Consider the following 226,672-nt stretch of genomic DNA (forward strand, 5'->3'; position numbering starts at 1 on the left):
GCCGTCGGTGCACATCCGCGACAACCTCGACCTGCTGCCCAACGCCTATCGCCTGACCCTGATGGGCGTCAGCGTGGCCGAGGCGGAGGTCTACCCGGACCGCGAGCTGGCGATCAACCCCGGCCAGGTGTTCGGCACCCTCAACGGCATCGCCGCCAAGGATCCGGCGTTCGGCCTGGAGGCCGTGTGGATCGACGGCAGCCAGCGTGACCAGGCGCAGTCCCTCGGCTACACGGTGGTGGACGCCAGTACCGTGGTCGCCACCCACCTCAATCAGATCCTGCACAAGCACGCCCACGAGCTGCTGGGGCACGAAGAAGTGCAGCAGCTCATGCAATTGTTGGCCAAGAGCTCGCCCAAGCTGGCGGAAGAGCTGGTTCCGGGCCTGGTTTCGCTGTCGACCCTGCTCAAGGTGCTGCAGGCGCTGCTGCAGGAACAGGTACCGGTGCGCGACATCCGCACCATCGCCGAGGCCATCGCCAATGTCGCACCCAAGAGTCAAGATCCCGCCGCTATGGTGGCAGCTGTTCGCGTGGCGCTGAGCCGCGCAATCGTGCAAAGCATTGTGGGACTAGAGCCGGAGCTGCCTGTGATCACCCTGGAGCCCAGGTTGGAACAGATATTGCTCAGTAGCATGCAGAAGGCCGGACAAGGCTCCGAGGATGGCATCCTCCTGGAGCCTGGCATGGCCGAGAAGCTGCAACGTTCCCTGGTGGAAGCGGCGCAGCGCCAGGAAATGCTCGGCAAGCAGGCCATCCTGCTGGTAGCCGGGCCGATCCGGGCGATGCTGTCGCGCTTCGCAAGGCTCGCCGTGCCAACCATGCACGTACTGGCCTACCAGGAAATACCGGACAACAAGCAGGTCACCATAGTCTCGACTGTGGGGCAGAACTAACCGAGGTCACAGGCCATGCAGGTCAAACGCTTCTTCGCTGCGGATATGCGCCAGGCCATGAAACTGGTGCGGGACGAACTGGGCGCGGATGCCTCCATCATCGGCACCCGTCGGGTCGCCGGTGGGGTGGAGATCACCGCCGCGCTCGACTATCCCATGCCGGCTCCCGCGCCGAGCAAGCCCAACCCGGCCCTCGAAGCCGAGCTGCGCCGTACCCAGACCCGCATCGCCGAGGCCCATGCCGAGCTGAGCAACCGCGGTGGCCAGGCCGACGCCGGCAAGAACCGCCAGCTGGTTGCCGACCGTTCGGACGTGTCTGCGGAAAGCCTCGCCGCCGCCATGCGTCCGCAACGCACCGAGCGTGCAAGTGCCTCGCCGCTGGCGGCACCTGCTGCCCAGCCGAAGGCCGCCGCACCGGCCGCCGCCGACCAGCGCAGCCTGGATGCCATGCGTTTCGAGCTCAACGGCCTGCGTGAACTGATCGAAGTTCAGCTGGGCTCCATCGCCTGGGGCCAGATGCAGAGCCGCCGTCCGCAGCAGGCCGGCCTCTGGCGTCGCCTGCAGCGCATGGGCCTGTCCGCCGAGCTGTCCCGTGCCCTGATGGAGCGTGTCGCCTCCGTCCAGGACCCGCGCCAGGCCTGGCGCATGGTCCTGGCCCATCTGGCCCACGCCATCCGCACGCCGCAGCAGGAGCCGCTGGAAGAGGGCGGTGTTATCGCCCTGGTCGGCCCGGCCGGCATGGGCAAGACCACCACCCTGGCCAAGCTGGCTGCGCGCTACGTACTGAAATACGGCGCCCAGCAGATCGCCCTGGTGAGCATGGACAGCTACCGCATCGGCGCCCAGGAGCAGCTGAAGACCCTCGGCCGCATCCTCAACGTGTCGGTGACCCATGTCGATCCCGGCCAATCCCTGACCCAGGCGCTGGCCCCGCTGGCGCGCAAACGTGTGGTGCTGATTGACACCGCAGGCCTGCCGGCGACCGATCCTGCGCTTAAAATGCAGTTGGAGACCTTGGCCAGCCGTGGTGTCAAAGCCAGGAACTATCTGGTGCTGGCTGCAACGAGTCAGAGCCAAGTGCTAAAGGCGGCCTACCATAGTTATAAGCGTTGCGGTCTTTCTGGCTGCATCCTGACCAAGCTCGACGAAGCGGCGAGCCTGGGAGAGGTTTTAGGACTGGCTATCGGCCAGCATCTCCCGGTAGCCTATCTTGCTGACGGGCCTCGGATTCCGGATGACCTGCAGATCCCCCGCAGCCACCAGCTGGTGAGCCGTGCAGTGAGCCTGCAGACGCCGGAGGACCCCAGCGAAGAAGCCATGGCCGACCTGTTCGCCGGGCTGTACCAGAACCCGGCCCGCCGAGTCGGATAGAACCCCAGCCACTCCGGATGAGTGGCACGAGCCCGCCAAGTGGCCCAGTCGACGTGAGACAAGGTGTAATAAATGGGTAGTTTGCATCCCGTACAGGTGATTGCCGTAACCGGCGGCAAAGGTGGCGTCGGCAAGACCAACGTGTCGGTGAACCTTTCGCTGGCCCTCGCCGATCTCGGTCGTCGGGTCATGCTGCTGGACGCCGACCTTGGCCTGGCCAACGTCGACGTACTGCTCGGCCTCACCGCCAAGCGCACCCTGGCCGACGTGATCGCCGGCGAGTGCGACCTGCGTGACGTGCTGTTGCAGGGCCCGGGTGGCGTTCGTATCGTGCCGGCCGCCTCGGGCACTCAAAGCATGGTGCAGCTCTCGCCCATGCAGCACGCCGGCCTGATCCAGGCTTTCAGCGAGATCAGCGACAACCTCGACGTCCTGGTGATCGACACCGCCGCCGGCATCGGCGACGCGGTGGTCAGCTTCGTGCGCGCGGCGCAGGAAGTGATAGTGGTCGTCTGTGACGAACCTACTTCCATCACCGACGCCTATGCTTTGATCAAGCTCCTCAATCGCGACTACGGCATGAGCCGTTTCCGCGTATTGGCCAACATGGCACACAGTCCACAGGAGGGTCGCAACCTCTTTGCTAAGCTGACCAAAGTGACTGATCGCTTCCTGGATGTGGCCTTGCAATATGTCGGCGCGGTGCCCTATGACGAATCCGTACGCAAGGCCGTGCAGAAGCAGCGCGCGGTTTACGAAGCCTTCCCGCGCTCGAAGTGCGCCCTGGCGTTCAAGGCGATAGCCCAGAAAGTGGACAGCTGGCCCCTGCCGGCCAACCCACGCGGTCATCTGGAGTTCTTCGTGGAGCGCCTGGTGCAGCAACCGATCGCGGATTCGGCCATATGACACCCGCTAGTGGACTTCGTATGTACAACAAGGCACAGGCTAGGGATTCCCAGCACCAGCTGATCGAGCGCTACGCGCCGCTGGTCAAACGCATCGCCTACCACCTGCTGGGCCGCTTGCCGGCCAACGTGCAGGTGGAGGACCTGATGCAGGCCGGCATGATCGGCCTGCTCGAAGCCTCGAAGAAATACGATTCCAGCAAGGGCGCAAGTTTCGAGACCTATGCAGGCATACGCATCCGCGGTGCCATGCTCGATGAAGTGAGAAAAGGGGATTGGGCACCACGCTCGGTCCATCGCAACACCCGGATGGTGAGCGATGCCATCCGGAAAATTGAGGCAAGAACCGGGCGAGACGCTAAAGATCAGGAAGTTGCGGCCGAACTTGGATTGAGTCTCGAAGATTACTACGGCATCCTGAGCGACACTTTGGGCAGCCGCCTGTTCAGCTTCGACGACCTGTTGCAGGACGGTGAGCATGGCGCGACGCACGAAGACACCGGAGTCACCCATCTCGAACCTTCGAATGATCTGGAAGACGAGCGCTTCCAGGCGGCGCTGGCTGACGCCATCGCCAATCTGCCGGAACGAGAGCGCTTGGTACTGGCGCTGTATTACGACGAAGAGCTGAATTTGAAGGAAATCGGCGAAGTGCTGGGGGTCAGTGAATCGCGGGTCAGCCAGTTGCACAGCCAATGTGCCGCACGCTTGCGGTCACGGCTGGGTGAATGGCGCGCGCACTGATTGGCACGCCGGTTTTTCGATTGATCGACGCCCCCGTTCTACGGGGGCGTTTAGGACTGTACGGAGGTCGATTTGGACAAGAACATGAAAATCCTCATCGTGGACGATTTCTCGACGATGAGACGCATCATCAAGAACCTCCTGCGTGACTTGGGTTTCACCAATACCGCAGAGGCCGATGATGGCACCACCGCTCTACCCATGCTGCACAGTGGCAACTTCGATTTCCTGGTCACCGACTGGAACATGCCGGGCATGACCGGGATCGATCTGTTGCGCGCCGTGCGTGCCGACGAGCGCCTCAAGCACCTGCCGGTGCTGATGGTGACGGCCGAGGCCAAGCGTGACCAGATCATCGAAGCGGCCCAGGCCGGTGTGAACGGCTATGTGGTCAAGCCTTTCACCGCCCAGGTGCTCAAAGAGAAGATCGAGAAGATCTTCGAACGGGTCAACGGCTGATGCCAGTCGCGAGGACGCCATGGACCAAAAAGATTCCCAACCGGGAGACCTTGAGTCGACCCTGAAAAACCATGCGCGCGAGCTGGTCGATACCCTTGAAAAAGGCAATTTCGGCGATGCCGTGCAACTCATCCATGAACTCAACAAAGTCCGTGATCGCGGGCTGTACCAGGAAGTCGGCAAGCTGACGCGCGAGCTGCACACCGCGATCGTCAACTTCCAGATCGACCCGCACCTGCCCCATGCCACCGAGGTTTCGCAGATCGCCGACGCCACGGATCGTCTTTCCTACGTGGTGAAGATGACCGAGAAGGCCGCGAACCGGACCATGGACCTGGTGGAGGAGAGCGCACCGCTGCTCAATGGCCTAGGCGATGAAGCCCAGAGCCTGGGAGAGGAGTGGGGGCGCTTCATGCGTCGGGAAATTGGCGCGGATGCCTTCCGCGACCTGGCCAAGCGCATCGAGACTTTCCTTGCTCGCAGTCAACGCGATACCGAACAGCTTTCGTCGAGGATGAACGACATCCTCCTTGCCCAGGACTATCAGGATCTCACCGGCCAGGTGATCAAGCGCGTCACGCAACTGGTCACCGAGGTCGAGAGCAACCTGGTGAAATTGGTACTGATGGCCAGCGATGTCGATCGCTTCGCTGGTATCCACCACGACCGTGCGGAGATCGTGGCTGAAAAAGAAAAACAAAAAGAGCCTTCCAGGGGTGAAGGTCCGCAGATCAATGCCGATAAGCGTGATGATGTCGTGTCCGGTCAGGTCGATGTCGATGATCTGTTATCCAGCCTTGGATTCTAGGGAGCAACCGAATGAGCTTCGACGCCGATGAAGAAATCCTCCAGGACTTCCTGGTTGAGGCCGGCGAAATATTGGAGCAATTGTCCGAACAGCTGGTCGAGCTCGAGAGCCGTCCGGACGATATGGATCTGCTCAATGCCATTTTCCGCGGCTTCCACACGGTCAAGGGTGGTGCCGGCTTCCTCCAGCTGAATGCGCTGGTGGAGTGCTGCCACATCGCCGAGAACGTCTTCGACATCTTGCGCAAGGGCGAACGCCGTGTGACGGCGGAGCTCATGGACGTGGTCCTGCAAGCGCTGGACACGGTCAACGAGATGTTCAGCCAGGTACGCGAGCGCGCCGAGCCGACGCCGGCCACGCCGGAGCTGCTGGCTGCCCTGGCACGCCTGGCCGAGCCGGGTGGTGACGAGGCGGCTGCCGAACCGGAGTACGAGCCCGAGCCTGAGCCCGTTGCTGAAGCCGAAGCCGCGTCCGGTGATATCACCGACAGCGAGTTCGAACAACTGCTCAACGTGCTCGATGAGCCCGCCGCCGAGTCGAGCGCCAGCGCGGCCTCATCGGCCGCTGCCGGGGCTGACGAAATCAGCGACGACGAGTTCGAAGCGCTGCTCGACCAACTGCACGGCAAGGGCAAGTTCGTGGCCGAGCAGGCCCCTGCTGCGCCTGCCAAGGCTGCCGCCCCGGTGCCTGCGCCTGCGGCACCTGCCGGTGGCGGTGACGAGATCAGCGACGACGAGTTCGAAGCGCTGCTCGACCAGTTGCATGGCAAAGGCAAGTTCGTGGCCGCCGCTGAGGTCGAGGCCCCTGCGGTTGCCGCTCCGGCCGACAAGGCTCCTGCGGCACCTACTGCCGGCGCCGGCGAAAACATCACTGACGACGAATTCGAAGCGCTGCTCGACCAGCTCCACGGCAAGGGCAAGTTCGTTGCCGAAGCCGCGGAGGCAGCCCCTGCCAAACCGGCTGCGCCGGCCAAGCCCGCTGCCGCTCCGGCCGCCAAGCCTGCCGCCGCAAAACCGGCTGCTGCTCCCAAGGCGGCTGAGCCGCCCAAGCCCGCTGCCAAGCCTGCGGCCGCTCCCGCGCCTGCCGCGGGTGGCGATAAGGCCGCGTCCGCCGCCAGCGAGGCCGAGACCACGGTACGCGTCGACACCGCGCGCCTGGACGAGATCATGAACATGGTCGGCGAGCTGGTATTGGTGCGTAACCGCCTTGTGCGCCTGGGCCTCAACAGCGGCGACGAGTCCATGGCCAAGGCCGTGTCCAACCTCGACGTGGTCACCGCCGACCTGCAGACCGCGGTCATGAAGACCCGCATGCAGCCGATCAAGAAGGTCTTCGGCCGCTTCCCGCGCCTGGTCCGCGACCTGGCGCGCAACCTGAAGAAAGAGATCAACCTCGAGCTGGTGGGTGAAGAGACCGACCTCGACAAGAACCTGGTCGAGGCCCTGGCCGACCCGCTGGTCCACCTTGTGCGCAACGCCGTCGACCACGGCGTCGAGACGCCCGAGGAGCGCGAGGCCGCCGGCAAGCCGCGCACCGGCCGCGTGGTGCTCTCCGCCGAACAGGAAGGCGACCACATCCTTCTGATGATCACCGACGACGGCAAGGGGATGGACGCCAATATCCTCCGCGCCAAGGCGGTGGAGAAGGGGCTGCTGGACAAGGACGCCGCCGACCGCTTGACCGATCTCGAGTGCTACAACCTGATCTTCGCCCCGGGCTTCTCGACCAAGACCGAGATTTCCGACGTCTCCGGCCGCGGTGTCGGCATGGACGTGGTGAAGACCAAGATTTCCCAACTCAACGGCACGGTCAACGTGTTCTCGCAGAAGGGGCAGGGCTCGAAGATCGTCATCAAGGTGCCGCTGACCCTGGCGATCATGCCGACCCTGATGGTGATGCTGGGCAACCAGGCCTTCGCCTTCCCGCTGGTCAACGTCAACGAGATCTTCCACCTCGACCTGTCGCGCACCAACGTGGTGGACGGCCAGGAAGTGGTGATCGTGCGCGACAAGGCGCTGCCGCTGTTCTACCTCAAGCGCTGGCTGGTGCGTAACGCGGCCCACGAGGAACAGGGCGAAGGCCATGTGGTGATCCTCTCCGTGGGCACCCAGCGCATCGGCTTCGTGGTGGACCAGCTGGTCGGCCAGGAAGAGGTGGTGATCAAGCCCCTGGGCAAGATGCTCCAGGGCACTCCCGGCATGTCCGGCGCCACCATCACCGGCGATGGACGCATCGCCCTGATTCTCGACGTGCCGAGCATGCTCAAGCGCTACGCGCGCCGCGGTTGATCGTTTAGGCGGCCCTGGCGGGCCGCCTGTTAGGAGTGTTTATGGCAGTCAAGGTTCTGGTGGTTGATGACTCCGGTTTCTTCCGTCGTCGTGTCTCGGAGATTCTGTCCGCCGACCCCAATATCCAGGTGATCGGCACCGCCACCAACGGTCGCGAAGCCATCGATCAGGCGCTGGCGCTCAAGCCGGACGTGATCACCATGGACTACGAGATGCCGATGATGGACGGCATCACCGCGGTGCGGCACATCATGCAGCGCTGCCCGACCCCCGTGCTGATGTTTTCTTCCCTGACCCACGAAGGCGCCCGGGTGACCCTGGACGCCCTCGACGCGGGTGCGGTGGATTTCCTGCCGAAGAACTTCGAGGACATCTCGCGCAACCCCGACAAGGTCAAGCAACTGCTCTGCGAGAAGGTGCACAGCATCGCCCGCAGCAACCGTCGCTACAGCAGCTACAGCCCAGCGCCGGCAGCCCCGGCGTCGGCGCCCAGCCCCGCTGCGCCCACGCCGGCCCCGTCGCGCCCCAGCGCCGGTGCCGCACCTACGCCGGCTTCCAGCTCGGGGGGCTCGTCCAGCCCGGCTCCCAAACGCAAGTCCTACAAGCTGGTGGCCATCGGCACCTCGACCGGCGGCCCGGTGGCCCTGCAGCGGGTGCTGACCCAGCTGCCCGGCAACTTTCCGGCGCCCATCGTCCTGATCCAGCACATGCCGGCCGCCTTCACCAAGGCCTTCGCCGAGCGCCTCGACAAGCTCTGCCGGATTTCCGTCAAGGAAGCCGAGGACGGCGACGTGCTGCGCCCCGGCCTGGCCCTGTTGGCGCCCGGTGGCAAGCAGATGATGGTCGACGGCCGTGGCACCGTGCGCATCCTCCCGGGTGACGAGCGGCTGAACTACAAGCCCTGCGTCGACATCACCTTCGGCTCGGCGGCCAAGGCCTATAACGACAAGGTCCTGGCGGTGGTGCTCACCGGCATGGGCGCCGATGGCCGGGAAGGCGCTCGCCTGCTCAAGCAGGGCGGCAGCCAGGTCTGGGCGCAGGATGAAGCCAGCTGCGTGATCTACGGCATGCCCATGGCCATCGTGAAGGCCAACCTGGCCGACGCCGTCTACGGGCTCGACGATATCGGCAGGCACATAGCCGAGGCGTGCCTGTAATGGAGAACGCGCGTCAATGGATGTACTGAGCGTTGTCGGCGTCATACTCGCACTCGTCGCCATCATCGGCGGCAACTACCTCGAAGGTGGCCACGCGGGGGCGTTGCTCAACGGCCCCGCTGCGCTGATCGTGGTGGGCGGTACCCTCGGGGCTGCGTTCCTGCAGACCCCGATGAGTGTGTTCAAGCGGTCCCTGGTGACCATTCGCTGGATCATCTTCCCCCCGCAGATTGACCTGGCCGGCGGCATCAACCGCGTGGTCGGCTGGAGCATGGCTGCCCGCAAGGAGGGCCTGCTGGGCCTCGAGCCCATCGCCGATTCCGAGCCGGACCCCTACGCCCGCAAGGGCCTGCAGCTGTTGGTGGACGGTGCCGAACCGGAAGCTATCCGCAGCATCCTCGAGGTGGACCTCTACACCCAGGAAGCCCGTGATATCCAGGCCGCCAAGGTGTTCGAAAGCATGGGCGGCTACGCGCCGACCATCGGCATCATCGGTGCGGTAATGGGCCTGATCCATGTCATGGGCAACCTGGCGGACCCCAGCCAGCTGGGCGGTGGCATCGCCGTGGCCTTCGTCGCCACCATCTACGGCGTCGGCTTCGCCAACCTGCTGCTGCTGCCGATCGGTAACAAGCTCAAGTCCATCGCCATGCGCCAGTCGCGCTACCGGGAGATGCTGCTCGAAGGCATCCTCTCCATCGGCGAGGGCGAGAATCCCCGCTCCATCGAGTTGAAGCTGCAAGGCTTCATGGATTGATGGAGGCGACATGGCCCGCAGACGTCATCAGGAAGAACACGAGAATCACGAGCGTTGGCTGGTCTCCTACGCGGACTTCATCACCCTGCTGTTCGCCTTTTTCGTGGTGATGTACTCCATCTCCTCGATCAACGAAGGCAAGTACAAGATCCTCTCGGAGACCCTCACCGGCGTCTTCAGCCAGCCGGATCGTTCGATCAAGCCGATCCCCGTTGGGGATGAGCGCCCGCGTACCACCGAGGCGGACAAGTCCATGACCGACAGCGGCTCCAGTGATACGCCGAGCGCTGCCACTGATCCGCTGCAGGAGATCAGCCAGGACATCAGCGAGGCCTTTGGCGAGCTGATCAAGGACGGGCAGATGACGGTTCGCGGCAATGAGCTGTGGGTGGAGATCGAGCTCAACTCCAGCCTGCTGTTCCCCAGCGGCGACGCGATACCGGCCAACGAAGCCTTCACCCTGATCGAGAAGGTGGCCAAGATCCTGGCGCCCTACGAAAACCCGGTGCACGTAGAAGGTTTCACCGATAACCTGCCGATCAATACGGCGAACTATCCTTCCAACTGGGAGCTGTCTACGGCACGGGCCTCGAGCATCGTGCGCATGCTCTCGATGGATGGCGTGAACCCGGCGCGCCTGGCCGCGGTCGGCTATGGCGAGTTCCAGCCGGTGGCGGACAATGCAACGGCCGAAGGGCGCGGGCGCAACCGGCGCGTGGTATTGGTGGTGTCGCGCAACCTGGACGTGCGTCGAGCGGTCAGTGGCGTAGGCAGCGCCAACGCAAAACCGGATGGCGCCCTGCAGCGTGCTGGCACGCAACCTGCACCAGCGCCAGAAGCGAGGCCCCCAGCAGCGGGGGCCGTCAATTCCCCGTCGCCAGCCCCTGCGGGCGGACAATGATTCTCGGCAAGGCGGCGTTTCTGCCGGGAGGATGAAGACCATGAGAGTTTGGGCGGTAGCCAATCAAAAGGGTGGAGTGGGCAAGACCACCTCGTCGATCGCACTGGCGGGCCTGCTGGCCGATGCCGGCAAGCGCGTGGTCGTGGTCGACCTCGACCCCCACGGTTCCATGACCAGCTACTTCGGGCATGACCCGGACACCCTGGAACACAGCTGCTTCGACCTGTTCCTGCACCAGGGCACGGTACCCGATGGCCTGCCGCGCCAACTGCTGCTGCAGACCAGCCACGAACGCATCTCGCTGCTGCCCTCCAGCACCGCGCTGGCTACCCTGGAGCGCCAGTCGCCCGGGCAGAACGGCCTGGGCCTGGTGATCGCCAAGAGCCTGGCGCAGCTGTGGCAGGAGTTCGACCACGCCATCATCGACAGCCCGCCGCTGCTGGGCGTGCTGATGGTCAACGCCCTGGCCGCCAGCCAGCAGCTGGTGATCCCGGTGCAGACCGAGTTCCTCGCCGTCAAGGGCCTGGAGCGCATGGTCAGCACCCTGGCGATGATCAACCGCTCGCGCAAGCAGGCGTTGCCCTACACCATCGTGCCGACCCTGTTCGACCGCCGTACTCAGGCCTCCCTGAATACCCTGCGGGTGCTGCGCAATTCCTATCCCGAGCACCTATGGCCGGCCTATATTCCGGTGGATACCCGCCTGCGTGATGCCAGCCGCGCCGGGGTCACGCCGTCGCAATACGATTCCAACAGCCGGGGGGTGATCGCTTATCGCGCGCTGCTCAAGCATTTGCTCAGTCAGCAACTGGCCGCCCAGGTAGCCTGAAATGACCGACTATGCTGAACTGCATACCTCAAGTCCTGCGGCCTTGCTGCCGATAGACTCTGGAGTCCACTCCTGCAGGTCCCATCCATGAGCCGTACCGTCGCCACCGCCACAAGGCCGCAGCTGGCCTTGCAGTCCTACCTCGATTCCCTGCTGCAGGAAGCGGCCGTCGAATTCGCCGACAGCATCAGCCTGGACGAGTTCGAGGCTGCCGTGCTGGAGGAACAGGTTCGTGATGCCCGGCTGACCGTCAAGCCGGTGATCGCGGCTGTGCCGGCTCCGGCGCCTGCCCCGATCGCTGCGGCGGTATCGGCGCCTGTGCCCGTGGCCAGGGCGGTGCTGGAGGCCACGCCGCTGCGCACCCTGGTCGCCGCACCGACGGAGTTGCGTACCGAGGTCAAGCCCGTAGCGCCGGTGCCTGTCCCGCCGCCTGCCGCCCCCATCGCCCCTGTGGCGCCGGTCGCCCGCCCGACCCTGGTGGAGCCGGTTGCCGAGCTGAAGACCGCCAACGCGCCGCTGCTGGACAGCGAGCCGGTGGCCTCCGACGGCCGCCCCAGCTGGGCTGAAGAACCCTTCGAGTGCCTGCTGTTCGATGTCGCCGGCCTCACCCTCGCGGTGCCGCTTGTGTGCCTGGGCTCCATCTACCCGCTGGCCGGCCAGGAACTCACGCCGCTGTTCGGCCAGCCCGACTGGTTCCTCGGCATCCTGCCGAGCCAGGGGGGTAACCTGAAGGTGCTCGACACCGCGCGCTGGGTCATGCCGGACCGCTACCGCGATGATTTCCGCGAAGGCTTGCAGTACGTTATCTCGGTCCAGGGGTACGAGTGGGGCCTGGCCGTGCACCAGGTGAGCCGCTCCATCCGCCTGGACCCGAGCGAAATCAAATGGCGCAGCCAGCGCACCCAGCGTCCGTGGCTCGCCGGTACCGTGATCGAACACATGTGCGCGCTGCTGGACGTCGCCGCCCTGGCTGAACTGATCGCCAGTGGTGCCGTCAAGAAGATGTCGCTCAACTGAACACCGGCGCCTCGCGCAAGTGCGGCGCTCCGGATTTGAAACAAGCGGGCAGAACCCGCGAACGCCGCCCCGGGCGGTTCTAGAAGAGGCTAGGGAACATGAAGAAATCGTCAGGGCAAGGTTCCGAAGATCCCATCCTGCAATGGGTGACTTTCCGCCTGGATAACGAGACCTACGGCATCAACGTGATGCAGGTCCAGGAAGTCCTGCGTTACACCGAGATCGCGCCGGTCCCGGGTGCTCCGAGCTATGTGCTGGGCATCATCAACCTGCGCGGTAACGTGGTCACCGTGATCGACACCCGCCAGCGCTTCGGCCTGGATTCGGCGTCGGTCACCGACAACACCCGCATCGTCATCATCGAAGCGGACAAGCAGGTCGTGGGCATCCTCGTCGACAGCGTCGCCGAAGTGGTCTACCTGCGTCAGTCCGAGGTCGAGACCGCGCCCAACGTGGGCAACGAGGAATCGGCCAAGTTCATCCAGGGCGTCTGCAACAAGAACGGCGAGCTGCTGATCCTGGTCGAGCTGGACAAGATGATGAGCGAGGAAGAGTGGTCGGAGCTGGAGAGCATCTGACGTGCTGATCGAGATCGCGCTGCTGGTCCTGGCGGTCGCCTGTGCAGCCCTCGCAGTCACCTGCGTGCGGCTGCAGAAGGGGCAACGCCTGGCGGCCGAGGAGCAGGCCAAGCGCGATGCGGTGCGCGACCAGCGCATCAAGGAACTGGCGCGTCGGCTCGACGCCTACCTCAGCGGTTCCATCCGCATGGGCGAGGAGCTGCACGAGCTGCGCCGCGTGGTGGCGCCGCTGCCGGACAAGGTCAGCCAGATCGAGCAGCGTGACCCCAGCAGCCTGTCCTTCACCCAGGCCGCGCGCCTTGCCGGCATGGGTGCCAGCGTCGATGACCTGACCCATTCCTGTGGCCTGACCCAGGCCGAGGCCGAGCTGGTCAGCAAGCTGCAATTGGCCCGCAAGCAGAAACAAGGCTGAACCCCGCTTTAACTCCCTCCTGCTCTAACGAACGCGCCCGCTCTGAACCAATAGTTCCAAGGCCGGCTCCCCTCGCTGCCTAAGCTCAAGACTCGGGTCCCGACTCCGCGAGCGCCGCCATGCGTGTTCTGTCCTTCCTGCTGCTTTGCGTTCTGCCCCTGGCCCAGGCCGAGGAGGCGCCCCTGCGCGTCAAGGGCGCGACTACGGTCAACGTGCTCCAGGCCAAGCGGCTGTATGACTACGGTGCGCTGTTCATCGATGTGCGGCCTTCGGCGGAATGGAGCTGGGGCCATGTGCACGGGGCGGTGCACCTCGACCTGGCCGACCGCTTCGCCGGGCTGGCCATGCCCCACTGGCCCCGGCATGTGCCCCTGGTCATCTACTGCGACAGCGACGTCTGCCCCCGTGGCGCATTGGCGGCGCAGCTCGCCGTGAGCTGGGGCTACAAGCAGGTGTTCTACTTCCGCGAGGGCTATTTCGCCTGGCAGTTGCTGGACTTCCCCCTGGGCAAGGGGGTGGAAGGCGAGGTGCTGGCCCTCAGCCCCTAGGGCCGCCCAGCAGCGGTACCGGTGGGGTGACGTCGCGTTCGCCGTCGGCGACGAAACCGGCGGGGCACTTGCCCTTGAGGTACCAGGCGAAGGCGATGATTTCGGCGAGGGTGCGATACAGCGCCTCGGGAATCGCCTCGCCCAACTCCATGCGCGCCAGCAGGCGCACCAGTTCGGCGTTCTCGTAGATCGGCACTTCGTATTCGCGGGCGATGGCGAGAATCGCTTCCGCCAGCTCGTCGTCGCCCTTGGCGGTGAGGCTTGGGGCGGAGACACCGTCATAGGACAGGGCGATGGCCTGGCGCGGCTGCTTGGCCTGGGTCATTGCGGGTTGCTCCGGGGGCGCGGGAAGGAGAGGGGGCTCATGCGGTTTCGTCCACCCAGCGCTGTTGCAGGTTGGTACGCGGGCCTTGCGGCGGTACGCCCTGGCGGCAGGCCAGCTCGCTGACTTCGAGGCCGGCGGAAACCAGGCGCTCGCACAGGTTGGGCAACTCGCCGTCGATCAGACTGGCGGTGCGGGCCCGCTCGGCCCAGAGCTGGCTGGAGATGGCGCCGCGCAGCAGTTGCGCCTGCACCTGCAGCGGCCCCAGCGGCTCCATGTCGAATGCCAGCTCGATGCGCCACAGGGTGTCCTTCTGTTCTTCCTTGCTGCGTTTCTGCGGGCTTTGCTCCTGCTGCACCTTGACCTGCAGGGGCACGATGTCCTGGTTGTTGCGCATGGGCAGTTCCAGCTGCCAGGTGGTCAGCAAGTTGCCCTCGGGGGTCATCTGCGATTGGGCCAGGCTCGACAGCTGGTGGGTCTGCAGGCGCGAGACCGCAGCGGCGGCCATCTTCAGCAGCAGCTCCAGGTCACCTTCGCCTTCGGCCTGCTGTGCCAGGCGCGAGGGCAGGGGAAAGCTCAGTGCCTGCTGGCGGGCGCTGGCCTGGCCGAGGGAACCCAGGGCGCTGCGGATGAAGGCCGGCAAGGCTTGGGCCATGGCGTTGCTGGCGCCGGCGGTAGGCAGTGCGGCCGGGCCATTGGGCAGGTTGGGCAGCAACTGGGCGATCAGGCGCAGCAGGTTGCCCTTGATGTCCTGGCCCAGTGCGGCGCCGTGGCCGGCCAGCAGCCGGGCTTCCAGCAGCGCGCCGCTGTTCTCCATGGCCTTGGCCAGGAGCTTGGAGTCACTGAGCTGGGCCGCGTCGGGCAAGCTGTTCAGCAGGCGGTCGACGGTGCCGCGGAGGTTGCTCGGCAGCTCGTCGCCCATGCCCTTCAAGGCTTGTACCAGGCCTTCCAGGGAGCCCTGGCGGCTTTGCTGGTTGGCCAGTTGCTGGGTCAGGGCGAGCTGGTCGAACTGGGCGGAGAGGGGGAGGAACTGCAGCGACTGGCTGCTCTGCACCTGGGCACTCAGCAGGCTGCCGAGGGGCAATGGCAGCGGGCCTTCCACCGCCATCTGGCGGCCGGCCAGGGGGGTGTTGATCAGGTTGATCAGCGAGCGATAGACCGTGGCGCGCGCTTCGGCCAGTTGCTCGCTGGAAACCACCTTGCCCTGCACCAGGGTGCCCACCGGCAGCTGGTCGAGGTCGATGCTGTTCAGCGCTGCGGTGCCGCCGGGTTGCAGGGCCACCATCAGCTTGGTTTCCGAGACGGCGGTGACGTTGATCAGGCTGCCCTGGGCCAGGGGGCGGTTGCTGCTGGCTTCCACCGTGGTTTGCTGGCCGCCGTTGAGCGTGAGCTTGAGCAACACCTGGAAGCTGTTCTGTGCAGACTCCTTGACGCTCACCACTTCCGCGTCTGCGCTTTCCCCCGCCGAGAGCAGGCCGTTGATCGGTTGCAGCAGCTTGACGGCGGCTTCCGCGACCGTTTGCACGGGGCGGCTGGCCGGTGGTGTGGCGCTGATGGGGCGCGAGGTGCTGATCTCGGTCATCAAAGGGTTACAACCTGTTGAAAGCCCCCTTCGGGGGCCGTGGATGACATGTATAATGCCGCCCCGTCCGGGCCGGGCGCTGTTTTGCGCGTACCTGAGTATAGCGGCCGGCACCTCCATGACTTGAGTTCCCCCCAGGGTATCCGTTGCCGTGACCAGTCCTTATCTCGAGACCCACGATCTCGCCTGCGAGCGCGACTGGCGCATGCTGTTCGAGCGGCTCGACCTGCGCCTCGGCCATGGCGAGATGCTGCAGGTGGCCGGCCCCAACGGCAGCGGCAAGACCAGCCTGCTGCGCCTGCTCTGCGGGCTGATGCAACCCACCGCCGGCGAAGTACGGCTGAAGGGCGTTGCCCTGGCCGGGCAGCGCGGTGAACTGGCCCGCGAACTGCTCTGGATCGGTCACGCCGCCGGCATCAAGGGGCTGCTCAGCCCCGAAGAGAACCTCGCCTGGCTCTGTGCCCTGCACCAGCCGGCCAGCCGCGATGCCATCTGGCAGGCGCTGGAAGCGGTGGGCTTGCGCGGCTTCGAAGATGTGCCCTGCCATACCCTGTCCGCCGGCCAGCAGCGCCGCGTGGCCCTGGCGCGCCTCTACCTCGATGCGCCGCCGCTGTGGATCCTCGACGAACCCTTCACCGCCCTCGACAAGCAGGGCGTGGCGCAACTGGAAGAGCACCTGGCGCAGCACTGCGATAACGGCGGCCTGGTGGTGTTCACCACCCACCACAGCATGAGCCGCGTTCCTGCCGGCTACCGCGAACTCGACCTGGGGCGACGCGCCGCATGATCCGTGTATTCAGCCTGGTCGTGGCCCGTGAGGCGCGTCTGCTGTTCCGCCGACCGGCGGAGCTGGCCAACCCCCTGGTGTTCTTCGCTATCGTCATCGCTCTGTTCCCCTTGGCCGTCGGCCCGGAGACGCAATTGTTGCAAAGCCTTTCTCCGGGGCTGGTCTGGGTGGCGGCCCTATTGGCCGTCCTGCTCTCGCTGGACGGGCTTTTCCGCAGTGATTTCGAAGATGGCTCGCTTGAACAGTGGGTCGTTTCGCCGCACCCCCTGCCGCTTCTGGTTTTGGCCAAGGTGCTGGCACACTGGCTTTTTTCCGGGCTGGCATTGGTACTGCTGGCGCCCCTGCTGGCGCTGATGCTGGGCCTGCCAGCGCGCTGCCTGCCGGTGCTGCTCGGCTCGCTGCTGCTGGGAACGCCGGTGCTGAGCCTGCTCGGCGCCGTCGGTGCGGCCCTGACCGTGGGCCTCAAGCGCGGCGGGCTGTTGCTGGCGCTATTGATTCTGCCGCTGTACATCCCGGTGCTGATTCTTGGCAGCGGGGCGATGCAAGCGGCCCTGCAAGGACTGCCTGCAGTCGGCCACCTGTTGTGGCTGGCCTGCCTCACCGCCCTGGCGGTGACCCTGACTCCCTTTGCCATAGCCGCCGGCCTGACCATCAGCGTCGGCGAATAAGAAACAGAGTTGCCTGATCATGAGAAAGCTGTTGAAAAACGTAGCGAGCACAGCCGAGACAAGGCGAAAGCAGGCGAGGGCGCGGAGTTTAGTCGCCCTAAATGAGCAGCCCGAGCCTGCTTTCAACGCCGTATCGGCAAGTGCAGTAGTTTTGAGGCAGCTTTCATGAACTGGACCTGGTTCCACAAGCTGGGCTCGCCCAAATGGTTCTACGAGATCAGCGGCCGCTGGCTGCCCTGGTTCGCCTGGGCGGCGGGCATCCTGATCACCGCCGGCCTGGTCTGGGGCCTCGCCTTCGCGCCGCCGGACTACCAGCAGGGCAACAGCTTCCGCATCATCTACATCCACGTGCCGGCCGCCTTCCTGGCGCAGTCCTGCTACGTGATGCTGGCGGTGTGCGGCGTGGTCGGGCTGGTGTGGAAGATGAAGCTCGCCGACGTCGCCTTGCAGGCCGCCGCCCCCATCGGCGCCTGGATGACCGCCATCGCGCTGCTTACCGGTGCCATCTGGGGCCGTCCGACCTGGGGCGCCTGGTGGGTCTGGGATGCCCGACTGACGTCGATGCTCATCCTCCTTTTCCTCTACTTCGGTGTCATTGCCCTGGGCCAGGCGATCAGCAATCGTGACAGCGCCGCCAAGGCCTGTTCGGTGCTGGCCATCGTCGGCGTGATCAACATCCCGATCATCAAGTACTCGGTGGAGTGGTGGAACACCCTGCACCAGCCGGCGACCTTCACCGTCACCGAGAAGCCGGCCATGCCCGCCGAGATGTGGGTGCCGCTGCTGATCATGGTGCTGGGCTTCTACTGCTTCTTCGCCGCGGTCCTGATGATGCGCATGCGCCTCGACGTGCTGCGCCGCGAGGCGCGGGCCGGCTGGGTCAAGGCCGAGGTCAAGGCACTGGTGGAGAAGGCATCGTGAATTTCGCGTCGTTCGGTGAGTTCATCGCCATGGGCCATCACGGCCTCTATGTCTGGAGCGCTTACGGCATCAGCCTGGCCATCCTGATTCTCAACGTCGCGCTGCCGCTGCTGGCGCGCCGTCGCTACCTGCAAGACGAGGCGCGTCGTTTGCGCCGGGAGGAGTCGAAGTGAATCCGATCCGCAAGAAGCGCCTGTTCATCATCCTGGCCATCCTGGCCGGTGTGGGAATCGCCGTGGCGCTGGCGTTGTCGGCGCTGCAACAGAACATCAACCTGTTCTACACCCCCACGCAGATCGCCAACGGCGAAGCGCCCAAGGACACCCGCATCCGCGCGGGCGGCATGGTCCGCGACGGCTCGGTGCAGCGCTCGCAGGACTCCCTCGAGGTGCAGTTCGTGGTCACCGACTTCGCCAAGGACGTGACCATCCGCTACCACGGCATCCTTCCGGACCTGTTCCGCGAAGGGCAGGGCATCGTCGCCCTGGGCAAGTTGGACGCCGACGGCGTGCTGGTGGCCGATGAAGTGCTGGCCAAGCACGACGAGAAGTACATGCCGCCGGAAGTGACCAAGGCGCTGAAAGAAAGCGGCCAGATGGCCCCCGCGAAGAAAGAGGGCTGACCCATGATTCCCGAACTCGGCCACCTGGCCCTGATCCTCGCCCTGTGCATGGCTGCCGTGCAGGCAACCCTGCCGCTGATCGGCGCCTGGCGCGGCGACCGCCAATGGATGAGCCTGGCCCAGCCAGCGGCCTGGGGGCAGTTCGCCTTCCTCGCCTTCGCTTTCGGCTGCCTCACCTACGCCTTCATGGTCGATGACTTCTCCGTCTCCTATGTGGCCAGCAACTCCAACAGTGCGCTGCCCTGGTACTACAAGTTCAGCGCCGTATGGGGCGCCCACGAGGGCTCGCTGCTGCTCTGGGCGCTGATCCTCGGTGGCTGGACCTTCGCCGTGTCGGTGTTCTCCCGCCAACTGCCGGAGGTGATGCTGGCCCGCGTGCTCGCGGTGATGGGGATCATCAGCATCGGCTTCCTGTCGTTCCTGATCATCACGTCCAACCCCTTCAATCGCCTGCTGCCGAACATGCCGGCCGACGGCAATGACCTCAACCCGCTGCTCCAAGACTTCGGCCTGATCGTCCACCCGCCGATGCTCTACATGGGCTACGTGGGCTTCTCGGTGGCCTTCGCCTTCGCCATCGCCGCGCTGCTGGGCGGTCGCCTCGACGCTGCCTGGGCCCGCTGGTCGCGCCCCTGGACCATCGTCGCCTGGGCCTTCCTCACCGTCGGCATCGTGCTGGGCTCCTGGTGGGCCTACTACGAGCTCGGCTGGGGTGGCTGGTGGTTCTGGGACCCGGTGGAAAACGCCTCCTTCATGCCCTGGCTGGTGGGCACCGCGCTGATCCACTCCCTGGCGGTGACCGAGAAGCGCGGCGTGTTCAAGAGCTGGACGGTGCTGCTGGCCATCGCCGCCTTCTCCCTCAGCCTGCTGGGCACCTTCCTGGTCCGTTCCGGGGTGCTCACCTCGGTGCATGCCTTCGCTTCGGACCCGGAGCGTGGGGTGTTCATCCTGATCTTCCTGCTGATGGTGGTGGGCGGTTCGCTGACCCTGTTCGCCGTCCGCGCGCCGGTGGTCAAGAGCCAGGTGGGCTTTGCCCTCTGGTCCCGCGAGACCCTGCTGCTGGTGAACAACCTGGTGCTGGTGGTGGCCGCTTCGATGATCCTCCTCGGCACCCTCTACCCGCTGGTGCTGGACGCCATCTCCGGCGCCAAGCTGTCGGTGGGGCCGCCGTACTTCAATGCCCTGTTCGTGCCGCTGATGGCGCTGCTGATGCTGGTGATGGCCGTGGGCGTGCTGGTGCGCTGGAAGGACACCCCGCTGAAGTGGCTGCTGGGCATGCTCGGCCCGGTGCTGCTCGCCAGCCTGGTGCTCGGCGTGGTGGCTGCGTACGTCTACGGCGACTTCCACTGGGCGGTGCTGGCGGTGTGCTGCCTGTCCGCCTGGGTGGTACTGGCTGGTGTGCGTGATCTGCTCGACAAGACCCGCCACAAGGGCCTGCTCAAGGGTTCCCGCAGCCTGACCCGCAGCTACTGGGGCATGCAGCTTGCCCACCTCGGCATCGCCGTGTGTGCACTGGGTGTGGTGCTTTCCAGCCAGTACAGTGCCGAGCGCGACCTGCGCCTGGAGCCGGGCGAGTCCATGGAGCTGGCCGGCTACCGCTTCGTGTTCGAGGGCGCTGCCCACCACGAAGGCCCCAACTTCACCTCCGACAAGGGCACCGTGCGCGTGCTCGACGGTGACCGCGAGATCGCCGTGCTGCACCCGGAGAAGCGCCTGTACACCGTGCAGCAATCGATGATGACCGAGGCCGGCATCGATGCCGGCCTCACCCGCGACCTCTACGTGGCCCTGGGCGAGCCCCTGGGCGATGGCGCCTGGGCCGTGCGCGTGCACGTCAAACCCTTCGTCCGCTGGATCTGGTTCGGTGGCCTGCTGATGGGCCTCGGCGGGGTGCTGGCGGCGTTCGACCCGCGTTACCGGGTCAAGGTGAAGACCCGCGTGCGTGATGCGCTGGGCATGGCTGGAGCACAAGCATGAAGCGCCTGATCCTGTTGCTGCCCCTGGCGATCTTCCTGGGTGTGGCGGTGTTCCTCTACCGCGGGCTGTTCCTCGACCCCGCCGAGCTGCCCTCGGCGCTGATCGACAAGCCGTTCCCAGCGTTCTCCCTGCAGTCCGTGGACGGTTCGCGCAGCCTCACCGAGGCCGACCTCAAGGGCAAGCCGGCGCTGGTCAACGTCTGGGGCACCTGGTGCATTTCCTGCCGGGTCGAGCACCCGGTGCTGAACAAGCTGTCGCAGATGGGCGTGGTGATCCACGGCGTCAACTACAAGGACGACAACGCCGCTGCGCTGAAATGGCTGAAGGAGTTCCATAACCCCTACCAGCTGGACATCCGCGACGAGAAGGGCAGCCTCGGGCTGGACCTGGGCGTCTATGGCGCCCCCGAGACCTTCCTGATCGACAAGAACGGCATCATCCGCCACAAGTTCGTCGGCGTGATCGACGAGGTCGTCTGGCGCGAGCAACTGGCGCCGCTGTACCAGGCCCTGGTCGACGAGGCCGGTCAATGAAGCGCCTGATCGCCGCCCTGGCCCTCGGCCTCGCCCTCACCGGCGTGGCCCGCGCGGCCATCGACACCTACGAGTTCAAGGACGAGGCCGAGCGCGAGCGCTTCCGTGTGCTCACCGAAGAACTGCGTTGCCCCAAGTGCCAGAACCAGAACATCGCTGACTCCAACGCCCCCATTGCCACCGACCTGCGTCGCGAGATCTTCCGCATGCTGGAAGAGGGCAAGGGTGACGACGAGATCGTCGACTTCCTGGTGGCCCGCTATGGCGACTTCGTGCGCTACAAGCCGCCGGTCAACGGCCGCACCCTGCTGCTCTGGTACGGCCCGGCGGGCCTGCTGGTGGGTGGCCTGCTGGTGCTCGGGGTGATCGTGCTGCGTCGCCGTCGCGTGGAGAACGCGCCGGGTGATGCACTGCTTACCAGCGATGAGCGCGCCCGTCTGGATGCGCTGCTCAATCAAGAGACTCAGGACAAGAACCACTGATGATCGATTTCTGGCTCGCCGCCGGCCTGCTTCTGCTGGTCGCGCTCGCATTCCTGCTGATCCCCGTGCTGCGTGGCCGCAAGGCCCAGGCCGAAGAGGACCGCACCGCACTCAACGTCGCCCTGTACCAGGAGCGCCTGGCCGAACTCCAGGGCCAGCGCGCCGCCGGCACCCTGACCGAAGCACAACTCGAAGCGGGCCGCGCCGAAGCCGCCCGTGAGCTGCTGGCCGACACCGAAGGCGCCGACCTGGGTCGCACCTCGCGCCTGGGCAAGGCCTTGCCGCTGGCCGCCGCACTGGCGGTGCCGCTGCTGGGCATCGGCCTGTACCTGCACTGGGGCGCCAGCGACAAGGTGGAGCTGGCCCGCGAAATGCGCGAGCAGCCGCAGACCATCGAAGAGATGACCACGCGCCTGGAGAAGGTCGTCAAGGCCCAGCCGGATTCCGCCGAGGGCTGGTACTTCCTCGGCCGCACCTACATGGCCCAGCAGCGCGTCGCCGATGCCGCCAAGGCCTATGAGCGTGCCGTGGAGATCGCCGGCCGCCAGCCCGAGCTGCTGGGGCAATGGGCGCAGGCACTGTATTTCGCCAGCGACAAGCGCTTCACCCCCGAGGTGCAGGCACTGACCGAGGAGGCCCTGAAGGCCGACGCCAACGAAGTCACCAGCCTTGGCCTGCTGGGCATCGCCGGTTTCGAGGATGGCCGCTTCACCGACGCCATCGGCTACTGGGAGCGCCTGATCGCCGTGCTGCCGCAGGACGACCCGTCCCGCGCGGCGCTGCAGGGCGGCATCGACCGGGCCCGCGAGAAGCTCGCCGAGAAGGGTGAAGCCCAGCCCGAGCCGGAGACCTTCACCAAGTCCATGCCGCAGCTGAAGGTCCGTGTGGACCTGGCCGCCGCGCTCAAGGACAAGGTGCAGCCGGACGACGCGGTGTTCATCTTCGCCCGCGCCGCCGAAGGCCCGCCCATGCCGCTGGCGGTGAAACGCCTGACGGTGAAGGAACTGCCGGCCGAGGTGTTGCTCAGTGACGCCGACGCGATGATGCCGCAGCTGAAGATTTCCAACTTCGCGCAGGTGCAACTGGTGGCGCGCATCTCCCGCGAGGGCAATGCCAAGGCGGGCGAATGGATCGGACGCAGCGCGCCGTTGTCTAGTGCTGTACAGGAGCAGCAGCGCCTGACCATCGACAGCCCGGACCAGCCCTGATCCACAGACCGACGAGCATGCAGCCATGAATTCGACCCTTCGACTTTCCCTTGTCTGCCTGCTCCTCGGCCTTGCCGGTTGCTCCCTGCAACCGCCGGCCCCCGATCGCGGCGGCAGTGGGGGTACGCCCCAGCAGCTGCCGCCGCCCGGCCAGCAGAACCGCCCGCCGCTGACGCCCTCCCAGCCGCTGCCGCCCAAGGTCACGCGGATGAAGTCCCACCCGCGCTACGCACCGCCGCCCGGCGCAGCCTGCTACTGGGATACTGCCCTGGGCGTCTATGTGCTCGAAGGCCAGCAGGACCTCTACTACCGCGAGCGCACCTACTACCGCTGGAACCAGGGCTGGACCTGGTCCAACAGCCCCACGGGCCCCTGGCAGCCGACCGACTCCAGCGGCGTGCCCGCCGGCCTGGGCCGTCGCCATCCCTGAGCCCATGACCGCGCGCCCAGACACGCGGTCATGACCATCCGACCACTGTCCTTCCGCCGCATGGACAGCTCCTGGCCCGTTGTGTACTGTGCTGGCGTTCTGCCATTTGGAGCACAAGGATGTTCGCTCGTCTTGCCTTGGTCATCCTGACCCTTCTCGCCACCTCCGCTGCGTTCGCCCAGGTCTACCAGTGGCGCGACGAGCAGGGGAAGGTGCATTTCACCGACACCCCGCCCCCTGAAAGCCGCAATGTCACCGAGCAGAAGCTGCAGGTGAACACCATCCAGGGGCTGGACGACTCTGAGGTCCAGCGCACCTCGTCCCGCAAGATGTTCGAGGACGACGAGGAAGAGCTGAACCCCGGCCAGCTGCACCAGAAGGGCATGGTGCAGTGTGCCGCCGCCATCCGCCGCATGCCGTCCTTGATCACCGAGACGCAGAAGATCGGCCGTGAGGCGGTGCGCCAGAAGCGCGCCACCCAGGCGCAGCTGGATGACGCCATGTACAAGATGGACACCGCCTACAAGGAAATGAAACGCAACGAGAAGGCCTGCGCGAGCGACTATGCGAAGGGTGGCACCGCGCGCTTGGCGGTGAACTGCCTGGCCGATACCGACGACGTGATGACCTTCGGCCTGTGCATGAAGTTCGGCGAGTGGGCGAGCACCTTCGGGCAGTGATGCCGATTGCCCCAGCCTGACCCGCAATGAAAAACGGCGACCCGAGGGTCGCCGTTTTCGTGTCTGTCGCCTGCCTTACTGGCCGGTGTAGACCTGGTCGAATACGCCACCGTCGTTGAAGTGGGTCTTCTGCACGTCACGCCAGTTGCCGAAGGTCTTCTCCACGGAGAGGAACTCCACCTTGGGGAAGCGATCAGCGAACTTGGCGAGGATCTCCGGGTTGCGCGGGCGCAGGTAGTTGTTGCCGGCGATGGTCTGGCCTTCGTCGCTCCACAGGTACTTGAGGTACGCCTCGGCGGCCTCGCGAGTGCCTTTCTTGTCCACCACCTTGTCGACCACGGCCACGGGCGGCTCGGCTTCGGCGGAGACGCTCGGGTAGACCACTTCGAAGCCGCCACGGCCGAACTCGCGGGCGATCATCTCGGCTTCGTTCTCGAAGGTCACCAGTACGTCGCCGATCTGGTTCTGGATGAAGGTGGTGGTGGCGGCGCGACCACCGGTGTCCAGGACCGGGGCCTGCTTGAACAGCTTGCCGACGAATTCCTTGGCCTTGTTCTCGTCACCGCCGTTCTTCAGCACGTAGCCCCAGGCGGAGAGGTAGGTGTAGCGGCCGTTACCCGAGGTCTTGGGGTTGGGCACGACGACTTGCACGCCGTCCTTGAGCAGGTCCGGCCAGTCTTTCAGGCCCTTGGGGTTGCCCTTGCGCACGATGAACACGGTGGCGGAGGTGAAGGGTGCACTGTTGTTCGGCAGGCGCTCGGCCCAGTTCTGCGGCACCAGGCCGCCGTTGTCGGCCAGGGCGTTGATGTCGGTGGCCTGGTTCATGGTGATGACGTCGGCGGGCAGCCCGTCGATCACCGCACGGGCCTGCTTGCTGGAGCCGCCGTGGGACATCTGCAGGGTGATGTTCTCGCCTTTCTCCTGCTGCCAGTGCTTCTGGAAGGCGGTGTTGTAGTCCTTGTAGAAGTCGCGCATCACGTCGTAGGAGACGTTGAGCAGGGTGGGGGCGGCCTGGGCCGCGCTGGCCAGTGCCAGGCCCGCTGCCAGCAGCGAAGCGGAGAACAGACGTTTCACGGATCGTTCCTTCTAGGGAGTGAGAGCAAGGGAATATAGCGGTGTGCCATATATTCTTTTAAATACTGAAAACGAATTTGCTTATTCTCAGGCCAATGCTTGCAGCGCGCCAAGCAGATTCGCGCGTGCCGGCTGCTCCCAGCGCTGCGCCAGCGGTGTCTTGTGGTAGAGGCGGGGCATGTCCAGCAACTGCTTCAGCAGCTTACTGCGGGCTGCGCGGAACAGTGGCTCGGGCACCCATTCGTACTCGGCGCGCACGGCCTTTTCATAGGCGTCGTACTGGGCGGGCGGTGCGGCGAGGATCGACAGGTCCAGGTCCACCACCAGCTCGGCATCCCCGGCGCGCGGCGGCTCCATGTGGCGGGTGGCGAGGATCAGCCCGCGCAGCGCTTCGCCATGGTCGCCGAGCCCGGCTTCCAGCAGCCAGATGACCGTCTGCTCGGCGCTGGCGGCCTCGTTGTCCTGGCGCTGCGGGTCGTACACCAGGTCATGGGTCCAGAGCGCCAGCTCGACCCGGTCGGGGTGGTCGGCCAGGTGGCTCCACTCGTCGAAATGGCCCAGGCATGCGGCGATGTGGGCGGTGCTGTGGTACTGGCGCTGGGGCGTGCCATAGGCCGCCTGCAGGTGCTCGAAGCTGCCTTCGGGAGCCGGGGCGCCCAGGCGTAGCCAGAGGGCGTCCCAACGTGCCTGATCAAGTTGCTTCATGTTCGCCTCCTCGGGGGAAGAGCGGGTTGCCGCAGCGGCTGCAGAAGCTCGCGGCGGATTCGTGGCTGCGTTTGCGGCAGGTGGGGCATTCCTGGTCCAGCTGCCCTTCCTGGCGCATGGCGTTGGCCAGTTCGGCGCTGAAGATACCCGTGGGCACGGCGATGATCGAGTAGCCGGTGATCATCACCAGGCTCGCCACCGCCTGGCCCAGCGCCGTTTTCGGGGTGATGTCGCCAAAGCCGACCGTGGTCAGGGTGACCACCGCCCAGTAGATGCTGGTGGGGATGCTGGTGAAGCCGTTCTCCGGCCCTTCGATCACGTACATCAGTGCGCCGAAGACCACCACTAGGGTGGAGACGCTAAGCAGGAACACCACGATCTTCTGGCGGCTGCTGCGCAGCGCGCTGACCAGGAAGTTCGCCTGCACCAGGTAGTGGCGCAGCTTGAAGATGCGGAACACCCGCACCAGGCGCAGGGCGCGGATGATCAGCAGGTACTGGGCGTCCGCGTAGAAGAGCGCGACCACGCCGGGGATGATGGCCATCAGGTCTACCAGGCCGAAGAAGCTGAAGGCGTAGCGCAGCGGCTTCGGCGAGCTGTACAGGCGCAGCAGGTACTCCGCCGCGAACAGCCCGGTGATGACCCATTCGAGGCCGGACAGCAATCCGGCATGACGGGTGTGAATGTGCTCGACGCTGTCCAGCAGCACGATCACCAGGCTGGCCAGGATCAGCCAGATGAGCCAGGTGTCGAAGCGCCGCCCGGCCGGGGTATCGGCCTGGAAGATGATGCTGTGCAGGCGCGCGCGCCTGCTGTTTGCCTCGGTCATGGAGTCCTCCTCAGGAGACGAACCTTAGCAGAGCCGAAGCCGCCCGCTGCCCCTCAGTGGCGCAGGCGGGTAGGGCGCGGCCCGGTGCCGTTCTGGCGCAGCAGGCGACCACCGGCGATCACCAGCCAGCAGGCGAGGATGAAGGGCGCCGTCATGGCGGGCAGCTGGAAGGCGGCGAAGCCCGGCTGCAGCAGTACACCGAGGGCGACGCCGATGACGACCACCGGCAGGCTGGCGAGGCGCTTGCCCAGGGTGATGCCGATGAGCACGCCGTTGAGGCTGAACAGTCCGGCCAGCAGGGCGTCGGTTGGCAGCTGCAGCCAGAGGCCGAGGGCCAGCGACAGCGCGCTGCCGAACAGGGCCCAGAGCGCCACCCGCCAGGAGGCCAGCAGCAACCCGAGGAACACGCAAGCCCCGGCCAGCGGGTCGGCGAGGAAGATCACCTGGCCGAAGCCGCGCAGCAGGGCGAGGGCCAGGCCGGCGGCATCGGCGTCGAGAATGGTCGCCGGCGGGGTTGGCAGGGCGGTCAGCTGCAGTCCATGGGCCAGCCACAGCAGCACCCAGCCGAAGCCGACGAAGGGGCTGGTGAAGGCGGGCAGCCACTCGCGTTCCCGGGCGTTGCGCAACAGGCGGTGCAGCAGCAGGGTGGAAAGGCCGGCGCAGCAGATGATCAGCAGCGGCAGGTGCAGCGTCCAGGCGAAGCGCGTGCACAGCAGCATGCCCAGCAGCACGCCGTTGTAGCCATAAAGGCCGGCCTCCACGTCGTCACGCGGGTAGCCTCGGCGCAGGGCGGTGAGCCAGCTGGCGAAGCCGCCGAGCAGTGCACCACCGAGCAGGTCCGGCGCGCCGATGGCGATGGCGCAGAGCAGGAGGATGCCGCAGCCGGGGTGGCGCTGCAGGAAGATCTGGCTGAAACCGTTGAGCTGGGCGCTGGCCCAGGAACGGGCATCACAAGGCAGAGAAAGGTGTCGCATGGCAGTGGCCGGTTGAAAGGGAAAAGGCGCCCGTCCCTGGGGACGTGGCGCCTGCGAGTGGCATTCGACCTGCCGAAGCAGGGCGGCCCGGTGCGTCTATGCGCGCCGTGGCCGCTGGTGGATCAGTCCAGGTGCTCGATGCGCAGCATGTTGGTGGTGCCCGGCTGGCCCAGGGGCACGCCGGCGGTGATCACCAGGGTGTCGCCACTGCGGGCCATGCCCTGGGCGCGGGCGATCTCCAGGGCGGTGCCGGTGACGTCCTCGACCTTGTCCAGGCGCTGGTTGACCACCGAGTAGATGCCCCAGGCGACGGTCAGGCGGCGTGCGGTCTCCAGGCTCGGGGTGAGGCTGAGGATCGGTGCCTTGGGCCGCTCGCGGGAGGCGCGCAGGCTGGAACTGCCGGACTCTGTGTAGTTCACCAGGGCCGCCACCGGGAGGATGCTGCTGATGCGGCGGATGGCGCAGCTGATGGCATCCGAGGCGGTGGCTTCGGCCTGCGGGCGGCTGACATCGAGCTGGGACTGGAAGTCCGGGCCCTGTTCCACCTGGCGGATGATCTTGCTCATCATCTGCACGGTTTCCAGCGGGTAGTCACCGGAGGCGGTTTCGGCGGAGAGCATCACCGCGTCGGTGCCTTCGGCCACGGCGTTGGCCACGTCGGTCACCTCGGCGCGGGTCGGCGCCGGGGAGAAACGCATGGATTCCAGCATCTGGGTAGCGACCACCACCGGGCGGCCGAGCTGGCGGCAGGTGCGGATGATGTCCTTCTGGATGCGCGGCACGTTCTCGGCCGGCACTTCGACGCCCAGGTCGCCACGGGCAACCATGATGGCGTCGCACAGGCGGGCGATTTCTTCCAGGTGCTGCACGGCCGAGGGCTTCTCGATCTTGGCCATCAGCGCGGCACGGCCCTGGATCAGGCCACGGGCTTCGACGATGTCTTCAGGGCGCTGGACGAAGGAGAGGGCGACCCAGTCCACGCCCAGTTCCAGGCCGAAGTCTAGGTCGCGGCGGTCCTTGGGCGTCAGCGGGGAAAGCTGCAGCACCGCTTCGGGGACGTTGACGCCCTTGCGGTCGGACAGCTCGCCACCGGCGATCACCTGGGTGTCGATGGCATCGGCGTGCTTGGCGGTCACCTGCAGGCGCAGGCGGCCGTCGTCCAGCAGCAGGTTCATGCCCGGCTGCAGGGCTTCGATGATTTCCGGGTGGGGCAGGTTGACCCGGGTGGCGTCGCCCGGAGTGGCGTCCAGGTCCAGGCGCAGGGCCTGGCCGCGCTCGAGGTGGACCTTGCCTTCGGCGAAACGGCCGACGCGCAGCTTGGGCCCTTGCAGGTCCATGAGGATGCCGATGGGGCGGGACAGCTGGCGTTCGACCTCGCGCACCCACTGGTAGCGCTGGGCGTGGTCGGCGTGTTCGCCGTGGCTGAAGTTGAGGCGGAACAGGTTGACCCCGGCCTCCACCAGTTGGCGGATGTCGTCGACGCCTTTGATGGCAGGGCCGAGGGTGGCGAGGATTTTGACTTTCTTGTCGGCGGTCATTGTGCAGGGCTCTCGAGAATCAGGATGGCGCGGAAGTCGTTGACGTTGGTGCGGGTCGGCTCGGTGACGATCAGGCTGTCCAGGGCGGCGAAGTAGCCGTAGCCGTTGTTGTTGTCGAGCTCGTCGCTGGCGGACAGGCCGAGTTCGGCGGCGCGGGCATGGCTGGCCGGGGTCATGATGGCGCCGGCGTTGTCTTCCGAGCCGTCGATGCCGTCGGTGTCGCCGGCCAGGGCGTAGACGCCGGGCAGGCCCTTGAGGGTGTTGGTCAGGCTCAGCAGGAATTCGGCGTTGCGCCCGCCGCGGCCATTGCCGCGTACGGTGACGGTGGTCTCGCCGCCGGAGAGGATCACGCAGGGCGGCTTGATCGGCTGGCCATGGAGGACGATCTGCCGGGCGATGCCGGCATGGACCTTGGCCACCTCGCGGGATTCGCCCTCCAGGTCGCCGAGGATGATGGGTGTGAGGCCGGCGGCGCGGACCTTCTCGGCGGCGGCATCGAGGGACTGCTGGGGCGTGGCGATCAGCTGGAAGTGGCTGCGCGAGAGCACCGGGTCACCGGGCTTCACGGTCTCGGAGCGCGGGTCCAGCAGCCAGGCGCGGACGTTGGCCGGCACCTCGATCTGGTAGCGGGCGAGAATCGCCAGGGCTTCGGCCGAGGTGGTCGGGTCGGCGACGGTGGGGCCGGAGGCGATTACGGTGGCTTCGTCGCCGGGCACGTCGGAGATGGCGTAGGTGTAGACGCTGGCCGGCCAGCAGGCCTTGGCCAGGCGGCCGCCCTTGATCGCCGAAAGGTGCTTGCGCACACAGTTCATCTCGGAGATGGAGGCGCCGGATTTCAGCAGGGCCTTGTTGATCGCCTGCTTGTCCTTGAGGCTGATGCCTTCGGCGGGCAGCGCCAGCAGCGAGGAGCCACCGCCGGAGAGGAGGAATATCACCCGGTCGCTCTCGGACAGGCCGCTGACCAGCTTGAGCACCCGCTGTGCGGTTTCCAGTCCGGCGGCATCCGGCACCGGGTGTGCGGCTTCGACCACTTCGATGCGGCGGCAGTTGGCGCCGTGCTCGTAGCGGGTTACCACCAGGCCGGAGATCTCGCCCTGCCATTCCTGCTCGATCACCTCGGCCATGGCGGCTGCGGCCTTACCGGCGCCTATGACGATGACGCGGCCGCTGCGGTCGGCGGGCAGGTGGTCGGCCAGCACCTGGCGGGGGTGGGCGGCGTCGATGGCGGTGGCGAAGAGGTCGCGCAGCAGGCTTTGCGGATCGAAGGACATGACAGACTCCGGAGGGGCGCTGAATTCTTGTTCTGGTGGTGCTTTCGAGGGCGATTGCAGTCCCCAGCCGCCGCGTGCAGCGGCTGGGGACTGGAATCGACCTCCCTGGCCATTGGGCCGTGACTCCGCCAGCCAGGAAGGTCGAAAGGGGTGCCGGGCGGGTGCCCGGCGAATAGCGGCTTACTCTTTGCGGATGGAGAAGTTGGCCATGTGCTCCAGGCCCTTCACCAGTGCGGAGTGGTCCCAGTTGCTGCCACCGATGGCGGCGCAGGTGCTGAACACCTGCTGGGCGTTGGCGGTGTTGGGCAGGTTCAGACCCAGCTCGCGTGCGCCGGCTAGGGCCAGGTTGAGGTCCTTCTGGTGCAGGCTGATGCGGAAGCCCGGGTCGAAGGTGCCCTTGATCATGCGCTCGCCGTGCACTTCGAGGATCTTCGAGCCGGCGAAACCACCCATCAGCGCTTCGCGGACCTTGGCCGGGTCGGCGCCGTTCTTGGCAGCGAACAGCAGGGCTTCGGCAACGGCCTGGATGTTCAGGGCGACGATGATCTGGTTGGCGACCTTGGCGGTCTGGCCATCACCGTTGCCACCGACGCGGGTGATGTTCTTGCCCATGGCCTGGAACAGCGGCAGGGCGCGTTCGAAGGCGTTCGGGCAGCCACCGACCATGATGCTCAGGGTTGCGGCCTTGGCGCCGACTTCACCGCCGGATACCGGGGCGTCCAGGTAGGAAGCGCCGGTGGCCTTGACCTTCTCGGCGAAGACCTTGGTGGCGGTCGGGGAGATGGAGCTCATGTCGATCACGACTTTGCCGGCGCCAACGCCTTCGACCACGCCGTCCTTGCGGAACAGCACGTCGTCGACCTGGGGGGTGTCCGGAACCATGATGATGATGAATTCGGCTTCCTGGGCCACTTCGCGCGGGTTGGCCAGGGCAACGCCGTTGTCACCGACCAGGTCGGCGGGCGCCTTGTCGAAGTGCTCGGAGAAGAACAGGGTGTGGCCGGCTTTCTGCAGGTTCTGAGCCATGGGCTTGCCCATGATGCCGGTGCCGATGAATCCGATCTTGGCCATGTGGATTACCTCTTTTCTTAGATGGCGTTATGGGTTTTCAGCCAGCCAAGGCCGGCGGCGGTGGTGGTGGCGGGCTTGTATTCACAGCCGACCCAGCCCTGGTAGCCGATGCGGTCCAGGTGCTCGAAGAGGAAGCGGTAGTTGATCTCGCCGGTGCCCGGCTCGTTGCGGCCGGGGTTGTCGGCCAGCTGCACGTGGTTGATCACGGCGAGGTTGCCTTCCACGGTGCGGGCCAGGTCACCTTCCATGATCTGCATGTGGTAGATGTCGTACTGCAGGAACAGGTTGGCGCTGCCGACCTTCTCGCGAATGGCCAGGGCTTGTTTGGTGGTATTCAGGTAGAAGCCCGGGATGTCGCGGGTGTTGATCATTTCCATGACCAGGCGCAGGCCGGCGGCTTCCAGCGTGTCGGCGGCGTACTTCAGGTTGTCGACGAAGGTCTTCTCGACGGTGGCGCAGTCCGGGCCCTGGGGGCGGATGCCGGCCAGGCAGTTGACCTGCTTGTTGCCGAGCACCTTGGCGTAGGCGATGGCCTTGTCCACGCCGGCGCGGAATTCCTCGACGCGGTCGGGGTGGCAGGCGATGCCGCGCTCACCCTTGGCCCAATCGCCAGCGGGCAGGTTGAACAGCACCTGTTCCAGCTTGTTGGCGTCCAGGCGGGCCTTGATCTCTTCGGCCGGGAAGTCATAGGGGAAGAGGTATTCGACACCGGTGAAACCGGCTTCGGCAGCGGCGGCGAATCGGTCCAGGAAGTCGACTTCGGTGAACAGCATCGACAGGTTGGCGGCAAAACGGGGCATGAAGATTCTCCTCGGTAGACGTCCCTCTCCCGCCACGAACGGGAGAGGGGGCATTGCTCGTCAGTCCAGCATCGAGATGGCAGTCGGGGCGTCGGCGCCACGCAGGGCCAGTTCCTCGAACTCGTTGACGGCGTTGATCTCGGTACCCATGGAGATGTTGGTGACACGCTCCAGGATGACCTCGACCACGACCGGTACGCGGAACTCTTCCATCAGCTTGCGAGCCTGGGCGAAGGCACCCTGCAGCTCGTTGGCGTCGAACACGCGGATCGCCTTGCAACCCAGGCCCTCGACCACGGCGACGTGGTCGACGCCGTAGCCGTTGAGCTCCGGTGCGTTGATGTTTTCGAAGGACAGCTGCACGCAGTAGTCGATCTCGAAGCCACGCTGCGCCTGGCGGATCAGGCCCAGGTAGGAGTTGTTCACCAGCACGTGGATGTAGGGCAGGTTGAACTGCGCGCCCACGGCCAGTTCTTCGATCATGAACTGGAAGTCATAGTCGCCGGACAGCGCGACCACCTGGCGAGCCGGGTCGGCCTTGACCACGCCGAGGGCGGCGGGGATGGTCCAGCCCAGCGGGCCGGCCTGGCCGCAGTTGATCCAGTGGCGCGGCTTGTACACGTGCAGGAACTGGGCACCGGCGATCTGCGACAGGCCGATGGTGCTGACGTAGCAGGTGTCCTTGCCGAAGAACTCGTTCATCTCTTCGTAGACGCGCTGGGGCTTGACCGGCACGTTGTCGAAGTGGGTCTTGCGCTGCAGGGTGCGCTTGCGCTCGCGGCAGGATTCGGCCCAGGCGTTGCGGTCCTTCAGTTTGCCGGCGGCTTTCCACTCGCGGGCGACTTCCAGGAAGGCGTCCAGCGCGGAGCCGGCGTCGGAGACGATGCCCAGGTCCGGGGTGAATACGCGGCCGATCTGGGTCGGTTCGATATCGACGTGGATGAAGCGGCGACCCTGGGTGTAGACGTCGACGGAGCCGGTGTGGCGGTTGGCCCAACGGTTGCCGATGCCGAACACCAGGTCGGATTCCAGCAGGGTGGCGTTGCCGTAGCGGTGCGAGGTCTGCAGGCCGCACATGCCGGCCATCAGCGCGTGGTCGTCGGGGATGGTGCCCCAGCCCATCAGGGTCGGGATCACCGGCACGCCGGTCAGCTCGGCGAACTCCACCAGCTTCTCGGATGCGTCGGCGTTGATGATGCCGCCACCGGCGACCAGCAGCGGGCGCTCGGCGTCATTGAGCATGGCCAGGGCCTTCTCGGCCTGGATGCGCGAAGCGGACGGCTTGTTCACTGCCAGGGGCTGGTAGGCCTCGATGTCGAACTCGATCTCGGCCATCTGCACGTCGAAGGGCAGGTCGATCAGCACGGGGCCGGGGCGGCCGCTGCGCATTTCGAAGAAGGCCTTCTGGAAGGCGTAGGGAACCTGGCCTGGCTCAAGGACGGTGGTTGCCCACTTGGTCACCGGCTTGACGATGTTGGTGATGTCGACGGCCTGGAAGTCTTCCTTGTGCAGGCGTGCACGGGGAGCCTGGCCGGTGATGCAGAGGATCGGGATGGAGTCGGCGGACGCCGAGTACAGGCCGGTGACCATGTCGGTGCCGGCGGGGCCGGAGGTACCGATGCACAGGCCGATGTTGCCCGGGTTGGTACGGGTGTAGCCCTCGGCCATGTGCGAGGCGCCTTCGACGTGACGAGCCAGTACATGGTCAATGCCGCCGATTTTGTTCAGTGCAGCGTAAAGCGGGTTGATGGCGGCGCCGGGGATGCCGAACGCGGTGTCGATGCCTTCGCGGCGCATCACCAGGACGGCGGCCTCGATTGCTCTCATTTTGGCCATGTTTTGTGCCTCTTTTCTTGTGAAAATTGTATACAAGATGCTTGGTCCGGATTCTATTCAGCTGCCGACTCAAGGGTCAAGGAGATTTGTCGGGCGAAATGTCGCAGGCTGGGGTTTCTTTAAAACGCCCGTTTGATGCGGCTTCTAGAGCTTTATAGGTACAGTGGCAAAATGACTGTATACAAAATTCATTTTAATTGTATATCTGGATTGATTTTTTTGTGTTCGGTGAGATAGTTGAGAAAAGCACCGCCACTCGTACCCCGGCTCCGTGAAGGCCAGCACCACCCGGCGACGTGCCAATGCTTTCAACCACTCCCCTGAGGAAGCCTCACGATGAGCACCCTGTCCCTGGAAACCGCCGTCAGCATCTCCAACCGCGCACTGGCCATCGGTCGCGAGCTGCGTACCGCCCCCCTGACCATCGCCGTGCTGGATGCCGGCGGCCACCTGATCACCCTGCAACGTGAAGACGGCGCGAGCATGCTTCGCCCGCAGATCGCCATCGGCAAGGCATGGGGCGCCGTTGCCCTGGGCAAGGGCTCGCGCCTGATCGCCGCCGACGCCCAGCAGCGCCCGGCCTTTATCGGTGCGGTGAACAACCTGGCGGACGGCAACCTGGTGCCGGCGCCGGGCGGCGTGCTGATCCGCAACCAGGCGGGCGAGGTGATCGGTGCCATCGGCATCAGCGGCGACACCTCCGACATCGACGAGCAGTGCGCCATCAGCGGCGTGGAGTCGGTGGGCCTGAAGGCCGATGCCGGCATCGCGGCGGCCTGATCCCCTCCCGTGCCTCCCGGCTGCGGGAGGCACCCTGGCGCAGGTGTTGAATCGCCCCGGCGATGCCGCTACCATCCGCGCCGTCCCTTTCTGCTGCTGACGGACATCCACATCGCCAATTCGGCGATGTCTTTTTTCGTCTGTCGAAAAAGCAGCATTCCATGAAGAAGACTCCCTTCAAGCGGGTTCAGCACAAGCTGGCCCGATCCGGCGTGGCCATCAGCCGCGTCAATGGCAACACCCTGTCCGTTTCCTCACTGAACAGCGCCGGCCTGGGTGCCAGCATCCTGTTGCCCGAATCCTTTCCCATCGAGGAAAAGGCGGTGCTGCAACTGCTGGATTTCGCCGGTGTGTCTCACCCCGAAGGCGGTGAGGTGCGTTGCGCTTGCGCGACGCCGGACTTTCACGCCGGCTCCGGCATCCCGGTGGGCTCGGTGATCGTCACCAGCCCCGACATGGTGATTCCCCAGAGCATCGGCACCGATATCAACTGCGGCATGCGCCTGCATCGGCTGGGCATCCACTACGACGCCTTCCTCGCACGCAAGGCGGAGTGGGTGGAGCGGGTGCGCGGCGACCTGCTGGGCGGCACTCGCAACATTCCCACCGCGCCGGGCGACATGACCGCGCTGTTCGGCGGTGGGCTCGGCGACTTCTGGAGTGCGGTGGGGCGCCGTCCCGACCGCGACGGGCTTCTGGCGCGGCTCGACCTGGAGCAGGTGACGCGTGAATTGGCCGGGCTGCACCCGTCGTCCTTCGCCCGTGGCGAGGCGGCCTATGCACCCGAGGCGCTGCAGAACACGGGTCGCGCGGTACTGCGCGACCCCGGGCTGGGCACCATCGGCGGTGGCAACCACTTCGTCGAGGTGCAGGTGGTGACAGAGCTGGTGGACCGGCGCGCCTGCTTCGAGCGCGGGCTGTCAGTGGGGCAGGTGGTGGTGATGATCCACACCGGCTCGCGGGACGTCGGCTTCCACGTCGGCCGTCGCTGGATGGACAAGGCCCGGGAGCTATGGCCCAAGGGAATGAAGCACCCCGAGTCCAAGGTGTTCGCCCTGGTGGGCGAGATGGCCGGGCAGTACCTGCTGGCCATGCACAGTGCGGCCCATTACGCCGATGCCAACCGGGCGTTGATCGCCGAGATGGTGCGCCAGCGCACCCGCGAGCTGTTCGGGCCGGACACCGAGGCGCCGCTGCTGGTGGATGTGCCCCACAACATCGTGCTGCAGGAGGCGGTGGGCAACGTGCATCGCAAGGGCGCGACGCCGGCCTATGCGGGGCAGGAACTGCTCATCCCCGGCAGCATGGGTCATGACTCCTACCTGCTCACCGGGCTCGGCAACGAGCGCTGGCTGAGTTCGGCCAGCCACGGTGCGGGGCGCTCGATGTCGCGCAGCGAGATCCTCTTCAAGGGCCGCAAGGACCCGGGCATTCTCGGGCTGGAGCGGGTGCAGTGCATCACCACCCGCGAGGAGCGGCTGATCGAGGAGGCGCCTGGTGCCTATAAGGAGATCGGCGAGGTGGTGCGTTCGCAGGTGGAGGAGGAAACGGTGGCGGTGATCGCCCGGTTCAGCCCGGTGCTCACCTTCAAGGCCTGAGGGGAGCCCCTCAGGCGCTCTGCGCCTGGGGGACTTCTTCCACTTCGCAGCCTTTCAGCACGAGGCGGATGATGGTGTCGGCGGCGGCTTCGTAATCGGCATCGCTGAGGCTGGCCTTGCCGGTGACGACGGAGATCTGCCAGTCGAAGTCGGCATAGGTCTGGGTCGCGGCCCAGATGCTGAACAGCAGGTGGCTGGGGTCGATCTTGGCCATCAGCCCCTGGTCGATCCAGCTCTGGATGCAGGCGATGTTGTGGCGGGCCTGCTCGTTCAGGTGGGCGGTCTGCTCGGCGGAGAGGTGCGGCGCGCCGTGCATGATCTCGCTGGCGAACACCTTGGAGGCGTAGGGCAGCTCGCGGGAGATGCGGATCTTCGAGCGGATGTAGGCCTTGAGCACATCACCCGGGTGCCCGCCCGCATTGAACGGGTGGGAGGCGGCCAGCAACGGCTCGACGATGCTTTCGAGCACCTCGCGGTAGAGGTTCTCCTTGGACTTGAAGTAGTAGTAGACGTTGGGCTTTGGCAGGCCGGCCTTGGCTGCGATGTCGCTGGTCTTGGTGGCGGCGAAACCCTTGTCGGCAAACTCTTCACTGGCTGCCCGCAGGATCAGCTCTTTATTGCGCTCGCGAATGCTGCTCACATCTGCTCCTCTGTGCACTCGCCGGTGCCGTCACGGGTCGGCTGGCGGGCGGTCGGGCATGGTAGCACCGGGCTCCCGGGCCTCTCAAGCAAGCGGGTAGGGCGGTGCAGGGGCCGGCCGAAAGGTTTCTGTATACAAGATTTGCGATTTCTGTTTCTATTCCGCATCCGTCCATGCCGCCGGGGTCCTGACCGGCGCGTGTTGCGGCAGGCTGCACCATGCAAGACAGCACATTGCGCGACCCCTTCGGTCGCCGGATCACCTACCTGCGCCTCTCGGTCACCGACCGTTGCGACTTCCGTTGCACCTACTGCATGAGCGAAGACATGGTCTTCGCTCCGCGGGCGCAGATACTCAGCCTCGAAGAACTCTACGCCGTGGCCGATGCCTTCATCGGGCTCGGGGTCAAGCGCATCCGCGTCACCGGTGGCGAACCGCTGGTGCGCAAGGGCGTGACCGGCCTGCTGGCCCGGCTCGGCGCCCGCAGCGAACTGGATGACCTGGCCATCACCAGCAACGGCTCGCAGCTCGCCCACATGGCCCAGGACCTGCGCGCCGCTGGCGTCACCCGCCTAAACATCAGCCTCGATTCCCTGCAGCGCGAGCGTTTCGCCGCCTTCACCCGTCGCGATAGCCTCGACCAGGTACTGGCCGGCATCGACGCCGCGCGTGCGGCCGGCTTCCGTCGCATCAAGCTCAACACCGTGGTGCAGAAGGGCCGCAATGACGACGAGGTGGAGGACCTGGTGGCCTTCGCCGTCGAGCGTGACCTGGATATCAGCTTCATCGAGGAGATGCCCCTGGGCAGCATCTCCAGCCACGAGCGCAAGGTCACCCTGTGCACCTCCGAAGAGGTGCGCGAGCGGGTCGAGCAGCGCTTCCAGCTGCTGCCCAGCAGCCATCGCACCGGTGGCCCCTCGCGCTATTGGCAGGTGATCGGCAGCAACACCCAGGTCGGGTTCATTTCCCCCCACAGCCGCAACTTCTGCGGCGACTGCAACCGCGTGCGCGTCACCGCCGAAGGCAAGCTGGTGCTGTGCCTCGGCCACGAAGGTGCGCTGGACCTCAAGGCCCTGATCCGTCGCCACCCCGGTGACAGTGATCGACTCCGCGCAGCCCTGGTGGATGCCCTGAGGCTGAAGCCGGAGCGGCACCATTTCGAGGCGGATTCCCAAGTACAGGTCGTCCGCTTCATGAGCACCACCGGCGGCTGATCGGGCTGCTGGGCTTAGGCCCGGCTGCGTTGCGCCCTCTCGCCGTACGTACCGTACTGTCTTCGAGGGCGCGCCTTGCCGGTCCGTCTCCCAGCAACCCGATCCGTTGCTGCATTCCTTTTCAAGAACAAGAGCGCCCTGAAGGGCTGAGGAGATTGAGCATGGGCAAGACATTGCTGGTGAAGAACGCTGACCTGCTGGTCACGATGGACGGCGAGCGCCGTGAGCTGAAGCAGGGCGGGCTGTTCATCGAGGACAACGTCATCCGTCAGGTGGGGCCGAGCGCCGAGCTGCCGCAGACCGCCGACGAGGTGCTGGACCTCAAGGGCCATATCGTCATCCCCGGCCTGGTCAACACCCACCACCACATGTACCAGAGCCTCACCCGCGTGGTGCCGGCCGCCCAGGACGGCGAGTTGTTCAACTGGCTGACCAACCTCTACCCGATCTGGGCGCGGCTGACCCCGGAGATGATCCAGGTCTCCACCCAGACGGCCATGGCCGAGCTGATCCTCTCCGGCTGCACCACCTCCAGCGACCACCTGTACATCTACCCCAACGGCTGCAAGCTGGACGACAGCATCCACGCCGCCGGGGAGATCGGCATGCGCTTCCACGCTGCGCGCGGCAGCATGAGCGTCGGCCGCAGCCAGGGCGGCCTGCCGCCGGATTCGGTGGTGGAGAAGGAGGCGGACATCCTCAAGGAGTCCCAGCGCCTGATCGAGGATTACCACGACGCTTCCCACGGCTCGATGCTGCGGGTGGTGGTGGCGCCGTGCTCGCCCTTCTCGGTGAGCCGCGACCTGATGCGCGAGGCGGCGGTGCTGGCGCGCCAGTACGGCGTGTCGCTGCACACCCACCTGGCGGAGAACGTCAACGACATCGCCTACAGCCGCGAGAAGTTCGGCATGACCCCGGCCGAATACGCCGAGGACCTGGGCTGGGTCGGCCATGACGTGTGGCACGCCCACTGCGTGCAGCTCGACCAGCACGGCATCGACCTGTTCGCCCGTACCGGCACCGGTGTCGCCCACTGCCCCTGCTCGAACATGCGCCTGGCGTCCGGCATCGCGCCGATCCGCCGCATGCGTGACGCCGGCGTACCGGTCGGGCTGGGTGTCGACGGTTCGGCGTCCAACGACGGCGCCACCATGATCGGCGAGGTGCGCCAGGCGCTGCTGCTGCAACGCGTGGGCTTCGGCCCTGATGCGATGACCGCGCGCGAGGCCCTGGAGATCGCCACCCTGGGCGGCGCCAAGGTGCTCAACCGCAACGACATCGGCGCCCTGGCGCCGGGCATGGTGGCGGACTTCGTCGCCTTCGACCTGAAGCAGATTGCCTTTGCCGGTGCCCTGCACGACCCGCTGGCGGCGCTGGTGTTCTGCGCCCCGGCCCAGGTCTCCCACAGCGTGATCAACGGTCGCCAGGTGGTGAAGGACGGCCAGCTGGTGACGGTCGACCTGCCGCGCGTGATCGAGCGCCACAACCGCCTCGCCCACCAGTTGGTGCTGGGCGAGTGATGACCAGCCGGCCGCGCTTGCCTCGCGGCCGGCCCCTGTTCCTCGACATAAGGAGAGTCTCTTGAGAACACGGTATCTGGGTTGGCTGCTGGCCGGCCTGTTGCCCCTGGGCGCCGCCCACGGGGAAAGCTATGTGGTGGGCGTCGAGCGCCAGTCCTTCCAGCCGCACTACTGGGTCGACGAGCAGGGCGAGTACCGCGGTTTCGCCCGCGAGGTGCTGGACCTTTTCGCCCGCAGTGAGCACATCGAACTGAGCTACCGCGCAGTGCCGGTCACCGAACTCACCGGGCGCCTGCTCAAGGGCGAGGTGGATCTGAAGTACCCGGACAGCCCCGAATGGGCCGACGACCTCAAGGCCGGCAAGCCCATGACCTATAGCGAGCCGGTGGTGGGCTACGTGGATGGCGTGCTGGTGGAGCCCCAGCGGGTCGGGCAGGGTGTCGAGACCCTGCAGCGGCTGGCCATGGTGCAGGGTTGGACGCCCCGTGGCTACCAATCGCGTATCGACGAGGGCAAGGTGCAGCTGGTGCAGGGCAACGACCTGCGGCAGATGATCCGCCAGGCGTTGAAGAAGCAGGCTGACGGCGCCTATTTCAACGTGGTGGTTGCTACCTACTACCTGGACAACATCCGTGCCCGCCCGGGAGCCCTGGTGTTCGACCCCTCGCTGCCGCACACCCGTGGCACCTTCCAGCTCTCCAGCTCTCGTCACCCCGAGCTGATCCAGCGCTTCAACCGCTTTTTGGCCGAACACAAGGGCGAGGTGGACGCGCTCAAGGCGCAGTACCGCGTCGAGGCCAACCTCGATTCCGAGTACATGGGCCTGGAGCAGTGGAAGGTGGATTACCTGAAGCGGCAGAAGAGCAAGGACGCCCCCGCCAAACCCTGATCGACGAACGGGCCGCTCCGCGTGGGGCGGCCCGTATCCCGCCGGCTCGCCCCGCTCGCGGTGAACCGCCCCGGCCTGCCTCGTGGCCGAAACCTTGAACCATCGGAAATCCCGTCCGGTCCATTTTCCTGAGTGGCTGAGGAAGAGACTCGGCTGGAATCCCTACCGGAAAAAGAGGAAAGCACGATGGATAACCACAAGGCTATCTCCGTTCTCAACGACCTGATCGAAACCAGCAAGGATGGTGAAAAGGGGTTTCTCGAATGCGCCGAGGATGTGAAAAACCCCCAACTGAAAGCCACCTTCACCCAGCGCTCCCAGGAATGCGCACGCGCCGCTGCCGAGCTGCAGCAGGTGGTCCGCTCCATGGGCGGTGATCCGGAAACCTCCTCCAGCGTGGCGGGTGCCGTGCACCGTCGCTGGATCGACCTCAAGGCGCTGGTCACCGGCAAGGACGACACGGCGATTCTCAACGAGTGCGAGCGCGGCGAAGACGTGGCGCTGAAGCACTACAAGGAAGCACTGGGCAAGGAGCTGCCGGCGCCCGCGCGTTCCATCGTCGAGAAGCAACTGCTCGGCGTGCAGCGCAACCATGACCAGATCAAGGCCCTGCGCAATCTGGCCAAGGCCAGCTGATGGGGGCCCCGGTGGCTTTCGGGCCACCCACGAAAAAGGGACGGCGTTTTGCGCCGTCCCTTTTTTCATGCCGCGAACCTGATCAGAAGTGCACTTTGACCAGCAGGCTGGCGGTGTTCTGGTCGGTGCCGCCGAGAATCTCGTCGCCGAGGAAGCTGTCGTTGTCGATGCCGTACTTGTTGCTCCAGTAGTCGTACTCGACACCGACGTAGAGTTGCTTGGCACCCAGGTTCATGGCCTTGCCCAGGTCGTACTTGATCTGCGGGTTGAAGTGCAGGTTGGCGTGCAGGTCGTTCGGGCGGCTGCTGGTGCCGTCCTTGTTGTTCCACACCCAGTCCATGAAGCCGTCGATGAGGATGTCGGAGTTGCCTACCGGAATGGTGTACGACCACACCGGCGTGACCTGCCACTGGCCGGCGGGGTTGTTGGTGATGCCGTCGGGCTTGCGGTAGTAGAAGTTCAGCTGGAAGAAGTCGAAGCCGGGGATGGCCAGGTCGAAGCCTGGGCCGAGCAGGTAGTTCTGGGTGCGGTTCTCGCCACGTTCATAGGTGGCGGCCAGCAGCACGTCGGTCACCGGGCCGAAGGCGATCTTCTGATCGAACAGCTTGCCGAAGGACAGGCGCGGCTGGATTTCACCGTAATAGGTGTTGTTGCCCGCATTGGCGTCGGCCTTGCCGTTGTAGTTGATCTGGTCGGCGAAGATGAACAGGTCGCCCCAGGTCCAGCCGCTGGCGTGCTCGAAGGTGAAGGTCTGCTGGATTTCCGGGTTGACCTTGAAATCCTTGCCATAGAGGTAGGTGACGCTGTTGTTCTGCCAGAGCAGCGGGCCGTCGGCCATGGCCTGCCCTCCCGCCAGGAGGCCTGCGGTAAGGGCGATGCAGTGAGGCAGATGCTTCAGGTTCATGCGGTTTTCCTTATTTTTCAGGGCTTCAGGTTGGCCTCTACGCAGCCGGCAGGAAGCCGCCCGACGGAGCAGGGCGGTCTTGCTGGAGGCGTGGAGGGATTCCGGGTTGGCCGTCCTGGCGTCAGCTCGGCATGACGACGCGGTCGGTCTTCGGATTCCGGGGCGGCGACGGGCGATCTTCAGCGCTGGGCTGTTCGGCTGCGTCGTGCGAAATGCGCCGGGCCTCGTGGGGGAAGGCCTCGGTGGGGAATGTCGTGAACGGGGAGGGCAGGACAGTGGGCATGTCGCGGTCCGGGCGGCGGACGGCGCCGGATGTGCCGGTCTGGGCGGATGCGTTCATCGTTCAAAGCCTGCCTGTTATTTTTGTAGGTCGTGGGCTTGCGGGTTACAGCCGTCCCGCGAGCCGCCTCGAGTTCGGAAACTGAACTGCGGGTCAGGTTTTGCGAATATAGCATCCTGTTTACAAGCTGGGTAACAAAATAAATCAAAATTGTGTACATAAAATTGGCCGTTTTGCCTGCGACCGATCGACTCGCCACGGGCCTCCCCCGAACGTCCTGTAAAGCACGTGGTTATTGCCTGAAATGTAGGTTGGCGCCGAGCGCAGCGAGGCCCAACGACACGGAGCCGAACCCAGCTACGTTGGGCTTCGTTCCTCAGCCCAACCTACGGTTACTCGAAAATGCCTGGCCATTCCTTTCGCAGGCGGATGCCCATAAAAAAGCCCGCTTTGTAGGCGGGCTGTAGTTCCTGTCCTCACCGGGTGGGTGCATTCAGGTGGGAGCAAAACTCAGTGGGCGGCGCAGTGATGGCTGCGTTCCTTCTCACCCAGGACGTTGAACAGGATGTTGAGCACCAGGGCGCTGACGGTGGCCATGGCGATGCCGCTGTGGGTGATGGGCTCCATCCAGTGGGGCAGGTGGGCGAAGAATTCGGGGCGCACCACCGGCGCCATGCCCATGCCCATGCTCACGGCCACCAGCAATTGGTTGCGACGGTCGGTGATGTCCGCTTCGTGGAGGATCTTGATGCCGGTGGCGGCGACCATGCCGAACATCGCCAGGCCCGCACCGCCCAGGACGGCGGGCGGAATGGAGGCGACCAGGAAGGCGGCCTTGGGCAGCAGGCTGAGGGTGATCAGGAACAGGCCGGCAACGGCGGTGACGTAGCGGCTGCGCACACCGGTCATCTGCACCAGGCCGATGTTCTGGGCGAAGGAGGAGTGGGTGAAGGTGTTGAAGAAGCCGGCGAAGAAGGAGGCGCCGGCGTCGCACAGCAGGCCACGGCGCAGTGCTTTCGGGCAGACCTCGCGGCCGGTGATCTTGCCCAGGGCGAGGAACATGCCGGTGGACTCGACGAAGATGATCACCACCACCAGGCACATGGACAGCACCGGGGCCAGCTCGAACTTGGGCATGCCGAAGTGCAGTGGCGTGACCACCTGGAACCAGGGCGCCTGCTCCAGGCCGGCAAGGTCGACCATGCCCATGCCGCCGGCAACCAGGTAGCCCACGGCCATGCCGATCAACACCGAGACGTTGACCCAGAAGCCGCGCATGAAGCGGTTCACCAGCAGGATGATGCCGAGCACCAGGGCGGCGACTGCCAGGTATTCCAGGGCGCCGAACTGCACCGCCTTGCTGCCGCCGCCGGCCCAGTTCACCGCCACGGGGAAGAGGGTGAGGCCGATGGAGGTGATCACCGTGCCGGTTACCAGCGGCGGGAAGAAGCGCACGATGCGCGCCATGAAGGGGGCCAGCAGCAGGCCGAAGAAGCCAGCCGCGATGGTCGCGCCGAAAATGCCCTGCAGGCCGACGCCGGGCATACCGGCCATCACCACCATGCTGCCGACGGCGGCGAAGCTCGCACCCATCATCACCGGCATGCGGATGCCCACCGGGCCGATGCCGAGCGACTGCACCAGGGTGGCGATACCGGCGACCAGCAGGTCGGCGTTGATCAGGAAGGCGATTTCCTCGCGGGACAGGCCGGCGGCCTGGCCGACGATCAGCGGCACGGCCACGGCGCCGCCGTACATCAGCAACACGTGCTGGATGCCGACGAGCAGGAGTTGCAGCAGAGGCAGGCGTTGATCGGCGGGCGGAATGGCGAGCTCGGGCTCGGTCAGCTTGGTCATGCAACACCTCTGGCGCTTTTGTTTTTGTTGAGCCTTATAGGCCGCAGCCGGCAAAGGCCGGCTGCGATCCTGGTATTCATGTTTCTGCCGTCCAGGCCCAGCTGTGGGCGGTGGACGGGGCACGCGGAACAAATGGCAGGGCCTGATGCTGGGGCTGCACCGGAACGCCGTGCCGGAAGACGATAAAAAAAGCCTGCCTGGGGCAGGCTTGAAACACGGACCGCAGCTTGGGGATGCGGCCCGTCGTGGTCGAGATCAGTTGGTCTTGGCGCCCTGTGCGATCCAGGAGCCGATCAGGTCACGCTCGGCCTGGGTCATCTGGGTGATGTTGCCCAGCGGCATGATCTGGGTAGCGACGGCTTGAGCCTGGATCTTCGGCGCGAGGGCCTGGATCTGCTGCGGAGTGTCGAACATCACGCCGCCCGGAGCCGCCGTGAACAGGGGGCTGGTGGGGGTGGCGGAATGGCAGACGGAGCAGCGTTCCTGGATCACGCTGTGGACCTTGTCGAAATCCGCACTGCCGGCATTGGCCTGGGCGGTAGCGGGCGCCTGCTCGGTGGCGGGCTGGGCCGGAGCCTGGGCCTGCTCAGCGGGCTTGCTGGCTTCGGTGGTGGCTGCCGGCGCTGCGGCTTCGGTCTTGGCCGGTGCGGTGACCGGGGCGACGTTGGCGGTGGGCGCGGTGGCGGCCTTGTAGTTCGGCGAGGTGACGAAGGCCAGGCAGATCATGCCCAGTGCGCCGGACGGGAGGGTCCAGGCGAACTTGTTGCTCTCGTGGCGGGTGTTGAAGTAGTGGCGCACGAGAACGGCGATCACCGCGATCCCGGCCAGGATCAGCCAGTTGTACTTGCTGCCGTAGGTGCTCGGGAAGTGGTTGCTGATCATGATGAACAGCACCGGCAGGGTGAAGTAGTTGTTGTGGCGCGAGCGCAGCAGGCCCTTGGCCGGCAGGGCTGGGTCCGGGGTGCGGTTCTCTTCGATCGCCTTAACCAGTGCACGCTGTGCCGGCATGATGATGCGGAACACGTTGCCGACCATGATGGTGCCGATCAGCGCGCCGACGTGGATGTAGGCACCACGACCGCTGAACACCTGGGTGAAGCCCCATGCCGCGCCGATCACCAGCACGAAGAGGATCAGGCCGAGGAGGGCGGGTTGCTTGCCCAGGGGCGAGTCGCACAGCAGGTCGTAGATGAACCAGCCGGCGATCAGCGAACCCACGCCGATGGCGATGGCTGCCGCAGGGGCGAGGTCAAGGCCGGGGGCGATCAGGTACAGGGTCGGGTTCAGGTAGAACACCACGGTCAGCAGGGCGACGCCCGACAGCCAGGTGAAATAGGCTTCCCATTTGAACCAGTGCAGGTTGTCCGGCATTTTCGGCGGGGCGAGCTTGTATTTCTCCAGGTGGTAGATGCCACCTCCGTGGATCGCCCACAGGTCACCGGCCAGCCCGTCGCGCGGGGCCTTGCGGTTGAGGTTGTTCTCCAGCCAGACGAAATAGAACGATGCGCCGATCCAGGCGATACCGGTGATCATGTGAACCCAGCGAATGCTCAGGTTCAGCCATTCGGTCAGATGTGCTTCCACAGTACGTACCTCTTTCCCGAACGATCGGCACGGCGATCGCTGGGCTTCTCTTATTAGTGGTGGGGGTCGAGGAAGAGCTGTTCGTCCTCGGTGAAGTAATGCTCATCGCAGTTGTTGCCAGAACCACTGCGATCAACCACCAGGAAGTCATCCCGCTTTTCGATCGTCAGCACCGGGTGGTGCCAAACGCCGCGATGGTAATTAACGCCCTGCTTGCCATTGGTGAGGAAAGCACGGACCAGACCCGGTACAGGTGCATCGCCAACGGGCGCGACCACGACCAGAAAGGGGTTGCCGAGCAGCGGTATGAAGGCCTGGCTGCCCTGCGGATGTCGTTCAAGCATGCTGATGGGGCGGGGCATCTCCAGGGATTCGGCGCTGAAGATGCTGATGATCGCCTTGTCGTCCGGCTGGGCCGTTTCGACGGTGGCCAGCTTGTGGTAACGGCGGGTGGAGCCGTTGTTGATCATGAAGAATTCGCTGCCTTCGGTTTCGATGACGTCACCGAACGCGGCGAAGGCTTCTTTGGTCAGGGGCTCGATCTTGAGAGTGCGCATGCTGTTCTTCTTATCCTTACTGTCGCCCCGCCACGGTGACGGGGGTTGCCGGAAGCTGTCCGGCGTTAACTGGCCACCTTGCCGAACAGGCGCAGGCGGCTGACGCCTCCGTCCGGAAACACGTTCAGGCGTACGTGGGTGACGGGGCCGAGGGCCCGGATCTGTTCGGTGTATTCGTGCTCGGTGTGCATCGAGAGTTTCTGGCTCGGTAGCAGCTCGCGCCAGAACAGGCTCTGGGTCTCGATCTGGCTGTCGGTGCCGCCTTTGACGAAGGCCGCCTGGATGGAGCAGCTGTCGGGGTAGTTGCCCTTGAAGTGCAGGGTGTCGACCACGATGCGCTCGATCTCACCGGGGTGGCCGAGGGCGACTATCACCCAGTCGTTGCCAGGCGTGCGGCGGCGGGCGGTTTCCCAGCCGTCACCCATGTTGATGCCACGGCCCGGGTTGAGGATGTTCCCCATGCGCCCGAAGTGCTCGTCGGAGCAGGCCAGCGCGCGGCCGCCATTGAGGGCGGCGGCGAGGTCGACCTGCTCGTTGTCGCCGACCGCGCTCCAGTCGCGATGGGGCACGCCGTATACGCGCAGGCGCGCCACACCACCATCGGGGTAGATGTTGAAACGCAGGTGGGTGAAGGCCTGGTCGTTGTCGATCGCGTGGTAGTGGTGGCTGTCGCCCTCGAGCTCCACGGCGCCGAGCACGTCGCTCCACTGGGTGTTCTCGTCCGGGTCGCCGTTGGCCACGAAGCAGCCTTCGAGGGACGCGGACGGCGGGTAGTTGCCGGTGAAGAAGCTGGTGTCGATGTCCACGCCCTTGATCGAGCCCGGTACACCCAGGCGGATCACGGCATGGTCGTAACCTTCGAAACGCTTGCGGCGGGATTCCCAGCCGTCCATCCACTTGCCGTTGTCGTCGAACACGCCTTCCTTCCAGACGGCCGCGGTCGGCTGGAACAGGCGGTTGACGTCAGCGAACCAGTCGTCGGTGACCGAGATGGCTCGGGTCCCGAGGCGGGCATCGGCGAGGTTGACGTACTTTTCGAAGGGGACTGCGTAGCTCTTCATCGTTGCTGTCTGCCTTGAAACAGTGGCATTGCGTAGGGCGTGCCTGCAGCTGGGGTTACATCTGCTGCAGGCGGAACAGCGCGATCTTGTTGATCTCGGCCAGGGCCCGGCTGAATTCGGCTTCGGGGGAGTTGTGGATGCGCTCCTCGAAGGCCGCCAGGATCTGGTGCCGATTGCTGCCCTTCACCGCCATGATGAAAGGGAACCCGAACTTGGCCTTGTAGGCGTCGTTCAGCTCGGTGAAGCGCGAGAACTCTTCAGCCGTGCATTCGTGGATGCCGGCACCGGCCTGTTCGTTGGTGCTGGCTTCGGTCAGTTCGCCACGGACGGCGGCCTTGCCTGCCAGGTCCGGGTGAGCGTTGATCAGGGCCAGCTGGGCGTCGTGGCTGGCGCTGAGGAGGATGTCGGACATGCGCTGATGCAGGCCGTCAATCTGGTCGACGCTGGCGTCCAGGCCGAGGTCGTAGGCCTTCTCGGCGACCCAGGGCGAATGCTCGTAGATGTCGGCGAAGGCGCTGACAAAGGCATCGCGGGACAGGCTGGACGGGGTGATCTTCTGGAAGCTGCTCATTGGGCGTTGCCTTGGAAAGGGTGGGTGGTGTGCCAGTGGCGGGCGATGTCCACGCGGCGGGCGAACCAGACCTTGTCGTGGCTCTTCACGTATTCGATGAAGCGGGCCAGGGCGGCGAGGCGCGCGGGGCGGCCCAGCAGGCGGCAGTGCATGCCGATGGACAGCATCTTCGGCGCGCCGGCGGCGCCTTCGGCGTAGAGCACGTCGAAGGCGTCCTTCAGGTATTCGTAGAAGTCGTCGCCCTTGTTGAAGCCCTGCACCTGGGTGAAGCGCATGTCGTTGGTGTCGAGGGTGTAGGGGATGACCAGGTGCGGCTTCTCCACGGTGCTGGCCGGGTCCCAGTAGGGCAGGTCGTCATCGTAGGTGTCGGAGTCGTAGAGGAAGCCACCTTCCTCCATCACCAGGCGGCGGGTGTTCGGGCCGGTGCGGCCGGTGTACCAGCCCACGGGGCGCTCGCCGGTCAGTTCGGTGAGGATGCGGATGGCCTCGAGCATGTGCTCGCGCTCCTGCTCCTCGCTCATGTACTGGTAGTCGATCCAGCGGTAACCGTGGCTGCAGATCTCGTGGCCGGCCTCGACCATGGCGCGGATGGCGTCCGGGTGACGCTGGGCGGCCATGGCGACGGCGAAGATGGTCAGCGGGATGTCGTGCTTCTTGAACAGGTTGAGCAGGCGCCAGACACCGACACGGCTACCGTATTCGTAGAGGGATTCCATGCTCATGTTGCGCGCGCCCTGCAGAGGCTGCGCCGCGACCATCTCGGAGAGGAAGGCTTCGGATTCCTTGTCGCCATGAAGGATGTTGCGTTCGCCGCCTTCCTCGTAGTTGAGGACGAAGGAGAGGGCGACGCGAGCCTCGCCCGGCCAGTGCGGATGCGGGGGATTGCTGCCGTAGCCGATCAGGTCGCGGGGGTAGTCGAGGCTCACTACTGGATTCCTTCTTGTCTATTGAGGGTTCGCGGAGCCGTGGCTGCGCGAACGTGATGGGTGATTGTATACAAATGTCGTTGCGTTTTGTAAATCGAATATTTGCCCAAGTCGACGTTCTGCAGGTTTGCAAAAAACTTGCCTGATTGGTCAGCTCTTTGCAATAAAACCCTTGTCGGGTGGAGGTATGCATCAAAATGGTGCCAGCTGCCCGGGCGGCCGTGGAGGTGGGAAAAATTCTCGAATAATTGTGTACAATTCTGAAGAATAATGTCTTATATTTGTCGCATCGCGGTGCTTTGGATGCCCTTTCATGGGGCGGTAGGCACCCTGGATGCACCGAATTCAACGAAAAGAGGAGGCGTGGCAACCGCGGGTCGACGACTGCAGCGGAAGCCCGGAAAGCAATGGGACGATTGACCACCCACGTACTGGATGCCGCCCACGGTTGCCCTGGCAGCGACATCAGCATCGAGCTCTACCGCGTCGAGAACGGCGGCATGGAGCTGATCACCCGCACCACCACCAACGACGACGGCCGTTGCGATGCTCCCCTGCTGCAGGGCGAGAGCTACGCCACCGGCGTCTACCAGCTGCATTTCCATGCGGGCGACTATTACCGCAAGCGTGGCGTGAAACTGCCCGAGCAGGCCTTCCTCGACGTGGTCGTGCTGCGTTTCGGCATCAGCGCCGAGCAGGACCACTACCACGTGCCGCTGCTGATCTCCCCCTACAGCTACTCCACCTACCGCGGTAGCTAGTTCCCGTCTTACCCCCTGACTCATCAGCGAGTCCTTTTTCCCAGCCCGTCCACACTGCGGGCTTTTTTTTGCCTGCGATTTGGCGCCTGTCGGCATGGAGCTAGATAGGAGAATCCCGTCTGGACTGCGGGGTATGGCACTTCCGTACCAGGATGATGGCGTTTCGCCCTCTCTCTGACGAGTGGTTCGCATTTGGTCGGGAAAGGGCTTGAGCAAAGTTCCCGGCGCCATAAAAATGCCGCCCCGATGTCGAGATGCCACTATTCCAAGGACGGTCGCAATGCGTCTGCAGTCTTTCGCTGCGGGCTTCTGCCTGCTTTTCCCCGCTTTTTCTGTTTTTGCCGCTGACAGCCCCGGCGCACCCTTCGCGGGTGATCGCGACCTGATCCGCGAGCGCCAGGACCGCATCCTCGAAGAACAGCGCAAGCGCCTGCAGGACCTCCAGCAATTGCCCGGCCGCGAGGCTCCCGTCCAGCCCAGCACCCCCGCCAGCCAGGGGCCGTGCTTCGACATCCGCAGCATCCGCCTGCAGGGCGCCAGCCTGATTTCCGCGTCGCGCCAGCGCGAGCTGCTCAAGCCCTTCGAAAACCAGTGCCTGGGCAGCGGGCGCCTCAACGAGCTGCTCAAGGCCATCACCCAGCACTACATCGACAAGGGCTACGTCACTTCGCGCGCCTACCTGCCGCAGCAGGACCTGGCCGACGGCGAGCTGGGCGTCATCGTGGTCGAAGGCAAGCTCGAAGGCCTCGACAGTTCGGCCATCGCCAGCGACCGCGAACTGGCCATGGCGTCGCCCGCCCGCAACGGCGAAGTGCTCGACCTGCGCGAGATGGAACAGCTGGTGGACCAGATCAACCGCCTGCCGTCGCGCCCCGCGCAACTGGAGCTGGTGCCCGGCGCGGACGTGGGCGGCAGCCGCGTGCAGCTCAACGGCGAGCCGAGCAAACCCTGGCGCGTGGGCCTGAACCGTCACAACGATGGCCAGCGCAGCACCGGCGAGCAGCAGTGGGGCGCCAGCCTCGACTGGGACAGCCCCTTCGGCCTGGCCGACCAGCTCAGCCTGCGCGGCGGCGGCGACCTGGCCAGCGACCACTGGAAGCACTCGGCCAACCAGAGCGTCCTCTACAACCTGCCCTACGGCTGGTGGAACTTCAGCTACGCCTACAGCCAGAGCTACTACCGCACCCGTAACGACAACAGCGGCTTCCCCTTCGTCACCGACGGCGAGAGCAAGAACCACCAGCTGCGCGCCGAGCGTGTGCTGCACCGCGACAGCGTCAGCAAGACTGCGGCCAGCCTCGGCATCGCCCATGTGGAAACGCGCAACTACGTGGAGAACAGCCTGCTCGGCACTTCCAGCCCGCGCCTCACCGAATCCCAACTGGGCTTCAACCATGGCCGCCGTATCGGCAATGCCTACGTCAACCTCGATATCGGCTGGCAACGTGGCATCGGCGCCTTCGATGCCCAGCACGACCGCACCGAGTCCCACCGCTCACCCGAGGCCCGCTACAACAAGTACAGCCTCACCGCCAGCTACCTGCAGTCCTTCCAGCTGCTGGGGGAATCCTTCAGCTTCGACAGCCTGGTCAACGGCCAGCACAGCGAAGACGTGCTCTACAGCCCGCAACGCATCAGCGTCGGCGGCCTCAGCTCGGTGCGTGGCTTCAAGGAGCAATCCCTCTCCGGCGACACCGGCGCCTACTGGCGCAACCAGCTGCGCTGGCGCCGGCCGGTGACCTGGGCTGTGCTGCAGCCCTTCGTGCAGGAATACGGTGCTGCCTTCGCCTACGACCTGGGGGTGATCCACGGCGATCGCTACAACCCCGGCCAGAGCGGCCGCCTCAGCGGCAACGCCTTCGAGTTCAGTGCCCGGGGCCAGCACCTGGCCGCCTCGGTCACCTTCGCGCGGTCCCTGGAACGCCCTGACGCCATCACGCGCCAGGAGCACCCGGTGTACTTCCGCTTCGACCTCTTCTTCTGATTTCAGCTTCGCCCGGAGTTCCAGTACATGGACGTTCGCAGCCCCCTGTTCCAGAACATCGCCACCGTCCTCGTCGGCGTGATGTTCCTCAACCCCATCGTCTCCACCGCCGCCGACCTGGCGGTGGATGCTGCTGCCGGTGGCAACACCAGCATCGGCAGTGCCGGCAATGGCGTGCCCGTGGTCAACATCGCCACGCCCAACGCCAACGGCCTGTCCCATAACCGCTTCACCGACTACAACGTCGGCCAGCAGGGGCTGATCCTCAACAACGCCACCGACAAGCTGCAGAACACCCAGCTCGGCGGCTACATCATCGGTAACACCAACCTCAACGGCCGCGCCGCCGGCCTCATCCTCAACGAGGTCAACGGCGGCAGCCCCAGCCAGCTCAAGGGCTACACCGAGGTGGCCGGGCAGGGCGCACACGTCATAGTCGCCAACCCCCACGGCATCACCTGTGACGGCTGCGGCTTCATCAATACGCCCAAGGTCACCCTGAGCACCGGCAAGCCGGTGGTGGAGAACGGCCGCCTCGACCGCTACGACGTGGACGGCGGCGCCATCGCCATTGAGGGCGCCGGCCTCAACGCCGGCAATGTCGACCAGTTCGAACTGATCACCCGCAGTGCGCAGATCAACGCCGAGCTGCACGCCAAGCAACTGGCCATGGTCACCGGCCGCAACGAGGTGGACGCCGCCACCCTGGCCGCCACCGCCAAGGCCGACGACGGCAGCGCCAAGCCGCAACTGGCCATCGACAGCTCCGCCCTCGGCGGCATGTACGCCGGCGCCATCCGCCTGGTGGGCACCGAGCAGGGCGTGGGCGTGAAGCTCGCCGGCGACATGGCCGCCAGCGGCGGCGACATCCAGATCGATGCCAACGGCAAGCTGACCCTGGCACGCACTGCCGCCAGCGGCGACATCGCCCTCAAGGCCACCGACGTCGACCTGACCCGTGGCGCCTACGCCGGCGGCAAGGCCAGCGTCATCAGTGGCGGCACGGTCGAGGTGAAGGAAAGCCTGGCGGCCGCCGGTGACCTGAGCCTGAACGCCGCGCGCATCGACAACCAGGGCAACCTGGAAGCCGGCGTGCGCGCCGACGGCAGCGCCAACACTGCCAGTGTCCTCGACATCCAGGGCGGCACCCTGACCAACCGCGGCAAGGTGATGGCCCAGGGCACCCTGACCACCGACCTGACGAAGCTCGACAACCAGGGCGCGCAGCTGGTCGCCGCCGGCTCCGCCCAGGTGAAGGCCCAGACCCTCGATAACCAGGGTGGCCAACTCATCGGCCGGCAGGACCTGAAGGTCGACGGCAAGCAGCTGGACAACAGCGGTGGCACCCTGGCCGCCAACAAGGCGCTGACCATTACCGTCACCGATGAGGTGAAGAACCTCGGCGATGGCCTGATCCTCTCCAAGGCCGACGGCCTGACCCTCACCACCGCCGTGCTGGACAACCAGGGCGGTACCCTCCAGGCCGACAGCGGTGAGCTCAAGGCCACCGCCAGCACCCGCCTGGACAACCGCAGTGGCAAGGTCCTCGCCGGCGATGGCAAGCTGACCCTCGCGGCCGGTGAACTGCGCAACCAGCAGGGCCGCCTCAATGCCCAGGGCAGTGCCCTCACGGCCACCGTCGACAGCCTCGGCAACGGCCAGGGTCGCATCCAGGGCGACAGCGTCGAGCTCGCCAGCACCACCCGTCTGGACAACGGCCAGGGCCAGATCGTCGCTACCCAGGGCGACCTGAGCATCAAGCGCGGCGAGGTCATCAACGACGGCGGCCAACTCCTGGCCAAACAGGCGGTGACGGTCGATGCCGACAGCCTGCGCAACCAGGGTGGCACTGTGGGCGGTGACAGCGCCAGCCTCACCCTGACCGGCAAGCTCGCCAACGACGGTGGCCTGATCGAAGCCAGCAAGACCCTCGCCCTCGACATCGGCTCCGCCAGCAATGCCGGCGGCAAGCTGCGCGCACTTGGCAGCACCGGCACCAGCACTTTCGTCATCGGCGGCCGCTTCGACAACGACGGCGGTCTGGTGGAAATCGGCAACGCCGGCTTCAGCCTCACCAGCGCCAGCCTCAGCAACCAGCAGGGCACCCTGCGCCACGTCGGTACCCAAGGCTTCGCCCTCAGCCTGGCCGATGCCGGGCAGGCTGGCGGCAGCTTCACCACCAACGGCGTGCTCAGCCTCGACGTCGCCGACTGGACCAACAGCAGCCTGCTGCAGGCCCAGCGCCTGGACCTCAAGGTCGGCAGCTTCACCCAGACCGCCAGCGGCAAGCTGGTGTCCATCGACGACATCACCGCCAGCGGCGGCGACTGGACCAACGACGGCGCCATCGAAACCGAAGGCAAGCTGCAACTGGTCCTCACCGGCCGCTACCAGGGCAACGGCAGTCTGAAGAGCCTGGGCGACCTGACCCTCAGCGCCGCCAATGCCGAACTCGGCCAGGGCGCGCAACTGCGCAGCGGCGGCAAGGGCGAGTTCCGCCTCGGCAGCAGCCTGGTCAACGCCGGCACTATCAGCACCGTGGGCGATGCCCTGCTGATCGTTGCCAGCCTCGACAACCGCGGCACCCTCGGCGCCGCGCAGAAGCTGCGCATAGAAGCCCCGACCCTGCTCAACCAGGGCCTGGTCTTCAGTGGCGCCGACATGGCCCTGCGCGCCAACAGCCTCACCAACCTCAAGGGCGACCTCTACAGCCTGGGCGCCTTGAGCGCCGCCAGGGATGATGCGAATGGGCAGATGGCGTTGCTGGAGAACCGTTCCGGCGGCATCGAGTCCACGGGCGACATGACCCTGCGTGCCGCCACCCTGACCAACCGCAAGGAGCTGTTCACCCCCGGCAAGACGTTGGTCTCCGGCTCCATCAGCGTGGTCTGCTACGACTGCAGCGGTGATCACCACAACGTCGACTACGTCGCCACCGAGCGCTTCGAAAGCTCCGTGCTGGAAGATTCCGCCGCGTCGCGCATCCACAGCGGCGGCCACCTCGATATCCAGGGCGGCGTCATCGCCAACCGTTACAGCAGCCTGAGCGCCACCGGCAACATCGGCATCCAGGGCAGCAGCCTGGAGAACACCGGGGCTGCCAGCGGCATCATCGAGCGCGTCCGTCGTTTCAATACCGGCCGCGTCACCGACGGTACCGATGAGCGCTTCCGCGACAACTACATCAACCCCTACAACGCCCAGCCGATGCCGAAGGAAGTGCCCAGTGCACTCTACAGCTGGGCGTTGACCAGCGATATCGAGACGCGCACGCCCACCGGTGTCGGCTCACCGGCCATCATCCAGGCCGGCGGCAACGTCAGCATCCAGGCCACCCAGCCCATCACCAACGACTCGGTCCTGGCCAACCAGGCGCCCCAGGGCGGCACCGCCCAGAACCTGGACAGCCAGGTAGGCCTCACCAGCCAACCGCTGGTGGTGCAGCTCAATGCACAGCTGGCCCCGGACGCCAACCAGCAGGCGGTCAACCCGGTGACGCTGCCGGGCTTCGGCCTGCCCCAGGGCCAGAACGGCCTGTTCCATGTCAATCAAGGTGCCGGCCATCGCTACCTGGTCGAGACGCGCGCCGAGTTCGCCAACCTGAAGCGCTTCCTCAGCTCCGACTACATGCTGAATCTCCTCGGCTTCGACGCCGACCAGGCGCAGAAACGCCTGGGTGATGGCCTCTACGAGCAGCGCTTGATCCGCGAAGCGGTGGTCGCCCGCACCGGCAAGCGCTTCATCGACGGGCTCGCTTCGGATGAGGCTCAGTTCAAGTACCTGATGGACAACGCCATCGCCAGCAAGGAAGCCCTCAACCTCGCCCCGGGCGTGGCCCTGAGCGCCGAGCAGGTGGCCGCCCTGACCCACGACATCGTGTGGATGCAGGAGCAGGACGTGAACGGCGAGAAGGTGCTGGTGCCGGTGCTCTACCTGGCTCAGGCCAAGGACCGCCTGGCGCCAAGCGGCGCACTGATCCAGGGCCAGGACGTCGCCCTCATCAGCGGCAGCACCCTCAGCAACAGCGGCACCCTGCGTGCCAGCAATCAGCTGCAGGCGTCCGCCCTGAACATCGACAACCGTGGCCTGATGCAGGCGGGCGATCGCCTGTCCCTGCTGGCCACCGACAGCATCCGCAACGCCCGTGGCGGCATCATCAACGGCAAGGACGTCAGCGCCATCGCCCTCACCGGCGACATCATCAACGAGCGCACCATCAGCCAGGACGCCCGCAGCGGCAAGAACTTCAGCCAGCTCACCAGCGTGGTGGACAAGGCCGCCGGGATCGAGGCGAGCAACAGCCTGAACCTCTCCGCCGGGCGCGACATCCAGAACATCGGCGGCAGCCTCAAGGCCGGCGGCAACGCCACCCTGAGCGCCGGCAATGACCTGGTCATCGCCTCCGCGGCCGAAGAGAACGGCAGCATGCGCCAGGACAAGCGCCATTTCTGGAGCAATAGCAGCACCACCCAGCATGGAAGTGATGTGCAGGTGGGGGGGGATCTGGATGCCACTGCCACCCACGACATACAGGTGCAGGCCAGCCGAGTCAGAGCGGAGGGAAGCGTTGACCTTGCGGCCGGCAATGACGTGCGTGTCACTTCTGCAGCGAACGAGCACTCCCAGGAGTACCGCTACCGGCGCAGTTCCAAGCGCATCACCACCGAGGATCGCCAGGTCCAGCAGCAAGCCTCGCTCATCGAAGCGGGCAAGAACCTCAATCTGGTGGCTGGCAATGATGTGACCGTGACGGCCAGCCAGCTTGATTCGGGCGCGGAGGCATACCTCTACGCCGGCAACAACCTGGAGCTGCAGGCGGCCGAGAACAGTCAGTACTCCTTCCGCGAGCAGCAGAAGAAGTCCCGAAGCAGCAAGAAGTCGAGTCTCGACGAGACGACCACCGTCACCAACATGGGGGCCATCGTCAGCGCTGAGAACGACGTCGCGCTCGTTGCCAAGAACGATCTGAAGGTGCTGGGCAGCACCGTTGAATCCAGCAAGGCAAAGGTGAGCCTTCTGGCGGGTGAGGACGTTGAGATCGATGCGGTATCGGACCTCACCCAAAGCCGTCATGAGCGCAGTTCCAGCAAGAAGAGCTGGGGCGGCTTCAAGTCCAGCAAGATGCAGAGCAAGGTCAATGAGAAGAGCACTCAGGCCGTTGGCAGCCTCATCTCCGGCAACCAGGTTTCCGTTCAGTCCGGTAGGGACGTCACCGTCACCGGCTCCAGCGTTGTCAGCACCCAGGGCACCGAACTCGCGGCTGTACGCGATCTGACGATCGATGCGGCGACCAATACCTTCGAGCGCGAGGCGAGCTACAAGTCCAAGAGCCGTGACCTGACCGGCATTCTGACCGCCAACAAGCTGGGGCTGGATGACATCACGGGCGATCTGCACCTTTCCATGAGCAGTGGCAAAGGCAGCAGCAAAGCCCAGGAAACCACCCTGACAGGCAGCACGATCGGCTCAAGCGAAGGCGGCGTTAAGCTCAGCGCCGGCCTTGAGCTGGGTGTTGTGGCCAGCGACATCGTCAGCGCCAAGAACCTCAGCCTCACCGGCTCCGATGTGGAGATTGCCGCAGGCAAGGAAACTGCGAGCCAAAGCAGCAAGGATTCGTCTCGCAGCCTCGCAGTGGGGCGTGTGGTCGGTGGCCAGATCGTCGATACGGCCAAGAGCATCTACAACAACGTCAAGGATGCACGGGATACCGACGATGACCGCCTGCGTGCGGTGAAAACCGCTCAGGCTGTCATGTCTGCTACTTCGCTGGCCCAGACGGGGAGCAGCGCGGCAGCGAACATCTCCGAGGGCAAACCGGCCAACAGCAGCGGTTCGCTCATCAAGATCGGCACCGAAGTGGCGCTGACCAACAAGAAGGCCACCAGCGAGTACACCAGCGAGCAGGCCAAGCAGTCGAACCTGAACGCGGGCGGAACCTTGAGCATCGTTGCAAACGGCAACGCTGAAACCAGCCAGGGCAACATCCACGTCATTGGCAGCAACCTCAAGGCAGCCGAGACCGAGTTGCTGGCCAAGCGCGACATCATCCTCGAAAGCGCGCAGAACCGTAGCGAGTGGAACAACAAGGACACCACCAACCGCACCAGCGTGGGTGCCAGCTTCAACATCGGACAGCAGAACGGCTTCACGCTCGACCTTGGCGCCTCGGTCGCCAAGGCCCAAGGCAAGGGCCATGACGTAACCCAGGTGAACAGCCACCTGGATACCGGCACGCTGTCGATGGTCAGCGGCAAGGACACCACCCTGGCAGGGGCGCAGGTTCGCGCGGACAAGATCCAGGCCGTCGTCGGTGGCGATCTGAATATCGCTTCCCGGCAAGATCAGAGCGACAGCAAGCAGACCCAGAAGAACGGCGGCTTTGGCGCCAGCATCTGTGTGCCGCCGTTCTGCTACGGCGCCACGGTAAGCGGATCCGCCAGCATCGGCGGCGCCAAGACGGAGATGAACTACAAGGCCGTCAACGAGCAGAGCGGCCTGTATGCCGGGCAGGGTGGCTACAACGTCAACGTGGAGGGCACCACGCGCCTCGACGGCAGCGTGATCGCCAGCGACGCCAGTGCCGACAAGAACCGCCTGAGCACTGACCGTCTCGAACACAGCGACATTCGCAACCGCAGCGAAATCAAGAGCCAGTCGGCCAGCGTCAGTGTCTCGTATAGCTCCGGCGGCATGACAAAGGGCGGCGACACCATCCTTGCTGATTCCGGCGTCGGCGGCGGTCTACCGCTCGCGCTGTCCGAGTCGGACAAGAGCTGGACGCGCAGCGCCGTCAGCGAAGGCACCATAATCGTCCGCAATCCGGAAGGGGCTCAGGACCTGGCCGGTTTGAGCCGCGACACGGCGAACGCGAACCAGGGGCTGGACCGCCCCGACGAGAAGGCCATGCGCACCCGCATGGAGCTGATCCAGAGCACCGTTGCACTGGGGCAGAGCGTCGTCAGCGTGATTGCGCAGTCCAAGCAGAAGGACGCCGACGAGAAGATAGCCCGAGCCAAACAGACCCAGTCGAAAGAAGACTACGAAGCGGCCGATATCGCATTTGCGGAAGCGAAAAAGTGGAACGTGGGCGGTGAAAACCGCTGGCTCGCCGATATCGCCACCGGCCTGGTCGCCGCTGGTCTGGGCGGCACGGGCACTTCCACGTCCATCGGCATCGTAGCCAATACGACGGCGGCCGATACCTTCAAGCGCATCGGCGACTACGCGGACGATCAGGCCAGAAAGGCGACGGATCCCGCCGTCAAGGCCGCCTGGGAAGAAGGCGGGCCGGCTCGTGTCGCGTTGCACGCCGCTGCTGGCGCACTACAGGGCCTGGCGGGGGGGAGTCCGCAGAGTGGGGCCCTGGGCGCTGGGCTGTCCGCAGCCGTCATGCCGGCCATAGAGGACGCGCTGAAGAACAGCGGTTACGCCGGTAGCAAGGAAGACCGTGACGCGATCTCGACGGTACTCGCGGCCTCGATGGGGGTCGTTGCAGGCGGAGGAGATGCCACCAGCAAAGCTATGGCAGGCAGCACCGCCGCTGGCGTAGAGCGCTACAACCGTCAACTCCATCCGGAAGAAGTTCAGCGCATCAAGGAGCAGGCCAGAAAGCTTGCGGAAGAAACAGGTGTGACAGAAGACGAGGCCGCGCGCTCCATGGCGTTGGCGCTCGCATTCTATGTGGACAAGGACTGGCACGATCTTATTTCAAGCAAGGGCGACAGCCTCTTTGATGCCAAGACGCTTAAACACCTGGCTATTGCACTTGCGCCGTTAGCGACTCGATATGATGCCCCGGTTGGCGGTATAGAGTCGGATGTTCCCGGGGCTGCTAGTGCAATAAAGCAATACAGTGCGCGTGAAACACTTGATCTGCTTAAAGGCTACAGTTCAACCCGGACGGCTGAGTACTATGATCCCTCGATCAATCGGGAGTACTTGGGGTATGCCTCCTATCTGAGCTTTGATGATGAGATCACTGCTCAGAGAGAGTTTTATAAGAAATACCTGAATTACAGCCAGGGGCTCTCTCCACTTTCTTCGACACTGGGTTCCCTTAAAGGGGTTAATGATGGAATAGGGAACACAGTCGAGGGGGCTTTCAACTTTGGCCTGAGTGTCATGGGTGGGCAAGGGGGGAACGCTGCGCTTAATGGTATTGCAGCGATTGCCAAAGACCCTGGAGCTGCGATTGACAGCTATTTCGAGAACAACCAGGCGACAAGTGCAGAGGCCTATTTGTACTGGTTGCAGGGTGATAGCTGGACTGCTCAACAGATAGAGTGGACCCGTGATACTGAGCTTGCTGCTAATCTTCTGCCTGTGGGTGGCGGTGCGAAGGCGCTATCAGCCTTGGCTAAGGATGCGCTTAAGGCAGGGAGTGCGAAGGCGGGCAGTGCTGGCGTGCTTGCTGGTGTTGCAGAGGCTGAAGCTGGGTTGTCGGGAGCAAAAGAGGCCAGTATCGCTGGCTCTGGTAAGAATGCTGGTTCGAGCAGCGCAACTGGCGGAGGGGCGAGCCACAATTTACCCGCATGGTATGAGCTAGATAAAAGCGCAGGGTCTCAGGCAGTAACGCAAGGCTTGCTGCCTGATGGTTACCGCTACGTTCGTAACACCAGAACGGGCGATACCGAAGTTTTGGCGCCCGATGGAACTCTTTACATTGAGACAACTGGTGGTTTAAAGCCGAAAGCTGGGGGTAATCTTGCAGGCTTGGTGAAGGCCGAAAAAGATATTGCTGGGGCAAAAGCGACTAATATTTTTCCAGAAGGAATAAATTTCAATCCCAGTATCAAGAATCACCTCAGTAATTTTGATGGCTTGACACAGCAGAAAGGGATTAGCGGCGCCCATAACCAGGATGTTTTCAATCAGGCTGCGGCTATGAAAGGCGTGAAGATACTCAGCGAAACACCAACCTCCGTCGTAGGGATAACCACAATTAGATACCAAATACCGGCATATGATCGGGCAAATAACGTTGTTGGGTTTAAAAACAATGTCTTCACTAAGACTGTCTATGATCCGAAAGTGTTTACTGATCAGAAAATGCTTGATTTAGGGCAGCAGGCCGCTGCTAGTGGCTATAAAAATGCCTTATCTACTTCGACGGGGTATCAATATGATGCTGTTGCCGAGGGTGTCACCTTTAGGGTCTATTTAGATAAGGACACAGGAAGGGTGAGAGACTTCCATCCGAAGTAAAGTCGAGGTATTTGTGAAAGAATTGTTCGGACAACCATACAACGAGTCAGACCCTTGCTGGGTCGTTAAAGGCTATTTTGACAGAATGTATAATGATAATTGCTTCATTGAAGCAGTTGGCTATTTGGTGAGGCGGTGGGGTTTTAGTACGGATGGGGCGTACTGTAATTTTCTGGATGAGGATGGTTCTTTTGATGGTGGGCACTTTGAGGGGGTTGAGTTTTCTTATGGCTATCCCCCTGCGGATGCAGATACGGTCGTTGTAAGCGAAACGGTTTGTTCTGAATATATTCTGTTATCTTGTGAAAAATATCTTCAACGCCATCCTGAAGATGCTGTGAAAGTAAAAAAGCTCTTGGATGATCTCTCTTTCTAGAGAGGGTCTGAATTAGTTATTTGGTTCTCTTTAAATCAGCCAAAATCCACTTGATGATATTGCACTGCCGATATTTCGGTCTATCAAAAAGTCGAGGTAGCCCCGGCTCAGGCCGTCCCGACTTTCCGGGGATACGTACCTGATCCAAGAGTGGCTGTACATGGGAAATGTCGCTGGCTTGCCCCGATGAAAGCAGGAAGCGAGGAGTTATCCCGCGTGCGGGTGATCGTCGATACCTTCGTCGCCCAGGTGTTGGCCGACCCGCCCTTTGGACAAGGTAGCCAATGAGCACTCCGAGAACGCTTCATCCCACGCCTCAGGTGGTCGCGATTGCGGCAAGCCTGGGTGCCTGATCGAATAATCCCTGCGCCACCTTGGACATGGAACTCATCAGGCGCGCTTATATCGCCAGTTCACATGGAAGGTCATGCGCACTTATCTCTTATCCTCATCACCTTTTCTTGTTCCTATCTTGGCTTAGGTGCTGATCACCGTGCCGACAATTGGAGAGCACCTGCTCCCCCACTGGGTGCTCAACATGGGCATTTGGCTCAGAATGCTGTGGAGGTTTTTTGATTCTTCTGCCGGAGCATCGGTGAGAGGCTTAGTATTCATGATGTAGCCATTGAGATATAAGTATGAAGGCTGAGAGTTTTGTTGAACTGACCGGATGGCTGGTGATCATCGACTACCAGTTGCAACTTGTTCAGGTTGAACAGGCGGAGCAAGTTGAGGGTTGTGAGGAGGATGAGAAGATAGAAATTTCTGAACCTGAAATAATTTTTTCGGTGTTGGAGCGAATTTTGCCGTTGGGGGGAGGTAAGAGCTTTATATTTCATCGCGCTAGAGTTTGTGGCGTTATGATGAGCGGTGTGCGGAAATCAGTTAAAGTTTTTTCAATGTCGGTGGAAGAGAGGGGGAATGGTTTTATTTCAATCGATGTTGAGAGTAGCGCAGAGCGGCATAGGGCTAAGTATCAGGAGTTTATCAGAAAAAATGGGATAAAGTCTCGCGATTGGCTCGACTATTATTAAGCTGCAGCGATATTCGGGTGAGTTCGTGCTGGGTTGGAAGTCTCCGGCAGAGTGTTGGGTCTAGTATTTCATCTTTATTTGTATCGTGCTCTGCGGGTGCTTAATTGTGAAGCTCGGGTATTGAGGGTTCCAAATAGTGTTTGATTTTCTGTTGAAGAACAGTGCTTCTCTAGCGAATTTGAAAGAATTCATAGCCTTGGTGATCCGCGCGACTGTGGATGAGGTGCTTGTTTTCAAGGATGAGGACTTCTACGAAAAAGCAGATGTGTTGGATCTTTCCAGTTGCAGTTGTTTATGTTTGTTCTCATATGTCCAAGGTGATGCGGAAGTATTCTTGCAGCTTTTTAGATGTGCATTGGAGGCAGCGGAGCTAAAGGAAAGAGTGATTTCGATGTCTGCGTCTTTAGGGGTTGAGTGCTATGTTCCGGATCCTATTAGCAATACTTGGACATGCGTAGCGAATAATGGAGTGTTGTCTGATGTGGTAATGGTTGATAGTGAGAGTGAGGGCTGTTTTTATTTTGTCCAAGATGGGCCTTCTATGTCTCCCTTGCCGATTGTAGTTTGCGTGTCAAAAACTTAATAGAGGTCTAAGGCCTGATACTGCCGCAAGCAGGTATGAGCTAAGGCAGTGTGCTGAGTCTCAGTCATAATTCTGTTTTGCTTTCTGTTGCTAGAGTCACGTGCTCTTGTTGTTTAGTGACGCGGCGGTAAAGAATAGGGCAGATATCGTTTTTGTAGATTTTGATGTGTTCATGTCGAGAGTCAGTTAAGTATTCTTTGGCTATATTAGAGGGCTGCCTGAGTTTCAGCGCGATAAAATTATTATTGTGAGGTGAGTTATGGGGGCTACGGTTTTTATAGGTTATTCAAAAGATAAAAGTTTGCATGTTACCTTGAATCGAAAAGCTTCGGATGCAGTGGAAATGCTTTTTGATACTGTGTTGCGGGAAAATCCCAGGGTTCATGCAAAGATAGTGGAAATGCTTGTGCTTGATCAGATTGGCTTTGTTGATCTGAGTAAGTGGGATTTTAATGTGGTTATAGAAGCTGTTCGTTACTATTTCTTTAGGCTCGATAGTCTGACGGAGTGGCAGTCGTTTCAACAATATATATGGGAAGAAACCTTGGCTCCATTGTTTGAGCAGGATGAGCGTTACCAATGAGCCTGAAAGGTGTGGTTTTGGGGGGTAATCCTACAGGTCAGAAGTGTATTTCTTGTCTTGTTTATGATGAGCAGAAGCGAGTCGCTGCTTGATTGGTGCGTATAAAGAATAGAGGGGCTAAGAATGGCTGTCTGGCATTTCAGGATCTATCTGGTTCCCACACCCGGGTTGCTGAAAGTATATGGATATATTCCTTTGAGCCTAGACGAGTACAAACCCCATTCTGTCGAGTCTGAGTTCGACGAGAACAAGCAGTACCCTGATTACTGGATGGGAGAGGGCGTTTCCCCACTTATTCGGTCGCGGGTCGAGTCTCGGTATCCGTCATCCGGCTCCTGGAGCGAAGAGGCGGCTATGTTTGGGCGCGATAACGGTACGCGGGTGGAGCTCTGGACAGATGACGTGGTGGTTTGTGTCGACGCCCGTGATGCAGCGGCAGATGAGTTGAGGTTTTTTTCTGATCTTGCCAGGGACGCGGACTGCCTGATCGTTCTGGGCCAAGATGGACGGGTTATAGGACCCTCTCTGGAGCGACTGACAAGACTATTTGAACGGTCGAGAGCATATCGCTTCATTGCCGATCCCGTCGGAGCGCTAAGCGAGAAGTAGATCCAAGTAAGCGTTATCGACGATCACGGTTGCAGGGTATGGATAGTCATTTTTGCATGAACTGAATGATGAATATTTCAGAAGTTGAGGCTTATATTTCCATTGGCTCTACTAACAGCGTTTGCATAAGCAAGCACTTGCTAGATGAGTATCCCGGCTTGGTAAGGTCGGTCAGCATCGCTGCAGGCAATAGAGTTCTAGTTGAGTTTGATACGTATGGGTACGATGAAGGTGAGTTACTCGTAGAATCTATATATGGTTCGCTGAGCGAAGCGATCTAGTCTATTTGCTTGTATTTAGGTGTTGGGATTGAGCATTGGGAGAATTTCAATAGAAGTGGTAATTATCCATCGTCGCCTGGTGATGTAGATTTTTTATCTTCTGGAGCTCTGTTTGAACGAAATCTGAGTATGGGTGTTGTTGAGCTCCCTACGGGCTGGCTGGAAAAGCGAATACCATCAACGTATTGGCGTGAAATTGCGGGTGAGCAGGAGTAGCGTTCGTTTCTAAATAGGAGAGTATGACGGTGCTTGGCAAGGATTGGGTGCCTGGCTTTGGCGTTATATATACGTGGTTTGCTATCGATATAAATGGTTGCTTGGCAATGATGGTGAATAACTGTTTTGGAGGTCTACCAAGTCAGTTATTGAGGGTTGATCAGGTTGAGATATTGCTAGATAAGATGAGTGAGTTCATATGGGAGGAGTCTGCTGAGTACGTGGAATACCCCCAAGATAAAGGCGGTTCGTTCGAGGTGGATCTATACTCTGCATTTATGTGGCGTAAGTTTTCCTCTCGAGAGGAAGTGCGTGGCAGGCTTCAAGAGGAGTTGTTAAGGAGAGGCCGGTTTGCGGATGCCAACGTGGCTAAAAACAAGGGGTTCTATGTTTATCATGCCGTGGAGGGGAGTTTTCCTGGTGATGATTACCCCGTCGGGCATATAGGTGAGTCCAAGATGGGGGATTATTACAGGTTTATGGTCCCTAGTGTGCTTGGGTCAATCGATGATTTTCCTTCGGAGCTCCGTAAGGGCGTTGCGGTTTCAACGAGCGTGGATTTTTCTGTTGATAGGCTTCTGCCAAGTGATAGGGTCAGTGAACTCTTTCCCTGTCTTTATTTTTGCAGCTTTTCGTAATGGCTAGGCTCTAATGGAGTTGCTGAAGGAGTTTGTGGTGGGTGATTATTATAATGTTTGCTGTAGGGATTGTGAGGTGTCTCTGAATTTCGGTAAAAAATTGCGAAGGGGGAGAGGCTGGTTTTACAGGGGATGTTCTCCGAGCAGGAGATGAAATGGGTTGATGAAGGCAGAGTTTGGCTTGCGCTTCAAGCTTTTCTGCAAAAGCATGAAGGGCATGCTTTGATATTTGATAGTGATGCTAAGTTTCCAGATATGCAGTTCTATGAGCAGCAAGTTTTTGATGAGCTTTGAGGTCGGTTTGTAACAGCTTTTCAGAGAGGTTTAGTTAAAGTGTCCGTAAATGGTTTCTGCTCAAGCTCGGGTGGGGATTGGTGTTTGTTTGGTATTGTTTGATTTACATGTGCACTATTGGTAGTCAACTGCCAAAAGAAGCCATGCACGAATCTTTGCCGTCCCCCTTTAATTTTGATCCTGTCTAGTATTTAGTACAAGTCTCGATTCCAATACTGGTAGTGTGTTCGCTATCCTGCCTGTTACTCCGCATTGTTTTCCCTAGTGACGCTGTTCGTGCTTATGTGGGGCGTGCTCTGAGTAATGTCGCTGCTAGGTGATCTAATTTAAAGTATGTGTTTGCTATTGCTGATAGTGGCGTTCTTCAGTTTCTTGTTAGGGGTGTGTAATGGGTGTTTATTATGGTATCTGCTGTAAAGATTGTGAGGTTTGTTTGAGCTTTGGTAAGAAGATTGCAAAAGGGGATATGCTGTTTTTGCAGGGGATTCTCTCTGAAAGAGAAGGGGGATGGATTGATGGGGAGCCGGCGTGGCTTGCACTTCAAGCATTTTTGCAAAAGCACGAAGGGCACACGCTCATATTTGAAAGCGACGCCAAATTTCCCGAGATGCTCTATTTTGATCGGGATCTGCTTGAGGATCTATTAGATTGATTGATAGGGCGTAGATATTTGCACTTTCAATAAGGGTGTGAGTGAGGTAGCTCGCCAAAACTAACTTCTTTGTATGAGAGCGGCTATGGCTCTTGATTTTTTTGAGGTCTCCATAAGGGATAAGCTAGGCTTTGATAATGTCTGCTCAGCGCTGACAGAGTGCCTAGGTGTGCCGGTAGAGAACTTGGTTAATGAGTCTGCTTATTGGGAATTGTCGGAGTCGGAGCGTGAGGCTGCAGTCTCTCTTAGAATTGATTTTAGCGATCGAGGTTATGGGGTCCTGATAACGGGGCTGTGCTTTCTCGATATTTATGATGAAAAGCTGTGGGCTTTGGCTTTGTGTTTATCCAAAAGGTTAAAAACAGATGTTGCGGTAGGGGATTACCGTGATGAGGTAGAGGGCTACCCCGATAGGGTAGCGGTTTTCTCTCCTGATGGGACAAAGGCATTCGGCATCGGTATCTCTGATGCCGATGGGAGTTTTGATGTTGAGTTCTTGCCTAGATGAGCGCGGTGGCGTTGAACGTATGACTTTAAGATTTTGGACAACTCTGTGCTCGTAGACGACTTTTCGAGGTGTAATGAGCCTGGTTTCCTTCGCGACTGTGTTCTGCTGTTTTCAGATGCCTTCGCGTTGCCTGCGAAGCCGTGTGGCACGAGCGCTTAAGAAACTTGTAGCTAAGCCCTTCACACGCCCATAAAAAAGCCCGGCACTAAGCCGGGCTTTTTTGCATCTGCGAACAGTCAGCTCATACCCAGCCAGTTGGGCAGTGCCAGGGAGATCCAGGGCACGTAGGTGATGAGGATCAGGAAGGCGAGCAGGATCATCAACCAGGGCATGGCGGCGCGGATGGTGGAGGTCAGCGGCATGCCGGTCACCGCGGAGGTGACAAAGAGGTTGAGCCCCACGGGTGGGGTGATCAGGCCGATCTCCATGTTGACGACCATGATGATGCCGAGGTGGATCGGGTCGATGCCCAGCTTCATGGCGATGGGGAAGAGGATGGGCGCGAGGATCAGGATGATCGCCGAGGGCTCCATGAAGGCGCCGGCCACCAGCAGCACGATGTTGACCATGAGCAGGAACATGAAGGGGGTGAGCCCCGCTTCGATGACCCAGGCGGTGATCTGCTGGGGCAGTTGCTCGGTGGTCAGCACGTGGGCGAAGAGCATGGCGTTGGCGATGATGAACATCAGCATGATCGACAGCTTGCCCGACTCCAGCAGCACCTTGGGCGCTTCGCTGAGCTTCATGTCCTTGTAGACGAACAGGGCGATGAAGGCCGAGTAGACGGCGGCGACGGCGGCGGCTTCGGTGGGGGTGAACATGCCTGAGTAGATGCCACCGAGGATGATCACCATCAGCAGCAGCCCCCAGATCGCCTTGCGCGCGGCGCTGAGCCATTCGCGGAAGGTGGCGCGGGGCATGGCAGGCAGGTTCTTCTTCACCGCGATGATGTAGATCGCCACCATCAGCACCAGGCCAAGTAGAAGACCGGGGACGACGCCCGCCATGAACAGCTTGCCCACCGAAGTTTCGGTGGCGGCGGCGTAGACCACCATGACGATGGACGGCGGGATGAGGATGCCCAGGGTGCCTGCGTTGCACACGATGCCGGCGCCGAACGCCTGCGGGTAGCCGGAGCGCACCATGCCGGCGATGGCGATGGAACCCACTGCGGCCACGGTGGCGGGACTGGAGCCGGAGAGGGCGGCGAACAGCATGCAGGCCAGTACTGCGGCGATGGCGAGGCCACCGCGGATGTGGCCGACGCAGGCGTTGGCGAAGTCGATCAGGCGCTTGGCCACGCCGCCGGTGGTCATGAAGGCGCCGGCCAGCAGGAAGAAGGGGATGGCCAGCAGGGTGTAGTGCTCGGAGGTCTCGAACAGCTTGATGGCCAGCGAGCGCACCGAGTCGGGGCTGAACAGCATGATGGTCAGCGAGCCGGCGAGGCCCAGGGAGATGGCGATGGGTACGCCGATGAACATCAGCAGGAACAGCAGGAGGAAGAGGAACAGGATGGTCATTGCTTGCCTTCCTCGAACTCGGTGAGTTTCAGGGCGTCGGCGGCTTCATCGGCCAGGCCGAGGCCGGTCTGCCGGTTCTGCAGCAGGCGCACGAGGATTTCGCCGTAGCGGATGAAGACCATGGCGAAGCCCAGCGGCACGATCAGGCCGATCTGCCATTGCATGACGCCGTAGTGGCCGAGGTCTTCGGCGCCTATGGCGGCGGTGAACAGGGTCTGCACCCACTCGAAGCTGGCCACGCCCAGCAGGCCGGCGTAGGCCAGGCAGCAGAGGCAGGCGATGACGCCGATGATGCGTTGCACCTTGCGCGAGGCGAGCTTGACCAGGGCGTCGACGCCGATGTGGCCGGCGGTGCGTACGCCGTAGGAGAGGCCGAAGAAGATCAGCCAGGCGAACAGGGCCTTGGTCAGCGAGGTGCTCCAGGTCATGGCCTGGGCCATGCCCATGATGCTGTCGCCGATGGCGAAGAGGCTTTCGCTGGCACCTTCCCAGCGGTCGGCGAGGTTGTAGAAGAGGGTGTAGAGGTTGTTGAGGATCACGTAGACGAAGGTGACCAGCGTCATGGCCGCCAGGAGGAAGGCGATGAAGCCTTCCTCGAAGTGGTCCCAGACGCGCCTTAGGGCGTTCATGGATGGTGTCTCCCGATGGCTGGAGGCGGTGCCGGCGCGGTGGTCCCGCGCCGGCCGGCGGTTACTGAGCCTGGTTGGCCGCTTCGGCGGCCTTGATCAGGTCGGCGCCGATTTCGCCTTCGAACTTCTTCCACACCGGCTTCATGGCGTCGCGCCATTCGTTGCGTTGCTCGGGGGTGAGTTCGATGATCTCGCTGGTCTTGGCTTCGATGATGCGCTGCTTGTCACCCTGGTTGAGGGCTTCGGCCTGCTTATTCACCTCGGCGGTGACTTCCTGGGTGATCTTCTCCAGCTCGCTGCGTACATCCGGCGGCAGGCCGTTCCAGAACTTGGTGTTGGTGATCAGCATGTAGTCGAGCACACCGTGGTTGGACTCGGTGATGTACTTCTGCACTTCATGCATCTTCTGCGAGTAGATGTTCGACCAGGGGTTCTCGGCGCCGTTGACCACGCCGGTCTGCAGGCCCTGGTAGACCTCGGCGAAGCTCATCTTGCGCGGGTTGGCGCGTACGGCCTTGAACTGCTCCTCGAGCACGGCGGAAGCCTGCACGCGGAACTTCAGGCCGCGGGCGTCCTTGGGCTCGCGCAGGGGCTTGTTGGCCGAGAGCTGCTTCATGCCGTTGTGCCAGTAACCCAGCCCGGTGATGTTCTTGCTCTCCATGGACTTCAGCAGGCCCTGGCCCTCGGGGCTGAGCTGGAAGCGGTCGACGGCCTGGATATCGTTGAACAGGAAGGGCAGGTCGAACAGCTGCACCTGCTTGGTGTACTGCTCGAACTTGGCCAGGGAGGGCGCGATCATCTGCACGTCGCCCAGCAGCAGCGCTTCCATTTCCTTGCCGTCGCCGAAGAGCGAGGAATTCGGGTAGACCTCGACCTTGACCTTGCCGGGCAAGCGTTCTTCCGCGAGTTTCTTGAATAGCAGCGCGCCCAGGCCCTTGGGCGTGTGTTCGGCGACGACGTGGGAGAACTTGATGACGATGGGATCGGCAGCATGCGCCAGGCTGGCGGCACCCAGGGCGAGTGCACAGGCGAGAGCTTTTAGCGTGGGTTTGAACATGGGACTTCCTCTTGTAGTTGTAAGCAGATCCATGCGCGGGTAGCGCTACTACGGCTGACAAGAGCAAGTCTAGGCGCTGACCAGGGGGAAAGCGGTCAGTACCTGAATCACGGCCAGTCTTGTTCTTGTCGGCTCGTTGGCGATGCAATGGCAAGACCCGTACCAGGCGCGTTGAGGCACGGATTCTGGGTCCTGCGGAGCAGCGCTTGCGAGCGCTGCGGGGAATTCATGGCGGGAAGCCGCCACGTTTCTGTGTGTTTGTGGCGGAAATCCGCCCTTGTCGAGCCGACGGAAGGCGTCAGCGCGAGATCAGCGCCGCCGTCCCCGCTGCGCCGAACAGCCCGGCGCTGACGCGGTTGAACCAGGCCTGGCCCTGGCCGGAACGCAGGTAGCGGGCGGCGGCGTGGGCGCTGAGGCCGTAGAAGAGCTTGCAGGCGAGGTCCAGCACGGCCCAGGTGGCGATCATCACCGAGAGCTGGCCCAGCAGCGGGCGGTCGGCGCTGATGAACTGGGGCAGGAAGGCGGCGAAGAAGAGGATGTCCTTGGGGTTGCTGGCGGCGAGGCCGAAGGCTTTCCAGTAGAGGGCGCGGAAGCCCGGGTTGACCGGTTGCTCCTCGGTCGCCACCGGTTTGGCGGCGTTGCGCGATTGCTTCCAGCTCTGCCAGGCGAGGTAGAAGAGGTAGAGCGCGCCCACCAGCTTGAGTGCGCTGAACAGTTGCTCGGAGGCCAGCAGCAGGGCGCCGAGGCCGAGCGCGGAGGCGGCGAGCAGCCCGGTGGCGGCGCTGACGCCACCGAGGAAGGCGGGCAGAGAGCGGCGGATGCCGTAGTTGAGGCTGTTGCTGACCATCAGCAGGGACAGGGGGCCGGGGATCAGGATCACCACCAGCGCGGCGCTGCTGAACAGCAGCCAGGTTTCCAGGCTCACTCGCTCGTCTCCGGGAAATGAAAAGGCCCCGGCGCTTCAGCGCCAGGGCCTTGGGGTGTTGCGGAGCGAGCTTACAGGAAAATGAACTTGGCGACGAAGATGGCGCAAAGTGCATACAGGCTGGGCGATACCTCGCGGTATTTGCCAGTGCAGGCCTTCATCACCACATAGGTCACGAAGCCCAGGGCGATACCGTCGGCGACCGAGAAGGTCAGCGGCATCATGATGACGGTGACGATCGCGGGGATGGTTTCGGTGTGCTCGTCCCAGTCGATGTGAGCCATGCCGCCCATCATCAGCATGGCGACGTAGATCAGCGCGCCGGAGGTGGCGTAGGCGGGGATCATGCCGGCCAGCGGGGCGAAGAACATGGCGGCGACGAAGAGGATGCCGACGGTGACGGCGGTCAGACCGGTGCGGCCGCCTGCGGCGACGCCCGCGGCGCTTTCCACGTAGCTGGTGACCGGCGGTACGCCGAGCACGCCGCCGAACACGCTGGAGGCGCTATCGGCCTTCATGGCTTTCGACAGGTTCTCGATGCGGCCGTCTTCCTTCACCAGGTTCGCGCGCTGGGCCACACCCATCAGGGTGCCGGCGGTGTCGAACATGTGCACGAAGAGGAAGGCCAGGATCACGCTGATCATGGTCACGTCGAACGCACCGGTGATGTCCATCGCCATGAAGGTGGGCGCCAGGCTCGGCGGCATGGAGAAGACGCCGCCGAACTTGACGATGCCTAGGCCGACGCCGATCAGGGTGACGGTGAGGATGCTGATCAGGATGCCGCCGAACACGCGGCGATATTCCAGCACGGCGATCATCAGGAAGCAGATGGCGGCCAGCAGGGGAGCGGGGGAGGTCAGGTCACCGATGTGCACCAGGGTGCTGGAGTTCGGTACCACGATGCCGGCGGTCTTCAGGCCGATGAGCCCGAGGAACAATCCGACCCCCGCGCCCATGGCGAAGCGCAGGCTGCTGGGGATGCTGTTGAGCAGCCATTCGCGGATGCGCGAGAAGGTCAGGATCATGAACAGCACGCCGGACAGGAACACCGCGCCGAGGGCGATCTGCCAGCTGTAGCCCATGGTGTTGACCACGGTGTAGGTGAAGAAGGCGTTGAGGCCCATGCCCGGTGCCAGGCCGACCGGCCAGTTGGCGTAGAGGCCCATCAGGAAGCAGCCGAACGCCGCGGCCAGGCAGGTGGCCACGAATGCCGCACCGTGATCGATGCCGGCGTCCGCCATGATGTTGGGGTTTACGAAGATGATGTAGGCCATGGTGATGAAGGTGGTGAGGCCGGCGGCCAGCTCGGTTCTCACGGTGGTGCGGTGTTCGGTCAGCTTGAAGAGGCGTTCAAGCAGGCCTTTGGCGGGAGGGCTCGCAGCATACGTTCCTTGTTCTTGTTGTTTGGTGCTTTCCACAGCAGGTACCTCTCATTTAGTTGTTTTTAGCTGTTTCGGCCGGCTGGTTACCTGGGTCCCTTGCGCAGCGAAAAGCCTGAGGTTTGGTGCCTCACGGGGCAGTGCGAGGTTTCTGACTTTTGGGTCAAAAAATACGCAGTCGGATTATGTGTTTGTGTACAAAAAAGTCAATTAATGTTTGTCGGCTTGTGTGCAGCTTTTTGGGGGCATAGACTGCGCGTGCTGGACTGACCGGTAAGACCACAACAACAAAGCCTCCGGATCTCGCACAAGGGCGTAGCCATGCCAGCGCTCCGGGGGCACCGCAACGGAGATTCCCCCATGCTCAAGTGGTGCTCGCGCTCGATATTCCTGCAGGTCGTCATCGGCCTGGTCATCGGTATCCTCTGCGGTATCGGCTTCCCCGAGTTCTCCGCGCAGCTCAAGCCCTTGGGCGACGGCTTCATCAAGCTGATCAAGATGCTCATCGCGCTGATCGTGTTCTGCGTGGTGGTGAGCGGCATTTCCGGGGCAGGTGACCTGAAGAAGGTCGGCCGCATCGGCTTCAAGGCGGTGGTGTATTTCGAGGTGCTGACCACGGTGGCGCTGCTGATCGGCCTGCTGGTGGCCTATGGCGGCGGGTTGGGCGTGGGCGCCAATATCGATCTCGGCCAGTTGCCGGCCGGAGACGCTGCGCTCTACACCTCGCGCACCGGCGACCTGCACGGGCCGGTGGACTTCGTCATGGGGCTGATCCCGGCCTCCGTCGTCGGCGCCTTCGCCAGCAACGACATTCTCCAGGTGCTGTTGTTCTCGGTGCTGTTCGGCTGTGCGCTGAACCAGGTGGGCGAGGCCGCCTCGGGCGTGGCCCGGCTGATCAACGAGATGAGCCACGTGATCTTCCGCATCATGGGCATGATCGTGCGCCTGGCGCCCATCGGCGTATTCGGCGCCATCGCCTTCACCACCAGCAAGTACGGCGTGGATTCGCTGCGCCACCTGGGTGGGCTGGTGGTGGTGTTCTACGCCACCTGCGCGGTGTTCGTGCTGCTGGTGCTGGGCACCGTGCTGCGGGTTTCCGGGCTGCGCCTGTGGCCGTTCCTCGGCTACCTGCGCGAGGAATTGCTGATCGTCCTCGGCACCGCCTCCTCGGATGCAGTGCTGCCGCAGATCATGCGCAAGCTGGAGCACCTGGGCATCCGTAGCTCCACGGTGGGCCTGGTGATCCCCACCGGCTATTCCTTCAACCTGGACGGCTTCTCCATCTACCTGACCCTGGCGATCGTCTTCATCGCCCATGCCACCGGCACGCCGCTGGCGATGAATGACCTGATCACCATCCTGCTGGTATCCCTGGTGACCTCCAAGGGCGCCCACGGTATTCCGGGCTCGGCCCTGGTGATCCTGGCCGCCACGCTCGCGGCCGTACCGGCCATACCCGTCGTAGGCCTGGTGCTGGTGTTGTCGGTGGACTGGTTCATGGGCATCGGCCGGGCGCTGACCAACCTGATCGGCAACTGCATCGCCACCGTGGCCATCGCCCGCTGGGAGAAGGACATCGACCTGGGCCGCGCCCGCAGCGTGCTGGCCGGCGAACAGGGTTTCGCCTTCAAGGATCGCAGTGGCGTGAGCACAACGGCGGATTGAGAACGATGCTGGCGGGCTGCATGATGCTGCGGCCCGATCCGGCTCGGCCTGGTTTCACAAGGAGGAAATCACAGTGAACAGCTCATCGACCCTGGTGGGTTCCATCGTCCAGTCCCTGCGCGAGTCCATCGAGCAGGGGCGCTGGCCCGTCGGCGAGATGCTCCCGGGCCAGCGTGAGCTGGCCGAGCAACTGGGCATCAGCCGGCCCTGCCTGCGCGAGGCAGTGACGGTGCTGGAAACCCTCGGCATGGTCCGCTCGCTGCCCGGCAAGGGCGTGCAGGTGCTGGGGCGGGAAGCGACAGAGCACGCCATCACGGCGCCCCGGGACCACAGCATCGAGGACGTTATCCAGCTGCGCTATGCGCTGGAGCCCTTCATCGTTGGCCTGGTGGCGCAATCCATCGCATCAAGCGACCTCGACCGCCTGCGCCTGCGCCTGATGGACCTGCGCGATGCCGCCGAGGACGACGACATGGATGCCTTCGTCGAGGCCTATATAGGCTTCCATCAATTGCTCGGTTCGCTGACCACCAACCCCATCTTCCAGTCCCTGGTGACCCAGGCAGGTGACGCCCTGGCCCGCAGCGATGCCTTGCTGCGCCAGCGTGGCGATGAGCTGCAGGAGCGGGTGCGTGAACACGAGGCGCTGGTGCAGGCCATCCGCCGGCGGGACAGCGTGCTGGCGTCCTCCTTGATGCGTGATCACCTGGTCAGCGAAGGCCGGCGAATGGGGCTTCGTCTGGAGCTGCCGGAGGGCTCCAGGGCCCTGTAGATGCGAGGTTGAGCGGAGCGGCACTGCTTTTGTTCGGTCAGATTGTGTACAATGCGCACATTTTTCCGAGGCTTTCCCCGCCGGAGGCTGGCAATACGATGCCGACTCGGCGTAGTGTCAGCCCTATTGCCGCTTTCGAAACCTTCTACGTGGGCCCCCATGAACGACGTTGAACACAGTTTGAAGAAGCCGCCGCGTGCCGCCAAAGGCACGCGCAATGGCACCCAGGACGAAGTCGTCTACGCACACATCTTCGAAGCCATTCTCGAACAGCGCCTGGCGCCGGCCACCAAGCTGAGCGAAGAAGCCCTGGGTGAGATCTTCGGCGTCAGCCGCACCATCATCCGCCGTGCCCTGTCGCGCCTCGCCCATGAAGGCGTGGTGCTGCTGCGTCCCAACCGTGGCGCCGTCGTGGCCAGCCCCGGTGCCGAGGAAGCGCGGCAGATCTTCTATGCCCGTCGCATGATCGAGCGCGCCATCACCGAACTGGCCTGCGTCAACGCCACCCCCGAACAGATCGCCGGCCTGCGCCAGATGGTCATCGAGGAGCGCGAATGCTTCGCCCGTGGTGACCGCGGCATGGGCATCCGCCTGTCCGGCGAGTTCCATCTGAAACTGGCCGAGGCCGCCGGCAACTTCACCCTGCTGGGCTTCCTGCGCAGCCTGATCTCGCAGACCTCGCTGATCATCGCCCTCTACGAGAGCAACAGCCGCACCCACTGCTCGGACGAGGAACACGACAAGGTCATCGACGCCATCGAATCGCACAACGTCGAGGTCGCGGTCGACCTGATGATGCGCCACATGGACAGCGTCGACGCCAAGCTCAACCTCGAAGGCGAGACCGCTTCCGATGACCTGCACGCGGTGTTCTCGCACCTGCTGCAGAGCAAGAAGAAAAGCACCCGCGCCACCTCGCGCAGCGCCTGAGCCTGGCGCAATGAAGAAGCCCCGCAATGCGGGGCTTTTTTGTGGGCGGGTGGTTTGGGTGAGACGGGTAGGTCGGGTGCAACCCGACGGCCTGGCGCAACGGCCACCGGCTTCTGTGGGAGCGGCTTCAGCCGCGAAAAAAGGGGGCAGGTTGCTGGCTTCATCGCGAATGAATTCGCTCCCGTGGGGCGGGCATGCGTGTGGGCTGGAAGGTCGCTTGGTGGATGAAAAGAGCGCCATCCACCCTACACACCGGTCCGCTCCGTAGGGCGGGTGAAACCCGCGTGGTTCCAAGCAAGAGCCCGGGTTGCACCCGACCTACCACGGCACGGCGCCGTAGGTTGGCGCCGAGCGTAGCGAGGCCCAACGCAGCGATGTTGGCGGCGTTGCAGGTGCTTCCCGTGGGAGCGGCTTCAGCCGCGAAAGATCCGCTGCGTGTGGCCGGATATCCCATCGCGAATGAATTCGCCCACGGGCGGTGCACAAAGAAAAAGCCCCGCAAAGCGGGGCTTCTCGGGAGGGGCGCTGGATCAGTCGCGTTTGTGCACGGAGCGGCCGGCGGCGAAGGTTTCCTTCACGGTGCGGTCATCGCCGAGGATGGTCAGCGCGAAGAGCTTCTCCTCGATGGTCTTGGCTTGCTGCATGCGGTAGGCGATCAGCGGGGTGGCCTGGTAGTCGAGGACCACGAAGTCCGCGTCCTTGCCGCTGGCGAAGTTACCGATCTTGTCGTCCAGGTAAAGCGCGCGGGCGCCGCCCAGGGTGGCCAGGTACAGGGATTTGAACGGGTCGAGCTTCTTGCCCTGCAACTGCATGACCTTGTAGGCCTCGTTCAGCGACTGCAGCTGGGAGAAGCTGGTGCCGGCGCCGACGTCGGTACCCAGGCCCACACGCACGCCGTGCTCTTCCAGCTTTTGCAGGTCGAACAGGCCGCTGCCCAGGAACAGGTTGGAGGTGGGGCAGAAGGCCACGGCCGAGCCGGTTTCCGCCAGGCGCTTGCACTCGTCGTCGCAGACGTGGACGCCGTGGGCGAAGACCGCGCGCGGGCCGATCAGCTTGTAGTGGTCGTATACGTCCAGGTAGCCCTTGCGCTCCGGGAACAGCGACTTCACCCATTCGATCTCAGCCTTGTTCTCGGAGAGGTGGGTGTGCATGTACAGATCCGGGAACTCGCCGAACAGCTTGCCGGCCAGGGTCAGTTGCTCCGGGGTGCTGGTGGGGGCGAAGCGCGGGGTCACCGCGTAGTGCAGGCGGCCCTTGCCGTGCCAGCGCTCGATCAGCTCCTTGCTGTCGGCGTAGCCGCTTTCCGGGGTGTCGGTCAGGTAGTCGGGGGCGTTGCGATCCATCAGCACCTTGCCGGCGATCATGCGCAGGTCCAGGGCTTCGGCGGCTTCGAAGAAGGCGTCGACCGACTGCTTGTGCACGGTGCCGAACACCAGCGCCGTGGTGGTGCCGCTGCGCAGCAGTTCCTTGAGGAAGATGGCTGCTACGTCCGCCGCGTGGGCCTTGTCGGCGAAGGCTTTCTCGGTGGGGAAGGTGTAGGTGTTCAGCCAGTCCAGCAGCTGTTCGCCGTAGGAGGCGATCATGCCGGTCTGCGGGTAATGGATGTGGGTGTCGATGAAGCCGGGGGTGATCAGGGCGTCGCGGTATTCGCGCACGTCCACGCCCTTGAGACCGGGCAGCAGGTCGGCGGCATTGCCGACGCGGGCGACCTTGCCGTCCTCGATCACCAGCACGCCGTCCTCGAAGTATTCGTAGGACTGCTCGATGCCCACCTCGGCGGGGTCGGCGATGCTGTGCAGGATGGCGGCGCGATAGGCTTTTACAGGGCTGGTCATGTTGAATCTCGTTCTTTCGTGATCTTGATGCCCCGTGTCGGGGCTCCGCGCAGGCGAGCGCCGAGCTGAAGCAGCTCGGCGTCCTTCTGCATGAATCGGGGTGTCAGGCCTGTTCGCGGCGGGAAGAGGGCACCAGTTTGGCGACTGTTTCCCTTTTCTTCACGTCCTGGCCTTCTTCCTTCTGACCGAAGGTGGCGTTGTAGGTGGCGATGATCTCGCCGGCGATGGAGATGGCGATCTCGGCGGGCAGCTTGCCCTTCACCTCGGCGATGCCCATGGGGCAGCGCATGCGTTGCACGGTTTCGGTGGCGAAGCCGCGATCGCGCAGGCGGTGTTCGAACTTCACGCGTTTGGTCTTCGAGCCGATCAGGCCGTAGTAGGCGAAATCGTTGCGCTTGAGGATCTCTGCGGTGAGCTCCAGGTCGAGCTGGTGGTTATGGGTCATGACGATGAAGTAACTGCCGACGGGCATGCGCTCGACTTCATCGACCACTTCATCATTCACCACCTTCTCGACGCCGGCCGGGATGAAGGCCGGGAATTCGTTCTCCCGCGAGTCGATCCAGCGCACCTTGCAGGGCAGGCTGGCGAGCAGCGGAACCAGGGCACGGCCGACGTGGCCGGCGCCGAACAGGGCGATGTGCGCCTGGGGCTGGCCCATGGGTTCGAACAGCAGCACCGTGGCACCGCCACAGCACTGGCCGAGGCTGGCGCCCAGGCTGAAGCGTTCCAGGCGGGTGTCCTGGGTGCGGGTGCGGAGCATTTCCCGGGCGATTTCCATCGCCTTGAACTCCAGGTGGCCGCCACCGATGGTTTCGTAGATGCGGTCATCGCTGACCACCATCTTCGAGCCGGAATTGCGCGGGGTGGAGCCGCGCTCTTCGATGATGGTCACCAGCACGCAGGCTTCGCTGCGTTGCTGGAGTTCGGCCAGGGCGCTGATCCAGCTCATTTGCTCAACCTCCAGGTGCGCAGGGGTTTGGCGGAGCGCGAGAGGCGCCAGACATCCTGTTCCGGGCGACGCAAGGCTTCGGTCGGCAGGACGGGAGCGGCCTGCTGTTCCGGGGTTTCGCGGCTGAAGGCGGGTTGGCTGTTCATCTCGGCTCCCGGCCCGCCGTCAGGCGGGCTCTACCTGGCTGGCAGCGGGCTTGCTGGCCGCCTGCTGCAGCTTCTTCATCTGCTCCACGCCCCAGAGCACGCGCTCCGGAGTGGCCGGTGCATCGATGTTCGGTTGCGCCTTGTAGTCCGCCAGGCTGGCCACGGCGTCCTTGAGTGCGCACCACACGGCGATGCCGAGCATGAAGGGCGGCTCGCCCACGGCCTTGGAGTGGAACACCGTCTGCTCGGGGTTCTTGCGGTTCTCCACCAGCTTCACCCGCAGGTCGATGGGCATGTCGGCGATGGCGGGGATCTTGTAGCTCGCCGGGCCGCTGGTCATCAGCTTGCCCTTGGCGTTCCACACCAGCTCTTCCATGGTCAGCCAGCCCATGCCCTGGACGAACGCGCCTTCCACCTGGCCGATGTCGATGGCCGGGTTAAGCGAGTCGCCCACGTCATGCAGGATGTCGGTGCGCAGCATCTTGTACTCGCCGGTCAGGGTGTCTACCAGCACTTCCGCGCAGGCAGCGCCATAGGCGAAGTAGTAGAAGGGGCGGCCGGCGGCCTTGTCGCGGTCGTAGAAGATCTTCGGTGTGCGGTAGAAACCGGTGCTGGAGAGCGAGATCTGGTTGAAGTAGGCGAGCTGGATCACTTCCTCGAAGGACAGGTAGTGGTCGCGTACGCGCACCTGCTCGTTGCTGAACTCGATGTCTTCGTCGGTCACCTTGAAGTGGATGGCGAGGAAGTCCACCAGGCGCTTCTTGATGGTTTCGGCGGCGTTCTGCGCGGCCTTGCCGTTCAGGTCGGTGCCGCTGGAGGCCGCGGTCGGCGAGGTGTTGGGCACCTTGTCGGTGTTGGTCGCGGTGATCTGGATGCGGCCGATGTCCACCTGGAAGACCTCGGCCACCACCTGGGCGACCTTGGTGTTCAGGCCCTGGCCCATCTCGGTGCCGCCGTGGTTCAGGTGGATCGAACCGTCGGTGTAGATGTGCACGAGCGCGCCGGCCTGGTTGAGGAAGGTGGCGGTGAAGCTGATGCCGAACTTGACCGGAGTCAGCGCCAGGCCCTTCTTCAGCACCGGGCTCTTGGCGTTGAACGCGCGGATCTCTTCGCGGCGCTTGGCGTATTCGCTGCTGGCCTCGAGGTCGGCGGTCATCTCATCCAGCAGGTTGTGCTCGACCGGCTGGTAGTAGTGGGTGACGTTGCGCTCGTCCTTGCCGTAGTAGTTGGTCTTGCGCACCTCCAGCGGGTCCTTGCCCAGGTGGCGCGCGATCACGTCCATGATCTCTTCGATCACCACCATGCCCTGCGGGCCGCCGAAGCCGCGATAGGCGGTGTTCGACGCGGTGTTGGTCTTGCAGCGGTGGCCGTTGATGGTGGCGTGTTCGAGGAAGTAGGCGTTGTCCGAGTGGAACATCGCGCGGTCGACGATGGAGCCGGAGAGGTCCGGCGAGTAGCCGCAGTTGCCCGCCAGTTCCAGTTCGATGCCGGTGAGCAGGCCGTTGTCGTCGAAGCCGATGTCGTACTCGGCGTAGAACGGGTGGCGCTTGCCGGTGATGCTCATGTCTTCGACGCGCGGCAGGCGCATCTTGGTCGGGCGGCCGGTGAGGTGCGCGATCACCGCGCAGAGGCACGCCGGGCCGGCGGCCTGGGTTTCCTTGCCGCCGAAGCCACCGCCCATGCGGCGCATGTCGATGACGATCTTGTGCATGTGCACGCCCAGCACCTCGGCCACCAGCTTCTGCACCTCGGTGGCGTTCTGGGTGGAGGTGTAGACGATCATGCCGCCGTCCTCGGTGGGCATCACCGAGGAGATCTGGGTTTCCAGGTAGAAGTGCTCCTGGCCGCCGATGTGCAGGTTGCCCTGCAGGCGGTTCTTCGCGCTGGCCAGGGCGCTGGCCGAGTCACCGCGCTTGTGCTGGTGGCTGTCGAGGACGAAGTGCTTCTTGCGCAGCGCGTCGACCACGTCGAGCACCGGCTCCAGGTCTTCGTATTCGATGATCGCGGCCATGGCCGCCTTGCGGGCGGTTTCCAGGCTGTCGGCGCCAACGGCGATGACCACCTGGCCGACGTACTCGACCTTGCCGTCCGCCAGCAGCGGGTCGCCGGCCACGACCGGGCCGATGTCCAGCTGGCCGGGAACGTCCTCGGCGGTGATGGCGATGGCCACGCCCGGGAAGGCGTAGCAGGGGGTGGTGTCGATGCGCAGGATGCGGGCATGGGCGCGGTCGCTCATGCGGGCATAGACGTGCAGCTGGTTGGGGAACTCCAGGCGGTCGTCGACGTACACCGCTTCGCCGGAAACGTGCTTGGGCGCGCTCTCGTGCTTGACGCTCTTGCCGACGCCGGTGGTGATGTCGGCGCGGAACAGCGCGGCCAGTTCTTCCTGGGATTTGATCTTGTGGTGGTTAGACATGCTCTGTGCCTCCAACGACTGCTGCGCCCGCGTGAACGGTGACGGGCGCGACGTGCAGATTAAGCCGACGGTACTGCGCTTCCTGGCCAGCAACTGCCGGGTGCGGCGCTTGGTGCGCGACATGCTTGAAATCACACATAGGCAGTCACCCGGGTTTCGACTTCGGGGGCCTGCAGTTCGAGGAAGAATTTGCGCAGCAGGTTCTGTGCGGTCAGCAGGCGGTATTCCTTGCTGGCACGGAAATCCGACAGCGGCGTGAAGTCCTGGGCCAGGGCTTCGCAGGCGCGTTCGATCACGCCCGGGTACCAGGCGGCGCCCACCAGCGCGGCTTCGCAGGCGGCGGCGCGCTTGGGAATGCCGGCCATGCCGCCGAAGGCGATGCGGGCTTCACGCACCACGCCGTTTTCGATCACCAGGTTGAAGGCGGCACAGACGGCGGAAATGTCGTCGTCCAGGCGCTTGGAGACCTTGTAGGCGCGGAACGCCTGGTTGGTGCGGGCACGCGGCACGAGGATCTTTTCGATGAACTCGGCTTCCTGGCGCACCGTCACCTTGTAGTCGAGGAAGTACTCGTCCAGCGGCAGGGTGCGGGTCTGGTTGCCCTTGCGCAGGACGATCTTCGCGCCGAGGGCGATCAGCAGCGGCGGGGCGTCGCCGATGGGAGAAGCGTTGCCGATGTTGCCGCCCAGGGTGCCCTGGTTGCGGATCTGCAGCGAGGCGAAGCGGTGCAGCAGTTCGCCGAAGTCCGGGTATTCGCGGGCCAGGGCGCTGTAGCAGTCGGAGAGCGCGGTGGCGGCGCCGATCTCGATGAAGTCGGTGCCGATTTCGACGCGCTTCATGGCGTCGATGTGGCCGACGTAGATCATCACCGGCAGTTCGCGGTGGAACTGGGTGACTTCCAGGGCCAGGTCGGTGCCACCGGCCAGCAGGCGGGCCTGCGGGTTGGCGGTGTAGAAGTCGGCCAGGTCGGCGACGGTCAGCGGCACCAGGCAGCGCTTGTCACCGCTGTTGAGCTCGGCGGTCTCGCGCGGGGCGATGGCCTGGAGCTGGGCCACGGTCTGGGCCTCGAAGGCGTCGAACTGGTCCGGCTGTTTCTGGCAGCAGGCCTGCTCGGCGGCGTCGATGATGGGGCGGTAGCCGGTGCAGCGGCACAGGTTGCCGGCCAGGGCTTCCAGGGTCTGGGCCTTGTCGTAGCCGTCGCTGTTCTTTTGCAGGGCGAACAGCGACATGACGAAGCCGGGGGTGCAGAAGCCGCACTGGGAACCGTGGCAGTCGACCATGGCTTGCTGCACGGAGTGCAACTGGCCTTTGTGCTTGAGGTCTTCCACGGAAATCAGCTGCTTGCCGTGCAGGGACGAGACGAAGGTCAGGCAGGAGTTGAGGGTGCGATAGCGGATGCGATCCCCCTCCAGCTCGCCGACCACGACCGTGCAGGCGCCGCAGTCGCCCGAGGCACAGCCTTCTTTGGTTCCGGGTTTGGCCAGGTGTTCACGCAAGTAGTTGAGCACGGTGACGTTGGGATCGAGATCGCGCTCGGTGCGCAGCTCCCGATTGACTAAAAACTGGATCAAGGACGACCTCCAGGCACTTTATTGTTTTTACGAGGGCTCGTATGGCCGCGAATTTAGAATCCCCTGACTTTCTGGTCAATAAATATTTGACTCAAAAGTCAGAAAATCTTCATGCCGATGGGCTATGAGGGCGGCGCGCCCGCTCTGGTACGGCAAAGTTGCTTAATCCGTGCCAGTCATCTGCAAGTGTAGAAACGCCGACGCCCCCATGCGGGGGCGTCGGTCGAACGGTGGGGGGGAGGGCGGTCAGGCGGCCTGCTGGGAATCCGTCAGCTGGTGTTCCTCGCCGGCGTAGTAGGCCCGCACGCGGGGGTCCATCACCGCGCGCCAGAGCGGCGGGATCAGCGCCAGGACGATCATCCCCGCGTAGCCGTTGGGCAGTTGCGGGCTGTCGTCGAAGTGACGCAGCACCTGGTAGCGGCGCTTGGCGTAGGCGTGGTGGTCGGAGTGGCGCTGCAGGTGGAAGAGGAACAGGTTGGTGAGCAGGAAGTTGCTGTTCCAGGAATGCGCCGGGCTGGTCCGCTCGTAGCGGCCGTTCTCCAGCTTGCGCCGGTGCAGGCCGTAGTGCTCCACGTAGTTGACGATCTCCAGCAGGGTGAAGGCCATGGCCGACTGGCCGAGGAAGAACAGCACGCCGAGCCAGCCGAACGCCAGGCCGAAACCGACGGTGAAGGCTGCACTGATGGCGTACCACCAGATCAGCTCGTTGCGCCAATGCAGTGCAGGCAAGCCCTTGCGCTTCAGGCGCTCGGACTCCAGGTGCCAGGCATTGAGGAAGTTGTGCTTATAGGCATGGGGCAGGAAGGCATAGAGGCTTTGCCCGTAGCGCGAGGAGGAGGCGTCCTCGGGGGTCGAGACATGGACGTGGTGGCCACGCACATGCTCGACCTTGAAGCCCCCGTAGCAGACGGCTGCCAACAGCAGGCCGCCGGCGTTCTGCTCGATCTTCGGGTCCTTGTGGATCAGCTCGTGGGACACGGTGATGCCGATGGCGCCCATCACGGTGCCCACCGAGAGCAGCCAGCCGAGACGGCCGACCCAGTTCCAGTCCTCGTGGTGGATGAAGACCCAGCCGCTCCAGACCAGCATCCCCAGCAGCAGCGGCACGGTGGCCAGGCTGAGCACCTGGTAGTAGTCCTGGCGCTCCATCTCCGGCACCTGCTCGGCTTCATCCGGGTTGGCCGGGTCGCGGCCGACGATGGCGTCGAGGAGCGGGATCACCCCGAAGACCACGGTGATCACCAGCCAGGGCCACGCATTGGCGTAGCTGCTGTCCAGCGACCAGTAGAAGCTCATGGGGATTCCGGCAACCGGGATCAGCCAGATCCAGTAGCCGACCTTTTTCAGGGCGAGCATCCAGTTGGAAGGCAGGCGTTCGAACATGGGTGTTCTCCGTGTCGAGGTGGATGGGTTCTTGTAAAATTGTCAGACAATCCTGCGCTTCCCAGCCCCACCCGGCGACCGACCTTTAGGTCTGAATGCCCGCTTGTTGTCACCTTTGCCAGGTAACACCCTGTGTTACACTTCGCCCCCTGCAGCGTTCCGCTGCGGGCCGCAATCCCTTGAAGCTGCTGCGTTCCCGGGCCGATATAGCAACGCCGGAGCTATCGCCGAGGGCGCCTTACGGACATTCCCAGCCTCCATGACCGAAGGAAAACCATGACGTTCAAGGCACCGGACAGCCTCGCCGAACAGATCGCCCACCACCTCGCCGAGCGCATCATTCGCGGGGAGATGAAGGAACGCGAGCGCATTCAGGAGCAGAAGGTCACCCAGTCCCTCAACGTCAGCCGCGGTTCCGTGCGCGAGGCGTTGCTGATCCTCGAGCGCCGCCACCTGATCAACATCCTGCCGCGCCGTGGCGCCCAGGTTTCCGAGCTCACCCCCCATCACGTTCAGAGCCTCTATGCGCTGATGATGGAGATGTACATCCTCCTGGCCAACGCCGTGGCCCAGCGCTGGAAAAGCGAAGCGGACCTCGCCCCCTTCCGCGCCATCCAGTTGCGCCTGGAGGAATGCCTGAAGGAGCACGACATCGGCAACTTCGTCGATGCCAGCTTCGACATCATGCGCGCCGCCTTCCCCTTCGCCGACAACCCCTACCTGGAAGAGACGGTGGAGAACCTGCTGCCGGCCATCAGCCGCACCTATCACCTGGCGCTGGAACAGCGCAAAGGCGAGATGGCCCAGTTCATGCTGGCGTTCGCCGAGTTGCTGCAGGCGGTGATCGCCCGTGAGCCGGCACGCATCCGCGACGTGCTGCACGCCTATGGCCAGCACAACTGCCAACTGGTGCTTGCGGCGCTGGCCGGGCGCTGATCGTTCACTGACCGAGGGAGGCAGGGATGCGGCTCAAGTGCATCAAACTGGCGGGGTTCAAATCCTTCGTCGACCCGACCACGGTCAACTTCCCCAGCAACATGGCGGCGGTCGTCGGCCCCAACGGCTGCGGCAAGTCCAACATCATCGACGCCGTGCGCTGGGTGATGGGCGAGAGCTCGGCGAAGAACCTGCGCGGCGAGTCGATGACCGACGTCATCTTCAACGGCTCCAACACCCGCAAGCCGGTGGCCCAGGCCAGCATCGAGCTGATCTTCGACAACTCCGACAACACCCTGGTGGGCGAGTACGCGGCCTTCGCCGAAATCTCCATTCGCCGCCGGGTCAGCCGCGACGGGCAAAACACCTATTTCCTCAACGGCACCAAGTGCCGGCGCCGCGACATCACCGACATCTTCCTCGGCACCGGCCTGGGGCCGCGCAGCTACTCGATCATCGAGCAGGGGATGATCTCCAAGCTGATCGAGGCCAAGCCCGAGGACCTGCGCAACTTCATCGAGGAAGCCGCCGGCATCTCCAAGTACAAGGAGCGCCGCCGCGAGACCGAGAGCCGCATTCGCCGTACCCACGAGAACCTCGCCCGCCTTACCGACCTGCGCGAAGAGCTGGAGCGCCAGCTCGAACGCCTGCACCGCCAGGCCCAGGCCGCCGAGAAGTACCAGGAATACAAGGCCGAGGAGCGCCAACTGCGCGCCCAGCTCGCGGCCCTCAAGTGGCAGGCGCTGAACGAACAGGTCGGCCAGCGTGAAGCGGTGATCGGCAGCCAGGAGGTCAGCTTCGAGGCACTGGTGGCCGAACAGCGCAGCGCCGACGCCAGCATCGAACGCCTGCGCGATGGCCACCACGAGCTGTCTGAGCGCTTCAACCTGGTCCAGGGGCGCTTCTACTCCGTGGGTGGCGACATTGCCCGCGTCGAGCAGAGCATCCAGCACGGCCAGCAGCGCCTGCGCCAGTTGCAGGACGACCTGCGCGACGCCGAGCGCGCCCGCCAGGAAACCGAATCCCACCTCGGCCATGACCGCACCCTGCTGGCCACCCTGGGCGAGGAGCTGGAAATGCTCGCGCCCGAGCAGGAGATCAGCGCCGCCGCCGCCGAGGAAGCCGCCGCCCAGCTGGAAGAGGCCGAGACTGGCATGCATGCCTGGCAGGAGCAGTGGGACGGCTTCAACCAGCGCAGCGCCGAGCCCCGGCGCCAGGCCGAAGTGCAGCAGGCGCGCATCCAGCAGCTGGAGCAGAGCCTCGAACGCCTGCTGGAGCGTGGGCGCCGCCTCAATGACGAGCGCGCCCAGCTCGCGGCTGATCCGGAAGACGCGGCCATTCTCGAGCTGAGCGAGCAGCTCGCCGCCGGTGAATTGCAGCTGGAAGAGCTGCAGGCCGCTGAAGAGGCCCAGGTCGAGCGCCTGGAGCAACTGCGTGAAGAACTGCAGCAGGCGACCCAGGCCCAGCAGCGTGCCCAGGGTGAACTGCAGCGCCTCAACGGGCGCATCGCCTCCCTCGAAGCCCTGCAGCAGGCCGCGCTCGACCCGGGTACCGGCACCGCTGAATGGCTGCGCAACCAGAAGCTCGACCAGCGCCCGCGCCTAGCTGAAAGCATGCGGGTGGAAGCGGGTTGGGAGCTAGCGGTGGAAACCGTGCTCGGCGCCGACCTGCAGGCCGTGCTGCTGGATGATTTCAATGCCCTCGACCTGAGCGGCTTTACCCAGGGCGACCTGCGCCTGGCGGTTGCCGTCAAGGGCGGCGCCCGGGGGCCCGGCAGCCTGCTGGACAAGGTCGAATCCGCCATCGATCTGGCGCCCTGGTTGGCGCAGGTGCGGCCCGTGGACAGCCTCGACCAGGCCCTGGCCGCGCGTTCGACGTTGGCTGCCGACGAGAGCCTGATCAGCCGCGATGGCTACTGGGTCGGGCGCAATTTCCTTCGTGTGCGCCGCGCCAGCGAAGCCGAGAGTGGCGTGCTGGCCCGTGGCCAGGAGCTGGAGCGCCTGCATGCTGAGCATGATGAGCAGCAAGCGGCCCTGGAAACCCTGGAAGAGCGCCTGCAGCACCTGCGTGACAGCCAGCGCCAGCAGGAAGAAAGCCGCGAGCAGCAACGCCGCCGCGCCCAGGATGAATCCCGCCGCCTGGGTGAGCTCAAGGCGCAGCTGTCCGCCCAGCAGGCCAAGGTCGAGCAGCTCACCTTGCGTCGCCGCCGCCTGGAAGCGGAGTTGGCCGAGCTGGACGAACAGCGCGCCATCGAACACGAGCAGCTTGGCGAGTCGCGCCTCGTTCTGCAGGACGCGCTGGATGCGATGGAAACCGACACCGAGCAGCGCGAGAAGCTGCTCGCCGAGCGCGACAGCCTGCGCGAGCGCCTCGACCGCATCCGCCAGGAAGCCCGGCAGCACAAGGACCAGGCCCACCAGCTGGCCGTGCGCGTCGGCTCCCTGCGTGCCCAGCACGACTCTACGCGTCAGGCGCTGGAGCGCCTGAGCCTGCAGTTCGAGCGCCTCGAAGAGCGCCGCGAGCAGCTCAACCTCAATCTGGAGGAGGGCGCCGCACCGCTGGAAGAGCTGCGTATGAAGCTCGAAGAACTGCTGGATCGGCGCATGGGCGTGGAAGAGGAGCTCAAGCTCGCCCGCCTGGCCCTGGAAGATGCCGACCGTGAGCTGCGTGACGCCGAGAAGCGCCGCACCCAGGCCGAGCAGCAAGCGCAACTGTTGCGCGGCCAGCTGGAGCAGCAGCGCATGGACTGGCAGGCCCTGAGCGTCCGCCGCAAGACCCTGCAGGACCAGCTTCACGAAGACGGCTACGACCTCCACGGCGTGCTCGCCACGCTGCCCGGCGAGGCCAGCGAAGCGGCCTGGGAAGAAGAACTCGAACGCCTCGCGGCGCGCATCCAGCGCCTGGGGCCGATCAACCTCGCGGCGATCGACGAATACCAGCAGCAATCCGAGCGCAAACGCTACCTGGACGCCCAGAACGACGACCTGGTGGAAGCGCTGGACACCCTGGAAAACGTCATCCGCAAGATCGACAAGGAGACCCGCAACCGCTTCAAGGAAACCTTCGACCAGATCAACTCGGGCCTGCAGGCACTGTTCCCCAAGGTCTTCGGTGGCGGCCATGCCTACCTGGAGCTGACCGGGGAGGACCTGCTCGACACCGGCGTCGCCATCATGGCGCGGCCGCCAGGCAAGAAGAACAGCACCATCCACCTGCTTTCCGGTGGCGAGAAGGCGCTCACCGCGCTGGCCCTGGTATTCGCCATCTTCCAGCTCAACCCCGCGCCGTTCTGCATGCTCGACGAGGTGGACGCGCCGCTGGACGACGCCAACGTCGGGCGCTATGCCCGCCTGGTGAAGGAGATGTCGGAGAAGGTCCAGTTCATCTATATCACCCACAACAAGATCGCCATGGAAATGGCCGATCAACTGATGGGCGTGACCATGCACGAGCCGGGATGCTCGCGTCTGGTCGCGGTGGATGTCGAGGAGGCTCTTTCCCTCGTAGAGGCCTGACCGGGCGGGGAGAATGCTCACCGCTCCAGGGGCCGTGAAGCCTCTATCAGAGGTTTCTCTGCTGGGCTGGCCGTGCTAGCTTAATGCCCACTTTTGTCGCACGTGGAAAACGCCATTCAGAACATGGAGTTGGGCGCCACGTTTTCAGGGGACCGGATGTCCTTTCTTCACCATCATCAGAATATTTTTTGACCAGGGGACACAGGATTAATGGATATCGGTCTGCGCGAGTGGCTGATCGTCATCGGCATCATCGTAATCGCCGGCATTTTGTTCGATGGCTGGCGCCGCATGAGCGGCGGCAAGGGAAAACTCAAGTTCAAGCTCGATCGCAGCTTCTCCAATCTCCCCGATGACGACGAAGACCCCGGCCTGATGGGGCCCGTCCGCGTCAAGGAACGCCACCAGGAGCCCTCGCTCGACGAGGAAGACCTGCCGCCCATGAGCGCCAAGGAGCTGAACAAGCGCCGCGGCGAACCGCACCAGGGCGACCTCAATCTCGATGAGCCGGTACCGACCCTGCTCAACCCCGTGGACGATGGCACCCCGGCCAAGCCCGCCAAGAACGGCAAGACCCATGCTGCACCGGCCCAGGACCTGCCTCCGGTGGAGGAAGTGCTGGTGATCAACGTGGTGGCGCGCGACGGTGACGGCTTCAAGGGCCCGGCCCTGCTGCAGAACATCCTCGAGAGCGGCCTGCGCTTCGGCGAAATGGACATCTTCCACCGTCACGAGAGCATGGCCGGTAACGGCGAAGTGCTGTTCTCCATGGCCAACGGCGTCAAGCCCGGCACCTTCGACCTGGACGACATCGACCATTTCAGCACCCGTGCGGTTAGCTTCTTCCTCGGCCTGCCGGGCCCGCGTCATCCGAAGCAGGCCTTCGATGTGATGGTCGCCGCGGCGCGCAAGCTGTCCCAGGAACTGAACGGCGAATTGAAGGACGATCAGCGCAGCGTGATGACGGCGCAAACGATCGAACACTATCGGCAGCGCATCGTCGAGTTCGAGCGCCGCAGCCTGACCAAACGCTGAATCACAGGATCCAACGAAAGAGCAGCCCAGGCTGCTCTTTTCGTTTGCACAGAAAAGAGCACGAATCATGACCGACGCCCAGACCGCCGCCCAGCGCATCCACCAATTGCGTGCCGAACTGGATGAGCACAACTACCGCTACTACGTGCTGGACGAGCCCAGCGTCCCCGATGCCGAGTACGACCGCCTGTTCCGAGAGTTGCAGGCCCTGGAGGCCGAGCATCCGGAGCTGGTGACGCCGGAGTCGCCGACCCAGCGCGTGGGCGGCGAGGCCCTGAGTGCCTTCGGCGAAGTGCGCCATGAGGTGCCCATGCTCAGCCTGGGCAACGCCTTCGAGGAGGAAGACCTGCGCGCCTTCGACCGTAGCGTGCAGAGTGGCCTGGGGCTCTCTTCCGGCGACCTGTTCGGTGGCGGCGCCGAGGTGGAGTACAGCTGTGAGCCCAAGCTCGACGGCCTGGCGGTCAGCCTGCTGTACCGCGACGGCCAGCTGGTGCGCGGTGCCACCCGTGGCGACGGCAGCACCGGTGAAGACATCAGCGCCAACGTGCGCACCATCCGCAACGTGCCGCTGAAGCTCAAGGGCGAGGGCTGGCCCGCCGTGCTCGAAGTGCGCGGCGAGGTGTACATGCCCAAGGCCGGCTTCGATGAGTTGAACGCGCGCCAGGCGGAAAGCGGCGGCAAGACCTTCGCCAACCCGCGCAACGCCGCGGCCGGCAGCCTGCGTCAGCTGGACCCGCGCATCACCGCCAGCCGCCCCCTGGAGTTCTGCTGCTACGGCATCGGCCAGGTCAGCGGCGAGCTGCCGGCCACCCAGGTCGGCATGCTGGAGAAGCTCAAGGGCTGGGGCGTGCCCATCAGCCGTGAATTGAAACTGGCCAAGGGCGTCGAAGCCTGCCTGGCCTACTACCACGACATCGGCCAGCGGCGCATGGACCTGGCCTATGACATCGACGGCGTGGTGTTCAAGGTCAACAACATCGAAGACCAGCAGCAGCTGGGTTTCCGTGCGCGCACCCCGCACTGGGCGCTGGCCCACAAGTTCCCCGCCCAGGAGGAGCTCACCGAGCTGCTGGACGTGGAATTCCAGGTCGGCCGTACCGGTGCCGTCACCCCGGTGGCGCGGCTGAAGCCGGTCAAGGTGGCCGGCGTCACCGTGGCCAATGCCACCCTGCACAACATGGACGAGGTCGCGCGCCTGGGCCTGATGATCGGCGACACGGTGATCATCCGCCGGGCCGGCGACGTGATCCCCCAGGTGATGCAGGTGGTCACCGAGCGCCGCCCCGCAGATGCCCGCGAAGTGCATGTCCCCGAGCAGTGCCCGGTGTGCGGCTCGGCTGTCGAGCGTACCCAGCTGGTCAAGCGCGCCAAGGGCAAGGAAACCACCAGCGAAGGCTCGGTCTACCGCTGCGTTGGCCGCCTGGCCTGTGGCGCCCAGCTGAAGCAGGCGATCATCCACTTCGCCTCCCGCCGCGCGCTGGATATCGAAGGCCTGGGTGACAAGATCGTCGAGCAACTGGTGGACACCGGGCTGGTGGCCTCGCCGGCGGACCTGTTCACCCTGACCTACGAACAGGTGGTGGCGCTGGAAGGCTTCGCCGACCTGTCGACCCGCAACCTGCTGGCGGCGATCCAGGACAGCGCCAAGCCGACCCTGGCGCGCTTCATCTATGCGCTGGGCATCCCGGATGTGGGTGAGGAAACCGCCAAGCTGCTGGCCCGGGCCCTCGGCTCCCTGTCACGCATCCGCCAGGCGCTGCCCGAGGTGCTGACCTACCTGCCGGACGTGGGCCTGGAAGTCGCCTTCGAGATCCACAACTTCTTCAGCGATGCCCACAACCTCCAGGTCATCGACGACCTGCTGGCCCGTGGCGTGGTGCTACAGGAGGAGGGCGACCTCAGCCCCGAGTTCGCCGCCTGTGCGACCCTGGCGGGCTTTATCGACAAACTCAACATCCCCTTCATCGCTGCCACCGGTGCAGAGAAGCTGGCAGTGAAGTTCGGCAGCCTGGAAGGCGTGATCAAGGCCGACTGGCTGGACCTGCGCCAGGTTGAACGCCTCAACGAGAAGGCGGCCAAGTCCCTGCGCGACTTCTTCGACCAGCCCGCCAACGCCGAGCGCGCTGCGCTGATCGAAGCGCAGCTGCGCGACTTCGGCATGCACTGGGAGAGCGAGAAGAAGGCCGTCGAAGGCCTGCCCCTGGCCGGGCAGACCTGGGTGCTGACCGGCACCTTGGAAGTGATGAGCCGCGATGTGGCCAAGGAAAAGCTGGAAGCCCTCGGCGCCAAGGTGGCGGGCTCGGTCTCGGCCCGTACCCACTGCGTGGTGGCGGGCCCCGGTGCCGGCTCCAAGCTGGCCAAGGCCACCGAGCTGGGCGTGCGCGTGCTGGACGAGGAGGCCTTCCTGGCCGAATTGAAAGGGATGGGCGTTTCGCTGTGATCCGTCGTGGCCATGCTCAGCGAGCGTGCTCTTGCTGAAAGGCGGCACACATGAAAAGGCCGGGCATTAGCCCGGCCTTTTTTATTGCGTTGTCGCTTACTTGTTCACGGCGTCGCTGAGGCCTTTGGCCGGCACGAATTTGACGACCTTCTTGGCCGCGATGTCGATGCTCTTGCCGGTCTGCGGGTTGCGGCCGGTGCGGGCCGGACGCTCGGTGATCTTCAGCTTGCCGATGCCCGGCAGGGTGATCTCATCACTGTTTTCCAGCGTATCGCTGACGATCTCGCTCAGCTGTTCCAGCACGGCACGTACGGAGGCCTTGGTGGTGTCGGTGGCTTCGGCGATGTCTGCGATCAGTTGGTCTTTGGTGATTGCCATGGTGTAGCTCCAGTGGATGTGGGTTCGGTTCGCGTTCGGGTTGGCGATGCCAGCGCGGGTTCAGACCCGCGCTCGCGCTGAAAGTGCGATGGCGCCAGGTGCCATTGGCGAAGCGGGCGGCACGCTAGCATAAAAGCCAGGGCACTCCCGCCACCAAGTGTTTCTGTTCGTCGCCACGGCCTTTTCGCAGAGGCCCGACAGGCGGTGATGGGCGGTCTACGCTTGCTGTTACATCGCTATGACATCGCGGAGATTCGCCATGCTACGTGCCTTTGCCGACCTGGGGTTTCGCTGGAAGATCGCCCTGCCCATCCTGCTCCTGGTGGTGCTTCTGGTGCTGATGGGCGGCCTGGGCATGCAGGGGGTGTCCCAGGTGGCCGATTCCAGCAAGCAACTGACCAATCGCTACCTGCCCGCCATCAGCCTGCTGCTCAATGCCGACCGCGATCTCTACCAGGCCTTCACGGCCGAGCGCAGCCTGCTGGACGAGGGGGCGGGTACGCATATCGAGCAGCTCAAGGCCGACCATGCGGAGAACCTGCAGCAGGCCTATGACCGCGTGCACAAGTACGCGGAGATGGGCGCGAGTGCTGAGGCGCGGCAGCTGGTGGCCCAGTTCGACAGCGGCTTCCAGCAGTGGAAGGTCACCTCCCTGAAAGTGGTCCAGCTGGCGACTTCCGACCCGGAAGCCGCCAGCGTCCTCAGCTTTGGTGACAGCGAAAGCCAGTTCCAGAACATGCGCGATGCCATCGATAAGCTCGGCGAGCTCGAGGACAACGCAGCCAATGCCGAGGGGCAGCGGGCGATTGCCATCGGCGAGACGCGCAGCTGGCAGCAGGGGGTGATCATCGTCATCGGCCTGGCCATCTGCCTGGTGCTGGTGCTCGGCTTCCCGACCCTGGTCACCCGGCCCCTGCATCGCCTGCTGGAGCGCATCGAGCAGATCGCCGATGGCGACGGTGACCTGCGTGTGCGCCTCGATGTCACCTCGCGGGACGAGCTGGGCAAGCTCAGCCACGCCTTCAACCGCTTCCTCGACAAGCTGCAGCCGCTGATCAAGGAGGTCGGGCGCGTCACCGGCGAGGTTGCCGACTCGGCGCAGAACCTGGCCGGCCTGGCGGCGGCCAATGACCGGCTGATCAGCAGCGAGCACGCGGCGGTCGACCAGGTCAGCACCGCTGCCACCGAAATGAGCGCGGCCGTTCATGAAGTGGCACGCAACGCCCAGAACGCCGCCGATGCCGCGCGCTTCGCCGAGGTGCAATCCCGCGAGGGGGCGCAGGTGGTGGGCGCCACCATCAAGGCCATCCGCCAGTTGGCCCAGGAGGTGGAAAGCGCCTCCACCACCATCGGCACCCTGGAGCAGGAGACCGCCAACATCGGCGCCGTGCTGGCGGTGATCAAGGGCATCGCCGACCAGACCAACCTGCTGGCGCTCAACGCGGCCATCGAAGCGGCACGGGCGGGCGAGCAGGGCAGGGGCTTCGCGGTGGTGGCCGACGAGGTGCGTGCCCTGGCCGCGCGCACCCAGGAGTCCACCAAGGACATCCAGCAGATGATCGAGCGCCTGCAGGTGGGCGTGCAGAATGCCGTGCGCGCCATGCATTCCGGCAGCGCCCAGGCCCGTGACAGCGTGGAGCGCGCCGCTGGCGTCGACCAGGCGCTGACGGACACCGGCGATTCGGTGCAGCGCATCAACGACATGGCTGCGCAGATCGCCACCGCCTGCGAGGAGCAAAGCAGCGTCACCGAAGAGATCGCCCGCAACATCAGCGACATTCGCGACCTCTCAACCGAGGCGGCGCACACCTCCGACCAGAGCACCCAGGCGAGCCGTCATCTCTCCGAGCTTTCCAGCGGCCTCGCCAAGCTGGTCGGGCGCTTCCGGGTATGAGTCGCAAGTGCTTGTAACGGAAATGTTTTTAGCAGTTGTAAGTTGGCGAAGAGCCGGTACAATGGCGCGGCTCGCCGATCTGGCGAGCTGCGTTATGGTGGCCCTGCCGGTCCCCCCGCAACGATTACCCGTCAACCTGGTCAGATCCGGAAGGAAGCAGCCACAGCGGGAACATTGTGTGCCGGGGTGTGGCTGGTAGGGTCACCCCCATCTCCCAGCGCTGCAATTCACCGGTAGCGCGACACGATTCTCTCTATCTCTCCCGATGTCCGCATGCGCGCCAGTGCACGCACGATTTCGTTCGCCGGTATCTCCGGTGCATTGCGCACCAGGCAGGCCACGGGCTCTTCCTCCAGTACCGCCACCGCCGCCAAGCGTTCGCTCGCCGGCATGCCGCGGTTGAACCATTTCAGCGCCAGTTCGCTGCTGACCGCGTAGCTGTAGCGCCCAGCACCGAGCTTCTGCAGCACCAGGCCCTGGTTGCGGGCCTCGTCTCGTTGCAGGGTGCCGTCATCGAACCGCTCCTGCAGGCCCGGGTAGGAATAGCCCAGCACGGTGCCCACGCTCTGCGCCGGCAGGCGTTGCGGGTCGACGGGGCTCGCGTTGTCGGGGGCGCTCACCAGCAGGTCACGCTGCACCAGGATCGGCTCGCTCCACAGGTAGTTCACGCCCAGGTCGCCCATCCAGTTGGGGCTCACGTAGCAGCGGACGTCGACATCGCCATGCTCCAGGGCCAGCTGCACGCGGGTACGGGGCAGTACGTTGATCTGCGCCTCGCGCCCGAGTTGCCGGGCCAGGCCCTGGATGATGTCGAAGATGATGCCGCCGGTCAGCTCGTTGCTCTCGATCTGCGCCACCGGCATGGCCCAACTGTCCACTGCGGAGAAGCGCAGGGGAGCCGTTTCGGCGCGAGCCAGCGCACTGGTGATCAGCAACAGGAGGAGCAGCGTTGGACGCATCAAGCACCCTCGAACGGGTATGGCGAGGCATCCACGATGCCCCGTGTCACACCTGTTGAACATAGAGCACTTCGCATCGGATGCAATTTGCGGTTTGCTCCGCTAGCATTAGCCCCTTCCGATTCCCCAGCTGCGACGGTTTTCAATGAGTTATCAGGTTCTTGCACGTAAATGGCGTCCGCGCTCGTTCCGCGAAATGGTCGGCCAGACCCATGTGCTGAAGGCTCTGATCAACGCGCTGGACAACCAGCGCCTGCACCATGCCTACCTGTTCACCGGCACCCGTGGCGTGGGCAAGACCACCATCGCACGCATCCTCGCCAAGTGCCTGAACTGCGAAACCGGCATCAGCTCCACGCCTTGCGGCCAATGTTCGGTGTGCCGCGAGATCGACGAGGGCCGCTTCGTCGACCTGATCGAAGTGGACGCCGCGAGCCGCACCAAGGTCGAAGACACCCGCGAACTGCTGGACAACGTGCAGTACGCGCCGAGCCGTGGCCGCTACAAGGTCTACCTGATCGACGAAGTGCACATGCTCTCCACGCACTCGTTCAACGCCCTGCTCAAGACCCTCGAAGAGCCGCCACCCCACGTCAAGTTCCTGCTGGCCACCACCGACCCGCAGAAGCTGCCCGTCACCATCCTCTCGCGTTGCCTGCAGTTCTCCCTGAAGAACATGCCGCCGGAGCGCGTGGTCGAGCACCTGACCCACGTCCTCGGTGCCGAAAGCGTGCCGTTCGAGCCCGACGCCCTGTGGCTGCTGGGCCGTGCCGCTGACGGCTCGATGCGCGACGCCATGAGCCTCACCGACCAGGCCATTGCCTTCGGTGAGGGCAAGGTCCTCGCTGCCGATGTGCGTGCCATGCTCGGCACCCTCGACCATGGCCAGGTCTATGGCGTGCTCCATGCGCTGCTGCAGGGCGATGCCCGTGGCGTGCTCGAGGCCATCCGCCACCTGGCCGAGCAAGGCCCGGACTGGAGCGGCGTGCTCGCTGAAATCCTCAACGTGCTGCACCGCGTGGCCATTGCCCAGGCGCTGCCGGATGCGGTGGACAACGGCCAGGGCGACCGCGACCGCGTGCTGGCCTTGGCCGAAGCGCTACCCGCCGAAGATGTGCAGTTCTATTACCAGATGGGCCTGATCGGCCGCCGCGACCTGCCATTGGCGCCGGACCCGCGTGGTGGCTTCGAAATGGTGCTGCTGCGCATGCTCGCCTTCCGTCCTGCGGATGCCGACGGCGCCCCGAGGGTCACGCTAAAGGACCCGGGAATCAGCAGGGCCACGGCTGATTCCTCGAACACCCCAGTGGCCGGCGCTGTCGTGGCGCCGGTTGCCCCCGTATCCCCCGTTGCCCCGGTAGCGGCTCCCCAGCCGCCTGTCGTGCCCGTTGTCGCCCCGGCGGTCGTGGCGCCGGGGCAGGCTGCACCCGAGCCGGTGGTTGCCGCCCCTGTGGTAGAGGCCCCGGTCGCCCCCCGCGTGGCTGAAGCGGCTCCTGCTGCTGAAGTGGCGCCGCAGCCTGTAGCCGAGCCTGCCCAGGTCGCCCAGCCTGCTCCCGAGCCCGAGCCCGAGCCCGAGCCCGAGCCCGAACCTGTTGCCCAGGCCGAGGTGATCGACCTGCCCTGGGAAGAGCGTCCCGCCTCGCCGGTCGCCCCTGCCCAGCCCGCAGCCGAGATCGCCGAGCCGGCCGCAGTCGCCGAGATTGTTGAAGCCGTTGCAGTAGTCGAGGCGGTCGAGCCGCCTGCTCCAGTGGTGGAAGCGCCAGCCCCGGTCGTCGAGCCCACTCCCGAGCCGCAGCCCGTTGCCGAGCCCGTGGTTGCGCAACCCCAGGGTACGGAGCTGGTTGTCGCCTCGGATGCGGATGACGACGAGCCGCCGCCCGGCGACTACGACGATTATTACGAGGCGGACGTCGAATCCATCGCCTACATGGATGAACTGCCCGTCGCCGAACCTGAAGCCGCTGCCGTGCCGGAGGTGCTGCCCGCCGCGCAGCCCGCCACGGGGCTTGCCGCCGAGTGGCTGGACCTGTTCCCGCGCCTGGGCATCAGTGGCCTCACCGGCAACATCGCCGCCAACTGCACCCTGGTGTCCGTGGAGGGCGACGTCTGGCGCCTGCACCTGGACCCGGCGCAGAGCGCGCTGTTCAACGCCACCCAGCAGCGCCGTATCAACGACGCGCTTAACCAGTACCACGGGCGTACCCTGGTGCTGGAGGTCGAGGTGCGCAAGCCCGAGCAGGAAACCCCTGCCCAGGCCGCCGCCCGCAAGCGTGCTGCCCGCCAGCGCGATGCCGAGGAATCCATCTCCCTCGACCCGCTGGTACAGAAGATGATCGAACAGTTCGGCGCGAGCGTTCGCCCGGACACCATTGAACCCCTTGACCGCTGAGGACAACCATCATGATGAAGGGTGGCATGGCAGGCCTGATGAAACAGGCCCAACAGATGCAAGAAAAGATGCAGAAGATGCAGGAAGAGCTGGCCAATGCCGAGGTTACCGGCCAGTCCGGTGCCGGCCTGGTGAGCGTGGTGATGACCGGTCGCCATGACGTCAAGCGCGTCACCCTGGACGACAGCCTGATGCAGGAAGACAAGGACATCCTCGAAGACCTGATCGCCGCCGCCGTCAACGATGCCGTGCGCAAGGTCGAGCAGAACAGCCAGGAAAAGATGTCCGGCATGACTGCTGGTATGCAGCTGCCGCCCGGCTTCAAGATGCCTTTCTGATCAAATAGCTTCAAGTGCCAAGCCGCAAGCTTCAAGCAGAAGCGGGTGGCCTGGCACGATTTCCCCGATTCTTTGCAGCTTCCAGCTTCCAGCTTCCAGCTTCCAGCTTCCAGCTTCCAGCTTCCAGCTTTCTTCTTTGAGATTTCTTGATGAGCTTCAGCCCGCTGATCCGCCAACTGATCGATGCCCTGCGCATCCTGCCCGGTGTCGGGCAGAAGACCGCCCAGCGCATGGCGTTGCAGATGCTCGAGCGTGATCGCAGCGGCGGGCTGCGCCTGGCCCAGGCGCTGACCTCGGCAATGGAAGGCGTGGGGCATTGCAAGCAGTGCCGCACCCTCAGCGAGGATGATCTCTGCCCGCAATGCGCTGATCCGCGCCGCGACGATTCGTTGCTGTGCGTGGTGGAAGGGCCGCTGGACGTGTTCGCCGTCGAGCAGACCGGCTATCGCGGCCGTTTCTTCGTGCTCAAGGGCCACCTCTCGCCCCTCGATGGCCTGGGCCCGGAAGCCATCGGCATTCCCGAACTGATGGAACGCGTGGATGCCGGCGCCTTCAGCGAAGTCATCCTCGCCACCAACCCCACGGTGGAAGGCGAAGCCACTGCCCATTACATCGCCCAACTGCTGGCCCCCAAGGGCCTGGTGGCCTCCCGCATCGCCCACGGCGTGCCCCTGGGTGGCGAACTGGAGCTGGTGGACGGCGGCACCCTGACCCACGCCCTGGCCGGTCGCCGGCCCATCGGCCTCTGATCCGGCCTCGCGCGGGAGGCGTCTAGTCCGTCCCCGGATCGCCCGCGGACTGCTCGCAGCTCCACAGTTCAAGCGCCGGTTGGCTCGCCGTTGGTGGGCCGAGCCAGTCACTCAGTGGGCGACAGCGCTGGTTGATGCACAGCAGATAATCCCCCGCTTCTGGGGTGCGACCGACGCGCAGTGGCTGCAAGGGCGGCATCTGCCGTTGGTAATGCCAGCTGCCCTCACGCAGGACGGCGCCCTCGGGAATCTCCATGCCGGCACCGGAGCCCTTGACCCGCGCTTCGCCGAGCAACAACCCCTCGGCGGTGACGCGGTAGTCCTCCTCCCAGCGGATCTTCTCGATGGTGTGGGTCCAGGCCAGGGTGAAGGACGGCACGGGCACCTCCGCCCACACCGCCCCGGCCATGCCCAGGCACAAGCCGATCATGTCGTTTTCGCCCCGGCACGCCGGGCACGCCAGAGGTGCTGGGCGACGAACAGGGCGCTGAGGGCGAAGCCCACCTCATCGCTGATGGGCGTGGCGAGGATCAGGCTGGCACCGGCAGCGAAACCCAGCCCGCGTTCCCACCAGGCCAGGCGGGCGTGCAGGAAGCCGGTGAACGACGCCCCCCAGATGCCGATGGCCAGCACCGCCTTCGCCACCACATACAGCGTCGCCAGCAGGCTGTCGCCCTGCAGCATCAGCGCGGGCGAGTAGACCGCCATGTAGGGAGCGACGAAACCGGCCACGGCGATGCGCACGGCCCACAGGCTGATCTTCAGGCCGCGCTCCTTGGCGATGGGCGCAGCGGCGAAGCAGGCCAGGGCCACCGGCGGGGTGAGGTCGGCCATGATGCCGAAGTAGAAGACGAACATGTGCGAGACCACCAGCGGGACGCCCAGGTCCAGCAGGGCGGGGGCGGCGATCGAACTGGTGATGATGTAGTTGGGAATGGTCGGGATGCCCATGCCCAGCACCAGGCAGGTCAGCATGGTGAGCACCAGCGACAGGAAGAGGTTGTCCTGGCCGATGGCGAGGATGTAGCCGGCAAAGGTGGACGCCACCCCGGTCAGCGACACCACGCCGATGATCACGCCGACCAGGGCACAGGCGATCCCCACCGGGACTGCGTGGCGCGCACCCTCCACCAGGGCGTGCAGGCACAGGGTCAGCGTTTCGCGGCCGCCTTTGACGAACCAGCACGCCGCCACCAGCAGGCCGATGACGCCGAACACCACGCCGATGCCGAGCTGGAAGAAGCCGGCGCAGAGCACGCCCAGGGCGATCCAGAAGGCAAACCGCAGCGCCTTGGACGATACCCGCAGGATGATCGCCGAGCCGAGGATGACCATGGCCGTCAGCGCCAGGCCGACGGTGCCGGAGAACAGCGGCGTGCGGCCGGAGAACAGCAGGTAGATGAGGATCAGCAACGGGATCAGCAGGAACCAGCGCTCCCGCACCGCCTTCCAGGGGTTGGGGCATTCATCCTTCGGCAAGCCCCTAAGGTCCGCACGGCGGGCTTCGAGGTGCACCATCCAGAACACCGAGGCGAAATACAGCAGCGCCGGGATCAGCGCCGCCTTGGCCACCTCGAAGAACGGCACGTTGATGGTCTCGGCCATGATGAAGGCCACGGCGCCCATGATCGGCGGCATGATCTGGCTGCCCATCGACGCGGTCGCCTCGACCCCGCCGGCGAAGGCCGGGCGATAACCGAAGCGCTTCATCAGCGGAATGGTGAACTGGCCCGTGGTGACCACGTTGGCCACGCCGGAGCCGGTGATGGTTCCCATCAGGGCGGACGACACCACCGACACCTTGGCCGGCCCGCCGACCTTGTGGCCGAACAGGCCCATGGCGAAGTCGGTGAACAGCCGGATCATCCCGGCCTGCTCGAGGAAGGCCCCGAAGAGGATGAACAGGAAGATGTAGGTGGCCGAGACATAGGTCGGTGTGCCGTACAGGCCCTCGGTGCCGAACGACAGCTGGTTGACGATCTGGTCGAGGCCGTAGCCCCGGTGCATCAGGTCCCCCGGCAGGTACTGGCCGAGCATGCCGTAGGCCAGGAACAGGGCACAGATGATCGGCAAGGCGATGCCCATGACCCGCCGTGCGGCCTCGAACACCAGCAGGATCAGGCTCAGGCCGACGACCATGTCGCCCGTGGTCAGGTCCCCGGAGCGCTGGATCAGGTCCGCCTCGAACACCCATTGGTAGATCGCCGTGGCCATGCCGGCCAGGCCCAGCAGCCAGGCCAGCGGTTGCCAGGGGCGGCCCTTGCCGAGCCCCGGGTAGCTGATGAACACCAGCAGCAACAGGAAGCCGACGTGCACGGCACGCAGCACCTGGGTCGAGACCGGGTGAAAGGCGGCAGTGACGATCTGGAAGATGGAAAACAGCAGCGCCACGGCAAAAAGCGCCTTTGGCCAGTCGGAAGGACTGGCAGCCAGGCCGTTGTCTTGTTCACTCATGGGGTGAAGCCTCATCACGACATCGATGCAAGAAGCAGAGGCCGGCGCCGCAACGCCGTGCCTCGGTCCGCGTAGCTTTTCGGCTCAGGGCAATGCCGTAACGCTACGCGCCGGGGAAGGCGGAGGGGCGACAGCCCGGGTCCGGTCCGGGCTACAGGGCGCCCACTTCCTTGTAGTAGCGCTCGGCACCGGGGTGCAGGGGGATGGGCAGCTTCTGGGTGGCGTTTTCCAGCTTGATGTCCTTGGCCGCAGAGTGGGCGTTGCCCAGGCGATCCAGGTTCTCGAACATCAGCTTGGTCATCTGGTAGGCCACCTCGTCCGGCACGCCGCTGTGGGTGACCAGGATGTTGGTGATGGCCACGGTGGGGACGTCGGTGTCCTGGCCGTCGTAGGTGCCCGCCGGGATGGTGGCCGCCTGGTAGGCGGCGTTGTCGATCTTCGCCGTGACCTCCGGCGGGATGGCCACGAAGCGGATCTTCATGGTCGAGGCCAGGTCGCGGATGGCCGCCATGCCCAGCCCGGAGGATTGCAGGGTGGCATCGAGCTGGCGGTTCTTGATCAGCTCCACCGACTCTGCATAGGGCAGGAACTCCACCTTGCCCATGTCCTCGTAGGTCAGCCCGGCGGCCTTGAAGATGGCGCGGGCGTTGAGCTCGGTGCCGGACTTCGGCGCGCCGACGGAAATGCGCTTGCCCTTCAGGTCCGCCAGCGAATGGATGCCCGACTCGGCGTTGGCAACGATCTGGATGTAGTTGGGGTAGGTCCCGGCGATGGCGCGGATCTTCTTCAGCGGAGCCTTGAAGCCGGCATCCTCCACGCCGTTCCAGGCGTCGGCGACCGAGTCCCCCAGCGCCAGGGCCAGTTCGCCACGCCCGGCTTGCAGCAGGTTGAGGTTCTCCACCGACGCCTTGGTCGCCTGCACCGACGTCTTCGACCCGGCGATGCCGTTGCTGTACAGCTGGGACAGCGCCACGCCGATCGGGTAGTACACACCGCTGGTGCCGCCGGTCAGTACGTTGATGAAGGTGGGCGCAGCCAAGGCCGCAGTGCTGGCCGTGAAGGCCGCGGCAGCAGCGAACAGGCTGAGTTTCTTGGTCAGTCGCATGGAGGTCTCTCCGTCGTTGTTGGATTTATGCAGAGCTACACCTTAGACGACGTCGGCCGGCCACGAGCAGGCGCGAACATCATCCGCCGCGCAGGAACGCCGGTGCAGCTCACAACGAGGGACAGGGACCGCAAGAGGGCGGCGAAGGCAGGCCTCCGGCGTGCTGCCGGGGGATGGGCGTCTATACGCGTGCTGACCTCTTGTCGTTGTCATGACTGCGGTATCGGCAGTATCGAGCGCGGCAACCCAGCCGATACTGCAGGTGCCTTGCCAGCCATCGCAACGTCTGCAGCACGGCTTGTGGAGTCAGAGGAACGTGATTGGCTGGGGGGAAACTGTCTATCGGCTGTCTCTGGTACGCATGAATCCGCTCGCCAGGAGCGCGGCCGAGTGCGGGGGGGGGCATGGCGGAGCGCCCCCTCCAGGTACGCCCCACGCAAGCCAGTGAGGGACGCGCGGCTACGGCGCTCCCACCTCAACACGCACAGGGGATGCCGTGACCGATGGCAGCGGCGTCAGTCGCCGTGGTCAGGCTCAGCCCCTCGTCCAGCCAGCCGGTGACGCCGCCGAGCATCTCCTTCACCGCGAAGTCCAGCCCGGCCAGGCGCACGGCGGCGCGGTGCACGCCGTTGCAGTGGGGGCCTGCGCAGTAGACGACGAACAGCGTGTCACGCGGGTAGCGGGCCATGAATTCGGCGGTCATCAGCCGATGGGGGATGTTGATCGCGCCCGGCACATGGCCGGCGGCGTAGGCTGCTTCGCCACGCACATCGACCAGCACGTAGTCGACCTCGCCGGCCTGCTGGCTGGCGTTCACGTCCGAGCAATCGGTCTCGAAGGCCAGGCGCTGGGTGAAATGGGCCAGGGCCGCATGGGGAGCGGCGGCAGGGAACTGGCTGACGAGGCTGGGCATGATGGTTCTCCATCGGTTGGGTTGATGGCGCCACTGTATCCAGCGCCTTTCCTGCTCTACAGTGGCGGGCAGGACAGCGACTGGTAAGTTTCCGCCAAATGAACGACGACCCCGGCCTGGTGGCCATCCTCGCCTACGACGGCCTGTGCACCTTCGAATTCGGCATCGCCGTGGAGATCTTTGGCCTGCCTCGGGCCGAGTTCGATTTCCCCTGGTACCGCCATTGCATCGTCGGCCTGGACGAGGGCCCCATGCGCGCCATGGGTGGCATCCAGGTGCTCGCCGACGGCGGGCTGGAGCGCCTGGCCGAGGCCCGCACCCTTGTTATCCCCGGCTGGCGTGACCGTGCCGAGGCACCGCCCGAGCGGCTGCTGGACGCGCTGCGCGAGGCCCATGCGCGCGGGGCGCGGCTGGTGTCCATCTGTTCCGGCGTTTTCGTCCTTGCCGCCAGCGGCTTGCTGGACGGCCAGCGCGCCACCACCCACTGGCGCTACGCCGAGGAACTGGCGCAGCGCTTTCCGGCCGTCGAGGTGGACCCCGAGGTGCTCTACGTCGACGCCGGGCAACTGATCAGCTCGGCGGGCAGCGCCGCCGGCATCGACGCCTGCCTGCACCTGGTGGCGCGGGACTTCGGCACCCAGGTGGCCAATACCGTGGCGCGGCGCCTGGTGATGTCGCCCCAGCGCGCCGGCGGCCAGGCGCAGTTCATCCCCGCACCGGTGGCCCGGGCGCCGCGCAACGACCTGTCGGCGCTGATGCACTGGGCCCGGCAGAATCTGCAGCAACCGCTGGAGGTGAGCCAACTGGCACGTCGTGTGGCCATGAGCGAGCGCACCTTCCTGCGGCGCTTCAGCGAAGCCACCGGCATGACGCCCAAGGCTTGGCTGCAGCACGAGCGCCTGGCCCGTGCCCGTGAGCTGCTGGAAAGCGGCGTCGACGGCAGCGAACGCATCGCCGAGCTGTGCGGCTTCCGCTCGGTGGAAAGCTTCCGCGTGGCTTTCCGCAACGCCGTCGGGTTGCCGCCTTCGGCCTACCGGGAGCGCTTCGGCGCGGCGCATACGTCCTGATCGATGGCGCTTGTCTCGCCTTGAAAACCAAGCAAGCGCTCGGTAAGTTTCTCTGACTTTCTCAGGGAGCTCCGCCATGTCCGCTTGCCAGGAATACTTCGACGAATCCCATCAACTGGTGCGCGACTCGGTGCGCCGCTTCGTCGAGCGGGAAATCCTCCCGCACATCGGCGACTGGGAGGAGGCCGAGGAATTCCCCCGCGAGCTCTACCTCAAGGCTGGCGCCGCCGGCATTCTCGGCATCGGCTACCCGGAGCAGTACGGCGGCAGCCACGAAGGCGACCTGTTCGCCAAGGTGGCGGCCAGCGAGGAACTGATGCGCAGCGGCTCCGGCGGCCTGGTGGCCGGGCTGGGCTCCCTGGACATCGGCCTGCCGCCGCTGGTCAAGTGGGGCCGCCCCGAGCTGCGCGAACGCATCGCGCCCCAGGTACTGGCCGGCGAGAAGATCATGGCCCTGGCCATCACCGAACCCTCTGGCGGCTCCGACGTCGCCAGCCTCAAGACCCGCGCCGTGCGCGAGGGCGATTTCTACCGCGTCAACGGCAGCAAGACCTTCATCACCAGCGGCGTGCGTGCCGACTACTACACGGTGGCGGTGCGCACCGGTGGCGATGGCTTCGGCGGTGTCAGCCTGCTGCTCATCGAGAAGGGCACCCCAGGCTTCAGCGTGGGCCGCAAGCTGAAGAAGATGGGCTGGTGGGCCTCCGACACCGCCGAACTGTTCTTCGAGGATTGCCGGGTGCCGGCGGCCAACCTGATCGGTGTCGAGAACATGGGCTTCGCCTGCATCATGGCCAACTTCCAGTCCGAGCGCCTCGCCCTGGCCATCATGGCCAACATGACGGCGCAACTGGCACTGGAGGAGTCCCTGGCCTGGGCGAGGGAGCGCGAGGCCTTCGGCAAGCCCATCGGCAAGTTCCAGGTGCTCAAGCACCGCCTGGCCGAGATGGCCACGCAAGTGGAGGTGTCGCGCGAGTTCACCTACCGCCAGGCGGCGAAGATGGCCGCCGGCAAGAGCGTGATCAAGGAAATCTCCATGGCCAAGAACTTCGCCACCGACATCGCCGATCGCCTCACCTACGATGCCGTGCAGATGCTCGGCGGCATGGGCTACATGCGCGAGAGCCTGGTGGAGCGCCTGTACCGTGACAACCGCATTCTCTCCATTGGCGGCGGCTCGCGGGAGATCATGAACGAGATCATCAGCAAGCAGATGGGGCTCTGACCCCGCTCGCGCGAGGCGCCCATCGGGTGGCCTTGCGCAAGGCCCTGCGCCTCGTTATATGATGATCGAAATTCAAATCGGGCCCGCGGGCCGAGCGAGAAGGAAAAGCGCCATGAGCGAATCGAGCCGAGAAGAGAAGCTGCAGGCCTGGCTGGAGGCCGAGCGCGCCATGTGGGCGCGGCTGAAGCCCGGCACCCTGGGCATGTCCGAGGTGGTGCAACTGAGCCCGCGCGAATTCTTCGACGGCATCGGCCGGGGCGACCTGCCCTCGCCACCGATAGGTGAACTGATGGGCTTCGTGCCCATCGAATGGTCGGAGGAGCGCTTCGTGTTCCAGGGCGTTCCGGATGCCCGTCACTACAATCCCCTGGGCACCGTGCATGGCGGCTATGCGGCGACCCTGCTGGATTCCTGCATGGGCTGCGCCATCCATATGCACGTCAAGCCGGGGCAGGGTTACACCACCACCGACCTGCGCATCAGCTACGTGCGGGCCATGACCGTGGACACCGGACCGGTGAGGGCGGAAGGGCGCATCATCCACGTGGGCCGCTCGACCGCACTGGCCGAAGGCCGCATCTATGACGTGGACGGGAAGCTCTATGCCACCGGCTCCACGACCTGCTTGATACTTGGAGGAAAATGATGAACTCGCAACGAATCGTCGTCACCGGCATGGGGCTGGTCTCGCCCCTGGGCTGCGGCGTGGAAACCGCCTGGCAGCGCCTGCAGGCGGGTCGCTCGGGCCTGCGTGCCCTGCCCGAAGACACCGTGCGGGATCTTGCGACCAAGGTCGGCGGCAGCGTGCCGACGCGGGAAGAAGACCCCGAGGGTGGCTTCGATCCCGACAGTGCGGCGGCACCGAAGGAGCAGAAGAAGATGGACCGCTTCATCCTCTTCGCCCTGGCCGCCGCCGATGAAGCCTTGCAGCAGGCCGGCTGGGTCGCCGACAGCGATGAGAAGAAGGCCCGCACCGCCACGGTGATCGGCTCCGGCATCGGCGGCTTCGGTGCTATCGCCGACGCCGTGCGCACCACCGATAGCCGGGGGCCGCGACGCCTGTCGCCTTTCACCATTCCCTCCTTCCTGGTCAACCTGGCCGCTGGGCACGTGTCCATCCGCCATGGCTTCCAGGGCCCCATCGGTGCCCCGGTGACCGCCTGCGCGGCGAGCGTGCAGGCCATCGGCGATGCGGCGCGGATGATCCGTGCCGGCGAAGTGGATATCGCCCTGTGCGGCGGCGCCGAGGCTTCGATCGACCGCGTGGCGCTGGCCGGTTTCGCGGCGGCGCGGGCGCTGTCCACCGATTTCAGCGAGCACCCGGAACAGGCCTCGCGACCCTTCGACAGCCGTCGCGACGGCTTCGTCATGGGCGAAGGCGCCGGCATGCTGGTGATCGAGTCCCTCGACCACGCCCTGGCCCGTGGCGCCACGCCCATCGCCGAGCTGGTGGGCTACGGCACCAGTGCCGATGCCTATCACCTCACCGCCGGGCCGGAGGATGGCAGCGGCGCCCAGCGCGCCATGCGCACCGCCATCGCCCAGGCCGGTATCGAGCCGCGGCAGATCCAGCACCTCAACGCCCACGCCACGTCCACCCCGGTGGGCGACAAGGGGGAGCTGGCGGCGATCAAGGCGGTGTTCGGCGAGGAGGGCGGGGTGGCCGTATCCGCCACCAAGTCCGCCACCGGGCACCTGCTCGGCGCTGCCGGTGGGCTGGAAGCGATCTTCACCGTACTGGCCATCCGCGACCAGGTGGCACCGCCGACCCTGAACCTGGAGCAACCGGATGAGGATGCCGCCGGGGTGGATATTGTCCATGGCGCGGCACGGCCGATGACCATCAACTACGCGCTGTCCAATGGCTTCGGTTTCGGCGGGGTGAATGCCAGCGTGCTGTTCCGACGCTGGATGGGGTAAGCCGAGCGGCCCTTGCGGCCGCTCCCGTTACATCGAAGCGGCAGGCTCAGACCTTGCCGCTTTTTTCTTCCAGGCGCGCTGTCAGGTTGGCGCAGGCATCGTCGAGAATGCGCTTGGACAGGGCCTCGTCCGCCACGCTGCGGGACAGGCTCAGCGCGCCGACCATGGTGGCGACCATCGCCATCGCTTCCTGCGGGTCGCCCGTTTCCTTCTCGATCATCCTCAGCAGGTTGCCCACCACCTCGTCGCTGATGGGGCTGGCCTGGCCGCGCTGGCCCAGCTCGGACGACATGGTCGGCAGCGGGCAGCCGGCATCCGGGTGGTCGCGGTGTTCCGGGGACAGGTAGCGCTTGAACAAGGTCTTCAGCGGCTCCGGCTTGGACAGCACCTTGGCCCACTGGCCGCTGGCGTCGTTGGCCGCCGCGCGCAGGGCTTCCTGCACCAGGGCGTCCTTGGATTTGAAGTGGGCGTAGAAGCCGCCGTGGGTCAGGCCCAGCGCCTTCATCAGCGGCTGCAGGCCGGTGGCGTCGATACCGTCCGCGCGAAAGCGGCGGGAGGCTTCGGCGATGATGCGTTTGTGGGTTTCGGCTTTGTGGTCTTCCGAGTAGCGCATGGCAATGGCCTCAACTTCCGGGCGTTAGTATGGCGATTGTAATTCCACATTCACCGCCTGTATGCAGTCAGCGTCGCGCGAGTGCCGGTGGCCGACGGAAGGGGAGGTGCGAGCGCACCTCCCCGGCGCCTCACTCGACGCTTTCCAGCAGCGTGGCCACGCCCTGGCCGCCACCGATGCACTGGGTGGCGATGGCGTAGCGGCCGCCGGTGCGCTTGAGCAGCGAAGCGGCCTTGCCGGTGATGCGCGCGCCGGTGGCGCCCAGCGGGTGCCCGATAGCCATGCCGCCGCCGTCGAGGTTGACCTTGGCGATGTCGATGTCCAGCTCGCGGATGCAGGCCAGCGCCTGGCTGGCGAAGGCTTCGTTGATCTCGAACAGGTCGATGTCGTTCACCGACAGGCCGCTGCGCTGCAGCAGCTTGCGGGTGGCGTGCAGCGGGCCCATGCCCATCACCTCCGGCGCGCAGCCGACCACGGCCACCGCCTTGATGCGCGCGAGGATGTCCAGCTTCCAGCGCCGGGCGAACGCCTCGGTGCAGACGAACACCGCCGCCGCGCCATCGGTCAGCGGCGAGGCGGTGCCGGCGGTCACGCTGCCACCGAACGCCGGCTTCAGTTGGGCCAGGGCCTCGGCGTTGGTGCCGGGGCGAATGCAACCGTCTTCGGTAACCGGGCCGTCGGGCGTCTCGATGGTGATGATCTCGTCCTGCAGCAGGCCGCGCAGGCGTGCATCGGCGGCCTTCTCGTGGGACTGCACGGCCATCGCCTCCTGGTCCACGCGGCTGATGGCGTAGCGCTCGGCGACGATCTCGGCGGTGTGGCCCATGGGGATATAGGCCTGGATCTCGCCGCTGGTCAGGCGCGGGTTGGGCGAGATATTGAAGCCGCCCATGGGCACGCGGGTCATGGATTCCACGCCGCCACAGATGAAGGCCTCACCGGCGCCGAGCTGGATCTGCCCGGCGGCGAAGTGGATGGAGGTCATGGACGAGCCGCAGAAGCGGTTCACCGTGGCCCCGGCCACGCTCTGCGGCAGGCCAGCGAGGAAGCCGACGATGCGTGCCAGGTTCATGCCCTGCTCGGCCTCGGGGTAGGCGCAGCCGAGGATCAGGTCTTCGATCTCGTTGGGGTCGATGTCCAGGCGATCCACCAGCCCCTTCACGACCTGGCCGGCAAGGTCGTCCGGGCGGATGTTGATCAGCCCGCCCTTCTTGGCGAAGTGGAAGGGCGAGCGGGCGAAACCGGCGATGACGATGGATTGCATATCTCGTGTCCTTGCGTGGTAGAGCCGGGCGGAGCCGGCGGGAGCGCCAGGGTGAGAGAGCGATACGACGGGCGCATGCTTAGGATGATATGCATAATTCAAACGCTTGTATATTACGGGTGTAATCCAATCGTCGGATCGCTACAGGCAGGGATAGCTCAGGCGTGATCCCGGCGTGCCAGCCCAATCAGCGCCACCAGCGTCAACCCGATCAGGACCGTCGCGAATCCCGTTGCGGTCGCCACCAGGCCGAAGTGGCGAGCCATCACACCCGCCAGCAGCGCCGGTACACAGAACGCCAGGTAGCTGATCACGTAGTAGGTGGCCATCAGCCCCGCGCGCTCATGGGCATGGGCCAGCGGCATCACGCTGCGCAGCGCGCCGAGGAACCCTGAACCGAAGCCACCCCCAGCCACCAGCGAGGCGAGCAGGAACAGCCACAGCCAGCCGGCCTGCACGGCCACCAGCATGGCGCTCACTCCGATCAGCAGCAGGGTGGTGGCGATGCGCAGCACCTGCTGCGCGGTGTGCTGGCGCAGCCACAGGATCGACAGCGCGCCGCTCAGGGTCAGCGCCGTTACCGCCAGCCCACCCACCAACGCCGAGTTGGAGCCGGTGGCTGTGCGGATCAACGACGGCGCGAGGGACAGGTAGAAACCGCCCAGGGACCAGACCGCGACGTTCACCGGCAGCGTGCGCCACAGCGCGCCCCGGGCCTGGGGCGGCACCCGCAGGGTCGGACGCAGCGAGGCGAGGGCGCCCGGGCGGCGCGAGATGGATTCCGGCAGCCACCACAGCAGCAGCGCCTGGGCGGCGAACACCAGCAGCAGGACCAGGTAGACCAGGTGCAAAGGCCAGGGCGCCCATTCCACCAGCATCCCGCAACCCAGGGCGCCACAGGCCATGCCCAGCTGCGGCGCCACGCTGTTGAACAGCGGCCCGCGTTCGGGGTTGCGATCCAGCAGCGCCGCACCCAGCACGCTGGTGGCCATCCCAGTGGCGAAGCCCTGCATCACCCGCGCCGCCAGCAGCCAGGCGACGCCATCGGCCTCGATGAACAGCGCCATCGCCAGCATCTCCAGCAACAGCGCGGCGAGGATCACCGGCCGCCGGCCCAGGTAATCGGACAGCTTGCCCAGGGTGAGCAGTGCCGCCAGCAGGCTGAAGGCATAGATGGCGAAGACCAGCGTCAGCATCGCCGGGCTGAAGGCCCAATGCGCCTGGTACACCGGGTAGAGCGGGGTGGGCGCGCTGGACGCGGCCAGGAAGCTCAGCAGCGTGCTCGCCAGCAGGGCGATGCCGCTGCGGGCGTGACGCTGGTCGAGGCAGGTATCGGCGATCTGGACCATCATGGGCTCACTAAAGCTAAGACATTGCGTTTGCGCAGTCTGCGCGCAGTAATTCCTTAACGCAAATTCTTTGTGATAAGGTCCGCCGCCATGGCCATCAAAGAAAACCGCCGCACTGGCGGGCGCAGCGCCCGGGTGCAGGAATCCATCCACACCGCCGTGCGCGCACTGCTCGACGAGCGCGACCGCGCCGACCTCACCGTCCCGCAGATCGCCGCCCGCGCCGGCGTCACACCGTCCACCATCTACCGCCGCTGGGGCGACCTCTCGGCGCTGCTGGCCGACGTCGCCCTGGAGCGCATGCTCCCCAGCGAACCCCAGGACACCGGCACCCTAGCCGGCGACCTGCACGCCTGGGCCGAGCAATACCTCGACGAGATGAGCTCCGAACTCGGTCGCACCCTGATCCGCGACGTCGTCTCCGACCTCGCCGGCGACTACCCCGGCCAATGCGCCGACCTCGTCCGCTGCCAGCTGCAGCTCATCCTCGACCGCGCCGCCCACCGCGGCGAAGCGGCCCCCAGCGCCGATCAACTGGTCGACGCCGTGGTCGCCCCGATGATCTACCGCATCCTCTTCGCCCCCCAAGCCCCCAGCGCCGAGCAGGTGAGGGCATGGGTAGACGGAGCGTTGAGCGTTTCCAAACCCCGGAAATGAACAAGGCCCCGTAAGGGGCCTTGTCGTTTACTCAGCGGTTACTGCCAGTTCGCAGCGATCACCACCTCCAGTTGCGCCTTCTGCTCGGGCGTCAGGTTGGAGCTGCCACCGGCCGGCGGCGCAAAGGCCGCCATGGCGTTGACCAGGTTCTGCACCTGGCTGTCGAGCAGCACTTTCCCGTCGGCCGACTCAACGCGCTCCACGCGGGCTGCGTTCGATGAATACCAGCCCTTGATCGAGACTTTGTCCGCCGGGTTGTCGGTCGAAATCTCCAGATCCGTCCCTACCTGGCGGAACCACAGTTCGTTGGCGTCGATATCCCCACCGAAACGCAGCACATCGGTGACCCCTGAGTAGGTTGAGGTCTCGATGAGGGTGTCGTGACCGTCCCCTGCATTGAACAGGTAGGTGTCCGAGTAGTAGCTGCCGTAAAGCGTATCGCTACCCGTTCCGCCCGCCAGCAGATTGCCCTTTGCAGTACTGGCTACCTTGAGCGTGTCATCACCTGCACCACCAAACAGCTGGTTAGTACCAGCGCCGCCGTCCAGCAGGTCATTACCGTCACCGCCGTAGAGGCTCTCGTCCCCAGCCCAGCCGTTCAGTGTGTCGCCCTGGGCGGTGCCCAGCACGACGATCTGGCTCTGAATCTGGTTGACGTCCCAGCTTGACCCATCGGCGAACTCGATGCGCTCGACCCGGCTGCTATCTACCGCCGTGGCGGTGGATGCCGTGGTGTTGAACCAGTTCTTCACGGTGACCTGATCGGCGCCATTGCGGTGAGCGAAGACCAGGTCGACGCCGACCTTTTGCACCTGGATATCGCTGGCTGCGACGCCTTCACCGAAGCACAGGGTGTCCGTTACGTTGGAGTAGGTAGACGTTTCGACGACCGTGTCCTTGCCGTCGCCCAGGTTGAACACGTAGGTATCGGCGTAATAGCTGCCGAACAGCGTGTCACTCCCGGTTCCGCCAGCCAGCAGGCTGCCTTTGGCGGTGGTTGCCACCTTGAGCGTGTCATCACCTGCACCACCAAACAGCTGGTTGGTACCGGCGCCGCCGTCCAGCAGGTCATTACCGTCACCGCCGTAGAGGGCTTCGTCACCGGCCCAGCCGTTCAGTGTGTCGGCCTGGGTGGTGCCCAGCACGATGATCTGGCTCTGGATCTGGTTGACGTCCCAGCTCGACCCATCGGCAAACTCGATACGCTCGACCCGGCTGGCATCGACCGCCGTGGCGGTGGATGCCGTGGTGTTGAACCAGTTCTTCACGGTGACTTGATCGGAGCCATTGCGGTGAGCGAAGACCAGGTCGACGCCGACCTTTTGCACCTGGATATCGCTGGCAGCGATGCCTTCGCCGAAGCGCAGGGTGTCCGTGATGTTGGGGTAGGTGGAGGTCTCGACGACCGTGTCTTTGCCATCGCCCAGGTTGAACGCGTAGGTATCGGCGTAATAGCTGCCGAACAGCGTGTCACTCCCGGTTCCGCCTGCCAGCAAGCTGCCCTTGGCGGTGGTTGCCACCTTGAGCGTGTCATCGCCTGCACCACCAAACAGCTGGTTGGTACCGGCGCCGCCGTCCAGCAGGTCATTACCGTCACCGCCGTAGAGGGCTTCGTCACCGGCCCAGCCGTTCAGGGTGTCGGCCTGGGTGGTGCCCAGCACGATGATCTGGCTCTGGATCTGGTTGACGTCCCAGCTCGACCCATCGGCAAACTCGATACGCTCGACCCGGCTGGCGTCGACCGCCGTGGCCGTGGATGCCGTGGTGTTGAACCAGTTCCTCACGGTGACCTGATCGGCACCGTTGCGGTGAGCGAAGACCAGATCGACACCGACTTTCTGCACCTGGATATCGCTGGCAACGATGTCATCGCCGAAGCGCAGGGTGTCGGTGACATTGGTGTAGGTGGACGTTTCGACGACCGTGTCCTTGCCATCGCCCAGGTTGAACACGTAGGTGTCGGCGTAGTAGCTGCCATGCAAGACGTCATCTCCGAGACCGCCACTCAGGGTGTTGTTCTTGGAACCGTCGGCGACGACGATGAAGTCCTTGCCAGCTTTGCCGCTGATGACGTTCGTCGTCCCGGAACTGGCGTTGATCGACCACTCGGTACCATCGGCGAACCTGATGGTTTGCACCGGGCTCGAGCTGCTTGCTGTCGCTGCCGAGTAGAAGAAGTTCTCGATGGTGACCTTGTCATCGGTGCCGATGGTGAGAACCAGCGAACTGCCGCTGCGGTACGAAGAAACATCTTCGGGACGGATGCCTTCCGCGAACAGCAAGGTGTTCAGCTTGGACGCCGTCTGGTCGCTGAAGCCCTTGATGATGTCGCTGCCATCGCCGCGCGTAAACACAAAGGTGTTGTTGCCGGCACCGCCGTTCAGCACGTCATTGCCCTGGCCGCCTACGAGGGTGTCGTCGCCGCCTTCTCCCGCTAGCGTGTCGTTGCCGCTGCCGCCATTGATGGCATCGGCATTGGCATAGCCGGTCAGGCTGTCATTGCCTGCCGTTCCAAGCAGGGCCAGCTCCTTGACCGTGGCGATGTCCCAGACGTTGCCGTCGATGAAGCGGATTTCCTCCAGCTTGTAGCTGCTGGTGCCATCGGCATTGAAGTAGTTGGTGACAGTGATGCGGTCTGTACTGCCGACCAGGCTGAGGATCAGGTTGGTGCCGGAGCGGGTGACGACGATATCGCTGGCGGTGATGCCGGCGCCGAACTCGATGGCATCGACCTTGGCGGTGCCGGCATCGTTGTTGTTGATGCTGTCCTGGCCCCAACCACGGGCAAAGCGATAGGTGTCACTGCCACCTTCGCCGCTCAGGTTGTCGTTGCCGGTGCCGCCTTCGAGGATGTCGTTGCCGTTCCCTCCGAAGAGGTTGTCGACACCTTCACCGCCGTAGAGGGCGTCGTTGCCTTCGCCGCCGTACAGGCTGTCGTTACCCACGTCGCCTTGCAGCAGGTCGTTGCCGTCCTCGCCGTAGAGGCGGTCGTCGCCCAGCTCGCCGTTGAGCTGATCATCGCCGGCTGCGCCGTAGAGGGAGTCGTTGCCAGCGCCACCGTTGAGTACATCGTCGGTTGCATAGCCCGTCAGTGTGTCGTTGCCGGCGGTATTGAGCAGGGCCAGTTCCTTGACCTGGGCGACGTCCCACACATTCCCATCGATGAAGCGGATTTCCTCCAGCTTGTAGCTGCTGGTGCCATCGGCATTGAAGTAGTTGGTGACAGTGATGCGGTCGGTACTGCCGACCAGGCTGAGGATCAGGTTGGTGCCGGAGCGGGTGACGACGATGTCACTGGCCGTGATGCCGGCGCCGAACTCGATGGCATCGACCTTGCCGGCACCGGCGTCGTTGTTGTTGATGCTGTCCTGTCCCCAGCCACGGGCGAAGCGGTAGGTGTCACTGCCACCTTCACCGCTCAGGTTGTCGCTGCCGGCGCCGCCGTCGAGGATGTCGTTGCCGTTCCCACCGAAGAGGTTGTCGATGCCTTCACCGCCGTAGAGGGCGTCGCTGCCTTCGCCGCCGTACAGGCTGTCGTTACCCTCGGCGCCTTGCAGCAGGTCGTTGCCGTCCTCGCCGTAGAGGCGGTCGTCGCCCAACTCACCGAACAGCTGGTCATCACCGGCACCGCCGTAGAGCGAGTCATTGCCGGCGCCACCGCTGAGCACATCAGCGGTCGCATAGCCGGTCAGCGTGTCGTTGCCGGCGGTATTGAGCAGAGCCAGTTCCTTGACCTTGGCAATGTCCCAGACGCTGCCATCGATGAAGCGGATTTCCTCCAGCTTGTAGCTGCTGGTGCCATCGGCATTGAAGTAGTTGGTGACAGTGATGCGGTCGGTACTGCCGACCAGGCTGAGGATCAGGTTGGTGCCGGAGCGGGTAGCGACGATGTCACTGGCCGTGATGCCGGCGCCGAACTCGATGGTATCGACCTTGCCGGTGCTGGTGTCGTTGTTGTTGATGCTGTCCTGTCCCCAGCCACGGGCGAAGCGGTAGGTGTCACTGCCACCTTCACCGCTCAGGTTGTCGTTGCCGGCGCCGCCGTCGAGGATGTCGTTGCCGTTCCCACCGAAGAGGTTATCGACGCCTTCACCGCCATAGACAACATCGTTGCCTTCGCCGCCGTACAGAGTGTCGTTACCCTCGGCGCCTTGCAGCAGGTCGTTGCCGTCCTCGCCGTAGAGGCGGTCGTCGCCCAACTCACCGAACAGCTGGTCATCACCGGCACCGCCGTAGAGCGAGTCATTGCCGGCGCCACCGCTGAGCACATCAGCGGTCGCATAGCCGGTCAGCGTGTCGTTGCCGGCGGTATTGAGCAGAGCCAGTTCCTTGACCTTGGCAATGTCCCAGACGCTGCCATCGATGAAGCGGATTTCCTCCAGCTTGTAGCTGCTGGTGCCATCGGCATTGAAGTAGTTGGTGACAGTGATGCGGTCGGTACTGCCGACCAGGCTGAGGATCAGGTTGGTGCCGGAGCGGGTAGCGACGATGTCACTGGCCGTGATGCCGGCGCCGAACTCGATGGCATCGACCTTGCCGGTGCTGGCGTCGTTGTTGTTGATGCTGTCCTGGCCCCAGCCACGGGCGAAACGGTAGGTATCGCTACCGCCTTCGCCGCTCAGGAGGTCGTTGCCAGTGCCGCCGTCGAGAACATCATTGCCGTCGCCACCATAGAGCGAGTCATTGCCTGCTCCCGCCAGCAGCAGGTCATTTCCGCTGTTGCCGTACAGGCGATCATTGCCGTCGCCGCCATCCAGGAAATCGGCACCGTCGTTACCGGTCAGGGTGTCGTTGCCGGCTTCGCCAAACAGGAAGTCGGAGCCGGAGCTTCCTACCAGGCTGCTATTGGCGATGGTGTCGAAGACCACGTTGCTGGCCGCTCCCAGTTGCGCTTTCAGCGCCTCGACCTGGGCTGCATCCAACTGGCGGACCCAGTTGCCGGCAATGGCGATTTCATTGGCCGCCCAGCCCGCAGTACCTGCAATGGCCGAGCCGAACTCGAGCACGTCGACAATCGCCTTCACCGGGGAGTGGGCGTGGGTCTGGGCGAACTTGTCGAGGGCTGCAGTGAAGTCCAGGGTCAGCGTGTCCTGGGTCAGTACCAGGGATACGGCATCCAGATAGGGCTTCAGGCGGGTCTGCAGCAGCAGGCCGTTATAGACCGAATCCAGCAGGGCCTGGTAGGCCGCACGGATGTGTTTCTCCTGGTTCGGGCCGAAGGAGAAGTCCTCCTCCGTAAGGTAGAAGGTCGAACCAAACGCCAGCGAGCCTCCGGCGCTGCCGGATCGCGATTGCACCCCCGCGACGTACGAGAGGTTGATCTTTCCATCCTTGTCGTCATCGGTAACAGGCTTGAAGTCGAAGAAGTACTGGCCGTTGAACACCTCCAACACACGCACCATCTCCAGCAGCTCTTTCTTGCGGAGCTGGTCGGCGGTGGGCGAGGTGTCCTGGCCGGTACCTACGGGAATGCCGTTGGTCCCGCCGCTGACGTTCGAGCCGCCGCTGCTGGTCCCTGCTGCAAAACCCTTCTTCTTCACTTCCCAGGAGTAGTCGAACTCGATCTTGTAGGTCTTGCCTTCGGCCAGGTCCGAGATGCGTTCATCGAAGGTGCGGAAGCTGGCGCTTTCGGCCCAGGCCCGGACCAGTTGATCCAGCAGCACCTGCTGGCCCACCCGGGTATCGGCCTGGGAGTAGGTGGCAAGCGCGTTGCTCAGGGAGTTGCTGCTGGCCGCAGCCTCGCGCAGATCGCGTACGGCACCTGCGCCGCGCATATCGGCCACCCCGGCAAGGTTGGCCGGAATCTCGATCGAGTCGGCGAACTCGCGATAGAAGGGGTTGTTCTCGAAGTAGACATCGCCCGATACGCCGTTGCCACCGCCGTGGGCAGCATCCCATTTGAAGGTGCCGAAACCGTCGATGTGGTTGTCGTTGCCCAGGGCCTGCTTCTTGCCATCCGAGCCGGTGGCGATGCTTTCGATGCCCAAGTCCTGCAAGGTGAACAGCTCGCCAGACTGGCTGATACCGTCACCGTTCAAGTCGCGCCAGACGCGCAGATCACCCCATACCGCGTCGTTGGCATCCAGCTTGCCGTCCGCATTGCCGTCCACGGCCTGCATCGCGGCGAAGCCATCCTTGGCCTTGGTGCCATCGGCCAGCAGGGTGTTCTCGCCGAACAGCTCATGGCCATTGTCGATGGCGCCGTTGTGGTTGCGATCCAGCACGAGCAAGCCGTCGTCCGGCTTGACCCAGCCGGAGCCGTGCTTGTTGCCATCGCCATCATGGTCGAACAGCGTCTGGCCCTCGGCGCCATAGGTTTCGATACCGTCGCCGTCCAGGTCCAGAACCATGGGGGAGGCGGTTTTCAGGGCTGAGTCAAAGTTGGTGTTGACCTCCTTGTCCATCTGCTCGATTTCAAACGCGCTCCTGTTCTTCCACCACCAGACGGGCCCGACGGCATCCTGCGGGATGTCATCGGCCACACCGGCCTTGTTGAAGAACTTCAGCAGCAGCTTGGCGGGTTTGGAGGCCGCCCCGGCGCCTGCGGCTTCCAGCCCTTCGTCCAGAGCCTCCAGCGCATCGTGCGCCTCACCGGTACTCATGCCGACGGTATTGCCGTTGACCACCTCATCCTTGGTGTTGATCTCGATGCGACGGCCCTGGTCGTTCTCGACCACAACGACGTCACCATCCCTTCCTACGTATCGCCACATTGCCTCGTCTCCTTGACTAGAAATATCCAACCCACCAGTAGCTCGAATGAGCCGCTGGTCATTTCCAAAACACTCATCCTGATGGGGGCGAGGCGACAGTCATCCGCACAGCTCGGCAAGCCGCGTGATCCATGGAACGTTGAAGTTTCTACCGAGCGGAACAGAACACCCCTGGTACCCCAGGTCTCCACACAGCGAACAGGAGCGCCAATGGGCGCTCCTGTCGTTATCGCTGATGCAGGTCAGGCCCAGTTCGCGGCGATCACTACCTCCAGCTGCGCCTTCTGCTCGGGCGTCAGGTTGGAGCTGCCACCGGCAGGCGGCGCGAAGGCCGCCATGGCGTTGACCAGGTTCTGCACCTGGCTGTCGAGCAGGGTCTTGCCGTCGCCGGACTTGATGGTCTCGATATGGTTCGAGGTGCTCGAGTACCAGTTGCTGATGGTGACCTTGTCGGTGGAGTCGCGCAGGGTCAGTTCCAGGTTGCTGCCGTTGCGTTGGAGCCAGAGGTCGTTGGCGGAAATGTCCTGGCCGAAGAGAAGGGTGTCGCTGCCATCTGCATCGGCTACCAGGTCCTGGCCATCTCCTTTGGCAAACAAGTAAGTGTCATTACCGTAGCTGCCATTGAGGCTGTCGTTGCCTTCTCCCCCATCGAGGATGTCGTCACCGGCAGCACCGTTCAGTATGTCGTTGCCTGCCAGGCCCTTGAAGTGCACGGCATCGTTGCCATAGATCCCGAAGCCGTCGTCACCGGCTGTGCCGGTGACTCCGAGTTCCATTTCCAGGCTGTTGAAAGTGCGGCTGCTGCCATCGGCGAACTCGACTTTTTCTATCCGCATATACGGATTGGTGTACCAGTTGGTAAGCGTGATGCTGTCGGTGTCGCTGTAGTGCAGGGTGAGGTTTCTGCCTTCACGGCTCATGCGAATGTCGGCGACATCTATGCCTTCGCCGAAGCGAATGATGTCGGTGTAGAGATAGTTGTCGGCGGTGTTTACATAGGTCTCGGCCAGTGTGTCCTGGCCATCACCGAGGCTGAAGACGTAGGTGTCACCGCCGTCATGACCGTCGAGAGTGTCGTTGCCCTTGCCGCCGATAAGGACATCATCGCCGTAGCCGCCGAGGATGGAGTCGTTGCCCGCGCCACCGAGCAACGTGTCATTACCGGCGCCCCCATTGAGGCTGTCGTTGTCGTCACCGCCATCGAGGATGTCGTCACCGGCGGCGCCGTTCAGTACGTCGTTGCCTGCCATGCCTTTGAAGTGCATGGCATCGTTGCCGTAGATCCCGAAGCCGTCGTCACCGGCGGTGCCAGTGACCCCGAGTTCCATTTCCAGGCTGTTGATGGTACGGCTGCTGCCATCGGCGAACTCGACCTTCTCGATCCGCACATACGGATTGGTGTACCAGTGGGGGATCGTGATGCTGTCGGTGGCGCTGTAGTGCAGGGTGAGGCTTCTGCCTTCACGGCTCATGCGAATGTCGGCGACATCGATGCCTTCGCCGAAGCGAATGATGTCGGTGTAGAGATAGTTGTCGGCGGTGCTTTCATAGGTCTCGTCCAGGATGTCCTGGCCATCACCGCGCTTGAAGACATAGGTATCACTGCCGTCATGGCCGTTGAGAGTGTCGTTACCCCAACTACCGAAGAGGACGTCATCGCCGTGGCCGCCGAGGATGGAGTCGTTGCCAGCTCCTCCGAGCAGGGTGTCATTACCCGCGCCCCCATTGAGGCTGTCGTTGCCATCACCGCCATCGAGGATATCGTCACCGGCAGCACCGTTCAGCGTGTCTTTGCCTGCCAGGCCCTTGAAGTGTACGGCATCGTTGCCATAGATCCCGAAGCCATCATCACCGGCGGTGCCAGTGACCCCGAGTGCCATTTCCAGGCTGTTGATGGTGCGGCTGCTGCCATCGGCGAACTCGACCTTCTCGATCCGCATATACGGATTGGTGTACCAGTTGGTAAGCGTGATGCTGTCGGTGGCGCTGTAGTGCAGGGTGAGGTTTCTGCCTTCGCGACTCATGCGGATGCCAGCAACATCGATACCTTCGGAGAAGCGAATGATGTCGGTGTAGAGGTAGTTGCCGCTGGTGTTTTCATAGGTCTCGGTCAGGGTGTCCTGACCATCACCGAGGCTGAAGACGTAGGTATCACTGCCGTCATGGCCGTTGAGGGTGTCGTTGCCCTTGCCGCCGACGAGGGTGTCATCGCCATAGCCACCGATGATGGAGTCGTTGCCACCTAGCCCAAGTATGTAGTCGTTGCTTGCCGTGCCGATCAACACGTCATTGGAGGCGTTACCCAACTGAATATGCTGAGGGTTGAACTGGGATAGTTGATTGCGAAGTCTATTGAGCTCTTCGGCGGACAGTTGCTCTGCTAATGCAGGGATGAAGGACATTTTAAGTGAATCTGTGGTTTTTTTGTCTGTCCAGATTCGGGAGAGATCCAGTGCGTCGTTAATAGCGTTGAATGGACTGTCATTCGCCGTAGCGGCGAATAGCGCGTACATCCGATCGTAGTCAAGCTCCAATCCAGTGGCCGTGAAATTCAGATCAATCGAGTCTGTATACGATTTCAAGCGAGTCTGCAGTAGCAGGCCGTCATAGATGGACTGTTTGAGGCTTTCATAAGCCTGATTCAGCAAGCTGGTCTGGCCAGCGTTGAAGCCAAGTTGGTTTTCATCAATTACAACACTGCCTTGGGTTGTGCTGTAGCTGCTATTACTGCTAGCGGTACCTACACCGAGCGACAGCGTCAGACTGTCGGTGTTTGAGCCAACCTTGCCGAACTTGAGGATGTTCTGTGCATTGAAGACTTCCAGCGCTTTCACACGCTCAAGAAACTTCTGGGTGTTCTGCTGCGCTTCGGTCGGTTGAGCACCGTTGGCCTCCCAGGAGTATTGGAAACGCACATCGGTGGTGCCGTCATCCAGCGCGTCGATGCGTTCATCGAAGGTCTTGTAGTCGGCGCTCTTGGCCCATTCGGCGATCAGCTGATCCAGCAAGCCCATCTGTTCTTCGCGGGTCTGTGCCTGGGCGTAGGTGGCCAGCAGGGTCTTGAGTTCGGCGTTGAGCATCGAGGCTTCGCGCAGGTCACGGACTGCACCGGAACCTTTCATGTCTGGCAGGGCCTTGGCCGTGTCGTCCAGGGCGATGGAGTCGGTGAACTCGCGATAGAAGGGGTTGCTGGCCAGGTCCAAGTTGGCGGCCAGGCTCTGGTTGGCGTTGACGGTGCCTTCACTGCCATCTCCACGAACGAAGCTGCCGACGGCGCTGATCAGGTTGCCGTTGGAGTTGTGGTTGCTCGCCGTCGAATCCAGGTTGATGGCGACGATGTTGTGTTCGACCAGGGTCTTGAGCTCGCCTGCCTGGGCGATGCCGTCCTGGTTGGCGTCCTGCCAGATCTTCACATTGGCGAACTGGGTGTCCTGGGCATCGAAGACGCCATCGCCGTTGCTGTCGAAGTCCTTGAGCGCATCGAAGCCATTGCTGGCTTTCTGGCTGTTGGCCTTGACGGTGTCGACGCCGAACAGCTCGCCGCCATTGTCGATCTGGCCATTGCCATTGCGGTCCAGCACGAGGAAGCCATCATCACCCTTGACCCAGCCGGTACCGGTCTTCAGGCCATCGCCATCGAAGTCGAAGGTGATGCCTGCATTGGCGCCGACGGTTTCGATGCCGTCGCCGTCTAGGTCGAGACTGAGGGGATCACGGCGTTCGACGAAGGCGTTGGCTTCATTGAAGTGTTGGTTGGTGGCCACACTAATTTGTGAGCCGGCATCGGTGCCATTGATGGCTGCATCAATTTGAGCCTGCCTATTCTTCAGGGCAGAGAAAGCGTTTCCTGCTAGACCACTTGAGACAAAACCATCTTCTTCAGGATCGAACATGTCAGCTGGATCCCAGTAGAAATCTTCCAGCTCGCCCTTAAATTCGATGAGACCGCCAAGGAAGCTGATAGATGCTTCGCCGGAGAATTTGAAGGCGCGATTGCCATCTTCATCAATACCTGTACTCACGGCTAACTCACTGGAATACTCAGTTCCCCCAATGACTTTTCCCGATAGGCCAATAAACATGGAGTTGTAAACGATCTTGTTGTTCTCGTCTATCGTTCCCTTGTTTCCGAAATGAAGCGTTGCTAGTCCGCCACGAATCGGAACGTTAACCTGTTCGGTGTATTTGCCTGTCGCGGGCTCGTAGCTGATGCCGAGTATGCCAATATCGCCGCTGACTTTTGCTATTCCATCAGCGTCAATTTCAATTGTTGCGCTGTGATTGTTGCCCTCGGCTGTTACGGATAGCGTGCCGTTGCCATTGGCTTTGACGTTCAAATTATCTGACATTTTGAATTCCTTTTAATGCTCTGATAGTTCTGCAGCGTGTTATGGCGCGCGATTGCTTTGTGAGGGGCGGAATGATCACCGCTCCCCCAAACTCTCATCCTGGTATTCCTTCAACGGACTCAGGAAATAATCGATCACCTTCCTCTTATCCGTCTTCACTTCCGCCCGCACGGCCATGCCGGGGGAGAGTTCGATGCGGTTGTCGCCGACCTGGATGCTGTTTTCCTTGAGCAGGATGCGGGTGCTGTAGACCAGGCCGCGTTTTTCGTCGTCGATGGCGTCGTTGGAGATGCTTTGCACGGTGCCGTGCACCACGCCGTATTTGGTGAAGGTGAAGGTTTCGACCTTGATCTCCACTTCCTGGCCGGGGTGGACGAAGCCGATGTCCTTGTTCTCCAGCATGGCTTCCACTTCCACGGGCTGGTCGCTGGGGACGATGACCATCAGTGGCTGGGCTTCGGTGACCACGCCGCCGTTGGTGTGGATGGCCAGTTGCTGCACGGTGCCGTCCACCGGGGCGGTGAGGCGCATCAGGCGGTCGCGCTGTTCGGCCTTCTTCAGTTCCTGGGCGAGGGAGGCGGCGCGTTGTTCGGATTCGTGCTGCAGGTCGAGCATGGCGCGGCGGGTCTGGGCCAGTACGGTGTTGCGCTGGCGTTCGGCGGCGCTGCGGGCGGCGGTGAGTTCGATGACGCGGGCCTGCTGGATGGCCAGTTCGCGCTCCTGGTCGAGGCGTGCCTGTTCTTTTTCCAGGTAGGCGTGCTTGGCCACATAGGCCTTGTCCAGCAGGCGCTTGTAGTCGGCGGAGAGCTGGCGGGTGATGGGCAGGGATTCCTCCAGCTTGGCCACCCAGGCCTTGGCCGCCTGGATTTCGGCGACGCGCTGGTCGATCTCCGAGTCGGCCTGGTCGAGGGTGCTGCGCAGTTCCAGGTATTGGCCCTGCAGCCAGCGCTGGGCGGCCAGTTGTTGCTCGGGGCTGGCCTCGGGGATCAGCGCGGCGAGGGAGGTGGGTTCGCCGCCGTCCTGGATGGCGTCGAGCAGGGCGCGGGCGCGGGCGCTGTCCACCTGGGCGGCGAGCAGGTCGCTCTTCAGGCGGTCGACGTCGGCGCCGGTGATCTGCGCGTCGAGGTCCACCAGCAGGTCGCCGGCCTTGACCTTCTGCCCGTCGTAGACGTGGATCGCCTTGACCACCGCCACCTCGCTGGGCTGGATGATCTTGGTCTTGCCGCTGGGCACGATCTTGCCGGTGGCGGTGGCCACCACGTCGATCTCGCCGACGCAGGCCCAGATCAGCGCGAGCACGGCGAAGGCGATGATCGCCCACTGGATATAGCGCGGCGCCGGGTGCGGCGGCTGCTCCTGCAGGGCCAGGGCGGCGGGGAGGAATTGCACCTCGTGGCTCAGGCGCTGCGGGGCGTCCATGGCCTTGCGGTGGCGCCAGGCGTGACGCCAGGCACTGCGGTAGCGGTTGATCAGTTCGCGTTTTGCGCTCATGGCCTGGGCATCCGTGCATGGGGGGCGAGGCTCGCCCCGGCCCTCTCCCGGCGGGAGAGGGCGTGGGTTTGTTCGGTCTGGGGTTGCATGCGTCTCAGCCCTGTTGCAGGCGGTGCAGACGCGAGTAGTGGCCGGCTTGGTGGGTCAGCAGTTCGGCATGGGTGCCTTGCTCGACGATCTGCCCGCGGTCCATCACCAGGATGCGGTTGGCATCGCGTACGGCGGAGAGGCGGTGGGCGATGATGATCACCGTGCGGCCTCGGCAGATGTCCTTCATGTTCTGCTGGATGATGCGTTCGGACTCGTAGTCCAGCGCGCTGGTGGCCTCGTCGAAGATGAGGATGCGCGGGTTGCCGATCAGCGCCCGGGCGATGGCCACGCGCTGGCGTTGGCCGCCGGAGAGCGAGGCGCCGTGCTCGCCCACCACCGTGTCGTAGCCCTCGGGCAGTTCGAGGATGAACTCGTGGGCACCGGCCAGCTTGGCCGCCTGCATCACCACCTCGATGGGGGCGCCCGGGTCGGTGAGGGCGATGTTCTCGCGGATGCTGCGGGCGAACAGCATGTTGTCCTGCAGCACCACGCCTATCTGCCGGCGTAGCGAGGAGACGTCCGCCAGGGCCAGGTCCATGCCGTCCACCAGCACCCGCCCGCGCTCGGGCGTGTAGAGGCGTTGCAGCAGGCGGGTGAGGGTGCTCTTGCCGGAGCCGGAGCGCCCGACCACGCCGATCACCTCGCCGGCCTGGATGCTCAAGCTCACCCCGCGCAGCACCTCGGAGCCGTCCGGGCGGTAGCGGAAGTGCACCTGGTCGAACTCGACGTTGCCACGGATCGGCGGCAGCGCACTGCGTGCTGCCTGGGACAGCTCGGTGCGGGTGTTGAGGATGTCCCCCAGGCGCTGCACCGAGACACCGGTCTGCTGGAAGTTGGTCCACAGCTGGGCCAAGCGCATGATCGGCTGCGACACCCGCCCGGCGAGCATGTTGAAGGCGATCAGCTGGCCGACGCTGAGGTCGCCGTCGATCACCAGCCGCGCACCCAGCCACAGGGTCGCCACGGTCACCAGCTTGCCCACCAGCCCCACGCCCTCGTTGGCGATGGTCGACAGGGTCTGGGTCTTGAAGCTCGCTGCCACGTAGCCGGCCAGCTGGTTGTCCCATTTGCGGTTGATCTGCGGTTCCACCGCCATCGCCTTGAGGGTGTCGATGCCGTTTACCGTCTCCACCAGGAAGGCCTGGTTCTCCGCACCGCGGGCGAAGCTCTCGTTGATCCGTGCGCGCAGCACGGGGGTGATGATCAGCGAAATGAGGAAGTACAGCGGCAGCGACAGCAGCACCACCAGCGTCAGCCAGCCGCTGTAGAAGAACATCACGGCGATGAACACCACCGAGAACAGCACGTCCAGCACCAGGGTGATGGCGTTGCCGGTGAGGAAGCTGCGGATGTTCTCCAGCTCGCGCACCCGCGCCACCGAGTCGCCCACCCGGCGCGCCTGGAAGTAGGCCAGCGGCAGGGTCACCAGGTGGCGGAACAGCCGGGAGCCCAGCTCCACGTCTATGCGGCTGGCGGTGTGGGCGAACACGTAGCTGCGCAGGCCCGACAGAGCCGTCTCGAACAGCATGATGCCGAGCAGGCCGATGGCGATCACATCCAGGGTCGACAGGCCGCGGTGCACCAGCACCTTGTCCATCACCACCTGGAAGAACAGCGGCGTCAGCAGCGCGAAGATCTGCAACACGAAGGACACCAGCAGCACTTCGCCCAGCAGCTTGCGGTATTTGACGATGGCGGGGACGAACCAGGTGAAGTCGAACTTCGCCAGCTCGCCGGCCAGGGACGCCTCGGAGCGGATCAGGATCAGCTCGCCGCCCCAGCGCTCGGCCAGGGCCTCGAACTCCAGCACCTCCGGGCGCTGGGCACGCGGGTCATGGATCAGCGCCTTGCCGTCGTCCAGCCGCGCGATGATGAAGAAGCCGCCCTCGCGGTCACAGGCGATCGCCGGCAGCGGCGTGCGCTCCAGGCGGGCGATGGTGCTGCGCGCAGGGCGTGCCTTGAGGCCGAGCTTCTTGGCGGCGAGCAGGAGCTCGGCCTTGCCGAATGGGCGGCCGTCTTCGGCGAATTCGTGGGCGAGTTGTTCGGGGGAAGCGGCGACGTTATGGAAACGCGCGAGCATGACCAGGCACGCGAGGCCCGCATCGAGCCCTTGCCCTGGCTCGTTAGGGGTGCTGTCCTGCATCAGGATTCCGTCCTTGGTAGTGGCATAGCGCCATGCAATGCGCGCGTCATTCTGCCAATACCCGCTCGGGCCGCAAAGCCGCTAGTTGATGAGCGGTTCTCATTCCTGATGGCGAAAGTGAGCAAGGCCCGATTTTGACCGGTCGGATGGGTTCGCCGGGCGATCTTCCCGGGCGAAACGGGCACAACTAGCTACATTTTCCTCAGGCAGCCGCAGCGCTGCGCATTACGGGTCAGCGGTCGCCAGGGAATCGACGACGCGTTGGCCGCCCGTTTCCGGGTTTCGCGTATTCAATTCAGGGAAGGCCGATGAACGCCACCGCCAGCATCGACGAACGCAGTTTCCGCCGTATCCTCGCCCGCAACGTGGCCCTGCCAATTGGTGTCGGCGTGCTCGGCGCCACGCTGTTCATCGCCCTGATCGGCTACCTGCTCTACGTGCTCAGCTGGGTCGAGCACACCGACAAGGTCATGGGCAAGGCCAACGAGGGCTTCCGCTACACGCTGGACCGCGAATCCAGCCTGCGCGGCTACCTGATCGCCGGGGAGGAGGTGTTCCTCGACCCCTTCGAGGACGCCGGGCCGCGCCTGGCGTCGCGGATGGACGAGCTGGCCGAGCTGGTCAAGGACAACGCCGTCCAGTTGGAGAAGGTGCGTCGCATCGAATCCATGCAAGAGCGCTGGAGCACCTTCGCCCATGAGATGATCGAGCGCCGCCGCGCCAACCAGGACATCACCACCGCCATCCGCGAGAAACGTGGCAAGCAGTTGGTGGATGGCATTCGCCAGACCTTCGCCGAGTTCATCACCGCCGAGCAGCAACTGCGCCACGAGCGCAACGAGCGGGCCAGCAACACCGCCGTCTTCACGGTGGTTGCCTACCTGCTGTTCAGCTTTGCTTTCAGTGGGCTGCTGGCGTACTTCGGCCGGCGCGAGCTGCTGGGCCTCTCCAGCACCTACGGCGCGACGCTGGAACGGCAGCTCGCCGACAACCAGAAACTGCAGCAGCAGGCCTGGCTGCGCGAGGGCCAGTCGCACCTGGCGGAGTGCATCATCGGCCAGCAATCGTCCACCAGCATCGGTCGCGCGGTGCTGGATTTCCTCGCTCAGTACCTCGGCATGGTGGTGGGGGCGCTCTATGTGCGCCAGGAGGATGGCGAGCTGCGCCGCGTGGCGGATTACGGCTTTTCCCCCGAGGAACAGGCCCGCGACCAGGCCTTCGCCGATGGCGCGGGGATGGTCGGGCAGGTGGCGGTCGAGCGCCGTACCCGGGTGCTGGAGGGACTCGCGCCGAGCTACCTCAAGGTCAACTCCGGGTTGGGCAGTGACGAGCCGGTTTCAGTGCTGCTCGCGCCCACCGCCACCGAGGGTAGCGTCAACGGCATCGTCGAGCTGGGCTTCCTGCGAGCGCTGGATGAGCGTGACCAGGCCTTCCTCGATGCCATAGGCGGCAGCCTGGGGGCCTCCCTCGAGGCGGCGCGCTACCGCCAGCGCCTGCACGACATCCTCACCGAGACCCAGCAGCTCAACGAAGAGCTGCAGGTGCAGCAGGAGGAACTGCGCACCGCCAACGAAGAGCTGGAAGACCAGTCGCGGGTGATCCGCGAATCCCAGGCCAGCCTGGAGACTCAGCAGGCGGAGCTGGAACAGACCAATGAGCAGCTCAACGAGAAGACCCTGCGCCTGCAGGAGCAGCGCGACACCCTGGACGAGCGCAACCACGCCCTCGACCAGGCGCGCAAGGAGCTGGAGCGGCGTGCCGACGAGCTGGAGCGGGCCAGCCGCTACAAGTCCGAATTCCTCGCCAACATGTCCCACGAGCTGCGCACCCCGCTGAACAGTTCATTGATCCTCTCCAAGCTGCTGTCGGAGAACCGCAAGGGCAACCTCGACGAGCAGCAGGTGAAATACGCCCAGCTGATCTACTCCTCCGGCAATGACCTGTTGCGCCTGATCAACGACATCCTCGACATCGCCAAGGTCGAGGCCGGGCGCCTGGAAATCCGTCCCGAGCAGACCGAGCTGGTGCGCCTGGTGGAGGGCCTGGAGAACCTCTTCCGGCCGCAGGCGGCGGAGAAGTCGCTGGTCTTCGAGGTGCAGGTGGAAGCCGCCGCGCCCAGGCAGTTCTTCAGCGACAGCCAGCGGGTGGAGCAGATCCTCAAGAACCTGCTCTCCAACGCCTTCAAGTTCACCCAGGAGGGCAGCGTGCGCCTGCGTGTGCGGCCCGCCGACAATGGCATCGCCTTCGATGTCGCCGACACCGGCATCGGCATCAGCGAGGAGCAACGGGGCTTCATCTTCGAGGCCTTCCGCCAGGCCGACGGCACCACCAACCGGCGCTTCGGCGGCACCGGCCTGGGCCTGTCCATCTCGCGCAACCTGGCGGAGATGCTCGGCGGCACCATCGAAGTCAGCAGCGAGCCGGGGCAGGGCAGCCTGTTCACCCTCTGGCTGCCGGAAAACTACCTGGCCAAGGAAACCGCACCAGCCCCCGTCGAGCCCGTGCAGTTGCCCGAGCCACCGCGCCTGGGCGACGAGAAGCCGGAGGCGCCGAGCTTCCCCGACGACCGCGAGCTGCCCCACCGGGGCGGACGCTGCGTGCTGGTGATCGAGGACGAGCCCAAGTTCGCGCAGATCCTCTACGACCTGGCCCACGAACTCGGCTACCGCTGCCTGGTGGCCCACAGCGCCAGCGAGGGCCTGCGCCTGGCCGGCGAGCACGGGCCGGATGCTGTGCTCCTCGACATGCGCCTGCCGGACGACTCCGGCCTCTCGGTGCTGCAGCGGCTCAAGGAGAGCTCGCGCACCCGGCACATCCCGGTGCACATCGTTTCCACCGACGACCGCACCGAGCCGGCGCTGCACCTGGGCGCCATCGGCTACGCGCAGAAACCCACCACTCGCGAGCTGCTGGTGGACGTCTTCTCGCGCCTGGAGGCCAAGCTCACGCAGAAGGTCAAGCGCGTGCTGGTGGTCGAGGGCGATGCGTCCCAGCGCGATAGCATCGCCCGCCTGGTGGGCGACGAGGACATCCAGGTGGTCACCGCCGAGCGCGGCCAGGAGGCCCTGGAACAACTGCGCGAAACCCAGTTCGACTGCATGATCATCGACCTCAAGCTGCCCGACATGCATGGCAACGAGCTGCTCAAGCGCATGGCCGCCGAAGACCTCGGCGCTTTCCCGCCGGTGATCGTCTACACCTCGCGCAACCTTACCCGCGACGAGGAGGAGGACCTGCTCAAGCACTCGCGCTCGATCATCATCAAGGGCGCACGCTCCCCCGAGCGGCTGCTGGACGAGGTCACGCTGTTCCTGCACAAGGTCGAGTCGTCCCTCTCCAGCGACCGCCAGCGCATGCTGCAGACCGCGCGCAATCGCGACAAGGTGTTCGAGAAGCGCAAGGTGCTGGTGGTGGACGACGACGTGCGCAACATCTTCGCGCTCATCAGCGCGCTGGACGAGAAGGGCGCCCAGGTGGTGACCGCGCGCAACGGCCAGGAAGCCATCGATAAGCTTGACGAGAACCCCGACATCGACCTGGTGCTAATGGACGTGATGATGCCGGTGATGGACGGTTTCGAAGCCACCCGGCGCATCCGTGAGGAGCCACGCTGGGCCAAGCTGCCGATCATCGCCGTCACCGCCAAGGCGATGAAGGACGACCAGGAGCAATGCATGCGCGCCGGCGCCAGCGACTACCTGGCCAAGCCCATCGACCTGGAGCGCCTGTTCTCGCTGATCCGCGTGTGGCTGCCGAAGCTGGAGCGCTTCTGAAGCAGGGCGCGGCGAGGGTCGCCGCGCCGCTATTCAGTTGCGCAGTTCACGGATCTCGCTGGTCAGGGTGTCCAGGCGCAGCAGGCGCCCGGTGTGGTCGAACAGCCGCCAGTCGTGCTCCAGGGAGCGGCTTTGCAGTGGCGTATCGGACGGCCATTCCAGCTCGGCGCAGGTCTTCAGGGTGCGCGGGTTGAGCAGCCGCCAGTGCGTCATCTCCGTATCCGTCGCTGTGCCGAGGAGCAGCCAGCCGTCGGCCAGCTTGAGGTTCGTCTTGTCGACCTGGTCCGCGCTGACGTCCGGTAGGGCGATCTCGCGGCTGCCGCCGTGGGTGTGTATCAGCAGGCTCTGCTCGCCCGCCTCGTTGCCGCGGAACCAGACTTCCAGCAACCCGCCGTCCGGGTTGGGGACGTAGAACCCCCCTTCATGGCGGGACGGCAGCACCTCGTAGCGATGGGTCAGGCGCCGCGTTGGCAGCGCGTAGCGCCAGAGCTCGGTGCCGCCGCGGCCATCTTCCACCAGCCATTGCTCGAAGCCGGCGCAGCCCTGGAAGGCGAGCAAGTGCCCCGGCAGGTCGCTGACGTGCCAGACCACGGCGAAGGCCCGGTCGACATCCACCACGCGCACGCTGCGGCTGTTGCCGATGGTCCAGGAGGTGCCGTCGAATTCATAGGCGTGGAAGTCCATCGCCAGCACGCCGAGGTCGGTGGCCTTGCGGCTGACCAGGTCGAGCTTGGTGATGCGCCAGACCTGGTCGCGCCGGGCCAGCGCCAGGGCCGCACGGCGGTTGCGGGCGAGGACGATGCGGTGGCCGGGCTCGGCGAAGCGGAACAGCGTTCGGCCCAGGTCGTCCAGCACCGCCAGGCCGGCTTCACCCAGGGCCACCAGGGTGCGTCCCTCGGCCAGGGGCGCGGCGTCGAGGATGGCCCGTTGGCCGGCCGGCGGAGCCTGCCACTGCAGCGGCGGGTTCTGTTGCAGCAATGGCGAGGCGTCCTGTTCCGGCAGCCCCTTGGGCGGCAGATCGGCTTGCAGCAGCTTGTCCTGGCTGAGGTTGAGCAGGCTCTGCAGGTCGCGCCGCGACAGGTTGACCCGGCTCCGGGCGTGGTCTTCCAGCAGGGGCGGCAGTACCAGCCGCGCCAGTCGTTGCAGCTGTTCGTTGCTGCGGGCGCGGGGCACGGTGCCCACCCGGTTCAGCGCCTGGGCCAGGGCCAGGCGCTCGCCGGCCAGCGTCGGGTCGTCACGCAGCGACTTCAGCCGTGCCGCGTAGGCATCCAGGGTGTCGGGCAGCAGCACGGCGCGCTTCACCAGCGCCTCGGCACTGAGGCCGCCGCCGGCTTCCTCGGCGCACAGCAGCCACTGGGCGGCCAGCGCCTGCTTGTCCGGCAGCGGCCAGATGACGTCCACGGCTTCCAGCCAGTCGCCCCGGGCCACCAGCATCTCGGCCCAGTCCTGGCGCAGGCGCTGCGCGGCCTGGGGCCATTTCTTCCCGAGCATCTCCACGGCATTGGCGAAGGCGTTGTCGCGGCGCGCCACCTGCAGCGCGGTGCGCCAGTCGCCGGCCAGGCAGTGCAGGCGCACGATGCTGTCGGCCGGCATGTCCCAGGCCAGCGCCAGGTCGGCGGCCTGGCGGAAGCGCAGGTGGCGCTCCAGGTAGTCCAGGGCTTCCTGGCGAGCCTTGAGCAGCTCGGCGAGGATGAACACCGCCTCGTCGATGCGCCCCTCGCGGTCGAGCTTCTCGAAGTGCTGGCGATAGAGCGTGCGCAGGTGCGCTTCGAGGTCCTCGCCCAGGGAGATGGCGGTGCCCGGGCCCGTGCGCTTGCCGAGGTCGAGATCGTCGCGCCGCGTCGGCGTGCCGAAGGCCTGGCCCAGGTTGCCCTGCTCGCCGCCCAGGGGCAGCGCGTGGCGCAGGGCTTCGGCGATGTCGCCTTCCTCGAACATCTTCAGCATGCGCCGCATGTAGGCACTCTGGCGGCGGTTGAGCAGCTCGCTGAACTTCGAGGTGATGGCCAGGGAGGTGAGGAAGCGCCGCCAGGCGCTCGGCCCGCGTGGAGCCTGGGTGGCGCGGGACTTGATGGGCGGGGCGGCAGGGGCCGGTACCTGCGCCGCCGCTTGAGCAGGCGCCGAGGGCTGGGCGGTCCAGCCTTGCGGGTCGCCCTTGAAGAAGCGTCGCAGCGCGGCGAAGAACAGCATCGCGATAAGCACCGCAAGGGTGACCAGGATGACGATCAGCACGGTGTCCGAGCCGTCGCTCGGCGCTTCCACTATCGGTGCCGCGCTGAGGGTGGGCGGCGGGAGGTTCGTCGGTTGCCTCATCGCATCGCGGATGAAGTTGCCCACCATCATGATGGCGAACAACGACAGCCAGAACGCCCAACTGGCGCTGATCCCCGACTTGCCGGAGACAGCGCGCGAGGGGGCCTTGCGCGGGGCAGGTTTGCTGGCAGTGCTTTTGCCGGCGGCGGCCTGTTGTTGCAGCAGCGACTTGAGGAAGGCGTCGCGCTCCGGGCTCGGCGGCTTGACCTTGCCATCGAGGATGGCGTGGATGTCCTTGATCGGCGGCAGCACCTCCAGCATCGGCGGCGGCAGGATGGCACGGCAATCGTAGGTGTCCAGCAGCGGGTAGCCGTCGAGGGCGATGTGTTCCTCCAGGGCCAGGCGTCGGGCATCGGCCAGGCGCAGCGCCTGCACCCGGCCGCCACGCACCAGCCAGAGATCGGCGGCCGGCAGCGTTGCGCGCTCTTCGGCGGTCAGTTCCGCGGAGCACAGACCTCCGTTCTTCAGCGCCAGCAGCGGCCAGCCGACCAGGCCGTCGCAGTCCATGGGGCGGGCGCTGGCGAAACGCAGCAGGTCGCCGTCGGCGAAGCGCCAGGCGCTGGCGTCGGCGTGCCAGTGGTGCAGCAGCAACGCCGTGCGTTCCTCGGCGCCCAGCCAGTCGGCCGGCAGCCAGAGCCCGGCCACCTTGTGGCGGCCCTTGAGCAGCGGCTGGCGAACCTGCGCATCCGGCGCGTTCATGGCTGGGCTCCTGGGTCATCGGCCTGGGTGCATTGGGCGCGCAGGCGCACCACACGATGTTGGCTGCAATAGACCACCAGCTCGCGGGCATGGGTGAGGATGGCCAGCAGGCCGCTGGTGGGGCAGACGCTGAGGCGGGCGATGGGGGCGGGGGAGTCGAAGAACCTGTCGAGGGCGCTGCCGTCGTATAGGCTCAGGCCCTTGCGGTCACTGCTCATCAGCACCAGCGACAGGGCCTGGGTTTCGCGATCGGCCACCAGGCCCTGGGCGCTCCAGCCACCGGGAACCTCGAGCGACCACCTACCTGGACCTTCACCTTCCGGCCTGTTGGGGTGGCAGAGCCGCCAGCGTTCCTGGGGCGTGGTTTCCATCAGCAGGGCGCAGGCCGGCACGAAATACGGGTTAGTGACTCGGGCCATGAAGGCCTTGCTGGCGTCGCCGATCCTGAGTACGCACATAGACATATTGGGCTGGTGGTTCGGCAATACCTCCTCCAGGAAGACACTCCGGTCGTGCTTGTACAGGTAGTAGATCCGACCGTTCTCGAAGCTGGCCATGGCCAGCACATGTGACTTCAGCCGATGCAGCGATGGCGGTTCGTGGCTGGCGGCCTGCTTGTCGCGGTTCCAGTACAGCAGGTGCCCGGCGGCATCCAGCAGGTACAGACGCTGGCCGGCATGATTGCTGTTGACCAGGGCCAGCGGCAGCAGGTTGGCGGTGCCCGGTGGGGCATTCAGATCGTTCAGCGGCGGGCGCTTGATGGCGCCGAAGCCCTGCAACTGCCAGAAGCGCAGGTAGGCGCCGGTGTCCACGATGGCGCCGAGGCTCCTGCCCTGGAAGGCCATGGCCAGCGGTTGGTTGCCGGCGGGCCAGTTCTGCTGGCGCACCTTGGTCGCGATGTTCTTCTTGCTGTGGAGCGGTGGCAGCTTGAAGACCAGCGCGCCCTTTTGGTCGAGTAGCGTCAGCGCCACCATCTGCCCGGAGCGGGCGATCACTGGCGGCAGGGTCAGGGCCACTCGCGGGGCGTGCAGGAGCCCTGGTTGGGCGAGTGCCTGTGGCCCGGGCAGGCCCATCGGACCGAACTGGCCCAGCAGCAGACGCTTGCCGATGGCGGGTGGCGGCAGCGGCAGGTCGAGGCTGCGACGGCTGCGGGCCTGTTGCAGGGCGACCTCCAGCGCCTTGCCATCGAGGTGGGGGGTGATCTGCAGGCCGTGGCTGATGCCCGCGTCTTCGGCCGTACCGCCGATCAGCCAGCGCTCGTCCGGCTGCGCCGGCAGCGCGTCGACCATGGCCTGCCAGGTTTGCCAGTGGGCGGGTTCGGCGGCCGTCCAGCTGCGGGCCTCGAGCACCCGGGTGAGGTCGGCCGGGCCCTGCAGGCCGTCGTGCCAGGTCGGGCGTTGGAGGATGCCCCAGCGCAGTTCGCCGTCGGCTTCCCGCGCGCGGCGGGCGAGGAGGATCAGCATCGCCAGGTGGGCCAGGCGCGGTGCGCCCAGTTGTCGGGGGCCGGCATCGAACAGGGCGACGATCAGCCGGCTGCTGTGTCGTGCGCGCTGCTGGGGAGCGAGGAACAGGTGCTCGCCGCCGGCCGCGCGGCGGAGGAATTCATCGGGGATTTCGTCGGCCAGCAGCCATTCGCTGGAGAGCAGCCGCTCATAGGGGCCGCGTCGTTGCAGGTCGCCCAGGCCATCGGGTTCGGGCGGGCCGTTGGGGGTGCGCTCGCGGAAGGGGCCGACCAGGGCTTGCAGGCGGCCGAGCATCGCGACGAGCTGTTCGGCGAGTTCCGGGGCCACGCCTTCCAGCAGGGGGTGCCAGGGCTTCAGGGCGTCGGGCAATTGCATGGTCAGCGTTCCTGCCAGTGGTCGAGGATGCGCGCCAGGTGGCCCTCGGAGAGCGGCAGCTGGCGGTCCAGCGGCACCGCCCTGGCCGGCGTGGGCCAGAGCAGCAGGGGAGCGCGGCCGTGGCGCTGGGTGAGGGCGCGGGCGAGCAGGTCCAGCGGCGCATCGGGGCTCAGCCGGGTCGGCAACCAGAGTTCGGGGGCCAGCTCGCACGGGGCGGCGTAGTCGATGCCGTCCACCCAGGGCAGGGCCGCGGGCTCGCCGATCACCACCAGCAGGTCATCGCTGGCGGTGGCGTGCAGGCTCGCCAGCTGCTCGCCGGGCAGGGCGGACAGGCGCGCATGCAGGCGCCGGGCGGCTTCGCCCCAGGCCACGGCGGCACGGGGTTCCAGGGCCTGGGCGCGGGGTTGCCAGCGCCAGGCCTGCTTCAGGGGGCTCATGCGGGTGTGGCGAGGCGGGCGACCAGGCGCTCACGCAGCTCGGCCAGCATCGGCGGCAGGGCGTCGGCGAGGAAGTTGGCGTCGATCTCCCGCAGCACCGCTTCCACGCTCGCGCCTTGGGCGTCGTCGAGGCAGGCGCGGGCTTCTTCGGCCAGGCGGCTGACCCGCGACAGCGGCTGCAGGGTGGCTTCTTCCACGGCGTTGAACAGGTTGTCGTTGCTGGCATGGGCGAACAGCTCGCGCAGCACTTCGCGGCCGTGCTGTTGCGCCTCCTGGGTCGGCAGCACGTAGAGCAGCGGCCAGAGGTCGGCCTCGCTGGCGTGCAGGCGCCCGCCGAGCAGCGCGGCGGCGGCGATCAGGCGCTGGGACTTGACGATGCGGCGGTCCGAGAGCTGCACGCCGGCCTGGCGCAGGCGGCGGATGGCATCGGCCAGTGCCGGGCGCGCGGCGTCCAGGTTCACCGTCTTCATGGCGCGGCTGAGGGTGTCGAGGTAGCCCAGGTTGTGCTGCCCGACGATGGGCGTCTGCTCGGCCTGCCAGCCGCCGGCGAGCATGGCTTCGAGCTGGTGGTCCGGCACCGCCTCGACGAACAGGTGCAGCAGGAAGCGGTCGCCGAAGGCGGCCAGTGCCTCGTCCTCGGGCAGGCCGTTGGCGGCGCCGACGCAGACCCGCAACGGGCAGTCGAGCTGGGTGTGGCCACGGCGGAAGCGCCGTTCGTTGAGCACGCCGAGCAGGGTGTTGAGGATGGCGGTGGAGCCGAGGAACACCTCGTCGAGGAAGGCGATATCGGCTTCCGGCAGCATGCCGCTGACGTCGGTTTCCACGGTGCCTTCGCGCAGCTTGCGCAGGTCCACCGGGCCGAACAGTTCCGACGGCTCGGTGAAGCGCCCCAGCAGGTACTCGAAATAGCGCCCGCCCATGGCCTGGGCGACGCGGCGCACCACGGCGCTCTTGGCGGTGCCGGGCGGGCCGACCACCAGCAGGTGCTCCTGGGCCACGGCGGCGAGGACGATGAGTTCGGCGAGCTGGTTGCGGCCGATAAGGCCGGTGGTGGCGGTGCGGATGGCGTCCCTGATGTGCCGGGCGGCCTCGTGGATATCGTTCAAGACTGCTTCTTCCCTGTGAGCGAGGTGCGGATTTTCCGGGAAAAGCAGGCGCTGTCAAAGCGCTATTACGGCAGTTCGTCGGCTGGCGCACATCCCGGCCCGGCTCCGTGTGGAGCCGGGCCGGGCGGCTCAGTCGATGGTGGGCGAGGCCAGGCGCACGCCGCGCGGCGGCTTGGCCAGGTAGCTCCACAGGGCATTGGCGATGGCGTTGTGGTTGAGGCCGTCGCCGAACAGCTGCTGGCCGATGCACAGGCCGAGCTGGCGGTAGCTCTCGAACTGGGCCTCGTCGAAGAACTGGTCGGCGGTGCTCTGGTTGGGGAACACCGGGTTGGCGCGGGCGTAGTTGAACACGTCCACCGGCAGCGATTCGATCAGCCGCGGCTTGAGCAGGAGGATGCGGCTGGTGAGGGTGCGCGGCGCCTCGGCATCGTCGCGCTCGCCGCTGCTGAAGACGTTGAGCAGCATGGCGCAGCGACGGTCGCCGGCGGCCGGTGGCTGGCGGAAGCCATCGAGGCTGGAGAACACCTGGGACAGCAGCGGGTGGTCGAGCACGTCGCTGTCTTCCTCGATCTCCAGGGCGTGGTCGATGCGCGACAGGCGGATGAGGTTGGCCAGGTCGTCGAAGCGGTAGTCCGGGTCGCAGCCGCAGTCGCACATGACGATCAGCTCGATGTCCCGCTGCGGGCGCACCAGCTCATAGGTGGCGGTGTTCTCGAAGTGCCCGCCGTCGGTGAGGTAGAGCTTGTCGCGACGATGGCCGTGGAAGTGCGCGGTGAGTTCGTAGAACAGGTAGGTCTGCGCCGGCAGCCAGCGCGACAGGCGCTCGGAGTTCTTCGACGGGCCGGCCTGGCGCGGCGGGAAGTTGCTCTGCCACCAGGTGCCCAGGCGCACGTTGGCCAGGCCCAGGGCCAGGGAGGTGCCGAGGCTGGTGGCGCGGCCCAGGCCGGTGCTGAAGGCGGCGCCGGAGGTGGCCACCCATTGGCCGAGGGACAGCGGCTGGTTGATCTCGCCCTTGCCGCTGGGCGGGATGCGCACCTTGCGTTCGCCGTCGAGGATGAAGCTCACCGCTTCGGCGTCCGGGTTGCCCGGGGCGTACCAGTAGGGCGCCACGCACAGCGGCTTGCCCTTGCGGTCGCGCTGCACCAGTTGCTCGGAGGGGTCCACGGTGAGGTTCATGGTGACGTTGATCAGGTGCAGCGGGCCGGCGGTGCGGGTGCGGTAGTAGGCGTCCAGGGCGATGTCGTCGTGGGACAGGGTCTGTGCCACGCTCATGCGCTTGCGGCTCTGCCGGCTAGGCACGTCGAAGCGCTGGCCGTTGGACGCGCCGAGGTAGGCGCGGGTCAGGCGCGCGGCGTAGAAGGCTTGCAGGGTGGAGAGGTTGATGAAGCCGATGAACTGGCCGGAGACCCACGCCAGCAGCGCGGCGACCACCGCCAGGCCGATGAGGCGCTGCAGGGCGAAGGGCGGCATGGCATCCGGGCCGGGCACCTGGCCGTTCCAGGCCACCCATTGCACCAGCAGGCCCCAGACCAGGGCGATGCACACCAGCATCACGGTGCCTGCGACCAGGGCGATCACATCCAGCGGCAACTTGCTCAGCCAACTGGGCAGCGGCTTGTCGTCGGAGGAGCGGGCCAGGTGCCGGGCGATCCAGGCCAGCGCCGGCAGCAGCGCGGCGGGGGCGGAGGCCTGCCAGTAGCCCTGGGCGAGCACCACATAGAGCTCCTGGGCCAGTTGGTGGAGCAGCGCCAGGGCCAGCAGGGCAGCGGTGAAGGTGATGGACTGGCTCAGGGCGCGGGTCACCCGCAGGCGGTAATTGCGCACGTTGTTGGCGTCGAGGCCGGCGTCGTCGCGGCTCGGCTTGCGTTCCTGGGTGAAGACCAGCGCGGCGCACCAGAGCAGCCCGAGCACGGTGACGATGATGGTCAGCCACAGCAGGATTTCCACCGGGTTGGTGGTGTCGGGCGTGTGCAGTTGCAGGTAAATGGCGGGGGCGGCCATGGCGATGATGATCACCACGGCGCAGAGGGTCGCCCAGTTGGCCAGGGCTGGGGGTTCGTCCTGGCTCTTGCGCGAGTAGATCAGCCAGTAGGCGAGCATCAGCGGTGCCACGCTGAGCAGCGTCACCACGCCGGGCACCAGCAGCAGGCTGCCGCAGAAGGGGCTGCCCGGCCAGAAATGGCAGACGGCGCCCTGGGTGAGGGCGATCAGGGCCAGCACCAGCAGCATCGGCATGCCGATCACGTACTGCACCGAGAGCCAGTTGCGCCAGGTCATCGCCAGGGCATAGATCAGGTCGCCGGCGCCGGTGGGCGTCAGGTAGCGGCCGTTCTCCCGCAGCCAGGCGGTGGGGCCGTCACCCACCGGGGCGGCCTGGTAGTTGTCGGAGGAGTGGATGCGCCCCGGCGGCTGGTAGCGCATCACCCGGTAGGCGTCGAGGGCGGCCTGGCGGGCCTTTTCCTGCTCGTCGCCATTGACCGGGCGCAGGCGCTCGGGCTGGAACAGGCTGGAGAAGAACGAGCCCATGTAGCCGCCGCCGCTGACGGTGGAGAGGTAGTCGAAGCGGGGCAGCAGGCGGGCGCGGGGATCGTCTTCGCTGTGCTTCGGCTGGCGGTTGGCGCCGGGGTCGACGGGCGCGCGGGCCAGGGCCTGGAGCACGCCGAAGCAGAAGGTGGCGCTGCGGATGCCGCCGCCGGAGAGGGCGACGGCCCAGGGGCGGCGCGGCGCCTCGTTGTCCGCGTCGAGGCCGAGGGCCTTGCGGCGCCAGGTGATCCGGTCCTGTTCCGCCTTGTACTGGTCTTCCATCCGCCGCTCCCTGGTCGTTGTAGGTCTTCGCTGAAGTCCGCCTAGTAAAGCAGGAGTCGGGCCGATTGCCATTACGGCAAGCGGGCGGCAGGGGCCTGCCGCCTCCGGCAAGCCCTGGCCTCGCCGGAGGCGCGTAGTGGCCTGCAAGCCGCGCCCGGCGTGGGTTTTCAAGCGGTTGAAGGCAAAGGTTTTTGTCGCTGGGGGCCGGTGTGGCGGGGCAGGGCTGGCACGGCCATTGCTCCCCAGGCCCTGTGCTTGAAATTCCGTATGGCAGCACACGCCGGCTTGGTGCAGTTGCAAGCCCCAGCCCTCCAACCCCGGCAGCGGTCCGCCGGGCAAGGCCAAAAGGAAACCCCATGAAGATCAACGCAGGAGTGAACGACTGGTATTCCTACATCAGGCAGTCCAACGCTATGAAAGACCCCTCGATCTCCGCCCTCGACAAGTCCGTCCAGGTCCAGGAGGAGAACGCTTCCCGCTACCAGGACAGGGTGTCCATTTCCGAGGAGGCCAAGAGCCTCCTCAGCCAGGTCGATGGAGGTGACCCCAGCCTCGCCGACGATCCGTTGAGCCGGGTAGCGCCCGAGGCGACCTACAGCCCTGCCAGCCTGCAATCGCCTGCCGCCGCCAGCGAGCCGGAAACCCAGGCCGCCACCCGCGATGGCGCTGCCGTCGACTCATCGGGCCCGCCCTGGCGCGTCCTCTCCGCCGGGCAGTCCCTGACCGCCATCAGCCCGGCCGAGGCTGAGGCGCGTATCGACGAGGTCACCCGCCAACGCGTCGCCCTCTATCAGAAGGCCATGGAGGCCGGTGCCAGTGACGAGGAGATCGGGCGGCAGATGGCCGCCTTCAACGCGGCGTTGCCGGATGACTACAAGGCCCTGGCCGGCAAGACCGAAGACCCCGCCGCTGCGCTGCGGGTGATGACCGAAGGCGCGGGGCTGACGGTCAGCCAGGACCCCGACGCGCGGCTGAGGTCGCTGGGCATGCAGGTGAGCTGATGTTCAGTGGGTTCCCGCGCTCGCGGGGGCCCACTGAAAAGCTCCGCAGGTTTACTTCCCCTACGGCTTGCTTGTGCACGCCGCGCCCTGTGGCTGGCGCGACAGGTGCAGGGCGATCAGCAGCGCCAGGCTGAGCATCAGGCCGACGAACAGGCCGATGCCGTTCCAGCCGGCGCGATTCCAGAACAACCCGCCGACCGTGCCGGCGATCCCCGAGCCCGCGTAGTAGAAGGTCTGGTACAGCGAAGCCGCCTGCCCCTTGGCCTGCACGGCGCGGCGCCCGACCCAGCTGCTGGCCACCGAGTGGGCGCCGAAGAAGCCGAAGGTGAACAGCAGCATGCCCAGCAGGATCAGCGGCAGCGGCGTGAGCAGGGTCAGGCCGAAGCCGGCGAGCATCAGCAGGATCACCGCCCAGAGCACCTTCTGCCGGCCGACGCGATCCGCCAGGGAGCCGACCATCGCCGAGCTGTAGGTGCCCGAGAGGTAGACGATGGAAAGCATGCCCACCGCCGCCTGGCTGAGGTGGTAGGGCGCATCCAGCAGGTGGAAGCCGATGTAGTTGAAGACGGTCACCAGGCTGCCCATGAGCAGGAAGGCTTCGAGGAACAGCAGCGGCAGGCGTGCATCGCGAAAATGCAGGGCGAAGCCGCCGAAGAGGTTTTTCGCGGTGATGGGCCGCGCCTGGAAGTGCCGCGACTCGGGCAGCACGCGCCAGAACACCAGCCCGGCGATCAGGGCCAGGGCGCCGATGCAGGCGAGGGTCCAGTGCCAGGACACGTAGTCGACCATCACCCCGGCCACCAGCCGCCCGCTCATGCCGCCGATGGCGTTGCCACCGATGTACAGGCCGACGGCGAGGCCGGTGTGGCGCGGGTCGATCTCCTCGCTCAGGTAGGTCATGGCCACGGCGGTCAGCCCGCTCAGCGACAGGCCCACCAGCACGCGCATGAGCAGCACCATTTCCCAGCTCTGCATGGCCGCGCTGGCCAGGGTGAAGAGCCCGGCGCAGAGCAGCGAGACCCCCATCACCCGCTTGCGCCCGAGGGCGTCGGAGAGCGAGCCGGTCACCAGCAGGCCGCAGGCCAGGGCCAGGGTGGAGACGGAGAGGATCATGCTGCTCTGCGCCGCGCTGATGGCGAAGGCCTGGGCCAGCACCGGCATCATCGGCTGCACGCAGTAGAGCAGGGCGAAGGTGGCGAAGCCGCCGCAGAACAGCGCGAGGCTGGTGCGCAGGAAGGCGGGGGTGCCTTTTTCGATATGGCTGGGCAGGGCGCTGTCCTGGGCGGACGGATTCATCATGGACCTCGGCAAGGCTTCATCAGGGCCCCGGCGCCTGTCGTGCAGGCGTGCGCCGTCGCACCCGCTGATCGGGGGTGGAGTGGCTGCTTCGTTCGGGATATGGGCAAAGCCTATCGGCGGGGAGTGATACTTTCCAATATATTGTTCGGCATCTTTGATAGGCAGGACATATCATTCCCGCCATGGAACTCCGTCATCTCCGTTACTTCATCGCCGTTGCCGAAGAGCTGCATTTCGGCCGCGCCGCCGAGCTGCTGGGCATCTCCCAGCCACCCTTGAGCCAGCAGATCCAGGCGCTGGAGGAGGAGCTGGGCGCGCGCCTGTTCGAACGCACCAACCGCCGCGTGGCGCTGACCGAGGCGGGGCGGCTGTTCCTCGTCGAAGCGCGCCAGGTGCTGGCCCAGGTGGGGCAGGCCACCGAGGTGGCGCGCCGGGCCCAGCGCGGCGAGCTGGGTGAGCTGAAGGTCGGCTTCACTTCGTCGGCGCCTTTCACCTCGGTCATACCCGAAGCCATCTTCCGCTTCCGTCGCGCCTACCCGGACGTGCAGCTGGAGGTGCACGAGATGGTCAGCCGCGACGTGGCCGAGGCGCTGCTCAACGGGCGCATCCAGGTGGGGCTGATCCGCCCGCTGCCGCTGCCCGAGTCCCTGGTGGCGGTGGAGCTGTTCCGCGAGCCGCTGGTGGCGGTGCTGCACGCCGACCATCCCCTGGCGACGGACCCGGCCCTGGACGCCGGGCTGTACCTGCAGGCCCTGGCCGCCGAGCCTTTCGTGTACTTCCCGCGCACTGCCGGTACCGGGCTCTACGACCAACTGATCGCCCTGACCCACGAGATGGGCTTCAGCCCACGCATCACCCAGGAATCCCACAGCGCGCTGACCATCATCGGCTTGGTGGCGGCGGGGCTCGGCGTCTCGGTGCTGCCGGCGTCCTTCACGCGCATGCAGTTCGACGGCGTGGTCTACCGCCGCCTGCTCGACCCCGTGGCGACCACGGCGGTCTGGCTGGTGCGCCGCAGCGACGAGCGTTCGCCGTTGTCACGTTCCTTCATCCAGATGCTGACGCAATGAGATTCGCAGGATCAGGCAAGCATCCCGCAGGAATCGTCTAACCGGGAAAGCCTTCCCGCCCGTAGTCTTTCGCTGTATCGGCGCTGACTACGGGCGCCGCATGCCGAGGTCGAAGGCGATGCGAGAGCAACAGCGAAGCAACCCGCGCAAGGCCGATCGTGCAGCACTGCCGGTGATCCTGTGGTTGCTGGTGCTGACGTCCCTGTTTCTCGCCACGCCATTGATCGAGGCCTGTGTCCTGGGCCACGCGCAAGAGGAGAACAGTCCATGACCCCATCCCCATCCTTTACCAGCCTCGCCTCGATCCGCGCCCGCAACGGGCGTTCGGCCGAGCTGGGCGAGCGCCTGCTCGCCCTGGTCGAACCGGCGCGGCGCATCGAGGGTTGCATCAGCCACGACGTGCTGCGCGCCCCGGGTGACCCCGACCTGTGGTTGCTGCAGGGCCGCTGGGCCAGCCAGGCGGCGCTGGAGCACTATTGCGACGGCACCTGCGGCCAATGCCTGGCCGAGGTGCTGCAGGGCGCCCTGGTGCTGGAGGCGAGCTACTCCAGCGACACCCTCTAGCTTCACCGCGGCGCTGCAATGGCGCAGGCGTACCCGCCCCATCCACGGCGGCTTTCAACCCTATAGATAATCCCTAAGAGCCGCGCCCCGGCTGCTTCCCTATCATCGGCCCACTGATTTCCGCAGCCTGGCTGCCACTTCAAGGAGAGCCTGATGAGCGAGCAAGACAAAGCGGCCGCACTGGACGACGCCACCCTGGAATTTGCCAACAAGGTGTTCGACCTGGCCCGCGCCGGAGATGCACACAACCTGGTGGCACTGCTCGACCAGGGGCTGCCGGCGGACCTGCGCAACCACAAGGGCGACAGCCTGCTGATGCTGGCCAGCTACCACGGCCACGCAGACACGGTGCGTGCCCTGCTGGAACGCGGCGCCGACCCGGACCTGCGCAACAACAACGGCCAGACCCCGCTCGCCGGTGCCGCCTTCAAGGGCGACCTGGCCATGGTCGAGCTGCTGCTGGCCCACGGTGCCGATGTGGAGGGCCCGATGCCCGATGGCAAGACAGTGTTGATGATGGCCGCCATGTTCAACCGGGGCGAGATCATCGACAGCCTGCTGGCCCACGGCGCGCGCATCGACGCCACCGACGCCGGCGGCGCCACCGCCCTGTCCGCCGCCCGGCAGATGGGCGCTGCGCAAGCGCTGGAGCGGCTGTCCGCCCGGCATTGATCCCGGATGGGTTGTGGGCTCCCTGTGGGAGCGGATTCATCCGCGATTGGATTGCGTCCGCGCCCGCCGCATCCCCCTCACCCCGTAGGGCGGGTGAAACCCGCGTTGTCGTGGGCCCCGCCTTGTCGGGTTGCCCCTGACCTACAACGGCACGGCGCCGTAGGTTGGTGCCGAGCGCAGCGAGGCCCAACACCGCGAATTCCCGCTCGGCTCAGACGCATTGGGCACCACCCATGTAGGGGCGACTTAAGTCGCCAAGCAGCCCGCAGGGCTGCTATGGCTCGGTGTTGCAGGTAGCACCGCCTGGTGGGTGAAAAGAGCGTCATCCACCCTACAAAAGCTGTCGGCGACAGGGCGTGGAAAGGGGGGGCGGCCGTAGGGCGGGTGCAACCCGCGAAAGCCTTCCTCTCAGATTTCCAAACACCAGAAATGAAAAAGGAGCGGCGCTTGTGGCGCTGCTCCTTTGCCCGAAGGCCTTGGATGGCGGGACGAGCCGCCTGTTGGAAAAGGCGCCAGGCGGATCACCGGGAACCTTGGGTGCCCACATCCCTCTTGAGGAGGCAGGCGCCAGGGGCAGAAGCCCCTGGTTGGAACGGGTGGCGGGCCAGGTGTTCGCCTGGCCCGCCGGCCATCAGCCGATGGTCATCAGGCTGGCGTTGCCGCCGGCCGCTGCGGTGTTGACGCTCAGGGCGCGCTCGATCAGCAGGCGCTCCAGCGGTACCGCGGTCTCGCCTTGGGACAGGCCCTGGACACCGATGATCGGGCCTTTGCGCGCAGCCACTTGTTGGCAGATGCCGCGCAGCTGGTCCGAGTCACCGTGGTGCAGCACGGCGTCGAATTCCACGCCTTCGGCTTTCCAGTCAGCGACCAGCTGGATGCGTGCCTGTACCGCCTTGGGCAGCTTGCCGCGCAGGGCCTTGGTGAGGTCGCCGTCCTGCCAGATCACCGCGCTGCCGACCGCGAGGGCGGCGGCCAGCTGCACCAGCAGGTCGCCTTCGTCGTCGGCCAGGCCCAGCACATTGGCGCGGGGCAGCAGCATGTAGGTGTTGCGCTCGCCGGTCGGGCCGGGGAGGGTGCGGGTCAGGCCGCTCTGGGAGAGTTCGGCGAAGCCGTCGCAGAGGCTGGCCAGCTCGGCCTTGCCTTCCTTGCCCGCCCATTCCTTCAGCGCTGCGAGGGGGTTGCCCTGGCGTTGCTGCAGGCTGGTGCGCAGGTGGGTGTCGGCGGCCTGTTCGTCCATGCGCTTGAAGGTGCGGCTCACCGCGTCCACCGGGCGGGTGGCCAGCAGGCGGTACATGTACAGCGGGCCGCCGGCTTTCGGGCCGGTGCCGGAGAGGCCTTCACCGCCGAAGGGCTGCACGCCGACCACGGCGCCGACCATGTTGCGGTTGACGTAGAGGTTGCCGGCGTGGGCCTTGTCCACCACCTTGGCGATGGTCTCGTCGATGCGGGTGTGCACGCCCAGGGTCAGGCCGTAGCCGGTGGCGTTGATCTGGTCCAGCAGCTGGTCCAGGTCCTGGCGCTTGTAGCGCAGTACGTGGAGCACCGGGCCGAAGACTTCGCGCTCCAGCTCGTCCAGGCTTTCCAATTCGATCAGGGTCGGCATCACGTAGGTGCCGCGGCTCATCACGTCGCCTTCGGTGCGGGCGACCTGGAACACGTGGCGGCCCTTCTTGCGCATGGCGTCGATGTGCTTGTCGATGCCGGCCTTGGCTTCGGCGTCGATCACCGGGCCGATGTCGATGGCGAAGTTGTCCGGGTTGCCCAGGCGGCATTCGGCCATGGCGCCCTTGAGCATTTCCAGCGCGCGGTCGGCGACGTCTTCCTGGATGCACAGCACGCGCAGGGCCGAGCAACGCTGGCCGGCGCTGTCGAAGGCGGAGGCGACCACATCGGTGACCACCTGTTCGACCAGTGCGGAGGAGTCGACGATCATCGCGTTCTGGCCACCGGTTTCGGCGATCAGCGGGATCGGGCGGCCCTGGGAGTCCAGGCGGCCGGCGACGTTGCGGGCGAGGATGCCGGCGACTTCGGTGGAGCCGGTGAACATCACGCCCTTGACGCGCTCGTCGGCCACCAGTGCGGCACCGACGGTGTGGCCTTCACCCGGCAGCAGCTGCACGGCGCCTTCCGGGATGCCGGCTTGCAGCAGGATGCGCACGGCCTGGGCGGCGATCAGCGGGGTCTGCTCGGCGGGCTTGGCCAGCACGGTGTTGCCGGCGGCCAGAGCGGCAGCTACCTGGCCGCTGAAGATCGCCAGGGGGAAGTTCCACGGGCTGATGCACACCACCGGACCCAGCGGGCGGTGGCTGTCGTTGGCGAAGTCGTGGCGTGCCTGAGCGGCGTAGTAGCGGAGGAAGTCCACCGCTTCGCGCACTTCGGCGATGGCGTTGGCGAAGGTCTTGCCGGCTTCGCGGGCCAGCAGGCCCATCAGCGGCTGGATCTCGGCTTCCATCAGGTCGGCGGCGCGGTCCAGGGCGGCGGCGCGCTCCACCGGCGGAGTGGCCTGCCAGATCGGCGCGGCGCTCAGCGAGGCGAGCACGGCGTTGCCGACGTCTTCCAGGCTGGCGTTCTGCACGTGGCCGACGATGTCGCGACGGTCCGCCGGGTTGGCCACCGGCAGGCTCTCGCCGGCGCTGGCTGCGCAGCCGAGCATCGGCTGGGCACGCCAGTCGGCGTGGCCGCTGCTGAGCAGGGCGCTGGACAGCGAGCCCAGGCGGTGCTCGTTGGACATGTCGATGCCGCTGGAGTTGGCACGGGCGGCGCCGTACAGGTCACGCGGCTGGGGAATGCGCGGGTGCGGCTTGCCCAGTGCACCTTCGGCGGCAGCGATGGCTTCGATGCTGACGACCGGGTCTTCCACCAGCTGCTTGATGGAGATGGTCTGGTCGGCGATGCGGTTGACGAAGCTGGTGTTGGCGCCGTTTTCCAGGAGGCGGCGGACCAGGTAGGCCAGCAGCGTTTCGTGGGTGCCCACCGGTGCGTAGATGCGGCACGGGCGGTTCAGCTTGCCTTCGGCGATCTTGCCCACCACTTGCTCGTACAGCGGCTCGCCCATGCCGTGCAGGCACTGGAACTCGTACTGGCCGGGGTAATAGTTCTGCCCGGCGATGTGGTAGATAGCCGAGAGGGTGTGGGCGTTGTGGGTGGCGAACTGCGGGTAGATGGCATCCGGCACCGCCAGCAGCTTGCGCGCGCAGGCGATGTAGGAAACGTCGGTGTAGACCTTGCGGGTGTAGACCGGGAAGCCTTCCAGGCCGTCGACCTGGGCGCGCTTGATCTCGCTGTCCCAGTAGGCGCCTTTCACCAGGCGGATCATCAGGCGGTGGCGGCTGCGGCGGGCCAGGTCGATGACGTAGTCGATCACGTACGGGCAGCGCTTCTGGTAGGCCTGGATGACGAAGCCGACGCCGTTCCAGCCCTTGAGCTGCGGCTCGAAGCAGAGGCGTTCGAGCATGTCGAGGGAGATTTCCAGGCGGTCCGCTTCTTCGGCGTCGATGTTCAGGCCGATGTCGTATTGCTTGGCCAGCAGGGTCAGCGACAGCAGGCGCGGGTACAGCTCGTCCATCATCCGCTCGTACTGGGCGCGGCTGTAGCGCGGGTGCAGGGCGGAGAGCTTGATGGAGATGCCCGGGCCTTCATAGATGCCGCGGCCGTGGGACGCCTTGCCGATGGAGTGGATGGCCTGCTCGTAGGAAGCCAGGTAGCGCTGGGCGTCTTCCTCGGTCAGCGCGGCTTCACCGAGCATGTCGTAGGAGTAGCGGAAGCCCTTGGTCTCGAAGCTGCTGGCATTGGCCAGGGCTTCGGCGATGGTTTCGCCGGTGACGAACTGCTCGCCCATCAGGCGCATGGCCATGTCCACGCCCTTGCGGATCAGCGGCTCGCCGGACTTGCCGATGATGCGGTTCAGCGAGCTGGAGAGGCCGGCCTCGTTGTGGGTCGACACCAGCTTGCCGGTGATCAGCAGGCCCCAGGAGGCGGCGTTGACGAACATCGAGGGGCTCTGGCCCAGGTGTTGTTGCCAGTTGCCGTTGCTGATCTTGTCGCGGATCAGGGCGTCGCGGGTGCCCTTGTCGGGGATGCGCAGCAGGGCTTCGGCCAGGCACATCAGCGCCACGCCTTCCTGGGAAGAGAGGGAGAACTCCTGCAGCAGGCCCTGGACGATGCCGGCGCGGCCGCTGGCGCTCTTTTGGTTGCGCAGCTTCTCGGCGATGCCGTAGGCGAGCTTGTAGGTGGCGTCGGCCATGTCGGCAGGCAGACGTGCCTGCTCCAGCAGCATCGGCACCACTTCTTCCTCGGGGCGGCGATAGGCCCCGGTGATGGCGGCACGCAGCACGGACTGCGGCAGGATGCTTTCGGCGAAATCGAGGAACGGCTGGTGGATCGGGTCGATCAGGGCTTCCACGGCCTCCAGGTCACCCTCGGCCAGGCGCGCGGCGATGCCTTGGAGCTCGGGAAGGGTCTTGCCGCTTTCCAGGGTCTCCAGGTAGCTGTAGATGGCCTGCTTGATCAGCCAGTGGGGCGTGCGGTCGATCTGGCGGGCGGCCTCTTTCAGGCGCTCACGGGTGGCTTCGTCGAGCTTCACGCCCAGGGTGGTGGTGGTTGCCATTTCTTATCCTCATTCTTGCCGTGGTCGCGACGGCTTTTGCGGCGCCAAGAGTAGCTGCGCATGAAGCGGGGTGCAACCAGGTGCAACCTAAGTTTTTCCAGTCAATCCGACCATTGGCCGGGCCGTGCAGCAAAAGCCGCACCGCCTTGGTGCCCGTGGCCTGTAGCGCTTCCTTATAAGGTGCAACCCGGTGGCCGGTGGCAGGGTAACCAGCCAGTCACAAGCCTAGACGCTTTCTGGTTGCACCTGTGGAATCAATCGGCGGGCCGACGGGCTGCACCGGGGCGGCGCAAGGGGTCGAGCAGTGGCTTGAGGCCGTTGTGGTCGATCTCCTGCATGAGGGCGAGCAGTCTGCCGATCTCACCTTTCGGGAAGCCTTCACGGGCGAACCAGTTGAGGTAGTGGCCGGGCAGGTCGGCGAGCAGGCGGCCCTTGTACTTGCCGTAGGGCATTTCACGGGTCACCAGGAGCAGCAGGTCTTCGGGTTTCATCGGTCTCGCGCCGGCCGGGAGAAGGGAAGTGGGCAAGAATACCTGCTAACCGGCTACTGTCACTTGAGCCTGAGTCACGAAGCCGATATTTTTGAGCCGCCTAATCATTAGTCTGCTACCAAATAGGGCGCGGACCACCCCGGAATCCCCATGAGCACCAACCCCCCATCGCTGCGACGAGAGGAGCCCCTGAAGGGCATCCTGCTGGTGTGCCTGGCGATTTTCCTGTTCTCCAGCCATGACGCGATCTCCAAGTACCTGTCGGCGTTCTACCCGATCGTCATGGTGGTGTGGGTGCGCTACCTGGTGCACACGCTGCTGATGGCCGGCTTCCTGCTGCCCCGCGAGGGCCTGCGCGTGCTGCGTACCCAGCGCCCGCTGCTGCAGCTGGGCCGGGCGCTGTGCCTGATCGGCACCAGCCTGTTCTTCACCACCGGCCTGCGCTACATCCCCCTGGCGGAGGCCACGGCGGTGAACTTCCTGGCACCGCTGGTGGTGACCGCGCTGTCGGTGCCCTTCCTTGGCGAGCGCGTCACCCGTGGGCAGTGGGTGGCGGTGCTGCTGGGCCTGGGCGGGGTGATGCTGATCGTGCGGCCGGGCAGCTCGCTGTTCACTCCGGCGATTCTCCTGCCGCTGGCCTCGGCGCTGTGCTTCGGTTTCTACCAGTTGTTCACCCGACGCCTGAGCCAGACCGACAGCCCGGGTACCAGCAACTTCATCACCGGCATCACCAACACCCTGATCATGAGCACCCTGGTGCCGTTCTTCTGGGAAGCACCGACCACGCTGGCCCACGGCCTGCTGTTGCTGGCGCTGGGTGCCTGCGGGATGGGCGGGCACGTGCTGCTCACCCAGGCCTTCCGCCATGCCTCACCGGCGCTGCTGGCGCCGTTCAGCTATGGGCAGATCGTCTTCGCCGGGTTGCTCGGCTTCCTGCTCTTCGGCCACGCGCCGGATGCCATCGGTATCGCCGGCATCCTGGTGATCGTCGGCAGCGGCCTGTTCACGGCCTACGCGCAGCGGCGCTGAAGTCGTCAGCGCTGCGGGCCAGCGTGTGGCTGGCCTGGGCGTTGTCGACGTACTCCTTGAGCCAGCGCAGCACCTCCACCGGTTCCCAGCGGGCCGGGTCGAAGAGGGCATAGGCCAGCCCCTGGTAACCCACCACATCGAGCTGCTTGTGGTAACCGGCGCGCTGGAACAGCGCTTCGATCTCCGCCAGGCAGGTGTTGAAGTGCACCCGTGTGAACGGCGTCTTGCCGTCGGTCACCAGCCCTTCCAGGCGCAGTTCCGCGACCGCCTCGCTCACCTCGTCCACGGCCATGCGATTGACCGTGTATTTCAGCTGCAGTACGTCGACCATCCCTGTTCTCCTCCTCAATGCAGGCCTTGCGCCTTGTTGCGGCTTCCAGCCGACTGGCGCAGGGGGCGGGGGGCCGGCCGCTTCGGCAAGCGGGGTGGAAAGCCGAGACCGGCGACCTGGGAGACGATGATCCCAGGGATTTGTGACAGTGGTTTTGGCAAGGCGGGTGGGGCTGAAAGGTTCATAGGACGCTTCTCTGAAATACTGTATATTTATACATCTATCAGCTTCGCCGCTTCGTTTGCAACCAAACTCCGATGAATAAACGTTGTCAGTGAAGGCCTTGAAAACAGCCGTACCGGGAACCCCAGAAGTAATGATCCGTCTCGTCCTGCTGCTGAGCCTTCTATTGGCCGGCACCGCCAACGCCTCCGCCCCCCGCACCTTCCAGGAAGCCAAGAAGGTCGCCTGGAAGCTCTACGCCCCCCACCCCGTCGAGTTCTATTGCGGCTGCCGCTACAGCGGCAACAAGGTCGACCTGAAAAGCTGCGGCTACGTGCCCCGCACCAATGCCCAGCGCGCCAAGCGCATCGAGTGGGAGCACATCGTTCCGGCCTGGGTCATCGGCCATCAGCGCCAATGCTGGCAGAAGGGCGGGCGCGAGAACTGCGCCAGGCACGACGCCGCCTTCCGCCGCGCCGAGGCCGACCTGCACAACCTGGTGCCGAGCATCGGCGAGGTGAATGGCGACCGCAGCAACTACGGCTTCGGCTGGCTGCCGCAAAAGCCCAGCCAGTACGGCGCCTGCCCGATGGTGGTGGACTTCAAGGCGCGCAAGGCCATGCCGCGCCAGCAGGTGCGCGGCATGATCGCGCGCACCTACTTCTACATGAGCGAACGCTACGGCCTGCGCCTCTCCAAGCAGGACCGCCAGCTCTACAGCGCCTGGAACAAGCAATACCCGGCCGAAGCCTGGGAGCGTAACCGCAACCAGCGCGTCGCCTGCGCCATGGGCCACGGCAACCACTTCGTGGGGACGGTGAACCTGAAGTTGTGCAAGTGAGGACGGCGGCCTTGCCTGGCGGCGGGACCGGTGTCAGATCTCGATGATCAGATCCGGATCGAAGCCGGTCTGCTGCTCCGGGTAGCCGCGCGGGTTGCTCAGCACCCGCGTGCCCGCCAGCTCATAGTCCTGCCGGGTATGCACATGGCCGTGGACCCACAGGTCTATCCGTTCCCCCATCAGGTCATCCCAGGCATTCGCATAGGCTGCATCGAGGCGATCACCCGAATGTGGGTGTCCTTCCATGGAGCGCAGGGAGGGCGCGTGGTGGGTGATGACCACGGTCTTGCCGTCCCAGGGTTCAGCCAACTTGTCGACCAGCCATTGCCGGGTCCTGGCTGATTCCTCGATCACATCGGCGGGCCGCAGCCGGCGATAGCTCCCGGTCCGGATTTTGCGGAAATCGTTCAGGGTCATCTGCGCGGACAGGGTCGCGAGCGTGGCGTCACCCAGCGAGCTGTAGTCCGTCCACATGGTCGCCCCCAGGAACCTCACATCCCCGAGCCTGAATTCATCTCTATCGAGCACGTGCACGCGGTCGGTCTGCGCCTCGCGCATCTTCTCCAACGTCCCGGTGAGGTGCCCCTTGTAGTACTCGTGATTCCCCGGAACGTAGAGCACCGGGCAATCGAAGACCCCGGCTGCCCAGGCGACGCCCCGGGCACGCACATCGACATCACCCGCCAGAATCACCAGATCGGCGTCGTTGACCGTGGGTACATAGGGGTGAAATTCGTTATGCAGATCCGAAAGGATGTGGAGGCGCATGCGTTGCTCATTCGCGTGGGGGCGACGGTGAGCATGCCACTGCAGGAGAAGTTCTCGCCACTCACGGGGTGGGTAGCGAGGCCAATCGCGAATGAATCTCCCACGAGGCGGCAGTGCAGGCACCCCTTGTGGGAGCGGCTTCAGCCGCGAAAGACCTTCCGCAGGCACCCGGTTGCGAATGGCCGGATAACCCAGGGCGACTGAAGTTGCCCCTACGGGGCGGCCTGGCGCTGTATGCCGTTTTTCCCAGTGATCTGTGCCTATCGGCTGCCGCCCGTTGCGCCCTAGCATCGGTCATCGATGAAGAGGGCAGTGCGATGGACGGAATTCCCGGTGGTATCGAATTTCCTGGCCTGCAGGTGCGGCGGCTGGTGCCGGACGACCTGGAGCGGATTTGCGTGCACCGCGAGGCGATGTTCCTCGAAGCGGGCGGCGACCCGGCGGGGCTGCGGGTGATGACCGAGCATTTCCGCCCCTGGCTGCGCGAGCGCCTGGCCGACGGCCGCTACTACGGCTTCGCGCTGATGCACGAGGCGCGCGTTGCGGCGGCCATCGGCCTGATGAGCATCGAATGGCCACCGCACCCCGCCCGTCCTGAACAGGACCAGCGCGGCTATGTGCTGAACGTATTCGTCGAGCCCGACTACCGGCGTCGGGGCCTGGCGTCGGCGCTGATGAAGCTGGCGGAGGCCGAATTCACCCGTCGTGGCCTGGGCTTTGCCGTGCTGCATGCGACCCAGGTCGGCCGCCCGGTGTACGAGGCGCTGGGCTGGGCGGCCACCAGCGAGATGGCCAAGGCCATTGGCTAAGCCTCCATCCCGGCACCGTCCCTGGCCGGAAATCACCGCGCTGTCCCCTTAAGCCCCCCTGGCTGTCCGCGATTGCCCTCAGCCCTTGTCGAGCGGCTGGCTTAACGTTGCCCTCTACCCACCACAACAAGAGCCCGTGCCGGCTGCCTGGCACGGTAGACGAGGGGAGTGCGATGCCGAAACCCAGAACACTGCTGATTCCCGCCGCCCTGCTGGCCCTGGCCGGGCTGCTTGGCGGTTGTGGCGAGGAGGCCAAGCCGGCCGCGCCGCAGAACGCCGCCACCCTGGCCCCCACCGACCCGGCCCTGGCCAAGGTCTACGACACCAGCTGCAAGCTGTGCCACGCCAACCCCGCCTCCGGCGCCCCGCAGAGTGGCGACACCGCGGCCTGGGCGCCTCGTGTAGCCCAGGGTACGGACAGCCTGCTGGACCACAGCATCAATGGCTTCAAGGGCATGCCGCCGATGGGCATGTGCATGCAGTGCTCGGAAGAACAATTCCTCGCACTGATCTCTTTCATGTCCGGTCAGCACCTCGAATAAGGCGTCCTCCATGGTTATGAATCTCACCCGACGCCAACTGCTGCAAAGGGCCGGCGTCGCTGGCGCCTTCACGGCCCTGGCCTGCACCCCGGCAATGGCGGAACTGGTCCGCGCACCCCGCCTGATTCCCTGGCGCAACTGGTCCGGCGGGCAGAGCTGCCTGCCCCAGGCGCGCCTCGCCCCGCAGAACCTGGACGAGCTGGTCCAGGCCATCCGCCAGGCCGAAGGCAAGGTCCGCCCGGTGGGCTCGGCCCACTCCTTCAGCGCCCTGGTGCCCACCGACGGCACCCTGGTGTCGCTCGCCTATTTCAATGGTTTGCTGAGCCACGACCCGGCCACCCTGCAGGCGGAGTTCGCCGCCGGCACGCCGATGTCGCTCATGGGCCCGGCGCTCAAGGATGTGGGCCAGGCCCTGCACAACATGGCCGACATCGACTACCAGACCCTGGCCGGGGCGATCGCCACCTCGACCCACGGCACCGGCGTCGGCTTCGGCTCCTATTCCGACCATGTCACCGGCCTGCAACTGGTGACCGCCAGCGGCGAGGTGCTGGATTGCGATGCCCAGCGCCACCCCGAGGTGTTCAATGCCGCGCGGGTGTCCCTCGGCGCCTTCGGCATCGCCACCCGGGTGCGCATGCAGAACCGCGAGGCCTACCGCCTGCGCGAGAAGCAGTGGATCGCCAGCACCGAGGAGCTGCTGGAGGACGTGGACAACCTCACCCGTGACAACCAGCACTGGGAAATGCTGGTGATCACCCATTCCGACTACGCGCTGTCCATCGCCCTCAACGAGACCACCGACCCGGCGACACCGCCGCTGGACCCGGCGGAGGAGGGGGGCAACGAGTTCGTGAAGATCATCGAGAACCTCGACAAGTACGGCAGCGACTTCCCCGCCGCGCGCCGCGCGCTGCTCAACAGCCTGCGCCATATCGCCAGCTTCGATGACCGGGTCGGCGACTCCTACGAGATCTACGCCAACGTGCGCAACGTGCGCTTCAACGAGATGGAATACTCGGTGCCCGCCGAGCACGGCCCGGCCTGCCTGCGGGAGATCCTTGCGCTGATCCGCGAGAAGGACCTGCGCACCTGGTTCCCCATCGAGTACCGCTACGTGAAGGCCGACGACATCCCCCTGAGCATGTTCGAGGGGCGCGACAGCTGCTCGATCTCCGTGCACCAGCACTACGGCATGGACCACCACAACTTCTTCGCCGCCGTCGAACCGATCTTCTGGAAGTACGCCGGCCGGCCGCATTGGGGCAAGTTGCACACGCTGAATGCGCGCACCCTGCAGCCGCTCTACCCGCGCTGGAAGGAATTCACCGAGGTGCGCCAGGCGCTGGACCCGAGCGGCAAGTTCCTCAATGCGCACCTGTCCTCGATCCTCGGCGTGGCCTGATAACAAGGAGAAGCCATGAACCGTCGCAAATTCCTCGTCGGCACCGCCGGTGTCGGCGTGCTGCTCGCCGGTGTCGGTGCCTGGATGCGCCCGGCCGACAAGGGCGCCCCCTACAGCGATTACTTCGCGCGGCTGAACCGCGAGCTCAAGGAGCGGGGGCCGATGCACCCGGTGATGCTGATCGACCTGGACCGGCTGGACCACAACATCGACGTGGTGATGCAGTCGGTGCGCCGTGCCGGCAAGGCCTTGCGCCTGGTGGAGAAGTCGCTGCCATCGCCGCAGCTGCTCGACTACATCGCCAAGCGCGCGGGCACCCGGCGGATGATGTCGTTCCACCAGCCCTTCCTCAATCACGACGCCGAGCGCTTCCCCGATTCCGACCTGCTGCTCGGCAAGCCGATGCCGGTGCGCTCGGCGCAACTGTTCTACGAAAGCCACCGCGGCGCCTTCGACCCGACGACCCAGCTGCAATGGCTGCTCGACACCCCCGAGCGGCTGGAGCAGTACCTGGCGCTGGCCAAGGGCCTGAACACGCGCATGCGCATCAACATCGAACTGGATGTCGGGCTGCATCGGGGCGGCGTACAGGACCAGGCGACCCTGGGGCGGATGCTCGGCCTGATCGGCGCCAACCCGCAGCACCTGGAGTTCGCCGGCTTCATGGGCTACGACCCCTTCGTCGGCATGGGCGTGCCGGGCATCCTCGGCTCGCCCGAGGAGTTGTTCGCCAAGGTGATGACCCTCTACGACGGCTTCGTCGACTACACCCGCACCCAGCACGCCGCGCTGTGGCGCCCGGGTCTGACGCTGAACACCGCCGGCAGCCCGAGCTACCGCATGCACGAGCGCGAGCGCACCAGCAGCGAGGTGTCGGTGGGCTCGGCGCTGCTCAAGCCCACCCATTACGACCTGCCGTCCCTGGAGGAGCACCAGCCGGCGGCCTATATCGCCACGCCGGTACTCAAGAGCACCGGTGCGGTGCGGATCCCGGCGCTGGACGGGAAGTCGGCGCTGTTCTCCTGGTGGGACCCGAACCAGCGCGAGACCTTCTTCATCTACGGCGGCAACTGGATGGCCGAGCCGGAGTCGCCCAGGGGGCTGCAGTTCAACGGCCTCTACGGGCGCAGTTCCAACCAGGAGATGGTCAACGGTTCCCACGCCGTCGGCCTGGGCGTGGATGACCAGGTGTTCCTGCGGCCGACCCAGTCGGAATCCATCCTCCTGCAGTTCGGCGACCTGCTGGCGGTGCGCGATGGGCGCATCGTCGACACCTGGCCGGTGTACAGCTGAGTGGGTGGGACAACACCGTAGGTTGGCGCCGAGCGCAGCGAGGCCCAACGGTGCGATGACTCGGCCGCGCTGTGTTGGGCTTCGTACCTCAGCCCAACCTACGGGACGGTGCTGCAATGGATCGCCCGCACTGCGAACGGAAAACCCCGGGCATTGGCCCGGGGTTTTCGTATTGGCCTGTCAGAGGGTGAAGGGCAGGTTCAGCTTGGCCCAGAACATCTCGCCTTCCGGGCGGTTCTCCACGGCGAATTCCTTGGCCCAGCGCATCTCCACGCTGGCGTACTTGAGGAAGGTGAGGTGCACGGCCGGGCCGATGGCGAAGACCTGGCCGCGCACGCCGTCGTCCACATCCTCGCCCATGAAGGTCACCGTCCTGCCGAACTGCTCGTCGTCGGTGGTCTGCTTCACGTAGTAGCCGTTCAGGCCCAGGCGCAGGTTGTCGGTCACCCGGTAGCTGGCGGAGTAGTCGAAGTGGAACAGCTGCCCGGAGCGGTAGTCGGTGTCGTGGTTTTCCTCGTTGAAGCTGTAGGTGGTCTTGATCGACAGCTCGGTGCGGTCGTCGGGCTGCCAGGTCGCCGAAAGCATCGGTTTGTAGGTGTAGAAGTTGTTGCTGGTGTTGGCCGGGCGCGCGGCGTCGTAGCTGCCGGTGGGGATTGTGATCTCCAGGGCGGCGCCCAGGGTCAGGTCCTTGCCCATGTCCCAGAGGATGAGCGGTGCGACTGTGGTGTCGCCCTGGCTTTCACGTTCGCTCTGCATGCCGAACATGGCCACCTGCTGGCGCATATAGGGCTGCGCGACGTAGCCGCCGACACGGCCACCGAACACCCGCAGCGGGCTGAGGTAGTCCAGGCGCGGGATGAGTGCGTCGGAGGTGATCTTCACGTCCGGCACCTTGCCGCCGAGGGAGCTGATGTCCAGCTTCTTCGACTCGTAGTGGTTGTAGTAGAGGTTGAAGGCGAACATGTGGTCCGGCAGGTTGTTCACGTCCAGCGGCAGGACGAAGAAGCCGTCGGTACCGGGGCCGATGTTGTCGACACCGTTTTCGGTGGCCTGGGCCGGTGAGGAGAGGGAGGTCGCCATGGCGAGGGATGCTGCCAGCACGGACAGCCGGGGGACACGGATAGGTTTCATAGTGAGCTCATTTCTTATTGTTGGTGGACGGCTCCGGGGCGTGGCCCGGGCCGCCGCATAGAAATAAGCGCTCAAGGCCGAGGGATGCAGGGCATTGCCGGACAATCAGGGGGCCTTTCGGGGCCAGGCCGCAATATTCAGTTACACCCTCATCTGGGACACCCGCTAACGCGATATGATGGCGCCGCCACGCCCCTCTCCAGAACAAGAATTCCGGGCGCGTGGCTGGGGAACCGCTCGCCATGTCCATTACCACCACCGATGCCCAGTTCGACCTCGCCCTGGTTTCGCCCTTCCTCCTGCAGACCCTCGCGGAGGTGGCGCACGACAAGGGCGTCAGCGGCGAACGCCTGTGCCGCGGGCTCGGCTTCACCCTCGAAGAGCTGCAGGACCCTGCCCAGCGCATCTCCTATCGCCAGGCCGTGACCATGATCCAGCGCGCGCTGGTCGCGTTGCCCGAGCGCGGCCTCGGACTCTGGGTCGGGCACCGCAACGTGCTCGGCACCCTCGGCCTGCTGGGCCACGTGCTGTCCCTGTGCAAGACCCTGCGCGACGCCTTCGAGATCGGCCAGCGCTTCCAGCACACCTCCGGCGGCATGGCCGTCTACACCCTGCGCGAAGGCGCGGGCGAAAGCTTCGTCGAAGTGGAATGCCGGCTGCCCTACGCCGATGTGCAGCTGTTCGCCGTGGAGGAGTTCTTCGCCAGCCTGGTGGTCTACAACAACGCGCTGATCGGCCGCGAGTTCCAGCCCCTGCGCTTCGAGTTCACCCACGCCGCGCCGGCCTACGAGGCCGAGTACCAGCGCCTGCTGGGCCCCAACCTGCACTTCGGCTGCCTGCATAACCGCATGGTGATCGACAGCCTCTGGCTGGACATGCAGCTGCCCAGCCACCAGCCCGTCGCCCTGCGCCAGGCGCTCAACCTGCTGGAGCTGGAGTGCGCCCAGGTGCAACAGAAGATGGGCCTGCTGCAGACGGTGGAGCGGGCCATCGCCCGTGACCTGGCCCAGGGCTGCCATATCGACAAGGTGGCCAGCGAGCTGAACATGAGCAGCCGCACCCTGCGCCGCCGCCTGACCGAGCACGACATGACCTTCGACGCCCTGCAGGAGCAGGTGCGCCGCGCGCGGGCCATGAGCCTGCTGAGCAACCCGGAGATGCCCATCGAGCGTATCGCCGAAGAGCTCGGCTACAGCGACATCCGCGGCTTCCGCCGGGCCTTCAAGCGCTGGACCGGGCTCAGCCCTTCGGCGTATCGCGATGAGGCGCCATCCCTGTCCACGGGCGCTGACTAGCTAGCGGGCTGGGTGGACTCATCCACCCAGCCCGCCGTCCTTTTACTCAGTACTGACAGAACCTGATGCGGTTGCCGAAGGGGTCGTACACCTGCAGTTCCTGGCCCCAGTTCTGCTGGACGATGTCCGGGCGGCCGTAGTTGTAGCGTTTGCCGAGCAGTTCATCGCGCAGGGTAGTGATAAGGGCCCCCGGTGTCGGCGAGCCCGTTCGTGGTTGAGGGGACCCGCGAACTAGCGCCGTGGATCCCGCCACAGGGTGAGCAGCGCCAGGGCCGCGACCCAGATCACCGAGACCCCGTAGTTGAGCCGCTGGTAAAGGCCGAAGAGGTGGCCATCGGCGAAGGCCTTGCCCATCAGCGCCACGGTTGTCAGGGCCAGCACCACGCAGAGCGCCGAGAACAGCCCGAAGCCGGGGGCGCCGAGCAGGCGCCGGCCGAGAAACACCCACAGTGCGCTGGCCAGGGTCAGCGAGAGGAACATCACCAGCCCTGCCAGGTTGTGCACCTGTTGCGAGAGCGACGGTTGTGCCGGTGCGCAACCCTGGTCGCAGGGGAAGTAGCCGGTGGCGAAACTGGCCAGGCCGTGCAGGGCGATCAGCGCAGCGCTCAGCAGTGCCAGGCGCGAGGCCTGGAAGTGCCTCGCCACACCCACCGCGAAGAGCACGAACAGCAGCCCCAGGGGCAGGTTGTTCACCCAGGCGGAGAAGCCCCGGGTAGGCGCGCCCTCGGCCCCCAGTTGGCTCATCGCCTGGTCGAGGTGGCTGTAGCCGGGGTAGGCGAGCGCGGTCAGCGCGACCCCGGCGAACAGCCAGAACGGAATCAGCACACCCAGCCCCAGCAGGGCCCGGTCAATCGTCTTCACGGCAGTACTCCCACTCATCACGGATAGCGTTCCGACTCCTGCGGAATCACGGCTCCATGCTAGGGCGCGCCCCTGCCGACGGTTACCGAATTTTTTGCAAGGCAGCTTGCGCATGCGTCATCCTGTCGCCCCATCGATCCACGGATGGCCACCGATGACCAGACGCCTGCCCAGCACCTCCGCCTTGCTCGCCCTGGAGGCTGCCGCGCGCCACCAGAGCTTCGCCAGGGCCGCGCAGGAGCTCTCGCTGAGCGAAGGCGCCATCAGCCGGCAGATCGCCAAGCTGGAACAGTTCCTCGGGGTGCGCCTGTTCCTTCGCGTGGGCAACCGGGTCGAGCTTTCGAGCGCCGGTACCCGCTACGCGGCGCAGATGCGCACGCTGCTGGCGGACATGGAGCGCCACACCCGCCAGGTGATGAGCGAGACATCCGCTGGTACCGCCCTGGAGATCGGCGTCATCCCCACCCTGGCCAGCCGCTGGCTGATTCCCCGGCTCGCACGCTTCCGCCAACGCCACCCCGATATCGAGATCAACCTGCGCGAGCGCACGCAGCCCTTCACCCTGGAGGACAGCGACCTGCACGCGGCGATCAACTACGACCACCCCATCTGGCGTTCCATGCAGGTGCAGCCGCTGTTCGAGGCGCCGATGGTCGCGGTCTGCCACCCGCGCCTGGCGGACGAGGTGCACGCACGCATGCCGCTGCTGCACAAGCACGGGAGCCCCTATGGCTGGTCGCGCTACGCGGAGCTGGCCGGCATGGCCCTGCCCAGCGCCACGACGGGCCCGGTCTATGACCGCTATGCCTTGCTCATCGAGGCTGCCAAGGCGGGCTTCGGCATGGCGCTGGTGCCGCGTCGCTACGTCGAGGACGAACTGGCCGAAGGCCGGCTGAGTGCCCCCTGGCCGACGCTGCCGCAACTCAGCGAGCGCTACGTCCTGGTGACCCGGCCCGCCGCCGAATCGCCGCCTGCGCTCGCGACCTTCACCCGCTGGCTGCTCGCCGAAGGCGAAGCTCCATCGTCTATGTGACGACTCCGTTTCCGAGCCACCTGACCCCGAGGACCCCTGATGTTGACCAAGGCCTTTCAGTACAAGTGCTGGGCGGACCGACGCGCGCTGGAGGCCATCGGCCTCATCGACGCCGAGCGCTTCCCCGACTCGCTGGCCTTCACCCTGCAACAGCTCAACCACATGGTGATAGTCGAGGACCTGTTCCGCGCGCGGCTCACGGGCACGGCGGAACCTCACCCAGCTACCAACACCGAGGCGGTGCCGGGTTATGAGGTGTTGCAGCGCCGGCTGCTCGCTTCCGGCCAGTGGTACGCCGAACAGGTGGCGGCGCTGGAGCCTGCCGCCGCCGCCGAGGCAATCAGCTTCCGCTTTACCGATGGCCGCATGGGCCGGCTGACCCGCGAAGAGATGTTTTTCCACGTGCTGAACCACGCCACCTACCACCGCGGCAACATTGCCCACGCGCTGGACCTGGCCGGCGTGGCGCACCCGGCGGACACCTACACGGTGTTCGTGCACGCCACCGAGCCGGCACGCCGGGAAACCACCTGACGCCCCCTAGGGGCGGGTGCCTTCCGCACCGGCCAGGGGCTCTTCGAGGCGCGGTTTGTAGAACAGCAGGCGCTTGGTCTGCGCCGTGCGGGTGAACGTCTTCGCCCAGGACGGCGAGACGTTGCGGTCGTGGAAATACAGGGCGCCGTGGGTGCGGTCCTGCAGTTGCCCGTTGAGGGCCTTGCGGGCGATTTCGCGGGCGAGGGTGAAGCGTTCTTCTTCCACGGCTTCATCGGGGCGGCCATCGCACCACCAGGAGAACTGGCAGCTCTTGGTTTCCGAGCCTTGCTTGACCACCGCGCAAACGGTCTTGGGGAACTGCTCGTTGCCGAGGCGGTTCATCACCACGTTGGCCACCGATTCCATGTCCTGCGCCGGGGCGCCCTTGGCTTCCCAGTAGATGGAGCGGGCGAGGCAGGTGATGGGGTCGTCCAGCGGTGCTTCGCCGGCCGGGTCCACGGCCTTGGCTTCGCTGCGGGTGATGGGCGGGGTGCCAGCGGGGAGTGGCGCCTGGTTGGCGGCTTTTTCTTCCAGCGCCTCGGCCTTGGTTTCCGCCGCCTGGGCTTTTTGCCGGGTTTCCCCGGCGAAGGTTGGACCGCCGATCAGCAGGGCGGCGACGCAAAGCATTCCTGATATCCAGCGCATGATCGACCTCGCCATCGCTGTGCGTTCGGGGCCGCCCCTGGGGGCAAGGCGGGGCGGTTGTCGGCGTGGCTGCCGTCTGGCTTGCCGCGCTTGAGGGATAGACTGCGGCGCCGCTCAATCATTCCCCGGTGGCGGGCGCGACCTGGGTGAAGGCCAGGGTGTAGCCGTTGCAGTCGCGGATGCCGAACTCCCTTGAGCCGTAGTCCATCTCCTGCAGGGGCCAGGCGATCTCGGCCTTGTCCCTTACCTGCTCGCAGTAGCGGGCGACGTCGGCGATGGCGAGGTAGAGGGTGCCGGAGCAGGCGACGGGAGCGGCCCACAGGTCCTGTTCGGTGAAGATCAGGCGGCAATCCTGCAGTTGCACGGTGAGGCTCGCGTGCGCCGAGTCGAGGGTGGTGAAGCCCAGGGCATCGCGGTAGTGACGGCGGGTGGCGTCCAGGTCGTGGCAGCGCAGCAGGGGCGTGAGCGGCGTGGGTGGCTCCGGTGGCGTGGCTCTAAGTCACCTTTTACCGCTGCGGAACCGTCTTGCCAGTTGCGCCTACGACATGCCGCTGCCCGCGCGGCTTTCCCGTTCGGTGATGGCCTGGGTGAAGTCCAGGAAGGCGTCCAGTGGCAGCGGTTTGCTCAGCAGGTAGCCCTGGAACTGCGCACAGCCGTGGCGCAGGAGGAAGTCCTTCTGCGCTTCGGTTTCCACCCCTTCGGCGATCACCGTCAGGCCCATGCTCTGGCCCAGGGCGATGACGCTGCGCACGATGGCTTCGCTGCTGGCGTCGGTGAGCAGGTCGCAGATGAACGAGCGGTCGATCTTCAGCTTGCCCAGGGGCAGCCGCTTGAGGTGGCTGAGGGAGGAGAAGCCAGTGCCGAAGTCGTCCAGGGAGAAGGACACGCCATGCTGCACCAGGACCGACATCTTTTGCGTCAGGTCTTCCAGGTCCTGCACCAGCACGGTCTCGGTCAACTCCAGTTCCAGGCGCCGCGCGTCCATGCCGTAGCGCCGCAGCATCTCCAGGACCTCGGGCACGAAACTGGCCTGGCGGAACTGCTTCTGGCTGATGTTGACGGCCAGGCACAGGTCGCAGCGGGCGGGGTCGTCCGCCCAGGTGCGCAGCTGCGCGCAGGCCTGCTCCAGCACCCACTTGCCGATGGGGATGATCAGCCCGCTGCGCTCGGCGTGGTCGATGAACTCGCCGGGGGGCAGCAGGCCCCGCTGCGGGTGGCGCCAGCGGATCAGCACCTCGGCGCCGATCACCCGGCCGGCGACGTTCAGCTGGGGCTGGTAGTGGAGCTCGAACTGCTGCTCACGCAGCGCGGCCTGCAGCTCGCGCTCCAGCACCGAGCGCTCGGCGGCATCGGTCTGCAGTACGTGGAGCAGGGCGAAGAACATCGCCATCGCCGCCCCGGCCTGGCCCCAGGAACCCGGCGTGCGCACCTCGTCCGGCAGGCTGTAGCCGATGATGGGCGCCCAGTTGCTGGAGGCCAGGCAGGTGAAGGTGAGCAGGCACAGCAGGGCGATGCCGTAGCGCAGCCACGGGCCCTCGTCGCGGAACGCCATCAGCGCGGCGAGGGTGAGGGGCAACAGGTACAGGTGGGTGGCGCGGGGCGCGGCGGCATTGGGCACATCGAGCACGATGGCGGTGCCGGCGATGATCACGATCAGCACGCTGAACAGGATGAGGTTGGCGCTGCGGGCCTTGTTGCGCACGGTGAGCATCAGCACGGTGAGGCCGGAGACGATGAGCACCGCATCCATCGCGACGATGGCCCAGAACCCCCGCAGGGCGAAGATCACCGCCCAGATCACCCCCAGCACCAGCATCACGCAGCTCGCCAGCAAACGCATGCGCCGCTCGCGGCGTTGGGCCACCGACACCAGGTCGGCGGCGTGCCAGAGCTGTCTGACGCGCTTGAAGAGGCGTGATTTCGCAATCATTCGGCGTTCCCGTACAGCCTGCTCTCCACAAGGCTCCCTGCAGGCTGGAGTGGATTATAGAAGGCGCTTTTCGAGGGCGTAGGGATGGCGATGTCGCCGCTGGAGAAAGTGACCGGGGGCAGCGCGTCGGCGGTGAACGGCGCGGTGACGCAAAGCCGGCCCCGGGCCGGCTTCGTCGTTGTCGGTTTCAGCTCAGATGGGCATCGCGCTGCGGGGGATGATCGCGCCCGGATGCTGGATCACGGCTGCAGCCAGGCGGTGCCCGCTTTCCGCCGCCAACCGGAGTGGCTGCTGCTGGATGCGTGCGGCGAGGTAGCCGGCGGCGAATGCATCGCCCGCCGCGCAACTGTCCACCACCCGGGCCACCGGGCGGGCGGGGACCTCGATGCGCTGCTCCGCCGTGGCTACCAGGCAGGGCTCGCCTCCGCGCTTGATCACCACTTCTGTGCAGCCCAGGCCCAGGGCGCGATCAGCAGCGGCCTGTGCGCCCAGCGTGCCGTGCAGCAGGCATTCGTCAGCCAGCGTCAGCAGGGCGGTGTCGGTCAGTGCCAGTACTTGATCGTGAATGGGGCGGGCGTGCGTGGCGCTCCAGAGTGCTGGCCGCAGGTTGTTGTCGAAGCCGATCCGACCCCCTTCGGCCTTGAATGCGGCGAGCGCGACCAGCAACTCCTCCCTGCGCGGCGGCGGGAACAGCGCGAGGCTGATGCCGGAAAGATAGAGCATGTCGATGCGTGAGCGGTCGACCCAGCGCGCCAGTGCTGCGCCGCTGGAGAAGCAGTGGCGTGCGGCACTGTCTTCGCGCCAGTAGTGGAAGCGCCGTTCGCCCAGTGCGTCCACCTCCACCAGGTAGAGGCCGGGGCGACGACCCGGTAGCCGTAGCACTTCCCGGGTGTCGATGCCTTCTTCGATCCAGCTTTGCTCCATCTCCTCGCTCAGGGTGTCATCGCCGAGGGCGCTGAGGTATTCGACCCGGTGCGCCGTCCCAGCCAGCAGGCGGGCGAGGTAGAGCGCGGTATTCAGGGTGTCGCCACCGAAGCTGCGGCGCAGCGGGTTGCCGGCGAGCTCCACCATGCATTCTCCAAGGCAGGCGATGCGCATGCGGCTACCTCCCTTCGGGCGCACGGTAGGCGATGCAGTCGACCTCGACCCGGCAGTCGATGACCATGCTGGAGACCACGCAGGCCCTGGCTGGCGGGTGGTCGCCGAAGAACTCGAGGAACACCGCGTTGAAGGCGCCGAAGTCCCTCGGGTCATCCAGCCAGACCCCGCAGCGCACCACGTGCTCGGGTCGATAACCGGCCTCGTCGAGAATCTCCAGCAGGTTGTTCAGGCACTGGCGGGCTTGCGGGACGATGCCGCCATCCACCAGCACACCGTCGCGGAGGGGCGTCTGCCCGGAGACGTGGAGCCAGCCATCGGCCTGTACGGCGCGGGCGAAGGGCATGGGTTGGCCGGCGGTGCCGCTGGCGCGGGTGTAGCGTTTGAGTTCGGTCATGGGGTGCTCCTTTCAGTTCACGGGGGAGGGGGTGTCGCGGGCCAGGAAGCGGCCCGCCCTGTCTGGGCAGGCCTCCCCCGGGCAATAGGCCAGGGTGCCGTTGACCCAGACGGCGTGGATGCCGGTGGCGGGGCGTTGCGGGTCGGTGTAGCTGGCGACGTCGGAAAGGGTCAGGGCGTCGAACAGCACCAGGTCGGCCCAGTAGCCGCCGGCGACCACGCCTCGTTCATGCAGGCCGAAGCGGTTGGCGGGAAGCGAGGTCATCTTGCGCAGCGCCTCTTCGATGCTGAACAGGCCGATGTCCTGGGCGTAGTGGCCGAGCACGCGGGGGAAGGTGCCCCACAGCCGCGGGTGGGGTTGCGGGTCTTCCGGAAGGCCGTCCGAGCCGATCATGGTCAGCGGGTGGGCGAGGATGCGCTGCACGTCCGCTTCGCTCATGCAGTGGTACACCGCACCGGCGGGCTGCAGGCGCCGCGCGGCCTCCAGCAGGGGAAGCGCCCAGTCGGCGGCGATCTGCACCAGCGTGCGCCCAGCCATGTGGGGGTACGGCTCCGACCAGGTGATGAGGATTTCGTAGGCGTCGGTGACCTGTTTGAGGTCGAGGGTGGACGAGCTGGCGGCGTAGGGGTAGCAGTCCCAGCCCAGGGGTTGCCCGGTGCTGGCGGCGTCCAGGTGGGCGAGCACCTCGGCGCTTCGGCCCCAGTTGCCGACACCGGCGCATTTCAGGTGGGACACCACCACCGGCCTGTCGATATGGCGGCCGGTCGCGAGCGCCTCGTCCAGCGCACCGAGGATGCCGTCGAACTCGTCGCGCAGGTGGGTGGTGTAGAGCCCGCCAAAGCGGCTCAGCTCTTCGGCCAGCTGGCGCACCTCGTTGGCGTCGGCTGCATGGGCCGAGGCATAAGCCAGGCCGCTGCTCAGGCCGATGGCGCCCTCGGCCAGGCTGGCTGCCAGCTCGCTGCGCATTGCGCGTATCTCGGCTTCCGTGGCGCTGCGGTCGAGGCGGTCCAGGTGGTTGTTGCGCAAGGCGGTGTGCCCCACCAGTGCCGCGACGTTGACCGCCGGACGGACCCGTTCCACCGCCGAGCGATAGTCCGAGAAGCGCGGGTAGCAGAAGGCTTCCGCCGTCCCTAGCAGGTTCATCGGGTCCGGCGGAGAGCCGGTCAGGCGCACGGGGGCGGCACTGATGCCGCAGTTGCCGACTATCACCGTGGTCACGCCCTGGCTCAGCTTGGCCAGCATGACCGGGTTACGGATGAGCGCCAGGTCGTCGTGGGTGTGCACGTCGATGAAGCCCGGGGCCAGGATCAGCCCATCGGCATCGACGGTGCGCTCGGCAGTAGCATCGCCGGCCTCGCCGATCAGGGCGATGCGGCCGTCCAGCAGGCCGACGTCGGCGACGAAGCCTTGCGTCCCGCTGCCGTCCATGACCTGTGCGCGGCGGATCAGTGTGTCGTAGTGGTTCATGTGTCAGTCCCCCAGCGGAAGTCGGTCCTCGCCCTGGCGATAGCCGTCCAGCGCCAGCTTCACCCGGCGCAGGAGTTCCTGGCTGGCTTCGGCGTTGCGCAAGGCGAGCTCGGTGGCGAGGAGGTCGATGATCAGCAGCATCCCGTAGCGGGCGGCTGTCGGTTTATGGATGAACTCGGTTTCGTCCAGGTGCACGGGCAGCACGATGTCGGCCAGCGCGGCGAGGGGGCCGTCCGCTCGGGTGAGGGCGAGTATCCGGGCGCCGTAGTCCCTGGCCAGGCGCAGGACGCTCGGCAGGTCGGGCGGCGTGCCGGTGAGCGACAGCACGATCAGCAGGTCGCCCTCCGCCAGGGTGGAGGCCACCATGCGCATCATCACCGGGTCGTGGTAGGTGGACACCGGGTAGCCCAGCCTCACCAGCCGGAACTGGAACTCGGTCGATAGCAGCGTGGAGCAGCCGCCCATGCCGAAGGCGTAGAGGCGGCGGGCGGAGGCCAGCAGGTCCACTGCGGCACTCAGGTGCGCCTGGTCGAGTCCGTCGAGGTGGTGGCGCAGGCTGTTTTCCACGTCTGCCAGGATCTGTTCGTGGAAAGGCAGCGCCGGTGTGGCAGCCCCGGCGAGGAAGCGGCGGCCGACCAGGGAGGCCCGGGCCAGCTTGAGGCGCAGGTCGCGCAGGTCGTTGCAGTCCATCGACCGGGCGAAGCGCGACATCGCGGCCTTGCTCACGCCGGCCTTGGCCGCCAGTTGATCGATGCTGGCTGCGGCCGCGAAGGCCACGTCGTGCAGCACGGCCTCGGCGATGCGCGCCGCGTTGCCGCTGAGCCGGCCCTGGCGGCTGCGGATGGTGTAGAGGATGTCCATCACAGCACCAGGGCCAGGCCGCAGGTGAGGGCCAGGGCGACCACCGAGATCAGCGTTTCCAGGACCGTCCAGGTCTGCAGGGTCTGGACCACGGTCATGTTGAAGTACTCCTTTATCAGCCAGAAGCCGCCATCGTTGACGTGGGAGAGAATCAGCGAGCCCGCGCCCGTGCTCAGTACCAGCAGCTCCGGGTGCGGGTAGCCGCTGGCCAGCGCAATGGGGGCGACGATGCCGGCGGCCGTGGTCATGGCGACGGTGGCCGAGCCGGTGGCGATGCGCATCAGCGCGGCCACCAGCCAGCCCAGCAACAGCGGCGAGAGCTCGAAGCGGGACGACAGGGCGACGATCTCGGTGGTGATGCCGGTTTCGATGAGGATGCGGTTGAGGCCGCCGCCGGCACCCACCAGCAGGGTGATGGCAGCGGTGGGGGCCAGGCATTCGGTGCTGAACTTGAGAATGGAATCGCGGTTGAAACCACGGGCCAGACCCAGGCTCCAGAAGCTGAACAGGGTGGCGATCAGCAGGGCGATCACCGAGTTGCCGACGAACGACAGGAACTGGTGAAGCCCGCTGCCCCGGGTGCTCAGTTGATCGGCCCAGCCGCCAAGCAGCATCAGTGCCACCGGCAGCAGAATGGTGCCGATGGTGATGCCGAAGCCTGGCAGCGATGCCACGGGCTTGCCGGAGCCGAGCAGTTGTTCACCGATGGGGTTGTGGGCGGGCAACTGGATGCGCGGGGCCACGAGCCGGGTGAAGAGGGGCCCGGCGATCGCCGCCGTGGGAATGCCGACAACGATGGCGTAGAGAACCGTCCTGCCGACCTGCGCCGAGTATTCGCCCACCGCCAGCATGGCCGCCGGGTGTGGGGGGACCAGCCCATGCACCACTGATAGCCCGGCCACCATGGGCAGGCCGGTCATCAGGATCGATACCCCGACCTGGCGGGCCACGGTGAAGGCGATGGGCACCAGCAGCACGAAGCCCACTTCGAAGAACAGTGGCAGCCCGCAGAGGAAGGCGATGGCGGCCATGGCCCAGTGGGCGTTGCGCTCACCGAAGCGGGTGATGAGGGTCTGGGCGATGCGTTCCGCGCCGCCCGACTCGGCCATCATCTTGCCGAGCATGGTGCCGAGGGCCACCACCAGCGCGATATGGCCGAGGGTGCGGCCGACGCCGGCCTCGTACGCGACCATGATGTCCTGGGCCGGCATGCCGGTGGTCAGGGCCAGGCCGATGGACACCAGGGTGATGACGATGAAGGGGTTGAGCCGATAGCGCGCGATCAGCAGCACCAGGGCAATGATGGCGAGCAGTGCGTGGATCAGCAGGTAGGTGCCGGAACTGGCGGGCATGGTGTGCTCCTTTTCTCGGGGCAAAGGCCGGCCGCCCCGCCTGATAAGGCGGGAACCGGCTCGTTCCAGGGGGTGAGCTAGAAGAAGGTTTCCACCGCGCCGATGACCCGGTAGTGGTCATCCACCAGCAGCAACTGGCGCCACTTGTCGAAGGTCAGGCAGGGGTGGGAGATATCGAACGCAAGCAGGTCGCCCACTTGCAGGTCGGCGTCGGGGGGCGTTTCCAGGAAGGCGTGCTGATCCATCATCCGCGTGATCTTCCAGGCGGCCGGAGCGACCACCGGCGGCGCCTCGCGGCCAGGGCGGTGGTGAAGCGCCGGCAGGGGCATGCCCGCGTCGAACGCGGCATCGCGCTTGCCCAGGCCGATGATCGCCAGGCCCGGTTCGGGCTGCGCCTGCACATGGGCCCAGAGCTGCAGCGCTGGCAGCAGGCTGCTACCCATTTCCCTGGCCACGGTGTTGCTGGCGTGGATCCGCTGCGCCGCTTCGCGGTAGATGCCTTCGTCGTGGGTCAGGTAGCAGCCCGGGCGCAGTATCACCTGCAGGGGCTGGCCGATGTCCTGGCCGCTGAAGGTTTCGGCGACCACGTCGTACCAGGCGGAGCCCGCGCCGGAGAGGATCACCTCGGGCTCGTCGAAGCAGCCTTTGGCGGCCAGCTGCCGCGTGCGTTCCAGTACATGGCGCAGCAGGTTCCGAACGCTGGGCTCGTCCTGCAACACGCCTTCGTAGACTTCACAGCCCACCAGGCTGAGGGTGCCAGGCCAGCGCCCGATGGCTGCGAGCACCTCGGCCTCCTGTCGCTCGTCACGGATACCGGTGCGACCGCCTTGCACGCCGAACTCCAGCAGCACCCGCAGGCGTTGGCCGGTGGCGGAGAAGTGGCGCCCCAGTGCCTCGACGTTCGTGCTGGAATCCACCAGGCAACAGAAGCTGAAGCCTGGGTCCCGGAGCAGGTGCGCGACCAGCGCCATGTTCGCCTTGCCTACCAGTTGGTTGGCCATCAGCACACGCCGCACGCCGTGGTTGTAGGCGGCCTGCACCTGTGGGGCGGTGGCCAGGGTGATGCCCCAGGCGCCCTGTTCGAGCTGCATGTGGAACAGTGCGGGGCTCATGGTGGTCTTGCCGTGGGGGGCCAGCTGTACGCCGTAGTGGCGGATGAACCGGCCCATCCACGCCAGGTTGTGTTCGAGGCGGCTCTGGCGCAGTACGGCGACCGGCAGGCTGACGTCGTCGGCGAGGATGTTCCAGCCCAGGCTCGTAACGTCGGCGATACGGCAGCCGCTGGGTGCTGGGCCAAGGCCTTTGCCGTTAGGGTCGAGCGGCCGTTCTTGAAATTTGTTTTCAGCCATCGGGTCTTCCTCCTTGGTTCGCTGAAAACAAGTACCACTACCTCCCGACGTTCCGCTACGTGCCAGCGGGCCTGCCTTGCAGCTTCGGAAACGCGAGCGGATCTGCGGCAAACAGCGTATTGCCAGGGTATTGGCCGGATTCCTTGTCGTGGCTGCGTGTTCTCCGACCTGCGATGTTCCGGATTCGCCCGCCCGGGCGGCTGGATGCGTTGGCGGTGCGGGACGGTGCATCGGCTCACCCCTGGCCAGTGCCGACTCATGGATTCATCGGGCGATGAGCGCTGCGATCACGGAGATCGGCGCTTGCACATCGAGGTTGCGCGCACGCTTTTGGCTGAACGCCCGGCCGTTGGCCAGGGTCCACCCTAGGTCATGCCGAATGAACCTGGAGGTTGAGATGAGACGGCTGAATCTTCCGTTGCTGCTGCTGGTCGGCGCCGTTTCCACGGCGGTGCTGGCCGATGACGAGGACCTGACCATGGAGCAGGAGCGCGACCAGATCGGCGCCAACATGGAGGCCGAGCGCAAGGGCGAGCAACCGGCGTTGAACAATTCCGGGGTGCCGTCTTCGGCGGCGACGCCAGGCGCTGAGGGCTCCGGCAGCTCGGTGGGGACGCCGACCTCTACCACGCGCAATCCGGCCACCGCGCCGGGCTCGCCGACCCCTGGTCAGGGCAGCTCCATCGCGGCTCCCGATACACCGACGACGGGGCAGGGCATGCCGACCAACGCGCCGGGCAATCCGACCACGGGGCAGGGGCGTTCGACGGCGTTGCCCGGCACCTCCACTGCCGCACCCGGCGCGCCGACCACCGGCCAGGGCCGTTCGACCACGGGGTCGGGCGCGGCGGGTGGCGCGGCGGGCGGTGCCGGGGGCGCGGGCGGCGGTAACTAGCGGGTCAGGCCTGGGCGAAGCGGCTTTCGAGGTAACGGATGATGTCGTTGGATTCGTACATCCAGCGGCTTTCGCCGTTCTCGTCGATGCGCAGGCAGGGCACCTTGACCTTGCCGCCGCCAGCCAGCAGGGCGGCGCGGTGGCTTTCGTCGTTCTTGGCATCACGCAGCTGCACCGGCAGGTTGAGGCGGTGCAGGGTGCGGCGGGTCTTCACGCAGAAGGGGCAGGCGTGGAACTGGTAGAGGGCGAGGCCGGCGGTTTCCTCCTCGACCCGGGCTTGCGCCTCGGGGCTGCGGCGCAGCTTGCGCGGGCGGGTGACGAGGTCGATGAGGATGATCAGTTGGCCCAGGCCGATGCGGAGTGCCTTGATGAACACGGTTGGTAACCCTTGCGGCGGAAAACGGGCCGGCAGTCTACCCGATGCACGACGCGGCGGCCGGCTTTCATGCCAACCGGTCGCGGCAGCAGAGCAGTGAATCCATGACGAAGGCGGCGGGCAGCTGAAACTGCCGGCGGATCGGCGGGCTGCCGAGTTCGCCCTTGAGCGCCACCTCGTTGGCGAGCTGGCGGTCGATCTCGTGGCGGGCCTCGATGTTCTTGGCCACGCCGCCCACCGAGCCGTGGGCGTAACCCATCAGCGAAAAGCCGTTGGTCATCAGCGCCAGGCCGGCGAGCAGGAGAAGCCGTTTGCGTTGTGCCTTCATGGCGATCTCGCTCCTCAGCCGCTTTGCCGTCCACTGACCGGTTTCTGGCTCATCAGTATCGCCGGCACGCTCTGGCTGAGCTGCTGGTAGAAGCCCATGGAGCCGTCCACCGGGCTGACACCCAGGCGGGCTTTTTCGTAGCTGAAGCTCACCACCAGCAGCAGGGAGATGGCGATGGTGTAGAGCCCGAGCGAAGCCAGGGCGCCATTGCGTGCGTATTTGAGGGGGAGGTTGCTCATGGTGGTTTCCGCTTGGCTGTTCCGTGGAGTGGGCACAGCTTCGCGAAAAGCGATTCGATAGAAAAACGGATATCAGGCATTTCAACTATCGACGAAACCAATAGGTCTGGGCGGGTTCGTAAAATTTTATTGACGATCGATCCAAGTGCCTGAGTGGCAAGGGAATCTACTGAAAGGCCGCCCCATACGACGTCTCCGCTGCTTTTCCCTATCCCGTTGTTAGTCAGCCTCTATGGCGCTTCGGTGTAGGCGCTATTTCCTTATAGGGGCGCCTGTGTTAAATAAATCGCACACTTTGCGCTGCCCCTTTCATTGCTTCAGGAAGTCCGCCATGCCGTTACGTATCTGCATTCTGGAAACCGATCTCCTTCGCCCCGAACTGGTCGACCAGTACCAGGGCTACGGGAAGATGTTCGAGCAACTGTTCGCCAAGCAGCCGATCGAGGCCCAGTTCAGTGTCTACAACGTGGTGGAGGGCAACTACCCGCCGGCCGGCGAGCGCTTCGATGCCTACCTGGTGACCGGCAGCAAGGCCGACTCCTTCGGTGATGACCCCTGGATCCAGACCCTGCGCACCTACCTGCTGGAGCGCTTCGAGAACGGTGACAAGCTGCTGGGCGTGTGCTTCGGCCACCAGTTGCTGGCGCTGCTGCTGGGCGGCCGCACCGAGCGTGCGACCCAGGGTTGGGGCGTCGGTACCCATGCCTACCGCATCGCCGAGCAACCGGCCTGGATGAGCCCGGCACTGGACCAGCTGACCCTGCTGATCAGCCACCAGGACCAGGTCACCCAACTGCCGAAGAACGCGACCCTGATCGCCTCCAGCGACTTCTGCCCGAACGCGGCCTACGCCATCGGCGACCAGGTGCTGTGCTTCCAGGGCCACCCGGAGTTCATCCACGACTATTCCCGCGCGCTGCTGGACATCCGCCAGCAGTTCCTCGGCGATGAGATCTACGGCAAGGGCGTCGCCAGCCTGGACAAGCAGCACCAGGGCACGACGGTGGCGGAGTGGATGATGCGTTTCGTCGCCCAGGGCCGTAACGCGGCCTGACCGCTTCGTGCCACGAAAAAGCCCGCCTGTGATGGCGGGCTTTTTGGCTATGTCGGCTTTAAGTGTTGCTAGAGAATTTGAGCCCAGCTGATTACCGAACTCTGGTGATGTTTCTGGTTTCGCCCCCCCCGGGCGAGTCCCTTTTCCAATCGTTGAAAAGGAACCAAAAAACTTGCCCCATCATCCGGCCCCGGCTTCGCCGGGGTTCCCTCACTCCATCGTTGCTCTGGGGGCCGGCGCGATGGGCCATCCATGGCCTGGCGCGCCTCTCGCGGCATCCATGCCGCTCGTCCCCCGGCGCAACGACTGCGTTCGGCCTCCTGGAGGGGCGTTGGCGGCTGCTCCAACTTTCTTCGTCCAACGCATCACCACGTGGTGCGCACGGACTTTCGTAGGATGGGTAGAGCGGAGCGAAACCCATGCGGTGGAGGTGGAAGAAATCCATAAATGCCCGGAAAGCACCGTGCTTGAGCGCTTGCATTAAAACCACAACAGCTAACGCAGACAGAGCCGGCTTTTTCGTGGGGCGCGGCTCGTGGCTAGAGCCAGCCCGAGCGCTTGAAGCTGGCGAACAGCCCGGTGCAGCCGACGGCGATGAAGCCGAGCACGCCGAAGTAGCCGTAGTGCCAGGTGAGTTCCGGCATGTTCTGGAAGTTCATCCCGTAGATGCCGGCCACGGCGGTGGGGAAGGCGAGGATGGCGGCCCAGGCGGCGAACTTGCGTTGCACCACGCTCTGGCGCGAGGACTCCAGCAGCAGGCCGATCTCGATGGCGTGGTCGGCCATTTCGCGCAGGCCGGTGAGGTCTTCCAGCAGGCGGTTGACGTGGATGGCGATGTCGCGGAAGTAGGGCCGCATGTTCTTGTCGATGAAGGGGAACTCCAGGCGCTGCAGCTCCTGGCAGATTTCCGCCAGCGGGCCGATGTAGCGGCGCAGGCGCAGCAGGTCGCGGCGCACGCCCTGGATGTGCTCGACATCTTCCTGGCTGAGGGGGCGGTCGAGCACCAACTGCTCGAGGGCTTCCAGCTCCAGGTGGTAGCCGTCCATCAGCGGACGGTAGTTTTCGATGACGAAGGCCAGCAGCGCGTAGAGCACGAAGTCCTCGCCGTGCTCCAGCAGCAGCGGGCGCGCTTCGCAGCGCTGGCGCACTTGGGAGTAAGGCGCCGAGGCACCGTAGCGGGCGCTGATCACGTAGCCGGTGCCGGCGAACAGCTGGGTCTCGACGAAGGTGAGACCGTCGTCGGTGCGGATGGGCGAGTAGAGCACCAGGAACAGGGCGTCGCCGAAGGTTTCCAGCTTGGGCCGGGTGTGGCGCACCAGGGCGTCTTCGAGGGCCAGTTCATGCAGGTCGAACTGGCGCTGCAGGTTGGTCAGTTCCTCGGCGCCAGGATCGTGCAGGCCGATCCAGACGAAATGGCCGGGCTTCTTCGCCCACTCCTTGCCCTCGTCGAGGCTGATGTCGGTGATCTTCTTGCCCTTGGCGTAGACGGCGGCGGCAACCACATGACCCATGCGCTGGTTTTCCTTGTTCGAATGGTGAGCGGCGGTGAGCTTAACCCGCCCCTGCTTGAGAGTGTCGGTGGATGCGGGGAGTTCTTCCACAAAGGCGGGCACTTCGGCCGAATTACCCGGCGGGTCATGGTGCCGGTGCGGCGCTTGCTCTAGATTCGGCGGCTCCCGCTCATAACAAGGAGAACAGGCGTGAACGAGGCATTCCCTTTCGCTGCGGGTACTTTCGATTGCCCGGTGACGATCCATCCGGGTCAACCGGGTGCGCCGGCCCTGGTGGTGATGCCCGCCATGGGCGTGGCGGCGCGCAAGTACGAGGCGTTGGCCCAGGCGCTGGTGGCCGCCGGCTGCAATGTGCTGGTGGCCGACTGGCCGGGCCAGGGCACCAGCCGGCCGCGCCCGGACCGCGGCCATGACTATGGCTACCGCGAGCTGGTGGAGGATTTCGTGCCCAAGCTGCTGGCCATGGCCGCGCGGCATTTCCCCGGCAGCCGCCAGGTGTTGCTGGGGCACAGTTTGGGTGGGCATGTCGCGGCGCTCTATGCCGCGGCTAACCCGGATGCCGAGGTGACGGTGATCGGCGTCGCCTGCGGCAACATCCATTACCGCCACTGGCACGGCCGCAAGCGCCTGATGACGCCGCTGGTGGCGCTGAGCTTCAACCTGATGACAGCGGTGCTCGGCTACCTGCCGGGGCCGCGCATCGGCTTCGGCGGCTACGAGGCGCGCAGCCTGATCCGCCAATGGGGGCGGGTGGCCTTCAGCGGCAACTTCAAGCATGTGGGCCTGCCCCTGGCGGAGCCGGCGCGGGTGGGCGTGACCTCGCTCTTCGTCAATATCGAAGGCGATAACTTCTCGCCGGAAGCCTCCACCCTCGGCCTGGCCGCGCTGATCCAGGCACCGGCCCGGGTGCAGCGCCTGCCGTCGCCCCGGCCGCCCCACGAAAACCCCCACAGCGCCTGGCTGCGAGCGCCGGGTTCGGTGGCGGAGTTCGTGCTTGGCTGGCTGGTGGAGCGGGGCATCCTGGTTGCACAGGGGCAGGTTTCGAGCCGCGTGGGCTGAAGCCCACCCTGCACGCCCGCGCAAACGAAAAAGCCCGGCATCGAGCCGGGCTTTTTCATGGACGGACGATCAGGCCTGGGCCAGTTCGCGGTCCATGGCGTTGATGCAGTCGAGCATCTTCTGCCGGCATTCCTCGATGAGCATGGGCAGGTCGTCCAGGCTCAAGCCGGCGGTGGGGATGGCGGGCAGGGCGCGGATGATGACCTTGCCGCTGTTCCAGCGGTTCAGGCGCATCTGCTTGACGTAGTTGCTGACGCACACCGGGATGATCGGCACGCCGGCGGCGATGGCCATCTGGAAGGCGCCGCGCTTGAACTGCAGCAGCTCCTCGCCGAGGTTGCGGGTGCCTTCGGGGAAGACCCAGATGGAGGTGTCTTTGTTGCGCAGCGTCTCGGTGGTGGTGAGCATCGCTTCGCGGGCCTTGCGGGCGTTGCCACGGTCGATCAGCACGTTGCCGGCGAGCCAGTAGAGCTGGCCGAAGAAGGGCACCCACTTGAGGCTCTTCTTGCCGATGCTGACGGTGCGTGGCGGCACCACGCGGCCGAGCACGTAGAGGTCGTAGTTGGACTGGTGGTTGGCGACGATGACGCAGGCCTTGTCGTGCTCCAGCAGCTTCACCTCGGGCTTCACGTCCAGGCGCAGGATGCGCAGCGCCGGCAGGGAATAGAAGCGGGCGCAGAGGCGACTGTTATCCGGGTTGAACGGGCGGCAGATGCCGAGCAACAGACCGGCGATGCCGGCGACTATGAAGTGCACGCCCATGAGGATCATGCGCAGAAGGAAAAGCATCGATATCGCCCAGTCAGACAAAAGGCGCGCAGTGTACGGGTGTGCACTTTATTGGGCAATTGCTGCCGGTCAGGGGGTTGTAACCTTTTCTGTACCGCTGGCCGTGGCAGGGAGGAACTCCGGCGAGCTGTAGTGTTCGGCCAGTCGGTCGAGGGTGCCGTTGGCCTGTACCTGGGTCAGTGCCGCGTCGAAGCGCTGCATGAAGTCGGCCTTGTAGGGGTAGGCGACCGCATTGAGACGGGTGAAACCGAGGTGGCCGCGTTCGCTGGCCAGAACCGGGCCTTCCACCAGGCTGATGGCTTCCTCCTCGGTGATGCTGCCGTCTTCGCGCATCTGTTGCAGTTCCCAGAGGATCGACAGGCGATCGTTGATGTAGACGTCGATCCGCTGGCGCAGCAGCTTGAGCAGGTTGGTGCGGTTGTCGCGGGCGTAGGACTGGTCGATCTCGCCGGTCTCCACCATCTCGCGGTAGCGCTGGGAGTTGACCGTGACGAAGCCGCTGTTGAGGCCCACGCGCAGCCCGGCGTAGGCAGTGGGGAAGTCGTCGAAATTCCGGGTGCCGGCCAGCCCCGGGCGGATGAACACCGCCAGGCGCTCTTCCATGATCGGCCGCGAGTACTCCATCCACGGGCGTTCGTCCGGGCGGTAGTAGGGCGGGTAGAGGGCAAAGGCGTTGCCCTTGGCCACTTCCGCCAGGCCGCGCGGCCAAGGCACCGGGCGGATGGTGACGCGGTAGCCCGGCATCAGGGCGAAGACCCTGCGCAGGATATCGGTATAGAGCCCCTTGGCTTCGCCATTCTCCTCGTAGCTATAGGGCGGGTAGCCCGAGTCGCAGAGGATGGTGACCTCGACGGGCGTTGGTCCCTGGGCACGGCACAGGACCGTGGCGCAGAGCAGGGCCACCAGCAGAAACGCGCGCATGGCATGCCTCCGGCAAAGCGGCCGCGCTTCATGCGCGGCCTGCCCGGGTCAGATCTTGAAGCGGCTGAGCAACCTGTCCTGCTGGCCGACCTGTTCCACCATCACCGCGCACTGACGCACCTGCTGCTCGGCACCGCCGGCAACCTCGTGGCTGATGTCGCGGATGTTGGTGGTGTTGCGGTTGATCTCTTCGGTGGTGGCGCTCTGCTGCTCGGCGGCGGTGGCGATCTGCAGGTTCATGTCGTTGATGCGGTTGATGGCATCGCGGATGCGCCCGAGCATGTCGTTGGCCGCGCCGGCATCGTCGGCGGTCTTGCTGGCGGTGTCGCGGCTTTGCTGCATGCGCTGCTCGGCCTGGCGGACGCCGGTCTGCAGCTGGTCGATCATCTGGCGGATTTCCTGGGTCGACTGCTGGGTACGCGAGGCGAGGGAGCGCACCTCGTCGGCCACCACCGCGAAACCACGGCCGGACTCGCCGGCCCGCGCCGCTTCGATGGCGGCGTTGAGGGCGAGCAGGTTGGTCTGGTCGGCGATGCTGGTGATCACCGAAAGGATGGATTCGATGCTCTGGCTGAGCTTGGCCAGCTCGTTGATGGCCTGGCCGGTGTCGTCCATCTCGTTGGCGAGCTGCTTGATCGCCTCGGTGGAGCGGGAGACCACAGTGACGCCGTTCTCGGTCTCCTCGTTGGCGGCCAGCGCAGCCTGGGCGGCGGCCTGGGCGTTGCGCGCCACCTCCTCGGCGGTGGAGGCCATTTCCTGCATGGCGGTGGCCAGCTGGTCCAGCTCCATCAGTTGCACCTGCAGGCGGTTGGCGGCCTGGCCGGCTTCGTTGGAGGTGAGGTCGGTGCTGCCACGCACTTGCTGGGAGCTGCCCATCACGTCGCCGATCAGGGTCTGCAGGTTCTGCAGGAAGCTGTTGAATTCGCGGGCCACCAGGGAGATTTCGTCGTTGCCGGCGGCCGGCAGGCGCTTGGTCAGGTCGCCCTGGCCGCTGTTGATCTCGTGCAGCGAGTCACCCAGGGCATCCAGCGGGCGCAGTACGCTCTTCATCAGTACGCCCAGCAGCACCAGGCTGATGATCACGCCCAGCACGGTACCGACCACGGCGCGCCAGCTGAGGGCGTTGGCTTCGGCCATCACCTTGCCCTGGTCGAGCACGACGCCTATGTACCAGTCCATGCCCTTGAGGTTGGGCAGCGGGGTGAAGGACACCAGCAGTTGCTGGTCGCCGGTGTCGATTTCCTGCAGGTCCTTGTTCAGGGCCGGGCTCTTGCCGCCGAACAGTTCGCTGTAGGGCTTGCCGTTCAGTTTGGTGTCGGGGTGGGAAATGATGTTGCCGTTGCGGCTGAGCAGGAAGGCGTAGCCGGCCCCGTTGAAGTCCAGGGTGTTGACCGCGTCGGCCACGGTCTTCAGGCGGATGTCGCCGCCCATCACGCCGAGGAACTTGCCGGCATCGGTGATACGGGCAACGGCGGAGATGAGAATCTCGCCGGTGGTGGAGTCGACGTAGGGCTCGGTGAGCACGGCCTGGCTGCCGGCCTTGCCAGTGGCGTACCAGGGGCGCTGGCGGCCGTCCCAGTCGGGTTTGGGCTGCCAGGAGGGGTCGTTCTTGATTGGCTTGCCGTCGGCTTCGAGGGCGCCGAACACCAGGATGAATTCGTTCTTCAGCATCGTCGAATCGACGACGCGCTGGGTTTCCTCGGGGCTGTATTTGCTGTCGATGGTCTGGGACATGAGGTCCAGCAGGCGCAGCTTGGCGTTCAACCAGTTTTCGATCTGGCGGGCCAGGGCGTTGCTGGATTCGGAAATGCTGGATTCAGCTTGGGCGCGAAGGGTGCTACGGACCTGGCTGACCTGGGCCAGGGACAGGAGCGCGGTGGTGAGGAAGAGTACTGCAGCGGCGGCAAGGCTGACCTTGTGGGCAATCTTCATGCGGAGCTCCTGGCGAGTGAAATGCCTGATGCCTTCCGTCCGTGCCCGGCGTCATGGCTTAAAAGTAATACAGCTTTTCGAGCTTGTCCGAAGCAAAGTGCCATCACTTGTCGGAAATTTCTGCTGCTCGTCTGGGATGGGAGTCTAGGCGGCTACAGCGAGGCAGGAGGCGGAAATGAAAAAGCCCGGCACGGGGCCGGGCTTTCTACAGGGGACGGTGTGATCAGAGCGGGTGCTGCTTGTCCTGCTCGATGGCGGCGTCCAGGGTCTCCAGCAGCGCCTTGCGCACCTTGAGCTTGGTGTTCTTGTGGGCGGTGGAGTTGATCTTCTTCATCTGTTGGGCGACGGCCTGGGCGGTGGCCAGCAGTTCTTCGGCCGGCACCACCTTGTCTAGGAAGCCGGCTTCCTGGGCGCCCTTGGGGTCGAACATCTCGCCATTGACCACCGAGCGCTGGAATGCGGCCTTGGTCAGGCGGTCACGGGCCAGCTCGATGCCTACGTGGTGCATGGTCATGCCGATCAGCACCTCGTTCAGGCCGATGCTGAAGGGGCCCTCGACGCCGATGCGGTAGTCCGCCGACAGCAGCAGGAAGGCGCCCTTGGCCACGGCGTGGCCGGAGCAGGCAACGATGATGGGGAAGGGGTGGGCGAGCATGCGGCGCGCCAGGGTGGAACCGGCGGCGACCAGGTTCACGGCGTTCTGCGGGCCGGAGGTCATTACCTTGAGGTCGTAGCCGCCGGAGAGGATGCCCGGCTGGCCGGTGAGGATGACGATGGCGCGGTCCTGCTCGGCGCGGTCCAGCGCGGCATTGAAGGCGGCGATCACGTCCGGGGAAATGGCGTTCACCTTGCCGTTGGCAAGGGTCAGGGTGGCGACGCCGTCTTCGAATTGGTAGGAGATCAGCTCACTCATGGCAGGGGTCCTTGTTGTGGAATGGGGCAGACACTACTCAGGCGCAGGATTCAGGTAAAGCGCTTTGACTGACTGACAAGTCAGGCGGGCCGGGCGTTTCCTCCCTATAAGGCGTTCTCTATGGGGGTGATGGGCAGGGACAATTGGGCGGGGCCGCGGGAGGCCGGTAAGTTCGCCTCCATTGTCGAAAGGAGCTCCCATGGACCGATCCGCCCACAGCGCCAGCATCATCCTCGCCGTCGTTCTGCTGCTCGGCTCGTTGCTCGTGGCCAACAGCGCTACCCTGCAGAACCCCACCGGCGTGCTCCTGTTATTCGTCGCCGGGGTGTTCGTTTCCTTCGGCTTCATCTTCTTCGGCAGCCTCAAATTCGACGACTACCGCAACGGCCAGGACGGCGACTCGCCCCGTTCTCCATGAGCGCATGAAAATTCTCAAAAAAATGTTTGCATTCCGGAAAACACTCCACTAAATTAGCGCACCTCGACGGGGCTGACGCCTCGGAGAGATTCCGGTGAGGTGTCCGAGCGGTTGAAGGAGCACGCCTGGAAAGTGTGTATACGGGAAACCGTATCGTGGGTTCGAATCCCACCCTCACCGCCACTTTCCGTATACAGAAAACCCCTGATTCGAAAGAGTCAGGGGTTTTTTGTTTGCCCTTGAAATAGTGTCTACACACCCCGCATCCCCAGAAACCAAAACCCCTGATCTCCGGTGGAGCCAGGGGTTGCGCTTTTGAGGTATCCGGTCGTTACGTCTATTACGGCGGCCCGAACTCGATCTGCGCACAGCCGTGGGACAGCAGCATCTGCCCGTCGTCGGCCTCGAAGGCGGTGATGGTCTTCGACTTGTCGACCGTGATGGTGATGATGCAGCGGTTGGGGTGGTGGACGTTGTCCCAGTAGTTGGTGGTGACGATGACGTTGCCTTGCTGCTCCGACGAGGTGCCGACCACTTCGTTCTGGTAGTAGGACGTGTCGCTGTACCAACTGAGCACGACTTCACCGGTGCCGGTGGGGTTCATCTGGTCCGGTTTGCCGAAGAAGTTGATGGCTTCCTCGGCGGAGCGGCCCTTCCATTGGCTGGCGGCGTAGAGCTCGGGGAGCGTGTCCATCTGGATGCAGCCGCCCAGTGCGAGCGGCAGGCAGGCCAGGGCGAGTATCCGTAGCGCTTTCATTTGTCTGTCTCCTGGGGCCTGGCTGCCCGTCAGGGATTGGCGGGCTTGTTGCCCAGGAGGAGGTCGAGGTCGCGCAGGACGCCCTGGCTGCTGTTCTTCACGGCGTTGGGGCCGTGGTTCTCTTCATAGGCGCTTGGGCGGGTGATGCCCCACATCTTGGTGCGGGTGACGGTGGCGAGGACGTCGGCGGTGGTGTTGCCGAGGCGCATCATCGCGTTGGCTTCACGCCCGTCGGGTTTGCAGGCGAAGTCGTAGGAGCGGTCGATCCAGCTTTGCGGGACCGGGTTCCAGCCCTTGGGCGCCGGCAGGGTGGAGGCGGTGGCGGAGCGGTTGTAGGCGGTGACGGTGTTGACCTTCAGCAGGCGCTTGTTGCACTGGAACTGCAGGTCGTAGGCGACGAAGTCGGGGGCGTCGGCGGTTTCGAATATCTGCACCACGGTGACGGAGCGGGCGGGTTCTGCCTGGCCGGATTCCATCTTGAGTTCGGCGACGGAGGCGCCGTCGGCGTAGAAGAGGTCACGGTTGGGCTGGTCGCCGGTGCCGAAGATCACCCACCAGTCAGCAGCCATCGCCGACTGCTGGACCTGGATCAGCAGCAGTGCCAGCGATACGCCCAGTACGACTTTGTTCTTGATGTTCATGCGTGTCTTCCATGAAGGGCCGCTTGGCAACTGGAGAGCCCAGCCCCTTGCACGGCAAAGCGCGGACGTTAGCGAGCGCTCGTGGCGACTTGAATAGGGCGCATGAGCTAGTGGCGCGTTGCTGTCAGGCAGGTTGTGCGCCCTGTCGCAACCTGCCTGTGGCGCAGTGCCGGTTTTTTCGCGTGGGGTCACTGCTGTATGGGTTGCCGGTTGGTGACGCAACCCAGAAACTGCCATGCCTGCTTGGGCATGTTCGGTTTCAGTCATGGGCGCCGGTCGGTGCTTCACTCATGGGTACATCGGGAGCTGCATCGTGGTTTCAGGGACATGGCTGGCGGCGCTCGCCGCAGTGATGGTGTTGTCGGGGCTACCGGTGGTGGCCGGGGCGCAGATCTACAAATGGGTGGATGCCAACGGCAAGGTGCAGTTCGGCAACGTGCCCCCGCCGAGCGGGGCGGAGCAGATCAAGGGGGCGGCGGCGTCTCCGGCCGAGAAGGCGCCCGAAGCGGCTGCGAAGCAGACCACCGAAGCCGCGCCTGCGGAGCCTTCGGCCTTCAAGAGCGCCGATATCGTCGGGCGCTGGTACATGAAGAACGATGAAGAAACGCTGGACTGGACCTTCAAGGCCGACGGCAGCTTTGCCGGCGCCCTGGTCGACAGCATGGGAACCGGGCGCTCGGCCGGGACCTGGGAGCTGAAGGGCGACACGTTGCGGGTGGTGACCCGCAACACCTTCAAGGACGGCTTCTCGGGCAATGGGGAGCGCGAGGCTACGGAGCGTTCCGAGTACACCCTGCTCGGTGTCGAGGCGGGCAGCCTGAAGCTGTTGCCGGATCAGTCGCTGTTCAAGCGGCCGCCGTACACCTTCATCAAGCGCTGATCTTCGCGTGTATGAAAAAGCCCCCTGGAGTCGAGGACTCCAGGGGGCTTTTGCGTTTCAGGGCCTGCCGTCAGCTCAGCGCTTGAGCACGTAGGTTTCGCCCCAGATGGTTTCATCCTTCACCGGCTTGGCGTTGAGCTTCACCGGGCGGTACTGCAGGTTGGCCAGGGCCTTGCTCATCTTCATGTAGCCGTACTTGGAGGGATCGGTGGCGCCGCGGAACTCCTGCAGGCCGGTGGGGATGCGCACCATATAAAGAGCGGAGAGTTCGCACTCGAGCTTATCGTTGGCGGTGCGGCGGCAGTCCTTCTCCTCGAAACCGACGTTGGGCGCTTCGGGGTAGAAGCCGTCGACCACGATGGCCTCGCCAGGGGCGACATCGAAGGAGGCGAAGGCCTTCTTCAGTTCGCTGTGGGTTTCGACGCTCGCCACCTTGCGTGCGCTGACGCTGGAAACCCAGCCGGCGGCGGCGGTCTGGTTGGTGACATCGTAGGAGTTGTTGCCCCAGCTCACGCATTCGCCGCTGACCACGCGCACGGCGGCGCAGTAGCTCTGGTTCACCGTTTCCGTGCGGTACTGGGCATCCTGCCAGCGCTGGCCGCGGTCGAACTCGGTGAATTCCTTTTCCACCAGCGTCACCTGGCCCAGCGTCGAGGGTTTGATGTCCTGGTTGGTGCGCGGGTTGGGCGTGCTGGTGCGCGGCGAGTTGTAGAGGCTGCCGACCAGGTCGTAATGGCCGGGCTCGACGATGTAGATCTGGTAGAGGGTGCGACCGAACACGGTCTGGTAGTGGGAGCCGTGGGCGCCGATCTTCTCGGCCTGCATGTTGTTGCCCACGAACAGCTGCCTGTCGGGGTTGGTGCTATTGCGCCACACGGCGGTGGCGGTGCGCAGCTTCTCGAAGCGGACCGTGTCGTCATTGTTCTCGAAGTTGTATTGCTGGCTGTCGAGGTTGACGGTGGTAGTGACGACTATCGCCATGCCGCTGGCCATCGCTGCTTCGAACAGGTCGTCGGTGGCGGCGTGCAACAGGCGCGCCTGGGCTTCGACATCCTGCGTGTACTGGTTCTGCTGGTCGATCAGCGAGGGCCGGGCGACGCAACCGCTGAGCAGGGCCAGGCCGAGAAGGCTGAGGCAGGGGAGTCCTTTGTTCATGGGGCGTTCCTTCTGGATGCGGTCCTGGAAATTCCGCCTTGAAAGGGGCGGGGAATAGTCGGGGCAGCCGAGCATAGCGGCGGTGGCCGTTACGTTACGCCAACCAGCTCACGCTTGGGGGTGTACTAGTACATCGGAGCGAGTGGGCTAGAGCAGGCCGAACAGGCGCTGTTTCTGCCGTGCCAGTCGCGCTGTCGCCAGCTCCGAGTTCTCGGGGGCGTCGGGGTTGTACTTGACGCGGACGGGAGTGCCGTCGGGGAAATCCGCGATCTTGCGCTGGGCATCGGAATAGAAGGTCGACTCTTCCTGGGTGCGGCCCTTCTCCTGGTAGTGCTTGCCGTCGACTTCATAGGTGTAGGTAAAGCTGGGGTAGTAATAACTGACCAGGCGATTGTTTTCGTGATCGGTCCGCTTGCCGACGGTCGCCCCGCTGATGACACCTTGGGTTTCCGGCCAGGACTGCACCCTTATCAGGTGGAAGGTGCCGTAGCAGACGACGGCGACCAGGATGGCGCTGCCGAGGAGGTTGTTGATCTTCATGGGTCTCTTCCTTGAGAGGGAGCTGCAGAGGGGCGCTTTTACAGAGCGAGCATGTGTTGTGCAAGGTGCGTTCTGTCAGCGCTTCCCTCCCGGGTGAGTCCGTGCGAGTTGCTGTAATCCTTGTTCAGCGCGTGTTTCGATTCTTGCCAACTGGTTGGATTTTGCTTTGCCAGAGGGTACTCAAGTCGCCTGAAAGTACCGTGCTAGAGTGCTTTCGTCAGGATCAGACACGGATCCGGAGGGATCTTTACCACAAGGAGTGTTATTGATGAAAACCCGCATGATTGCGCGTCTAGCAATTATCTCTGCAGCTATGGGCGTCGCTGCCACGGCGACTGCTGCAACCAAGACCCAGTGCGAGAACATCTCGCGGCCTGCTGGGTATCTGACGGTCCAGGAAGCCATTCCCACCGGTGGCTGCCCGACCGGAAAGGCGATCAAGTATGAAACGCCATACTCGGGGATGATCATTCCGAAGCCCCAGGAACTGCACGGCTGGGAGCCTCCCTACGTAGTTACAAGCGTCACCAAGATCGGCACCATCCAGCAGTTCAAGATCGAACTGCTCAAGGATGGGATGGTGGGATGTGCTGCGCCGCCCATCAGGCCCTATAACTTCTTCACCAAGGACAACGGGACCGTTGCCGGCTGTTCAATCACTTCTTCGCCGGGGGTTTCGAACTCGGTCAAGTTCTTCCAGCACATGTTCGTGGAGCTGGCTCGCCCGGTGGGCAAGCCAGGAGAGCTGCGCGTGAACCTGAACACCAACTGGACGGCGCCTTCCCGCAACTACGCCATCAAGACCACGTCTTACCTGAACGGTGGGAACTCCACGGTCATGAAGACCGGGCTGACGACCACAGGGCAATTCCAGTTGAAGGATATTGCACCGAACTTCGTCAGCGACGCCAAGCAGGGGGCCAACTTCACCTTCGTGGTCGAGTTGTTCCAGGGCACTACGCCGATGGCGTCGTACTCCATCACTGCGACCGGCAAAGAGATGATCCAGAACTGATTCAGCGCCTGTAAAGAAAGCCTGGCCAAGTGCCGGGCTTTTTTGTCAGGTTGGCCCGGCAAGAAGCGCCCTGAGTGAGTGCCCGGGGCATCCATGGGCTGGCCAGGCAAGAAATGATGGCAAAGAGGCGCTAGGGGGAACCCCTAGGAAAGCATCGCTGTTACCAGTAGAGCGTTACGCGGGTGTCGCCTTTGGCGTCGCCGCTGACCTGGGTCACGGCCTGGTCGGCGAGGGTTTCGCTGTGACCGTTGGCGTGCTCGGTGCGCACCTGGTATTCACCGCCCTTGGAGCAGGATTGACGCGTCACGCTGTAGGAGCGGGAGCTGGCGTCATAGCCGCTGTCGACCGCGCAGGAACTGGAGATCGTCAAGCTGACGCCCATGTTTCCAACGGCTTGGCCGGCATTGCTGGTGGTGGAGAAAAAAGCACTGGTGATCATTAACGCTGCGAAGATGGAGCGCTTGAAGGCCGTACTCATTCCGACTGCTCGACGGTGAAGCTGACGGTGATCGGCCTTCCTGGTCGAGTCACAACTGACAGCTTGGATTGCTTTCCTTGGATTGATTGAACGCTGCGTTGCAGGGGGCGCTACGCCAGCAGGTTCGCCATGAACTTGGCGCCAAGTGTACGGTGATGGCTAGGTGATAGCTAGCTCATTTCTTAACCACTTGTCGGCAATCTCTTACACGGCTTAGGGGTGACCCCTAGATCCCCTACATACCTGGCACATGGCCGCAACTCCTGCGCGGCGTAGCGGGTCCAACGAAGGCGCGTGCTATAACCCTATGGTTTAAAGCCACAACGCCACGGAGACGGACACATGAGCGATACAAGCAAACTCGCCAAGCAGGAGCCCGCAGCCCTGCCCGAGTATGACCTGAGCAAGGCCAAGGATTTCGAGTGGACGGGCCGCAGCATGGACTGGTTCCTGCAGATGCTGGTGCGTCAGGCCAACGACCTGGGTGTAGAGGTCGGGATCACGCTGACCATCGGGGCGGGGATGATCAGCGGCACGCTCATTTCCGTGGAGACTTACTTCGCCGAGTTCGCCGACGAATACGCCAACTCCTGGCCCCAAGAGGGCAGGGAGGAGATCCGCGCCACCTTCGCCAACATCGGGGTGATGACCAAAACCACCGGCGACGACCCCAAGCTGCTGCCACCGCAGTACATCCACCTGAAGAACGTCAACGTCTATGCCGCCGGTGGCCTGACCTGCACCGGGCTGACGCTGTGGCGCGGCACCCTCGCTTCGGTGACCGGTTTCAACCTCGGCACCCTGAGCTGATCACTGCGCGGAAGTCGTACAGCAATAGAAAAGCCCCGGCATCGACCGGGGCTTCTTGCTTCTAATCCTCGTTGCTTTCAGTACTTGCGCCGCACCGCGACGTCGGTGATGCCCTTCTCGGCCGTCATGCGCAGGTAGTCGCCGTTGTCCCGCGGCTCCCCGGTAAAGGGGATGCCGTGTTTCTCCATCAGCAACCCGTAGATGTCGGCGCTGGACGGCTGGTAATCCACCTCGACCATCAAGGCGCGTGGGCTGCCGTTTTCCTTGTAGATGATCTCGTAGCGGTTGTGCCCGTTCATGTCTTCCTCCTTGCCGGGGGTGTTCTTGCCAATAGACGGGCAGGGCGGGAATTGGTTTTGCCGATTTTCCCGAACGGGATGCCGGCTGTGATTGCGCTTATCCATAAGCACTATCGAGACGACTGATTTCAAAGCCGCGCCAGGCCCCCATAAAGTGGCTCCCAACAGAGTTAAGGAGGTCGCCATGCCACATATCGACATCATGTCCCTGGTTGGAAGTGCAGTCCCCGAGGCGCTGCGAGCGCAAGGGCATCTCGCCTGCTGGTTCGTGGTGATCGACGGCCAGCGCAAATCCGGCCCCTACACCACCCAGGACATGGCCAGCGCCAGCAAGGCCATCTGGGAGTTGGAGATGGCGAAAATGGCCAAGCGCCACAAGGGTTTCCTGGCCATGGCCGCCTGAGGTTTCTTGCGCCTGCTCCGGCGCATTTTGGCAGCGTGGGGCTGCCCGTTTATTCCTGGTGCCCATCCCGCACCCCCCTTTGGCCCGCCACTTGGCGGGCCTTGTTTTTTCCGCCCGGGCCGGCTGCAGGTAAACTGCCGGCTTTTATCGCGGAAGCCCCCATGTGAACTGGGATATTTTCTGTAGCGTCGTCGACAACTACGGCGACATCGGCGTGACCTGGCGCCTGGCACGGCAGCTGGCCGCCGAGCATGGCTTGCAGGTGCGCCTGTGGGTGGACGAGCCGGCCGCCTTCGCGCGCCTGTGCCCGGATGCCGACGCGGCGGCCGACTGCCAGCTGCGCCAGGGCGTAGAGGTGCGTCGCTGGGCGACCGAGTGGCAGCCGGTGGAGCCTGCGGATGCAGTGATCGAGGCGTTCGCCTGCCAATTGCCCGCCACCTACATAGATGCCATGGCCGCACGCGACAGGGCGCCGCTCTGGTTGAACCTGGAATACCTCAGTGCCGAAGACTGGGTCGGCAGCTTTCACGGCCTGCCATCCCCGCAGCCCGGTGGGTTGCAGAAGTTCTTCTTCTTCCCCGGCTTCAGCGAAGGCACCGGCGGCCTGCTGCGCGAGCGCGGGCTGATCGAACGACGCAACGCACTGCGCAGTGATGCCGCCGGCCAGGCTGACTTCCTGCGAACGCTTGGCGTGGAGCGGGTTGCCGGTGCCCGGTTGATCTCCCTGTTCGCCTACGAGAACGCGGCGCTGCCCGGTTGGCTCGACGCGCTGGCCGGGGAGTCCCGGCCAACCCAGCTGCTGGTGCCGGAAGGCCGTGTACTGGGCGATGTGGCGCGCTGGCTCGGTGTCGATTCACTGGCCGTCGGCGCCAAGGGCCAGCGCGGCAACCTGTCCGTGCAGGTGCTGCCCTTCATGCCCCAGGACGATTACGACCGCCTGCTCTGGTGCTGCGACTTCAACGCCGTGCGTGGGGAGGATTCCTTCGTGCGCGCCCAATGGGCCGGCCGGCCGTTGCTCTGGCACATCTACCAGCAGGAAGAGGGCGTCCACCTGGAAAAGCTCGAGGCCTTCCTCGCGCTCTATGTCGCCGGCCTGGACGATGCCCCGGCGCAGGCGTTGCTGGCGGCTTGGCGCGCCTGGAACCAGAGCGGCGACATGGGCGCCGCCTGGCTGGCGCTGCAGCCGTTCGAGGCCCAACTGCAGGTTCACGCCGAGCAATGGTGCGGCTTGCAGGCGGGGCGGCGGGATCTGGCTGCGGGGCTGGTGCATTTTTATACAAATTGGATATGATACGCGGCCTGTTTTTTGTCACTCATCCAAATCGGATATTCGTATGAAAACCGCTCAAGAGTTCCGCGCTGGCCAGGTTGCCAACATCAATGGCTCCCCCTGGGTCATCCTGAAAGCCGAGTTCAACAAGTCCGGCCGTAACAGCGCAGTCGTCAAGATGAAGCTGAAGAACCTGCTCAACGGTTCCGCCACCGAGACCGTGTACAAGGCCGACGACAAGCTGGAACCGGTAATCCTGGATCGCAAGGAAGTTACCTACTCCTACTTCGCCGATCCGCTGTACGTGTTCATGGACAGCGAATTCAACCAGTACGAGATCGAGAAAGACGATCTGGAAGCCGTACTGACCTTCATCGAAGACGGCATGACCGACGTCTGCGAAGCCATCTTCTTCAACGAGAAAGTCATTTCCGTTGAACTGCCGACCACCATCGTTCGCCAGATCGCTTACACCGAGCCGTCCGTGCGTGGCGATACCTCCGGCAAAGTGATGAAGACCGCTCGCCTGAACAACGGTGCCGAGCTGCAGGTTTCCGCATTCTGCGAAATCGGCGACTCCATCGAGATCGATACCCGCACCGGCGAGTACAAATCCCGCGTCAAGGCCTAAGCCTTTCGCGAGATGTGAAAAGCCCGGCCTAGGCCGGGCTTTTTGTTGCCTGCGATTCAACCGTCGCGGTTATTGCAGGTGCTTCTTCAGCTCGGCGCCGGCCTGGAGCATGGCCGAGCGCACCGCCGGAACCTGGTTGACCACGTTGAGCAGACCGTAGTCGTGGATCATGCCGTTGTAGCGCACGGCGGTGACTTCGACGCCGGCGGCATCCAGCTTGCGGGCGTAGGCTTCGCCTTCATCACGCAGCACGTCGAACTCGGCGGTCTGGATCAGGGTCGGCGGCAGGCCCTTGAGCTGCTCGGTGGTGGCTCGCAGCGGCGAGGCGTGGATCTCGGCACGCTGCTTCGGGTCGGTGGTGTAGCTGTTCCAGAACCACTGCATCATCGGCTTGGTGAGGAAGTGCCCCTGGGCGAACTGGTTGTACGAGTCGGTCTCGAAGTTGGCGTCGGTCACCGGCCACAGCAGCACCTGGGCGCGCAGTTTCGGGGTGCCCTGTTCCTTAGCCATCAGCGCCACCACTGCCGCCATGTTGCCGCCGACGCTGTTGCCGGCCACTGCCAGGCGCGAGCTGTCGACGCCTATGTCCTTGCCGTGCTCGGCCACCCATTTAGTCGCCGCGTAGGCCTGGTTGATGGCGGTGGGGTACTTGGCTTCGGGCGAGGGGGTGTAGTTCACGTACACGGCCACCGCACCGGAGTTCACCACCAGGTCATGGATCAGGCGCTCGTGGGTGGGGTAGTCGCCCAGCACCCAGCCGCCGCCGTGGAAGAACATGAACACCGGCAGGTCACCCTTGGCGCCTTCGGGGCGGACGATGGTCAGCTCCAGGGGCTGGCCCTTGATGCTGATGGTCTTGTTCTCGACGCGGGTGCCGGAGAGGTCGACCTTGACCCCGGCCTGGGCACCCACCAGCACGGCGCGGGCATCTTTCGGCGCGAGGGTTTCCAGCGGTTTGCCGTTGCCGGCTTCGAGGGCTTCGAGGAAGGCCTGGGTGTTGTGTTCGACGCCGGGGCTGCCGGCGGCGAAGGCGCTGCCGATGGACAGGGCGAGGAGGCTACCGGTGAGGAGGGTGGCGATGCGCTGAGTGTTCATGGTGATTCTCCGCTGAATTCGTTTGGTTTCGTAAAATATTGCGCGCTAACTAAGTGCGTGAAGCGAACGTTATCGATCATTTAGTTTGCGCGCAAGGTATTTATTCAGAAGAAAAACGAATAGCGCTCAGCCAGATGGGAATAAGGCCGTCACACGGCCTTCTGCAAGCTCCTGCGCAGGCTCACCAGTTCGTCCTTCAGTTGGCCGAGGCCGGCGATGTCCATCTCGCTGGCGGCGAGGATGCAGGCGGGCACGCGCTGGGCCTGTTTGTGCATGGCGCGGCCTTTCTCGGTGAGGTGCAGCTCCACCACGCGCTCGTCGGCGCTGCTGCGGGTGCGGGTGATCAGGCCTTCGGCTTCCAGGCGCTTGAGCAGGGGCGTGAGGGAGCCCGGGTCGGTCAACAGGCGGGCACTGATATCGCCCACGGTGATGCCGTCGCCTTCCCAGAGCACCATCATCGCCAGGTACTGCGGGTAGGTCAGGCCCAGTTCCTGGAGCAGCGGCTTGTACACCTTGGTCATCAGCAGGGATGTGGAGTAGAGGGCGAAGCACAGTTGGTTATCGAGCAGCAGATCGTCGCAACGTTCCAGCGGGGTATTCATGGCGGCCTCCTGGGGGCGGGAATGGACGTAATTTAGCGCACAAGCCTTTCGTGAGCAAAATTTGACCGGTTCTCATTCCGGCGCACTGGGACTTGCGCCGCCGTGCGCAGCAGCCAGAATTGCCGGCTAGACCCCTGCAAGGAGAGCTGTAAATGACCGATGCCCAGAACCCCTACCAATCGCCCCAGGCGGAGCTGACCCACGAAGCCACCGGCCTGCCGCTGGCCGCCCGCGGCTCGCGCTTCGGCGCCGCGCTGATCGACGGGCTGATCCTGTTGTGCGTCACCATCCCCATCAGCTACCTGCTGGGTGTCTACGATGGGCTCATGGAGGGCGTGCAGCCCGGCTTCGGCCAGCAGGCGCTGGGTTCGCTGGTGGGTATCGTGGTGTTCCTGGCGATCAACGGGCACTTCCTGAAGAACTACGGCCAGACCGTCGGCAAGCGCGTGCTCAAGCTCGCCATCGTCGACCTGCAGGGCAACAAGCCCGAGTGGATCACGATGTACCTCAAGCGCTACCTGCTCTGGGGCCTGGTCGCCTACATCCCGATCATCGGCGGCCTGATATTGCTGGCGAACTACCTGTTCATCTTCCGCGCGGATCGCCGTTGCCTGCACGACCTGACCGCCAGCACCCGCGTGGTGCAACTGCCCAACTGATGGCGCGGCCGCCCGGGCTTTGATCCGGGCGGTTATTCTGTGGTGATGGGTTTCGCTGCGCTCTACGCCATCCTACGTTGCGGCGCTTGCCCGCTCTGCCCTGGATCGGTAGGAGCGGGCTCTGCTCGCGAAGCGTTTCGCCGGCGTTGCCGCACCGTACCCTCAAGACTGCCCCAGCCCGCTCAGGGCCAGGTCCCAGGGCGGTACGGGGCCGAAGCGGTTCTTGAGAAACTCCAGCAACAGCCGGCTCCGCGAGCTGGCTTCGCCCTCCAGGCGCAGGGCGTAGATCCCGCTCGGTTCCGGAGCGGGCAAGCCGTTTTCGCAGAGCAGCGGCACCAGTTCCCCGCGCAGCAGGTAGTCGCTGATCAGCCAGGTCGGCAGGTGGGCGACGCCCAGGCCGGCGACGGCGCTGAACAGCAGGGTTTCGGCGTTGTTCGCGGTCATGCGCATGCGCCGGGGGCGGATCACCTGGGCGCGGCCCTCCACCTCGAAGCGCCAGGCATAGGGCGGTGCGAGGGCATCCCAGTCGAGGCCGTCGTGCTCGGTCAGCTCGCGGGCGTCGCTCGGTACGCCGCGTCGGCGCAGGTAATCGGGGCTGGCGCAGAGCACGCGCACCAGGGGCGATAGCGGCGTCGCCACCAGGCGGGTGTCGGCCAGCGGGCCGATGCGCAGCACCAGGTCCACCTCGCCCAGGTGGGCGCCGTGCATGTCGATGAAGCTGTCGATCAGCCGCAACTGAACGTCCAGGCCTGGATAGGTGACGAGGAATTCGGCGATGGCCGGCGCCAGGTGGCGACGGCCGAACGGGGCGGGCGCATCGATGCGGATCAACCCCTCCGGCGCGCTGCTCAGGGACACGGCCTCGGCACGTGCCAGGCGCAGTTCGGCGAGTATCCGTTTTGCCCGCTCGGCAAAGGCCAGGCCTGCCGGGGTGGCGCGCACCGCGTGGGTGCTGCGGGTGAAGAGGGCGCTGCCGAGGCCGCGCTCCAGGGCGTCGATGCGCCGGGCCACGGCCGAAGGTGTCAGCGGGTGGCGCCGGGCGGCGGCGGAGAAGCTGCCCGCTTCCAGTACATCGAGAAAGAGGGCCAGTTGGTCGGTCAGTGCATCGGGGTTCATGAGGGTGCCTATGCGGATTTCGCAAAGCCATTGTGCGCTGCTGTGCGTTTCCGTGGTAGCCGCCGCTGCGTAGCATGCGCGTCATCGGAACGGAGGCGTTATGGACCTGCTGGCAATTGCGTTGAATGTGGTGCTCGGTGCGGCTCTTGGCACCTTGGGTGGGTTGTTCGGCATCGGTGGCGGGCTGATCGCCATTCCCGCCCTGGGGGTGTTCTTCGGCCTGGACCAGCAACTGGCCCAGGGCACCGCGCTGGTGATGGTGGTGCCCAACGTGCTGCTGGCGCTATGGCGCTACCACCAGCGCAACCGCATCGACCCGCGCTACGCGTTGCTGCTGGCGGTGACCAGCTTCGGCTGTGCCTGGCTGGCCTCGCTGTTCGCGGTGCGCATCGAGGCGGAGAACATGCGCCTGGCCTTCGTCGCCTTCCTGCTGGTGCTGGCGGCCTACAACTTTGCGCGGATGTTCATGGCCAAGGCCGCCACCAGTGCCGAGTTGCGCCACCCCTGGCCCTGGTTGGGCGCGCTCGGCGGTTTCGCCGGTGCCATGGGCGGCCTGTTCGGCGTGGGCGGTGCAGTGGTCGCCACGCCGGTGCTGACCAGCGTCTTCGGCACCACCCAGGTGGTTGCCCAGGGGCTGTCGCTGTCCCTCGCCGCGCCCAGCACGGCGGTGACCCTCGCCACCTACGGCTTTAACCACCACGTCGACTGGGCGATGGGCATCCCGTTGGCTGTCGGCGGCCTGCTCAGCATCAGCTGGGGCGTGCGCCTGGCCCACGCCCTGCCGGAACGGGTGCTGCGCACGGCATTCTGCGTGTTCCTGCTGGTGTGTGCGGTGATGCTGGCGTTCGAGTGATCGACCTCGAAGCGGGCGCTGTGCGTGACGTGGGCAGGACGGGCGTTACGCAAGCGCAGAATGCCCGCCGATGGTCCGCTACCGGAGCTACAGGCGGAAGCCTTCGACGATGTGCTCGGCCAGGGTCTCGGTGACCGGCGAGCTGCTGCGGGGGTTGCGCACCAGCACGATGCTGCAGGCGGGCAGGGTGGGTAGCCCCTCCGCCTCACCGAGGATGCGCATGTCGGTGGTGATCAGGCTCTGCAACTGGGCGGTCACCGCCAGGCCGGCGCTGACCACCGCCATGATCGCCGACAGGCTCGGGCTGGTGTAGGCGACGCGGTAGGGGCGCTCCATGGCGTCCAGTGCGTTGCAGGCCCAGGCGCGGCAGAAGCAGTCGGTGTTGAACATCGCCAGCGGCAACTGGGTCTGCTCGTGGGGGCTGAAGCCGATGGCCTCGGCCCAGACGAAGCGCTCCTGGCGCAGCAACTGGCCGATCTCGGTGCCCGGCTCGCGGGTGACGATGGACAGGTCCAGGTCCTGGCGCTGCAGCAACTGCGAGGACGACTCGCAATGCACCTCCACCTGCACCAGCGGGTAGGACTGGGCGAAGCGCGAAAGGATGCCGGGCAGGAAGCGCATCACGTAATCGTCCGGGGTGCCGATGCGCACCGAGCCGACCATGTGCGGTTCGCGCAGGGTGGTCATCACCTCGCCGTGCAGCTTGAGGATGCGCCGCGCATAGCTCAGCAATATCTGCCCCTCGGCGGTCAGGCGCACCTGGCGGCCGTCACGCTCGAACACCGTGCGTTCCAGCACGTCCTCTTCCAGCCGCTTCATCTGCATGCTCACGGCCGACTGGGTGCGGTTGACCACTTCCGCTGCGCGGGTGAAGCCACCGTTGTCGGCGATGGCGACGAAGGTGCGCAGCAGTTCGGTGTCGATGGCGGGGTAGCTCATTCATCAATTCCTGAGATGCAATGCATAAGAAACATTCGTTGGATTGATCATAAGCGTCGCGGGAAACTGGCGCCAACCCCACAAGGAGGGCGACGCGATGAAAGGTCAATTCGGTTTCGTAGGCACGCTGCACCCCACCCACCGGCCCGTCGTTCGTGGCTCCCATCTTTCCCTCGGTACCCGCCTGCTGCGCTGGTACCAGCTGTACAGCCAGCGCCGTGAGCTGGCCAGCCTGAGTGATGCCATGCTCAAGGACCTGGGCCTGACCCGGGGCGATGTGATGCAGGAAAGCGAGCGGCCTTTCTGGGACGACCCGCTGGGCAAATGAACCCCACGCAGCTACCCCCGGCAACAATGAACTCACGCAACACCCACACAACAACAAGGAAAAGCGATGCAAGTCGAAGTCAGGATCGTGAATGCGTTCGTCGATGGCGGGCAGGGTGGCAACCCCGCCGGTGTAGTGGTCGGTGCCGATGCGCTCAGCGCGGCGCAGAAGCAGGCGATCGCCGCCCAGCTCGGGTTGTCGGAGACGGCCTTCGTCTCCGACTCGGGGCAGGCTGCCTTCAAGCTGGAGTTCTTCACCCCCAACCGGCAGATCCCCCACTGCGGCCACGCCACGGTGGCCACCTTCTCGCTGCTGCGCCAGCTGGGCCGGGTCGGCGAGGGCTGGAGCAACAAGGAAACCATCGACGGCAACCGCGACATCTTCATCGAGGGCGAGCGGGTGTTCATGGAGCAGCGCGCGCCGCAGTACCAGGACGTCGAGCAGGGCTCGCGCCTGCTGGCGGAAAGCCTCGCGGCCCTGGGCCTGGAGCCTGGGCAACTGGCCGAGGGGTTGCTGCCGTCGCGGGTCAGCACCGGGGTCGCCTTCGTCGTCGTGCCCCTGCGCAGCGAAGCCGATGTGGCGAGCATCCGCACCGACCTGGAAGCCCTCGAGCGCATCAGCGAGGAACTGGACGTGGTGGGCTTCTACGCTTTCTCCCGTGACAGCCGCCAACCTGGCCGCGTGGCGGGTGCGCGGATGTTCGCGCCGCGCTTCGGCATCCCCGAGGAGCCGGCCACCGGCATGGCCGCCGGGCCACTGGCCTGCTACCTGCACGACCGCATGGGCCTGCCCGGGGCGCAGCTGCTGATCGAACAGGGCTACCTGATGCAACCGGCCTCGCCGAGCCTGATCACCGTCGACCTGGACCTGGACGGCGAAGGCCGCATCCAGCGCCTGATGGCTGGCGGCAACGCCCAGGTGATGCACACCCTGACCCTCGATATCTGACGCCACACGGAAAGGAGACCCCGATGGCCCCGGCCTTCGAACTGGCACAACTGAATATCGCGTTGATGACCGCGCCGCTGGATTCCCCCGGCATGGCCGATTTCGTCGCCAACCTGGCGCGCATCAATGGCCTGGCGGAAGCGTCGCCCGGCTACGTATGGCGCCTGGAGGACGAGGGCGGTGACGCCACGGCGATCCGCCCCTTCGGCGACGACGTGCTGGTCAACCTCTCGGTCTGGCGGGACATGGAATCCCTGCGCGACTTCACCTACCGTGGCGCCCACACCGAGATGCTCAAGCGCCGCAACGAGTGGTTCGCGCGCATCAGCGAAGCGCACCTGGTGTGCTGGTGGGTGCCTGCCGGGCATCGCCCCGATGCCCGGGAAGCCGCCGAACGCCTGGCCCTGCTGCGTGAGCAGGGGCCGGGGCCACGGGCCTTCACCTTCCGCCATCCCTTCCCGCCGCCGGCGCCCGTGCCGAACGATGGGAAAGCCGCCGCGACGGGTGCTAATGTCCTGGGCTGACCCCGCTGCCAGGACCCCGCCGATGGCCCTCGAACTCAGCGCCGCCGAAGCCCGCCGCCTGGCCCTGGCCGCTCAGGGCTTCATGCGGCCGCCCCGTGGCGCGATCCGCGCCAGCCACGTCCGTGCGCTGGCCGGGCGTCTTGGCGTGGTGCAGATCGACTCGGTCAACGCCCTGGTGCGCTCGCACTACCTGCCGTTCTTCTCGCGCCTGGGCGATTACCCGCGCGAGCTGCTGGACGAACTGGCCTGGGGCAAGCCGCGCCGTCGCGAGTTCTTCGAGTACTGGGGCCACGAGGCCTCGCTGCTGCCGCTGGACCTCTACCCGGCGCTGCGCTGGCGCATGCAGCGGGCGGCCCAGGGGCGGGGCATCTACCAGCAGATGGCGCGCTTCGGTCGCGAGCAGCAGGAGGTGATCCAGCGCGTGCTCGCCGCCGTGCGCGAGCAGGGCGCCCTGGGTGCCGGTGCCTTGAGCACCCGCCAGGAGCGTGCCGGCCCCTGGTGGGACTGGAGCGCCGAAAAGCACGCCATGGAATGGCTGTTCGCCGCGGGGGAGGTGACGGTCGCCGGTCGTCGGGGTTTCGAGCGCCTCTACGACCTGCCCGAGCGGGTGATCCCGGCGGACCTGCTCAACGCTGTCGAACTGCCGGAAGACGCCGCCATCCGCCAGTTGCTGCTGCACTCGGCGCAGGCCCTGGGCGTGGCCACCGAGAAGGACCTGCGCGATTACTACCGGCTGGACCCGGCCGACAGCCGCCAGGCCCTCGCCGAGCTGGTGGAGAACGGCGACCTGCAGGCGGTGACGGTGCGCGGCTGGAAGCAACCCGGCTACTGCATCGGCGAGCCGACGGTGCCGCGCAAGGTGCGCGCCAGTGCGTTGCTTTCACCCTTCGACTCGCTGGTATGGGAGCGCGCCCGCACCGAGCGCCTGTTCGACTTCCGCTACCGCCTGGAGATCTACACCCCGGCGGAGAAGCGCCAGTACGGCTACTACGTGCTGCCCTTCCTGCACGACGAACGCCTGCCTGCCCGGGTCGACCTGCGCGCCGAACGCGCCCAGGACCGCCTCGCGGTGCATGCCCTGCACGAAGAGCCCCGGGGCCTGAGCGAGGCCGGCATCCAGGCCCTGGCCGAGCAGCTGCGCAGCCTCGCCACCTGGCTGGGGCTGGAGGCGGTGGCCATCACCTGCCAGCGCCCCGGCACCCAGCGGCTGCGCGCCGCCTTGGCGGGGCTCCCCGGCTAGGGGCGCGCAGGCAAGAAAAAGCCCCGCATCGGCGGGGCTTTTTCATGGGGCGGAGCGGGGCGTCAGACGATCACGCCCTGGCTGCGCAGGTAGTCGTCGTAGGTGCCGCTGAAGTCGGTCACGCCGGTCTCCGAGAGCTCGATGATGCGGGTGGCCAGGGAGCCGACGAACTCGCGGTCGTGGCTGACGAAGATCAGCGTGCCCGGGTAGTTCTCCAGCGCCAGGTTGAGCGCCTCGATGGATTCCATGTCCAGGTGGTTGGTGGGTTCGTCCATCACCAGCACGTTGGGCTTCTTCAGGATCAGCTTGCCGAACAGCATGCGGCCCTGCTCACCACCGGAGATCACCTTCACCGACTTGAGGATCTCGTCGTTGGAGAACAGCATGCGGCCGAGGGTGCCGCGCACCAGCTGCTCGCCGCCCTGGGTCCACTGGCCCATCCAGTCGAACAGGGTGACGTCGTCTTCGAAGTCGTGGGCGTGGTCCTGGGCGTAGTAGCCCAGCTCGGCGCTCTCGGTCCATTTCACGCTGCCGGCGTCCGGGGTCATTTCACCGACCAGGGTGCGCAGCAGGGTGGTCTTGCCGATGCCGTTGGGGCCGATGATGGCGACGCGCTCGCCGGCTTCGATCTGCAGGTCCAGGCCCTTGAACAGTTGCTTGTCCTCGAAGCCCTTGGCCAGCTTCTCCACGGTCACCGCCTGGCGGTGCAGCTTCTTGTGCTGCTCGAAGCGGATGAACGGGCTGACGCGGCTGGACGGCTTGACCTCGGCCAGCTGGATCTTGTCGATCTGCTTGGCGCGGGAAGTGGCCTGCTTGGCTTTCGAGGCGTTGGCGGAGAAGCGGCTGACGAAGGTCTGCAGCTCGGCGATCTGCGCCTTCTTCTTGGCGTTGTCGGCCAGCAGTTGCTCGCGGGACTGGGTCGCCGCAGTCATGTACTCGTCGTAGTTGCCCGGGAACAGGCGCAGCTCGCCGTAGTCCAGATCCGCCATGTGGGTGCACACGCTGTTCAGGAAGTGGCGGTCGTGGGAAATGATGATCATGGTGCTGTTACGCGCCGTGAGGATGTTTTCCAGCCAGCGGATGGTGTTGATGTCCAGGTGGTTGGTCGGCTCGTCCAGCAGCAGCACTTCCGGGTCCGAGAACAGCGCCTGGGCCAGCAGCACGCGCAGCTTCCAGCCGGGAGCGACTTCGCTCATCGGGCCGAAGTGCTGGGCCAGCGGGATACCCAGGCCGAGCAGCAGCTCGCCGGCACGGGATTCGGCGGTGTAGCCGTCCATCTCGGCGAACTCGGTCTCCAGCTCGGCCACGGCCATGCCGTCTTCCTCGCTCATCTCCGGCAGGGAGTAGATGCGGTCGCGCTCGGCCTTCACCCGCCACAGTTCCTCGTGGCCCATGATCACGGTGTCGATGACGCTGAAGTTCTCATAGGCGAACTGGTCCTGGCGCAGCTTGCCCAGGCGCACGTTCGGCTCGAGCATCACCTGGCCGCCGGAAGGCTCCAGGTCGCCGCCGAGGATCTTCATGAAGGTCGACTTGCCGCAGCCGTTGGCGCCGATCAGGCCGTAGCGGTTGCCGTTGCCGAACTTGACGGAAACGTTCTCGAACAGCGGCTTGGGGCCGAACTGCATGGTGATGTTGGCGGTGGAGATCACGGTTGAATCCTGGGCTGGCTGGGGCGCTGACGCGCAAAAGGGCGCGATTGTAGCGGTTTTGCGGGCGGGGCGGGGAGTCGGTTGTCGGCGGCGCGTCGGTTTAGCGGGCGAGCGCCGGTTTTCACCCGCCCGCGCGGGGTACCGCCCATCACTCCCTGAAGAACACCTGCACCAGGTGGTAGCCGAACTGGCTCTTCACCGGGCCATGGATGGTGCGCACCGGCTTCTTGAAAATCACCTGGTCGATCACCCGCACCATCTGCCCGGGGCGCACTTCGCCCAGGTCGCCGCCGCGCTTGCCCGAGGGACAGAGCGAGTGCTTCTTCGCCAGCACGGCGAAGTCCTCGCCCTTGGCCAGGCGCTGCTTGATCTGTTCGGCTTCCGCCTCGGTCTTGACCAGGATGTGGCGGGCAAGGGCCTTGGCCATGGGATTTCCTCGTGGTTTGTGGAGCCGTTCATTGTGCCAGCGCGCGGCGCGCCCATACAGTTCATCGGTTGCGCGTTCACGCGCAGGAAGCCGGGCGAAATTCGCCTACCGTTATTCGAAATGCCCTTTGGACGTTCGCTCCCATGGATCTCCCCTCGATGCTCAAGGTTCTGGCCTCCCAGGATGGCTCGGACCTTTACCTTTCCACCGGCGCGCCGCCCTGCGCCAAGTTCAACGGCGTGCTCAAGCCGCTGGGCACCGACCCGCTCAAGCCGGGCGACGTGGCGCGTATCGCCGAATCCATCATGGACCCGGAGCAGCGCGGTGAATTCGACCGTGAGCTGGAGATGAACCTGGCCATCTCCCTGCCCAACATCGGGCGGTTCCGCATCAACATCTTCAAGCAGCGCAACGAGGTTTCCATCGTCGCGCGCAACATCAAGCTGGACATCCCCAAGTTCGAAGACCTGAAGCTGCCCGAAACCCTGCTCAAGGTGGTGATGGAGAAGCGCGGCCTGGTGCTCTTCGTCGGTGGCACCGGCTCCGGCAAGTCCACCTCCCTGGCCGCGCTGATCGACTACCGCAACCGCAACAGCGGCGGGCACATCATCACCATCGAAGACCCGGTGGAGTACGTGCACCGGCACAAGAAGTCCATCATCAACCAGCGTGAGGTGGGGGTGGACACCCGCAGCTTCCACGCCGCCCTGAAGAACACCCTGCGCCAGGCGCCGGACGTGATCCTGATCGGCGAGATCCGCGACCGCGAGACCATGGAACACGCCCTGGCCTTCGCCGACACCGGTCACCTGGCCATCTCCACCCTGCATGCCAACAACGCCAACCAGGCGCTGGACCGCATCATCAACTTCTTCCCCGAGGAACGTCGCCCGCAACTGCTCAACGACCTGGGCAACAACCTCAAGGCCTTCGTTTCCCAGCGTCTGGTGCGCACCTCGGACGGCAAGCGCCGCGCGGCGGTGGAAGTGCTACTGGGCACCTCCACCATCAGCGACCTGATCAAGCGCGGCGATTTCAGCTCGATCAAGGAAATCATGGAGAAATCCAAGGCCCTGGGCATGCAGACCTTCGACCAGGCGCTGTTCGATCTGGTGATCGAGGGTTCGATCCAGGAAGAGGAGGCGATCAAGAACGCCGACTCGGCCAACAACCTGCGCCTCAAGCTCAAGTTGCACCGCGACGGCCCCGGCACCCGGCCCACCGCCGCTGCACCGACCCCGCCTCCCGCACCGACGCCCCAGGCCACGCCGACCCAGGATGCCGCCAGCTGGGGTCTGGAACTCAAGCTCGAAGACCTGCCCGAAGAAGATCCGCCGCCGGAAGACCCCGGCAAGCACTACTGACCACGCCGCCAACCCGCGATGTGTTTGCGCATCCGTGCCGGGTTGCACCTGACCTACCGGGTCGTCGAGGCCTGTAGCCCGGGCTTCAGCCCGGGGCTCTGGAAAGGGCTTCGCGAGCACAGCTCGCTCCTACGATGGGGGTGGAGTTTCGTTGGGCGTGTGCGTGCTCTGAACTCTTCTGCCCATCCGTAGGGCGGGTGAAACCCGCGAGGCTTGCATGGGCTCATGTCGGGTTGCACCCGACCTACGGAGCCTGTTGTTCCAGTAGCGGCTGCGCGTCCTTCAGGTACCGCGCCTGGATGCGCTTCAGGCTGCCGTCCGTGCGCAGGGCTTCGATGGCCTTGCGCAGGTCGTCCACCAGTTGCGGGTTGCAGGCCAGGGAGCAGGCGAGGTAGAGGTCGGTGGCCGCCAGGGGCGGGCTCATGCGCAGGCGCTGGTGCGAGACCTTGGGCCAGATGTAGAGCGCCTCGGGGACGCCGGTGAACCAGGCGTCGATGCGCCCCATCTCCAGCAGCTGCGCAGGCTTGTCGCCCAGTACCAGGGAGCGTATTTGCCCGCCGTCGAAGCCTTCGCGACGGAGGATCTCGTTCTGTGCGGTGCCCAGGCCGACGCCGACCTGGCGGTAGCGGGCGCGAGCCTCGGCGAAGTCCTTCACCGGCTCGTCCAGGGTGAAGAAGGCGCGCTGCAACTCCATGATCGGTGCGACCCAGGTGTAGGAGGCTTCGCGATCCGGTGTGCGCGACAGGGGGATGACGAGGATGTCGCGGCCTTCCATGGTGCGCTTCTGCGCCCGTGCCCAGGGCGCGACGAGGATGCGCACCTGGTAACCGGCGCGCTTGAGCGCCAGCAGGGTGGCGTCGCCGACGATGCCGTGGCTGTTGCCGGCTTCCAGCATGGTCAGCGGCGGCGCATCGGGCAGGTACAGGTCGACCTGCAGGGGCCGGGCGGTGGCCTGGAGGGCGCAGCAGAGCAGGGCGGCGAAGCACAGGGTTCTGGCGAGCACGGTGGGGTCCGTTTCAGGGCGACGCCAGGAGTATAGGAGAGGCTGCCGCCGCGTCGGGGTGACGCGGCGGAGGGGTCATTCCACCTTCTCGTAGCCGGCCAGGGCCTGGGTCACGCTGGCATCGTCCTTGTAGCGCTGGCGCAGGGCGTCGAGCTGGGCGTCGATGCCGGTGCACAGTTCTTCCACGGCCTGGGCCAGCTCCTTGGCCCGCTCTGCGTCGTAGGGCTCCTCGCCGAGGAAGTGCTCGCAGTTGGCGTAGCGGTCGGCGAAGGTGGTGACGTCCTCGGGTTGGCCGCTGGCGGCCGGTTCGGGCTGGTCGTCGCCTTCACTGCGCGACGGGGCGGCGTCCAGGCGGTTTTCTTCCACCCAGCCGCTGAAGTCCTCGCCCTTGGCGTTGATGTACATCACCTGCATCCAGCCGTTCTCGGCGGCGTAGATGGTCACGCCGTCGCCGGGGATGATGAACAGGCCGGGGATGGTGCAGGCCTTGTCCGGCGCGCTGTGGAAGTGCAGCCGGCCTTCGCCCTTCACCGTGCCCCACCAGGGCGGGTGGAAGCCGACAGCGTCGTTGGCCTTGGCGGCCAGGGCTTCGCAGTCGGCGCTGGCGGTCGGCTGGTCCTCCAGCCATTGCACGTCCTGCATCAGCAGCGGCGCGTAGTGGAAGGCGGTCTCGGCGGAGAACAGGTGGCCGGCGAGGGTCACCTGCTGGCCCAGATGCGGTTCGAGCTTCTTGTAGCCGGCTTCGTCCAGCACCAGTTGCACCAGGCGCACGTCCTGCTCGGCGCCCATGTCCGTCTCGTAGTCGTTGCCCTTCACGCAGGCGGGCTCGGCCAGCACCAGGTAGAAGCCGGTGCGTGCCTCGTCGCCGTTCTCGACGCTCTCGAAGTTGGGCGGGCCGGGGTGGGTCTGGCGCTCCAGCTTGCCTTCGAGGCGCGCGGTAGCGGGTTCGAACTCCTGGCAGGGCGTGGCCAGGGCGATGGAGGGCAGGGCGAGGCCCAGGCAGAGCAGGGCACGGGGGATGAGATCCATCTCGGGTTCCAGGTGGGGTGAAGCGGCCATGGTAGCGCCGGTGCCACGGCCATTCCCTTGGCCATTGGTCCAAGCGTGATGGGGTTCGCAGGGCGGGTGAGGCTCGCGAGTGCCAGGGAGCCGCCGGGTTGCCCCCGGCTTACGGCCTCGCGGTGTTCACTCCGCCAGTTCCGGCAGGTCCCTGAACAGCTCCAGCGCCTGGGGGTTGGCCAGGGCGTCGGTGTTCTTCACCGGGCGGCCGTGGACGACGTTGCGCACCGCCAACTCGACGATCTTGCCGCTGAGGGTGCGGGGGATGTCGGTGACGGCGATCACCTTCGCCGGCACGTGGCGCGGCGTGGTGTTGGCGCGGATCACCTGGCGGATGCGCGCCTGCAGCGCTTCGTCCAGCGCCACGCCGTCGCGCAAGCGCACGAACAGCACCACGCGCACGTCGCCCTGCCAGTCCTGGCCGATGGCGATGGATTCCAGCACTTCTTCCACCTTCTCCACCTGGCGGTAGATCTCGGCGGTGCCGATGCGCACGCCGCCGGGGTTGAGCACGGCGTCGGAGCGGCCGTGGATCACCAGGCCGCCATGGGCGGTCTCCTCGGCGTAGTCGCCGTGGGCCCAGACGCCGGGGAAGGTCTCGAAGTAGGCCGCGCGGAATTTCTCGCCGTCCGGGTCGTTCCAAAAGCTCACCGGCATCGAGGGGAAGTGCCGGGCGCAGACCAACTCGCCCTTGCCGGAGGTGAGCCGCCTGCCGTCCTCGTCCCACACCTGCACGTCCATGCCCAGGCCCTTGCACTGCAGCTCGCCGCGCCATACCGGCAGCACCGGGTTGCCCAGGGCGAAGCAGGAGACGATGTCGGTGCCGCCGGAGATGGACGACAGGCACAGCTCGGCCTTGATCTCGCGGTAGACGTAGTCGAAGCCCTCGTGGGCCAGGGGCGAGCCGGTGGAGAGCAGCGCCTTGAGGCGCTCCAGGCGATGGCTCTGGCGGGGCTTGGCGCCGGCCTTCTCCAGGGCGGCCAGGTACTTGGCGCTGGTGCCGAACACGCTGATGCCCTCGGCGTCGATCAGGTCCATCAGCCGCTCGGGGCCGGGGTGGAAGGGCGAGCCGTCGTAGAGCACCAGGGTGGCGCCCAGGGCCAGGCCGGAGGCCAGCCAGTTCCACATCATCCAGCCGCAGGTGGTGAAGTAGAACAGCGTGTCGTCGGCCTTCAGGTCGCTGTGCAGCGCGTGTTCCTTGAGGTGCTGCAGCAGGGTGCCGCCCACGCCGTGGACGATGCACTTGGGCACCCCGGTGGTGCCGCTGGAGTAGAGGATGTACAGCGGCTGCTCGAAGGGCACGGGAACGAAGGCGGGCTCGCCGCCGGGGCGGTAGAAGTCGCTCCACAGGCTGACCCGGGCCGGGGTGGCGAAGTCTTCCGCGCGGGCCTCGGGGCGGGCATAGGGCACCACCACCAACTGGGCGAGGGCGGGCAGGCGCTGGAGGATTTCATTGAGCTTGGCGGTCAGGTCCAGGAGCTTGCCGGCGTAGTGGTAGCCGGCGGCGGCGATCAGCACCTTGGGTTCGATCTGGCCGAAGCGGTCGATCACCCCCTGGGTGCCGAAGTCCGGCGAGCAGGACGACCAGGTGGCGCCGAGGCTGGCGGTGGCGAGCATGCCCACCACCGTCTGCCAGGTGTTGGGCATGAAGGCCGCCACACGGTCGCCGACGCCCACCCCGGCGGCGGCCAGGCGCTGCTGCAGGCCGGCCACATGGGCGGCCAGTTCGGCATGGCTGAGCTGCTCGCGGCGACCGTCCTCGGCCACGGCCACCAGCGCCGGGTGGGCGTCACGGCGGCGCAGCAGGTGCTCGGCGAAGTTCAGGGTGGCGCCGGGGAACCAATGGGCGCTGGGCATCGCCGCGCCTTCCTCCAGCACGTTGCGGGGCTGTGCATGGAAACGCACGTCGAACAGCTCCACCAGCGCCTGCCAGAAGGCTTCCCGCTGCTCGACGCTCCAGGCGTGCAGGGCGGCGTAGTCGGCCAGGTCGAGGCCGTGGCGGCGGTTGATCTCGCGGCGGAAGGCGTCCATCCGCGTGGCCGCGATGCGTTCCGGGCTGGGGGTCCACAGGGGCTGGTTCATCGGGCGATTCCTCTTCTTCTACGGCTGGGCCCACTGCGCTGGCGGGCGATGTCCATAGCATGGCACGGGCCGTGGGCGGCCGCTCCGGTACAAGGTTCGGGGTTGGTCTCACTCGCCGGGTTCCGCAGGCGCCTGGCGATTCCAGTCGCGCAGGTGCAGCAGCGCGTCGGCCAGGGCCTGGGCGGCGGTGGAAAGCGTGTGCCCGGAGAGCCACAGCAGGCCCACGCGACGCTCGATCTGCGGGTCGCGCAGGGCGATGCAGCGGGCGCCCAGTTCCTCCATCTGCTGGATGCACAGGCTGGGCACCGCGCTCACGCCCAGGCCCTGGGCGACCATGCGACCGACCGTCACCAACTGGTGGCTCTCCAGGGCCACCGGCAGCCGGCCGTGCCGTGCCGCCACCCGCTCCTCCAGCAGCAGGCGCACGGCGGAGGGGCGTTGCAGGGTGATGAAGGGCTCGCCCAGCAGCTCCGCCCAGCTCACTTCCCGACGCTCGGCCAGCGGGCAATCGCCGGGCACCACGGCGACGAAGCGGTCGGTGTAGAAGGGCGTGAAGGCCAGGCCGTCGAGGGACTCCGGCTCGAAGGCGATGCCCAGCTCGACGCGGTGGTTGCGCACCATCTCCAGCACCTGTTCGTTGATCACGTCATGCACCGCCACGTTGACCTTCGGGTGGCGATCGCGGAAGGCGCGCAGCCCCACCGGCAGCAGGTTGCCGGCGAAGGAGGGCATGGCGGCGATGGCCACCTTGCCCAGCTGCAGGGTGAAGTGCTGGCGCAGCAGCTCCTCGGCGTTATCCCAGTCCGCCAGCAGGCGCCGGGCGATGGGCAGCAGAGTCTCGCCTTCGGGCGTCAGCGCCACGCTGCGGGTGGTGCGCACCAGCAGCTGGCCGCCGAGGGACTCCTCCAGGTTCTTGATCGCCAGGGACAGCGCCGGCTGGGACAGGTGCAGGCGTTCGCAGGCCTGGGCGAAGCTCAGGCTCTGGGCGACGGCGAGGAAGGCACGCAGTTGCTTGACGGTCATTGATTTGTTTTGCCGATCAATAGCGAGGAAAAACAAAATTAACAAATGAGTCGAACGAGGAGAAGCTTGGGCCCACTCACCGGCCCCGCGCCGGGCCAACGACAATCACAAGAGGCAGCACCATGAGTGGACTCGACAAGCGCGTAGGCAGCTACGAGGAAGCCCTCGAAGGGCTCACCGACGGCATGACCGTCCTCGCCGGGGGCTTCGGCCTGTGCGGCATCCCCGAGAACCTGATCGCCGAGATCCGCCGCCGTGGCGTGCGCGACCTCACCGTGGTCTCCAACAACTGCGGCGTCGACGGCTTCGGCCTCGGCGTGCTGCTGGAAGACCGGCAGATCCGCAAGATGATCGCCTCCTACGTGGGCGAGAACGCCCTGTTCGAGCAGCAGCTGCTCAGCGGCGAGCTGGAAGTCGAACTCACGCCCCAGGGCTCCCTCGCCGAGAAGCTGCGCGCCGGTGGCGCCGGCATCCCCGCTTTCTACACCGCCACCGGCTACGGCACCCCGGTCGCCGAAGGCAAGGAGGCCCGCGAATTCAATGGCCGCCCCTACATCCTCGAGCCGGCCATCACCGGCGACTTCGCCATCGTCAAGGGCTGGAAGGCCGACCGCTACGGCAACGTGATCTACCGCCACACCGCGCAGAACTTCAACCCGGTGGTGGCCACCGCCGGCCGCATCACCGTGGTCGAGGTGGAGGAAATCGTCGAGCCCGGCGAGCTGGACCCGAGCCAGATCCACACCCCCGGCATCTACGTCGATCGCATCATTCAGGGCACCTTCGAGAAGCGCATCGAAAAGCGCACCACTCGCTCCTGAGCATCCTCTCCGATAACAGTACAAGATGAGGCATTTGAAATGTCACTGACCCGCGAACAGATGGCCCAGCGCGTGGCCCGCGAACTGAAGGACGGCTACTACGTGAACCTGGGGATCGGCATCCCCACGCTGGTGGCCAACTACGTGCCCGAGGGCATGGAAGTGATGCTGCAATCCGAGAACGGCCTGCTGGGCATGGGCGCCTTCCCCACCGAGGAGGAAGTCGACGCCGACATGATCAACGCCGGCAAGCAGACGGTCACCGCCAGCAAGGGCGCGGCGATCTTCGACTCCGCCGAATCCTTCGCCATGATCCGTGGCGGCCACGTCGACCTCACGGTGCTGGGCGCCTTCGAGGTGGACGTGCAGGGCAACATCGCCTCCTGGATGATCCCCGGCAAGCTGGTCAAGGGCATGGGCGGCGCGATGGACCTGGTGGCCGGCGCCGACAACATCATCGTCACCATGACCCACGCCTCCAAGGACGGCGAGTCCAAGCTGCTCAAGCACTGCAGCCTGCCGCTCACCGGCTGCCGCTGCATCCGCAAGGTGCTCACCGACCTGGCCTACCTGGAGATCGAGGACGGCGCCTTCATCCTCCGCGAGCGCGCCCCCGGCGTCAGCGTCGAGGAGATTGTCGCCAAGACCGCCGGCAAGCTGATCGTCCCGGACGACGTGATCGAAATGAGCTTCTGATTGCTCTTCCGCCTCGCGGACGAAACGCCACGCACGCTTCGTCCGCGGGGCGGTCTTTTGTTCATCGGCCAGGCCCGTGCGGCGTGGCCCCGCAGGAGATCCGCACATGCAAGACGTCGTCATAGTCGCCGCCACCCGCACCGCCGTCGGCAGCTTCCAGGGCTCGCTGGCCAACATTCCCGCCCCCGAGCTGGGCGCTGCGGTGATCCGCCAGCTGCTGGCCCAGACCGGCCTCGATGGCGCCCAGGTGGATGAAGTCATCCTCGGCCAGGTGCTCACCGCCGGCTCCGGCCAGAACCCCGCGCGCCAGGCCGCCATCCTCGCCGGCCTGCCCAATGCCGTGCCGGCCATGACCCTGAACAAGGTCTGCGGCTCCGGCCTCAAGGCCCTGCACCTGGCTGCCCAGGCCATCCGCTGCGGCGACGCCGAGGTGATCATCGCCGGTGGCCAGGAAAACATGAGCCTCGCCCCCTACGTCATGCCCGGCGCCCGCACCGGCCTGCGCATGGGCCACGCCAAACTGGTCGACACGATGATCCAGGACGGCCTGTGGGACGCCTTCAACGACTACCACATGGGCATCACCGCCGAGAACCTGGTGGAGAAGTACGGCATCAGCCGTGAAGCCCAGGACGCCTTCGCCGCCGCCTCCCAGCAAAAGGCTTCCGCCGCCATCGAAGCCGGCCGCTTCGTGGATGAGATCACCCCGATCCTGATTCCGCAGAAGAAGGGCGACCCCGTCGCCTTTGCCACCGACGAGCAGCCCCGCGCCGGCACCACCGCCGAATCCCTGGCCAAGCTCAAGCCGGCGTTCAAGAAGGACGGCAGCGTCACTGCCGGCAACGCCTCCAGCCTCAACGACGGCGCCGCCGCCGTGCTGCTGATGAGCGCCGAGAAAGCCAAGGCCCTGGGCCTGCCGGTGCTGGCGCGCATCGCCGCCTATGCCAATGCCGGCGTCGACCCGGCGATCATGGGCATCGGCCCGGTTTCCGCCACCAAGCGCTGCCTGGAGAAGGCTGGCTGGAACCTCGGCGAGCTGGACCTGATCGAAGCCAACGAAGCCTTCGCCGCCCAGGCCCTGTCGGTGGGCAAGGAGCTGGGCTGGGACGCCGAGAAGGTCAACGTCAACGGTGGCGCCATCGCCATCGGCCACCCCATCGGTGCCTCGGGCTGCCGCGTGCTGGTGACCCTGCTGCACGAGATGATCAAGCGCGATGCGAAGAAGGGCCTGGCGACCCTGTGCATCGGCGGCGGGCAGGGCGTGGCCCTGGCCATCGAGCGTTAAGCCTTCAGTCGGGCCGAGGAACCCGGCCCGACGCATCACCCGGCCCAGCCTCCCGTGCTGGGCTCCGCTGCGCCCGGTGACGACCTCCGGATAGAGGTCGCGCCGGGAATTGCATCACGCACCGCTCACCGAGCGGGGCAAGACGCATTCCACGCCCTGGGGCGTGGCGTCGTCGTTTCAGGCAAACAGGGGGCAAAGACCCCCGTGCTGGTTCCAACCCTTATCCGGTGCCCGGCCCCGGCCGTGCCATGCCGACAAGAATAAAAGTGAGGTAGACCGATGGTCACGCAACTCGAAGAAAGCCGTTCCGCCCGTTTTGCCATGCGCTGCTCAGCCTGGGCCGAGCGCTGGTTCCCCGACTCCTGGGTATTCGCCGCGCTCGCGGTATTGATCGTCACCGTCGCCGTGCTGGCCATGGGCGCGCCCGTCAGCTCCACGGCCAAGGCCTTCGGCGATGGGTTCTGGAGCCTGATCCCCTTCACCATGCAAATGGCCTTCGTGGTCATCGGCGGCTATGTGGTCGCCAGCTCCGGCCCGGCATCGCGGCTCATCGACCTGCTGGCGCGGGTGCCGAAGAATGGCCGCACCGCAGTGGCCTGGGTGGCGTTGATCTCCATGGTCGCCTCGCTGCTCAACTGGGGCCTGTCCCTGGTGTTCGGCGGCCTGCTGGTGCGTGCACTGGCCCGCCGTGAAGACATCAAGATGGACTACCGCGCCGCCGGTGCCGCCGCCTACCTGGGCCTGGGCGCCGTCTGGGCCCTGGGGCTGTCGTCGTCGGCCGCGCAGCTGCAGGCCAACCCGGCCAGCCTGCCGCCGTCGATCCTCGCCATCACCGGCGTCATCCCCTTCACCGAGACCATCTTCCTCTGGCAGTCTGGCGTGTTGCTGCTGGCGCTGGTGCTGGTGTCCCTGGCCATCGCCTACATGACCGCGCCCAGCGCCGCCAGTGCTCGCGATGCCAAGGCCTGTGGCGTGGACCCGAGCTTCACCGCGCCGCCCCAGCCGAAGCCGACCCGCCCGGGCGAGTGGCTGGAGCACAGCCCGCTGCTGATCATCATGCTGGTGGTGCTGGCCGGCGGCTGGCTGGCCCAGGAGTTCGCCAGCAAGCCGGCGATCACCGCCATCTCCGGGCTCAACACCTACAACCTGCTGTTCATCATGGCCGGCGCGCTGCTGCACTGGCGCCCGCGCAGCTTCCTGGATGCCGTGGCCCGCGCCGTGCCCACTACCACCGGGGTGCTGATCCAGTTCCCGCTGTACGGCTCCATCGCCGCGATCATGACCACGGTGAACGGCGGCGATGGCCAGACCCTGGCGCACCACATCTCCACCTTCTTCGTGCAGATCGCTTCCCACGACACCTACGCGCTGCTGATGGGCGTGTACTCCGCCGTGCTGGGCTTCTTCATCCCCTCCGGTGGCGGCAAGTGGATCATCGAGGCGCCCTATGTGATGCAGGTGGCCAACGAGCTGCGCTACCACCTGGGCTGGTCGGTGCAGATCTACAACGCCGCCGAAGCGCTGCCGAACCTGATCAACCCCTTCTACATGCTCCCGCTGCTGGGCGTGCTGGGCCTGAAGGCGCGCGACCTGATCGGCTTCTCCTTCGTCCAGTTGCTGGTGCACATCCCGCTGGTGCTGGTGCTGCTGTGGGCGCTTGGCAGCACCCTGGAATACGTGCCGCCGGTCATGCCCTGACAGGGGAAAGGCGTAGGAGCGGTTTCAACCGCGAGGCTTTTGGGGAGCCCCCATCGCGAATGAATTCGCTCCTACGAGGAGAGAGCCGGTAGCCCGGGCTTCAGCCCGGGAGCGATGTTGGACAAGCCCCCGGACTGAAGTCCGGGCTACGACGGGTTGTGGTCGTGGGAGAGAGGATCAGCTGCGCTTCGCCAGGAGCGCGCGGGCGACGCGGGAGCCGTTTTCCTTGCCGAGCACGGTGCAGATGCGTTGGCCCGCGTCCACCAGGCGATCCATGTCGATGCCGGTTTCGATGCCCATGCCGTTGAGCAGGTAAAGCAGGTCTTCGGTGGCGACGTTGCCGGTGGCGCCCTTGGCATAGGGGCAGCCGCCGAGGCCGGCGACCGAGCTGTCGAACACGGCGATGCCTTCCAGCAGGCCGGCATGGACGTTGGCCACGGCTTGGCCGTAGGTATCGTGGAAATGCCCGGCGAGGCGTTCGCGCGGCACCTTGGCACCCACCACTTCGAACAGGTGGCGGGTGGCGCCAGCGGTGCCGGTGCCGATGGTGTCGCCGAGGGAGACTTCGTAGCAGCCCATGGCGTCCAGCTGGGCGGCGATGGCGGCGACCTGCTCGGCCGGCACCTCGCCCTCGTAGGGGCAGCCCAGCACGCAGGAAATGTAGCCGCGCACGCGGATGCCGTTGGCCCGCGCCGCGTCCATCAGCGGCACGAAGCGTTCCAGGCTCTCGGCGATGGAGCAGTTGATGTTCTTCTGCGAGAAGGCCTCGGAGGCGGCGGCGAACACCGCCACTTCCTTCACCCCGGCCTCCAGGGCGGCCTCGAAGCCGCGCATGTTCGGCGCCAGGGCGGCGTAGGTGATGCCCGGGCGGTAGGTGATGCCGGCGAACACCTCGGCGCTGCCGGCCATCTGCGGCACCCATTTGGGCGAGACGAAGCTGCCCACCTCGATGTAGTCGAGGCCGGCGGCGGAGAGGTCGTCCACCAGGCGCACCTTGTCGGCCACGCTGATGGGTTGCTTCTCGTTCTGCAGGCCATCGCGGGGGCCGACTTCGACCAGGCGGACCTTCTTGGGAATCGTCATCGCGTCTTCTCTCTCATTCATCGGCGGTGCCGAGCCGGGTTCATCGCAATTCTTCCGTAGGATGGGTAGAGCGAAGCGAAACCCATCCTACGGACTCGTTCTGTGCAGAGTGGACATCGTTTTTATGTCCACCGGCGGTGTTGGGTCGGGCCACGCTGGTGGATGTAAAGAGCGACATCCACCCTACGGGGCTACGAACGTGGGCTCACGCCTCTTCCAGCTCCACCAGCGCGGTGCCTTCGGCGACCAGTTCGCCTTCGCTGCAGTACAGCGCCTTGACCGTGCCGGCGTGGGGCGCGCGGATGCTGTGCTCCATCTTCATCGCTTCCAGCACCACCAGGGCGGTGCCGGCTTCCACGGCTTGGCCGGCTTCCACCAGGATGCGCACGATACTGCCGTTCATGGGCGCCGTCAGCCCTCCGTGGTGGGCGTGGGCGGCCTGGGCCTCGGCCACCGGGTCGACCTGCTCGACGCGTTGCAGCTCGCCGTCCCATTCCAGGTAGAGGGCGTTGCCACGGCGGATCGCCAGGCGCTGGCGGGTGATGCCGTCCTGTTCCTGCCACAGGCGTTCGCCGTCCAGGCGCAGGGTGCTCGGCGCGGTGCCGCGCAGGCGCACCAGATGGCGTTCGTCGCCGCAGGCCAGGTGCAGGTCGGTTTCGCTGGGCAGGCCGGGGCGCCAGCCGTCGTTGCGGCTCCAGGGCGAATGCGGGTCGTCCTCACGCAGGCGTGCGGCGCTGCCCTGGCGGAAGGCTTCGGCGGCGGCCTGCCAGAACAGCTCCGGGCGCGCGGCGGGGGCGGGCAGCAGCTGCTCCTGGTGGCGGGCGATGAAGCCGGTGTCCAGCTCGGCGGCGGCGAAGGCGGGGTGGGCCAGCACGCGGCGGAGGAAGGCCAGGTTGGTGGCGAAGCCGCCCACGGCGGTTTCGTCGAGCATGGCCAGCAGGCGCTGGCGGGCTTCTTCGCGGGTTTCACCCCAGGCGATCAGCTTGGCCAGCATCGGGTCGTAGAAGGGCGAAACCTCGTCGCCCTCGGCGACGCCGCTGTCCACCCGGCGGCCGGGGCCGGCGGCGGGTTCGCGGTACAGGGCGAGGCGGCCGCTGGCGGGGAGGAAGTCCTGTTGCGGGTCTTCGGCGTAGAGGCGCACCTCGATGGCGTGACCGTTCAGCGGCACCTGCTCCTGGGTGATGGGCAGCGCTTCGCCACGGGCGACGCGGATCTGCCAGGCCACCAGGTCCAGGCCGGTGATGGCCTCGGTGACCGGGTGCTCCACCTGCAGGCGGGTGTTCATCTCCATGAAGAAGAAGTCGCCGCGCTCGTCGAGGAGGAATTCCACGGTGCCGGCACCGACGTAGCCGATGGCCTGGGCGGCGCGCACGGCGGCTTCGCCCATGGCGCGGCGCAGCTCCGGCGACAGGCCAGGGGCGGGGGCTTCTTCGACCACCTTCTGGTGGCGGCGCTGGATCGAGCAGTCGCGCTCGTTGAGGTAGAGGCAGTTACCGTGGCGGTCGGCGAAGACCTGGATCTCCACATGGCGCGGTTTGAGGACGTACTTCTCCACCAGCATGCGCGCGTCGCCGAAGGCCGACTGGGCTTCACGCTGGGCGGAGGCCAGGGCTTCGCCCAGTTCGGCTTCGCGCTCTACCACCTTCATGCCCTTGCCGCCACCACCGGCGGCGGCCTTGAGCAGCACCGGGTAGCCGATGCGCTCGGCGGCGGTGCGGAAGGTCTCCAGGTCCTGGGCCTCGCCGTGGTAGCCAGGCACCAGGGGCACGCCGGCTTCTTCCATCAGCGCCTTGGCGGCGGACTTGCTGCCCATGGCGTCGATGGCGCTGGCCGGCGGGCCGAGGAACACCAGGCCGGCGGCCTCGATGGCGCGGGCGAAGGCGGCGTTCTCGGAGAGGAAGCCGTAGCCGGGGTGGATGGCCTGGGCGCCGCTGGCCTGGGCGGCAGCGATGATGCGCTCGGCCCGCAGGTAGCTTTCCGAAGGCTTGGCGCCGCCCAGGTTCACCGCCATGTCGGCCTCGCGCACATGGCGGGCGTTGCGGTCGATTTCGCTGTGCACGGCCACGGTGTTCAGGCCCAGGGCCTTGGCGGTGCGCATCACCCGGCAGGCGATTTCGCCACGGTTGGCTATCAGCAAGGTTGTAGTCATTGTTCTGCTCCTTTGGCGAGCTGGGGGCTAATGCTGGCTGCGATTGCTTCCAGCTTCGGGCTTCCAGCTTCTAGCTGTTCGTTTGCCAACTCGGCTTACGTTTTTCCAGAAAGGCATTGAGCCCTTCCTGCCCTTCGGGGCTGACGCGGATGCGGGCGATGGCGTTCTCGGTGTAGCGGCGCAGGTTGGGGCTGAGCTCGCCGTTGCCGACCTCGCGCAGCAGGTCCTTGCTCACGCGCATGGCCTGGGGGCTGTTGAGCAGCAGGTTGGCGGTCCAGTCCTGCACCGCCTGCTCCAGTTCCTCCGCCGGGTAGCACTCGGCGAGCAAGCCAAGTTCGCGGGCGCGCTCACCGCTGAAGCGCTCGGCGGTGAGGGCGTAGCGACGGGTGGCGCGCTCGCCGATGGCCTGGACCACGAAGGGGCTGATCACCGCCGGGGCCAGGCCGATGCGCACCTCGGAGAGGGAGAACTGCGCGTCCGCCGCGCCGATGGCCATGTCACAGCAACTGATCAGGCCCAGGGCGCCGCCGAAGGCCGCGCCCTGCACCACGGCCAGGGTCGGTACCTTGAGCTGGAAGAGGTTGTACATCAGCTCGGCCAGCTCGCGGGAATCGTCCAGGTTGGCGTTGTAGTCGAGGCGGGCGGACTCCTGCATCCAGGCCAGGTCGGCCCCGGCGGAGAAGTGTCGGCCCCGGCCGCGCAGGAGCAGGAAGCGCACGTTGGCGGCGGCCTTGACGGCTTCGAGGGCGAGGATCAGCTCGCGGATCATGCCGGCGTTGAAGGCGTTGTTCTTCTCCGGCCGGTTGAGCCAGAGGGTGGCGACGCCGTTCTCGGCGAACTCCAGTTGCAGGGTGTTGAAGTCGGTCATGGGATTCCCCAGCTGCAAGTTTCAAGCGGCAAGCTGCAAGGGTGAGCCGCGTCTCTTGAAGCATGCGGCTTGCAGCTTGCGGCTGGTTTTTTCACATCCTGAACACGCCGAAGGTGGTCGGCTCGATCGGGGCATTGAGGGCGCTGGAGATCGCCATGGCGAGCACCTCGCGGGTCTGCGCCGGGTCGATCACGCCGTCGTCCCAGAGCCGTGCGCTGGAGTAGTAGGGGTGCCCCTGGCGCTCGTACTGGTCGAGGATCGGCTGCTTGAGGCGGGCCTCTTCCTCGGCGCTGAACACCTGCCCGGCACGCTCGCTCTGCTCGCGCTTGACCTGGGCCAGCACCCCGGCGGCCTGCTCGGCGCCCATCACGCCGATGCGTGCGTTGGGCCACATCCACAGGAAGCGCGGGTCGTAGGCGCGGCCGCACATGCCGTAGTTACCGGCGCCGAAGCTGCCACCGATGATCACGGTGAACTTGGGCACCTTGGCGCAGGCCACGGCCGTGACCAGCTTGGCGCCGTGCTTGGCGATGCCGCCGGCCTCGTACTTCTGGCCGACCATGAAGCCGGTGATGTTCTGCAGGAACAGCAGCGGGATGCCGCGCTGGCAGGCCAGTTCGATGAAGTGCGCGCCTTTCTGCGCGGCCTCGGCGAAGAGGATGCCGTTGTTGGCGAGGATGGCGATCGGGTAGCCGTGCAGGTGGGCGAAGCCGCACACCAGGGTGGTGCCGAACAGGGCCTTGAATTCATCGAACTCGGAGCCGTCCACCAGGCGCGCGATCACCTCGCGCACGTCGAAGGGCTGCTTGGCATCCGCCGGGATCACCCCGTACAGCTCCTCCGCCGCGTAGCGCGGTGGCAGCGGCTGGCGGTGGTTGAGCTGGCCGAGCTTGCGCCAGTTGAGGTTGGCGATGCTGCGCCGGGCCAGGGCCAGGGCGTGGGCGTCGTCCTCGGCGTAGTGGTCGGCTACGCCGGAGGTCTTGCAGTGCACGTCGGCACCGCCCAGGTCCTCGGCGCTCACCACCTCGCCGGTGGCGGCCTTCACCAGCGGCGGGCCGGCGAGGAAGATGGTGGCCTGGTTGCGCACCATGATGGTTTCGTCGCTCATCGCCGGCACGTAGGCGCCGCCGGCGGTGCAGGAGCCCATGACCACGGCTATCTGCGGGATGCCGAGGGCGCTCATGTTGGCCTGGTTGAAGAAGATGCGGCCGAAGTGCTCGCGGTCGGGGAAGACCTCGTCCTGGCGCGGCAGGTTGGCGCCGCCGGAGTCCACCAGGTAGATGCAGGGCAGGCGGTTCTCGCGGGCGATGGCCTGGGCGCGCAGGTGCTTCTTCACCGTCAGCGGGTAGTAGGAGCCGCCTTTCACCGTGGCGTCGTTGGCCACGATCATGCATTCGACGCCTTCCACGCGGCCGATGCCGGCTACCACGCCGGCGGCGGGCACGTCCTCGCCATACACCTCGTGGGCGGCCAGCTGGCCGATCTCGAGGAAGGGCGAGCCGGGGTCGAGCAGGCGGTTGATGCGCTCGCGGGGCAACAGCTTGCCGCGCGAGGTGTGGCGTTCCTGGGCCTTGGCACCGCCGCCTTCATGGACGCGCGCCAGCAGCTCGCGCAGCGCGCCGACCTGCTCGCCCATCGCCGCGGCGTTGGCGGCGAAGTCGGGGGAACGCGGGTTGATCTGGGTGTGCAGGATCATGGCTTCTCCATGAGCTGCAAGCCGCAAGCACCAAGCTGCAAGAGGGGCTCCCTTGCCGCTTGAAGCTTGCTGCTTGCCGCTTACTTAGTCTCGTTGAACAGCTCGCGCCCGATCAGCATGCGGCGGATTTCGCTGGTGCCGGCGCCGATTTCATAAAGCTTGGCGTCGCGCAGCAGGCGGCCGGCGGGGAATTCGTTGATGTAGCCGTTGCCGCCGAGGATCTGGATCGCGTCCAGGGCCATCTGGGTGGCGCGCTCCGCGGTGTAGAGGATCACCCCGGCGGCGTCCTTGCGGGTGGTCTCGCCACGGTCGCAGGCCTTGGCTACGGCGTAGAGGTAGGCGCGGCTGGCGTTGAGCTGGGTATACATGTCGGCGACCTTGCCCTGGATCAGCTGGAACTCGCCGATGCTCTGGCCGAACTGCTTGCGGTCGTGGATGTAGGGCACCACCACGTCCATGCACGCTTGCATGATCCCGGTGGGGCCGCCGGAGAGCACCACGCGCTCGTAGTCGAGGCCGCTCATCAGCACCCGGACGCCGCCGTTGAGCACGCCGAGGATGTTCTCCTCCGGCACTTCCACGTCATCGAAGAACAGCTCGCAGGTGTTGGAGCCGCGCATGCCGAGCTTGTCGAACTTGTTGCTGCGGGAGAAGCCCTTCCAGTCGCGCTCGACGATGAAGGCGGTGATGCCGTGTGGGCCCTTCTCCAGGTCGGTCTTGGCGTAGATCACGTAGGTGTTGGCGTCGGGGCCGTTGGTGATCCAGGTCTTGCTGCCGTTGAGCACGAAGCGGTCGCCCTTGCGGTCGGCGCGCAGCTTCATGGAGACCACGTCGGAGCCGGCGTTGGGCTCGCTCATGGCCAGGGCGCCGACGTGCTCGCCGCTGATCAGTTTGGGCAGGTACTTGTGCTTCTGCTCGGCGTTGCCGTTGCGGTTGATTTGGTTGACGCAGAGGTTGGAGTGGGCGCCGTAGGAGAGGGCGACCGAAGCGGAGCCGCGGCTGATCTCCTCCATGGCCACCACGTGGGCCAGGTAGCCCAGGCCCGCGCCGCCGAATTCCTCGGGCACGGTGACGCCGAGCAGGCCCATCTCGCCGAACTTCTTCCACATGTCCATGGGGAAGGCGTTTTCGCTGTCCACCTGGGCCGCGCGGGGCGCCAGTTCGGCGGCGACGAAGGCTTGCACCTGCTCGCGCAGCATGTCGATGGTGTCGCCGAGGGCGAAGTTCAGGCTCGGGTAAGTCATGGTTCCACCTGTGCTTGTGATTGTCGGGAAACGGGTTGTCGGGTCAGGCGCTGGCGCCCTGTTTCTTGGTTTCGGCGAGGGCGGCCAGGCAGCGTTCCTCGGCGGTGTCCAGCTCCAGCTGCATCTGCTGGATGTCGAGCAGTTGCTGTTCCAGCTGCGCGCGGCGGGCGGCGATCTTCTCCATGAAGGTCTCCAGCTGCTTGCGGTTGCCGCTGCTCGGGTCGTAGAGGTCGATCAGCTCCTTGCACTCGGCCAGGGAGAAGCCGATGCGCTTGCCGCGCAGGATCAGCTTCAGCGCCACCAGGTCCTTGGGGCTGTAGATGCGTTCCTGGCCCCGGCGTTCGGGGAAGAGCATTTCCTGCTCCTCGTAGAAACGGATGGCGCGGGTGGTCACATCCAGTTCGCGGGCGAGGTCGGAAATGCTGTAGGTCTTGGACATGGAAGCGGGCTCGGCTGTGTTTACCTTTACGTTAACGTAAACCTGTGCGAACCTGCCTGTCAACGCTCGTCACGGTCGTTCCGCTGGCCTCTTCTGGCGCGAAGATTGCTCGCCATGCCAACGGACGACACGACTCTTTACGGCGCCGAAAGGCGGGTGTAGACATTCTGGGCGACCCTGCCGCCAACCCCCTCCACAGGGGCCAGGCGAGGAGGGCGCTGGAGTACGAATGACATGCGAATAACAAGAAATGACGATGTCCTGCGGCAATCCCGCCTCGCCCGCCTGCGTTTGCAGAACGAAGGCGACCTCCCTGATGGCGTGCTGCGCGAGGAGATCGACGCCTCGTGGCGGCGCAGCCTCGGTCACGGGCTCGACTGCCTCGAAGGCGACGGCGCCGGCATCGAGCAGCTGCGCGACCTCGAGCTGCTGCTGGACGGCAACCGCCTGCTGATCGACGCCGCCACCCCCGAACTCGAATACCTGGTGCGCCAGCAGGGGCAGGGCGGCCTGGTGATACTCGGCGACGCCCAGGCCAACGTGCTGGCCATCGAGGGGCAGACCGACGCCCTGCAGCTCGCCGGCCTGCGCGACCTGCGCCCGGGCAGTTGCTGGAGCGAGTCCCTGCGCGGCACCAACGCCCTGGGCACCGCGGTGGTCGAGGGTCGACCGACCCTGATCAACAGCGGCGAGCATTACCTCGACCGCCTCAGCCGCTTCGCCTGCACCTCGGTGCCGCTCAAGGACCCCCACGGCCGGGTGGTCGGCGTCATCGACCTGACCCGCGAAGGGCACCTGGCCGAGCCCCGCGACAGCTTCGCCACGCTGCTGCTGGCGGCCGGCAATATCGAGAGCCGCCTGTTCGGCCTGACCTATCCGCAGCAGCTGGTGCTGGCCTTCCATTCACGCCCGCAGTACCTCGGCTCCGCCTGGCACGGCCTGCTGGCCCTGAGCCTGGACGGCGAACTGCTGGCCGCCAACGACCAGGCCTGCCACCTGCTGCGGGTGGGGCGCCAGGCGCTGGTGGGCCACAGCTGCGAGGAATTGCTCGGCGCCCGCGCCTCGGGCTTCCTCGCGCGCCTGCTGCAAGGCGGCGTGAGCAGCGTGCAGACCCCGCGCGGCGAGTTCTTCTTCCGTGCCCTGCAGTTGCCCCGGCACATCGGTGTCGCCTCGGTGGCACCGGCCAGGCCGACCGCCACGCCCGCGCCGGAGCTGGAAGCCCTGGCCGGCGGCAACGCGCGCCTGGCCCGTGCCCTGCGCATGGCCCGCCAGGGGCTGGCCGGCGAGTTGCCGGTGCTGCTGCTGGGCGAAACCGGCACCGGCAAGGAAGTGGTCGCCCGTGCGCTGCACCAGGCCAGTGCGCGGGCGGGCAAGCCCTTCGTCGCGGTGAACTGCGCGGCGATCCCCGAAGGGCTGATCGAATCCGAACTCTTCGGCTACCGCGAGGGCGCCTTCACCGGCTCGCGCAAGGGCGGCATGGTCGGCCGGGTGATGCAGGCCCAGGGCGGCACGCTGTTCCTCGACGAGATCGGCGACATGCCCCTGGCCCTGCAGGCGCGCCTGCTCCGCGTGCTGCAGGAACGCCGCGTCGCGCCCCTCGGCGCCGGCGAGGAACAGGAGCTGGATATCGCCGTGATCTGCGCCACCCACCGCGATCTGCAGCGCCTCGTACAGGGTGGCCAGTTCCGCGAAGACCTCTACTACCGGGTCAACGGCGTCAGCCTGCGTTTGCCGTCCCTGCGTGAGCGCGATGACCTGGCCACCCTGATCACCGAGGTGCTGGCGCGCCTGGGCGAGCCGGCCGTGAGCCTGGACCAAGACCTGACCGAACTGCTCACCGGCTACGACTGGCCGGGCAATATCCGCCAACTGGAGATGGTGCTGCGCTCGGCCCTGGCCATGCGCGAAAACGGCGAAAAGGAGCTGGGCCTGGACCACCTCACCGACAGCCTGCTGGACGAGCTGACCAGCAGCCGGCGCCAGCCCGGCAGCATCCGCGAGAACGAGCTGGAGCTGATCCGCAGCGCCCTGGAGCGCCACCAGGGCAATGTCTCGGCCGCGGCCGATGCCCTGGGCATCAGCCGCGCGACGCTGTATCGCAAGCTGAAGCAGCTGAGGGGATGAGTCTGTTCCATGCAGGAGCACATTGTTCTTGTAGGGGCATGCGGGTGATCACATGACCCGCCTTCTGCTCAAGCTCGTCGACGCCAACGACCCCGACCTGCTGCGCCGCGCCCTGGCCTGGCTCTACGGCTTCGTCCGCCCCCACGGCCGGGCCATCGCCGTGCTGCTGGGGCTGTCCCTCTGCGCCAGCCTGCTGGTGCTGGCGCAGCCCTGGCTGACCAAGACGCTGATCGACGACGGCCTACTGGCCCGGGACTTCGGCACCCTGGTGCAGGTGGCCCTGGCGATGATCCTGGTCGGCCTGCTCGGCACGGCGCTGTCGGGCATCAACCGCTACCTGCACACGCGGCTCTCGGGGCGCATCCTCTTCGCACTGCGTGATGACCTCTATCGCCACCTGCAGCAGCTGTCGCCGGCCTTCTTCGGGCGCAAGCGCCTGGGCGACATCCTGTCCCGGCTGGATGGCGACGTGGCGGAGATCCAGCGCTTCGCCGTGGATTCGCTGTTCTCTGCCGTCTCCAGCGTCATCGGCCTGGTGGGGGCGGTGGCACTGATGCTGATGCTGTCCTGGCAGCTGTCGCTGCTGCTGGCGCTGCTGATCCCCATCGAGGTGCTCTGGCTGCGCTGGATGCGGCGCAAGGTGGAGCGCGAGGTGCGCAGCCTGCGCGAGCGCTCGGCGGACGTGTCGTCCTTCCTGGTGGAAACGCTGCCGGCGATGAAGTTCATCCAGGCCGCCGGCGCCCAGCAGCGCGAATCACGCCGCCTGGAGGGGCTGGGGCAGGGCTACATGCGCCAGTTGCTCAGGGTGCAGGTCACCGAGTTCTTCACCCATGCGGTGCCCGGCACGCTCACCTCGCTGTCCCGCGCCTGCGCCTTTCTCATCGGCGGCTACTGGGTGATCCAGGGCACCTGGCAACTGGGCGCGCTGATCGCCTTCTCCACCTACCTGGGCATGGCCGTGGGGCCGGTGCAGAGCCTGCTCGGGCTCTACGTCGCGCTGCAGCGCATGACGGTGAGCCTCGGCCGGGTGATGGAGCTGCAGCAGGAGCCGGTGACCGTGCGCCAGCCCGATGCGCCGCAGCCGATGCCGGAGGGCCGCGGCGCCTTGCGCCTGGAGGGCGTGCATTTTGCCCACGAGCAGCGTGCCGGCCTGCTACTCGATGGCGTGGAGGCGGATATCCCCGCCGGCCTCAAGGTGGCCATCAGCGGTGCATCGGGCGTGGGAAAGTCCACCCTGATCGACCTGCTGCAACGCTTCTACGACCCGGACCGGGGTCGCATCCTGCTGGACGGCGCCGACCTGCGCGAGCTCGATCTGCTCGCCCTGCGCCGGCGCATCGCCGTGGTCAGTCAGGACATCGTGCTGTTCCGCGGCACCCTGGCGGAGAACCTCGCCTACGCCGCCCCCGACGCCAGCCGCGACGCCATCGAGCAGGTGGCCCGGCTGGCTCGCCTCGACGGCCTGATCGACTCCCTGCCCCTGGGGCTGGACAACCCCCTGGGCGAGCGCGGCCAGCAGCTTTCCGGCGGGCAGAAACAACGCATCGCCATCGCTCGCGCACTGCTGCAGGACCCGCTGGTGCTGGTGCTGGACGAAGCCACCTCGGCCGTGGACGAAGCCACCGAGCGCGAGGTGATCGCCGCCATCGACCAGCTGTTCGCCGGGCGCACGCGCATCCTTATCAGCCATCGCTCCTCCACCCTGGCCGAGGCGGAGCTGGCCTTCCGCCTGGAGCAGGGCCGCCTGCAACGCCTGGAGCCGGTGAGCCATGGCCACTGAGCCTTCCATCGGCATCATCGACAGCGGCTTCGCTCCCAAGCAGGCGGCCCGTGTGGCGCTGGCCCGGCGCTTCTGGCTGGAAGGTGGCGAGCTGCAGGAGGGCGAGGCGCAGCCCGACATCCTCGGCCACGGCAGCCTGGTGCTGGACACCTTCGGCCGGCATGGTGGGCCGGCGCGCGTCTGCATGGCCCAGGTGTTCGGCGAGCGTTGGCAGACCAGCCCATTGCAGGTGGCTGCTGCGCTGTACTGGCTGCTGGAGCAGGACGTGGCGCTAATCACCATGAGCCTCGGCCTGCGCAACGACCGCCCGGTGCTGCGCGAGGCCTGCGTACTGGCCCAGAGTGCCGGCGTGCTGCTCTGCGCTTCCAGCCCCGCCCAGGGCGCTCCGGTTTACCCGGCCGGCTACCCGGGGGTGATCCGCATCACCGGTGATGCCCGCTGCGCGCCCGGGCAGTGGTCCTGGCTGAACAGCCCCCAGGCCGATTTCGGTGCCCCTGTCAGCGCCGCCAACGGCGCGGCTGGCGCTAGCATGGCCTGCGCTGCGCTGAGCGGAATCATCTCCGCCCACCTGCGCGAGCACCCCGGCGCCAGCCGCGAGGCGGTGCTGAACTGGTTGCACGAGGGCGCTGCCTTCACCGGTCCGGAGCGTCGCCATGGCTGAGATCGTCGTGCTCGGCGCCGGCCCGGCGGGCGCGGCGGTGGCCCTGGGGCTGAAGCGGTTGGGCTATGGGGTGCGTGTGGTCAGCGAATGGCGGCGCTTCGCGGCGTTGGAGGGCGTCTCCCTTCGAGTGCTGGAAGGCCTCCGCCATGCCGGCCTCACCCGTGCTCTGGCCTGTGCCGATGCGCCGTCGCCACGGCGGGTCGCCTGGGGCGGTGGCAGCCAATCCATCAACCAGGAGTGCCTGCTGGACCGGCCGCGCTTCGATGCGGCGCTGCGCGAGGACCTGGCCCTTGCCGGCATCGAGGTGCTGGAGGCGCGGGTGCTACGTGTGGAGGCGCTGGAGCCGGGGCACCTTATTCATCTGGACGGTGGCGAGCCGCTGCGCGCGGACTTCCTGGTGGAAGCCCGTGGCCGCCAGGCCCCCCTTGCCGGTGGCCGCATGCGCGGGCCGGAAACCCTCAGCCTGCTCAACCTGTGGCGCGAGGCGCCGGGCCGCCCCGGCTCGGCGCTGGAAAGCCTGCCCGACGGCTGGGCCTGGATGGCACGGCTGGAAGACGGGCGCTGCTACTGGCAGATCACCCGCGACGTCCATGGCCTGCCGCCCAAGGAGCAACTGCCGGCCTGGTGCGCGTCGCGGCGCGGCGAATCCACCCTGGTGCGCGAGCTGTTCGGCGAGGCCGCGTTGCAGCCGGCCGAACTGCACGCCCGCAGCAGCACCGCCATTCTCTTCAATGAAGCCAGTGGCCCCGACTGGCTGCGGGTGGGCGATGCCGCCATGGCGGTGGACCCGCTCTCGGGCAACGGCATCTTCCAGTCCCTGTCTTCCGCCTTGCAGGCGCCGGCGGTGATCAACACCCTGCTGCAGCGGCCGGAGCGCACTGCACTGGCCCGGCGTTTCCACCAGCAGCGGGTGGAGCAGCTGTTCCTGCGCTTCGCCCGCACCGGTCGCGACTTCTACGCCATGGAACAGCGCTGGGCTGCACAGCCATTCTGGCGGGAGCGCAGCACCTGGCCCGACGCTGAGCCGCTGCACACACCGGCTGATATCAACCCGCTGCGTGTGGCGCGCGCGCCGGTGATCCAGGGCGACCTGATCGAGGAACGGGAGGTGGTGGTCACCGCTGATCAGCCCCTGGGCATCTGGCACCTGGACGGCATTGCACTCGCGCCCATCATCCAGGCGTTGCACGCCGGGCAACTGGCCGAGGCGCTGGCGAGCCTGGCGCCCGAGGCGCGGCGCAAGGTGCAGGGCTGGCTGCTGGGGCAGGGTTATCGGCCCTGATTCGTGCGTTTCCTGCCCTGCTCGGAATGAGCGAAGGCTAGAATGTGCCGCGTAGATTCAGCCTGGCCATTGAAGGGGACTCCATGCATTTCGACCTGATCCAGACCCTCAGCCTCGCGGGCAAGAACTCGGTTCCGAACGACGACCGCATCGGCAGCGCCGAGCAGCACGCCTGGGTCATCGACGGCGCCACCGACCTCGGCGAGCCGGGGCTCATGGGCGAGCGCGGTGGTGCAGCCTGGCTGGCCGGCGCGGCCCATCGCGCATTCGCCGGCGCCTCGGGCCCGCTGGCGGAACTGTGCGGCGGCGTGTTCGACCGCGTCGCCACGGACTACGGGCGTGAACGCCAACGCGAGCCGGTCGCCCACTGGGAACTGCCCCGCGCCTCGCTCGCCGCGGTGGCCATCGAAGGCGAAAGCCTCGCCTGCGGCCACCTCGGCGATTGCGTCGTCATCCACCGCAGCGCCAGCGGCGTCGCCTTCCTCACCCCCGAGCCGAACCGTGACACCGAGCAGGCCGAAGCCGCCGCACTGGGCCCGGGCACCGGCGCCGACAACGTGCGCAGCGCCCACGTGCTGGCCGACCGCCGCGCCGCCCGCGAACGCCCCAAGGCAGTGCTGAGCGTCGACGCCGAACAGGCGAAGGCCGGCATGCACTACACCCGCACGCCGCTGGCCAAGGGCGACGACCTGTTGCTGATGACCGATGGCTTCGCCGCGCTGTTCGACACCTACCGCCACTATGACGCCGCCACCCTGGTGGCCCGCGTGCTGGAAAGCGGCCTGCTGCCCCTGGCCGCCGAACTGCGCCGCATCGAGCTCGAAGACGCCGCCTGCCTGCGCTACCCGCGCTTCAAGGCCAGCGATGATGCTTCGGTGATCTGGTTGCGGGTGGGGTAGGGCCGAAAGGCCCGCGTAGGGCGGGTGAAACCCGCGTTGCCTCGGTGCACGGACTGTCGGGTTGCACCCGACCTACGGGGAGTGGCAACACCACGTTGAGAAAGGGAGAGAAACACCCATGGAGCATTACTCCTGCCGTGCCCGATTGCACGGGCGGAACCACTTGTTCATCTGGTATTGCGACCATACCGATGGTGTCGTGAAGAACGATGCCGGCAAGGTGATCACCTTCGCGTCGGAGCACGATGTCGGGCGCTATCTGGAACAACTGGGATCGTATTTGCAGGATCAGGACGAAGTTCCTGATTACGATTTCGACGAGGTCGCGGGCTGGTGCGCATCGCCAGATGCCGAGGCGATCGATTGCTCGGACTTCCTGAATACCTGGAACATCCTCGTCGACCTCATCGGCAAGCCGGCTGGTCCCTCCGCATTCAGGGAGGCCAACCGGCGCCTCGACGATATCTACGACACGCTGTTCTGGGGTAACAACCTGCCTTCCATCACGCCTGAGGGTGAGTACTTCACGGCCACCTGGGCAGATGAGGATGTTCAGGAAATAGCCCGTCTGTTCAAAGCGGGTATCGCTGAAATCTCGGTGCTATTCGAGGTCGAACCGTATCGCTTCGTGCCTGAGGCTGGGCAATAAGGGTGTAGGGCGGGTGAAACCCGCGATGGTCCTGTTCTCGGACCGTCGGGTTGCACCCGACCTACGGGACTTACCCGCGCCGCACCACCGGTACCCATACCTCCACGAACCCCGTCCCCTGCATCGGATCGAAATCGGCGCTGTACTGCTCGAATTCCGGGGCGTCGGCGAAGGCGTAATCGGACTCGGGCAGCCACTTGTTGAAGATGGTGAGGAAGGTCTGGTGGATGGTCGAGATGTGGCCCAGGTGGCGGAACACGGCGTAGTCCTGTCGAGGCACCTTGAAGTAGCGCAGGGCCGGCGGCAGCGTGTCGATACGGGGGACTTCGACGCCGGCGATGTATTCGAGGCTGCCGTCCTCGCCCGGGTTACAGCACAGCCCATAGGTGACGTAGCTGGTCTGCCCGGGGATGTTGCCCAGGTACGGCACGAAGGCCTGCCACAAGCCGACGATGCCTTCGTTCTTGTCGAAGGTGAAACGCTCGCCCATGCCGGCGATGATGAATTCGGCGCGGGTTTCGTAGCGGGGTTCGGACAGTTCCACAAAGCTCATTTCTTTCATGCGCAAGGCTTCCACCAGTGACAGGCTGCCGTGCCCCTGTTCGCGAACCTGCCGGGGCGTGGCCCCGAACAGGTCGCAGAAGGCACGCGTGAACGCTTCATGGGACCCATAGCCGGCGCCGAGGGCGACATCGAGGATGTCGTGCTTCCCATCGCTCAACGCCAGCGCCGCCTGGCTCAAGCGCCGGGCGCGGATGTAGCGCATCACCGACCAGCCCGTGGCCAGGGAAAAGAAGCGCGACAGGGCGAAAGGCGACAGGTCGAACTGGCGCGCGACATGCCCGAGGTCCAGCTCGGAGCCCAGCTCCGTTTCGATGAACCACAGGACTTTCTCGATGCTTGGCATAGGTGCTCCTTGAAGACGGGGGCGACGTTAGCAGTGGAGCATGGTGGGGATTTGATCGTTCTTGCGGCCCGGTTATCGATGGACGTGCCAGGCGCCGAATTGTAGGGGCGACTTCAGTCGCCCGCTCGAAGCATCAGCCTTCATGTCGCCCGTCGATCCCCCAGCCGCTCGCCTTGCACAGCACGTCGAAATCGCGTGCCAGCTCTGCCAGGGTGATGGCGCCGAGGCGGTCGATAAGCAGCGCTTCGGCCTGGTTCAGGGCGTCTTCCAGGGCGGCGTTGACCACGCGCTCGACGGCGCATTCCGGGGTTTCGTTTTCGATGCCGATGGCGAAGATCCTCGGGCCGCCGACGGCGTTGTGGATGTCCAGCAGGGTGATGGTTTCGAGGTCGCCGGCCAGGGTCCAGCCGCCGCCGTGGCCTTTCTCCGAACTCACGTAGCCCGCCTGGCGCAGGCCGGCCATGGTGCGGC

At 65.5% G+C, this 226,672-nt stretch carries 198 protein-coding genes, 1 tRNA gene, 1 other RNA gene and 5 pseudogenes (2 of these 205 only partly in view); 105 read left to right on the forward strand and 100 right to left on the reverse strand.

What is annotated here, in order from left to right:
* The 15 genes from flhA to PI990_RS11565 all read left to right on the forward strand — a co-directional run.
* Window positions 1-895 carry the final stretch of a flagellar biosynthesis protein FlhA gene (gene flhA, locus PI990_RS11495; RefSeq protein WP_021220578.1) on the forward strand. Its footprint begins 1,229 nt before the window's first position, so the window shows 895 of its 2,124 coding nt (coding positions 1,230-2,124); its start codon lies off the left edge, out of view; it ends in the stop codon at window positions 893-895.
* 15 nt (window positions 896-910) lie between these two features.
* Window positions 911-2,266 (forward strand): flagellar biosynthesis protein FlhF, encoded by a 1,356-nt coding sequence (gene flhF / locus PI990_RS11500; RefSeq protein WP_271660680.1) that lies wholly within the window; start codon window positions 911-913, stop codon window positions 2,264-2,266.
* Window positions 2,267-2,338: 72 nt separating this feature from the next.
* Window positions 2,339-3,172, forward strand: coding sequence for a flagellar synthesis regulator FleN (fleN, locus tag PI990_RS11505; RefSeq protein ID WP_021220576.1), 834 nt, complete (start codon window positions 2,339-2,341; stop codon window positions 3,170-3,172).
* The gene (gene fliA / locus PI990_RS11510; protein ID WP_031288164.1) at window positions 3,169-3,915 is read left to right on the forward strand and encodes an RNA polymerase sigma factor FliA; all 747 of its coding nucleotides are present in this window, start codon (window positions 3,169-3,171) and stop codon (window positions 3,913-3,915) included. The genes fleN and fliA overlap by 4 nt, the downstream gene beginning before the upstream one ends.
* An 84-nt stretch (window positions 3,916-3,999) precedes the next feature.
* Window positions 4,000-4,374, forward strand: a complete 375-nt coding sequence (locus PI990_RS11515; RefSeq protein ID WP_003083073.1) for a chemotaxis response regulator CheY — start codon at window positions 4,000-4,002, stop codon at window positions 4,372-4,374.
* A 19-nt stretch (window positions 4,375-4,393) separates the two neighbouring features.
* Window positions 4,394-5,182: a protein phosphatase CheZ gene (locus tag PI990_RS11520; protein ID WP_021220574.1), complete on the forward strand. Its 789-nt coding sequence runs from the start codon at window positions 4,394-4,396 to the stop codon at window positions 5,180-5,182.
* Window positions 5,183-5,193: 11 nt separating this feature from the next.
* Window positions 5,194-7,470 carry a chemotaxis protein CheA gene (locus PI990_RS11525; protein ID WP_271660681.1) on the forward strand — a complete coding sequence of 759 codons (2,277 nt, stop codon included), beginning with the start codon at window positions 5,194-5,196 and terminating at the stop codon, window positions 7,468-7,470.
* Between the two features lie 41 nt (window positions 7,471-7,511).
* Window positions 7,512-8,627 (forward strand): protein-glutamate methylesterase/protein-glutamine glutaminase, encoded by a 1,116-nt coding sequence (locus PI990_RS11530; RefSeq protein WP_271660682.1) that lies wholly within the window; start codon window positions 7,512-7,514, stop codon window positions 8,625-8,627.
* A gap of 16 nt (window positions 8,628-8,643) precedes the next feature.
* Window positions 8,644-9,384 carry a flagellar motor protein gene (locus tag PI990_RS11535; RefSeq protein ID WP_021220571.1) on the forward strand — a complete coding sequence of 247 codons (741 nt, stop codon included), beginning with the start codon at window positions 8,644-8,646 and terminating at the stop codon, window positions 9,382-9,384.
* Between the two features lie 10 nt (window positions 9,385-9,394).
* Window positions 9,395-10,285, forward strand: coding sequence for a flagellar motor protein MotD (gene motD, locus PI990_RS11540; protein WP_265168134.1), 891 nt, complete (start codon window positions 9,395-9,397; stop codon window positions 10,283-10,285).
* Window positions 10,286-10,325: 40 nt separating this feature from the next.
* Window positions 10,326-11,114 carry a ParA family protein gene (locus PI990_RS11545; protein ID WP_031288163.1) on the forward strand — a complete coding sequence of 263 codons (789 nt, stop codon included), beginning with the start codon at window positions 10,326-10,328 and terminating at the stop codon, window positions 11,112-11,114.
* 87 nt (window positions 11,115-11,201) lie between these two features.
* Window positions 11,202-12,131: a CheW domain-containing protein gene (locus PI990_RS11550; protein ID WP_271660683.1), complete on the forward strand. Its 930-nt coding sequence runs from the start codon at window positions 11,202-11,204 to the stop codon at window positions 12,129-12,131.
* Between the two features lie 98 nt (window positions 12,132-12,229).
* Window positions 12,230-12,709, forward strand: coding sequence for a chemotaxis protein CheW (locus PI990_RS11555; RefSeq protein ID WP_021220567.1), 480 nt, complete (start codon window positions 12,230-12,232; stop codon window positions 12,707-12,709).
* Between the two features lie 4 nt (window positions 12,710-12,713).
* Complete coding sequence (locus tag PI990_RS11560) at window positions 12,714-13,121, forward strand: DUF2802 domain-containing protein (protein WP_169708443.1); 408 nt, start codon at window positions 12,714-12,716, stop codon at window positions 13,119-13,121.
* A gap of 119 nt (window positions 13,122-13,240) precedes the next feature.
* Window positions 13,241-13,669 (forward strand): rhodanese-like domain-containing protein, encoded by a 429-nt coding sequence (locus PI990_RS11565; protein WP_021220565.1) that lies wholly within the window; start codon window positions 13,241-13,243, stop codon window positions 13,667-13,669.
* Here PI990_RS11565 and PI990_RS11570 read toward each other — a convergent pair.
* Together PI990_RS11570 and fliK are read right to left on the reverse strand one after the other, a co-directional pair.
* Complete coding sequence (locus PI990_RS11570; RefSeq protein ID WP_021220564.1) at window positions 13,659-13,994, reverse strand: EscU/YscU/HrcU family type III secretion system export apparatus switch protein; 336 nt, start codon at window positions 13,992-13,994, stop codon at window positions 13,659-13,661. The two genes, PI990_RS11565 and PI990_RS11570, sit on opposite strands and share 11 nt — an antisense overlap.
* A gap of 37 nt (window positions 13,995-14,031) precedes the next feature.
* Window positions 14,032-15,573 (reverse strand): flagellar hook-length control protein FliK, encoded by a 1,542-nt coding sequence (fliK, locus tag PI990_RS11575; RefSeq protein ID WP_271660684.1) that lies wholly within the window; start codon window positions 15,571-15,573, stop codon window positions 14,032-14,034.
* Between the two features lie 205 nt (window positions 15,574-15,778).
* Here fliK and ccmA point away from each other — a divergent pair, with 205 nt between their 5' ends.
* The 11 genes from ccmA to PI990_RS11630 all read left to right on the forward strand — a co-directional run bounded on the left by ccmA (window position 15,779) and on the right by PI990_RS11630 (window position 23,881).
* On the forward strand, window positions 15,779-16,360 hold the full coding sequence (ccmA, locus tag PI990_RS11580; RefSeq protein WP_021220562.1) for a cytochrome c biogenesis heme-transporting ATPase CcmA: 582 nt from the start codon (window positions 15,779-15,781) through the stop codon (window positions 16,358-16,360).
* Window positions 16,357-17,028: a heme exporter protein CcmB gene (gene ccmB, locus PI990_RS11585; RefSeq protein WP_021220561.1), complete on the forward strand. Its 672-nt coding sequence runs from the start codon at window positions 16,357-16,359 to the stop codon at window positions 17,026-17,028. Before ccmA ends, ccmB begins: the two co-directional genes overlap by 4 nt.
* Window positions 17,029-17,193: 165 nt before the next feature.
* The gene (locus PI990_RS11590; RefSeq protein WP_271660685.1) at window positions 17,194-17,949 is read left to right on the forward strand and encodes a heme ABC transporter permease; all 756 of its coding nucleotides are present in this window, start codon (window positions 17,194-17,196) and stop codon (window positions 17,947-17,949) included.
* Window positions 17,946-18,122, forward strand: coding sequence for a heme exporter protein CcmD (ccmD, locus tag PI990_RS11595; protein WP_043245772.1), 177 nt, complete (start codon window positions 17,946-17,948; stop codon window positions 18,120-18,122). Before PI990_RS11590 ends, ccmD begins: the two co-directional genes overlap by 4 nt.
* Entirely contained in the window at window positions 18,119-18,571 is a 453-nt protein-coding gene (ccmE, locus tag PI990_RS11600) for a cytochrome c maturation protein CcmE (RefSeq protein ID WP_021220558.1), read from the forward strand. Before ccmD ends, ccmE begins: the two co-directional genes overlap by 4 nt.
* 3 nt (window positions 18,572-18,574) lie before the next feature.
* Entirely contained in the window at window positions 18,575-20,548 is a 1,974-nt protein-coding gene (locus PI990_RS11605) for a heme lyase CcmF/NrfE family subunit (RefSeq protein WP_021220557.1), read from the forward strand.
* Window positions 20,545-21,081 carry a DsbE family thiol:disulfide interchange protein gene (locus tag PI990_RS11610; protein WP_043245771.1) on the forward strand — a complete coding sequence of 179 codons (537 nt, stop codon included), beginning with the start codon at window positions 20,545-20,547 and terminating at the stop codon, window positions 21,079-21,081. The genes PI990_RS11605 and PI990_RS11610 overlap by 4 nt, the downstream gene beginning before the upstream one ends.
* Window positions 21,078-21,563 (forward strand): cytochrome c-type biogenesis protein, encoded by a 486-nt coding sequence (locus PI990_RS11615; protein ID WP_043245770.1) that lies wholly within the window; start codon window positions 21,078-21,080, stop codon window positions 21,561-21,563. The genes PI990_RS11610 and PI990_RS11615 overlap by 4 nt, the downstream gene beginning before the upstream one ends.
* A complete protein-coding gene (gene ccmI, locus PI990_RS11620) occupies window positions 21,563-22,771 on the forward strand; it encodes a c-type cytochrome biogenesis protein CcmI (RefSeq protein ID WP_184488905.1) in 1,209 nt (402 codons plus the stop codon). Before PI990_RS11615 ends, ccmI begins: the two co-directional genes overlap by 1 nt.
* A gap of 25 nt (window positions 22,772-22,796) precedes the next feature.
* A complete protein-coding gene (locus PI990_RS11625) occupies window positions 22,797-23,201 on the forward strand; it encodes a hypothetical protein (RefSeq protein ID WP_021220553.1) in 405 nt (134 codons plus the stop codon).
* Window positions 23,202-23,320: 119 nt separating this feature from the next.
* The gene (locus tag PI990_RS11630; protein ID WP_021220552.1) at window positions 23,321-23,881 is read left to right on the forward strand and encodes a DUF4124 domain-containing protein; all 561 of its coding nucleotides are present in this window, start codon (window positions 23,321-23,323) and stop codon (window positions 23,879-23,881) included.
* A 75-nt stretch (window positions 23,882-23,956) separates the two neighbouring features.
* Here PI990_RS11630 and PI990_RS11635 read toward each other — a convergent pair whose 3' ends face one another.
* The 9 genes from PI990_RS11635 to gcl all read right to left on the reverse strand — a co-directional run bounded on the left by PI990_RS11635 (window position 23,957) and on the right by gcl (window position 33,979).
* Window positions 23,957-24,955 (reverse strand): sulfate ABC transporter substrate-binding protein, encoded by a 999-nt coding sequence (locus PI990_RS11635; protein WP_021220551.1) that lies wholly within the window; start codon window positions 24,953-24,955, stop codon window positions 23,957-23,959.
* Between the two features lie 87 nt (window positions 24,956-25,042).
* On the reverse strand, window positions 25,043-25,660 hold the full coding sequence (locus PI990_RS11640; RefSeq protein WP_271660686.1) for an HD domain-containing protein: 618 nt from the start codon (window positions 25,658-25,660) through the stop codon (window positions 25,043-25,045).
* A complete protein-coding gene (locus tag PI990_RS11645) occupies window positions 25,647-26,489 on the reverse strand; it encodes an ion transporter (protein WP_271660687.1) in 843 nt (280 codons plus the stop codon). The genes PI990_RS11640 and PI990_RS11645 overlap by 14 nt, the downstream gene beginning before the upstream one ends.
* Before the next feature lie 53 nt (window positions 26,490-26,542).
* On the reverse strand, window positions 26,543-27,463 hold the full coding sequence (locus PI990_RS11650) for an urea transporter (RefSeq protein WP_043245765.1): 921 nt from the start codon (window positions 27,461-27,463) through the stop codon (window positions 26,543-26,545).
* Window positions 27,464-27,585: 122 nt separating this feature from the next.
* On the reverse strand, window positions 27,586-29,001 hold the full coding sequence (gene pyk / locus PI990_RS11655; RefSeq protein ID WP_021220547.1) for a pyruvate kinase: 1,416 nt from the start codon (window positions 28,999-29,001) through the stop codon (window positions 27,586-27,588).
* Entirely contained in the window at window positions 28,998-30,272 is a 1,275-nt protein-coding gene (locus PI990_RS11660) for a glycerate kinase type-2 family protein (RefSeq protein WP_271660688.1), read from the reverse strand. The genes pyk and PI990_RS11660 overlap by 4 nt, the downstream gene beginning before the upstream one ends.
* A 180-nt stretch (window positions 30,273-30,452) precedes the next feature.
* Complete coding sequence (locus PI990_RS11665; RefSeq protein WP_021220545.1) at window positions 30,453-31,343, reverse strand: 2-hydroxy-3-oxopropionate reductase; 891 nt, start codon at window positions 31,341-31,343, stop codon at window positions 30,453-30,455.
* Window positions 31,344-31,360: 17 nt separating this feature from the next.
* A complete protein-coding gene (hyi, locus tag PI990_RS11670) occupies window positions 31,361-32,143 on the reverse strand; it encodes a hydroxypyruvate isomerase (RefSeq protein ID WP_271660689.1) in 783 nt (260 codons plus the stop codon).
* Window positions 32,144-32,203: 60 nt separating this feature from the next.
* A complete protein-coding gene (gcl, locus tag PI990_RS11675) occupies window positions 32,204-33,979 on the reverse strand; it encodes a glyoxylate carboligase (protein ID WP_271660690.1) in 1,776 nt (591 codons plus the stop codon).
* Window positions 33,980-34,315: 336 nt separating this feature from the next.
* Here gcl and PI990_RS11680 point away from each other — a divergent pair, with 336 nt between their 5' ends.
* Both PI990_RS11680 and PI990_RS11685 read left to right on the forward strand, forming a co-directional pair.
* Window positions 34,316-34,759 carry a GlcG/HbpS family heme-binding protein gene (locus PI990_RS11680; protein WP_021220542.1) on the forward strand — a complete coding sequence of 148 codons (444 nt, stop codon included), beginning with the start codon at window positions 34,316-34,318 and terminating at the stop codon, window positions 34,757-34,759.
* Window positions 34,760-34,920: 161 nt separating this feature from the next.
* Complete coding sequence (locus PI990_RS11685) at window positions 34,921-36,357, forward strand: RtcB family protein (RefSeq protein WP_271660691.1); 1,437 nt, start codon at window positions 34,921-34,923, stop codon at window positions 36,355-36,357.
* Between the two features lie 10 nt (window positions 36,358-36,367).
* Here the strand turns inward: PI990_RS11685 and PI990_RS11690 are convergent, their stop codons facing one another.
* Complete coding sequence (locus PI990_RS11690) at window positions 36,368-36,997, reverse strand: TetR/AcrR family transcriptional regulator (RefSeq protein WP_184488886.1); 630 nt, start codon at window positions 36,995-36,997, stop codon at window positions 36,368-36,370.
* Between the two features lie 218 nt (window positions 36,998-37,215).
* Here PI990_RS11690 and moaA point away from each other — a divergent pair, with 218 nt between their 5' ends.
* The 4 genes from moaA (at window position 37,216) to PI990_RS11710 (ending at window position 41,256) form a co-directional block, all read left to right on the forward strand.
* Complete coding sequence (moaA, locus tag PI990_RS11695; RefSeq protein ID WP_031288156.1) at window positions 37,216-38,211, forward strand: GTP 3',8-cyclase MoaA; 996 nt, start codon at window positions 37,216-37,218, stop codon at window positions 38,209-38,211.
* Between the two features lie 161 nt (window positions 38,212-38,372).
* Window positions 38,373-39,731, forward strand: coding sequence for an 8-oxoguanine deaminase (locus tag PI990_RS11700; RefSeq protein WP_271660692.1), 1,359 nt, complete (start codon window positions 38,373-38,375; stop codon window positions 39,729-39,731).
* Between the two features lie 76 nt (window positions 39,732-39,807).
* Window positions 39,808-40,620, forward strand: coding sequence for a substrate-binding periplasmic protein (locus tag PI990_RS11705; protein ID WP_271661291.1), 813 nt, complete (start codon window positions 39,808-39,810; stop codon window positions 40,618-40,620).
* A gap of 186 nt (window positions 40,621-40,806) precedes the next feature.
* A complete protein-coding gene (locus tag PI990_RS11710) occupies window positions 40,807-41,256 on the forward strand; it encodes a PA2169 family four-helix-bundle protein (RefSeq protein ID WP_271660693.1) in 450 nt (149 codons plus the stop codon).
* Between the two features lie 82 nt (window positions 41,257-41,338).
* Here PI990_RS11710 and PI990_RS11715 read toward each other — a convergent pair whose 3' ends face one another.
* The 8 genes from PI990_RS11715 to puuE form a co-directional block, all read right to left on the reverse strand.
* Window positions 41,339-42,160 (reverse strand): outer membrane protein OmpK, encoded by an 822-nt coding sequence (locus PI990_RS11715; RefSeq protein ID WP_184488880.1) that lies wholly within the window; start codon window positions 42,158-42,160, stop codon window positions 41,339-41,341.
* Between the two features lie 121 nt (window positions 42,161-42,281).
* Window positions 42,282-42,500, reverse strand: coding sequence for a hypothetical protein (locus PI990_RS11720; protein ID WP_271660694.1), 219 nt, complete (start codon window positions 42,498-42,500; stop codon window positions 42,282-42,284).
* A 450-nt stretch (window positions 42,501-42,950) separates the two neighbouring features.
* Entirely contained in the window at window positions 42,951-44,297 is a 1,347-nt protein-coding gene (locus PI990_RS11725) for a nucleobase:cation symporter-2 family protein (protein ID WP_271660695.1), read from the reverse strand.
* A 255-nt stretch (window positions 44,298-44,552) separates the two neighbouring features.
* A complete protein-coding gene (locus tag PI990_RS11730; protein ID WP_271660696.1) occupies window positions 44,553-45,881 on the reverse strand; it encodes a urate hydroxylase PuuD in 1,329 nt (442 codons plus the stop codon).
* A gap of 53 nt (window positions 45,882-45,934) precedes the next feature.
* The gene (locus PI990_RS11735; RefSeq protein ID WP_021220531.1) at window positions 45,935-46,438 is read right to left on the reverse strand and encodes an ureidoglycolate lyase; all 504 of its coding nucleotides are present in this window, start codon (window positions 46,436-46,438) and stop codon (window positions 45,935-45,937) included.
* Between the two features lie 65 nt (window positions 46,439-46,503).
* Entirely contained in the window at window positions 46,504-47,499 is a 996-nt protein-coding gene (alc, locus tag PI990_RS11740; RefSeq protein WP_271660697.1) for an allantoicase, read from the reverse strand.
* Window positions 47,500-47,554: 55 nt separating this feature from the next.
* Window positions 47,555-48,070, reverse strand: coding sequence for a 2-oxo-4-hydroxy-4-carboxy-5-ureidoimidazoline decarboxylase (gene uraD, locus PI990_RS11745; protein WP_271660698.1), 516 nt, complete (start codon window positions 48,068-48,070; stop codon window positions 47,555-47,557).
* Window positions 48,067-48,996 carry an allantoinase PuuE gene (gene puuE / locus PI990_RS11750; protein WP_021220528.1) on the reverse strand — a complete coding sequence of 310 codons (930 nt, stop codon included), beginning with the start codon at window positions 48,994-48,996 and terminating at the stop codon, window positions 48,067-48,069. The genes uraD and puuE overlap by 4 nt, the downstream gene beginning before the upstream one ends.
* 407 nt (window positions 48,997-49,403) lie before the next feature.
* Here puuE and uraH point away from each other — a divergent pair, with 407 nt between their 5' ends.
* The 4 genes from uraH (at window position 49,404) to cdiI (ending at window position 61,321) form a co-directional block, all read left to right on the forward strand.
* The gene (gene uraH / locus PI990_RS11755; protein ID WP_031288154.1) at window positions 49,404-49,757 is read left to right on the forward strand and encodes a hydroxyisourate hydrolase; all 354 of its coding nucleotides are present in this window, start codon (window positions 49,404-49,406) and stop codon (window positions 49,755-49,757) included.
* A 280-nt stretch (window positions 49,758-50,037) separates the two neighbouring features.
* Window positions 50,038-51,741, forward strand: coding sequence for a ShlB/FhaC/HecB family hemolysin secretion/activation protein (locus tag PI990_RS11760; RefSeq protein WP_271660699.1), 1,704 nt, complete (start codon window positions 50,038-50,040; stop codon window positions 51,739-51,741).
* Between the two features lie 27 nt (window positions 51,742-51,768).
* Window positions 51,769-60,945, forward strand: a complete 9,177-nt coding sequence (locus PI990_RS11765) for a hemagglutinin repeat-containing protein (RefSeq protein WP_271660700.1) — start codon at window positions 51,769-51,771, stop codon at window positions 60,943-60,945.
* A 13-nt stretch (window positions 60,946-60,958) separates the two neighbouring features.
* Window positions 60,959-61,321 (forward strand): ribonuclease toxin immunity protein CdiI, encoded by a 363-nt coding sequence (cdiI, locus tag PI990_RS11770; protein WP_271660701.1) that lies wholly within the window; start codon window positions 60,959-60,961, stop codon window positions 61,319-61,321.
* Between the two features lie 19 nt (window positions 61,322-61,340).
* Here the strand turns inward: cdiI and PI990_RS11775 are convergent.
* A pseudogene (locus tag PI990_RS11775) lies at window positions 61,341-61,541 on the reverse strand (IS5/IS1182 family transposase); the annotation flags it as partial.
* Between the two features lie 418 nt (window positions 61,542-61,959).
* Between PI990_RS11775 and PI990_RS11780 the strand changes: the two are divergent.
* From PI990_RS11780 to PI990_RS11815, 8 genes are all read left to right on the forward strand, one after another.
* Window positions 61,960-62,355 (forward strand): hypothetical protein, encoded by a 396-nt coding sequence (locus PI990_RS11780; protein ID WP_271660702.1) that lies wholly within the window; start codon window positions 61,960-61,962, stop codon window positions 62,353-62,355.
* A 136-nt stretch (window positions 62,356-62,491) separates the two neighbouring features.
* Window positions 62,492-62,938 (forward strand): hypothetical protein, encoded by a 447-nt coding sequence (locus tag PI990_RS11785; protein ID WP_271660703.1) that lies wholly within the window; start codon window positions 62,492-62,494, stop codon window positions 62,936-62,938.
* A gap of 259 nt (window positions 62,939-63,197) precedes the next feature.
* Window positions 63,198-63,521 (forward strand): hypothetical protein, encoded by a 324-nt coding sequence (locus PI990_RS11790; protein WP_271660704.1) that lies wholly within the window; start codon window positions 63,198-63,200, stop codon window positions 63,519-63,521.
* A gap of 123 nt (window positions 63,522-63,644) precedes the next feature.
* Window positions 63,645-64,130, forward strand: a complete 486-nt coding sequence (locus PI990_RS11795) for a hypothetical protein (RefSeq protein ID WP_271660705.1) — start codon at window positions 63,645-63,647, stop codon at window positions 64,128-64,130.
* A 526-nt stretch (window positions 64,131-64,656) separates the two neighbouring features.
* A complete protein-coding gene (locus PI990_RS11800; RefSeq protein ID WP_271660706.1) occupies window positions 64,657-65,265 on the forward strand; it encodes a hypothetical protein in 609 nt (202 codons plus the stop codon).
* Between the two features lie 150 nt (window positions 65,266-65,415).
* Window positions 65,416-65,559, forward strand: a complete 144-nt coding sequence (locus tag PI990_RS11805) for a hypothetical protein (RefSeq protein ID WP_271660707.1) — start codon at window positions 65,416-65,418, stop codon at window positions 65,557-65,559.
* Between the two features lie 388 nt (window positions 65,560-65,947).
* The gene (locus PI990_RS11810) at window positions 65,948-66,211 is read left to right on the forward strand and encodes a hypothetical protein (RefSeq protein ID WP_271660708.1); all 264 of its coding nucleotides are present in this window, start codon (window positions 65,948-65,950) and stop codon (window positions 66,209-66,211) included.
* Between the two features lie 85 nt (window positions 66,212-66,296).
* A complete protein-coding gene (locus tag PI990_RS11815) occupies window positions 66,297-66,719 on the forward strand; it encodes a hypothetical protein (RefSeq protein ID WP_271660709.1) in 423 nt (140 codons plus the stop codon).
* 236 nt (window positions 66,720-66,955) lie between these two features.
* Here PI990_RS11815 and dctM read toward each other — a convergent pair whose 3' ends face one another.
* The 5 genes from dctM to PI990_RS11840 form a co-directional block, all read right to left on the reverse strand.
* Window positions 66,956-68,239 (reverse strand): C4-dicarboxylate TRAP transporter large permease protein DctM, encoded by a 1,284-nt coding sequence (dctM, locus tag PI990_RS11820; protein WP_184488859.1) that lies wholly within the window; start codon window positions 68,237-68,239, stop codon window positions 66,956-66,958.
* Window positions 68,236-68,868: a TRAP transporter small permease gene (locus tag PI990_RS11825; protein ID WP_271660710.1), complete on the reverse strand. Its 633-nt coding sequence runs from the start codon at window positions 68,866-68,868 to the stop codon at window positions 68,236-68,238. Before PI990_RS11825 ends, dctM begins: the two co-directional genes overlap by 4 nt.
* 61 nt (window positions 68,869-68,929) lie before the next feature.
* Window positions 68,930-69,925: a C4-dicarboxylate TRAP substrate-binding protein DctP gene (dctP, locus tag PI990_RS11830; RefSeq protein WP_271660711.1), complete on the reverse strand. Its 996-nt coding sequence runs from the start codon at window positions 69,923-69,925 to the stop codon at window positions 68,930-68,932.
* A gap of 298 nt (window positions 69,926-70,223) precedes the next feature.
* The gene (locus PI990_RS11835) at window positions 70,224-70,850 is read right to left on the reverse strand and encodes a LysE family translocator (protein WP_184488857.1); all 627 of its coding nucleotides are present in this window, start codon (window positions 70,848-70,850) and stop codon (window positions 70,224-70,226) included.
* Between the two features lie 71 nt (window positions 70,851-70,921).
* The gene (locus PI990_RS11840) at window positions 70,922-72,271 is read right to left on the reverse strand and encodes an NCS2 family permease (RefSeq protein ID WP_043243483.1); all 1,350 of its coding nucleotides are present in this window, start codon (window positions 72,269-72,271) and stop codon (window positions 70,922-70,924) included.
* Window positions 72,272-72,592: 321 nt separating this feature from the next.
* Here PI990_RS11840 and PI990_RS11845 point away from each other — a divergent pair, with 321 nt between their 5' ends.
* The 3 genes from PI990_RS11845 (at window position 72,593) to PI990_RS11855 (ending at window position 75,599) form a co-directional block, all read left to right on the forward strand.
* Entirely contained in the window at window positions 72,593-73,897 is a 1,305-nt protein-coding gene (locus PI990_RS11845; RefSeq protein ID WP_021220508.1) for a C4-dicarboxylate transporter DctA, read from the forward strand.
* 73 nt (window positions 73,898-73,970) lie between these two features.
* Window positions 73,971-74,669 (forward strand): FadR/GntR family transcriptional regulator, encoded by a 699-nt coding sequence (locus tag PI990_RS11850; protein ID WP_271660712.1) that lies wholly within the window; start codon window positions 73,971-73,973, stop codon window positions 74,667-74,669.
* A 159-nt stretch (window positions 74,670-74,828) separates the two neighbouring features.
* Complete coding sequence (locus tag PI990_RS11855) at window positions 74,829-75,599, forward strand: GntR family transcriptional regulator (RefSeq protein WP_031288141.1); 771 nt, start codon at window positions 74,829-74,831, stop codon at window positions 75,597-75,599.
* A 530-nt stretch (window positions 75,600-76,129) separates the two neighbouring features.
* On the opposite strand, the gene guaD is transcribed toward PI990_RS11855, so the two are convergent.
* The 6 genes from guaD to PI990_RS11885 all read right to left on the reverse strand — a co-directional run bounded on the left by guaD (window position 76,130) and on the right by PI990_RS11885 (window position 83,902).
* The gene (gene guaD / locus PI990_RS11860; RefSeq protein WP_271660713.1) at window positions 76,130-77,434 is read right to left on the reverse strand and encodes a guanine deaminase; all 1,305 of its coding nucleotides are present in this window, start codon (window positions 77,432-77,434) and stop codon (window positions 76,130-76,132) included.
* 103 nt (window positions 77,435-77,537) lie between these two features.
* On the reverse strand, window positions 77,538-78,386 hold the full coding sequence (gene xdhC / locus PI990_RS11865) for a xanthine dehydrogenase accessory protein XdhC (RefSeq protein WP_271660714.1): 849 nt from the start codon (window positions 78,384-78,386) through the stop codon (window positions 77,538-77,540).
* A complete protein-coding gene (locus PI990_RS11870; protein WP_158480976.1) occupies window positions 78,383-78,532 on the reverse strand; it encodes a hypothetical protein in 150 nt (49 codons plus the stop codon). The genes xdhC and PI990_RS11870 overlap by 4 nt, the downstream gene beginning before the upstream one ends.
* Before the next feature lie 19 nt (window positions 78,533-78,551).
* A complete protein-coding gene (gene xdhB / locus PI990_RS11875) occupies window positions 78,552-80,948 on the reverse strand; it encodes a xanthine dehydrogenase molybdopterin binding subunit (RefSeq protein ID WP_271660715.1) in 2,397 nt (798 codons plus the stop codon).
* A gap of 131 nt (window positions 80,949-81,079) precedes the next feature.
* Window positions 81,080-82,519, reverse strand: coding sequence for a xanthine dehydrogenase small subunit (xdhA, locus tag PI990_RS11880; protein ID WP_271660716.1), 1,440 nt, complete (start codon window positions 82,517-82,519; stop codon window positions 81,080-81,082).
* Between the two features lie 246 nt (window positions 82,520-82,765).
* Window positions 82,766-83,902 (reverse strand): alkane 1-monooxygenase, encoded by a 1,137-nt coding sequence (locus tag PI990_RS11885; RefSeq protein WP_021222159.1) that lies wholly within the window; start codon window positions 83,900-83,902, stop codon window positions 82,766-82,768.
* Window positions 83,903-84,178: 276 nt separating this feature from the next.
* On the opposite strand from PI990_RS11885, the gene PI990_RS11890 reads away from it, so the two are divergent.
* The 4 genes from PI990_RS11890 (at window position 84,179) to ligA (ending at window position 91,828) form a co-directional block, all read left to right on the forward strand.
* Window positions 84,179-84,838, forward strand: a complete 660-nt coding sequence (locus tag PI990_RS11890) for a GntR family transcriptional regulator (RefSeq protein ID WP_021222158.1) — start codon at window positions 84,179-84,181, stop codon at window positions 84,836-84,838.
* Between the two features lie 26 nt (window positions 84,839-84,864).
* Window positions 84,865-88,353: a chromosome segregation protein SMC gene (gene smc, locus PI990_RS11895; RefSeq protein WP_271660717.1), complete on the forward strand. Its 3,489-nt coding sequence runs from the start codon at window positions 84,865-84,867 to the stop codon at window positions 88,351-88,353.
* Window positions 88,354-88,563: 210 nt separating this feature from the next.
* Entirely contained in the window at window positions 88,564-89,388 is an 825-nt protein-coding gene (gene zipA / locus PI990_RS11900) for a cell division protein ZipA (RefSeq protein ID WP_021222156.1), read from the forward strand.
* Between the two features lie 67 nt (window positions 89,389-89,455).
* Window positions 89,456-91,828, forward strand: a complete 2,373-nt coding sequence (ligA, locus tag PI990_RS11905; RefSeq protein ID WP_271660718.1) for an NAD-dependent DNA ligase LigA — start codon at window positions 89,456-89,458, stop codon at window positions 91,826-91,828.
* A 96-nt stretch (window positions 91,829-91,924) separates the two neighbouring features.
* Here the strand turns inward: ligA and PI990_RS11910 are convergent, their stop codons facing one another.
* Window positions 91,925-92,206 (reverse strand): HU family DNA-binding protein, encoded by a 282-nt coding sequence (locus PI990_RS11910; protein ID WP_021222154.1) that lies wholly within the window; start codon window positions 92,204-92,206, stop codon window positions 91,925-91,927.
* A gap of 355 nt (window positions 92,207-92,561) precedes the next feature.
* Between PI990_RS11910 and PI990_RS31550 the strand changes: the two are divergent.
* From PI990_RS31550 to ffs, 3 genes and pseudogenes are all read left to right on the forward strand, one after another.
* Window positions 92,562-93,194, forward strand: a pseudogene (locus PI990_RS31550) (MCP four helix bundle domain-containing protein); the annotation flags it as partial.
* A 312-nt stretch (window positions 93,195-93,506) separates the two neighbouring features.
* Window positions 93,507-94,100 (forward strand): annotated as a pseudogene (locus PI990_RS31555) (methyl-accepting chemotaxis protein); the annotation flags it as partial.
* Window positions 94,101-94,204: 104 nt separating this feature from the next.
* Window positions 94,205-94,301: signal recognition particle sRNA small type (gene ffs / locus PI990_RS11920), an RNA gene on the forward strand.
* 26 nt (window positions 94,302-94,327) lie between these two features.
* On the opposite strand, the gene PI990_RS11925 is transcribed toward ffs, so the two are convergent.
* Entirely contained in the window at window positions 94,328-95,059 is a 732-nt protein-coding gene (locus PI990_RS11925; protein ID WP_271660720.1) for a substrate-binding periplasmic protein, read from the reverse strand.
* Window positions 95,060-95,204: 145 nt separating this feature from the next.
* On the opposite strand from PI990_RS11925, the gene dnaX reads away from it, so the two are divergent.
* The 3 genes from dnaX (at window position 95,205) to recR (ending at window position 98,535) form a co-directional block, all read left to right on the forward strand.
* Entirely contained in the window at window positions 95,205-97,448 is a 2,244-nt protein-coding gene (gene dnaX / locus PI990_RS11930; protein ID WP_271660721.1) for a DNA polymerase III subunit gamma/tau, read from the forward strand.
* Between the two features lie 11 nt (window positions 97,449-97,459).
* Window positions 97,460-97,786, forward strand: coding sequence for a YbaB/EbfC family nucleoid-associated protein (locus PI990_RS11935; protein WP_021222150.1), 327 nt, complete (start codon window positions 97,460-97,462; stop codon window positions 97,784-97,786).
* A 149-nt stretch (window positions 97,787-97,935) separates the two neighbouring features.
* Window positions 97,936-98,535: a recombination mediator RecR gene (gene recR, locus PI990_RS11940; RefSeq protein WP_021222149.1), complete on the forward strand. Its 600-nt coding sequence runs from the start codon at window positions 97,936-97,938 to the stop codon at window positions 98,533-98,535.
* A 22-nt stretch (window positions 98,536-98,557) separates the two neighbouring features.
* Here the strand turns inward: recR and PI990_RS11945 are convergent, their stop codons facing one another.
* The 4 genes from PI990_RS11945 to PI990_RS11960 form a co-directional block, all read right to left on the reverse strand.
* Window positions 98,558-98,965 (reverse strand): DUF1850 domain-containing protein, encoded by a 408-nt coding sequence (locus tag PI990_RS11945; RefSeq protein WP_184489463.1) that lies wholly within the window; start codon window positions 98,963-98,965, stop codon window positions 98,558-98,560.
* Window positions 98,962-100,989, reverse strand: a complete 2,028-nt coding sequence (locus PI990_RS11950; protein ID WP_271660722.1) for a TRAP transporter permease — start codon at window positions 100,987-100,989, stop codon at window positions 98,962-98,964. Before PI990_RS11950 ends, PI990_RS11945 begins: the two co-directional genes overlap by 4 nt.
* A gap of 151 nt (window positions 100,990-101,140) precedes the next feature.
* Entirely contained in the window at window positions 101,141-102,094 is a 954-nt protein-coding gene (locus PI990_RS11955; RefSeq protein WP_184489461.1) for a TAXI family TRAP transporter solute-binding subunit, read from the reverse strand.
* Between the two features lie 475 nt (window positions 102,095-102,569).
* The gene (locus PI990_RS11960; protein ID WP_271660723.1) at window positions 102,570-103,007 is read right to left on the reverse strand and encodes a rhodanese-like domain-containing protein; all 438 of its coding nucleotides are present in this window, start codon (window positions 103,005-103,007) and stop codon (window positions 102,570-102,572) included.
* 98 nt (window positions 103,008-103,105) lie between these two features.
* Between PI990_RS11960 and ftrA the strand changes: the two genes are divergently transcribed.
* The 4 genes from ftrA to fabF all read left to right on the forward strand — a co-directional run bounded on the left by ftrA (window position 103,106) and on the right by fabF (window position 107,219).
* Window positions 103,106-104,074: a transcriptional regulator FtrA gene (ftrA, locus tag PI990_RS11965; protein ID WP_271660724.1), complete on the forward strand. Its 969-nt coding sequence runs from the start codon at window positions 103,106-103,108 to the stop codon at window positions 104,072-104,074.
* 76 nt (window positions 104,075-104,150) lie between these two features.
* On the forward strand, window positions 104,151-105,299 hold the full coding sequence (locus tag PI990_RS11970; protein ID WP_271660725.1) for an acyl-CoA dehydrogenase family protein: 1,149 nt from the start codon (window positions 104,151-104,153) through the stop codon (window positions 105,297-105,299).
* Between the two features lie 112 nt (window positions 105,300-105,411).
* Window positions 105,412-105,945, forward strand: coding sequence for a PaaI family thioesterase (locus tag PI990_RS11975; RefSeq protein WP_271660726.1), 534 nt, complete (start codon window positions 105,412-105,414; stop codon window positions 105,943-105,945).
* Window positions 105,945-107,219, forward strand: coding sequence for a beta-ketoacyl-ACP synthase II (gene fabF / locus PI990_RS11980; RefSeq protein ID WP_271660727.1), 1,275 nt, complete (start codon window positions 105,945-105,947; stop codon window positions 107,217-107,219). The genes PI990_RS11975 and fabF overlap by 1 nt, the downstream gene beginning before the upstream one ends.
* A gap of 46 nt (window positions 107,220-107,265) precedes the next feature.
* Here the strand turns inward: fabF and PI990_RS11985 are convergent, their stop codons facing one another.
* From PI990_RS11985 to PI990_RS11995, 3 genes are all read right to left on the reverse strand, one after another.
* Window positions 107,266-107,832, reverse strand: a complete 567-nt coding sequence (locus PI990_RS11985) for a TetR/AcrR family transcriptional regulator (protein WP_271660728.1) — start codon at window positions 107,830-107,832, stop codon at window positions 107,266-107,268.
* 130 nt (window positions 107,833-107,962) lie between these two features.
* Window positions 107,963-109,096: a thiolase family protein gene (locus tag PI990_RS11990; RefSeq protein ID WP_184489455.1), complete on the reverse strand. Its 1,134-nt coding sequence runs from the start codon at window positions 109,094-109,096 to the stop codon at window positions 107,963-107,965.
* Window positions 109,097-109,254: 158 nt separating this feature from the next.
* Window positions 109,255-110,445 (reverse strand): MFS transporter, encoded by a 1,191-nt coding sequence (locus tag PI990_RS11995; RefSeq protein ID WP_271661293.1) that lies wholly within the window; start codon window positions 110,443-110,445, stop codon window positions 109,255-109,257.
* Window positions 110,446-110,535: 90 nt separating this feature from the next.
* Here PI990_RS11995 and PI990_RS12000 point away from each other — a divergent pair, with 90 nt between their 5' ends.
* The gene (locus PI990_RS12000) at window positions 110,536-111,102 is read left to right on the forward strand and encodes a TetR/AcrR family transcriptional regulator (RefSeq protein WP_271660729.1); all 567 of its coding nucleotides are present in this window, start codon (window positions 110,536-110,538) and stop codon (window positions 111,100-111,102) included.
* 38 nt (window positions 111,103-111,140) lie between these two features.
* Here PI990_RS12000 and PI990_RS12005 read toward each other — a convergent pair whose 3' ends face one another.
* The 4 genes from PI990_RS12005 to PI990_RS12020 form a co-directional block, all read right to left on the reverse strand.
* Window positions 111,141-117,815, reverse strand: coding sequence for a calcium-binding protein (locus PI990_RS12005; RefSeq protein WP_271660730.1), 6,675 nt, complete (start codon window positions 117,813-117,815; stop codon window positions 111,141-111,143).
* Window positions 117,816-118,057: 242 nt separating this feature from the next.
* Window positions 118,058-122,164, reverse strand: a complete 4,107-nt coding sequence (locus PI990_RS12010) for a calcium-binding protein (protein WP_271660731.1) — start codon at window positions 122,162-122,164, stop codon at window positions 118,058-118,060.
* A gap of 75 nt (window positions 122,165-122,239) precedes the next feature.
* Window positions 122,240-123,655 (reverse strand): HlyD family type I secretion periplasmic adaptor subunit, encoded by a 1,416-nt coding sequence (locus PI990_RS12015; protein ID WP_043242904.1) that lies wholly within the window; start codon window positions 123,653-123,655, stop codon window positions 122,240-122,242.
* Window positions 123,656-123,749: 94 nt separating this feature from the next.
* Entirely contained in the window at window positions 123,750-125,888 is a 2,139-nt protein-coding gene (locus PI990_RS12020) for a type I secretion system permease/ATPase (protein ID WP_271660732.1), read from the reverse strand.
* Between the two features lie 308 nt (window positions 125,889-126,196).
* Here PI990_RS12020 and PI990_RS12025 point away from each other — a divergent pair, with 308 nt between their 5' ends.
* Window positions 126,197-129,661, forward strand: a complete 3,465-nt coding sequence (locus PI990_RS12025) for a response regulator (RefSeq protein WP_271660733.1) — start codon at window positions 126,197-126,199, stop codon at window positions 129,659-129,661.
* Window positions 129,662-129,694: 33 nt separating this feature from the next.
* Here the strand turns inward: PI990_RS12025 and PI990_RS12030 are convergent, their stop codons facing one another.
* From PI990_RS12030 to PI990_RS12050, 5 genes are all read right to left on the reverse strand, one after another.
* Window positions 129,695-132,670: a bpX6 domain-containing protein gene (locus PI990_RS12030; RefSeq protein ID WP_271660734.1), complete on the reverse strand. Its 2,976-nt coding sequence runs from the start codon at window positions 132,668-132,670 to the stop codon at window positions 129,695-129,697.
* On the reverse strand, window positions 132,667-134,508 hold the full coding sequence (locus PI990_RS12035; protein ID WP_271660735.1) for a hypothetical protein: 1,842 nt from the start codon (window positions 134,506-134,508) through the stop codon (window positions 132,667-132,669). Before PI990_RS12035 ends, PI990_RS12030 begins: the two co-directional genes overlap by 4 nt.
* A gap of 2 nt (window positions 134,509-134,510) precedes the next feature.
* Window positions 134,511-134,945: a bpX5 domain-containing protein gene (locus PI990_RS12040; RefSeq protein ID WP_271660736.1), complete on the reverse strand. Its 435-nt coding sequence runs from the start codon at window positions 134,943-134,945 to the stop codon at window positions 134,511-134,513.
* Window positions 134,942-136,051: an AAA family ATPase gene (locus PI990_RS12045; protein WP_271660737.1), complete on the reverse strand. Its 1,110-nt coding sequence runs from the start codon at window positions 136,049-136,051 to the stop codon at window positions 134,942-134,944. The genes PI990_RS12040 and PI990_RS12045 overlap by 4 nt, the downstream gene beginning before the upstream one ends.
* 129 nt (window positions 136,052-136,180) lie before the next feature.
* Complete coding sequence (locus tag PI990_RS12050) at window positions 136,181-138,856, reverse strand: hypothetical protein (RefSeq protein ID WP_271660738.1); 2,676 nt, start codon at window positions 138,854-138,856, stop codon at window positions 136,181-136,183.
* Window positions 138,857-139,212: 356 nt separating this feature from the next.
* On the opposite strand from PI990_RS12050, the gene PI990_RS12055 reads away from it, so the two are divergent.
* Entirely contained in the window at window positions 139,213-139,857 is a 645-nt protein-coding gene (locus PI990_RS12055) for a hypothetical protein (RefSeq protein WP_271660739.1), read from the forward strand.
* A gap of 60 nt (window positions 139,858-139,917) precedes the next feature.
* Here PI990_RS12055 and PI990_RS12060 read toward each other — a convergent pair whose 3' ends face one another.
* Window positions 139,918-141,156 carry an MFS transporter gene (locus PI990_RS12060; RefSeq protein WP_021222119.1) on the reverse strand — a complete coding sequence of 413 codons (1,239 nt, stop codon included), beginning with the start codon at window positions 141,154-141,156 and terminating at the stop codon, window positions 139,918-139,920.
* Between the two features lie 182 nt (window positions 141,157-141,338).
* Between PI990_RS12060 and PI990_RS12065 the strand changes: the two genes are divergently transcribed.
* The 4 genes from PI990_RS12065 (at window position 141,339) to PI990_RS12080 (ending at window position 143,462) form a co-directional block, all read left to right on the forward strand.
* Window positions 141,339-142,226 carry a LysR family transcriptional regulator gene (locus PI990_RS12065; protein ID WP_184489441.1) on the forward strand — a complete coding sequence of 296 codons (888 nt, stop codon included), beginning with the start codon at window positions 141,339-141,341 and terminating at the stop codon, window positions 142,224-142,226.
* 118 nt (window positions 142,227-142,344) lie between these two features.
* A complete protein-coding gene (locus tag PI990_RS12070) occupies window positions 142,345-142,497 on the forward strand; it encodes a hypothetical protein (RefSeq protein ID WP_158480955.1) in 153 nt (50 codons plus the stop codon).
* Window positions 142,494-142,790: an antibiotic biosynthesis monooxygenase family protein gene (locus PI990_RS12075; RefSeq protein ID WP_271660740.1), complete on the forward strand. Its 297-nt coding sequence runs from the start codon at window positions 142,494-142,496 to the stop codon at window positions 142,788-142,790. The genes PI990_RS12070 and PI990_RS12075 overlap by 4 nt, the downstream gene beginning before the upstream one ends.
* 153 nt (window positions 142,791-142,943) lie before the next feature.
* Window positions 142,944-143,462 (forward strand): ankyrin repeat domain-containing protein, encoded by a 519-nt coding sequence (locus tag PI990_RS12080; RefSeq protein WP_271660741.1) that lies wholly within the window; start codon window positions 142,944-142,946, stop codon window positions 143,460-143,462.
* Between the two features lie 631 nt (window positions 143,463-144,093).
* Here the strand turns inward: PI990_RS12080 and putA are convergent.
* Window positions 144,094-148,068 carry a trifunctional transcriptional regulator/proline dehydrogenase/L-glutamate gamma-semialdehyde dehydrogenase gene (gene putA, locus PI990_RS12085; RefSeq protein ID WP_271660742.1) on the reverse strand — a complete coding sequence of 1,325 codons (3,975 nt, stop codon included), beginning with the start codon at window positions 148,066-148,068 and terminating at the stop codon, window positions 144,094-144,096.
* 254 nt (window positions 148,069-148,322) lie between these two features.
* Entirely contained in the window at window positions 148,323-148,559 is a 237-nt protein-coding gene (locus tag PI990_RS12090) for a DUF3820 family protein (protein ID WP_021222124.1), read from the reverse strand.
* A 150-nt stretch (window positions 148,560-148,709) separates the two neighbouring features.
* Here PI990_RS12090 and PI990_RS12095 point away from each other — a divergent pair, with 150 nt between their 5' ends.
* Window positions 148,710-149,588 carry a DMT family transporter gene (locus PI990_RS12095; RefSeq protein WP_021222125.1) on the forward strand — a complete coding sequence of 293 codons (879 nt, stop codon included), beginning with the start codon at window positions 148,710-148,712 and terminating at the stop codon, window positions 149,586-149,588.
* On the opposite strand, the gene PI990_RS12100 is transcribed toward PI990_RS12095, so the two are convergent.
* Window positions 149,563-149,919 carry a hypothetical protein gene (locus PI990_RS12100; protein ID WP_021222126.1) on the reverse strand — a complete coding sequence of 119 codons (357 nt, stop codon included), beginning with the start codon at window positions 149,917-149,919 and terminating at the stop codon, window positions 149,563-149,565. The two genes, PI990_RS12095 and PI990_RS12100, sit on opposite strands and share 26 nt — an antisense overlap.
* A 316-nt stretch (window positions 149,920-150,235) precedes the next feature.
* Between PI990_RS12100 and PI990_RS12105 the strand changes: the two genes are divergently transcribed.
* Entirely contained in the window at window positions 150,236-150,922 is a 687-nt protein-coding gene (locus tag PI990_RS12105) for an endonuclease I family protein (RefSeq protein ID WP_271660743.1), read from the forward strand.
* A 33-nt stretch (window positions 150,923-150,955) separates the two neighbouring features.
* Here PI990_RS12105 and PI990_RS12110 read toward each other — a convergent pair whose 3' ends face one another.
* A complete protein-coding gene (locus PI990_RS12110) occupies window positions 150,956-151,690 on the reverse strand; it encodes a metallophosphoesterase (protein WP_271660744.1) in 735 nt (244 codons plus the stop codon).
* 317 nt (window positions 151,691-152,007) lie between these two features.
* On the opposite strand from PI990_RS12110, the gene PI990_RS12115 reads away from it, so the two are divergent.
* The 4 genes from PI990_RS12115 (at window position 152,008) to PI990_RS12130 (ending at window position 155,739) form a co-directional block, all read left to right on the forward strand.
* Window positions 152,008-152,499: a GNAT family N-acetyltransferase gene (locus PI990_RS12115; RefSeq protein WP_271660745.1), complete on the forward strand. Its 492-nt coding sequence runs from the start codon at window positions 152,008-152,010 to the stop codon at window positions 152,497-152,499.
* 173 nt (window positions 152,500-152,672) lie between these two features.
* Window positions 152,673-153,041 (forward strand): c-type cytochrome, encoded by a 369-nt coding sequence (locus tag PI990_RS12120; protein WP_021216739.1) that lies wholly within the window; start codon window positions 152,673-152,675, stop codon window positions 153,039-153,041.
* A 94-nt stretch (window positions 153,042-153,135) separates the two neighbouring features.
* On the forward strand, window positions 153,136-154,446 hold the full coding sequence (locus PI990_RS12125; protein ID WP_371877144.1) for a D-arabinono-1,4-lactone oxidase: 1,311 nt from the start codon (window positions 153,136-153,138) through the stop codon (window positions 154,444-154,446).
* Between the two features lie 84 nt (window positions 154,447-154,530).
* Window positions 154,531-155,739 (forward strand): DSD1 family PLP-dependent enzyme, encoded by a 1,209-nt coding sequence (locus PI990_RS12130; protein WP_271661294.1) that lies wholly within the window; start codon window positions 154,531-154,533, stop codon window positions 155,737-155,739.
* 180 nt (window positions 155,740-155,919) lie between these two features.
* Here the strand turns inward: PI990_RS12130 and PI990_RS12135 are convergent, their stop codons facing one another.
* A complete protein-coding gene (locus tag PI990_RS12135; RefSeq protein ID WP_271660746.1) occupies window positions 155,920-156,870 on the reverse strand; it encodes a SphA family protein in 951 nt (316 codons plus the stop codon).
* A gap of 242 nt (window positions 156,871-157,112) precedes the next feature.
* On the opposite strand from PI990_RS12135, the gene PI990_RS12140 reads away from it, so the two are divergent.
* The gene (locus PI990_RS12140; protein WP_271660747.1) at window positions 157,113-158,165 is read left to right on the forward strand and encodes an AraC family transcriptional regulator; all 1,053 of its coding nucleotides are present in this window, start codon (window positions 157,113-157,115) and stop codon (window positions 158,163-158,165) included.
* 46 nt (window positions 158,166-158,211) lie between these two features.
* Here PI990_RS12140 and PI990_RS12145 read toward each other — a convergent pair.
* Both PI990_RS12145 and PI990_RS12150 read right to left on the reverse strand, forming a co-directional pair.
* Window positions 158,212-158,346 (reverse strand): annotated as a pseudogene (locus PI990_RS12145) (glyoxalase superfamily protein); the annotation flags it as partial.
* A 50-nt stretch (window positions 158,347-158,396) separates the two neighbouring features.
* The gene (locus tag PI990_RS12150; RefSeq protein WP_184489425.1) at window positions 158,397-159,026 is read right to left on the reverse strand and encodes a DUF998 domain-containing protein; all 630 of its coding nucleotides are present in this window, start codon (window positions 159,024-159,026) and stop codon (window positions 158,397-158,399) included.
* A gap of 154 nt (window positions 159,027-159,180) precedes the next feature.
* On the opposite strand from PI990_RS12150, the gene PI990_RS12155 reads away from it, so the two are divergent.
* Together PI990_RS12155 and PI990_RS12160 are read left to right on the forward strand one after the other, a co-directional pair.
* Window positions 159,181-160,059 carry a LysR substrate-binding domain-containing protein gene (locus PI990_RS12155; protein ID WP_271660748.1) on the forward strand — a complete coding sequence of 293 codons (879 nt, stop codon included), beginning with the start codon at window positions 159,181-159,183 and terminating at the stop codon, window positions 160,057-160,059.
* A 39-nt stretch (window positions 160,060-160,098) separates the two neighbouring features.
* A complete protein-coding gene (locus tag PI990_RS12160) occupies window positions 160,099-160,593 on the forward strand; it encodes a DinB family protein (RefSeq protein ID WP_271660749.1) in 495 nt (164 codons plus the stop codon).
* Between the two features lie 6 nt (window positions 160,594-160,599).
* Here the strand turns inward: PI990_RS12160 and PI990_RS12165 are convergent, their stop codons facing one another.
* The 9 genes from PI990_RS12165 to PI990_RS12205 all read right to left on the reverse strand — a co-directional run bounded on the left by PI990_RS12165 (window position 160,600) and on the right by PI990_RS12205 (window position 169,692).
* Window positions 160,600-161,238 carry a cell wall hydrolase gene (locus PI990_RS12165; protein ID WP_271660750.1) on the reverse strand — a complete coding sequence of 213 codons (639 nt, stop codon included), beginning with the start codon at window positions 161,236-161,238 and terminating at the stop codon, window positions 160,600-160,602.
* 118 nt (window positions 161,239-161,356) lie between these two features.
* Complete coding sequence (locus tag PI990_RS12170; RefSeq protein WP_333945561.1) at window positions 161,357-161,695, reverse strand: VOC family protein; 339 nt, start codon at window positions 161,693-161,695, stop codon at window positions 161,357-161,359.
* 81 nt (window positions 161,696-161,776) lie between these two features.
* On the reverse strand, window positions 161,777-163,168 hold the full coding sequence (locus tag PI990_RS12175; protein WP_271660752.1) for a putative bifunctional diguanylate cyclase/phosphodiesterase: 1,392 nt from the start codon (window positions 163,166-163,168) through the stop codon (window positions 161,777-161,779).
* Window positions 163,169-163,360: 192 nt separating this feature from the next.
* Complete coding sequence (locus PI990_RS12180) at window positions 163,361-164,266, reverse strand: sugar kinase (RefSeq protein WP_271660753.1); 906 nt, start codon at window positions 164,264-164,266, stop codon at window positions 163,361-163,363.
* 4 nt (window positions 164,267-164,270) lie between these two features.
* The gene (locus tag PI990_RS12185; RefSeq protein ID WP_184489419.1) at window positions 164,271-164,663 is read right to left on the reverse strand and encodes a RidA family protein; all 393 of its coding nucleotides are present in this window, start codon (window positions 164,661-164,663) and stop codon (window positions 164,271-164,273) included.
* Window positions 164,664-164,675: 12 nt separating this feature from the next.
* The gene (locus PI990_RS12190; protein WP_271660754.1) at window positions 164,676-166,130 is read right to left on the reverse strand and encodes an N-acyl-D-amino-acid deacylase family protein; all 1,455 of its coding nucleotides are present in this window, start codon (window positions 166,128-166,130) and stop codon (window positions 164,676-164,678) included.
* Window positions 166,131-166,133: 3 nt separating this feature from the next.
* On the reverse strand, window positions 166,134-166,991 hold the full coding sequence (locus PI990_RS12195) for a MurR/RpiR family transcriptional regulator (protein ID WP_021216723.1): 858 nt from the start codon (window positions 166,989-166,991) through the stop codon (window positions 166,134-166,136).
* Window positions 166,991-168,343 (reverse strand): GntT/GntP/DsdX family permease, encoded by a 1,353-nt coding sequence (locus tag PI990_RS12200; RefSeq protein WP_184489417.1) that lies wholly within the window; start codon window positions 168,341-168,343, stop codon window positions 166,991-166,993. Before PI990_RS12200 ends, PI990_RS12195 begins: the two co-directional genes overlap by 1 nt.
* A 77-nt stretch (window positions 168,344-168,420) precedes the next feature.
* On the reverse strand, window positions 168,421-169,692 hold the full coding sequence (locus PI990_RS12205) for an amino acid deaminase (protein ID WP_271660755.1): 1,272 nt from the start codon (window positions 169,690-169,692) through the stop codon (window positions 168,421-168,423).
* Between the two features lie 379 nt (window positions 169,693-170,071).
* On the opposite strand from PI990_RS12205, the gene PI990_RS12210 reads away from it, so the two are divergent.
* Window positions 170,072-170,587, forward strand: coding sequence for a hypothetical protein (locus PI990_RS12210; RefSeq protein WP_271660756.1), 516 nt, complete (start codon window positions 170,072-170,074; stop codon window positions 170,585-170,587).
* A gap of 4 nt (window positions 170,588-170,591) precedes the next feature.
* Here the strand turns inward: PI990_RS12210 and PI990_RS12215 are convergent, their stop codons facing one another.
* From PI990_RS12215 to PI990_RS12225, 3 genes are all read right to left on the reverse strand, one after another.
* Entirely contained in the window at window positions 170,592-170,963 is a 372-nt protein-coding gene (locus PI990_RS12215) for a glutathione S-transferase N-terminal domain-containing protein (protein WP_021216719.1), read from the reverse strand.
* Window positions 170,964-171,030: 67 nt separating this feature from the next.
* Window positions 171,031-171,291, reverse strand: coding sequence for a hypothetical protein (locus PI990_RS12220; protein ID WP_021216718.1), 261 nt, complete (start codon window positions 171,289-171,291; stop codon window positions 171,031-171,033).
* Window positions 171,292-171,305: 14 nt separating this feature from the next.
* Window positions 171,306-171,530: a hypothetical protein gene (locus PI990_RS12225; RefSeq protein ID WP_271660757.1), complete on the reverse strand. Its 225-nt coding sequence runs from the start codon at window positions 171,528-171,530 to the stop codon at window positions 171,306-171,308.
* A gap of 331 nt (window positions 171,531-171,861) precedes the next feature.
* Here PI990_RS12225 and PI990_RS12230 point away from each other — a divergent pair, with 331 nt between their 5' ends.
* The gene (locus tag PI990_RS12230) at window positions 171,862-172,584 is read left to right on the forward strand and encodes an amidotransferase (RefSeq protein ID WP_271660758.1); all 723 of its coding nucleotides are present in this window, start codon (window positions 171,862-171,864) and stop codon (window positions 172,582-172,584) included.
* A 539-nt stretch (window positions 172,585-173,123) separates the two neighbouring features.
* Here PI990_RS12230 and PI990_RS12235 read toward each other — a convergent pair.
* Complete coding sequence (locus PI990_RS12235; protein WP_271660759.1) at window positions 173,124-174,095, reverse strand: magnesium and cobalt transport protein CorA; 972 nt, start codon at window positions 174,093-174,095, stop codon at window positions 173,124-173,126.
* A gap of 189 nt (window positions 174,096-174,284) precedes the next feature.
* On the opposite strand from PI990_RS12235, the gene PI990_RS12240 reads away from it, so the two are divergent.
* The gene (locus tag PI990_RS12240; protein WP_271660760.1) at window positions 174,285-175,154 is read left to right on the forward strand and encodes an alpha/beta fold hydrolase; all 870 of its coding nucleotides are present in this window, start codon (window positions 174,285-174,287) and stop codon (window positions 175,152-175,154) included.
* 69 nt (window positions 175,155-175,223) lie between these two features.
* Here PI990_RS12240 and PI990_RS12245 read toward each other — a convergent pair whose 3' ends face one another.
* The 5 genes and pseudogenes from PI990_RS12245 to PI990_RS12260 form a co-directional block, all read right to left on the reverse strand.
* The gene (locus PI990_RS12245; protein WP_031286795.1) at window positions 175,224-175,943 is read right to left on the reverse strand and encodes a 1-acylglycerol-3-phosphate O-acyltransferase; all 720 of its coding nucleotides are present in this window, start codon (window positions 175,941-175,943) and stop codon (window positions 175,224-175,226) included.
* A 69-nt stretch (window positions 175,944-176,012) separates the two neighbouring features.
* A complete protein-coding gene (locus PI990_RS12250; protein WP_184489410.1) occupies window positions 176,013-176,864 on the reverse strand; it encodes a substrate-binding periplasmic protein in 852 nt (283 codons plus the stop codon).
* Between the two features lie 48 nt (window positions 176,865-176,912).
* Window positions 176,913-177,740: a methyl-accepting chemotaxis protein gene (locus tag PI990_RS31560; RefSeq protein ID WP_371877147.1), complete on the reverse strand. Its 828-nt coding sequence runs from the start codon at window positions 177,738-177,740 to the stop codon at window positions 176,913-176,915.
* Between the two features lie 78 nt (window positions 177,741-177,818).
* Window positions 177,819-178,796: pseudogene (locus tag PI990_RS31565) on the reverse strand (cache domain-containing protein); the annotation flags it as partial.
* Window positions 178,797-179,019: 223 nt separating this feature from the next.
* Entirely contained in the window at window positions 179,020-179,709 is a 690-nt protein-coding gene (locus PI990_RS12260) for a crotonase/enoyl-CoA hydratase family protein (protein WP_184489409.1), read from the reverse strand.
* 199 nt (window positions 179,710-179,908) lie between these two features.
* Here PI990_RS12260 and PI990_RS12265 point away from each other — a divergent pair, with 199 nt between their 5' ends.
* Both PI990_RS12265 and PI990_RS12270 read left to right on the forward strand, forming a co-directional pair.
* The gene (locus tag PI990_RS12265; protein WP_271660761.1) at window positions 179,909-180,127 is read left to right on the forward strand and encodes a hypothetical protein; all 219 of its coding nucleotides are present in this window, start codon (window positions 179,909-179,911) and stop codon (window positions 180,125-180,127) included.
* 93 nt (window positions 180,128-180,220) lie between these two features.
* Window positions 180,221-180,310: transfer RNA gene (locus PI990_RS12270), tRNA-Ser, on the forward strand.
* 157 nt (window positions 180,311-180,467) lie between these two features.
* Here the strand turns inward: PI990_RS12270 and PI990_RS12275 are convergent.
* Complete coding sequence (locus PI990_RS12275) at window positions 180,468-180,884, reverse strand: hypothetical protein (RefSeq protein ID WP_021216708.1); 417 nt, start codon at window positions 180,882-180,884, stop codon at window positions 180,468-180,470.
* Window positions 180,885-180,913: 29 nt separating this feature from the next.
* Window positions 180,914-181,525, reverse strand: coding sequence for a hypothetical protein (locus PI990_RS12280; RefSeq protein ID WP_021216707.1), 612 nt, complete (start codon window positions 181,523-181,525; stop codon window positions 180,914-180,916).
* Between the two features lie 313 nt (window positions 181,526-181,838).
* Between PI990_RS12280 and PI990_RS12285 the strand changes: the two genes are divergently transcribed.
* Window positions 181,839-182,405, forward strand: coding sequence for a DUF4124 domain-containing protein (locus PI990_RS12285; protein WP_271660762.1), 567 nt, complete (start codon window positions 181,839-181,841; stop codon window positions 182,403-182,405).
* 75 nt (window positions 182,406-182,480) lie between these two features.
* Here PI990_RS12285 and PI990_RS12290 read toward each other — a convergent pair whose 3' ends face one another.
* Together PI990_RS12290 and PI990_RS12295 are read right to left on the reverse strand one after the other, a co-directional pair.
* Window positions 182,481-183,560 (reverse strand): hypothetical protein, encoded by a 1,080-nt coding sequence (locus tag PI990_RS12290; protein WP_271660763.1) that lies wholly within the window; start codon window positions 183,558-183,560, stop codon window positions 182,481-182,483.
* 147 nt (window positions 183,561-183,707) lie between these two features.
* The gene (locus tag PI990_RS12295; protein ID WP_271660764.1) at window positions 183,708-184,100 is read right to left on the reverse strand and encodes a DUF3592 domain-containing protein; all 393 of its coding nucleotides are present in this window, start codon (window positions 184,098-184,100) and stop codon (window positions 183,708-183,710) included.
* 268 nt (window positions 184,101-184,368) lie between these two features.
* On the opposite strand from PI990_RS12295, the gene PI990_RS12300 reads away from it, so the two are divergent.
* A complete protein-coding gene (locus PI990_RS12300; RefSeq protein WP_271660765.1) occupies window positions 184,369-185,115 on the forward strand; it encodes a hypothetical protein in 747 nt (248 codons plus the stop codon).
* 160 nt (window positions 185,116-185,275) lie between these two features.
* On the opposite strand, the gene PI990_RS12305 is transcribed toward PI990_RS12300, so the two are convergent.
* A complete protein-coding gene (locus PI990_RS12305; protein ID WP_148304242.1) occupies window positions 185,276-185,593 on the reverse strand; it encodes a hypothetical protein in 318 nt (105 codons plus the stop codon).
* Window positions 185,594-185,935: 342 nt separating this feature from the next.
* On the opposite strand from PI990_RS12305, the gene PI990_RS12310 reads away from it, so the two are divergent.
* A complete protein-coding gene (locus tag PI990_RS12310; protein WP_184489405.1) occupies window positions 185,936-186,403 on the forward strand; it encodes a gas vesicle protein in 468 nt (155 codons plus the stop codon).
* A 77-nt stretch (window positions 186,404-186,480) separates the two neighbouring features.
* On the opposite strand, the gene PI990_RS12315 is transcribed toward PI990_RS12310, so the two are convergent.
* On the reverse strand, window positions 186,481-186,702 hold the full coding sequence (locus PI990_RS12315) for a hypothetical protein (protein WP_021216702.1): 222 nt from the start codon (window positions 186,700-186,702) through the stop codon (window positions 186,481-186,483).
* Between the two features lie 184 nt (window positions 186,703-186,886).
* Here PI990_RS12315 and PI990_RS12320 point away from each other — a divergent pair, with 184 nt between their 5' ends.
* The 3 genes from PI990_RS12320 (at window position 186,887) to efp (ending at window position 189,006) form a co-directional block, all read left to right on the forward strand.
* Complete coding sequence (locus PI990_RS12320) at window positions 186,887-187,105, forward strand: hypothetical protein (RefSeq protein ID WP_021216701.1); 219 nt, start codon at window positions 186,887-186,889, stop codon at window positions 187,103-187,105.
* 163 nt (window positions 187,106-187,268) lie between these two features.
* Window positions 187,269-188,396, forward strand: coding sequence for an elongation factor P maturation arginine rhamnosyltransferase EarP (gene earP, locus PI990_RS12325; protein WP_271660766.1), 1,128 nt, complete (start codon window positions 187,269-187,271; stop codon window positions 188,394-188,396).
* Between the two features lie 43 nt (window positions 188,397-188,439).
* A complete protein-coding gene (efp, locus tag PI990_RS12330; RefSeq protein ID WP_021216699.1) occupies window positions 188,440-189,006 on the forward strand; it encodes an elongation factor P in 567 nt (188 codons plus the stop codon).
* A gap of 69 nt (window positions 189,007-189,075) precedes the next feature.
* Here the strand turns inward: efp and PI990_RS12335 are convergent, their stop codons facing one another.
* Together PI990_RS12335 and PI990_RS12340 are read right to left on the reverse strand one after the other, a co-directional pair.
* Window positions 189,076-190,101, reverse strand: coding sequence for an alpha/beta hydrolase (locus PI990_RS12335; protein WP_271660767.1), 1,026 nt, complete (start codon window positions 190,099-190,101; stop codon window positions 189,076-189,078).
* Between the two features lie 149 nt (window positions 190,102-190,250).
* Window positions 190,251-190,703 carry a MarR family winged helix-turn-helix transcriptional regulator gene (locus PI990_RS12340; RefSeq protein WP_271660768.1) on the reverse strand — a complete coding sequence of 151 codons (453 nt, stop codon included), beginning with the start codon at window positions 190,701-190,703 and terminating at the stop codon, window positions 190,251-190,253.
* Window positions 190,704-190,855: 152 nt separating this feature from the next.
* On the opposite strand from PI990_RS12340, the gene PI990_RS12345 reads away from it, so the two are divergent.
* On the forward strand, window positions 190,856-191,362 hold the full coding sequence (locus PI990_RS12345; RefSeq protein ID WP_021216696.1) for an RDD family protein: 507 nt from the start codon (window positions 190,856-190,858) through the stop codon (window positions 191,360-191,362).
* Between the two features lie 162 nt (window positions 191,363-191,524).
* On the opposite strand, the gene PI990_RS12350 is transcribed toward PI990_RS12345, so the two are convergent.
* On the reverse strand, window positions 191,525-192,478 hold the full coding sequence (locus PI990_RS12350) for a LysR family transcriptional regulator (protein ID WP_021216695.1): 954 nt from the start codon (window positions 192,476-192,478) through the stop codon (window positions 191,525-191,527).
* A 100-nt stretch (window positions 192,479-192,578) separates the two neighbouring features.
* On the opposite strand from PI990_RS12350, the gene PI990_RS12355 reads away from it, so the two are divergent.
* A complete protein-coding gene (locus tag PI990_RS12355; protein ID WP_271660769.1) occupies window positions 192,579-193,331 on the forward strand; it encodes a sulfite exporter TauE/SafE family protein in 753 nt (250 codons plus the stop codon).
* 87 nt (window positions 193,332-193,418) lie between these two features.
* Here the strand turns inward: PI990_RS12355 and PI990_RS12360 are convergent, their stop codons facing one another.
* Window positions 193,419-194,270 (reverse strand): LysR substrate-binding domain-containing protein, encoded by an 852-nt coding sequence (locus PI990_RS12360; RefSeq protein WP_043242941.1) that lies wholly within the window; start codon window positions 194,268-194,270, stop codon window positions 193,419-193,421.
* 97 nt (window positions 194,271-194,367) lie between these two features.
* On the opposite strand from PI990_RS12360, the gene PI990_RS12365 reads away from it, so the two are divergent.
* The 4 genes from PI990_RS12365 to PI990_RS12380 all read left to right on the forward strand — a co-directional run bounded on the left by PI990_RS12365 (window position 194,368) and on the right by PI990_RS12380 (window position 197,310).
* On the forward strand, window positions 194,368-194,598 hold the full coding sequence (locus PI990_RS12365; protein WP_271660770.1) for a DUF1127 domain-containing protein: 231 nt from the start codon (window positions 194,368-194,370) through the stop codon (window positions 194,596-194,598).
* A gap of 66 nt (window positions 194,599-194,664) precedes the next feature.
* On the forward strand, window positions 194,665-195,546 hold the full coding sequence (locus PI990_RS12370) for a PhzF family phenazine biosynthesis protein (protein WP_271660771.1): 882 nt from the start codon (window positions 194,665-194,667) through the stop codon (window positions 195,544-195,546).
* Between the two features lie 23 nt (window positions 195,547-195,569).
* Window positions 195,570-196,070 (forward strand): DUF3291 domain-containing protein, encoded by a 501-nt coding sequence (locus PI990_RS12375; protein WP_184489396.1) that lies wholly within the window; start codon window positions 195,570-195,572, stop codon window positions 196,068-196,070.
* A 22-nt stretch (window positions 196,071-196,092) separates the two neighbouring features.
* On the forward strand, window positions 196,093-197,310 hold the full coding sequence (locus PI990_RS12380; protein WP_271660772.1) for a winged helix-turn-helix domain-containing protein: 1,218 nt from the start codon (window positions 196,093-196,095) through the stop codon (window positions 197,308-197,310).
* Between the two features lie 62 nt (window positions 197,311-197,372).
* Here PI990_RS12380 and PI990_RS12385 read toward each other — a convergent pair whose 3' ends face one another.
* Window positions 197,373-198,962: an ABC-F family ATPase gene (locus PI990_RS12385; RefSeq protein WP_031286787.1), complete on the reverse strand. Its 1,590-nt coding sequence runs from the start codon at window positions 198,960-198,962 to the stop codon at window positions 197,373-197,375.
* A 148-nt stretch (window positions 198,963-199,110) separates the two neighbouring features.
* On the reverse strand, window positions 199,111-199,389 hold the full coding sequence (locus PI990_RS12390; protein WP_021216621.1) for a peptidylprolyl isomerase: 279 nt from the start codon (window positions 199,387-199,389) through the stop codon (window positions 199,111-199,113).
* A 158-nt stretch (window positions 199,390-199,547) separates the two neighbouring features.
* Between PI990_RS12390 and PI990_RS12395 the strand changes: the two genes are divergently transcribed.
* Entirely contained in the window at window positions 199,548-200,753 is a 1,206-nt protein-coding gene (locus tag PI990_RS12395) for a PilT/PilU family type 4a pilus ATPase (protein WP_021216620.1), read from the forward strand.
* A gap of 244 nt (window positions 200,754-200,997) precedes the next feature.
* Here the strand turns inward: PI990_RS12395 and PI990_RS12400 are convergent, their stop codons facing one another.
* The 4 genes from PI990_RS12400 to PI990_RS12415 form a co-directional block, all read right to left on the reverse strand.
* Window positions 200,998-201,756 carry a substrate-binding periplasmic protein gene (locus PI990_RS12400; protein WP_271660773.1) on the reverse strand — a complete coding sequence of 253 codons (759 nt, stop codon included), beginning with the start codon at window positions 201,754-201,756 and terminating at the stop codon, window positions 200,998-201,000.
* A 75-nt stretch (window positions 201,757-201,831) separates the two neighbouring features.
* Window positions 201,832-202,785 (reverse strand): DUF4431 domain-containing protein, encoded by a 954-nt coding sequence (locus PI990_RS12405; protein ID WP_052351453.1) that lies wholly within the window; start codon window positions 202,783-202,785, stop codon window positions 201,832-201,834.
* A gap of 156 nt (window positions 202,786-202,941) precedes the next feature.
* On the reverse strand, window positions 202,942-204,897 hold the full coding sequence (locus tag PI990_RS12410) for an acetoacetate--CoA ligase (RefSeq protein ID WP_271660774.1): 1,956 nt from the start codon (window positions 204,895-204,897) through the stop codon (window positions 202,942-202,944).
* 108 nt (window positions 204,898-205,005) lie between these two features.
* Entirely contained in the window at window positions 205,006-205,920 is a 915-nt protein-coding gene (locus PI990_RS12415; protein WP_271660775.1) for a LysR family transcriptional regulator, read from the reverse strand.
* 122 nt (window positions 205,921-206,042) lie between these two features.
* Between PI990_RS12415 and PI990_RS12420 the strand changes: the two genes are divergently transcribed.
* The 4 genes from PI990_RS12420 to PI990_RS12435 all read left to right on the forward strand — a co-directional run bounded on the left by PI990_RS12420 (window position 206,043) and on the right by PI990_RS12435 (window position 210,420).
* Window positions 206,043-206,741, forward strand: coding sequence for a CoA transferase subunit A (locus PI990_RS12420; RefSeq protein ID WP_213629339.1), 699 nt, complete (start codon window positions 206,043-206,045; stop codon window positions 206,739-206,741).
* A 39-nt stretch (window positions 206,742-206,780) separates the two neighbouring features.
* Window positions 206,781-207,437, forward strand: a complete 657-nt coding sequence (locus PI990_RS12425) for a CoA transferase subunit B (RefSeq protein ID WP_271660776.1) — start codon at window positions 206,781-206,783, stop codon at window positions 207,435-207,437.
* Between the two features lie 106 nt (window positions 207,438-207,543).
* On the forward strand, window positions 207,544-208,722 hold the full coding sequence (locus PI990_RS12430; RefSeq protein ID WP_271660777.1) for an acetyl-CoA C-acetyltransferase: 1,179 nt from the start codon (window positions 207,544-207,546) through the stop codon (window positions 208,720-208,722).
* Between the two features lie 279 nt (window positions 208,723-209,001).
* On the forward strand, window positions 209,002-210,420 hold the full coding sequence (locus tag PI990_RS12435; RefSeq protein WP_184489387.1) for a short-chain fatty acid transporter: 1,419 nt from the start codon (window positions 209,002-209,004) through the stop codon (window positions 210,418-210,420).
* Between the two features lie 177 nt (window positions 210,421-210,597).
* Here PI990_RS12435 and PI990_RS12440 read toward each other — a convergent pair whose 3' ends face one another.
* The 6 genes from PI990_RS12440 to PI990_RS12465 form a co-directional block, all read right to left on the reverse strand.
* Window positions 210,598-211,503, reverse strand: coding sequence for a hydroxymethylglutaryl-CoA lyase (locus PI990_RS12440; protein ID WP_184489386.1), 906 nt, complete (start codon window positions 211,501-211,503; stop codon window positions 210,598-210,600).
* A gap of 205 nt (window positions 211,504-211,708) precedes the next feature.
* A complete protein-coding gene (locus PI990_RS12445) occupies window positions 211,709-213,652 on the reverse strand; it encodes an acetyl/propionyl/methylcrotonyl-CoA carboxylase subunit alpha (protein WP_271660778.1) in 1,944 nt (647 codons plus the stop codon).
* Between the two features lie 70 nt (window positions 213,653-213,722).
* On the reverse strand, window positions 213,723-214,520 hold the full coding sequence (locus tag PI990_RS12450; protein WP_271660779.1) for a gamma-carboxygeranoyl-CoA hydratase: 798 nt from the start codon (window positions 214,518-214,520) through the stop codon (window positions 213,723-213,725).
* 91 nt (window positions 214,521-214,611) lie between these two features.
* On the reverse strand, window positions 214,612-216,216 hold the full coding sequence (locus PI990_RS12455) for a carboxyl transferase domain-containing protein (protein WP_271660780.1): 1,605 nt from the start codon (window positions 216,214-216,216) through the stop codon (window positions 214,612-214,614).
* 80 nt (window positions 216,217-216,296) lie between these two features.
* Window positions 216,297-217,460, reverse strand: coding sequence for an isovaleryl-CoA dehydrogenase (locus PI990_RS12460; RefSeq protein WP_271660781.1), 1,164 nt, complete (start codon window positions 217,458-217,460; stop codon window positions 216,297-216,299).
* Window positions 217,461-217,503: 43 nt separating this feature from the next.
* Window positions 217,504-217,899, reverse strand: coding sequence for a MerR family transcriptional regulator (locus PI990_RS12465; RefSeq protein WP_021218137.1), 396 nt, complete (start codon window positions 217,897-217,899; stop codon window positions 217,504-217,506).
* Window positions 217,900-218,133: 234 nt separating this feature from the next.
* On the opposite strand from PI990_RS12465, the gene PI990_RS12470 reads away from it, so the two are divergent.
* From PI990_RS12470 to PI990_RS12495, 6 genes are all read left to right on the forward strand, one after another.
* Window positions 218,134-220,023, forward strand: coding sequence for a sigma-54-dependent Fis family transcriptional regulator (locus tag PI990_RS12470; RefSeq protein WP_271660782.1), 1,890 nt, complete (start codon window positions 218,134-218,136; stop codon window positions 220,021-220,023).
* A gap of 52 nt (window positions 220,024-220,075) precedes the next feature.
* A complete protein-coding gene (locus PI990_RS12475) occupies window positions 220,076-221,803 on the forward strand; it encodes an ABC transporter ATP-binding protein (protein WP_271660783.1) in 1,728 nt (575 codons plus the stop codon).
* Window positions 221,793-222,464, forward strand: a complete 672-nt coding sequence (gene qhpE, locus PI990_RS12480) for a subtilisin-like serine protease QhpE (RefSeq protein WP_271660784.1) — start codon at window positions 221,793-221,795, stop codon at window positions 222,462-222,464. The genes PI990_RS12475 and qhpE overlap by 11 nt, the downstream gene beginning before the upstream one ends.
* Entirely contained in the window at window positions 222,457-223,746 is a 1,290-nt protein-coding gene (qhpG, locus tag PI990_RS12485; RefSeq protein ID WP_271660785.1) for a flavin-dependent monooxygenase QhpG, read from the forward strand. The genes qhpE and qhpG overlap by 8 nt, the downstream gene beginning before the upstream one ends.
* 83 nt (window positions 223,747-223,829) lie before the next feature.
* Window positions 223,830-224,645, forward strand: coding sequence for a protein phosphatase 2C domain-containing protein (locus PI990_RS12490; RefSeq protein ID WP_271660786.1), 816 nt, complete (start codon window positions 223,830-223,832; stop codon window positions 224,643-224,645).
* A gap of 118 nt (window positions 224,646-224,763) precedes the next feature.
* Window positions 224,764-225,294, forward strand: a complete 531-nt coding sequence (locus PI990_RS12495) for a hypothetical protein (protein WP_271660787.1) — start codon at window positions 224,764-224,766, stop codon at window positions 225,292-225,294.
* A 70-nt stretch (window positions 225,295-225,364) separates the two neighbouring features.
* On the opposite strand, the gene PI990_RS12500 is transcribed toward PI990_RS12495, so the two are convergent.
* Complete coding sequence (locus PI990_RS12500) at window positions 225,365-226,201, reverse strand: AraC family transcriptional regulator (RefSeq protein WP_271660788.1); 837 nt, start codon at window positions 226,199-226,201, stop codon at window positions 225,365-225,367.
* Window positions 226,202-226,334: 133 nt separating this feature from the next.
* On the reverse strand, window positions 226,335-226,672 hold the 3' portion of the coding sequence (locus PI990_RS12505; protein WP_037021380.1) for an Rrf2 family transcriptional regulator. It continues 121 nt past the right edge of the window; only the last 338 of its 459 coding nucleotides appear in the window; the start codon falls outside the window, past its right edge — the gene reads right to left on this strand; its stop codon occupies window positions 226,335-226,337.

The organism is Pseudomonas sp. TUM22785, assembly GCF_028198105.1.
Lineage (GTDB): Bacteria > Pseudomonadota > Gammaproteobacteria > Pseudomonadales > Pseudomonadaceae > Metapseudomonas > Metapseudomonas solani.

What these genes read in the sequence shown, in the direction of transcription:
- PI990_RS12440 (WP_184489386.1), bottom strand. Translation starts at nt 211,503, where the DNA reads ATGACGATTCCCAAGAAGGTCCGCCTGGTCGAAGTCGGCCCCCGCGAT.
- PI990_RS11660 (WP_271660688.1), bottom strand. Translation starts at nt 30,272, where the DNA reads ATGTCCTTCGATCCGCAAAGCCTGCTGCGCGACCTCTTCGCCACCGCC.
- PI990_RS11645 (WP_271660687.1), bottom strand. Translation starts at nt 26,489, where the DNA reads ATGACCGAGGCAAACAGCAGGCGCGCGCGCCTGCACAGCATCATCTTC.
- flhF (WP_271660680.1), top strand. Translation starts at nt 911, where the DNA reads ATGCAGGTCAAACGCTTCTTCGCTGCGGATATGCGCCAGGCCATGAAA.
- PI990_RS11550 (WP_271660683.1), top strand. Translation starts at nt 11,202, where the DNA reads ATGAGCCGTACCGTCGCCACCGCCACAAGGCCGCAGCTGGCCTTGCAG.
- PI990_RS11985 (WP_271660728.1), bottom strand. Translation starts at nt 107,832, where the DNA reads ATGCGCTACTCGGAAGACCACAAAGCCGAAACCCACAAACGCATCATC.
- PI990_RS11650 (WP_043245765.1), bottom strand. Translation starts at nt 27,463, where the DNA reads ATGCGACACCTTTCTCTGCCTTGTGATGCCCGTTCCTGGGCCAGCGCC.
- PI990_RS11630 (WP_021220552.1), top strand. Translation starts at nt 23,321, where the DNA reads ATGTTCGCTCGTCTTGCCTTGGTCATCCTGACCCTTCTCGCCACCTCC.
- PI990_RS12500 (WP_271660788.1), bottom strand. Translation starts at nt 226,201, where the DNA reads ATGCCAAGCATCGAGAAAGTCCTGTGGTTCATCGAAACGGAGCTGGGC.
- PI990_RS11680 (WP_021220542.1), top strand. Translation starts at nt 34,316, where the DNA reads ATGAGCACCCTGTCCCTGGAAACCGCCGTCAGCATCTCCAACCGCGCA.
- PI990_RS11945 (WP_184489463.1), bottom strand. Translation starts at nt 98,965, where the DNA reads ATGATCGGCTTGTGCCTGGGCATGGCCGGGGCGGTGTGGGCGGAGGTG.
- PI990_RS12060 (WP_021222119.1), bottom strand. Translation starts at nt 141,156, where the DNA reads ATGATGAATCCGTCCGCCCAGGACAGCGCCCTGCCCAGCCATATCGAA.
- PI990_RS12025 (WP_271660733.1), top strand. Translation starts at nt 126,197, where the DNA reads ATGAACGCCACCGCCAGCATCGACGAACGCAGTTTCCGCCGTATCCTC.
- PI990_RS12205 (WP_271660755.1), bottom strand. Translation starts at nt 169,692, where the DNA reads ATGGCTGAAAACAAATTTCAAGAACGGCCGCTCGACCCTAACGGCAAA.
- pyk (WP_021220547.1), bottom strand. Translation starts at nt 29,001, where the DNA reads ATGACCGCCGACAAGAAAGTCAAAATCCTCGCCACCCTCGGCCCTGCC.
- PI990_RS11640 (WP_271660686.1), bottom strand. Translation starts at nt 25,660, where the DNA reads ATGAAGCAACTTGATCAGGCACGTTGGGACGCCCTCTGGCTACGCCTG.
- PI990_RS12005 (WP_271660730.1), bottom strand. Translation starts at nt 117,815, where the DNA reads ATGTGGCGATACGTAGGAAGGGATGGTGACGTCGTTGTGGTCGAGAAC.
- PI990_RS11625 (WP_021220553.1), top strand. Translation starts at nt 22,797, where the DNA reads ATGAATTCGACCCTTCGACTTTCCCTTGTCTGCCTGCTCCTCGGCCTT.
- PI990_RS12475 (WP_271660783.1), top strand. Translation starts at nt 220,076, where the DNA reads ATGACCCGCCTTCTGCTCAAGCTCGTCGACGCCAACGACCCCGACCTG.
- qhpG (WP_271660785.1), top strand. Translation starts at nt 222,457, where the DNA reads ATGGCTGAGATCGTCGTGCTCGGCGCCGGCCCGGCGGGCGCGGCGGTG.
- PI990_RS12265 (WP_271660761.1), top strand. Translation starts at nt 179,909, where the DNA reads ATGGACCGATCCGCCCACAGCGCCAGCATCATCCTCGCCGTCGTTCTG.
- PI990_RS11760 (WP_271660699.1), top strand. Translation starts at nt 50,038, where the DNA reads ATGCGTCTGCAGTCTTTCGCTGCGGGCTTCTGCCTGCTTTTCCCCGCT.
- PI990_RS12300 (WP_271660765.1), top strand. Translation starts at nt 184,369, where the DNA reads ATGAAAACCCGCATGATTGCGCGTCTAGCAATTATCTCTGCAGCTATG.
- motD (WP_265168134.1), top strand. Translation starts at nt 9,395, where the DNA reads ATGGCCCGCAGACGTCATCAGGAAGAACACGAGAATCACGAGCGTTGG.
- PI990_RS12395 (WP_021216620.1), top strand. Translation starts at nt 199,548, where the DNA reads ATGCTCAAGGTTCTGGCCTCCCAGGATGGCTCGGACCTTTACCTTTCC.
- PI990_RS12275 (WP_021216708.1), bottom strand. Translation starts at nt 180,884, where the DNA reads ATGAAAGCGCTACGGATACTCGCCCTGGCCTGCCTGCCGCTCGCACTG.
- PI990_RS11910 (WP_021222154.1), bottom strand. Translation starts at nt 92,206, where the DNA reads ATGGCAATCACCAAAGACCAACTGATCGCAGACATCGCCGAAGCCACC.
- PI990_RS12100 (WP_021222126.1), bottom strand. Translation starts at nt 149,919, where the DNA reads ATGGTCGACGTACTGCAGCTGAAATACACGGTCAATCGCATGGCCGTG.
- PI990_RS12355 (WP_271660769.1), top strand. Translation starts at nt 192,579, where the DNA reads ATGGACCTGCTGGCAATTGCGTTGAATGTGGTGCTCGGTGCGGCTCTT.
- PI990_RS11615 (WP_043245770.1), top strand. Translation starts at nt 21,078, where the DNA reads ATGAAGCGCCTGATCGCCGCCCTGGCCCTCGGCCTCGCCCTCACCGGC.
- PI990_RS12010 (WP_271660731.1), bottom strand. Translation starts at nt 122,164, where the DNA reads ATGTCAGATAATTTGAACGTCAAAGCCAATGGCAACGGCACGCTATCC.
- PI990_RS12015 (WP_043242904.1), bottom strand. Translation starts at nt 123,655, where the DNA reads ATGAGCGCAAAACGCGAACTGATCAACCGCTACCGCAGTGCCTGGCGT.
- PI990_RS11795 (WP_271660705.1), top strand. Translation starts at nt 63,645, where the DNA reads ATGGCTGTCTGGCATTTCAGGATCTATCTGGTTCCCACACCCGGGTTG.
- PI990_RS11700 (WP_271660692.1), top strand. Translation starts at nt 38,373, where the DNA reads ATGGGCAAGACATTGCTGGTGAAGAACGCTGACCTGCTGGTCACGATG.
- PI990_RS12115 (WP_271660745.1), top strand. Translation starts at nt 152,008, where the DNA reads ATGGACGGAATTCCCGGTGGTATCGAATTTCCTGGCCTGCAGGTGCGG.
- PI990_RS11525 (WP_271660681.1), top strand. Translation starts at nt 5,194, where the DNA reads ATGAGCTTCGACGCCGATGAAGAAATCCTCCAGGACTTCCTGGTTGAG.
- PI990_RS11970 (WP_271660725.1), top strand. Translation starts at nt 104,151, where the DNA reads ATGTCCGCTTGCCAGGAATACTTCGACGAATCCCATCAACTGGTGCGC.
- PI990_RS12125 (WP_371877144.1), top strand. Translation starts at nt 153,136, where the DNA reads ATGGCGGAACTGGTCCGCGCACCCCGCCTGATTCCCTGGCGCAACTGG.
- xdhC (WP_271660714.1), bottom strand. Translation starts at nt 78,386, where the DNA reads ATGAGCTGGATCAGCGCCCTGGCCGAACTCCAGCAACGCAGCGAAGCC.
- PI990_RS12140 (WP_271660747.1), top strand. Translation starts at nt 157,113, where the DNA reads ATGTCCATTACCACCACCGATGCCCAGTTCGACCTCGCCCTGGTTTCG.
- recR (WP_021222149.1), top strand. Translation starts at nt 97,936, where the DNA reads ATGAGCTTCAGCCCGCTGATCCGCCAACTGATCGATGCCCTGCGCATC.
- PI990_RS12460 (WP_271660781.1), bottom strand. Translation starts at nt 217,460, where the DNA reads ATGACTTACCCGAGCCTGAACTTCGCCCTCGGCGACACCATCGACATG.
- PI990_RS11515 (WP_003083073.1), top strand. Translation starts at nt 4,000, where the DNA reads ATGAAAATCCTCATCGTGGACGATTTCTCGACGATGAGACGCATCATC.
- guaD (WP_271660713.1), bottom strand. Translation starts at nt 77,434, where the DNA reads ATGACCAGCCCTGTAAAAGCCTATCGCGCCGCCATCCTGCACAGCATC.
- xdhB (WP_271660715.1), bottom strand. Translation starts at nt 80,948, where the DNA reads ATGTCTAACCACCACAAGATCAAATCCCAGGAAGAACTGGCCGCGCTG.
- PI990_RS12160 (WP_271660749.1), top strand. Translation starts at nt 160,099, where the DNA reads ATGTTGACCAAGGCCTTTCAGTACAAGTGCTGGGCGGACCGACGCGCG.
- PI990_RS31560 (WP_371877147.1), bottom strand. Translation starts at nt 177,740, where the DNA reads ATGGGCAGCTCCCAGCAAGTGCGTGGCAGCACCGACCTCACCTCCAAC.
- PI990_RS11995 (WP_271661293.1), bottom strand. Translation starts at nt 110,445, where the DNA reads ATGGTCCAGATCGCCGATACCTGCCTCGACCAGCGTCACGCCCGCAGC.
- zipA (WP_021222156.1), top strand. Translation starts at nt 88,564, where the DNA reads ATGGATATCGGTCTGCGCGAGTGGCTGATCGTCATCGGCATCATCGTA.
- smc (WP_271660717.1), top strand. Translation starts at nt 84,865, where the DNA reads ATGCGGCTCAAGTGCATCAAACTGGCGGGGTTCAAATCCTTCGTCGAC.
- PI990_RS12030 (WP_271660734.1), bottom strand. Translation starts at nt 132,670, where the DNA reads ATGAACGCGCCGGATGCGCAGGTTCGCCAGCCGCTGCTCAAGGGCCGC.
- PI990_RS12080 (WP_271660741.1), top strand. Translation starts at nt 142,944, where the DNA reads ATGAGCGAGCAAGACAAAGCGGCCGCACTGGACGACGCCACCCTGGAA.
- PI990_RS11665 (WP_021220545.1), bottom strand. Translation starts at nt 31,343, where the DNA reads ATGGCCAAGATCGGATTCATCGGCACCGGCATCATGGGCAAGCCCATG.
- PI990_RS11825 (WP_271660710.1), bottom strand. Translation starts at nt 68,868, where the DNA reads ATGAACGCCCTAAGGCGCGTCTGGGACCACTTCGAGGAAGGCTTCATC.
- PI990_RS12310 (WP_184489405.1), top strand. Translation starts at nt 185,936, where the DNA reads ATGAGCGATACAAGCAAACTCGCCAAGCAGGAGCCCGCAGCCCTGCCC.
- PI990_RS12320 (WP_021216701.1), top strand. Translation starts at nt 186,887, where the DNA reads ATGCCACATATCGACATCATGTCCCTGGTTGGAAGTGCAGTCCCCGAG.
- PI990_RS12280 (WP_021216707.1), bottom strand. Translation starts at nt 181,525, where the DNA reads ATGAACATCAAGAACAAAGTCGTACTGGGCGTATCGCTGGCACTGCTG.
- PI990_RS11610 (WP_043245771.1), top strand. Translation starts at nt 20,545, where the DNA reads ATGAAGCGCCTGATCCTGTTGCTGCCCCTGGCGATCTTCCTGGGTGTG.
- PI990_RS12055 (WP_271660739.1), top strand. Translation starts at nt 139,213, where the DNA reads ATGAAGATCAACGCAGGAGTGAACGACTGGTATTCCTACATCAGGCAG.
- PI990_RS12350 (WP_021216695.1), bottom strand. Translation starts at nt 192,478, where the DNA reads ATGAACCCCGATGCACTGACCGACCAACTGGCCCTCTTTCTCGATGTA.
- PI990_RS11590 (WP_271660685.1), top strand. Translation starts at nt 17,194, where the DNA reads ATGAACTGGACCTGGTTCCACAAGCTGGGCTCGCCCAAATGGTTCTAC.
- dctP (WP_271660711.1), bottom strand. Translation starts at nt 69,925, where the DNA reads ATGTTCAAACCCACGCTAAAAGCTCTCGCCTGTGCACTCGCCCTGGGT.
- PI990_RS12415 (WP_271660775.1), bottom strand. Translation starts at nt 205,920, where the DNA reads ATGACCGTCAAGCAACTGCGTGCCTTCCTCGCCGTCGCCCAGAGCCTG.
- PI990_RS11890 (WP_021222158.1), top strand. Translation starts at nt 84,179, where the DNA reads ATGACGTTCAAGGCACCGGACAGCCTCGCCGAACAGATCGCCCACCAC.
- PI990_RS12390 (WP_021216621.1), bottom strand. Translation starts at nt 199,389, where the DNA reads ATGGCCAAGGCCCTTGCCCGCCACATCCTGGTCAAGACCGAGGCGGAA.
- PI990_RS11990 (WP_184489455.1), bottom strand. Translation starts at nt 109,096, where the DNA reads ATGCAATCCATCGTCATCGCCGGTTTCGCCCGCTCGCCCTTCCACTTC.
- putA (WP_271660742.1), bottom strand. Translation starts at nt 148,068, where the DNA reads ATGGCAACCACCACCACCCTGGGCGTGAAGCTCGACGAAGCCACCCGT.
- PI990_RS12230 (WP_271660758.1), top strand. Translation starts at nt 171,862, where the DNA reads ATGCCGTTACGTATCTGCATTCTGGAAACCGATCTCCTTCGCCCCGAA.
- PI990_RS11790 (WP_271660704.1), top strand. Translation starts at nt 63,198, where the DNA reads ATGGGGGCTACGGTTTTTATAGGTTATTCAAAAGATAAAAGTTTGCAT.
- ccmB (WP_021220561.1), top strand. Translation starts at nt 16,357, where the DNA reads ATGATCCGTGTATTCAGCCTGGTCGTGGCCCGTGAGGCGCGTCTGCTG.
- PI990_RS11925 (WP_271660720.1), bottom strand. Translation starts at nt 95,059, where the DNA reads ATGCGTCCAACGCTGCTCCTCCTGTTGCTGATCACCAGTGCGCTGGCT.
- PI990_RS12225 (WP_271660757.1), bottom strand. Translation starts at nt 171,530, where the DNA reads ATGAGCAACCTCCCCCTCAAATACGCACGCAATGGCGCCCTGGCTTCG.
- PI990_RS12315 (WP_021216702.1), bottom strand. Translation starts at nt 186,702, where the DNA reads ATGAACGGGCACAACCGCTACGAGATCATCTACAAGGAAAACGGCAGC.
- PI990_RS12245 (WP_031286795.1), bottom strand. Translation starts at nt 175,943, where the DNA reads ATGCTTTTCCTTCTGCGCATGATCCTCATGGGCGTGCACTTCATAGTC.
- PI990_RS11715 (WP_184488880.1), bottom strand. Translation starts at nt 42,160, where the DNA reads ATGAACCTGAAGCATCTGCCTCACTGCATCGCCCTTACCGCAGGCCTC.
- PI990_RS11725 (WP_271660695.1), bottom strand. Translation starts at nt 44,297, where the DNA reads ATGACCAAGCTGACCGAGCCCGAGCTCGCCATTCCGCCCGCCGATCAA.
- PI990_RS12260 (WP_184489409.1), bottom strand. Translation starts at nt 179,709, where the DNA reads ATGAGTGAGCTGATCTCCTACCAATTCGAAGACGGCGTCGCCACCCTG.
- PI990_RS12195 (WP_021216723.1), bottom strand. Translation starts at nt 166,991, where the DNA reads ATGGACATCCTCTACACCATCCGCAGCCGCCAGGGCCGGCTCAGCGGC.
- dnaX (WP_271660721.1), top strand. Translation starts at nt 95,205, where the DNA reads ATGAGTTATCAGGTTCTTGCACGTAAATGGCGTCCGCGCTCGTTCCGC.
- qhpE (WP_271660784.1), top strand. Translation starts at nt 221,793, where the DNA reads ATGGCCACTGAGCCTTCCATCGGCATCATCGACAGCGGCTTCGCTCCC.
- fliA (WP_031288164.1), top strand. Translation starts at nt 3,169, where the DNA reads ATGACACCCGCTAGTGGACTTCGTATGTACAACAAGGCACAGGCTAGG.
- PI990_RS12380 (WP_271660772.1), top strand. Translation starts at nt 196,093, where the DNA reads ATGGCCCTCGAACTCAGCGCCGCCGAAGCCCGCCGCCTGGCCCTGGCC.
- PI990_RS11935 (WP_021222150.1), top strand. Translation starts at nt 97,460, where the DNA reads ATGATGAAGGGTGGCATGGCAGGCCTGATGAAACAGGCCCAACAGATG.
- PI990_RS12375 (WP_184489396.1), top strand. Translation starts at nt 195,570, where the DNA reads ATGGCCCCGGCCTTCGAACTGGCACAACTGAATATCGCGTTGATGACC.
- PI990_RS12070 (WP_158480955.1), top strand. Translation starts at nt 142,345, where the DNA reads ATGCGAGAGCAACAGCGAAGCAACCCGCGCAAGGCCGATCGTGCAGCA.
- PI990_RS12095 (WP_021222125.1), top strand. Translation starts at nt 148,710, where the DNA reads ATGAGCACCAACCCCCCATCGCTGCGACGAGAGGAGCCCCTGAAGGGC.
- PI990_RS12050 (WP_271660738.1), bottom strand. Translation starts at nt 138,856, where the DNA reads ATGGAAGACCAGTACAAGGCGGAACAGGACCGGATCACCTGGCGCCGC.
- PI990_RS12335 (WP_271660767.1), bottom strand. Translation starts at nt 190,101, where the DNA reads ATGAACACTCAGCGCATCGCCACCCTCCTCACCGGTAGCCTCCTCGCC.
- PI990_RS12365 (WP_271660770.1), top strand. Translation starts at nt 194,368, where the DNA reads ATGAAAGGTCAATTCGGTTTCGTAGGCACGCTGCACCCCACCCACCGG.
- PI990_RS12220 (WP_021216718.1), bottom strand. Translation starts at nt 171,291, where the DNA reads ATGAAGGCACAACGCAAACGGCTTCTCCTGCTCGCCGGCCTGGCGCTG.
- fabF (WP_271660727.1), top strand. Translation starts at nt 105,945, where the DNA reads ATGAACTCGCAACGAATCGTCGTCACCGGCATGGGGCTGGTCTCGCCC.
- PI990_RS11780 (WP_271660702.1), top strand. Translation starts at nt 61,960, where the DNA reads ATGAAGGCTGAGAGTTTTGTTGAACTGACCGGATGGCTGGTGATCATC.
- PI990_RS11720 (WP_271660694.1), bottom strand. Translation starts at nt 42,500, where the DNA reads ATGAACGCATCCGCCCAGACCGGCACATCCGGCGCCGTCCGCCGCCCG.
- PI990_RS11605 (WP_021220557.1), top strand. Translation starts at nt 18,575, where the DNA reads ATGATTCCCGAACTCGGCCACCTGGCCCTGATCCTCGCCCTGTGCATG.
- PI990_RS12490 (WP_271660786.1), top strand. Translation starts at nt 223,830, where the DNA reads ATGCATTTCGACCTGATCCAGACCCTCAGCCTCGCGGGCAAGAACTCG.
- PI990_RS12200 (WP_184489417.1), bottom strand. Translation starts at nt 168,343, where the DNA reads ATGCCCGCCAGTTCCGGCACCTACCTGCTGATCCACGCACTGCTCGCC.
- PI990_RS11565 (WP_021220565.1), top strand. Translation starts at nt 13,241, where the DNA reads ATGCGTGTTCTGTCCTTCCTGCTGCTTTGCGTTCTGCCCCTGGCCCAG.
- PI990_RS12450 (WP_271660779.1), bottom strand. Translation starts at nt 214,520, where the DNA reads ATGACCGACTTCAACACCCTGCAACTGGAGTTCGCCGAGAACGGCGTC.
- hyi (WP_271660689.1), bottom strand. Translation starts at nt 32,143, where the DNA reads ATGCCCCGTTTTGCCGCCAACCTGTCGATGCTGTTCACCGAAGTCGAC.
- moaA (WP_031288156.1), top strand. Translation starts at nt 37,216, where the DNA reads ATGCAAGACAGCACATTGCGCGACCCCTTCGGTCGCCGGATCACCTAC.
- PI990_RS12345 (WP_021216696.1), top strand. Translation starts at nt 190,856, where the DNA reads ATGACCGATGCCCAGAACCCCTACCAATCGCCCCAGGCGGAGCTGACC.
- PI990_RS12250 (WP_184489410.1), bottom strand. Translation starts at nt 176,864, where the DNA reads ATGCGCGCGTTTCTGCTGGTGGCCCTGCTCTGCGCCACGGTCCTGTGC.
- PI990_RS11805 (WP_271660707.1), top strand. Translation starts at nt 65,416, where the DNA reads ATGAAATGGGTTGATGAAGGCAGAGTTTGGCTTGCGCTTCAAGCTTTT.
- PI990_RS12210 (WP_271660756.1), top strand. Translation starts at nt 170,072, where the DNA reads ATGAACCTGGAGGTTGAGATGAGACGGCTGAATCTTCCGTTGCTGCTG.
- PI990_RS11685 (WP_271660691.1), top strand. Translation starts at nt 34,921, where the DNA reads ATGAAGAAGACTCCCTTCAAGCGGGTTCAGCACAAGCTGGCCCGATCC.
- PI990_RS12430 (WP_271660777.1), top strand. Translation starts at nt 207,544, where the DNA reads ATGCAAGACGTCGTCATAGTCGCCGCCACCCGCACCGCCGTCGGCAGC.
- PI990_RS12155 (WP_271660748.1), top strand. Translation starts at nt 159,181, where the DNA reads ATGACCAGACGCCTGCCCAGCACCTCCGCCTTGCTCGCCCTGGAGGCT.
- dctM (WP_184488859.1), bottom strand. Translation starts at nt 68,239, where the DNA reads ATGACCATCCTGTTCCTCTTCCTCCTGCTGTTCCTGCTGATGTTCATC.
- gcl (WP_271660690.1), bottom strand. Translation starts at nt 33,979, where the DNA reads ATGGCCAAAATGAGAGCAATCGAGGCCGCCGTCCTGGTGATGCGCCGC.
- PI990_RS11960 (WP_271660723.1), bottom strand. Translation starts at nt 103,007, where the DNA reads ATGCCCAGCCTCGTCAGCCAGTTCCCTGCCGCCGCTCCCCATGCGGCC.
- PI990_RS12445 (WP_271660778.1), bottom strand. Translation starts at nt 213,652, where the DNA reads ATGACTACAACCTTGCTGATAGCCAACCGTGGCGAAATCGCCTGCCGG.
- fleN (WP_021220576.1), top strand. Translation starts at nt 2,339, where the DNA reads ATGGGTAGTTTGCATCCCGTACAGGTGATTGCCGTAACCGGCGGCAAA.
- PI990_RS12035 (WP_271660735.1), bottom strand. Translation starts at nt 134,508, where the DNA reads ATGCAATTGCCCGACGCCCTGAAGCCCTGGCACCCCCTGCTGGAAGGC.
- PI990_RS12235 (WP_271660759.1), bottom strand. Translation starts at nt 174,095, where the DNA reads ATGGGTCATGTGGTTGCCGCCGCCGTCTACGCCAAGGGCAAGAAGATC.
- PI990_RS12435 (WP_184489387.1), top strand. Translation starts at nt 209,002, where the DNA reads ATGGTCACGCAACTCGAAGAAAGCCGTTCCGCCCGTTTTGCCATGCGC.
- PI990_RS12175 (WP_271660752.1), bottom strand. Translation starts at nt 163,168, where the DNA reads ATGATTGCGAAATCACGCCTCTTCAAGCGCGTCAGACAGCTCTGGCAC.
- PI990_RS12470 (WP_271660782.1), top strand. Translation starts at nt 218,134, where the DNA reads ATGCGAATAACAAGAAATGACGATGTCCTGCGGCAATCCCGCCTCGCC.
- ccmA (WP_021220562.1), top strand. Translation starts at nt 15,779, where the DNA reads ATGCTGTTCGAGCGGCTCGACCTGCGCCTCGGCCATGGCGAGATGCTG.
- efp (WP_021216699.1), top strand. Translation starts at nt 188,440, where the DNA reads ATGAAAACCGCTCAAGAGTTCCGCGCTGGCCAGGTTGCCAACATCAAT.
- PI990_RS12425 (WP_271660776.1), top strand. Translation starts at nt 206,781, where the DNA reads ATGTCACTGACCCGCGAACAGATGGCCCAGCGCGTGGCCCGCGAACTG.
- alc (WP_271660697.1), bottom strand. Translation starts at nt 47,499, where the DNA reads ATGAAGAGCTACGCAGTCCCCTTCGAAAAGTACGTCAACCTCGCCGAT.
- PI990_RS12290 (WP_271660763.1), bottom strand. Translation starts at nt 183,560, where the DNA reads ATGAACAAAGGACTCCCCTGCCTCAGCCTTCTCGGCCTGGCCCTGCTC.
- PI990_RS12370 (WP_271660771.1), top strand. Translation starts at nt 194,665, where the DNA reads ATGCAAGTCGAAGTCAGGATCGTGAATGCGTTCGTCGATGGCGGGCAG.
- PI990_RS12185 (WP_184489419.1), bottom strand. Translation starts at nt 164,663, where the DNA reads ATGACCGAACTCAAACGCTACACCCGCGCCAGCGGCACCGCCGGCCAA.
- PI990_RS12000 (WP_271660729.1), top strand. Translation starts at nt 110,536, where the DNA reads ATGGCCATCAAAGAAAACCGCCGCACTGGCGGGCGCAGCGCCCGGGTG.
- fliK (WP_271660684.1), bottom strand. Translation starts at nt 15,573, where the DNA reads ATGACCGAGATCAGCACCTCGCGCCCCATCAGCGCCACACCACCGGCC.
- PI990_RS12340 (WP_271660768.1), bottom strand. Translation starts at nt 190,703, where the DNA reads ATGAATACCCCGCTGGAACGTTGCGACGATCTGCTGCTCGATAACCAA.
- PI990_RS12075 (WP_271660740.1), top strand. Translation starts at nt 142,494, where the DNA reads ATGACCCCATCCCCATCCTTTACCAGCCTCGCCTCGATCCGCGCCCGC.
- PI990_RS11845 (WP_021220508.1), top strand. Translation starts at nt 72,593, where the DNA reads ATGCTCAAGTGGTGCTCGCGCTCGATATTCCTGCAGGTCGTCATCGGC.
- PI990_RS12465 (WP_021218137.1), bottom strand. Translation starts at nt 217,899, where the DNA reads ATGTCCAAGACCTACAGCATTTCCGACCTCGCCCGCGAACTGGATGTG.
- PI990_RS12110 (WP_271660744.1), bottom strand. Translation starts at nt 151,690, where the DNA reads ATGCGCCTCCACATCCTTTCGGATCTGCATAACGAATTTCACCCCTAT.
- PI990_RS12065 (WP_184489441.1), top strand. Translation starts at nt 141,339, where the DNA reads ATGGAACTCCGTCATCTCCGTTACTTCATCGCCGTTGCCGAAGAGCTG.
- PI990_RS12130 (WP_271661294.1), top strand. Translation starts at nt 154,531, where the DNA reads ATGCGCCCGGCCGACAAGGGCGCCCCCTACAGCGATTACTTCGCGCGG.
- PI990_RS12040 (WP_271660736.1), bottom strand. Translation starts at nt 134,945, where the DNA reads ATGAGCCCCCTGAAGCAGGCCTGGCGCTGGCAACCCCGCGCCCAGGCC.
- PI990_RS11710 (WP_271660693.1), top strand. Translation starts at nt 40,807, where the DNA reads ATGGATAACCACAAGGCTATCTCCGTTCTCAACGACCTGATCGAAACC.
- PI990_RS12405 (WP_052351453.1), bottom strand. Translation starts at nt 202,785, where the DNA reads ATGGATCTCATCCCCCGTGCCCTGCTCTGCCTGGGCCTCGCCCTGCCC.
- PI990_RS12190 (WP_271660754.1), bottom strand. Translation starts at nt 166,130, where the DNA reads ATGAACCACTACGACACACTGATCCGCCGCGCACAGGTCATGGACGGC.
- PI990_RS11955 (WP_184489461.1), bottom strand. Translation starts at nt 102,094, where the DNA reads ATGCGACTGACCAAGAAACTCAGCCTGTTCGCTGCTGCCGCGGCCTTC.
- PI990_RS11530 (WP_271660682.1), top strand. Translation starts at nt 7,512, where the DNA reads ATGGCAGTCAAGGTTCTGGTGGTTGATGACTCCGGTTTCTTCCGTCGT.
- PI990_RS12360 (WP_043242941.1), bottom strand. Translation starts at nt 194,270, where the DNA reads ATGAGCTACCCCGCCATCGACACCGAACTGCTGCGCACCTTCGTCGCC.
- PI990_RS11885 (WP_021222159.1), bottom strand. Translation starts at nt 83,902, where the DNA reads ATGTTCGAACGCCTGCCTTCCAACTGGATGCTCGCCCTGAAAAAGGTC.
- PI990_RS11975 (WP_271660726.1), top strand. Translation starts at nt 105,412, where the DNA reads ATGAGCGAATCGAGCCGAGAAGAGAAGCTGCAGGCCTGGCTGGAGGCC.
- PI990_RS11765 (WP_271660700.1), top strand. Translation starts at nt 51,769, where the DNA reads ATGGACGTTCGCAGCCCCCTGTTCCAGAACATCGCCACCGTCCTCGTC.
- uraD (WP_271660698.1), bottom strand. Translation starts at nt 48,070, where the DNA reads ATGAGCAGCTTCCAGAAGATCACCCCGTCCAGCCTGTCCCGCGATGCC.
- PI990_RS12410 (WP_271660774.1), bottom strand. Translation starts at nt 204,897, where the DNA reads ATGAACCAGCCCCTGTGGACCCCCAGCCCGGAACGCATCGCGGCCACG.
- PI990_RS11535 (WP_021220571.1), top strand. Translation starts at nt 8,644, where the DNA reads ATGGATGTACTGAGCGTTGTCGGCGTCATACTCGCACTCGTCGCCATC.
- PI990_RS12305 (WP_148304242.1), bottom strand. Translation starts at nt 185,593, where the DNA reads ATGAGTACGGCCTTCAAGCGCTCCATCTTCGCAGCGTTAATGATCACC.
- PI990_RS12120 (WP_021216739.1), top strand. Translation starts at nt 152,673, where the DNA reads ATGCCGAAACCCAGAACACTGCTGATTCCCGCCGCCCTGCTGGCCCTG.
- PI990_RS12105 (WP_271660743.1), top strand. Translation starts at nt 150,236, where the DNA reads ATGATCCGTCTCGTCCTGCTGCTGAGCCTTCTATTGGCCGGCACCGCC.
- ftrA (WP_271660724.1), top strand. Translation starts at nt 103,106, where the DNA reads ATGAACGACGACCCCGGCCTGGTGGCCATCCTCGCCTACGACGGCCTG.
- PI990_RS11735 (WP_021220531.1), bottom strand. Translation starts at nt 46,438, where the DNA reads ATGCGCACTCTCAAGATCGAGCCCCTGACCAAAGAAGCCTTCGCCGCG.
- PI990_RS12455 (WP_271660780.1), bottom strand. Translation starts at nt 216,216, where the DNA reads ATGATCCTGCACACCCAGATCAACCCGCGTTCCCCCGACTTCGCCGCC.
- uraH (WP_031288154.1), top strand. Translation starts at nt 49,404, where the DNA reads ATGGGACGATTGACCACCCACGTACTGGATGCCGCCCACGGTTGCCCT.
- PI990_RS12420 (WP_213629339.1), top strand. Translation starts at nt 206,043, where the DNA reads ATGAGTGGACTCGACAAGCGCGTAGGCAGCTACGAGGAAGCCCTCGAA.
- PI990_RS11810 (WP_271660708.1), top strand. Translation starts at nt 65,948, where the DNA reads ATGGGTGTTTATTATGGTATCTGCTGTAAAGATTGTGAGGTTTGTTTG.
- PI990_RS12295 (WP_271660764.1), bottom strand. Translation starts at nt 184,100, where the DNA reads ATGAAGATCAACAACCTCCTCGGCAGCGCCATCCTGGTCGCCGTCGTC.
- PI990_RS11870 (WP_158480976.1), bottom strand. Translation starts at nt 78,532, where the DNA reads ATGAACAGCCAACCCGCCTTCAGCCGCGAAACCCCGGAACAGCAGGCC.
- PI990_RS12180 (WP_271660753.1), bottom strand. Translation starts at nt 164,266, where the DNA reads ATGCGCATCGCCTGCCTTGGAGAATGCATGGTGGAGCTCGCCGGCAAC.
- PI990_RS11855 (WP_031288141.1), top strand. Translation starts at nt 74,829, where the DNA reads ATGAACGACGTTGAACACAGTTTGAAGAAGCCGCCGCGTGCCGCCAAA.
- PI990_RS12135 (WP_271660746.1), bottom strand. Translation starts at nt 156,870, where the DNA reads ATGAAACCTATCCGTGTCCCCCGGCTGTCCGTGCTGGCAGCATCCCTC.
- PI990_RS11570 (WP_021220564.1), bottom strand. Translation starts at nt 13,994, where the DNA reads ATGACCCAGGCCAAGCAGCCGCGCCAGGCCATCGCCCTGTCCTATGAC.
- PI990_RS11815 (WP_271660709.1), top strand. Translation starts at nt 66,297, where the DNA reads ATGGCTCTTGATTTTTTTGAGGTCTCCATAAGGGATAAGCTAGGCTTT.
- PI990_RS12165 (WP_271660750.1), bottom strand. Translation starts at nt 161,238, where the DNA reads ATGCGCTGGATATCAGGAATGCTTTGCGTCGCCGCCCTGCTGATCGGC.
- PI990_RS11555 (WP_021220567.1), top strand. Translation starts at nt 12,230, where the DNA reads ATGAAGAAATCGTCAGGGCAAGGTTCCGAAGATCCCATCCTGCAATGG.
- PI990_RS11545 (WP_031288163.1), top strand. Translation starts at nt 10,326, where the DNA reads ATGAGAGTTTGGGCGGTAGCCAATCAAAAGGGTGGAGTGGGCAAGACC.
- ligA (WP_271660718.1), top strand. Translation starts at nt 89,456, where the DNA reads ATGACCGACGCCCAGACCGCCGCCCAGCGCATCCACCAATTGCGTGCC.
- PI990_RS12495 (WP_271660787.1), top strand. Translation starts at nt 224,764, where the DNA reads ATGGAGCATTACTCCTGCCGTGCCCGATTGCACGGGCGGAACCACTTG.
- PI990_RS12090 (WP_021222124.1), bottom strand. Translation starts at nt 148,559, where the DNA reads ATGAAACCCGAAGACCTGCTGCTCCTGGTGACCCGTGAAATGCCCTAC.
- PI990_RS11950 (WP_271660722.1), bottom strand. Translation starts at nt 100,989, where the DNA reads ATGAGTGAACAAGACAACGGCCTGGCTGCCAGTCCTTCCGACTGGCCA.
- ccmI (WP_184488905.1), top strand. Translation starts at nt 21,563, where the DNA reads ATGATCGATTTCTGGCTCGCCGCCGGCCTGCTTCTGCTGGTCGCGCTC.
- PI990_RS12020 (WP_271660732.1), bottom strand. Translation starts at nt 125,888, where the DNA reads ATGCAGGACAGCACCCCTAACGAGCCAGGGCAAGGGCTCGATGCGGGC.
- PI990_RS11520 (WP_021220574.1), top strand. Translation starts at nt 4,394, where the DNA reads ATGGACCAAAAAGATTCCCAACCGGGAGACCTTGAGTCGACCCTGAAA.